A 189,825-nucleotide genomic window follows, 5' to 3' on the forward strand; every position below is an offset into this window, starting at 1 on the left:
TATCAAAAGTCATGCACGGAATAAATTTTTCTTATGCAATGTACTTTAATAAAAAATATGAAAGAGAAGGTCACCTTTTTAAAGATAGATTCAAGAGTAAAATAGTTGATAATGACCAATATTTGAAGACCGTATCCTTATATATACATAATAATCCTACTGATATAGGAGAATTTAGAGATTGTCCTGAAAATTATGCCTTTTCTAGTTTAGGAATCTATATTGGTAAAAGACGTGACCATTTCAACATAGTTGATTATAGCTTCATCTTGGGATTTTTTGGAAATAAACTTGATACTGCAAGAAAAAACTATTATAGCCTTGTTTTCGGATGCGACGACGAAAAATTAAAAGAAGAATTTGAATTCAAAGATGAAAAAACAGAATATAGAAGCGGAAGAAATATACTTGTAAGAGATTTTAAGCCTGAAGATGTAATGAAATTTATAGCATTAAAGATGAATATATCTGAGTTTCATTTTTTCACGAAATATAGTAGAAAACTTGTAGGAGCAAAAGCCTTAACTGTTGTTTTAATGAGGAGTCTCTGCAATTTTAAATTTAGCGATATATCTAGCGCACTTGGAAATATTACACAGGCCAGAGTTTCTCAATTAACTAGCATTGGTATTGAATTAATTGGAACAGATAAAAAATATGAAAGTATTACAGAGGATTTTATTAAATTTTATACTTAGTGATTAATAAAAATTTTATGCTCAATAAATAGTTGTTTTATTTTTTACGTAGTTGGACAAGCATTCAAAAGTATAATATTAAATTAATTTAAACCATCAAAATAATGAAGACATCTCATTCGCAAATGAATTTAAGATTTAAATGTATAAATTTTCATGCAAAATTTGGAAAAAACTTTAAGTTAAATGATTGTTAACCGTCCCCATTTATTTCCTCGTTAAAAAAACTCTGCTTTTACAAGAAGTAAAAACAGAGTTTTTAAATTAATTAATTAATTATATGGTTATTCCTTATTTTCCTTCCATATTAAGAAGGCTATAAGGAATACGGAGGCATCTTTAAAGTCTCTGATATCAAAGTTTGTTTCTTTTTTAATCTTATCTAGTCTATAGATAAGTGTATTCCTATGAACATATAGTTTTCTCGCGGCATCACTGATATTAAGACCACAATTTACAAATTGCTCAATAGTTACAATCATTTCACTATCTAACGCATCAAATTTGTCTTTTAACATGATTAAAAGTTCCTGCTTAATTTTATTATCTACATTATATACAATTTTCTCAAATAGCATCTTATTATAACTAAATGTATGGTCTTTTATATCGAATTTTTTTCCTAGCTCCATACATTGCACAGCATCATTGTAAGCTTTTTTAAGCCCTTTTATATCATAAGTTCTATCTGCATAACTTACATAACATTTGCAATACAAATCTGATGAGATGGATTCCTTTATACTTTCTGCATGGTCCTCTACTTCATCAAAGTCACCAATTACAATTATACTGTCATTATATATTAAACTTACGACTGGCTCATTATCATATATTTGTTTTATTATATTAAGAGATTCATACTTACTTCCATCTACACTTATTAACATGACATAACACCCATTTTTAAGAAAAGGTAGATTAAGACTAATATTATCTATAGAAATTTCTCTATTTTCTAAAATATCAATAACCGCCTGTTCTTTAGTTAAGAAATGCTGGGTATATTTGTTTTCAATAATGTATTCAAGTAAAGATGTACAATTTTCATACTTCTTTTCTAAACTTATTCTGCCTTTAACACGGCCAAGCATAATAGTAAAGTTAGTTATATGTGAATTTTCAATATCTAAGTCACTAATATATAGTGCCATACCATCTTCTGTAACTACATTAAATGGTATGTTTGAAGAATGACTTAAATCCTTCAAGAATTCTGTGAAATTGTACATATTGAATTTCCCCCTATATTACTGTGTTTTCAGTTTCTTTATCAAAAACATGTATTTTATTTGTATCTAGTGCAATTTTAATTTGATCTCCAACTTTAGATTTTGATGATCCATTAACTCTAGCTACAATATTTGTATTTCCTTTTCTCATATATATATTAGTCTCTGCACCCATAAGCTCTGCAACCTCAACTTGAGCTGTTATAACTGCACTCTTATTCTTTTCAATAAAGCCGATACCGTCATCAATATCTTCTGGTCTAATACCCATTACAACAGTTTTCCCTACATAAGATTTTTCTTTAATTATTTCAGCTTTATCCTTTGGTAATATTATAATTTCATCATCAAAAACAAGTACAACTTCTCCATTTTGTTCTAAAACCTTAGCTTCCATAAAGTTCATTTGAGGACTTCCTATAAATCCAGCAACAAACATATTAACTGGGTGCTCATATATATTATGAGGTGTGTCTACTTGTTGAGCAAGTCCATCTTTCATTACAACTATTCTTGTTCCCATAGTCATAGCTTCTGTTTGGTCATGAGTTACATATATAAAAGTTGTTTGAAGTTTATGATGTAATTTTGCTATTTCTGTTCTCATTTGAACTCTAAGTTTAGCATCTAAATTAGATAGAGGCTCGTCCATTAAGAATACCTTTGGATTTCTTACTATAGCTCTTCCAAGTGCTACCCTCTGTCTTTGTCCGCCTGATAATGCTTTTGGTTTTCTATCAAGTAAATGTTCTATATCAAGTACTTTAGCTACATCAGTAACCTTTTGTTTTATTTCATCTTTTGGCACTTTTCTTAGTTTTAATCCAAATGCCATGTTGTCATATACAGACATATGAGGGTATAGTGCATAGTTTTGGAAAACCATAGCTATATCTCTATCCTTAGGTGCCATATCATTTACGAGTTTATCGCCAATATATATTTCACCCTGTGAGATTTCTTCAAGACCTGCTATCATTCTTAAAGTTGTTGATTTACCGCAACCTGATGGTCCTACAAAAACTATAAATTCTTTGTCTTCTATTTCAAGATTAAAATCTTTAACTGCTGTTACGTTTCCTGTATAAACCTTGTATATGTGCCTTAATGATAAATTTGACATAATATATTCCTCCTACATGTACATTCTAATTGTTTTTCTATATACATTGTAAACCTTTAAAACACAATTATCTAGTTGCAAAACCCCCAAAAGTGTTAAAGTTAATTTGTAGAAAGACACAAATGCCTTGGTGCTAAAAGCTAAATTTTATAATTTTTCCCTTGATATAAATCTATTTCTTTTAATTTATTATCTATGGCATTTAAGACTTCCCATTTTTTCAAACTCCACATAGGCCCTATTAACAGCTCCCTTGGTGCATCACCTGTTAATCTATGAATAACCATATTTGGCGGAAGCATAGCTATTGACCTGGTAATTATATCTATGTACTCATCTTTTTCCAAAAACTTAAGCTTTTCATCTTTGTATAGCTCAACCATTGGTGTATTTTCCACAAGATAAAGCAAATGCATTTTTATACCTTTTATATCTTTATGGGCCACATAGTCTATTGTTTTTAACATGTCCTGTGCGCTTTCTCCTGGAAGACCAAAAATAGTATGAACTACCACATCAATATTTCTTTTATTTAGCTCTTTGAGAGCCTCTTCAAATTTCAATAGTTTATATCCTCTATTAATAATTTTTGCACTTTCATCATTGCAGGTTTGAAGGCCTAGTTCTACCCAGGTGTATACTCTATGTGAATATTCCTCTATAAGGTCTAGCACCGCATCATCCAAGCAATCAGGTCTAGTAGCTATAACCAGCGCCACTACCCCCTCCTGGGATATTGCTTCCTCATATTTTTCTCTTAATACCTCTATGGAAGCATAGGTATTGGTGTAAGCCTGAAAATAAGCAATATACTTTCCTGATTTCCATTTTTTACTCATCATATTAACTATATCTTCAAATTGACTTGTTATAGAAAATCTCCTATCCCCACCAAAATCTCCTGAACCTCGCTGGCTACAAAACAAACATCCTCCGCTGCTGATAGTTCCATCTCTATTAGGACAAGAAAATCCAGCGTCTAAAGCAATCTTAAAAACCTTATCACCGAATTTTTCCCTTAAAAAATAATTTAAACTGTGATATCTTTTATCACCCCATGTTTTCTGCAATAATCTCACCCTTTCTTTATTTAACAAACAAATAAAATAACTAATCATTAGACTAGTTATTTTATAAAAGACTAGGTTAATTATACCTCATAGACTATAAAGAATGTATTAATTATAATTTATCTACTGTAAAGTCCTTTAAATCTAATTTCCATTTACCTATAATATCAGTTTCTGTACTAGTAACATTTGATTTAGGTATTACTTCATAAATCAAGCTATCCTCACCAAAAGAAGAAAATACTATCTGAACTTTTTCTATTGGATAATCTTTTTCAAAATTAACAGGAATCACCTCTCCATTGTCTACTTTATATACTCTTATATATTTTCCCATGTTTTCTTTAATATATTGTACAAGCAGAAACTTTTCATCTAGGGAAAAGGTCATAAACTCCACTTTGCAATCGAGCAGCAAATCTAAAGAGATTAACTCCTTTCCAATTGGTTTCTCCTTAGCTATTACATCAGACCCTCCACCTTGCGAAGTCTGGCTACCTGGTTTTCCAGCATCACCCTGAACTGCTAGTGACTCATCAATACTTACAATACCAATAAAGGAATTTTTATCATAGGTGCTAACTGCAAGTTTATCGCCCTCATAACTAAAATTTATTGGACTGAATTCTTTTAAGGGCACTATTACCTTATACAACTGTGCTCCATCATCCCGTGAATATACATATTTAGGGAAACCCGCTACATCAATAATTAAATTTGTTTTTACATTTTTTTTATCTCGAAATCTAATACCATTCCCTTCAACAAAGGCTTCCTTTTGTGGTGCACTATTAACTTCACTTATTCTATATTCTGCACCATCCTTAACAATTTTAATAGAATATTCATCAAGGCAACTCTGAGCATTAACCATGGATGTTCTTGTAACTCTAACCTTAAAAACTCCGCTTCTGCCAACTTCATTACTTTCTATAACTTTATAACCCCTTATCTTCATATCACTAATGGTCATATTGGATGCTTTTTTGTATAGCTCCTTAGTATATAATTTTTTACCATTTTCGTAATCTTCCTTCATTATAAACTTCATATAATTATCAACTACATTGCCTGCAGTTTTAATTTCAAAAGCATTAACCTTTGGTTTTTCTTCACCCTCTTTTTTTGCACATCCTGTAAAAGACAAAACATAAAATACTATTAATAAGCAGCTTAAAAATTTTTTCAATATTTTCACTCTCCTTTTATTCAATTTTGATTTAATGATAGAGCCTATAATTGCTTTTATACTTAAGCTTTCCAAAGTTAAATACATTATGCTAATTATAGTTTCCCACTAAATAAAATTTTAATTTATAAAATCATTATTTATTATTGCACAATATACATATATTTATAAAGACAAACATCTCATTTGTATACATTTAACAATTTAATAATTTTATGGGGGAGATATTTTGAAAAAAAACATCGGTTCAATATTTCAAACTGCGGCAGTGTTTGTAGGTACCATAGTTGGTGCAGGACTTGCTTCTGGCCAGGAAATAACTCAATTTTTTAGTACTTATGGATATAGGAGCTTCTGGGGAATTCTCATATGCGGTTTAATCTATATTGTAATAAGTTCTATAATAATTTCTATTAGTCTAAAACATAAATTAAGCTCCTATACTGAACTTATAACTCTTGTAAGCCCAGGTTTTTTTGGTGTGATTACAGATGTTTTTACAAGTTTTTTCTTAATTAGTGGTGCTGCCATAATTTTAGCTGGAAGCGGTGCACTTCTTCATCAATATTTTGGTATTTCTAAATGGATAGGAATTTTGCTTATGTCTATAATTTCTCTATATACACTACTTAAAGATACCAAAGGGCTAATAACTATAAACTCCTTTATAGTACCTGCTCTCACAACAATTATTATAACTATATTCGTTTTATATTTAATATTCTACAAAGATATGGTAAATGTTTCCTATATAAAACAAATTCCTTCTTACAAAATCAATATCATTCCTGCTCAATGGTTTTTTGCAACATTACTCTATGCTGGTTTTAATATGCTGTGTTGTAGTGGTGTTCTAGTCCCAATAAGTCAGGAAATAAAACATAACCGTATTCTTATTCCTGGAGTTATATTAGGTGCTACAATTTTAACCATTTTATGCTATTTGATAAATATAATGCTATTATTAAATATACCTCAAATTTTCAAATATGAGATTCCACTGCTATATATAACAAACCGTTTTGGTATGTTAATGCAAATCCTTCTACTTTGCGTAATTTGGTTTGAAATGTTTTCTACTGAAGTTTCTGATATATATAGTGTAGGCAAAACTCTGGAAAAAAAATTTAATATTCCTTATAAAAAAGCAGTGTTTTTAATACTTATTATAGCTTTGCCTATTTCTCAAGTTGGCTTTAAAAATTTAATCAAGGTTCTTTATCCTGGTTTCGGGGCCATAAGTCTTATTTTTTTAGTTCAATGTATTATATTTTATAGGAAAACCACTAAAAAACAGAATTGACATTATATATATCCAATTGTACAATTCTTATATATTCTAAGATGTATGAGAATCGAGATTATAAATCAAGGAGATTAAAATGATTAATAGAGGTACAGAAGAATTAAATAATTTATCTTTTTTAGACATGCTAGAAAAATGCAATTTATGTCCTAGGAAATGTTCCGTTAATAGATTAGATGGAGAATTAGGCCTCTGCAGTGCTTCTGAGGATGTAAAAATAGCTAAAGTTAGTTTGCATCAATGGGAAGAACCTTGTATCTCAGGAACAATGGGTTCTGGCACTATATTTTTCTCCAATTGTAACCTAAAATGTGTATTTTGTCAGAATCATACCATAAGTGAGGAAGGTACCGGGAAAGCAGTATCTATAGAACAACTTAGTGAAATCTTTTTAGAGCAGCAAATGCGAGGTGCCCACAATATAAATTTAGTTACTCCAACTCATTATGTGCCACAGATAATAGAAGCACTAAAAATTGCTAAAAGTAGGGGCCTAAACATTCCTATTCTCTATAATTCAAATGCATATGAAAGTATGGATACAATTAAAGCCTTAAGTGGTTTTATTGATGTTTATTTACCAGACTTAAAATATTATAGTGATAAATATGCAATTAAGTATTCAAATGCTCCTAATTATTTTAATACAGCTTCCCAAGTTATTACTGAAATGGTTTCCCAAGTAGGAAAAGCTAAATTTGATGATGCAGGGCTAATTCAAAAGGGAGTAATAATTAGACACCTAATGCTCCCAGGCTTATTATTTGATTCTAAAAAAGTAATAGATTTTATACATTCATCCTTTAGTGATTCAGTTTATATTAGCTTAATGAATCAATATACCCCTATGCATAAGGTAGCTAAATATCCTGAAATAAACAAACCCTTAAACCCTAATCATTATGATGCTCTAATTGACTACTGCTTAACCCTAGGTGTCACCAAATGCTTTATTCAAGAAAGTGGAACTTGCTCTAAAGATTTTGTACCTGACTTTGACTTAAGCCAAATATAAGACCTCTTTTTTTCAAAAAGAAATTAACAATAAAAGGTTTCCATGATTTTTAATCATGGAAACCTTTTAGGATATAATCATTCTATATACTGAATGCTTTGGTTTTTGCTAAAATTAAATTTGAAATTTTTAAAAGAAAAGTACAATACAAAAGCGAATATTATACCTGCTGCCACATCAGCAAAATAATGTTGCTTTATAAACATAGTAGACAAAATTATGGAAACGGATATAAAAATACAAATTATTTTTGTGGATTTATAAACCTTATCCGATTCAAAAGTATACAAAGCTATTAACACAGAATCTAAAACATGAATGCTTGGAAAACAGTTATAGGGATTATCCGCCGCATACAAATTCAAAACCATATTACTGAAGAAATCGGTTCCCTCTATCATAGGTCTTGGAACATATGTTGGATAAAAATAATATATTAAATAACATGTAATCATACCTATATTTAAAGTTATAAGTAGTTTTAAATACCTTTCTTTATCTAGTATACATAAAACAACAGAAAAAATCGCCATAAATATATACCAAGATACATAGGGTAATATAAAATATTTATTAAAAGGTATGAATTTGTCCACAAAGGTAAGCACAGAGTTAGTGTCCCCTTTGAATTGATTTAATATTGGATATGACACACTTATAAGTAGTACGCTAAGTCCCCATAATCCCCTTTTGATAATATCCTTCCATTCAGTTGCCCCGACCCGCTTTTCTAATTGCTCCATTTGGGTCCCTCCTAACCACCGTAATAAAAGTTATATTTTATATTTTTTTAATTCATCTTTAAAGGAGCTTGTTATCTTTTTAAAGTCATATATGCTGTCAATAAGCTTCTTTATTTCATTAGTATAACTTCCAACACTTGCACTTACTTCTTCTGAAGATGCAGAATTTTCTTCCGCAATTGCAGCTAGCGACTCTATTGTTTCATATATATTTGCAATGGATTTTGCTTCTCTGTCTAAATCATTTATAGTATTTATCATTGCTTCTGAAACTGTTCTGACAGACATTGTAGCCCCGTAACTTATATCTCTTACTTCTTCTAGCCCCTTAGTTTCGTTTTGCAGAATATCATACTGACTACCAATTTTATTAACAAGTATATTTATATCCTTAACAAATTCTATTAAATTGCTATTAATTTCTTCTACGGCACTCTTAGACTGTTCCGCTAACTTTCTAACCTCATCTGCAACTACAGCAAAACCTCTTCCTTGTTCACCTGCACGGGCAGCCTCTATAGATGCATTTAAAGCAAGTAGATTTGTTTGCTCCGCTATTTGAGAAACAATTGAAACTATATTTGTTATGTCATGAGCCTTGGTTTCTAGTCTAATACCATTATCCTTAACCTCTTGAAATTTTTCTAGTGTTCCAAGTATATTTTTACTTGTACTATCAACACTTTCATAGCTATTATTGATCTTTACAATAGCTTTTTCTAATTCATCTTTGTTATCATTTTCATTTTTAACAATGTCCTTCAGTGATCTAATATTGTCATTTAAGATTAAAACAGCATTTTCAGTATTCTCTGCTTGGCTGCAAGAAGTGTTAGCCATTTGATCAACCACTCCAGATATATCTTCAGAGGTACTATTCATACTAGTAGAAATTTTATTTATATTTTCAGCAAAGGTATCCATCTCATCAGTTACACCTTTAAACTCAACAAAATCTGTTCTAAATCCTTTTTTATATTCTTTAAGTTTTTTATATAGCTCTTCGTATTCATCTCCAGTGACTATATCTCCATCTTCAACGTAATTATTGCTATTAATTTGATCTATAGTCTGTGAAATTAGCTTTGCAGGTCTTCCCATTATAAATGAGGCAAGGCTTGAAGTAGCTCCAGAAATTACAGCAAGTGCTAATACCTTTACCATATTATCTATTCCCACTATTGGCATAGATACCAGTAAGGATATAATAAAAGTAAATGCCCCTACCTTTCCAGGTATATTCTTAATAAATCCTAAAGATAACATTTTATTAATTTTATATGTTTTCTTATAATAAATATCCTTTTCAAAGGTAAGTTTTAAACTTAAACTATCTGATGTTTTTTCTAATTGTTCAATTTCAATTTTCTCATTAAAGTACTCACAAGTTCCATCTAAAAGCCCTAGAAAATAATCAAACATTGCTCTTTTAGAGTTATAAGTAAAGATAGCCTGGCGACTTGAAATAGGTGTTATACCTACTAGTGGTGGTTTAGCTCCAGCAAATTTTTTAGTCATAACCACGTGTATATCAAATAGCGATTTTAAAAATGAATATACATTTTCAGTGTCAAAAAATGCAGGAAAGTCTCTATGAAAAGCTATTAGATTATCTTTTCCTATGATTCCCCACAATTTATCAATGGGTATATTTTGTTTTTTTGATATATTACCTATTACATTTTTAACTTGTCCATCATCTACGTTCTCCACTGGTGAAAATATTTTATTAGAATTCCACCCCACAGATTCCATAGCACTATCAACTACACTCTCACCGTAAATTTTTCTACAAGTTTTCATCCAAGTGGCTACTACTGTTCCTTTCATAAAACTAATCCCCCTATTTTATCTATTGTTTATTTTTTGTTATCTAAATTATTAAGTGACTCTTCTCTTTAATATTCCACTAAACTCTTTTCTTTAATATATATTATAACCTAATGATAGTAATTTGTTAATAACATCTATCATTTGTTTATGAATTTTCATTTTATTTTCTCATGAATACTGTTAACTATACCTTAAACTCTACCCTATCTAGTCTTGCAATTACTTTAACGTCCGTATGCTTAACTGTATCAGTTCTTACAGTACCTCTATTGCTTATTAACAATATTTTATTGCCATCCAATTTTTTTATTTGTCTTAATACTCTTTCTCCATTGTAATCTACAAGTGAGATGGAATTGTTTTCTATTTCATGTGTCAAATGAGCAAAGGCAATATCCCCTGTGCAAATTCTAAACCCAAGCATATCATCATTCTCTATTTCTAAAAACAGTACTTTGTCTTGAGCATGACCTTCTACTTTGTTTGATATTATGGGCATTTGTCTTATGCCTATAGCTTTTGCTAAATCATATTTATAAATAGCAACATTTTTTAAAACTGAACTAAAGGCATCATTCCAGACCTCTTGTACTTTTTCCACGCTAGGTCTTTCAAATTTAGGTTTTCTTTCCTCTACATATTCATCAGCTTGGAAGGATACAGAGGTATCTTCTATTTCTTCCCCTAGGATTTTTGATATTTTTTCTAGAAATTTTTCATTTATAACTTTTTTACCCATTTCTACTTCGTTTATAAAACTTTCAGAAACTCCGATTTTCTTACCTAATTGTTTTTGACTTATTGCTTTTGATTCTCTTACCGCTTTAATCTTATCTCCTACTCTGCTCATAGTTCTCCGCCTTTCCAATTGAATAATTATTTTTAAAGCATTTCTAAATATTTGAGGCATCTAAAAATTGACACCATTTTCATTCCATATGAAACCCTTTATTACATTTTAGCACAAAATATAAATCTTCTACGTATAGCAGAAGATTTACATTTTCATACCATTTTACATTTTTCTATAAGCTTCTCTTTCTTCCATTAGGTGCTGCAAGAGAAAACTAACAGTCCAGTCTATAGATGTTGGTGTTACAGCGGCTAATATAGTGTCCGCGCTTTTAATTTCCTTTATACTATCAATTAGAGCATATAGTTCCTTATCCTTATAATTGTTAAATAAAAGTAATTTTTCATGGGGTAATTCAATATTGTTTTCCTTAGCATCTATGCTACACAATATTTCTTTAATTGTAAGTTGCCCCATGTTTTTCTCAATCACTTTGCAAGGTAATATATCTTGTTTTGATAGTATACTATTAAGTTTTTCTTTTTCCGTGTCAGTTAGTCCATACGCAAGGATAAGTCTTTCATTAATAAGCTTCATACTATCTTCCCCCTACACTTTAATATTTTTTAGAATCTGGCGTCTATGCTTTTATTACATTTTTTGTGGTTCGCTGTACTCCACGTCAAATGTTTCAACGCTCATGCTTTTTATTTTTTGCTCTTGCTTTGGTTTATCTCTAAAATCTCTTTCTACCTTAGCTATTTCTAAAGCATGTTCCATACCCTCTATTACTTTACCAAAGCCTGCATAACTTCCATCTAAATGAGGAGAATTAGCTACCATAAGAAAAAACTGGCTTCCTGCTGAATCTGAATCATTAGATCTAGCCATTGATAAAACACCAGTTGAATGTTTTAAATCATTTTTAAATTTATTAGAAGAAAACTCGCCTTTTATTGAATATCCTGGTCCGCCAACTCCCGTTCCCTCAGGGCATCCACCTTGAATCATAAAGCCTGGAATTACTCTGTGAAAACTAATTCCATTGTAAAATCCCTTGTTTATAAGACTAATAAAATTATTTACTGTGTTCGGTGCAACCTCTGGGTACAATTCTGCCTTTATAATATTACCATTTTCCATATTAATTGTTACTATTGGATTCATATATTTATCTCTCCTTTTGTTATGTATTCATTATAAATTATATCACATTTTATATTATTTACTATTTTTTATATATTAAGCATCTAAAAAAAATAACTAGCATGCCACCTAGTCATTTTTTTTGATGCCACAACTAATAATTGACTAAATTACTTGTTGACCTAGGCTTATTTGTAAAATCATTTTTTCTTGAGGTTCCTCAAGTTTTATATGGATATTTCCTCCTGGAAGTATTATTAAAAAATGTTCCTCCAGCATATCTATCTCTCTATTTTTATCAATATTAACTATATCTATTTCTAAGTTCCCCTGTGTTTCCGCTCTATCATATTCATATCCAACATTTAAACTGCCAAATCTAGTTATATCTTGTAACTGTTTATCCTCGCTTGCAATTATTAAATGTGCAATATTTTTATTTTCTTCAGATTTACATACTAGATGATTTATAACACATAAACAATTACTTTGCACTGGATTATTTATTATTATACAATTGATTTTTTTACTTTCCTCAATTCTCATGTTAAATATATCATGCCCTATGTGATGTTCATTGTTTTTTTCTAATTTGAATACTTTCATTACCTCATCACCTTATTTCTGTTGTTTTGTTTATATAAGCAAAAATAAACAAATAACAAGTCGGTATGCTAGTATAGATTGACTTGTTATTTATTTTTATGTGCCTAATTTAGTGTATTCGCCTAGTGGTGATGTTGCTATAATTAATTTAAAGTTAAATGCAAAAACATCTAAAATAATATTTAAATTTTTAATAATTTGTAACTTAAATCTATCATGTTACTATTCGCAGAAGAACTGCTATTTATAGAGGAACTGTATATAGTTACAATACCCTTTGTTTTCTTTTCATTTAAAAGATTATTGCGAGTAAGCTGCCTTTTCAGTTGATTTACCGTACCCACACTTCCATCAATTATAATCGTTTTTTCTCCAACAATTTTAACTAGTTCATTTTTTATAAATGGATAATGAGTACATCCGAGTACTATAGATGCAACATCTAGATGCATAAACTCCTTTAACTTATCTCTTAAATAACCTTGAATTTGATCTCCCTCTACAATACCATTTTCTATGAGTTCAACTAGGCCCGCACAGGGGAGAGATATCATGTTTACTTCTTTTTTGTATTGCTCCATTAAATTACTGAACTTCTTTTCAGCAAGTGTCATCGGAGTCGCCATAATAATTATACTTTTACCCCTACTTATTTCCACAGCAGGCTTTAGTGCTGGCTCTATACCAATTATAGGTATGTCCTTATATCTCTCACGAAGATCATCTATAGCTGCACTAGTTGCAGTATTACAAGCAATTACTACTACTTTTACCCCTTTATCCAAAAGAAAATCTACTGCATTAAAAGTTAATTTTTTAACTTCATTTACATCTTTAGTTCCATAAGGCGCATTTATTGAATCTCCGAAATACACAAAATCTTCATTGGGCAGTATTTTTAAAGATTCCTTTAATACACTTATGCCACCAACTCCTGAGTCAAAAAATCCTATTGGTCTTTCTTTATTATTCACATTATCACCGCCATATTAAGATTATAATTCTACATTTATTTTATAAAATGAAAGCTATACATTATCATAACCACATTTTTTAGTCACACATACACATTGTATTAAATAATATATTATTAAGTCTATCCATTTAGTTAAATAATAACATAAAGGAGGAAACATTATGCCTTCGGCACCTAATTTCAATAAAATAAAAGATTCAATAAGCAATGGATTTGGAGTTATCTCAAACAAGTCTGAAATTTTTATCGAAATATCTAAACTTAAATATAAAATTCATTCTGAAGAAAATAGTATGGAAGATCTGTACAAAGATATGGGAAAGGAATTGTACACACTTTTCAAAACTAATAACCATATCGATGACTCCCTATTAGATTATTGTAATACATTAAAGAAAATAGAAACCCGCATAAAAGCTCTTGAAAAAGAACTTCATAAAATTGATAATAAAAACTAAAAGCTTATTTTGTATAATATATAAAATAGTGATGAACCGCACTATTTTATATATTTTTTTGATCATGTTTATATAATTACATCCTTATCTTCACTATGTAATCTATTTAGATGTTTAATTTCTACAAATAGGAATATGGCTGTTAAAATTGAAGCTATTGCATCTGAGCTAGGCCCTGACATCCATACACCATTTAATTCATAAAATCTTGGTAAAATAAATAACAATGGTATAAGGATTATAACTTGCCTGCTTAGTCCTAAAAATATGGATATTTTAGCTTTACCTATAGCTTGAAAATAGTTGGAACTAACTATTTGAAAGCCTATTACAGGAATCATAAATAGGTATATTCTAATGCCATGGGCACCTATAGCTAGCAGTTCTGGGTCCTTATTAAATATACTTATAAGTTGTTTCGGAAATAACTGTATAATTATAAATCCAGTGGTTGTAATCACTGTAGCTGCGAGTATTGCCAGTTTTAAAGCTTGCTTTACACGATTATATTTTTTTGCTCCATAATTGTATCCAATAATTGGTTGGCACCCTTGGTTTATTCCAAAAATAGGCATTAGTACCATCATGGCGATACTCATAATAACTCCCATAGATCCCAGGGCTAAATCACCACCATATTTAACTAAACTTCTATTAGAAATAATAGTTACTATACTTGCTGCTATTTGCATGGAAAATGGAGACATGCCTATAGCAAAAATACCCATTACAACCTTAGCATTTAATCTTAAATTTTTGTAGCGTATTTTTAATACACTCTTTCCACCAAAGAAATAGTATAATACCCATATAGTATTTACAGCTTGTGAAATAACCGTTGCAATAGCTGCTCCTCTAGTTCCCATATGGAAAACAAAAATGAAAAGTGGATCTAAAATTGTATTTAATATTCCACCAATTAACATTGTAAACATAGCTACTCTTGGATTTCCTTCAGATCGTATAGAATTATTAAGTCCAAAGCCTATATTTTGAAAGATTACACCTATAAGTATTATTGTTATATATTCCTTGGCATAAGGCAAGGTCTCACTACTAGCCCCAAATTTTAATAGCATAGGTTCTAAAAATATAAGCCCTATAATAGTTACTAAAATCGAGGTTATGATAATGAGGGTAAGGGCATTTCCTAAAATACGTTCTGCCTCTTCTTTTTTTTGTTGTCCAAGTTTTATAGATATAAGTGCCGCAGTTCCAATTCCTACTAACATTCCAAAAGCTAGAATTATATTAGCAATGGGGAATGTAACTGTAACTCCTGTTAAGGCAATCTTCCCCACCCCTTCTATATGACCTATAAATATTCTATCTACCACGTTATACAGTGCATTAACTAGCATGCCTACAATGGCTGGAATAGAGAACTTCATAAGTAGCTTACCTATATTCTCTTCTCCTAATTGTTTTGATTTATCCAACTAATCACCCATTTCATATAATGCAAAATAACCAACCTTATATTAAATCCCATGTTGGTTATTTTATATATTATTTATTTATCCATATATTATTAATTTATTTATTTATTAATTCCTTTAATTTTTCTACTATGTACTCATTAAGTTCGATATCTCCAATATATGTTTTATTCTCAACAAAATCAGGCTTTACTCTAAAGAAATTAATCACTAGTTTATTTCCTGTAATTATATACTCATCTGAATGTAGTGGTGAGAATATAACCTCTATTTCATTATATTTATTAGCACCTTTAAGTTGTGAAAGTTTCCCTACTAGACTCGCCAAATTAAGTTTCTTTATAGGGGCAGCCATAGCATTTGTATACTCAGCGTCCTCCATCATCCACATATTGTTATTCCAAAATTTTCTTTCCTTCTTGTTTCCAGTAAAAGGTTCCCTATTCTTTATTGCACTTAAAGCTCTTCTTACTGATTCTCCATTAAATTCCTCATCATAGGCACAGGTTAACCCTGGCATATCAGCTACGTCATAGAAAAATTTTTCTGCCACATTCTCTTTTTCACTTGCCGCTTGCCAAAAATAAAGCATAGCTTCTACCGCTTCTAAATTCACTTTAATTCTTTGTAACATTTCATTTCTCCTTTCAATATCAACTGTCTATTAAATAAATTGTTTGTTTTGTTAAAACCACTCATATATAATATTTCTACACATAAGCCTAAAACCCTTTGGTTAAGATAAAATTTATAAAATTTCCATCTCCACTTTTTCCACAATAGCTTCTGTATTATCCTCTATAAAGTCCAGTACATTTTGTATAATACTATTAGCATGTCTCGAATCATTACTAACACAGGCAATCCCAATAACAATAGATTGGTGTAAATCTTGATTCTCAACCTCAGCTATAGAAACATTAAACTTGTTTTTCACCTTGGCTATGGTGCTTCTTAGTATCATTCTTTTCTCTTTTAATGAATGAACCCAATTTGCATATAAATATATTTTACCTGTACCTATAATCATAATTCTATTTCCTTTCTATTCATTGTAGCACTAATTTTACTTTCTATAGTTTAATTATACCCCAAAAACATCGAATTATGAATTGCACTCATGAAGATTAAATCATGTATGAATGTGGCGGATAGTATCTACAGTAAGTATAAAATTTATCCGGAGTGACTTGCAATAAGTAGCGAAAGGGCTATTGAAATTGCATTTAGAAATTCTTCTTTTGCGTTCTACATCTACATAAACCTTTAATATTTTGGATATCCTGTTATCTCTTTAATGTCCTTATATAAATTCTTAAGGCTAGGATAAATTTTTAGGTATACCTTATTATAAAGCTTTGAGTAAATCTCAGAATTACGAGTATTAGGCGTAAACTCCTTTGTCCTTTTAAACATATGTTTTATAGCCTCTTCATAAGATCTATATACTCCCAAGGCTACATAGCCTATAATCGAAGCTCCAAGTCCTGATATTTCATGGGTTTGCCCCCTATATATTTTTCTATTTAACATGTCCGCAGTTATTTGGCAAATAGTATCACTTTGTGAACCGCCTCCACAAACTGCAATCTCCACTATTTTTTTCCCTGTTTTTTTCTCTATTTTTTCAATTCCCTCAAGCAGCGCATAGTTAATGCCCTCTATAATTGCTCTGTAAATATGTGCTCTAGTATGTACATCCCCAAAACCAATTATTGCACCTTTTGCATCTGGCATTTTTAGTCCTGGACCCCAATAAGGCTGGAGAATAAGTCCATGAGAACCTGGTGGTATTTCATCTAATCTCTCATTTAAAAGGACCTCTGGTGATATCCCCTTGAGAAGAGCATCCTTCATCTCTCTCATAGAAAATTCTTTTTTAAACCAACTTATCATCCAATATCCTCTGAATATTTCTACCTCGGGATTATAATATCCCTGCATAGCAGATGGGTAGGAAGGCATAAACTTTATAGGTTCGATATATTTCTTTGATGTAGTTTGCACTGTGGCAGTAGTCCCAAAACTTATACTTGCAGAGCTAGTGTCTAAACATCCATTTCCTAAAGTCTCACAACCCTTATCTGAAGCCCCAGCTACTAGAGTAGTTCCTTCTCTTATTCCTGTAAGCTCCGATGCAACCTTTGTTATTTGTCCTATGGTTTCGCCTGGATTTACAAGTAGTGGCAATTTTTCTCTTTCTATTCCAAAAAGTGTCCACCTATAACTCATATTACTTTTTGGCCAACACTTGTTTTTATAATCAAAAGGTATATGTGCTATTTGATTAGCTATTGAATCTACAATTTTTCCAGTAAGCTTAAAATGAAAATATGCCGAAATAAGAATATATTTATCTGTTTTTTCCCAGATTTCTGGTTCATGCTGCTTTATCCAATAAGCCTTCCCTTTTTTTTGTGAGATGCTAATAGCTTCCTTCATACCAATAGTTCTAAATGCTAAATTTTCAATACTTGAGAACTCGTCGACCACATCTGCTGTTCTTTGGTCTAGCCAAAGAATAGCGGGCCTTAGTACATTTTGCTCTTTATCTAGGTTAATGCATGTATCTCGCATGGTTGTTACCACTACCGCTTCTACCTTTTTCCAAATATCTTGGCAGTCAGCCTTAAGCTCTTTGCATACTATACATAAATTATCCCAATATACCTCTGGATTCTGTTCTGCAAAGCCAGGGAACGTCGAAAAATAAGGTTCAAATTCTCTTCTTTTCTTATGGATCAATGTTCCATTTTTATCAAAGATAAGCGCCCTTATACTTTGTGTTCCGCAATCTATGGTAAGCACATACTTATCACTCATTTTTGTCCCCCTATAATTTGATTATAAATTTGCAACCTTTATCTATATCCTGTACTAAACATATACTTCCTCCATGCTTTTCGATTATAGCCTTTGATATGGAAAGTCCAAGCCCTGTACCACCATTTTTGGAGTTTCTTGTAGCATCTACTCTAACAAAAGGTTCAAAAATATCCCCTTCAAATTCATCAGGTATTCCTACCCCATCATCCTCAATTATAATTACAACCCTGCTATAAGATATTAAAAGCTTGATGCTGATTGTAATCCCGGGGCTATTATATTTAATACTATTTAGTATAATATTACTTAAAGCCCTATCTAAGTTTTTTCTATCAAATGAAACCTCCACTTCATCCTCGGTGATATCAAACTGGTATTTCACACCCACTTGATCCATCATTGGAACATATCCTGCAATAAGTTCTCTTAAAAACTCACCTATATCATGTTTGCCTATATCTAATTTGTATTCCGTACTTTCAACACGAGAAAACTCAAAAAGATCTTGAATTAAATCATTTGCACGTCTACTATTATTATTAATAACTTTTAACAACTTATTTTTATCTTCTGGTAAAATATCATCATTTTCCAATAAAAATTCTGAATATCCTAATATACTTGTTAATGGATTTTTTAAATCATGAGATATATCAAGAATCATTCTTTTTCTGTTATTTTCTGCTTTTTTCTTTAGTAATTTTTCTTGCTGTATTTTTTCTGCCATGGAATTAAAAGCATCCTTTAGTTGGCCTATTTCATTTAAAGAATTAATTTCAACTCTGGCTGAATATTCGCCATTTTTTATAGTATTAACCCCTTGCAAAAGTTTTTTTAAGGGTTTAACAAAAATCCTTGATGTAAGTTTTGAATAAAGTATCATTGTAGATAATAAAAATATAAATATTATAAAGGGAAATATCGTTAAAAAAGTAAATCTAGTCTTTTTAGGGTTACTGGCTTCTTCTATTTGGTCTTTATGTTCAAGTCCCCAGGTATATGCATCAAAAATACTGTCAGGCATAGCCGTAATTAAAATAAAATCTTTCCCATCTCCATATTTACTAGTATAAAAATAACCATCCTTTAAATTATTAGTAATCATATCTTCATAATATTTTACGGGGTATCTAAATCCGATTTTATGTTTACTTCCATTTTCCATAACTATAACTAGGTTTTTATCAAGTACCTCCACATAGCCCTTGTGCTTTATAAAATTTGAAACGTTAATATCCTTATAATTTTGGTTTATAATATATAAAGCTGTACTATTATTTGTTGTTGAATCATTATAATTAATAGAAAAATAGAATAGTAGTGATCCCATGGTTAATATAAAGATCCCAATTAAAATAATCAGAAAGAAAATATAATTTATAAATAATTGCGTTTCCATTTTTTTACTTTTAAAGTATGTGGCTATTTTCTTTAATTTATTTTTATTAATCATGATTCTTCTCCATTTTATATCCAATGCCTCTTATGGTTTTTAAATATTTGGGGTTTTTAGGATCAGCTTCAATCTTTTCTCTAATATGACTTATATGCACCATAATAGTATTTGAGTCTCCATAATATGGATTTTCCCAAACTATTTCATATAGCTGTTTTTTAGTGTATACCTTTCCTGGGTTCTCTAAAATAAACTCAAGTAGCCTGTATTCCTTTGGATTTAAAGCTAATTCTACGTTGTTTTTATAAATACTACAACTTTCCTTATCAAGCATTAATTCTCCAATTACTGTTCCAGTTTTATGAGTTTTATTAGAATATTTATAATATCGTCGTAGCTGAGCATTAACTCGTGCAATTATTTCAATAGGACTAAAAGGTTTTATAACATAATCATCTGCACCTAGTCCAAGCCCAAGAATCTTATCTGACTCTTCTTCTCTTGCAGTTATAAAAATTATCGGTATTTCACTAGTTTCTCTAATCTTTTTTAAAACCTTAAACCCATCAATTTTTGGGATCATAACATCAAGTAGTGCAATATCTATATCTTCATTTTGAAATATATCTAAAGCTTGTACTCCATCTTCTGCTGTGAAAATCCTATATCCTTCTTTTGATAAATGAATTTCTAGCAATTCTCTTATATCTTGTTCATCTTCTACAATTAGAATATTCATCATGTAATCCCCCCGTTCCTATATACATTGTACCTCCAAAGTACACTTAAACTCAACAAAAATGGAAAAGTATATATTACTACAACTTCATTTCGCATCGCTGAGTAATTCTAAACAAATTTTAATGAGAGATACTAAAAAGTGCAAACTCGCTAGCGCTCAAATGAAGTTTACGTAATATATACTTTTCTTAGCGCACTAAAAGAATAGAAAATAAAAAATAGAAGGTCTACCCCCTCTATTCTTTGCTTTCTAGAATATTTAATTAATATCTTGTTATCCCATCTTTTGTAACAATACCTTTGATTAATTGTTTAGCTATTATTTTTTCTTGTACTATTTCATATGCATCTAATATCATTTTTGTAGATAATTTTTGTTTTACAGCATCATTGGCATAAATAGTTGCAATAGCTTCGCCTTTCTTTACAAAATCTCCAATTTTTTTATTAAGAACAATACCAACTGATAAATCTATTATACTTTCTTTAGTTTCACGGCCAGCACCTAAAACTAAGGCTGCTCTTCCTATGTCATCAGCTTTTATTGCTTTTACATAGCCCTCGCAACTTGATATAATTAGCTCTACAATAGATGGTAATGGGAACATGGATGAATCATCCACATAAGCTGGATTTCCACCTTGTGCTACCACAAGTTGTCTTAATTTTTGTAGGCCTTTTCCTGATTTTATAATATCCACAAGTATTTCTCTTGCGACCTGCTCATCCTTTGCTTTTTCTCCTAGTACAAGCATATGTGCTCCTAGGGTTAAGCAAAGTTGTGTAAGATCTTCAGGGCCTTCACCTTTTAATGTATCTATAGCTTCTTTTACTTCTAGTGCATTACCAATTGCATATCCTAGTGGTTGATCCATATCAGTTATTACGCCAATAGTGTTTCTACCCACATTATTTCCTATATCAACCATTTCTCTGGCAAGTTCAAACGCATCATCCTCATTTTTCATAAATGCACCGCTGCCTGTTTTTACATCAAGTACTATGGCATCTGCCCCTGAAGCTATTTTTTTACTCATTATGCTTCCTGCAATTAAAGACATATTGTCAACAGTTGCAGTAACATCACGAAGTGCATATAGCTTTTTGTCTGCTGGCGCTAAATCAGCAGTTTGACCGCCTATAGCAATTTTAACTTCATTTACATTTTGCATAAACTTTTCAATTGACATAGCAGTTGAAAAGCCCTCAAAGGATTCTAGCTTATCAATAGTGCCACCAGTATGTCCAAGCCCTCTTCCTGACATTTTAGCAACTGGTACTCCTGCGGCTGCAACAATAGGTCCAAGTATTAATGTAGTTGTATCACCTACACCTCCAGTACTATGTTTATCAACCTTTACACCTTTAATAGCAGATAAATCAATGGTTTCACCACTATTAACCATAGCCATTGTTAAATCTGCTGTTTCTCTCTTATTCATCTTTTGAAAGTAGATAGCCATAAGTAGTGCTGAAACTTGATAATCTGGTATAGTTCCATCTGTATATCCACCTACAAAAAAATTAATTTCTTCTGTAGTAAGTTCGTTACCATCTCTTTTTTTCATTATTAAATCATACATTCGCATAGTACTCAACCTCCAATTACTTGTTTTATTTTTTGCATATCTTCAGATTTAATAATCAGAGTTTGAATCTTTAATTCCTTTAACTATTGCTATAGAACTACTAGCTCCTATTCTACTGGCACCAGCTTCAATAACAGCTTTTGCATCTTCAGAGGTTCTTACTGCTCCAGATGCCTTAACTCCCATGTCAGGTCCTACAGTTTTTCTCATTAATTTTACATCATGAACCGTTGCCCCTCCTGTTGAGAACCCAGTTGAAGTCTTTACAAAATTTGCTCCTACTTCTTTAGCTATTTCGCAAACCTTAACTTTTTCCGCGTCAGTTAGAAGGCAGGTTTCTATTATAACTTTAACTAAGGCGCGTCCTTTAGAAACATCAACAACTGCTTTAATTTCATCTCTTACTACTTCATATTTATTTGATTTTATAGCGCCAACATTAACTACCATATCTATTTCCTGTGCACCATTTTCAATAGCCTGTTTAGCTTCAAAGGCTTTTACTTCTTTGGTAGTAGCTCCCAATGGAAATCCTACAACGATACAAGTTTTTACGTTACTTCCTTTTAGTTCTTTGCTTACTAATGAAGTATAATATGCGTTAGCGCACACTGAAGCAAATCCATATTCTTTAGCTTCATCGCAAATTTTTATAATATCTTCCTCACTTGCTTGTTGTTTTAATAGTGTATGGTCTATATATTGCTCTATTTTCATATTAATCTTCTCCTTTATATTTTATTCTCATTTTTTTCTATATACTTTTCTGATCCTTTTAAAATAAGCTCTGGCAAAATGGTTTGTCTTTTAATTGATTTGAGCTCTTTGCTCTTCAAATTTTCTAATAACATTTTCATACCAATTCTACCAAGTTCTGTGGATGGGCCATTGACAAAACTGATATTCATACCTATTATATTTAAAACATCAACCTTATCAAAGCCTATAATAGCCATATCGCGCGGTATATTCATCTTTTGTTCATATAAAGCTTTTATGCACCCTAAAATCATGGTATTGTTACTTACAAAAGTAGCCGTAGGCCTATTGTCCATTTTCAATATTTTCTTTGTAATTTCATAAGCGGTCTGTTGTGTATAATCACCATAAAAGATATATTCCTTATCTACAGGGATATTATTAGCTTCTAAGGCTTTTTCATATCCTAGCAATCTTTCTTTTGCTGGTCTAGATTTCATATCTCCTGTAATTATAGCTATTTTGGTATGACCCGCTTCTATTAAAGCAACCGTTCCATCATAAGCACCCTTTATGTGGTCTATAAAAACCCCACTAAATTCCAGATATTCAACATGACCATCTATTAAAATTATTGGGATTCCTAGGTTCTTAAGTGCATTTAAGTTTTCACTATTGTCTGAGTTCCTGTAGAAGGTTGGCGTTATAATGAGGCCTTGAATCCTTTGCTCTTTAAGAACATTAATAGCCTTTAATTCTTTATCTTTATTCTCATCAGTGTTGCAAAGAATTATATTTAAGTTATTCTCATCAGCAATTTCAGTAATACCTTTAATTATCTCACCAAAAAATAGATTGTTTATATCAGGGATTATAACGCCAATAGTATTAGTTCTACTTGTGGATAGGCTTCTAGCTATAGCACTAGGCGTATAATTTAAATCTTTTATTACTTTTAAAACTTTTTCTCTTGTTTCATCTTTTACATAACCTGAATTGTTTAAAACTCTTGATACAGTTGCATGGGATACTCCAACCTTTACCGCAATATCACTTATTGTAACTGCCATTTTAATCCCCCTCACATCGGAAAACGCTTACAAAATTCTGAATAACTAGTTTTGAAACTTAGTTTATAATGCACTATATAGATGTTAAATTATCACCTAAATATGCTATATAATAGACTTAATTTTCTGATATATGTTACCGCTTTCATATCTAGTATACTTCAAGGTTATGTAAATTTCAATAGGATTTCTTAGGATTTTTCTATGAATTTTAAAACAGTATTTTAAAATAGATGGTTAAAAATAACTAACAAGTGAAATATGATAATATATTTTGTGATATACTTGACCTAATAAAATATAAGTGCTATAATGAACATAGTTCATAAAAGAGGTGACAATATGCCCAAAGTTATTGAAAATTTAAGAGAAACTATAATATTAGAAGCTAAAAAAATTCTATTAACTCAAGGCTTTAAGGATTTAAACATAAGAGAAATTGCAAAAGGCTGTACTATTGGCACGGGTACTTTTTACAACTATTTTTCAACTAAAGAAGATCTTGTGGCTGAAATTTTTAGAGAAGATTGGAAGAAAGTATCTAATCTTGTAGATGAACTTAAACATACCGAGGAGCCTTGCAAAGAAAAAATAAGAAAAATATATGTATCTATTGGAATGTTTGTAAATAGCTATATACCAATTTTTTATGAAATGGCCATGCTTAATGGAAATGATTACAGATGTAGAGAAGCTAACAGATACGATGTTCTATATATTAAAATAAGTGAATTGTTAGATATTGAAAAATCTAAAGGTACCGTACACTCCACTCTTTCTTCTTATAAACTTGCAGAACTTATTGTTTCTAACTTAATGTATATTAACAAAAACAAATTTATAAGTTTTGATGAGCTATACGATAATTTGAAAATTTAATAGTAATTTTTTATCTTATATTAGAAAGTAATATAAGATATTCTTTTAAAACATTATGAACACAGTTCACAATGTTTAATTCAACTAAAAAATATAAAAAAAATGGAGGATGTAATTATGTTAATTTATGCAATTATTTTTATAACTTTAGCTCTTGTATTTTATACAATCGGTGTTTGGAGTGAGAAACTTCAAGGAACACTTAAACCTTGGCATTTAGGTTTATTCCTACTGGGCCTCGTATGTGATACAACTGGAACGCTCCTTATGGAAAGTATAGCAAGCAGTTCAACTCAAGTAGTCTCAGGCTTTAATTTACATGGAATTACTGGTGTTATTGCTATAGTTCTAATGCTCATTCATGCTATATGGGCAGCAGTGGTTCTTATTAAGAAAGATGAAAATATGATAGCCAAATTCCATAAATTCAGTATAGTAGTTTGGATTATATGGTTGGTTCCTTTTATTTCTGGAGCTGCGGCTCACATGGTAAAATAAAATTTAATTTAGCTAAAATGAAAACCGTACTGGAAAAATTCAGTGCGGTTTTTACTTTCATTTCTTTAGCACTATACAAATCCAGCACTCCCCATTATAATTAGTAAAAAGAGGTGAATTATGGATAACGTAATTGTATGTAAGATGATAGAAAAGCTTAAGGATAAATATATAAAATTATGGTGGGACACAGATAAATGTTCTCCTATCTTCAGCCAGGAAATTAGTTTTAAAGAAAAAATTATACGAGAAAAACATATGAACAAATTTTTGAATGATCTATTTTCTTACCTAAAGGAATGTCCTAAAGATGAACATCAGCGAGTAGATTGGCGAAATACTCTGTGGTCCATGATAAAAAACTTTGGACACGCTTCCGGCTTTACTGAAGATGAAATTAATGGTGATTTCTCAAAATCGCTTCCAATTATAACTCATAGGTTTATTTGCAGCGTTAAAGAATTCGATAATACTATAAGGTTAGATAAAATGGTCCAAGCGCTTCGAAATGTTTGGATTATGAATATACTCCAAGTTCTTTTTAACCTAAAGGTGGAATATACCCCCTCAATTTTTGCTTATAGCACGCTTTATCCCTATACTGATAATTATTTAGACAGCAATTTAATATCCTTTGAGGATAAAAAATCAATTAATGAGAGATTCAAACTAAGACTCGAAGGTGAAGAAATAAAATGTAGCAATTCCTACGAAGAATCGCTATTTAAACTAGTTAGCATAATTGAGGGTCAGTATCCTAGGGCGCACTATAGCAACGTATATGAAAGTCTTTTATGCATACACGCTGCTCAATGTGATAGTCTTATCCAACAAAAGGGTGTGACTTCACCTTATGAAAAGGATATTCTAGGAATAAGTACTGATAAAGGTGGTTGCTCCGTACTTGCAGATGCCTATCTTGTAAATGGAAGCCTTTCTGAATCGGAAGCAGATTTTATATTTGCTTATGGAGCACTGCTTCAGTTTTGTGATGACTTGCAGGATGCAAAAGAAGATCTTAAAAACGAACATATGACTATATTTTCTCAAACCTCAGAAAAATGGTCTTTAGATAATATTACCAATGCTCTGTTTGATTTTTCTAACAAGATAATAGATTTAGATGAGGGTTTTACTTCAAAAGAATCCTATAAAATGAAAGAGTTCTTGAAGAAAAATTTAGTTTCTCTTATTTTTGAAGCAATTTCACAGAACTATAATTTATATAGTAAAGAGTACATTAAAAATATTGAGAAATACTATCCTTTTAGAATGTCCTATACAAGAAAACTTTATAAAAAGATAAAGAATAATTATTCGACTTTTGAAAGCACCCGCGGCTACTCCATAGATGATGTTATATTAATAGCTACTGATGTGGATTAACTTTTACAACTAAACCAACAAATTCTATGATATAATAATTTATAAATTTTGTTATACATTATCATAGAAGAATTGAAAGGTTGGTTATTAAATGAATTTTGATGCTCTTTTGAAAGTTGGAGAAAGCCTTGCTAAGGAATATATAGTGAAGCCAGAAAATACAGCAGATTTTATTGGAAACAAAGGTGTCACTACGCTATCTACGCCTAGTATGATTGGATTTATGGAAGATACAGCTACACATGTAGTAATTGACTATATGCCTGAAAATTATAGACCTGTTGGTACCAAAATTAATGTTGAACATATAAATCCAACACCTGTTAATATGAACGTTACTATAAAAGCAACATTGATAGCAATTGAAGGCAGTAAGCTTCGTTATAATGTAGAAGCCTTCAATGAAGAATATAAAATAGGCTTTGGAATATATGAACAGCATGTGATTAACTTAGGAGATTTTTTAAGTAAAAATTAAAGGGCTGTGTGCTAATATGGACTTTTACCATATAGTAACTAGGCGAGTTGCTGAAAAAAATAGGACTAAAAAAGATAAACAAGGACTTGCTGTTTAAACAGTAAGTCCTTGTTTATAAATCTGTATCCGAAGCATCGTCTATAGGTCAGCTATCTATGGAAGCTTGTTCCCAGCTGCCCTATATATCTCATACCATTCCGGTCTTGTTAGTTCAACTCGCGAAGCCTTGCAAATATCCACTAAACGCTTTACATTCGTTGTGCCCACTAATGGCTGAATTTTAGCAGGATGCCTTAGAATCCACGCAATTGCAATGGCTGAATTGGTTACACCTTTATTAGCTGCAATTTCGTTTATTTTATTGTTTAGCTCTGGGAATTTATCGTTATCTAAAAATACTCCTTCAAAAAAACCGTACTGGAAGGGAGACCATGCCTGTATAGTAATGTCCTTTAAGCGGCAATACTCAAGAATACTTCCATCTCTATCAATGGAGGGAGCAATTTGCATATTTACATTCAGTCCAGAATCAATCATGCCAGTATTTGTTATACTTAATTGTAGCTGATTTATAATGATTTTGTTATTTAAATATTTATTTAGCAGTTCAATTTGCATAGGGTTTTGATTACATACTCCAAAATATTTAACTTTCCCGCTGCTATGGAGCTTTGAAAATGCTTCCGCAACCTCTTCTGGATCCATAAGCGTATCAGGGCGATGAAGTAACATAATATCTATATAGTCCGTATTCAAACGCTTAAGGCTCCCCTCTACAGAATTTAAAATATGCTGTTTAGAAAAATCAAAGTATCCATCTCTTATACCACACTTAGTTTGAATTATAATTTTTTCTCGAGTGCTAGGTTTCATATCAATAGCATCTGCAAAAACCTCCTCAGATTCACCCTTACCATAAATGTCAGCATGATCAAAAAAATTGATGCCCTCTTCCATTGCAGTATTGATAAGTGCTGATGCTTCATTCTTTGCAAGACTATTTATCCTCATACATCCTAACCCAATCTCAGATGCGCATATCTCTCCATTGGCAATATAATTTTTTTTCATAATTTACACCTTCCTCTATGTTAGGCACATTCAAATAAATAACAATTCAGTATTATAATCTATTTTCATATGCCTTATTATTTCTTTTCTTTAATTGTAAATTTATATTTCTATTATTTATGTCAGTGCTTGGTTTTCTAAATTACTATTACATATATAATTATACCCATTATTATAAAGAAAGACCATTTCATAATGACTTCAAAAAATGTTATAATGACTTAAAATACTAAAGGTAATGGAGATAAAAATATGATATGTTTTAAGCCTAAAAATGAAAACATTAATTTAGAATTAAACCTAGACATAAAACTATACTATTGCGGTACAGGTGACTGTGAGAATGATTTTTCTTGGGGACCTGGCATAAAAGATCACTATAAACTTCATTATGTGCACAGTGGACGCGGAATATTAACAGTAGGAGATACAACCTATTGCCTGGCAAAAGGTGATGGTTTTTTAATATGTCCAAATATACTTGTGTCCTATAAACCTGTTTCAGAAGAACCCTGGAATTATTCTTGGGTGGCCTTTAATGGGGTTAATGCAGAAACCTATTTAAATCGTGCAAATTTAAGTGTTAGTAGCCCCGTATTTAAATGTACTAACGAGGATCATATTAATGATTGCTTTCAAGCTATTTTCGATGCTACTAAATGTGATAAATCTATGGATCTAAAATCCCTTAGCAACTTTTATAATCTACTATCCATTTTAATAGAAGAGACAAGTTTAGTTAATATAGATAAAAATTCCACTAAACATCAAGACACCTATATAAAACAGGCCATTGAATTCATAGACACTAATTATTCAAGAAAAATAAGCATAGAAGAAATTGCAGCTTATGTTGGAATAAATCGAAAATACCTAAGTCACCTTTTTTCAGATATATTGAACATACCGCCACAAAATTACCTTATAAATTTTAGACTTCAAAAGGCCTGTGATTTACTCACAAGCTCCAGCTTATCTATTAATGAGATATCAAATTCCATAGGCTATAATGATCCTTTTCTGTTTTCTAAAATTTTTAAAAAATATAAGGGGATTTCCCCAAAGGGATATAGAGCAGAAAGCCTAACCGATCATCAATGCCAACTATAAAAAACATTACTATATTTATAATAACCGATGTTAAAATTGTTACAAGGGCTTTTCTAGCTAAAAATCCCCACAACACATGTTGCGCCTATTTCAATGTAGAAAATATCACCAAAATTATCAGAATACATTTCAAATGTTGTCTGTGGTGTCTCATCTATAAAAATAATTATTATTATAAAACTATTGAGTTATAATAACAAAATAGTATAATAGAGATTAGACATTTTATACTGACCGGTACAAATTTTAGAATAAAATTTTGGAGTGATATTATGAACAAAACAAAACAAGCCATATTTAATTCTGCAATAAAGGTTTTTTCCGGCTGTGGATATGATGGAGCTACCATGGACGATATAGCAGTAAATGCTGGTGTTGCAAAGGGAACCCTTTATTATCATTTTAAAAGTAAAGAGGATATTTTTAAATTTATAATAACAGATGGCATGAATGTTATTATAAAACAAATAGAAGAAGCTACTGAAGCGGAAGAGGATTCATTAATAAAGTTAAAAATACTTTGTAGAGTTCAACTAAGCTTGGTATATGAAAATAGGGACTTCTTTAAGGTTATTATGAGCCAACTTTGGGGACGAGAAATAAGACATCTTCAAATAAGAGAGGTAATACAGGTATATATAAATATAATTGAAAATCATCTTAAAGAGGCAATGGAGCAAGGCGTAGTAAAGAAATCTAACATTTCTTTTATGTCTTATACGTTTTTGGGAACACTTTGTTCCGCAGCGGTTTATGAACTTATAAGTAAAGATGACACTGATGTAGAAAATGTAATAGATAATTTAATGCAGTATATATTGACAGGAATTCAGGTATAAATTGCAAATAATATTAAATGATCATCATAAAAAATATGATGATCATTTTTTTTCAAAAAAAAGGTTGACAAATGTCAAAAAATAAGGTATAAATATAACTGACCAGTCAGTATATACTGATTGGTCAGTATAAAATGTCTATGGTTAATATCAAATTGTACTTATCTTAAAGTGAAATTTGCCCTTCCACTAAAGATTAGTATAAATATCTGGTAGCATTACTATTAGATAGAAAAAAAGTTTATTGAAATCAATTTAATATTTAGAATGGAGTGGTTAAATGAATTTTCTTAAAGTAGCATGGAGAGATATATCTAACATTTTTAAAAATAGGTTTATGAGAGTTTCTGTAACAGCAATTATAATTGTTCCACTTTTATACAGCTTACTTTATCTATATGCATTTTGGGATCCGTATAGTAGACTAGCAGATATGCCAGTTGCCGTTGTTAACTTAGATAAAGGGGCAATGAAGGACGGGGCAAGCGTTAGCTATGGTAAGGATATTGTAAATAATCTAAAGGGTAATAAAAAGGTTGGATGGAGATTTCTTACAAACATTGATGAAGCTAATAAAGGCTTAGATGGTACTAAATACTATGCAATGTTTGTTATCCCAGAAAACTTTTCAAGTAAAGTTTTAAGTGCAAAGGATAGAACGCCTGAGAAGGCAAACATTTTATATAGTGCAAATGAAAAAAAGAACTTCCTTGCAGCGCAGATCAATGGCAAGGTTTTGGGAGAACTAAAGGCTGAAATAACAAAAACTATATCAAGTGAATATACAAAGGTAACCTTTGATAGTCTTTACGTTGTAAAGGATGGAATGCAAAAGGCTACTGATGGAAGTAAGAAGTTAGAAGATGGAATAGCAACACTAAATAGTAAAATTCCTGAATTAAGCGATGGAGTTTCTAAACTAAATGATGGTGCAACAAAGCTAAATTCAGGACTTAGTGATGCTAAAAATGGAGCAAGTGCTCTTAATGGAGGAATTGGTAAGTTAAGTGATAAGATTCCTGCATTGGGAAAAGGTGTTTCAGATTTATATACGGGATCAGGTGCTTTGGCAACAGGGGCTGATCAGCTCTCAACAGGTCTGAGCGATGCCAGCGGTGGTGCAAATCTATTAAGCAAGGGTGCACAAGGATTAAATGATGCTGTTACAATGAATGATGGAATAAATGATGGTTCAAAAAAATTAAGCGATGGTGCTTCAGGGCTAAAGGCAGGATCTGACAGCCTTAGCGCTGGATATCAACTATTCGGACCAGGAGTAAGTAATCTTAAGGTTGGTACACAACAAATTTCAGATGGTGTGAATGAATTAACAGGTAATGTTAATGCCTCACAGACAGCATTAACAAACGCTGTAAAAACACAATTAGGTGCTTATTTAGCAAAACACCCTGAGGCTATGAATGACCCAGATATGAAAAACTTTGTAGGCACATTAGGAAGTTTGCAGAAAAGTGCAAGTGATCCAATTAATAGTTCAAAAATAGGTGCGCTTCAAAAGGGTGCAAAAGACGTATCAGATGGCGCAGTATTATTAGAAAGTAAAAGTAAATTATTAATACAAGGTGTAAGTGATTTCTCAACTGGAGCACAGGGTTTTGCAACTGGAGCAGATAAATTTGCAAAGGGTGCAGGTCAATACTCAGGTGGTGCAACACAATTTTCAAGTGGAGCTAATAAACTTGCAACAGGCCTTGGCGCTGCAATAATAGGTTCTAAAGGGCTTAGCGATGGAGCGAAACAATTAAATGGTGGACTTGGACAGTTAAATGGAAATATCCCAGCTTTAACAGGTGGGGTCTCCCAATTAAATTCAGGTTCAATGGCTTTGGTAAATGGACTTGGAAAATTGTATGATGGTTCCTCGCAGTTAAAAGATGGGACTGGTAAATTAAAAGGAAAGATACCTGAACTAGCTGATGGAACTTTAAAATTAGCAGATGGTTCAAAAGAGTTAAATGATAAACTTGCAGAAGGATCAACTGAGATAAACAAAAGCCTTGTGAATGATAGTAATACAATGGCTGAATTTGTTTCAGAACCAATTAAGGTGAATGAAAAACCTATCCACGCTGTGGCAAATTATGGAGCAGGTTTTGCACCATACTTCATAGCATTATCTCTTTGGATAGGAGCATTGATGATGTTCTTTGTAATTACAGATGAAGTGGATGCTGATATTAATGCAAGCCCAGCAGCCATTGTGCTTGGTAAATTCTTATCCTATGGTTATATAGGTATTGTACAGGCAGTTTTAGCAAGTGGAGTAGTTATGGTACTTGGATTAAGACCAAACAATGTACCACTTTACTTTGGACTTAATATACTAATGTCATTAGTATCTATAGCAATAATTCAATGTTTGGTATTTTTACTTGATCAAGTAGGAAGAATACTTGCGATAATATTATTATTATTACAATTAACTGCCTGCGCAGGTACATTCCCATTGGAATTAGTACCAACATTCTTTAAAGTATTAAATCCATTAATGCCTTTCACATATTATATTTCAGGAGCAAGGGAAGCAATAGCTGGAGTCAATTATGCAGTATTCTCTAAGAACTCAACTGTATTAGTAATTGTTGGAGTTTGTTTCCTAATAGTATCTGTATTGCTGAAGGGCCACGCAGACAAATTACAAAAAATGATGAAAGATAAAAAAGAAGCAGCTAGTGCAGCTTAACAAAAAGAGTACCACATGGTACTCTTTTTTACGTTACTCTTGGGGTGTAGTAAATATAGCTTTATCCTGTAGGTAAATGTTACAATTATACTAAACAGAAAAATGTATAAGATAGTGATAGTTGAAGATGATAACGCATTGTGCACTAATATGAATGAAATGTTGATAAAGTGGGGTTTTGAAACGGCATCTGTGGATAACTTTGAGAACATAGCAAGAGATACGAATATGGATATTATTATATTGGGAAGAAAGTTGGCACGAAAAGAATGGCGCCTATAATGATACATATCCCTGTAATACTGGCACCCCCAAGTATACATTTAATACCTTTTTTATTGTATTCATCACTTTTAAAACACCTAATTCCGATGACCAAAAAAAATAATGCTGTAGCTGTTACTAAAATATTCATTCCAAACAATATTTTAAACATTTCGACCTCCAAATTTTATATTATTTTATAGTAAATTTTTTAACCGGTCCGTAAAAGGTGTCTAACATGTTCATTTGATATCCCCCACCGCTATTTTCTAGCATCTAATTATTATTCTCTCAACTCCAATTTAGGTTAGTTTTCGAATTCACACTAACTAGCTATTAATAATTATACAGGACATTCTTTACAAAATAGTTATCAATATTGTTACAAATTTCTTAAGAAAAATCTTTCTCAATTTATATTTTGATAATCCAATAATCTAATTGTAAAATAGAACCCTATATTTTTTCTAAACTAAGTATAAACAAAATATAAACTTTCTTAAAAATCCTCTTCTTCCCAACACTATTTATAAATTTTTCTTATCATTTTACTTTATTAGCAATCTGTTCTCTTATCTAACTAAATTAAAGCATAAGAAAACCCTTAACCAATTAATTAGTCAAGGGTTTCAATAGTAGAGTCAAAATATCCAAGCAGTCTAAAAGTAAAGTTAATCCGCCTTAACAACAGGGTGCCTTAAAACAGTTTTTAACCTTTCAGGAGCTGTTTTTCTTAGATCTGATAAATAAATCTCATGGTGTCTACGTATCCTTCCATCCGGTTGAACAGATGAAATCGCATTTTTAAAGTTGTTCTCACTTATATAAGTTTCAATGAGTTTAATTGTCTTTGATTCATCATCAAATGGTCCAATATGCATCATTTGAACACATAGTCCCTCACTAAAGGTTTCTAGATATGCCTTTGAAGTATCAATTTCCGGTTTCTTCCTTTTAAGTTCTTCGCATGCCCATTGAAATACTTCGTTAGTTACAAATTCTGGTTGCCTAATCATTGAGGTCCAAGAAAATTTGCTCTTTTGTGTAAAGTCCATGGTTTTTTCTTCTATCCACCATAATCCCTCTAGTGGTGGAACTACATAATCAAAATAATCTTTCGGCTCACAGCCATTCCTTTTGCTCATTTTTATTGTATAAGACAATCCATATAGAAGCTCTACCGCCTTTTGGTATTCTCCACAGGGATCATTTGGGTTACCACTTCCATTTACCATAATAAAATTCATAGCAGGTATATCTACCACAACTGGCTTTTGCTTTGGTAAATACAAATCCTTATATTCTTTCTTATAATCTAGTTTTTTTGTATCCATCTTTTAAACCTCCAGCTCAATTGGAATAATAACTTCCGTAATATAATTCTTCGAATTCCCTTTAAATATCATGCCAGGTCCTTTTATATATATTTCTCTAGATGGCGTTAAACAGCTAATGTTTTTCCCTTTAGCATAGTCGAAAATAGCTTTATATGCCATATTAATACTTTCATAAGTACCATTATGTATTGTAGAAACTGCTCTGATTTGTGGTAGTTCCACTATAGTTACCACGGAGTCATAAACCTGTTTTGATATAGGAACGCAGGTCTCAATATCTGCTTCTTCCTTATATTCACCATCATAATAACAATTAAAAGGCTCACCCTTTGCATCTCCTTTTATTGCTTTGTAGATTCTACCCATATGCTTACCACAATCACTGTATTTGCCTTTGTATCTAATAGCTGCCACTTTAATAGCTGGAATATCCTTTACTTGAATTATATAATTCACACCATCATCCTCCAATAAATTTGGTTTAATATAGAGGCTGATCTTTTTCAGCAGCGCTTTCTCTTCCATAATATTCTTATTAACCATATCTTTCTTTTCTTCTAAGATATATGATAAATCTGCTTTATCTTCACATATATTCATAACATCTTTGATTTCAGAAATTGAAAAATTCAGCTCCCGTAAGAGCACAATTAACTCTGCCTTCTTGAAATCATTATCATCATAAAACCTATATGAATTTTCTTCACATCGATAAGAAGGATTAAGAATATTCTCTTCATCATAATATCGTAAAGCCTTCACAGTCAAATTTGTTATTTTTGAAAAATCGCCTATTTTATACATTTCATCACCTCTATATTGATAGTATAAACTATCCCCTGCACAGGAAGGTCAAGCACTAATTTATGCAGGCTCGTATTTTTCCGTAATGTACCATTCACCTTTTTTATTCACAATAGTAAATTTGATTGGTATACGGGATGATCCACCTACAAGTATATTATTTGAATCCATTATTTTAACTGAATAAGTCATTTTCACATAAACTATACCTAAAACTTTAATTCGTGAATCTTCCTTTAAGCTAAACTCTACTTTATAGGTTCCTTTATTATTTATTGGATAAGTATTATATATATTTGTTGTCTTAAATACTTGTTGTGACATATGTTTGGATAATTCATTAGAGTATCCCTTATTAGTCAAAAATGCTTCCTTTACTACATTATAAGTACCTCCCCCTGAGAACCATTCAGGCATAAATTTAGTATATGCATAAGTACTTATAACGCTTAAACATAATATAAATCCTATACTTAGTAGTACATTTTTTTTAATAAGATTCTTTACTTTATTAAACATATCTATCCCCACCTTTGGTTAATTGCATTTTTTATAACTTTAGATTATGCTATCTACTTCTATCTCAGAATATAGAATTTTAATACACTTAAACTTGGGAAATTACAATGATAATTCAACTTCACAATTATAACCTCTTATATTAATTCACCATCAAATTATCGTTTCCTGCAATTTTTGTAAAAATAATCAAAATAAAACTCTAGGGATTTACCCTAGAGCTTATTTAACTGTTCTTTAACTTTATAAAAAGAACTTCATTGCATTTCTTATAGCAAGCAATAACTGGAGATTATTACTACAACCCAATGCTTTAATCTACTTTATTTAATGTTTCTTTAATTAATATTTCTTTAATTTCTTTATTGTCCGAAATCATAAGTTCGAAAATATCAGTATTTCTGTTTATTATGGAGGATACATTCTTATAAATCTGCTTTTCTATAGATAATTCTTCTAGATTTTCCCCATCTATCAAGCTATAAATGTATTCAAGGGTTTTATCTAAAAATACATATATATCTTTTAGTAAATTAGCATCTTTTACTTTATAACTTTCTAAGCAAAAGGAGACAGATTCCCTTATTAGTGAAACAGTTTCACTTCTTACAGTAGTTCCATTCTCTAAAATTAATAAATTTAATTCTATTTTTTTTAATTTTAACAATATATCATCGCTGAAGGAAACCATCAAACTCAGCGATTCTTTATCAGGTTTTTCAATTATAGGAATATCTTTATCTAAACTTTCAGATAAATTATTTTTTAAATATACGTAAGTAAACACACCTACAAGTAAATATATCATATTAATTATTGAACTTAGTAAGACCTTCCCAAATACTGAAGCAACAACTGTTATAAAACATCCAACAATAAAAAGTATTGAGAGCTTATTGATTTTATTTGTAATTTTTGAGGTTTCACTAATCAAAGGAGTAGTAATAGTATTATTCTCTACTATATTGGGCCTTAAAACTTTTATAACTTCCTTGATTTTTTCTATTTCAAGCTTATTCAAATTCTTTATGTTTTGTAGGCTTTGTTGCTGCTCTAAAGATTTTTGAACCTCCATTTTTTTAGCATTTTCCAATTCTAATTGCTCGTCTAAGACTTTTTGAGCCTCTTTTTTTCTCAAATCTTCAAATTTTAATAGCTCTTCCTTTTTAACTTTCTTAAAATCTAAAAGTTCCTCTTTAGTCATTTTAATATATTCCTCTTCTGGCACAAACAAAGAGGTAGGATATGTTTCTAGCTTATTTAGATCATCAAATATGGTATAAAAAAATTCTCCTTTTTCTTCACGCATTTTAAAGACAGAATATACTTCACCTTCCACTAAACTATCTATATTTAAAATGCCTAAATATACTACTTCTTTTATGGATTGCAATAACCTATTTGTTGAATAGAAAATTTGTTCAGGCACAACTATTTCCACAGCACCTCTTTCGTTTACAATCCTATAGCAAGGCAATACCTCGGTTTCATATTCATATGTCTGTTTAGTTGTTGTACCAAGTACGATATATTCTTTTCCTCTTATGAATTCAGCTTTTTCGGTACGGCATGTTTTTAATTCCAAATATTCTCTTTTAATATACACTTCCTCCTTTAAAAATAATACTTGAAGCCCTCTGCCATGTTCTAACTTCTTCTATCTTTATTGTACTATAAATTTTATCATATTATCTTTATTTTACCTATAATATTTTTTAGATTTTCTCCATATATATGATTCATATTTCCTTTATCTTATCCAAGCAAATTAAATCATAATAAAACCCGCAACGGGTATAACGTAGACTTTCTTTTTTATAGTTTGTTCATAGATGACATTGTAACTAATAGTTAATTTGTTTTTCTACGTTTCTTTCTTTGCCACTTTTTTTCTTATAGATTAACAATAATATATAAGAAAAAACACACATAAACACACAAGTTATAAATGCTGATGAGGTAGAAATATCCGCTGTCTTTCCAATAACCACGTTAACTCCTGCACCTGTTAAATCGCCAAACATAGCAAATACTGATAAAATAGTCGCCCTATTAATAGTACTTATACTTTTATTTTCAATATCTAAAACTATAGGAGAAATTATAGCTGCACTACCGCATATAAAAATTATTGAAAGTATGGTCAATGTTGCATTAGATGTGAATACAAGTATTGTACAACATATAGTAATAATTATATATAATGCTTGAATACTTCTATTTGTACCTAGTTTAATGCTTAATTTATAAGATTTAATTGAGCTTAATCGAACTATTTGCATTACAACTGCCAGTACTCCAAAATATTTAATATTTATTCCCGAGCGTACATATTGTGATTGATTTAAAAATACACCTACTACTTGAACTACTTCATTCATTAACGCAAAAGAAATTACCAATATTATAATACTTTTATTTGTAAACGCTGTTAGTAAACTTTGCTTAAACTTAGGCCTTTCGGCCTGTTTTCCACTAACCTCTTTTATAAATAAAGTTAATACTGCTGCCACTGCATAAGGTATAATAGTCCAAAATGCTGTACTATCCATGGACTTTTTAACAAGTATTGAAAACATCATCGAGGCAATTAAATAGCCACCAGTTGAAAATGCATTATATCTACCAAATACTTTTTCACTCTCATCTTCCTTCACCGATGAATATAGTAGAGCGATGTCACACCCTGAAATTCCGGCTAAAGATATTGATAATAAAACTCGTTCTAAAAAGAACATTCCAAAGGAATTTGCTTTATAAAAAACTATTTTTGATATAAAAAATATAAAATTTGAAATAACAAGTGTTTTTTTATACCCAAATTTATCTGCAAACCATCCCCATGGTATTTCAAAAATAATCATTAATATCCAGGATATAGACTCTATTAAAAACATATTAGATAAAGATAAGTTTCTATTTTGCCTATACAACGTAGCAATAGGGCCATAGAAAACAAATCCCTGTAGAAATACAATAATATACATTAAATAAACATTGACCTTTTTATTAATTTTAACACACCTCCAAAGTTGCATGACAAAAAAACCTTATTTTAAAGGTTGATTTTGAAATATTTTGTAACTTCATTGTGTATTAAATCGGTCTGTACATTTGCCTCTCTCCTTAAAAATCAAATTCATTTTAATCATTTTATCATATTTTCAATGAAAAAATTACTATTATTGTAAATTTTTTAAGTTTAACTAAATAAAAATAATTGTCTAGTCTAAACTAAACGGTTTCCAATGCCCTCAAAACTAATTCAAACTACTAAAAAAGAAGTTACTTCATTCTTTAATAAAAGAATGTAAGTAACCCCCCTTAAATAGCAGGTAACAAATTAGTTTATCTTCTCACTTTGTATTACCGAAAATATACATACTTTAATCTAATCTTTATAAAGATGTTTATTAGCTTTTATATAGTTTCCCCCCCAAATATTCATAGCATCTAAAACTGGCTTTAAACTCTTTCCCAGTTCTGAAAGAGAATATTCAACTTTAGGTGGAACTTCAGGGTATACTTTTCTAATAATCAAATCAACATCTTCCATTTGTCGAAGCTGTTGCGTTAACATCTTTTCACTTATCCCATTAATTCCATTAGCAAGTTCAGTAAATCTTTGTGTTCCACTGTTATGTAAATTTCTTAAAATAAGAACTTTCCACTTGTGGCTGATAAGATTAACAGTTTCTTCAATTGGACATATTTTACCACAGGTCATTTTTATTCTCTCCTATCATATATAAATTTAATACTTACAGTTTAGTTAGTCTAGTACATAATAGTGCCTTCTTGCAAAGAGTTAGTATCTATTATAGTATAAAGCTATGAATTAAGAAAACATAGGAGGAAATTTATTTATGAAGAAATAAAATATATTTTTTACTTTAAACAATATTAACTATAACAGTTGATTAAAATAAGTATTTAAAATTTAGGAGATGAACGATTATGAAAATATTAAACGTTAATACTATTACAGAAAAAACTATGAGGAAAGCACTATTCACAGAAGGTACAATGGACGCAGGTATTTTATTCTATGAACCAGGTGAAACAATGACCCCTCATAAACATTCAAATTTAGATGAAATATTCTATGTAGTTAGTGGTGATGGAATAATAACTGTAGATGGTGAAGACATTTCAATTAAAGAGAATGATGTAATCCTATCCCCAAATGAAGAAAGCCATGGATTTACAAATAATGGACACAATAAATTAGTTGTTTTACAAGTAAAAAACACTATTGTAAAGTAAATGTAATATTTATAAGCATTAGAATAAAAGCCTATTAGGTGCTTTTATTTTAATGCTTACTATGTCAAAACTATAATAATTAAAATATATATGAAAGGGTGTATTATATGTATTATATGTCCATAATAATCGCAATCTTAGCAACTGTATTATATAATATCAGCCAAAAATCTATTAGTGGATCAATAAATCCGTTTATTTCCATGGTAGTTACATATATTATTGCAATAGTAGTCTCTATATTGGCAATGATTATATTTCCAATGAATAATAGTATTTCAAGTTCTTTAAAGCAATTAAACTGGGCAAGTTATGTATTAGGACTATCTGCATTTGGATTAGAAATAGGATATTTATACGTCTATAGAAGCGGATGGAATATAGCCATTGCTCCTATTTATGTAAGTATAATTTCAACAATCTTGTTAATTATACTTGGTATTATTTTCTATAAAACTAAGATATCTTTTACTAATGGCCTAGGGATATTCTTAAGTATAATAGGTTTAGTCTTAATGAATAAGAAATAATTAAATATTGGAATCTATTCCACGTTAACATTGATTATTTTTATTATGTTCATTATGAATTATTACTAAATGGTATAAGTGGGGCTTACTTAAGTGCAGTAAGTCGCATTTTATTAATGCAATATCAAAGATGGGTTTGTATTGCATTCATCTAAATTTAAAGTCTTACAATGTAGATACTAAAAAGTCTACGTTACTTGTGATACGGTTCACCGTATCCATTGCAAGTGAGGTTTTTATTTATCTTTTTAAGTATATACTTCTTTTCCCTTATAGTTTTTTCCACTTAGAATTTCTTCCCTTACCTACAGCTTCTATTTTCCCTTCAACTCTCAACTTTCCAAACACTCTATTTATAGTGGCTTCTCCTACATCTGGACATATAGTTCTTATTTCATTCTTAGTAAAATATCCTAACTTCCCTTGTATAGCCATTTCTATTCTTTCGCTCTTACTGCCCTTAGTATTTTCAATACAGCCTACTCTATCCTCTAATTCCTTATATGCTTTTATAATAACGCCAAGAAAATATTCAAGCCATATGTACAAATTATTTTTCCCATCATGCCATAACATCGATGATTTATTCAGTGCTTCATAGTAAGTTTCTTTACTATCCTCAATAATTTTTTCTAAACTAATAAATCTTCCAACCTCAAAACCACTTTGATACAAAAGTAAAAGTGTTAATAATCTAGACATTCTTCCATTTCCATCATTAAAAGGATGGATGCAAAGAAAATCTAATATAAATGCGGCTATTAAAACTAATGGCTCTATCTCTTCTTTTGCAATTTCCTTTCTATATTCTTCACAAAGCCTTTCCATATAACTTGGTGTGCTAAAAGCATCCACAGGCTTAAACCTGATATTGCTAGTTCCATTAGGTAATATTTCTTCAATCACATTATCAGTATTTTTATAGTTTCCACCATTAGCTGATGAAAATTTGTATAAATCTCTATGTAATTGTAATAATACAGATGATTTTATAGGTATAGCATCAAAAGCACTGTGAATAGTATTTAATACATCCCTATACCCAGCTATCTCACTTTCACTTCTATCTCTTGGTTCTATTTTCTTATCCATTATTTCACGCAATCTTTTATTCGAAGTATAAATACCTTCTATTCTATTAGATGATTCTGCACTTTGTATAATTGCTACATCTTTAAGTGTATTTAATATTTGAGGTGATTGCTTTTTATACAAATCTTGCTTTCCCTTATATTCATTTATAGTAGTTAACATTCTCACTATACTCATAGGTAAAGCTAAGTTATTCAATTTATTCTTTTCAAAAGAAATCATTATACATTCTCCCTCGTTTATATTATATTTTATTATTATCATTTTAGCACAAACATAATCATTTTTGCTAAAATGATTATGTTTATTGTTGATATAATATATTTAAATTTAAATAAACCTTATCATTTAACAGGAAATGATAAGGTTTATTCTTAATGTGAAATTATTTTAATTTTTATTTTAAAATTTTTACTTTATTAAATTATAAATTGGAATTTGTCAGTTTCGTGTTATGCTAATAAGCTAGCCAATAATTAGTTATTCTAATTAAGTTAAAAATATTATCCTTCAAGTTTATGAAGAAGCTACATCAAGGTATTGCGTTAGCAATTCTATTTTTTCTTTTAAATCATCATTCGAAGTTGTATTCGGTCCAATAGCAATTATTTTACCGCTACTTGAATGCCTACATTTTTTAGAATCTTCAATTTTTTCACAGATTGCAGATATAACAGCGATTATCCCTTTTTTCAATTCAATAATATAATCATCCTCAATAAACATTTCTGGTAATAGAATCTCTCTACACTCCCAAACGTGAGGTAGTGTCTTAGCTAATTTTATAGCCTTTTCATCTTCATTTATTTTCAAATATAGAAAACAAAGATTTGCTTTAGTTGTACTTCTAATTTTTTCATTTGTACTATTCAAAAGCACACGTTCAGATAGTGCAATAGCTTCATTAACTAACTCATATTCTGTATCCGTGTTGATTTTTAACGTTAATGCTAATGCAAGTTCAGACAAAAATCCATAATTGTTAGGATATACTTTTATTGCCTCCCTAAGCGTTTGAATAGCTTCGTCAATCATCCCTTTTGACTCATATTCATGGACGCTAGAAAATGTGCTGTTAATTTTTTCGACATTTCGAATTTCATCCATCCCCATCAATTCATCAATTGATACATTATAGTAATTTGCAATGCTTGGAAGCATGGTGATATCTGGATAAGTCGAGTTGTTCTCCCAACGGCTAATTGCTTGAGGAGATACACCGAATACCTCTGCAAGCTTTTCCTGTGTAAGTTCATTTTTAATTCTAAGTTTTCGAAGATTTTCACCAATTCTGATTTGCATAATCATTACTCCTTTATATTTTTTATAAGCTTCTATGAATAACGATACTACAAACAGCTTACAATCACCATTACTCATTTGTTGAGTAAAAAACAACTAAATTACTACTTTACAATAACTAAATCTTGGCATAAAAAAAGACGCATATATTTATGCGCCTTATGTTCCAATGTTTCGCGATTCACAACGTGTGTCATTATTCAATAATTCTAGCCATGATGCCAACCCGCTGTCATACAAAGAAATCTGTGGAATCTTCGGTCCATCTCCAATTCAATAAGTATAAATATAAGAGTATGAACAAAATCTTTACTCAGGTTTTTTACTGTTCAAGAATAAAATCATATAGTATTCATCAGCATAAGTTCCATCACCATATTTCAATGCATGTTTCTTTGTACCATAAATCTCAAAACCTAAACTTTTATACATCGAAACAGCACGATTATTTTGAGCAACAACTTCAAGCTCAAGTTGTTCAACACCCTTTTCTTTACACCAATTAATACATTCCTGCATCATTTTCTTCCCAATTCCTTTGTTCCAATAATCCTTCATCACTGCAATACCCATTGCTGCTCTGTGAAGATACCTTTTTTTATTTTGAATTAATCCAACTGAACAATTCGCTATAATTCTACCGTCTAATTCTGCAATTAGAAAACGGATATTCTCATCGTTCGTACAATTCTTAATAAATTCTCTTTCTTGTTCCACTGTGAAATTAAATTCATCAGATTCACGTGCCAAGAATTTAGTTTCACCATCAACAGTTTGCATTTGATTTATTAAACCTTGTGCATCACCTGGTTCTGGAATTCGTATAATAAGTTGTTGATCCTCGTTTAATAAGTACTCTTTTCTGTAAAGTTCCTTAGAACCCTCATTATTTTGGTGGTTACCCATAATAATTTCCCCCGCTTCTTAATTATTGTGTCATTGATAATATCGCTAATATCACTTTCCATGTAACCACCTCCTCTTATTATTAACTATTATACTATATCAATTTAGGTTATGATAGGTTCAACGACAGATTATCCTAAATTTATTTTTTTAGTAAATATTATACTAAGTAAAGGTACTTGAAAGGATATTTCACTTGGATGTAGTTGAAAAAGCATCCATAAGTATTATAAATAATTCTAAGCTTATGCATAAGAAAAAAATAACTGATAATTAATCGAGATTTTCATGTCGGAGGCGAGGTTTACCTTACCACTATGCCTTCATCCAACTTTAGTAAAAACCCCATTTATTTATGGTACGGTTCTCCGTAACTACTCTAAATGAGGTTTTTCCATTTTATTCTTATGCAAATGCTCGTAATCTCCCCGAAATTGAGATTCACTATACACAATTCTCAAACATTGGTTCAATATACTCTTTAATAAGTTTTATTCTATCCTTAGCACGTGGCATAAAAAGAGAAGCAATAGAAACTACCATTTTTTTCTTTGTATTGACATAAATCACATTTCCTCCATCTCCCAAAGCTGCATAGATATGTTCTTTATCATCAATAATCCACCACAGATAGCCATACGACAGCTTGCCCCATCGGCTATGTTCTTTTGTACTCTCATCTATCCACCATGCCGGTATAATTTGTTTATCCTTCCATATTCCGCCGTCTAAGTACAACTGACCTATTTTTGCCATATCCATAGGGGTCAAGGTAAGACCCCAGCCTGCTGTATTTACACCCTGAGGGTCGGCAGCCCAACCGCTAACATTTTTATCTTTGAAAAAAGCAAGATGTTCTTCTTTATTGTTTAACATCACATTGTGTCCAACATGAATTTCCAATGGGGAGAATAAATTTTCTGTTGCAAAATCAAAGACTGATTGTCCTGTTGCTTTTACAAGAACGCCCGACAGAATGTGTACTCCTATGATAGCAGAATACATAAATTGTCCCACCTGCCCTTTACCTCCTAGTAAATCCAGTGCAGCTTTTATCCAGTTATCGCTTGTAAAAAACTTCTCGTATGGTTCCAATTTATATTTATACGGGGCTGTCATAGTGAGCATATTCTTAATGGTGATGCTTTGTATTGTTTTTTCGCCAATGGGAATCAAATAATCTGGGAAAAAGTCCAATACTTTCTGGTCTATACTTTTGATATGCCCATTCTCTATGGCGATACCAATCAATGCAGAAAAAATACTTTTTGTTACCGATGCTACATGAACGGCGTTAGCAGCTATATATTCATTAAAGTAGTTTTCATATAGTTTTTTACCGTTTTTCAGTACAATTATGCCCGTAGTGTTGTTATAACTACTGTTTATTATCTTTTCCAACCCTATCTTTTTTCTTTGATTCATCTGCGTTTCAAAATTCATGCAAGATACCTCCCTGTCTTGGAATTGGGATTGTCTCTCAGTTGCTGCGGTGTTCCTTTTGCAATGATCTCACCACCCTTGTCCCCACCTTCCGGACCAAGTTCAATGACATAATCACAGTTCTTTAAAACCTCTACATTGTGTTCAATGACAATCACCGAATTGCCGCTGACAACCAGTTGATTTAATAGCTGTAGTAGCAATGCTGTATCATATAAGCTAAGTCCGGTGGTTGGCTCATCTAACACATAGAGCATATTGCCCTTTAACTGCCGTCCCAGCTCTTTGGCAAGCTTCACTCTCTGTGCCTCACCACCACTTAAAGAAGACGATGGCTGGCCAAGCGTTAAGTACCCCATGCCCGTCTGCTCTAAGATACACAGTGGTTTCACAATGCTATTTTGATCTGAAAAGAATGAAATGGCTTCGGAAATACTCATCGCCAATACATCGGCAATGGTTTTTCCGTTATAATCTACGGAAAGGCTTTCTTCATTAAACCGCTTACCATGACACACCTGGCAAAGCTTATCTACGGAAAAATCAAAGGTCAGAAAGATCCTTTCATTACCACTACCGCCACAGCCTTGACATGCCCCTTTCGAATGAAACGAAAAATGTCCGGCACTCATGTTTCTTATTTTTGCCTCCGCCTGTTTGGCAAAAAGTTCTCGGATTTTATCCCAGATACCAATATAAGAGGCAGGCGTAGAATTGACACTTCTTCCAATCGGCTCCTGAGATATCTTTGCAAAACCACTAATCCGTTCTACTCCTGCTATACCCTTTGCATGACCATATTTTCTGGCACTGGCAAGACGTTTCAAAAGCGTCGCCTCAATCAGAGAACTCTTACCACTTCCGGATAATCCAGCAATACCAACCATGACATGAAGTGGAAATACTACTGTTAAGTCCTTTAAATAATGGGTATGGGCATGTTCCAAGATAAGACAGTCCTTTTTAACAAAGGTATGCTTCCTGATCGTCCGTGACCGCATCAAACATTTGCCAGAAAGATACTGACTAAGCAGAGTATCCGCCTTTTCGTATTCTCCATAATCCCCCTGATAGACCACTGTTCCTCCTTCTACACCTGCCTTAGGGCCAATCTCGATAATATGGTCGGCATGACTAATCATCTCTTTATCATGCTCCACTACAATTACTGTATTCCCAAGGTCTCTTAAGTTCTTTACCCCTAGGATCATGCTTTGCTTCTCCGATGGATGTAATCCTGCCATCGGTTCATCAAAGACATAAATCAGGGAATCCAGTCTAGACTCTAGATGGAGATGGAGAAAAGTGCGCTGTACCTCGCCACCACTTAAGGAAGCCATCTCACGGTAAAGAGTCAGATGACCTAAGCGAAACTGGATCAGATGCTTTAATTTCTCCTTCACATTCTTTACCACGTTCTTGCCAAACTGAGATAGTTCTTCCGCTGGTATTTCATTCAAGAAATAAAGAAGAGCAGACAGTGTCATCTGTCCCAGCTCACCAATCTGCTTTCTATGAAGAACAACTTCTCTTGCTTCTCGACCGATTCGCTGTCCATGACAATCTGGACAAATGGTCTTCGCATAGACTTCTTCCACATCCTCGCCCTTTTCATAAGCATTTCTTAGTATCCGTTCTAAACAGTAGCTTTGTTTTCCATTTTCATAGGTTCCATAGACCACTTGGCCTCGAATATCTTCTGGAAGTTCCCAGAATGGAGTCTCAAAATACATACCGTATTTCTTCTTTAGAATTCGTAAGAAACCTGCTGTTACCTGCAGGCTCTCATAGACCTCCAAAAGGGATGTTGTTTTATCTGGAATCAACTGCTCCAGATTGATATTATAATAAGAACCTCTACCCTGACAGCTAAGACACATACCATCAACCGTTGTATAGAGAAAACTGCCTGGGGAGAGATGTTCACTCTCCTCTAAAGCTTTTCCATCACTGGCATAAACAAGAGCCAGTTGGTTTAGAATTCCGGTCTTTGTGCCAACTGTAGAACGGGGGTTGCTCTGCCGGATTGTATTCTGGTGTACCGCCACCGTTGGGCCGATGCCTTCCATCATATCGAACCGGTCCTCATTATCAAGTCCAGCCAGAATGCCAATGGACTTTAGATACTGGTTCTTGCCTTCTTCAAATATAATATCAAATGCAAGACTGGATTTACCGGAACCACTGATTCCTGTAATGACCACCAGTTGCTGCTTGGGAATCGTTATATTGATATTTTTCAGATTATGTATTCGTGCTCCTTGAATCTTGATTTCTTCCATATGCTCACCTCTGAATTGATTTGCAGCATGTTAGAAATGAATGGGCTCAATGGGAACGTAGATGTCCAACTCATGGATATGACTCTCATCGGCATGCACATCGTTGCGATACACTTCAAATGGACAGTAGTTTCTAGGAACATAACCACTGCCCGTGATCCACTCCTGATACATGTAATTCCAGGCATCACTGTACTGTTCCTGCTGAATCCGAAAATGTCCCACCGCATACAGACCGCCTTCTAATTTCATCACTCCAAGAATTCCGTCTTCCTGAATCCGAATATCCTTTGGCACCGTTAGACACAGACTGGTACGGAACTGGCTCTCCTCTCCAAATTCCGGATTGTCATGATACATAGCAAGCCACCAGTTCTCACCATCCACAATAAGGTGCTGCTTCTTTGCATAAGCAAATAACGTCTGGATCAGATTGACATACTCTTTCGCTAATGTCTCATATGTACCTGTATGTCTCACATAAGCCACCTGTTTTTCCTCCAGATTTGTTATGGTAATCTTCACGGTCACGGGAAAGGGATTGCCTGCCCATTCTTTCTTTGCTGTGTTCTTATTATACTCAGACAATAAAAAAGAATCTTTGCAATTCTTGCTATATTCCTTCCGGTATTCTCTTGGACTAGTGCCATAATAATTCTTAAAAGCCCGGGAGAATACGGCTGAATCCGTATAGCCCAGTTCATAGGCAATGTCCGTCATATTTTTATCGTTCCGGTGTGCCAGCAAAAAAAGTGCATTCTCCATGCGAATCCTGTTCACATAATGGGCTAAGGACTCATGTAACATGCCCTGAAATATCCGGCTGAAATGATATTTGGAAAACCCGGCGGCATTGGAAAGCTCCTCAATGGACAGGGGCTGTCCTATATGATGCCCAATGTAATCCTGCACTTTATGAATTCTTCGTATGTACTCTTCCTGAGACTTCTGTTCTGACATATCATCCCCTCCTGTTCCTGTTAATCCCAGTATAACAAAAATGTTATTTCTTGACGAATCAATCTTAACAGACTAAAGCGAAGAATGCATTACCATTTAAAGGTAAAAACATCCGTGATACCGAACGAATGCAGACAACCTGCAGACGTTTCAGTGGCTTACTCCTTTAGATTCAAGTTTTATCTGATATGTTATTTATAAATAATCTCCCCTACAACTTACTATTTGTCTAACACTTGAAAACTATTTTTCTCTTTTATTGTAACATATTTTGTAAATTTATTATTACTTATGATACGGTATTTTCGCCTATAAAAATAGCCTTAGACAAGTCATATCAATGCCTAAAGCTACAAACCGCACTTATTTATGGTACGGTTCACCGTACCTAGTATAACGTAGACTTTTTCTAAGTTATCGGTTAAAAATCGGATATAATTATAGGCTTACACTCCTTAATGTAAGGCATTTTGCAACTTTATTTAAAATTGGACACAACCTATATGTTTTAATATTTAGCAAACATACTCTTATTTTGTTAATATTCTCTCATCAATTTTTCTAGTAAGTGTATACGTAAACCGATTAAAATACTTGCCCCAAAAGTGTTGTGCTGTAGGATTAGTTGTGCCATGTTCTACCCATAATCTTTTCACGCCTTCTTTTTTGAGTGTATTGCTTACATATAACAGCAATTCTTGAGTAATGTTTTGTCCTCGAAAAAGAGGTTTAAGGTATAAATCACCAACATTCATAGTATCTTCTTCCCTTGTTACAAAGTTATTACCATCTTTAGATACATCTATCATCCCAATGATATTTTTCTGCTCTTTTGCTACAAAAACTCGGGTACCTTCTTCATGTATATAATCTAAAAATGCACTGTCTGTAAACTCTTCACCCGGATAATAGGTAGGACTCATACGCAAATGTTCCACCAATTTATGCCACATTTCCAAAAGACAATCCGCTTTGTTATCAATTTCTTCGGCAGACAGTTCTTCATAAGTATATTTCCCAATGGGTTCTGCACATATTGGTAATTCAATTATACGAATGGCATCCGTACATAAAATTCCAAAATTATTTAGTACATAGGAGGTTATTACATCAATATCATGGGCGTAAACAGTAATATTATAAATTCCCACACCTTTTTTGCACAGTATCTCTGAAGCATGTTGAAATAATAAAGAAGCAATTTTGCCTCTGTCATACCCTTTACTAATACCATAACCACACAATGGTGAAGATATTCCTTTTATTAGATTATCATGTTCTTCCCAAATCTCACCAAAAGATAAATACCCTGCTAATTCACCTTTTTCAAAAGCCATTATACCAGTATCATTGTCAAAAATATGTTTTACAGACTTATAAATTTCTTTTTCATAATCCTTAAAATATAATGCAGGTACTGCCTTCTGTTCCTCACTATATCGACCCGCTGCAATATTTACACAAGCATCTAAGTATTGATTGTCTAATTTTTTAAACTCCATAATTACCTCCAAATTAATATATTTATCAATTTTTATTTTACAGTATATGGAGTTGTTTTTCTGTTCCTAGATTGCTATTTTAATTGGTATATAAATATCCATAGTTGAATTCTCTAAATAATGGCAGCGTTCATCATAAAACTCAAAATCATATCTTGACTCATCAAAAATATAATTACAGTTTAAAAACCACTCACTAAAAATATAGTTCCAAGTCATTTTTATCATTTTTGCAAAGTTATCATCTTGATTCCTCATATCTACAGGAGGAGTAGTAAACACTGCATATTGTCCCTCTGGTATTACAAATGAACTCATGTTCTTGGGTATATCTATTCCACCTTCAACCATAACACCACAAAGATACATCATTTTCCCGCTATCGAGAGAATTAGGTATAGTAATTCCTAATTCCCCATGCTTTAACGGATTCAATATTTCATACATTCTCTCTTCATACGAAAATTTTTCAAAATCATTCCAATATGCTATTAATTTATCCGTATATTCAAATCCTGCTATATCTATTTTTAACCCATATCCAGCAATTCTAAAAGCGGATATTTCTTTTATCTTAGGTTGTTCAATGTACTGCGCTACCTCATTTAATGGTTGTCTATAATTATACCCATCCATTTTTAAAGCATATTTTTTGGGCGTTGTACCATATTCTTTTCGAAATGCCTTTGTATATCCGCTTGGAGTTTCAAACCCATATTTTAGTGCTATATCAATTATCTTTTCTTTATTCATAATATCTATTAATGACAGCTCTAATCTCCTTTTTCGGATATATTCCATAGGAGAAATCCCTTTATAAATTTGAAATAACCGACAAAAATGAAAAAGAGAGTATCTAATGTGCACTGACAAAATAGTTGGATTCAAAGTATTTGTTATATTCATTTCTATATACTCTAAACATTTTTCAAAATCTTTTCTGTAATTCATTTTTCCTCCTTCTTTTATAAATACACTGTATTCTAAAACAAATGTTCTAACGATGCTTAGTGTTACCAGCACTGAGCATTTCTTGTTTATTAGGGTTATGATGTAGTTTACACTCCTACTACCCTTACTAAAGCTAGTAATATCAATGGTTTACAAGAGAGCCTACGTTATTTATGGTACGGTTCTCCACTTATTATTCTAAACCCTCTATAAACCTGTTCCAGTAGCATAACTCTAAATAATTGATGTGGAAAAGTCATCTTTGAAAAGCATAATTTATAATTGGATCTTTCTAAAACAGCCTTAGATAACCCTAGTGAACCCCCAATGACAAAAGCTATATTACTCTCTCCCCTTATTCCTAAGTCCATTATGTAGCTTGACAGCTCCTCTGAGGACAGCATATTCCCCTTTAGCTCTAGGGCAATTACGAACATATTATCCTTTATGCTTTTTAAAATTGACTCTCCTTCTTTTTCTTTTATTATGATCTCTTCTTTTTCCGAGGCATTATCTGGAGTTTTCTCATCACTTAATTCAACAATGCTCAGTTTGCAGTATCTAGATAGTCTTTTTGTATATTCATCTATAGCACTTTTTAAATATTTCTCTTTTATTTTTCCTACACAAATAATAGTTATGTTCATTTTAAGTCTCCTTTGATTAAAATACATTATAATTATCATACCTATAATATAACATTTATAAACTAAAAACAAATAACATGGAGCAAAGCCCCATGTTATAATCATTTTTTTATCACTACTATATACTCAAATCCCTTTTTTTATAAAAAGTATATGTAATGCACAGCATCGCTGAAATAATTATAATTGATAATATTACAAAGCTCCATTGAAAGCCACCACCATTCATTAAATTTTTAGCTTCATAATATTTGAATGGCGTAAGATATTTAAGGTTTCCAAGCTTACCATTTATATCTATTGCTATAGATAGTATAAACGTGGTTAATATCACCGCAGTAGAAATGGATGTAGCCGTCTTCGGATTTTTACTCACGGCGGCTATGGCTGTGCCAATAAGCATAAACATAAGCTGCATAATAAGCATCCCAATCATTAAGATTACTATATCTGCACTTACTGCTTCCCCTTTGCTGTATTTTCCCACTATAACTATTGAAGAAACCAAAGTTATAATATTAAATATTAAAATATTCATTGTGGCAGCCAACAGTTTTGATGTTATGACTTTATTTCTTGAAATAGGTTTTGCCAGTAAAAACTCTGCAGTTTTATCCCTTTCTTCCTTTGAAATTATGTCAGCTCCCAGCATAGCAGCATGAATTGTTGCCATAAGCACCAGGTATAAAAACAGCACTCCATAATAACCACTAGCCTTTGACAAATCTAAAGTACCTATACCCATCATAGCTAGCATAGATTTTGGCATTTGCGCCAATAGATCATTCATAGATTGACCTGAGGATGATAATGCAACAAATTTACCCATACCAGCTGCAACCATAAATAGTATGCCAAAAGCCCATATAATAAGGCCTTTTCTATGAGCCCTCATTTCTATAATAAATATATTCATAAACTAACCCCCTTATATTCCTAAATAATCACTAATTATTAATCATGATTAAACTGCGTGGACATCCTTTTTAGAATACACAAAGTAACTAGCAGAGATTGCTAAAATAATAAACACTATTTCTATTACAATAAATGAAACCTCGTAATTAGAATTTTTCATAATATAGCTTGTGTCAAAATACTTAAAGGGCGTAATATAACGTATAGCAGCGTCCCCTGTACTAGATGAAAACATCCCAATAATAAAAAATGTAAATACCGTTCCAAGGGAAATAGGTAGCACAGATTTTATCTTGGAAGCCACCACAGAAATTATAACTCCCAGGGATAAAAAGATAAGCTGGATGAAAAATAGTGTAATAGAAAGCATAAAGAATATTTTGTAACTATAATTACTTGTTTTTACAATTGATGCCATAATGCTAGCAACTACTAGATAAATTGCATTAGTAATTATTAGGCAGGTTAATGCAGCTAAAAGCTTTGATGTCATAACCTTGCTGCGAGTAACTGGTTTCGTTAAAAGGAAGTCTGCTGTTTTTTCCCGTACTTCCTTTGATACAATTGATGTACCTAGATTCATAGCTTGAATTGCACCACAAAGTGTTAAATATAAAAATGTATAAGAGTAAAAGCCTAAAATAGAGGACATGCTATCCACAGAGAGTCCCAATGCTTTTCTTACTGGTTCTGGAAATCCTTCCATTATTTTTTTAAATGCTTCAACGTCCTTCGAAAAAGTAGGATACATTGACAAGAAAAACACAACAAGCACACTCAAGGAAACTGTCCAAATAATAGTGGATTTTCTATAAGCCTTCAATTCGTGTAAAAACATATTCATAGCTTCTAGTCCTCCTTTGTATAGTAATGCATAAATATCTCTTCAAGGTCTGGCTCTTCAATCCAAAGATTTGTTATTTCTATCTCTGAAATCTTTTTCATAATAAAATTAATATTGCCTCTAAATAAAAAGCTTATCATGTTACCTTTTATATCTAAAGCGCTGACACCACTTATGTTAAAGTAATTATCTGCTATTTTAGATTTCACTTCAATTTTAAATTTTTTATGGTTACTTTCTTGCAGCGTACTAATTTTCTCAACCTTTATGATTTTCCCTTCTTTAATAATCGCAACGCGATTACATAACCTCTGAACCTCACTTAAGATATGTGAAGAAAGTAGAATTGTTGCACCTTTCTTATTCTCTTGTTCAAGTAAATCAAAGAATTTCTGCTGCATAAGTGGGTCAAGTCCACTTGTAGGTTCATCGAGTATAATAAGCTTAGGCTCGTGTAGCAGTCCTTGGACAATACCAACCTTCTTTTTGTTACCATAAGATAAATCATCAATTTTCTTATTAAGGTCAAGATCCATTATCTCAGCTAGTTCTGTGATTCTCTTACTGCAATCTTTCTTGTAAAAACTAGCTGAATACTTTAGAAGCTCAATAACCTTCATATTATCATAATAGAAAACCTCTGATGGTAAATAGCCTATTTCCTTCTTTATCTCAGGTCCAAATTCAATGCAGTCCTTACCAAAAATTGTAGCACTACCACTAGTCGGATAAATTAGAGATAATAGTGTTCTTATTGTTGTTGATTTACCTGCACCATTAGGTCCAATAAAGCCAAAGATTTCTCCTTGTTCAACATTAAAACTCACATCAGTAATTCCTCTCGCCTTACCATAGTTTTTAGTCAAATTTTTTATTTCGATAACATTCATTTTATAACCCCCCATATAATTTTTTTTGTGCTCACTTAAAAATGTTTTTTGGATGCCTTATTACTATTTATAAAAACAATTTTTAAATATATCTATATAAATATAAATATGCATTTCACAAAAAAGTCGATATCAGCTATATTGCTTTTTATAGAAATTCCTCCTTGTATACTGCATTTTTATAAAAATCATAAATCTCAAGTGCTTGTTCAAACATTTCGCTCACACTTGAATGATTTTTAACACCTTCGTTCCAGATTCCTTCCGAACACCATGAAATCATTTTATTCAATTTTTCAATATCCGTGCCATCTTTGAACTTACTTAAATCGATTTTCTCAAACATTTGCTTATACATTTTTTCTTCTATTTTTTTATTGACTTCTTTAATAGATTCAACAATCCCAGGCATTTTCTCGTAACTTGCCTTGATAACAAATTTGTACAAATAGGGATGTTTATCTAAAAGATCCCTTGTAAAATTCAGACTTTGGCGAAGCATTTTAAAATAATCTGTCTCATCAAAATTAAACTTCTCGTATACTTTTTTTTCAAAAATTTTCATAGCATATTCATATAAAAAAATAAATAATGACTTTTTGTTCTTAAAATAATGAAATAGCGAACCTTTAGCAATTTTTGCTTCTGCTGCAATATCGTCTGTTGATGCACATTTATAGTCATTTACAGAAAATATATTCGTCCCTGCATTAATAATTCTATTTTGTTTTTCCTCGTCCAATTTATAAAAAATCTGATACATAAAAAACTCCTTTCTGACTTGTATAGTCATAATATTACCCCGATGACTGAGAAAAACAACCCCCTAAGGAATATATTGTTATTCTACTAACACTACCTCCATTGAATAATATATAAATAGTCATTACTTCACACTAAAATACTTTGGTGTATTATTTAATTATATAGAATATTAATATATATTTCAAATATTTAACATAATTATATAGAAATAACCTTCCCATTTTTAAATTTCTTAATTTTTTATAAAAATCTCAAAAAAAATAAAACCTCACACAAAGGTGCAAGATCTTATTTACTGTAAATTATCATAAAAAAATAGAAATTATTTTCCACAACATTTTTTATATTTATTTCCACTTCCGCAAGGGCATAAATCATTTCTTCCAACTTTATCAGCATTAACTACTGTTTTGGAATCTTTATAAGTTCTTTGAATTTCTTTTCTTTTTTCTTTAGAAAAAATCCCTTCCCATTGTGGTAGCTCATATAGATAATCTGCTTTTGCGTCTAGCATATTAAAATAAAGTTTTTCAAAGTCTATTTTAAAATCTACCTCAGTGCCCGCTTCAGTTTTTTCTAGTTCTATTGGTTCTAAAAGACTATCGTTTATTCCATCAGTAAAGCCCATAAAATATATGTTAGACACATCAAAGTGCTTTGCAAGCTCTCCTAATGTACCTTTTACATCATCTTTATGGTTTGATAATAATTTAGTGTAAATACGCCTTTCAACTTCTCCGTATTCTTGCCAAAACGCAGGCTCTCCTCTACGTTTAACATAATCAACCACCATGTCTGTCCATTCTTTATATAAACTCATGTTCAATTCTCCTTCAACTCATAATGTATTTTGTTATATTCCATTATTATAATAAAGATTTCATTAATTTTCAACATTTATGTTTAAATGCTTAAATTAAATGAATTTTTAGCATATTTAATTTTCTATTTCTTCAACAGTATTATTTCATTTTTACCAAAGGGCTTGGATATATCAAAGTTTCCACCTATAGTATCAATATCTTTATTTCCCATTGTGATTTTCACTTTTTCTACAGATGGCAATTGAGTTAATGACGCAACTATGCCTTGTAGGCAACTTTTTTCTTTTGCAACTGACATCTTTATTTTAGCTTCTTTGCTCAAATTAACATAAGCAATACTGTCTTTAATAGAAAAACTTAACAATCTAGTTTCTTTAGGAAGTATTGGTTTTAACTCACTTTTTACAGTAGGCCCTTTTATAAGTTCTTGCATAATAGTTTCCCCAATAAGTTCTTCTTTATTGATAATTCTCTCATCTTTAACTACTTGCACATTAGATTCATCTTTAGTACCATCAAAATAAATACCAAGTTGGATAAAGCCATCTTTTTCTAGAGGAAGTTTTAGATTTTCAAGTTTTTCCTTATTTGTCACACTTTTATTATCTTTTTTTTCACACCCAAAAAATGCTACTGTTGAAATAACTAGTAATGAACATAATAATACTTTTATTACCTTTTTCATATTTGACCTCTCCTTTAAAAATCAATTACTTCACTTGGCATGTCCCTTTTTGCTAAATCTAAAAAAATGTCCCTACCTATTTCAATATAATTGTCTCTAAGTATATTTAGCACTGTTTGATAGGCTAAGTCAGGAAAGTTATTTGTATTACTCAAATGGCCTAGAATAATACGCTTTTGTTTATCATTCATTATTTCTACTATTGCTTTTCCACATGCATCATTGGATAAATGACCCACATCACTTAATATTCTTCTTTTTAATGGGTATGGATAAGGACCAAACTTCACCATTTCTATATCATGATTACTCTCCAGTAAAATTACATCTGCATCTTTTATTATAGTCTTTACTTCCTCAGAAAAATAGCCTAAATCTGTAGCTATGCACGCCTTCTTGTTTCCACTGTAAAGCGCATATCCTATGGGGTCTACAGCATCATGTGATATCTTGAAATTTACTATATGCATGTCATTTATATCCACAGAACTATCACTAATAATTCTTATATTATGTTCTTTTATATTCCCTATTTTAGTTTCCATAGCTTTCCAAGTGTTTTCATTGGCATATATCGGTATGTCATATCTCCTAGAAATAATTCCTGCACCTTTTATGTGGTCAGAATGTTCATGAGTAATGAAAATACCATCAATATGGTTAGGGTTTTGATCTATATGTTTAAGAGCACTTTCGATGCTTTTACCTGGCATACCAACATCCACTAAAATTTTTGTATTTTCTGACGCTACAAATACGCTATTTCCGCTACTTCCACTATATAATGGGCAAAAAATCATAATTGTCTCCTTTAATTTTATATTGTTATACCTTGACCCTACTTATATCTGCCCCTATACTCCTGAATTTTTCTTCAATATTTGGATACCCTCTATCAATATGTTCTATTCCTAAAATTTCCGTAGTACCTTCTGCTATAAGTCCTGCTATAACTAGTGCTGCCCCGGCTCTTAGATCTGATGCTGTTACAACTGTTCCTGTAAGTTTATCTACACCATCTACTGTAGCTACACTTCCTTCGACCTTTATCTTAGCCCCCATCTTTATTAATTCATCTACATGTTTAAATCTAGCTTCCCAGATGCTTTCGTTTATTATGCTTCTGCCCTCAGAAATGCATAACAATGTATTCATTGGTTGCTGCACATCCGTTGGAAATCCCGGATAAGGAAGCGTCTTTATATTTACAGCCTTAAGTCTTCCTTTGGCCTTAACCGTAACGCTGTCGCCACCTTCATATACCTCTGCTCCCATTTCCATGAGCTTTGCAGAAATTGATTCAAGATGTTTTGGAATAACGTTATTTACAGTTACTTCACCACCACAAGCAGCGGCTGCTATCATAAAGGTACCTGCCTCTATTTGATCTGGAATTACGCTATAGGTACATCCTGTTAATTCTTTTACACCTATAATTCTTATAACATCTGTACCTGCACCTTTTATATTAGCTCCCATAGAGTTTAAAAAGTTAGCTACGTCAACTACATGAGGTTCTTTTGCAGAATTTTCTAAAATAGTTGTTCCTTCTGCAAGTGTTGCTGCAGCCATTACATTTATTGTTGCACCTACACTAACAACGTCAAAATAAATACTGGTTCCGATTAGTCTATCAGCCTCAACATTTACAGCATTATTCTCAATAGTTACAGTTGCTCCAAGTGCCTCAAACCCTTTTATATGTTGATCTATAGGTCTTACACCGATAGGGCAACCCCCTGGAAGGTCTACTTTAGCTTTTTTAAATCTAGCTAAAAGTGCGCCAATCAAATAATAAGACGCTCTCATTTTTCTTACATCTTCAGTACTCGCATCCATGCTAATTATATTTGTACTATCTATAGAAACTGAATTATTTTCTCTTTTAATTTTACAGCCTAGATCCTCTAATATTCTTTCAATACAATTTACATCTTCTATATCAGGAATATTTTCAATGATACACGTGCCCTTACTTGCAATTATTGCTACTGGTAAAATTGCCACTGCTGCATTTTTAGCACCACTTATTTCTACCTGACCAAGCATAGGTTTACCACCGTTGATTACCAATTTATCCATATTTGTATCATCCTCACTATATCTATATATTAAATTATTTTTATTTTTTTATATACATGCCATTATAACATATTTAAATTACATTTAACATTTATTTTGAAATTGATAAACTTTATTATTTTTTTTTATATAGAATTCATCAAAATAGCCATAGTTTTTTTCATAATAATATAAAAATCACCCGTGAAAACACGGGTGATTTTTATATTATTATGTTGTTTTGAAACTTCCGCAGTCTGTACATTCTGGTGTTTTAGCAACACTTTCATGTTTTATAACTTCGATTTTGTTTAATGTACAGTAATTATCATCATGACAATGAAATTTACATTCGCTTACTACACACCCTATACTATCATTATGCTCCATTTGAAAAGCACCTCCCTTAATTATTTACAAAATTATTATTAGCATAATTAAGATTAATTATGCTAATAAAAAGAGTATACATAAATTTACATAGGAAATACAAACCCAAAAAAATATGTTATAATATAGTTATAATTTAAACAAAATAATGTTAACCAATCTTGGTTATTAATTTTATTCGGAGGAAAAATATGAAATACTTTTTAGTTGCTTTATTTGATGATGGATCTAATTCTATAATTCAAAATATTCAAAGAGATATTTGTAGAAAATATAAACTATACAAAAGCTCCCCTAATCTTTATATATCTATATGTACTATAACAAATCCCGATTTAGAAAAACTAGATGTAGTTGTTTCTAAAATTATGGTTCCTTATAAAAAATTTAAAGTTAATATAAATAATAATATTAGTTTAACTGAAAATTTTACTCAAGTTAATCTTAAAGTTGAAGATAAAGGGTATATTTATCGTTTAGCTAGGAGTATTACGAATACTTTAGATTTACATGGATTTAACGTTAAGAGTGAGAATGATAATATCGATTTACGTATTCTGATTGCTAATGCCAATCACATCATTAAAAAGTCATGTACCGGAGGATCAATTACTATTGATGCTAATTTAGAAAAGGATGATTTTTATAAGTTTGCAAAGGTTTGTAAACTTGAATTATGGAAACAGATTAGTAATAAAAAAGAAATGATAGTTAAAACTTATGATCTAAGAGAGTACTAAAAAAATATAAAGTTATGTTTTAAATTTGAGGGTGATAAAAATGATTTACTACTTGGTTGGCTTGTTTGACGATGATTCTTATAAATATGTGGAATCTTTGCAAAAGACACTTTGTGAAAAGTATAATCTGTATAGGTCCGGAACAGATTTGCCTATGCTTCATATAACTCTAGAGATAATAACAGATCCCAATCTCTGCGATCTGGATATTTCTTTAAAAAATATTCTTGAAGATTATACGGAATTCCAAGTTGAATTAAATGGTGTAATATGTTTTGACCCCCCATTTAAATCTGTAAACTTAAACATTAATAATAGTGGTACTATATATGAATTATCTAAAAAAATAAATTCTATTTTAAATACGCAGGGCTTTAGTGTACGAGAACATATTGAAAACTGGAATTTACATATTTCATTAGCTAATACAATTTTTTCGGATAGGGAATGGTCTGATAATGAATATTTAGCTGCCTGTAATTTAGCTAAGGATGAGAACCTTTCAAATGTTATTACAGTCCGGAGAGTAGAGCTTTGGAAACCTATAAATGATAATCATGAGATGGTAGTTAAAAAATACATACTATAAGATACAATTCAGAGAAAAGGCGGTTTAAAATATGAACTTACAAAGATTATTTCAAATGCAAGATACTTTAGATAAACGAATTGAATCAGAACATAACCTTGAAGGCGTACCATTATTACAAAAAAAAATACTCTCCCTTCAAGTAGAACTAGGGGAACTAGCAAATGAAACGCGTTGTTTTAAGTTTTGGAGTACAAAAGCTCCTTCAAGTGATGATGTAATTCTCGAGGAGTACGTTGATTGTCTTCATTTTATTTTAAGCATTGGAATAGAAAAAAGCTTTGAAGATATTACTTTAAATACTAAATATATAACTTGTGAATTATCACAGCAGTTTTTAAACTTATATATAAATATTTCAGATTTTATAAATTGTTCTTCTATAGATAGCTATTTAAATATTTTCCAGAATTTTTTAAGTTTAGGTAAAAATTTAGGATTTTCTGAGGAAGATATTGAAAATGCATATTTGTATAAAAACAATATCAATCACGAAAGACAAGACAATGGATATTAATAGAGCACCTTATTTGTTACAAAATTAACCGCTTGTAAAAGATTATAATTTTTTTTAATATTACAATACATTCTGGGTAAACTAACCTAGAGGAGTGTGATTGTAATTGGGGTTAATATTTTCCATAATTGCGGGTGTCTTTATGAGTCTTCAAGGGGTTTTTAATACAAGAGTAAGTGAAAAGATTGGGCTTTGGGAAACTAACGTTTTAGTTCAAGGTACTGGGTTGATTCTGACCTTAATAATACTCCTTATTGCTGGTAATGGTAATTTTAGAAATATAAAAGAAGTGAATAAATTATACTTACTAGGAGGCGTACTAGGTGCTATAATTATATTTTCTGTCATGAAAGGTATAACGAGCCTGGGACCAACCTATTCCATTGCAACTATATTAGTTGCTCAGCTTTTAGCTGCCGGTTTAATTGATAGCTTTGGAATATTTGGCGCGGAGCAAATTAAATTTGCCTTATCTAAATATATAGGCATCGGTGTAATGATTGTAGGTATAATAATATTTAAATGGAAAGGGTAATAAGCTCTTTCTATTTTTTCGAGGAATAAGTGTTATTTTTTTATCTTACCTATTGAAATTACCAATAAATACCCTCATAATTATATATGAATGCATACATATATAATTTTTAAGATAATTACTATTTACATATATTTTCATCATACAAGACAAGGAGGATACTTTATGGATTTCAAACAGATCGAAGCCTTCATTAGTGTAGCCAGATTTAAAAGTTTTTCTAAGGCAGCTAATACAATTTTTTTATCCCAACCTACAATAAGTTCTCATATAGCTAGCTTAGAAAGAGAGTTAAATGTTCAACTTTTTGACAGAACATCTAAAGAAGTATACCTTACACCTGCGGGGCATTCTTTTTTAGAATATGCAATTAATATAATAAATACTCGTAATAATGCTGTTTCTAATCTTTCTAATTTTAATACTACAATATCTGGGAAATTAAATTTATCAGCTAGCACCACTCCCTGTAACTCGTTGGTGCCAAAGCTTATTAAAAAATTCAGCAATCTTTACCCCGATGTTCGTTTTAATATTACTGAGGAAAGTTCTGGAAATATAATAAAAGAAATTTTAGATCTTCATTGTGAAATTGCTATAGTTGGAACCACAATTAAAAATGGTAAAATTAAAAGTTATAAGCTAATGGAGGATGATCTTGTTCTAATCTCTAGTCCAGAACTTAATGTCCCTGATGAAATAACCTTAGTGGATTTACTAAAATATAAATTTATAATTAGAGAGAAAAATTCAGCAACTAGAAGTACCCTTGATACAGCTCTTGAATCAAAGGGCATAAATCCTAATTTGTTAAACGTATTTTGTGAAGTGAATACTTTGGACAACCTTCTTCAATTTGTAAAACTGGGAACAGGTGTATCAATTATTTCCGAAAAAATTTCTTTGGATTATATTGATAGTAATAAAATAAAGATAAGTAAAATTAAAGATTTACTTTTAAAAAGAAACCTATACCTGATTATTAACTCAAAACGCACCTTGACTCCAATTGCTAATGCCTTCTTTAGCATGTGCAGCGAAATGTTTTCACTGATAGAAAATGAAGCTTAAAAAGTATATATTACTAAATTTATTTAGTAATATATACTTTTTTTTATTAACATATTTTCAATAATTGCATATACTGTAATAATGTAACAATATCTTAGGAGGCATACATGTTTTCCTTGAAACATAAATTAGATCCTAGCTTAAATCAAGCACTGCTGTCTAACCTATATGAGAACTATAGGTTAATAATATACTGTAAATCCCTTGAGCTTAAAACCATAGATAAAATTAAATCATTAAAATGTGATATTCTACGTCATATTTCCGGAGTAAATTGTATTTGCGCTATATTAACAGCAAGTGCTATAGACAGATTATTAGAATATCCACAAGTGTCATATATAACTTTTGATTCTTATGCCCATTTGTGTGGCAATAGCGTACTCTCATCTAACGGTATATCCTTTCAAAGTAACTATAACCTTACTGGTAAGGGCATTGGCGTTGGACTAATTGATAGTGGTGTTTATCCACATGGCGACTTATTAAACCCTAGCAATAAGATAAAAAAATTCATGGATTTTGTTAATAATTTAAATTATCCTTATGATGATAATGGTCATGGCACCTTTATAAGTGGATTAATTTGTGGTAGCGGTTATGGGTCGAAGGGTATGTACAAAGGTGTTGCAAGTGGCAGCCATCTTTATATGATTAAGGCCTTTGATAAACTAGGAAAGGGTTTTATATCTGATATTTTATTTTCATTAGAAATTCTAATTAACGAGAGTAGTGATTTCAATATTAAAATCATTTGCCTTCCCTTTGAAACACTGGAACCTAATGAATTCGTACTTTCACTGTTTTCTAGACTATTTGACCTTGCAATATCAAAAGGTATAGTAGTTATAGTTCCTAGCGGAAGTAATAAGAGTATTAAAAGTTCAATACGTGGCATAGCTACCCTTAGTAATTGTATAACTGTTGGTGGATATGATAGCACTTCGGATCCAAAAATATATGAATATTCTTCCTGTGGTCCTTTCCAAAAGCACGATAAACCCAATTTGATTTCTGCCTGTGTTGATATTTGTTCCTTAATTTCAGATACAAAATTCATCTCTGAAAAGAATGGTGTAAAGCTCTATCCTAATCATACCACTAATTTATATACCACCTACACAGGAACTTCCTGCTCCGCGGCTTTTATAAGTGGTATATGTGCTCTCCTCTATGAAAACAATAGTGATCTATGTTTCAAAGATACATTGGCACTACTAAAAGTATCTTCAAGCTTAATAAGTTTTCCAAAGTATATGCAAGGGTCAGGAATTATAAATTTAGAAAAATTATTACCTTAGGCACATAAAAACAAATAATAAGCCGTATACTAGCATATTTGGCTTATTATTTGTTTTTATGTGCATTTATATTAATAAACTTTGAACATTAGGTAATAATATATACAGTGTAATTTATTAGGTGTATAATAGGGATATTCTTCAATATTGATAATTAATTAAAAATTATTATCAATGCTCAGAACATTATATACTATTATAAATTTACGTTTCAAGGGCATAATTATTGATTCGTGACCCAAAGGAACATGAGGAGGATTATTATGATAAGCGAAAAATTACTTAGTGAACTAAACAAACAAATAAACTTTGAGTTTTATTCTGCACATATTTATTTAGCTATGGCAGCTTACTGCGCTGCAGAAGATTTTGATGGTTTTTCTAATTGGTTTAAAGTTCAAGCTGAAGAAGAGAAATTTCATGCTATGAAATTTTATAATTATGTAAATGAAATGAATGGAAGAGTAGTTTTAGAAGGGATGCCTGATCCTCAAAATGATTTTAAATCACTTCTTGAGACTTTTAAAATATCATATAATCATGAGAAAATTGTAACTAGTAAGATTTACAATCTTACTGACATTGCTACAGAAGAAAGAGAACATGCTACTATAAGCTTACTTAAGTGGTTTATTGATGAGCAAGTTGAGGAAGAAGCTAACTTTAGTCGCCTAATAAAAAGACTTGAAAGAATTAATGATGACCCTACAAGTCTTTATTTACTAGATACTGAACTGGCAGCAAGAGTTTTTGTTCCACCAGTTACTACTAGATAAAATTTATAAATCCATGAAAGTAACATATATTTTTTAATAAGGTTTTTAAGATAATTATAAAGTCACATATCAATATTGATATGTGACTTTATAATTATCTTTTTCAAGTGCATTAATTTATTATATTGACACATACTGGACAACAACACTAAATCCCATCACCACTAACCCTACGATCCTCAAATAAAGAATACACCTATTCCTATTCTTTTCATGTTTATATTATACAATATTATAAATTTTTCACAAGTGTAAGTAAATCACTATATATACCATAAGCAGTTTGCTGAATTTCAGGATTCTTTTCTATTATTTGTACTTGTCCCATTAAATCTGTTGTTATAGCTAATATAGAAGATGTAGCATCTATATTGCTAAAGGTATCCACATAATTTATATAAACTGGGTGCACCCTGCCTTTTGGTTTATTATCTTCAATATATCCTTCACATAAAAGCTTAATTTTGCACTGTTTTTCTTTAGCCTTCTCTATGTCTCCTAAAGTAATATCCGCTATGCCTTTTCTATCTATTTCTGCAGGATTTATATTTGTATCCATTAAAACATTTAGCAAGGCTGAAGTTTTTGCCGCTGCATCCCATCCATCAATGTCTAATGTTGGGTCTTCCTCTGCAAACCCTCTTCTTTTAGCTTCTTTAATAGCATCTTCATAACTATTTCCGCTTTCCATTTGTTCTAACACGAAATTGGTGGTAGAATTTAATATTCCTTTAAAGGATAACACCCTACATCCTGGTAGCGTGTATTTAACAAAATTAAAAATAGGAGTACCATCCATTACAGTAGTTTCATATAAAAATTGCAGATTTTTCTCTTTTGAATTATCACGAAGCTTTTGATACTTCCAAGCTATAGGCCCTTTGTTTGCTGTTATAACATGCATCCCTACATCAAAAGCAGTCTCTATATGACTTATTGCTGGCTCTCCATCATAAATAGATAAAGTGCTTAGTTCAACGAGCAAGCTCGCATGGCAGTGTTTAATGACCTGTAGTGTTTCCATAGTCACAGTATCTTCTGCACTAGAATCAAAGCTTCCCTTGCTTTTAACATCGCTTAAGGCCTTCGTCAGGTCTATTCCCTTAGCGTTAATAATTGCCCCCTTAGACCTACCTGCAATAGCTGTGACTTTAACATCATATCCAGTGCTTTCTTTAAGTTCCAGGTTCTTCGTTATTAACATTCTACAAAATTCCTGCGCCGCATTTCCAAATCCAACTAAACATATATTTATTTCTTTATTCTGCATTAGACCCCACCCCTTTTAAGTTAACAGTTGAAAATTAAAGATTATAGTAGTTCTCTCCTAACCCAGTCCAAAAGTTGCATAGTTGCTCTTTCCCTTATTTTCTGCCTATCACCGGATATTTTAAGCATCTTTGTTTTAACCTCGCCATTCATATATAAACCTACATAAACAAGTCCCACTGGCTTTTCTATGCTTCCGCCATCTGGACCTGCAATGCCTGTGGTGGAAATTCCAATATTAGTGCCTGCAGTTTTTGCTATACCTTGTGCCATCTCTGCTGCTACTTCACTACTTACTGCACCATACTTATCTAAGGTTTCTTCCGAAACTCCCAGTCTATTAATTTTAGCCCCATTGCTATAAGTCACCGCCCCGTCAATAAACACAGAAGATATCCCTGGGTAATTTATAAGCTTTGCAGCTACCATTCCTCCTGTGCATGACTCAGCGGTAGCTATAGTTAACTTTTTATTTATAAGCATTTCTCCAAGTACATTCTCTAAAGATATATTCCCTTCTCCATAAATGTTATTGCCTAATCTACTTCGTATTTCTGCCTCCATAGGCTTCATAAGTTTTATGCCTTGTTCCTGCGTATTTGCTTTTGCTGTAATTCTAAAAATCATTTCTCCATCCTTAGCATAAGGTGCTACAGTTGGATTGGTTTGATTGTCTAATATATCTTCTATCATTTCTTCGGCGCTACTCTCTCCCACTCCTATAACTCTAAGCACCTTTGAAACTAATACTCCCTGCTGAAACTTTTCAAGATAAGGAACTACAGCTTCCTCAAACATAGGTTTCATTTCTCTAGGTGGCCCAGGTAAAAGTGCAACTATTTTCCCATCTTCCTCAATTATGCATCCTGGTGCTGTACCATTATTATTAGGAAGTATCACTGCATCTACTGGGAAATATGCCTGTTTTACATTGCTTTTCGCCATTGGTCTATTCATATCCCTAAAATATCCCTCAATAATTTTCATAGAATCTTCATGAACCACACTCTTCTTCCCAAAATAATCAAAAGCTACTTCCTTGGTTAAATCATCCTTTGTAGGTCCAAGACCTCCAGTAGTTATAACTAAATCTGCTCTACTAAAAGCTAATCTATATGATTCGAGTAGTCTTTCTGGATTGTCACCAACAACTGACTGATGATAAACTGATATGCCTAAATCTGCAAGTCTCTTAGCAAGATATTGTGCATTTGTATTGACTATATCACCTAACAATATTTCCGTTCCTACTGATAATATTTCTGCGTTCATAATTTCCTCCTTTTGCGCCTTCGGCACCTGGTGCCATCCACGTGGCAAGTGGCATCTTTATTGTGTATTTATACTTTATGTTGACTCTTTGAGATTCTATCTTTAGCTCTATGAATGATTTCTTTTGGATATCCCATGAATTCAAGTACTTTTATTGCATTTCTAGTAGAGGATATTCCTTTCCTTATTTGGTAATCAAACTCCACTAATATCCTTTTTTTAAATTTACTACATTTACTAACTCTTCCCCTTGTACATACCTTTTCATATTCTTATAGATAAGGTCAAATCTTCTCTCGTTTCTCATCTCTGAAATCCAGGAATTATGAGAAGTTAATATAACATTATTTAAATCCCATAATGAATTATTTTCTTTTAGTGGTTCTTCTTCGTACACATCCAGCGCAGCCCCTGCTAGCTTACCACTTCTTAAATTTTTAATTAGAGAAACCTCATCCACAATACTCCCCCTAGCTACATTTATGAAAAAAGCCCCAGGCTTCACTTCCGTAAATCTCTCTTCATTAATTAAATGGTGAGTAGCTTTTGTATATGGTATCGTACCTACAAACACATCACATAACTTAAGCATTTCATTTAGCTCGCGCATAGCATAGCATCTATCGAAATATTGAATATCTCTACCATCTGTATTCACACCTACTATGTTTACTCCAAATCCCTGGAATCTTTTAGCTGCCTCCACTGCTATAGTACCTGTTCCTATAAATCCTATTGTCTTTCCATATAACTCCATAATACTTGTATCCATTTTCCATTTCCTATTGGTTTGGTTTTCATATAGACCCCTACTACTTTTAAACAGCTCTAGAGTTTTTAACACAATCCATTCCCCCATAGGTATACTGTAGCCACCTTTATTATTGGTAATTATAATAGAAGTGTTTTTAACATACTCAGTTGGTAGTTGGTCAATGCCTATGCTAGATAATTGAATCCATTTTAGATTTTTCATTTTATCTATCTCTAGGGTTTTAAAGGGATCATAACAAATTAAAACCTCTACCTCCGCTAAATCATCACTATAAATTAAATCTTGCTCTTTCTCTACTTTTATATCATAGCCAAAATTCTCTATATCTTTCATTTTCTCTCCACCGTAGTTGTATGTGAAAAGTGCTTTAATAGCCATTGAAATTCCCCCTTACATTAAATCATCATCTTCTGAAGTGTCGTTAAACTATTACTCTATAATATACTACAAATGCTACCAGTTACCCTCTATATTTTATGAAAATTCATACAAACTTCGCTAACTTTATAAAAAAAGATGCCACTTGCCACGTGGGTGGCACCTTCAAAAAAAGGTGCCGCAAGGCACCTTTAAATTATTTAAATACATTCACTAAACTCGTGAATATGTCTTTATTTTCTTTAAGCTTATTTTCATTTCCAAGTACGCAGAAACAGTTCTCTTTTATAATGTCATCTAATAGTGATTTAAAAGACTTAATATCCTCTGCCTTTGTATCTAGCACTTCGTCTCTTTCTGTTTGTCTTTGCGCCTCTGAAATACCTCTTATATAGAATGCAGTAGCTCTTTCACCCTTCATAGAAGGTGTTAGTGGTGAATCAAGCTCACTGATTGTTCCTATAATATATTTAGTCATTTCTCTTTCAGAAGCTTCGAAGCTCCCTATATAGTCACATATTCCGTCGTAAGCCTTTAAGGTTTCTGCAACATTAGGATCCCTATAAGACACAAATACTATATTACCACTTCTAGCTAAGTTTGCAAAACCACCATAGGCACCGCCCTGCACGCGCACTCTATTCCATAAGTAGTCTAGACTTGCTATAGTTTTAAGAACCAGCATCTTACCTGAATAAGAGTAACCTTGCTTAATGAAGTTATAGCCTTTAGCTACATACTGAACATCTGATGAAGATAATAAGCCTTCATTATTTTTATTAAGCTCAAAGGCGTATTTTGCATCTGGCAATTCTTCTTGTCCTAGGATACTTATAATCTTAGGTAATTCTGTAGCAAAGGCAGTATAAATATCCTCTTCTCCTGTAACACTTACCATAAGATTGTTCTTGTTAAATATAAGCTTTGATACCTTGTTCAAATTTTCAATAATTTCCGCTGCTTTATTGTCAAAATTTCTTTCGATATCATTGATAAATTCATAAAAAGATATTCCTGTAGTTTTTTCTATATAAGCTGAAGCTGGAGAAAAGTAAGAAGTAAGTCTTCCAGCTGCCGCCATATGCCCTCTATCAAGGATTTTCATCTCTTGCCTTGATTTTAATTGTTGAATTAGCTCCTTCAAACGCTTCTTATCATCAAATTTAGTAGTATTGATTATCTCTACCATAATATCAAAGAGTTTAGGAAGCTTTGGAACTAGTGCTTTACTCTTTACTACCAGCTTTGGACTGTATTTTTCAAAATTTTCATTATCGCCATAAACCTCGGTTGTAAAATGAATTCCGCCTGTATGGATATTAATTTCATTAGATAAATCAGAATAATTAGTACGCTCTGTACTTACCCTTCCTAAAAGAGTTGATAGTAGGGTTATATATGGTAGTAACTTAATATCTACTTTTTTAGCATCAAATAATATATTTATATAAGCAATTTTATTAGTAAATATATTATGAGATAATACCTTTACTCCATTTTCATCCTTTTCCTTCAGTGGTAAATGCTCTACTGTAGTTTCAATGTCTGAACGCTCAAGTAGTGGAATAGTTTCAAGCACTTCCACAGGATCTGGTGTCATTTGTCTTTCTTTAAGAGCTTTTGTGCCTCGCACTATTTTCTCTATTTCACTCTCTGAAATACTGGCCTTATACTTAGCGAGCTTCTCTTCTGTTGCCTTAGACCTTTGATCTGCCAGACCTTTTTTACCATTCAAAATAACCATAGAACTATGGGTATTGTTTATTAAGTACTTATCTATAAGATTTTCAAAATAATTAGTAGTTAACGCAGCTTTTATTTTGCCTAAATAGCTTTCATACTCTAAATGCATAGTTGGGTCCTTATCATAAAGCCAACTGTCCATACTAGTTATATAATAGAATAATCCTTTTGGGAAACCTCCTAAATCAGCTTCTCGAAGCTTAAATTCTGTAATGTTTATACAAGCCTCTATTAGCTTTTTGTCTATTCCATCTTTAACTAAATTCTTTAATGTTGTGAATACAACTTCCTTAAATTCTTCTTTTTTATCTTCATTAGAGTTTTTTACTACTATACTGAACACTGGCTGCAATATACTATTATCAAAGCTTCCAAATACATCTTTGCCAAGGTCCGCTTCAACAAGAGCTCTCTTTAGTGGTGCTGCAGCACTTTCTAGTAGTAGATACTCTAAAATTTCAAAAGCTAAATGAAGTTCAGGCTGGCTAATATTATCCCCTGATACAAAGTTCAGACTTAAGAAGCTTTTATCCTTCTCATCATCGTCTGATGAAATAGGATAATCTATCTTAACTTCACTCATACTGCTAAAGGGTTTTTGCATTTGTATAGCTGAGTCTACGAAGGTTTTATCAAAATCATTAAGATATTTTTCGCTAATAAATTGTAACTCTTTATCAATATTTCCATCTCCATATAGGAATATATAACTGTTTGAAGGATGATAATATTTTTTATGAAACTCTACGAATTCCTCCTGTGTTAAATCAGGTATAAATTCTGGATCACCACCGGATTCTACGCCGTAAGAAGTGTCTGGAAATAAGGATTCTTGAACCTTACGCATAAGACAGCCTTCAGGAGACGAAAATGCACCCTTCATTTCATTATAAACTACACCTTTATAAGTTAATTTATCTTCCTTGTTTTCTAATTCGTAATGCCAACCCTCTTGCATTAATATCTCTGGCTGAGAGTACAAATTGGGATAAAAAACTGCATCTAAATATACATCCATAAGATTAAAAAAATCTTTTTCATTTTTACTAGCTAGAGGATATATTGTTTTATCAGAAAAGGTCATAGCATTTAAAAATGTATTTAAAGATCCCTTTATGAGTTCCACAAAAGGCTCCTTTGTTGGAAACTTTCTAGAGCCGCAAAGCACTGAATGTTCTAATATATGTGGAAGCCCATTACTACTTTTAGGAGGTGTTCTAAATCCTATAGAAAACACCTTGTTATCATCATCATTTTCTATATGCATTAGTCTAGCTCCACTTTTTTCATGTTCAAATAATCTTGTAACTGAATTTAGCTCTTCTATATTTTTCTCCTGGATTAGCTTAAAGCCATGATATATAGTACCGATTGCAAATTTCATTTTTCTCCTCCTCATACTTTCTTTAAACTTAAAATACTTATTATATGTTTTAGTTGTTGCAAACTTGCCACTTGCCACGTGAGTGGCACCAAACTTTTAATATATTCATTATACACCATTTTATTCCACACTACTAACAACATAAATGGTTTTATACATCTATGTTCCCTCATTTTTATTTTGTCTATACTATAGTTGAAAAACAAAATTATTTATTTTTAAGATGGAAAATTCTATAACTTCCTTTAAAGTCCTAAAACCCTCAGTAATTTATGTAACTGAGGGTTTTACTGAAGTTTTTTTGCTATAGTATTGGAACTATTATCTTGCCTAGAGTATTTACAAAATTAAAGTCCTCAAAGCCAAATTCTTTTGTCTGTGTTGATTCCGTTAAGTATAATACTCCTTTTACTATGTTACCGTTGATCAATGGAATTGCCATAACAGATTGCCAGTTTGGTACACCTGTAACGGTATCATACTCAGTTATTGTGTCCCAATCTATTTTGCATAATCCCTGTTTACTATCAATTACGGATTTTATTACCTTCTCATTATAGGTATTGATATCCATCCATTCATTTTTGAAAATTTTTCTTGAATATTGGTCTATAATATTGTCACTTTCTAAGATAAACAAAATTCCCTTTTGAGCTTCTGTAATTTCAATTATTCTACCTAATAAACTATATATTTTATCTTCTCTACTAGCGCTTATGTTTGTAAGCTCAATAAGTTCTATCATAGCAAGTACATTTCTATGGTCTTGTATTGCATTACCAGATATAATTCCAGTAAGTCTATCTGTTCTTTTCGCCTTTTTAGAGAATTCACTATTCCAAATGTCATATCTATTTCGACCCTGCTGCTTTGCTACATATAGGGCTTGGTCAACTCTCTCAACTAATTCTTCTTGCCACTCACCATGAAGGGGGTAGGAAGCTACACCCAAACTTACAGTAACATCTCGCCTATTGTCTAGTATTTTTTCTCCTTCTATTTTAGACCGAAGTTTTTTAGCTACAAGCTCAGCATCGCAAATACCAGTACGTGGAAGAATTACAATAAACTCCTCACCACCATATCTACCTACAATATCTGTTTCTCTCAAATTGCTCATCACAACATCGCTAACCCTTTTTAACACATAATCTCCTGTCCTATGTCCAAACTTATCATTTATTACTTTAAAATGATCTAAATCATACATAATAAGTGAAAATTCACTTCCTGTTTGACTTGCTACTTCAATTTGTTCACCTAAGGCCTCTTCTAGATATTTTCTAGTAAGAGTTCCTGTCAATTTATCAATAGAAGCAGTTAATTTAAATTTATACTTTTCAATTATTATACCGATAACTTTACCCAGCTCCATACATTTTTTTATGCTATCACTATTAAGATTATTTAAAACCCTTTGTGATTCAATATATACATATCCAATCACATCCTTACTGCCCTGTATGTTTTTTCTTCTTTCACTTTCAATAAAGCCTTTGTCATTGGAATTTTCCATAATAATGGGAATGCAAATAAACGCTTTTAAGGTATTATGAATACTATTTATATCTCCATTTATATTTTGTTCTAAAGATACATCTGTTACTAAAACTGGTCTCTCTCCAGTTAAAATTTTAGCTAATACCTCTTGGTTTTGTGGTAATTCATATCTTCTGTCACTAGAAGCGATAACTTTATAGGCTTTGTCATTATCATTTATAATAATAGTTCCCCTTGTGGCTAGTGTTATATATGATAAATAATCAATTATAAGCTCTAAATTTTTTCCATTGTCTGATTGTAGATTTTCTAATACATCACTTATATCATGAATATCTTCATGAAGAGAAGATGAATATATTTTTTTTATAGACTTTATAAAATTCTTGTTTTTCAAAATATCTTTATGGTTGACTTGCTCTATTAAATATAATAGGTCTTCTTTGTCACTGACATCAATGGACTCAGCTTCTAGCATTGTATTATCTTTATTTCCCTTATAATAATTATTAATAGCTAAAAATTTATCGAAAGGCCTCAATGCATTATTTAGTTTAACATAAGACAATCTGGACTCTAACGGTAACTTGTTAATTATATCCTTTAATATGCCACAAGCTTCAAAGTAGTATATTACTGCATACAAATAATCCTTTTTATCAAAGTAATGATCTCCCATTGCAGTATACACTCTCCAATATATATCTACTTCATTATATTTATTTGAATACTCTAAGGCTTCATTGAAAAATTTAATATTCTTCTTCTTTTCAATTAATCCATCAACATATAATTTTTTAACATATACTCTATGCTCTTTTATATCAATGTGAATCTTGTTAATCTCACTAAAAATAGTAGGTATGTGTTCTTGTTTGCCATTTTCATATAAAAAAATTATTACCTCATAAAATATGTTAAGTCTACTAGTTAATGAGGATATTTTACTTGCTATAGTAATAATATTTTTAATGTTTTCTCTTAAATTCTCATCATTTTCTCTAAAATTAAATCTTATATATTCATTTAAAATCTGAGCCTGACATTTAAAAATACATTCATCATGCTCATATAAATCTAATGCCTTATTTATATAAAACTGAGCTTTTTTCAAATCCCCAAATTTATAGTTAATTTCAGAAGCAAAACAGTAAAATTCTCCTATTTCCTTACATTGATTGGGATAATTTTCTAGTTCTTTATTACAAAGTTCATAATACTTATAAGCATTATCATAATCACCTAATTTTAAATAAGAACTAGCAATAGAACTATAACAATAAAAAATATGGAATTCATCCTCATACTTTTTACATATTTCTAGTGTTTCCATAAAATATTGTAAGGATATTTCATACTGCTCCTTTAATAAATATGTGGCACCAATATTTATTAAAGCTAGTACTTCCTCCGAGCTCATATTATTTTTTTCACATATACCCTTCATCTTTAAGAAATATTTTATGGCCTTATTATCGTCTTGATAATAATCTCCATAAATAACACCTATTCTATTTAATGATTTTATTAAACCACTAATATTATTATATTTATTGCAAACTTCTATATTTTTTTCGAAAATTACTAATGCTTCCTGTGCTCTACCACTTCTTAAATAAGCTAATCCCTTATGGTTGTAAAATATAGTTTTTAACTCTTCATATTCACCGTTACAAATTTCTATACAACTGTTGCATATAGTTTGTACACTTTCATATTCTCGCTTTATGTCGTATACGGAAGCAAGGATACCTTGACATTTAAGCATCCCTGCAACGTAATCTTCTTTGACAAGCATACTTTGAATTCTTGCAATGTAATAAACAGTACTATCTATATTATTTTTACTTAAATACACTTCTGCTATTTTAATTAAGCTATCTATTATATATTTGTGATGCTCTGCATTTTCCTTATACTTCTGTATTGATAGATAGTATTTTACAGCTAAATCAATGTGTCCTTCTTGTTCATGTAAATTCGCAAGGTCCATAATAAGCTTTATATTTTTAACTGGCTCCCAGGAATAGTTTATTACAGATGCAGCTTTAGTTAAATTTTTTATTGCATCATTTCTATTTTTTAGAAGCTTCATTTTTTCAGCATTTTCAATGCAATAATCAATAACCTTGCCCTCTTGATTAGATTTTTCAAGGTGATAAATTAATTCCTCAATATATTCTCTGCCACCCTGTTTATATTGATTTTCAAGCACTACTGAAGCTAATTTGTGCATGGCTTTTCTGTCTTCTTCAGTAATTTTTTCATACATAAGACTTTTAAGAAATTTATTGTAAAAATCAAATACGAAACCTCTATCCTCAATTTTTTTGCATAGTATTCCCGAGGAAATAAGCCCTTCAATAGCTTTCTCTAAATCTTTATTATTCTTTTCAATAAAACTCACAATTATTTCTAAAGAAACAGCACTATTAAATATTGATATTATTTGTAAAATATTATAATTTAATTCTCCCATTTCTTTAACTTGATTTAAAAGTACTCCATGCATATCTGATGGCACTATAAACTCAGAATATTCATAATCTTTAGTCCAATATCCCTCTTCACTATCTACATAAATATATTTTTTACTGAAAAAACTCTTTATTATTTCTTGAACAAATAATGGATTACCCTTTGTCTTCCCATATATACTAGCTGCAAATTTATAGGGTATCCCAGGCATATTAAGAATATTTTGAATCATTCTCCCTACTTCTTTTTCATCTAACTCTTTCAAAAAAATATTAGTTACGCCACTCATCTGAGGTATGCTTTTATTAAATTCTATAAATTTCTTATTTAGCACACATTCTCCATCACAGTAGGACATTATGACCATAATATTTTTATTGGGTAGTTTTTTCCTCATAAGATATTCCATTAACTCTATGGTAAAATCATCGGCTAAGTGGAAATTATCAATAATAATAACTATTGGTATATTATTTATACATTCTTCAATAAACCCTGTTGCGGAATGTATAAGCCTAAACCTTTCTTTATCACCACTTAAGGGCTCCGATGGTATTATATTCTTTTTACCACCTAGTTCAGGTATAAATTTTACTAGTTCCGACTCATACCTTTCGAGCACCTCTGGTTCACATTCAGAAATGAATTGTTTTAATATATCTACAAAAGCCTTATTACTATTTTTAGTAGCGGCCTCCAACATAAAACTGCTATACACATTTACTTTATTCAAAGAAAAAAGATGTTTTATTGAATTAAGAAACTGAGTTTTACCAATACCTGATTCTCCATGAATTAAAATAGTGGAATTATAATTACTTTTATTTTTTATCGCTTCATATATGTTTAAAACTTTATTAACTTCTTCATCTCTACCTATCATTTTCAAATTGAAATTTAATTTTTCTATTTCTTCTTTTCTATGTGGTACGAATTTCTTACGAAAAATAATATTTATATCCATTACTAGTTCTGAAATACTTTTGTAACCTTTTGTAGCATCTTTATAAATCATTTTATGGATTATCTTTTTAAATTTCACATTAAAATTTTCATTTCCATTAATCATTTCTACGATTTTGAATTCACTTAGAGCTACAAGTTCTTCATTAACAATGAAATTATGATCTTTACTTTTCATATACATAATGAAAAGTAATACCCCTAGAGAATATATATCACTAGAAATACTGCCTTTTTCACCTAATAATACTTCTGGCGCCTTAAAATAATCGACCTTATTTTCTTCCTTACAGAAACCTTGTTTTTCAAGTTCAATAGTGGCAAAATCTTTGAATTTAATGCAATATTTTTCACTGCTTTCTATATTTGAAACTATAATATTAGATAAATTTATACCTCCATAAACAAACCCTTTTAAATGAAGATAGTTTATACTTTGGCAAATTTCTATAAACAAATCTAATAACTCTTGCTCTTTCATTCCACCTACAATATCTGAAATACTTAAGTCATTTTGCAGATATTCAGTTGTGTAAAAATACACTTTATCATTTAATTTTTTATTATCTAACATATTAACTAAATCAAAATCATATACTGATGTTATATTTTTGCAGTATAGGTTAGTTAAACTAATGAACTCGTTTGTATAGAATTCTATTAATTCTTTTTTCAGATATTCTGAATTAATAATATTTAATTGAATAGTATCATAATTTTTTATTATGTCATTAACTACATAACTGGAAACTACTCTGTTTTGTTTTACACATTTAACTATTCTATACCTATTGTTAATAATTTCCACTTAAATCACTTCCTTAAATATTAATTAAATCATAATCTGAACGCTACAATAACAAAATATCCTTTTAGCATGTTACATAATACAAATATAACATATTTTTTGTATATCACCACTAGTTTACAGAAAAATATTTCTATTATTTTCTATTTTTTATAATCTCTTTAAAATTTGTACTTATCTATCATTATAACAAATTCCTAAGGACTTTAACTTATTTTTTTATAAAACGTCAAATATCACTACTAAAACAACATTTACAATACTGTTGTTGCATGGCTAAAAAATACCCCCAATAATTGGAGGTATTTTGAATATATACTTGTGTTTTAAGTTAATATCTCGTATCCAGTTTCGGTAACACGTATGGTATGTTCCCACTGAGATGACAATGATCCATCTACCGTAACAGCTGTCCAATCATCTTCTAGTACATCCGCTTCTGGACTACCGATATTGATCATAGGCTCAATAGTAAAGGTCATGTTAGGTAGTAATATCATGCCCTCTCCCTTTTTGCCAATATGAGGTACAAACGGTTCTTCATGAAACTCAATTCCAACGCCGTGTCCACCATAATCATATACTACAGAATATCCAAGACTTTCTGCATGTTGTTGAATTGCATTACCTATATCTCCAAGGGTATTGTAAGGTTTAACCTGCTGGATTCCCAGCTCTAAACATTCCTTTGATACCCGTACCAAATCTATTGCTTCTTTTGAAGCTTCCCCCATTATAAACATTCTATTAGCATCGCCGTAATATCCATCTAATATGCAAGTCACGTCCACATTAACTATATCACCGTCTTTTAGAACGGTATCATCAGGTATGCCATGACATATTACATTATTTATTGATGTACATACACTCTTAGGAAAGCCACCATAGCCTAGTGGTGCTGGATATGCATTATGCTCAACAGTATACTCATGTACCCAAGTATTTATTTCATTTGTGGTTACTCCAACCTTTATTCTCTCCCCTACCATATCAAGTATCTCATGAGTTAGCTTACAACTTTTTCTTATACCATCTATTTGCTGCTCTGTTTTCATGATATCCCTAGGTATTTTATAACCTACCTTTTGCTCTATATTACTTATAAATAGATCTTGCTCCATGTGACATCTTTTGTATTTTTTACCGCTGCCACACCAGCAAATATCATTTCGTGTTAGTATGCTCATTACATTTCCTCCCAATTAACATTATTCAAACTATCAATTTCAACTACAAGGCATTTGCTTATTTCTAAGTGATCTTGAATTTTCAAGATTATATGCTATATTGATAGTTTCACCTTTAATTATAGTTTATAATTGCAAGTATTCAACCTTATTCCAAAATCTTTTTTATTAAGCACCCTAAATTAAGATGCAAAAGTGATCAAATATAGTAAGTCTACTCTGAAATTAAGTTAACATCTTTTCTGAAGGTCATGATTTAATTAATAACTTCTATTGCCTTCTGCTCTAATATTTCCAAACTTTCACCCATTAGCATTCGAGTACTCTTCTCAGAATTTTCAGCTCTCCATACCTCTATATCCTCCGTAAGATTATATTTCCCTTTACTTGCTAATGCGTCAGTTAATGGTAGAACTTCATAAACAAACTTATTATTTTCAGTATATCGATGTACCCAAGTAGGCATATAAGATACTCCGCTTATTGTAATATTATTAGATAACTTACTCTTCTTAATTTGTATATTTACAATAATCCCATCCTCCGTATATCTATTATTAGTTCTTTCATATTGTTGATTTGAAATAAAATTCCCCATTGAGTAGACCACCAAGGACCTTTTACCTGTTTTTTTAGAAGTTACAAATTCAATAGGTTGAATAACGTGTGGATGACTTCCTAAAATAACATCTACCCCATAATCACATAATGCATTTGCAATGCGTATCTGATGGACATTGGGCTTTCTCTCATACTCATTTCCCCAATGAATAAAGAAAATAATTGCTTCCGCTCCCATACCTTTCATTTCGTCAATTTGAGTTTTAATTTTAAACAGGTCCTCATCAATGTGCTCATAACTAAAAGTATTTAATAAATTTACAACATCACTTGGGATTTGTATTGCATTTAGCGTTTTATTTTCTCCCTTTCTTGGTGTTTCAAAGCTATAACTTATAATTCCTAATTTTATGCCTTTAACTTCTTCTATTACATAAGGCTGCTTCTGTACATTATCTCTTGTACCAACGGATATAAGATTCCTTTTTTTTATTTCTTCAAGGGTGCTCAGAACTCCAGCGCTACCCATGTCAATAGTATGGTTATTAATTGTAGATAAGATGTCAAAGCCACAATTCTTCATAGCATCAACTATGCTACTAGGAGAATTAAAAAGTGGAAATCCTGAATATTTCTTCTTTTCACCAGCTAAGGTGGTTTCAAAATTTGCTAGAGCAATATCTGCGGGTTCTATAAGTGCTTTCACATATTTAAAATTATTTTCGAAATTATATTCTCCCGTTTTCTCATTGAATTGTGCTTTTAGCTGATCTCCATGAACTAGTATATCCCCCACAGCTATTATGTTCGCCACCTTATATTCCAGATTCTCACTTACTGGCGCTTTTTTTTCAACCTCTTTTTTATTAACCTCCAGATTTTTATTAGCTTTATACTTACCACCTTGGATATTAATATTTATTGTACTGATAAGTGTAGCTACAAAGATGCATAAAATTATTAGTATTTTAATAGATTTTTTCATATTATATCACCACTTTACATATTAATTAGATCAAAATTAGTTACAAACAAATTATACCATTTATTATAAAATATGTATAATATTTGTATATACATATATCTTATTTTCGGGGTAATATTATATATATTTTTACTTAAAGTTACATTTTATGTTTTATTATATATTATTTGTATGTATCCTATAAAAAGTAGTGTAATTTTTACTCACAATAGTGTAAAATATATTATTATATCTATATATCAAAGATAACTTTTAATATTAATTTCATTTTAATATTAAAACACATTAAAAATTTAATAATATTTATTGATTATATACATTTGGGGTGTGATGTAGTTATGAGACTTGTACCAATAGAATTTGCAAAACAAGGAGATTGTCTGGCTAAAACTATATTTGATGATGATGGAAGAGTTCTATTAAGAGAAGGTGTTATATTAACTGAAATTTTTTTAATAAGAATTAGACGTTTAAAAATTTATTCTATTTATATTAATGATGAATATAGCGATATTATAATTGAGGATGTTATAAAACCTGAGTTACGCCAAAATGCTATAAAAGCTATAAAAGAAACCTTTTATAGCTTTGAAAAATACAGTTTATATTCTAGTAATACAAATTTCAATGAAAAAAATTTTTCCAAAGAAAAACAAACCTATTTCGAATCTATAGGATGTATTGCCAAAGATATAATTGACGAAATTATAAGCAAGAAAAATGTAATGATTAATCTTGTAGACATTAAAAGTATGGATAATTATACTTACCAACATAGCGTGAACGTAGCTGTGATTTCTCTGGTACTCGGGGTTCAATTACAACTAAATCAAAATGATCTTTACACTTTATGTATGGGTGCATTGATTCATGACATAGGTAAGGTCCTTATTCCAAAAGATATAGTTTTAAAGCCTGGCACCTTAACCCATGAAGAGTTTGAAATTATAAAGCAGCATACTACAAAAGGCTATGATTATTTAAAAGGTTGTTTGGATATATCTGCTCCCGCAAGGATTGTCGCTCTTCAACATCATGAAAAAATGGACGGGCGCGGATATCCCGATAATGTAAAGAATAAATCTATAAATAGATTTGCTAGAATTGTTGCTATTGCCGATGTATATGATGCACTAACTTCGGATAGACCTTATAGAAAAGCTATGAGTCCTAATGATGCTGTAGAATACATACTGGCCCATGGAGATACTCAATTTGATTATGAAATGGTTAAAGCATTTTCTAAGGCAGTTGTTCCTTACCCACCTGGAACCCTAGTAAAACTAAGCACTGGTGATATCGGTGTTGTAACAGCTGTATTTCCTAACTATGGTTTAAGACCAGAAGTTAAAATTATAAAAAGAGGGTCCGCTACCAATGCAAGGGAGGTTGGATCACCAGTTTCATTAGTAGATCAATTGGATATTGTAATTAAAAATATCGAATTTGCTATTTAATATTCTATATGTATAAGTTAATTGTCACTTAAATCCTCACCTGCGAAGCTGCAATATTAATGACTATTTTATTTTTATGTTCCTTAAACGTTATAAAGGATATTCTGAACTATCAGAATATCCTTTTATATTAAAAATCATTATTGCTGTAGTCAGTTAGGACTTAGGCTATTCAACTTACCTATATTTTTCTATAAGCCACTATACCCTTAAGCTATTGTAAAGCTTACTATACAATCCTTTTAAGATACTCGTATTTATTAGAACCTGCATTGGCTACTAGATTGTTATTAGCTATTTCTGTAGCTTCCTCAATATCCTTTGCCTTAAACATTATAGTTCCACCATTTCTATTATACATTCCCCCACAAATTAGATACTTAGAAGAATGATTACCCTTGTTAGTACTCGCAGCATAAGTTATTGCTAAACTGTCATTACCCTCTTGTGAATAATTAATCTTAACCCATAAATCCTTTGTTTCCATATTGTTTTACCTCCAGTTAAATAATCCACTAAAGTGGTCCATTAAAAATGCAGTTCAGCTGTAAAGTGAAGCCGCTATAAAATACAATAACTATATATTAAAAAATACTTTACAGGTATTTTTATCCTTAATACTATATCCATATTATAGCGAACGTTTGTTCGTAAGTCAATAGATTTTATAAAATTTTAATATCACTGCTAAATATATATGCTTGTCCTATAGTATTTATTACCACTAATATATATTACGAATAACATTCAAGAAAATATTAATGAATACAAAAGGCACAAGCTTAGAGTATGTTTTATACCCTAAGCCTGTACCCAGTTCCCCAAACAGTTTCAATATATTGAGGATCAGACGTAGATGCCTCAATTTTCTCTCTAACTCTGCCAATATGTACTGTAACGGTTGCAGTATCTCCTATAGCATCAAATCCCCAAATTTTTTCAAATAATTCATCTTTGCTAAATACTCTGTTGGGATTTTCAGCTAGATATAGCAGTATGTCAAATTCTTTTTGAGCTAAATTTATTGTCTCACCATTCATAAATACCTGTCTACAATCTTTTTTTATTTCTAGACCTCTTACTATAATCGTGCTATTTTTGGCGCTACCGTTAAATTTATTCTTTATTCTTTCGTAATTTCGAAGATGTGACTTGACCCTAGCGACTAATTCACTGGGATTGAAGGGCTTTGTAATATAGTCATCCGCACCAAGACTGAGCCCCTTTATTTTATCAATATCTTCCTTTTTTGCAGAAACCATTAAAACTGGAATGTCTTTCTCCTCTTGCAAACTACGCAGAATAGTATATCCATCGATTTTAGGAAGCATAACATCAAGAATTAGCAAGTCAAATCCATTGGTTTTTAATGCATTTAATCCGTCTACACCGTTGTTACATATCTTAACCTCAAAGCCTTCAAGCTCTAAATAGTCTTTTTCAAGTTCAGCAATACACACATCATCTTCAACTATTAAAATTCTTTTCATAATACTCCTCTACCCTTCAGATATTTTTCCAAATGATATCAAAATGCTTGTCCCCTTACTTTCATGACTTACAGCCCATATTTTCCCTTTATGGCCCTCTACAATTTGTTTTGCAATGGCAAGTCCAAGTCCACTTCCATTTGCTTCACTTCTTGCGCCGTCTGCTCTATAAAACCTATCAAAGATTTTATTTACATCCTTCTCGTCAATACCAGAGCCGTTATCCCTTATTTCAATAATAATACTAGAATTAGTTTCTCGAATCAGTATTGTAATTTCCCCTTGCTCTTTATCCATATATTTACGAGCATTATCAATAATATTTAGTATAACCCTCATCAATCTTTCTCTATCAATCTTAACGTATTTTGATGTTTTTAAGTCATTTTTTAAACAAATCTTTATATTTGATTTTTCAAGTTCTAGTGCACTTTCGTGAATGCAGTAATTAAAGTAATCTATAATATCCGTTTTTTGAAAATTAAATGGAAGCTGGCTCAGATCCAATTTAGAGTATAACAGTAAGTCATCAATCATAACATCCATCTGTTCCGCTTTAGAATAAACAGTTTTTAAATAGCGTTCTGCCTTTTCAGGAGTGTTCGCAACACCATCTAAGATACCCTTAACATAACCTTTTATTGAGGTTATAGGTGTTTTGAGATCATGAGATATACTAGAAACTAGCATTGTCCTATTATCATCATACTTTTTTTTAAGGGAAACAGAATCCTTAAGTTGTATTCTCATCTTTTCAAAATCAGCACATAAATCAACAATTTCTTCGTCGCCAACTTCAATAATTTCTAGACTTAAATCCCCTTTACTAATGTCTCCCACTGCAGCTTTTAAAAGTGACAGTGGCTTAATTATTCTTTTTGAGAGCAGATAGGACATAAATATATTAACCCCTATAAAAGTCATTACAAATACCACAAGGATAAATAAGATAAATTTCTCAAGAATACCGGAATACTCAAAAGTTGGTGCCAATAATATGGCATTGCCTAGAGCTTCATCTTTAAACCTAAGTGGAACCACTTCAACTATGTAATCTATTGTATCAATCTCAACTAGATTTTTTTCAGATTTAACCTTAGCTTCTAATATACATTTCTCTATATCTATTTTATTTACATTCTTTGATGTGAAAATAACAGTATTGTTTTTAAGAATTATAAGCTCTCCATCTATATTGGATAACTTTTGATACAAATATTTCTGAAACTTTGGATCTTCTATATCCTCAGAATTTTCTTTCCATATAGCACTCTTAGTATCAGACAACTCAGTTTTTATTAATATAAAATTTTTAAAATTATCATAACCTACATCCTTATTAAACATTTTCGAGGATACAAAAATAAATAGGAATGCGGCTATAATTGTAATGACAAAAGGTATTACTATAGTTATAGTATTGGAAACAATTAATCGCTTTTTTATATTCATTCTTATCACCTCAAAATCCGTTAAATTAGTTTAATAACAACTTTTAAAATTCTTTTTTGTCAAATAAATAATATCCTGCTGTAAAAAATATTATACCATAGCTGAGCATCATCATAAACTGAAGAAAGATTTTAAAAACAGGAATAGTCTCCATAAGAAACAGTGTATACCAGTTCAACATTGAGGTAATAAATATCCCAGAAAATCTATAAAATATAATTCCTAGCCCTTTAAACGTAACGAAAACAAAAATGGACAGGAAAAATACGCTTATCCCACTTCTAATTATATTTGTGAAAAACACAATTATTATTGATAAAATAGCCATAGGCATTAATGTTACAAGATAAGAAATTAAGATTTTTAAAACACTTCCTAAAGAAAAGGAATTTGAATTAAAAAGACAACCAGCCAGTATTGAAAAAATCATTATAAATAAAAGGTTGGCAAGTATAAATAACATAATTGCAGTTAATTTTGCGCTGTAAAACTTCAATCTTGAAATGGGCCTGGTAAGTGCAATCTTCATAGTATTTTGTGAAAATTCTCCTGAAAAACTTTCTATGGTAACAAGCGCCGTAAATAGTGGAAGAATGGTATTTACTACGACTGATAGTACCATTATAGGAAAGTCCATACTTGAAACCCCACGCAGTCCAAAACCAGTTCTTAATACCACCATGGATACCTGTCCTATTATGATGAAAATAAGAGATATAATCACCGCAACTAATACTTTTTTCCTTTTATACAGTTTTTCAATCTCATTTGCTAAAGCAGCCTTAAATTCTACCATTTCTTTCTACCTCGCTAACAAAATAATTTTCAAGTGTTGCATAATTGTTTAGTATATTTTTCATAGTATCTACATTAAGCATTTTCCCATCGTATAGTACACCAATATTAGTACAAGTAAGTTCCACATCGTGAATAAGATGGCTTGAGATAAAAAATGTAGCATTTTCTTTTTCTACCAGGTCTTTTATTATATTTCTCATAGAAATCATTCCTTCAACATCAAGTCCATTTAAGGGTTCATCTAAAATAATAACTTCCGGACGCGATAAAATTGCAGCGGAAATTCCTAGTCTTTGTTTCATTCCAAGTGAAAATTTTCTTGCTTTCTCGTTTTTATATTTTAACATTCCTGTAATCTCTAAAACTTCATTGATTCTTGCTTCATCAACATCTTTATAATATCTTGAAAATTGTTTTAAGTTTTCAAAGGCTGTTAAATAAAGATAGGATTCTGCTGTTTCTATAATACAGCCTACCTTTTGCATTGCAAGCTCATGTTCTTCCAATATACTATGCCCTAAAATTTTAACATCTCCACTGTCTGGTTTTATAAGTCCCGTCATGATTTTCATAGCCGTAGTCTTACCTGCCCCGTTGGGTCCTAAAAATCCAAAGATATCGCCTTTATGTATATCAATGTTAATATCTGTTATACCTCTTCCATTTTTGTATAGCTTGGAAAGGTTTTTAATTTCAATAACTTTATCCATTTGTATACCTCCCTAATTTAGTTTAATAATCCTTCGTGATTATAAATCATAAGTTTGAATAAATATTATATAATAAAACTCTAATTATCAGATAATTAAGAAGGTGACTACTCTTTACATAACCACATGAAAATAAATAACAAGCCAGTATAATAGAAATTTCACTTGTTATTTATTTTCATGTGCCATATTGGTATATTTTTTAGAGTCGCCTATACATAATATCAGTGTGCTTATTTACTATTAGTTAAACACTTTACTGAATTGATCATCAAATAAGATTGTATTACTTCTTACGCTTTCATTAATGCTTAAGCCAATTTTTGCTGATTGTTGGTTAATATATATAGTGCCTTTATTTGCTTCTCCCGCCACATTAAAACTAGCACTCATCTTATTATTCACATCGAATTTCGCATCAAATTTAAAGTCTTTCTTATTGACGGCATATTCTTCATAGCCATTTACATATACCTCATAATATCTTCCACTTATGTTTTTGTCATCAACTGCAGTAACATCTAAGATTCTCTCACCCATTTTTACTAATTTTCCATCTTTTTCGATCAAAATATCTGTCTTATATTTTCCTATATATTTTTCAGGATTAGATAATTTGCTATAATCTTGCTCTATATTTTTTTCTACTTTCTTACCAGAAAGATCAGGTTTATTAACCTTAGTTGAGTTAATATTGGACATCTTCACTAATAGTTCAAAGGTTAATTTATGCTCTGTACCACTTTCATCTTTACCAGAAATTACTCCGCTACCAAGAACACCTTGAATTAACCCTTCTTTAGTTGTTACCATATTCCCCTTAACTTCTTTTACAAATACATCATTTGTTAATTGAGGCCTGCCTTTATCAGTATCATATCTAGTACCAAATAGATTTTTAGATTGAAGAGATACCACTGCATTAATGAGAGCTGGTATTTGCGCTTCGCTAAGTGACCCAGATAAAGTCTTCGTTCCATCTGAATTTTCAGTAACTACAACAGCATCTTTTAAATTACCCACAAGAGCATCTGCAATTTTTTCCATATCAGCAGCTTCTTTTTCTTTAAAAGGGTTGTTAGAGGTTATGTTTTTGCGGGGACTTTTGAAATCACTTGTATAATAAACATTTTGTTCACTGTTTTTATATATAGAACTATTTTTGTCAGAGTAGTTATAGTCCTCTGTCTTTTTTAAGCCCTCCAGTCTAGTTGATACGTTTTCCTTAGCTCCATTTTTCACATCAACTTTATCAAGGGAATTTTGAGAATAAATAACAGTAGCATTATCCTTTAGAATAATTGAGCTGTCCATAGTATAGCTTGAAAGCTTTGTGGTACAACTTTCTGCTGTATATTTTACAGAATCTTTAAGTTGATCATATCCACTTTTAGTTATTACTTGCGCAATAGCAGTAGATGTAAACATTACAGTACCTAGCGCAAAACTTATGATGGTTGCTTTTTTCTTATTTAATTTCATTTTTGTAAAATCTCCTTTTGCTTTAAATTTACTTTTAAACATGAAAGTCTTTCATAATTCTATTTTAAAGTACATCTCTCTACTTTCTATAAACAAATTATAAACAAAGTATAAACTTTGTTTATATCTATAGCAACCGAACTCTAGTTCCTTGCATTAGGTTTAGTGCCTCTATAGCTTTAACAATATCTTTGAATATAAAAAAACAACCCCGGAAAGTACAAGCTCTTTCTTAGGCTGTTTTATAATTAAAATTGTTTTTTTATCAAATATTATTTTTCCCCCATCTTAATTGCCTTTTCAGTGCAACTTTCCATAGCTGAAATTACTGCTGCCCTAAAATTATTCTTTTCTAAGGTATATACTGCCTCTATAGTAGTTCCTCCTGGCGAACATACATTATCTTTAAGTTTACCTGGGTGTTCTCCAGTGTCTATCACCATTTTAGCTGCTCCTAGCACCGCTTGAGCTGCCATTCTATAAGCCTTATCTCTTGGCATTCCTTGAAGTACAGCGCCATCTCCTAAGGCTTCAATGAACATATACACATAAGCAGGAGATGAGCCACTTACTGCAGGAACTACATCAATAAGATTCTCCTCTAATATTTCTATTCTGCCAAAGCTTTCAAAAACATTTACTACATCTTGCAATTCTTCTTTAGTTATATTTTTATTAGCACACAATGCACTCATTCCCTCGCCTACAAGAGCTGGAGTATTTGGCATAGTTCTTATAACCTTTGCAGAGGCTCCAAGGGTATTGCTCATATGTTCTAGCGTTATCCCTGCAGCTATAGTTACTATAACTACGTCCTTCTTTAAATATGGTTTTATTTCATCAATAATGTCAAAATATTTAAAAGGCTTTATAGCCAGTATTACTATATCAGAAAACTTTGCGACTTCCATATTATCTTTAGTTACTAAAATATTATATTCTTCTTTTACCTTATTTAAACTCTTATCTGATGGATTACTTGCTATTACCTTTTCACTAGAAACTAACTGTGATTTTACTATTCCACCTATCATAGCTTGAGCCATATTGCCGCAACCTATAAATCCTATTGTTTTATTCATATAAACACTTCCTCCTAAGTTATTTTTTAAAATAATACTAATTATATCATTAAATGGCGCCTACAAATAAAAAATAAATCAGCAGGTTAACCTATTTTTTTATATTAATAAAATACACTATTATGGAATAAATTTCATAATAGTGGTTATATTATGAATGAATATATTTATTATCAAGGACAAAGTAATAAATAATTATTTTGTACTCTTGAGCAATACAAGGAGGTTTATTCAATGTCACATAAAGATAACAAAAACAGCAAAGATAATAAAAAGGCTAATCCAAAAACAAAACAAGAATTATCTAAAATGAGAATGGAAACTGCAAATGAAATTGGAGTTTCTAAAGAATCTAAGAAATTAGGAAAAGAAACAGAATAACACTCTACACTCTAAAAGGGAGATGCCTTAAGACATCTCCCTTTTACTTTATTAAATAAAATTATAATTGCGATTTTATTACTCTTTAATATGATTTAATCTTTATCTTTCCTCCGCCATAAAATATAATCCTAATATTTCTGGTCCTGTATGAGACCCAATGGCTGTACCCACATAGTTTAAAATGACATCCTTAACATTTCCATTCTCGCGAATCAAAGCCTCGAGAGTTAATGCTTCTTCAATACAATCACCATGACCTATTGCAATAACTTGTGGTATATTGGGATTTGTTCTTTCTTTAAATTTTTCAGCTAAGGTATTTATTGCCTTTTTTCTTCCTCTACATTTAGAAAAAGGAGTTAGCCTTCCCTCATTGTCCATAAACAAAACGGGTTTTATATTTAACAATGTACCAACAGTTGCAGCAGAGCTAGATATTCTTCCACCTCTTTTTAAATGATTTAAATCATTAACTGTAAACCAGTGGTTAATCTTAAGTTTATTTTCCTCAATCCAAGTAACTATTTCTTGTTTAGTATTCCCGCTCTTTAACATTTCATAAGCATAGTAAACTAAAAGTCCTTGACCAAGGCTTGCACATTTACTATCAATTATACTTATATCTGCCTCTGGAAAGTCTTCAAGTGTAGTTTCTCTTGCTATATTTGCACTATTTATAGTTCCTGATAATGCAGAAGACATAGCAATATATATAATAGATTTTTCTGCCGATGCATACTTGCTAAACACCTCTACATATCTTTGGCTATTTATCTGTGAGGTAGTAGGCATTTCTCCTTGTCTTAGTGCATCATAAAAGTCCTTACGAATAAAATTTTTCCCGAAGTCATCCTCTATTGCTTTCCCTTTAAAATTACATACTAAACCTATGGGTACTATATTTTCTTGTCCAATATAATCTAAAGGTAAATCGCATCCTGAATCTATTACTAAAATTATCTCACTATGTGTTTTACTCATAACTCAATTCCCCTTTGCCCTTCTGATTATTCTCCTCTCTATTATGTATGATTTATCCATACACTTCAATACCAAAAAAAAGAAAAGTATATATACTTTTCTTAAACACACTAAAATCAACCACATTAATTATTCTATTAACCTATTATTCACTTTAAAACTATTATTTATTCTACTACTTTGCCAATTTTTCTAAATTTATAATATCTTTTGGTAAGCAATGATTCTATAGGTTCACTTATTAATCTATTAATTGACTCCTCTAAATTACGCTTAATACTTAATGCCATCTCATCTACATTAGTATGTGCTCCCCCTAGGGGCTCTTTTATAATTCTATCTATTATTCCAAAATTAATTAAATCTTGAGCTGTTATTCTCATTGCATTTGCGGCTTCTTTAGCCCTGCTTGCATCTTTAAATAATATACTAGCAAAACCCTCTGGTGATAAAATAGAATAAATTGCATGCTCTAGCATCCAAACCTCATCCGCTACCGCCAGCGCTAAAGCTCCACCACTTCCGCCCTCTCCAATAACTATTGAGATTACTGGTGTTTTTAAATTTGACATTTCCATAAGATTTCTAGCAATTGCTTCCCCTTGACCTCTTTCTTCTGCACCTAGTCCACAATATGCTCCTGGAGTATCTACTAGGCAAATAACCGGTCTTTTAAACTTTTCTGCCTGTTTCATAAGTCTTAAAGCTTTTCTATATCCTTCTGGATTTGGCATCCCAAAGTTTCTCTTTATATTTTCCTTGGTGTTATTTCCCTTTTGCTGAGCTATTACAGTTACAGGAATACCATTAAGTCGTGCAATTCCACCTACAATAGCAGAATCATCCCCATAATATCTATCTCCATGTAGCTCCATAAAGCAGTCAAAAATTTTATTTATATAATCAAGAGCAGTAGGACGTTCCACAAGCCTTGCAATACTTACTTTATCCCAGGCAGTTAAATTTTTATAGGCTTCCTTTTGCATATTATAGAGCTTAACTTCCATCTGTCTTATTTCTTTTCCTAAATCCATATTTTGCTCTGTTGCCAAATTTTTAAGTTCATCAATTTTACTTTTAAGTTCATACATGTGTTTTTCAAAAGGTAAAGTTCCCATAAAATCGCCTCCCTATGTGTTACTTTTATCACTCTATATTAGCTATGAATGAATTTTCAGTATCTCAGTTAAGGTATCCTTCATAGCTCTTCTATCCACTACCTTATCTATAAAACCCTTTTGAAGCAAGAATTCAGCCCTTTGAAAGCCATCCGGTAATTGCTGCTTTATTGTTTGTTCGATAACTCTTTTACCTGCAAACCCTATTAGTGCATTGGGCTCAGCTATTATTATATCTCCAAGCATTGCAAAACTTGCTGTAACTCCACCAGTAGTTGGGTCTGTAAGAACAGTTATATAAAGGCACCCTTTAGCATTATGTCTTGCAATAGCAGCACTAGTTTTAGCCATTTGCATTAGAGAGTATATACCCTCCTGCATCCTAGCTCCCCCGGAAGCTGTAAATATAATAATTGGCTTTTTAGCTTCTGTGGCACTTTCAATAGCCCTTGTAATTTTTTCTCCAACAACAGAGCCCATGCTTCCCATCATAAAATTACTATCCATCACCGCAATTACCGTATGTTGTCCATTTATCTTTCCTTCTCCAGTTATTACAGCTTCATTTAATGATGTTTTGTCTCTTAGAGCTTGAAGTTTATCTTCATATCCTTCAAAATCTATAGGATTAGCTGAGATCATATCCTTATCGTATTCTATAAAAGTTCCACTATCTATAGTATAATTTATTCTTTCTCTGCATCCAATCCTAAAATGGGTTCTACAATTTTCACAGGTCATTATGCTATTCTCTAAATCCTTACTATAAAGAATCTTTCCACAGGTTTCACATTTAACCCACATTCCTGAGGGAATATTAGGTTTTTTCTCACCATTTTCATTTTCTAAATTTTTAACCTCAATATATCTACTTTTTTTAAATATACGTTTAAACTCAAACATATAACTGCCCCTTTCTAAAAGCATACCTACACTACAATTTAAAGCATGGGAAATAGATACCCACACTTATATTATAAAGCTTTTAGCTAATAGATTCCAGTATGCATTTAGCTACTTTTTAAAGATTTTTAAATTCTTTGCTAATGAAGCTAGTATCAAAGTTTCCACTTATAAAATTTTCATTGTTTACTATTTTATATTGGAAGTCTATGTTAGTATCCACACCTTCGATTATAAACTCACCCAAGGCCCTTCTCATTTTATATAGTGCTTCTTGTCTATCTTTTCCATGTACAATTAGTTTCCCAATCATGGAGTCATAGGTAGGCGGAATTTTGTAACCTTGATATGCCGCACTATCAATCCTTACCCCATTTCCACCAGGAAGGTGAAGTGATTTTATCTCACCTGGACATGGCATGAAGTTTTTATTTGGATTTTCAGCATTTATTCTACATTCAATAGCATGCCCCTGAATTTTTATATCCTCCTGTTTATAAGGAAGCACTTCTCCCGAAGCAATCAATATCTGTGCTTTAACTAAATCTACCCCAGTGACCATTTCAGTTATTGGATGCTCTACCTGTATTCGTGTATTCATCTCCATAAAATAGTAATTTCCATACTTATCTAATAAGAACTCTATAGTTCCAGCATTTTTATAATTAATAGACCTAGCCGCTTTAACCGCAACCTCACCCATCTGTTTTCTAAGTTCCTGCGTCATTGCAGCTCCTGGAGCCTCTTCGATTACTTTCTGATTCCGCCTTTGGACAGAACAATCCCTCTCGCCAAGATGAATAACATTTCCATGCTCATCTGCAAGTATTTGGAACTCTATGTGTCTTGGTTCTTCTATAAATTTTTCCATATACATTGTGTCATCACCAAAAGCTGTTTTTGACTCAGTTTTAGCAGTGTTGTACGCGGGTATTAGATCTTCTACTTTTGTAACAACTCTTATTCCTCGTCCCCCACCACCTGCTGAAGCTTTTATCATTACAGGGTATCCTATTTTCTCAGCTGATTTTAAAGCATCTGTTTCAGAGGATAACTCTCCATCTGACCCAGGTACTACTGGTACTCCAGCCTTTATCATCATTTCTCTTGCCTTTAGCTTATTACCCATATTATCGATATTTTGAGAATCCGGCCCTATGAATTTTATATTACATTCCTCACACATCTGTGCAAATTTACTATTTTCAGATAAGAAACCGAATCCAGGATGAATTGCCTCCGCACCTGTAAGCACTGTAGCACTTAAGATATTTTGCATATTCAAATAACTATCCTTAGATTTAGCCGGTCCTATGCATATAGCCTCATCTGCCATTTGAGTATGAAGTGCATTTTTATCTACCTCGGAATATACTGCAACAGTTTGAATACCCATTTCATGGCACGCTCGAATTATTCTTACCGCTATTTCGCCCCTATTAGCAATTAATATCTTCTTAAACATATTATTTACCTTCCCTGCACTTAAAATTATTAATTGAGCCCTACTGCAAATGTAATTTCAGCTTCTGCAACCTTTTCGCCATTTACTGTAGCTACTGCCTTTCCAATTCCAACAGGCCCCTTCATTTTGATTATTTCTACCTCAAGTCTTAGCACATCTCCTGGAACAACTTTTTTTCTGAATCTAGCTTTATTAATTCCACCAAAGTACGCAATTTTACCTTTGTAATCTTCCATACTTAAAAGTGCTACGGCTCCAACCTGTGCAAGCGCCTCAATTATTATCACTCCTGGAAGTACAGGTTCAGTAGGGAAATGTCCTTGGAAGAAATACTCATTCATAGTAATATTCTTATACCCTACGGCTCTTTTTCCTGGTTCTAGTTCCTCTACTTTATCCACGAACAAAAATGGATATCTATGAGGAATAATCTCTTGAATTTGTTTTATATTCAAAGTAGTACCTATTGTATTTTCCATATTATGCTTCCACCTTTCACTCATATAAATCAGTGGACAGATTTTAATCCTCGGTTGGATTTGCCTCCACTATTTTTTACGTATTTTGAATAATGGCTGTCCGTACTCTACCATATCTTCATTTAAAACTAATACTTCTACAATTTCTCCATCTACTTCACTTTCAATTTCATTCATAAGCTTCATAGCTTCTAAAATACAAAGTGTATCTCCTTTTTTAACCAAAGAACCAACTTTTACGAAATTCTGTGATTCATCACTAGGTGAAGAATACATAGTTCCAACAATAGGTGATTTAACTACAAATAGATTTTCCTCAGGTATTATACTAGCTTCATTTTCTATATTGCTTTGTATTTTTTCTTCAGACCTTTGATTTATAGCTAAACTTTCTCTATTTACTGATTCGTTAATAACTGATGTAGCCAGGGCAGTAGGTGCAGGAATTCTTTCTACTATTAACTGCTGCTCTTTTTTCTCCATCTTTATTCTGATACCCTCTGTCTCAATTTCAAATGATGTAAGCTGTGAATCACTAACGGTTTTTATTAGCTCTTGAATGTTTTTATAATCCATAATTATTTACCATCCCATTTTTTAAGCAATATAGTAGCGTTGTGACCACCAAAGCCTAGTGAATTAGACATTGCATATTTAAGCTCTTGCGTGCGACCAATGTTTGGAACGTAATCTAAATCACACTCTTCATCTGGAACCTTATATCCTATAGTTGCTGGAACAAAAGACTCTTCTAAGGCTTTTATACATACTATAGCTTCTATAGCTCCTGATGCTCCAAGCAGGTGTCCTGTCATAGACTTTGTTGAACTTATAGGTATTTTATATGCGAATTCTCCAAACGCAGATTTTATAGCTGCTGTTTCAAACTTATCATTATATGGAGTACTTGTTCCGTGTGCATTGATGTAAGATACTTCTTCGGCTTTAACATCGCCATCTTTAAGTGCCATTACCATTGCTCTTGCTGCTCCTTCACCGTCTGGTGATGGCGAAGTTATATGATAAGCATCACAAGTCGCTCCGTAACCCTTCATCTCTGCATATATTTTTGCATTTCTTTTTTGTGCATGCTCTAAAGATTCAAGTATAACTATACCTGCACCCTCTCCCATAATAAAACCAGACCTCTCTTTATCAAAAGGAATGGATGCTCTTAGTGGATCTTCACTTTTGCTTAAGGCTGTCAGCGACGTAAACCCCGCTAGCGCCAGTGGAGTTATTGATCCTTCTGCTCCTCCAGCTATTATTATGTCCGCCCTTCCATCTTGAATCAAGTGGAAAGCGTCTCCTATGGCATTAGTTCCTGTAGCACAAGCCGTAACTACACTAGTACACATACCTTTAGCGCCATACTTTATTGCAATGTTTCCAGCTGCCATATTACCTATTATCATAGGTATTAAAAATGGTGAAACTCTATTTGGTCCTTTTTCCATAAGTTTCCTATGTTCTTGCTCAATAGTACTAAGTCCACCTATTCCTGAACCAACTACTACCGCTAATCTTTCACTGTCTATAGCTTCTAGGTCAAGTCCCGAATTTTTAACAGCTTCATCAGCTGCAACCATTGCATACTGACAGAATTTATCCATTTTTCTAGCTTCTCTTTTATCTACGGCAACTGTTACATCAAAATCCTTAACCTCTGCGCCCAACTTACATTTAAATTCTGAAATATCAAAAGACTTAATTACATCTATACCGCAAGTACCTTCTTTTACATTATTCCAAAAATTAACTACATCATTTCCTATAGGAGTAACTGCTCCCATACCTGTTATAACAACTCTATTTTTCATAACTTGAACCCTCCTTTAATTATTACCTTAAAGTATTTAATCACCTAGAGGTGTTTTATCGCCTAAAGGTGCTGTATTAACTGTTTTTGCTGCTACATAACCATTCCACCATCTACGCTTATAACCTGACCTGTTATGTATGAAGCTTCCTCTGAGGCTAAAAATGCTACTGCATTTGCCACATCTTCTGGCATGCCAAGTCTCTTTAATGGAATAGTGTCCATTATAGCCTCTTTTACCTTAACTGACAAAGCCTCAGTCATGTCTGTTTGAATATATCCTGGTGCTACTGCATTACACGTAACCCCTCTACTTGCAAATTCCCTAGCTACGGCCTTAGTCATGCCTATTATGCCTGCTTTTGCAGAGGAATAATTTACTTGGCCTGCATTTCCTGTAAGCCCAGACACTGAGGATATATTTATTATTCTGCCACTTCTTTGTTTAAGCATTATTGCTGATACATGCTTTGTACAATTAAAAGCACCCTTTAGGTTGATATCTATAACGCTATCAAAGTCCTCTTCCTTCATTCTCATTAAAAGACCATCTTTTGTTATGCCAGCATTATTAACTAAAATATCTAAGCTTCCGAATTCTTCAATACATTTTTTCATCATATGCTCTACATCACTATAGCTACTTATATCACACTGAACCGCTAGAGCTTTAGCTCCTAACGTTTCTATTTCTTTAACTACTTCCTGTACTGCGTTTGCGCTGTTTCTATAATTAACAACTATATTTGCTCCAAGTTTTGCTAGCTTTAATGCTATCGCTCTTCCAATCCCACGACTAGCTCCTGTAACTACTGCTGTTTTTCCTTTTAACATATATCTGTGCTCCTTTGCATCTTTTATAGTAACTTTGCTTCTTACGAAGCTCCTGCTTATTAATAAATAGAACCACTTAATTAGTTTTACTACTTGAGCAATTCTAATGTTTAAGTAGTTGTACTGCTTTATTTAAAGATGCTATATCTTCTATATTCACTATTGTAAGTTTTCTATCTATCTTCTTAACGAAGCCACTTAATACCTTACCTGGTCCTATCTCTACGAAGGTATCAACGCCATCTCTTATCATATTTCTTATAATTGTTTCCCATAAAACAGAACTCATAACTTGAAGCTTTAAATTAGCTTTTATATCATCCACTGTCTTAACATAATCGCCAGTAACATTTGTCATCACTGGAATCGTAATGTCTTTAAGGTTTATATTTTGTAGTTCAATTTCTAATTTATCCCCTGCGGGTTTTAACATTGAAGTATGGAAGGGTGCACTTACAGATAAAAGCATTGCTTTTTTTGCACCTTTTTCTTTAGCCTTTTCGCAAGCAAGTTCAACTGCTGCTATTTCCCCGGCAATTACTATTTGTCCCGGGCAATTAAAATTAGCAATTTCTACTATGCCAGAAGTTCTAGCTTCAATACAGGCCTGCTCAACAAAATTAGCTTCTAGCCCTATTATAGCTGCCATAGTTCCTATTCCCACAGGCACTGCTTGTTGCATGAATCTTCCACGCTTTTTAACAAGTTTTACGGCATCTTTAAATTCCATAGCTCCACTGCAAACAAGTGCTGAGTATTCTCCAAGACTAAGTCCTGCAGTTACATCACATTTTACACCCTGCTGACTTAATGCCATAAGTGCTGCTATGCTAGTAGTTAAAATAGCGGGCTGTGTATTCTCTGTAATATTTAGCTCCTCTTGCGTACCTTCAAAACAAAGTTTACTTAATTCAAAATCAAGTTCCTTATCTGCTATATTAAATATATTTTTGCAAACCTCTATATTATCAAATAATTCCTTGCCCATTCCAATATATTGGGCTCCCTGTCCGGGAAAAATAAAAGCAGTTTTACTCATAATTTCCCTCCTTAAATAACTTATTTATATGAAATAATAATATTTTCTTTTATATAAATTTTCTAATAGCTACTTCTGCCTCTGTAAACATTTCTTGTATAATATCCTTGCAACATTGTTCTTTCTTTACTAGGCCAGCAATTTGTCCTGCCATGACAGATCCCATATCTGTATCGCCTTCTTTTGCTGCTCTTGGTAAACATCCTCGTCCTAATTCCTCTAAATCCTCTATAGGAGCATTTTCCTTTTCAAGCTTTTGAAATTGTCTTGATAGCTTATTTTTTAAAACCCTAATAGGATGCCCTGTAGATCTCCCTGTAACCACGGAATCTATATCCTTTGCAGATAATACCTTGTGTTTGTAATTTTCATGTATAGTACATTCATTTGCTACTAAAAACCTTGTTCCCACTTGAACTCCCTGTACTCCAAGCATAAAGGCTGCTGCAACCCCTCGTCCATCACCTATGCCTCCCGCTGCAATTACAGGAATATTAACTGCATCAACAACTTGAGGAACAAGTGCCATAGTTGTAAGTTCACCAATATGACCTCCAGATTCACAGCCTTCTGCAATAACTGCATCCGCTCCAGCTCTCTCCATACGCTTAGCAAGACCCACAGAAGGTACCACTGGTATTACTTTAATTCCATGTGACTTCCAAAGCTCCATATACTTACCTGGGTTTCCAGCTCCTGTAGTAACCACTTTTACGCCTTCTTCACATACAAGATGTGCGATTTCTTCTGCATTCTCACTGAGTAGCATTATATTCACACCAAAAGGTTTATCTGTTAACTTTTTTGCTTTTCTAATTTCATCTCTTATATAATCAACTGGTGCATTAGCAGCTGCTATAATTCCTAGTCCCCCTGCATTAGATACTGCAGAAGCTAAGCTACTATCCGCAACCCAAGCCATTCCACCTTGTATTATTGGATATTTTACACCTAAATCTTCAAAAAATACAGAATTAAACATTTTACCCCTCCTTGATTCCTAAATCATGTAGTTAGGGTTAGATAATTATAGAAAAAAAGCATATATTACTAAAACTACATTTCATGTAATATATACTTTTTTACCGTACTGAAGGAAACTAAATTTTAATATACTTAGTAGTTCAGCTCTCTAATTATCTAACCCAACAATTCCTATTATTTAAGTTTAGCTTCTATATATTTAACAATTCCCTTTACATCCTTAATGTTTTCAATATCTTCATTAGGTATTTCAATTTCAAAAGCTTCTTCAAGTGACATTACAATCTCAAATATTTCAAGAGAATCTACACCTAAATCATCCGCAAAATTTGCTTCCATTGTAACCTCTGCTTCGTCTAACCCTAATTGATCAACTATTACTTTTTTAACTTTTTCAAATACCATTATTAATTCCTCCTAATATTTTATTTGCTTATTGTCCATTCTATTAATGAAGCTCCGTAGGTTAATCCACCGCCAAAGCCTACAAGTATAATTTTATCTCCAGCATTCAATAAATTTGTTTTATTCATTTCGTCTAAGGCTATTGCTATACTTGCTGCTGAAGTATTTCCATACTTATCTAAATTCACAAAGAATTTATCTTTGTCAGCTTTTAATCTTTTTACAACAAAATCTATTATTCTGAAATTTGCTTGGTGGCAAACTACATACTTAATATCATCTAATGTGTAATTATTTTCTTTTAAAATTTTATCTATGCTACTTACAATAATATTTACTGCAAACCTAAAAATTTCTTTGCCATCCATATCTATCTTTGCTTTAAAATCTACTTTTCCCCTTGAAAATGTGTTTATCACATCTACAGTTGGGCAAGTTAAAAGATCAAACTTCTTACCTTCTGAAGCCGAATCCACAGAAATAATTCCTCTTTTAGTCCCTACCTCAATTACTGCTGCTCCTGCACCATCTCCAAAGAGTATACAAGTGTTTCTATCTGTCCAATCAACAATCTTTGATAGTACCTCAGCTCCTATTATTAAAGCCCTTTTGCGGTCACCTGTTTTTAAAAATTGCATTGCGATATTAAGGGCAAATATAAATCCCGTGCAGGCTGCTGATATATCAAAGGCCATAGCACTGTCTGCTCCAATGTTCCCTTGAACTATACATGCAGTGGCTGGAACAAATTGATCTGGGGATGTACTGGCAACAATTATCAAATCTATATCTTCCGGTTTAACATTTGCATCCTTTAATGCCTCTAAGGCAGCTTTTGTGGCGAGGTCTGAAGTATTTTCACCTTGGGATATATGTCTCTGCTTGATACCCGTCATAGAAACTATCCATTCATCCGAAGTATCTACAAGTTCCGACATTTGTTGATTAGTCATTATGTTTAGAGGAGCATAACTTCCTGTACCAATTATTTGTACCTCATTCATTGCTTAATCGCTCCTTTCATTAACCTTATAATTTATATTTTTCCTTGAAGAAATTATTTAATTTTTCAAGAGATTTTATTAATACCTCTTCTTCATCATTATTCAGACCATCTATAGTTGAGTGCACCATTTCAGAATGAAATTTGTCATGTATTCTATAGGCTAGCTTTCCTTTTCTAGTAAGGGCAATCATCACTGATCTTCTATCTTCTTCCCCTCTTTTTCTATCTACATACCCTTTTTTAAAAAGTTTATTGATAGCTGTAGTAAGAGTACCTAAAGTTATTTTAAGATCTTGGGATACTTCTGTCATAGTTCTATATTCATACATTCCTATGGCATCAATAGTATGAATTTCTGTTATTGATAGATCATTAAGTACCCCTTCTTTAAGTGCCTTCTGCTCTATTTGCAATATATCACTAAATGTCTCTACTAGAAGTTCATTGACAACGCTAACCGATTTACTCATGTTTATCCCCATTTCCCGTACTTTGATTTTCAAATGCTTTGATAGTCAAAGTATATCTTCGGATGAGTTATTTGTCAATATTTTTTCCACAAATATAAAAAAATTACTTTTTAATCTAAATTTTCATATTTTAGGTAACATTATAAAACACTTTCTGCTTCTGTCACTAGTTCACTCATAAGTTCTTTAACGGTCACTATTTTATCTACTTTATAAGCGTTACTTCCAACAAAGATAAGTCCCTTATCCAAATTACCTTTTACTGCTTGTATTAAGGCTTCTGTAATACAATATGGGGTTTGCCTTGGATCACAGTCCTTTATGCATAAATAGCATTTATCTACTTTGCATCCCTTTTCCAAGACGCTTTCCATAAACTTATTGTTTATAGCTCTTCCTGGCATTCCTACAGGGCTTTTCACTATCTTTATATCTTCTTCTTTTGAATTAATATATGCCATTTTAAATTCTAAACTAGCATCACATTCCTGCGTAGCCACAAATCTAGTAGCCATCTGCACCCCCGCTGCACCAAGTTTTATAAACTCGGAAATGTCCCTTCCAGTATAGATTCCACCAGCAGCTACTACAGGAATTTTTTTGTTATACTTTTCTTCAAAAGGCTTAATTGCTTCAATAACCTCTTTAACTATATCTTTTAGATCTTGAGTTTTCTTTTCTATTAAGGCTTCCATGGAAAAACCAAGATGTCCACCTGCTTCAGGTCCTTCAACAACAATTAAATCTGCGGCACAATTATCTTTCCTATCCCACATTTTTGAAATAACTATAGCTGCCTTTGCTGATGATACTATAGGTGCAAGCTTTGCTTTGAAGTCTTTAGCTATTTTAGGTAAATTAAGTGGAAGTCCTGCACCAGATATTATTAAATCTATGCCTTCTTCTAAAGCAGTTCTAGTTATTTCCTCATAATTATTCATAGCCACCATAATATTTATTCCTATAATACCATTAGGACTTAATTCTCTAGCTTTTCTTATTTCATTTCTTAATGCTCTTTTGTTTGCTTCCTTTGCATTAGTTGCAAAGTCTTCTTCATTATACCCAATTTGAGCAGTAGATATTATCCCTATCCCGCCTTCATTTGCAACAGCTGATGCAAGACCTGAAAGAGATACTCCTACCCCCATACCGCCTTGAATTATAGGAACACTTGCTATTAATTCTCCAATTTTTAAAGGAGGTAACTTCATAATTATCCTCTCCCTTTACTTTGATTTTCAAATAGTTTGATAGTCAAAGTATATATATTTTTATAGTATATGTCAAGGCAAAAATATTTATAACTTTTATAAATTTTTTTTAATAATAGAGTTTTATATTTCCATACTTATTAGTATTTACTATATTTAAAAAATTATTTATTTTAATGAAACAGTTTAATATTTACGTTGTTATTAGTAATTATTGTATTATAATGAAGTTGATACGATTTATCATAATAAAAAATATTGGATTTTTAATATATACAAAATATTTGAATTAGAAATAAAAATCCCGCAGAAAGGATGAATTTATTTGATTCGTACCATAGCTATTACAAAAGACTTAAAGCTAATTTGTGATTTGCCTTTAGAAACTTTATCAAAGGACAATATAATGTGGTATTGGATGGATTTTAATAACCCTAACCAAGAAGAAATATCCTTATTAGATAATTACTTTCATTTTCATCAATTATCCATAGAAGATTGTGTTTTTTCATTAAATAGCCCTAAATTAGATTATTATGATGACTATAATTTTTTTGTGCTTAATTCTTTAAATCAAGATACTTTAGATCCAGTAGAAGTCTCTCTTTTTGTAGGCAATAAGTACATCGTATCTTATCACGATTCTGAATTAAATGAACTAGATGAAGCCTGGCAGCGAGCAAAAACTAATAAAAAAAATTGGGATAAGGGGCCTTCTTATATTGCCCATCAAATATTAGATAAGATAGTTGATTCCTTCTTTCCGGCTATTAATAAAATTCAAGACAAATTAGATGAAATCGAAAATAACGTTAAAAAGAAGCCAATTCACACCTTGATGGATGAAATTTTCGGATTAAGAAGCGATTTATTAAAGCTCCGAAGAACAGTAAACTCTATGCGTGATTTATTATATAGAATATTAAACTCTGAGCGACTTATAGGATTTCATGAACATAAATTATATTTTTCTGATATTCATGATCACTTAGTTAAACTTTCGGATATGGTAGCTTCTAATAGGGAAATGACATCTGATATGCGTGATAATTATTTATCCATAAATTCAACTCGTATGAATAAAAATATGATGGTTTTAACTGTTATAACAACTATATTTATACCACTGACATTTATAGTAGGAATTTACGGTATGAATTTTCAAAACATGCCTGAGCTAACTTGGAAGCATGGTTATTATGTGGTTTTGTTAATCATGGCTATTATTGCAACACAAATGTTTCTATGGTTTAAACATAACGGTTGGTTTGATATGTAGCTTGTTTTTTATAAAATTATAAAATTGTCTATATTTATATGTTCAAGTTACAAATAATAGGTTAAAATGTAATTAAATTAAATTTATATATTATCCCAAAATACACCTACATATTAGAAATGGAGTGTGAAATATGATGAAAATGAAGAAAGCTATCAATTGTGAAAGTTGTGGAATGCCTTTGAATAATGATGAAAAATATGCTGGAACTGAAGCTGACGGTAGCTTAAGTGAAATATATTGCCGTCATTGTTATGAAAATGGTAAATTTACTTTGCCTGATATTACTATGATTGAAATGAAAGAAATTGTAACTAATAAAATAATAGAAATGAAGCTACCTAAATTTGTGGCAAAATTCTTAACAAGAAATACTTATAAACTAAAAAGGTGGAAAACTGAAAAACCAGCTAAACCTACTTCAAAGAAGCCTAAAAAATAAAGTGTTGCTTTAAGTTATATGAAAATATAGCTTAAAGCAACACTTTTTATATGGTTAGCCTTTGAAAGTAAAATGAGTTGCACTCTTTACCCAAAATTCTTATAGGTATAAAATAACTCCTGAATAAATATATTATAAGATAAATAGTTAAAGTGTTTATTTTAATAGGGCTCTATTATAAATAATAATAGAAAGGAAGATAAGATATGTTTAGTATATTTAAGGTAAAAGGTGAAAAAAACATTATCGCTCTTATTATTAGCGTTTTACTAGCAGAAGGAATAGGGTTTTTAAGTGGTTTTTTAAGTACGACCGCCTCTAGTGATTACGAAAAATTCAATAAACCTCCCTTTTCACCCCCTGGATGGGTTTTTCCTGTAGTCTGGATAATTCTATTCTTTTTAATGGCTGTAGCTACTTATAGAATTTGGATGAAAGGTAAATCCGGAGAGGATGCACGCAAAGCGCTAGTCTTATATGGTACACAGTTATTTTTCAACTTTCTTTGGTCCATTATATTTTTCAGGTTTAGACTCTATGCAATAGCTTTCTTAGAATTACTTCTATTAATAGTATTCATTCTTTTAACTACTTTTGAGTTTCATAGGATAGATAGGCCTTCCTCTTATCTTATGATCCCTTATATAGCTTGGGTATCCTTTGCCGGAGTTTTAAATTATACTATATGGATGCTGAATTAAGGATTTTCACTTGTAATCTGACAAAGTGCCCCATAGTTCTAGACGATTAAGCACAGGATAAACAGAATTAAATTTCACATAAATAGGTGCTTTGTATAAAAAAAGATTGTTTTTAAAAAGCTCCCTATCTCCATAAACAATTGCCTCTATCGCTAAAGGGAGCTCTTTCACAAATATATCATTGCGTAAAGCTGCCATTACTGAGTTCTTCTCTTTATCTACCATAACGTAAACCATTAAGGCATAATCATCATTAGCCATACTCCATTCCGCTAGCACTTCATCCCTCTTATCAGTAATTTTATCATAATCATATTTTGCTGCACTTGTCAAAAATAACTCTTCCGTAATATCTGAATGAGTAAGGGTATATTTTCTAGGAATAACCAGTTTTGTTTCACTTGTCATAGCGCCAAAATTAACTTGTAGCTTTTCAGGATTTAATTTTTTCAAAGCTTTCCCTCCACAATATAAATACACTATGTATATTATGAAGTTAAGTGTTGTTATGTTCTTTAATCCACCATATTATCATCTGCCATAAAATCTACATCAACATTCTTCTCCCTAAGCTTATTAATATAAATCACTGCACACCTAAAAGTCTTTTTATTCTTTGGATTTTCTTGTCTCACTGAAAAATTCACAGGCTTATTGTAGCATTTACAATACTGCATATTACTTAATTGTTTTTTAAAACTACTCAGTGGCAACACCTCATGAGTGACATTATGCTCTCTACAGTACTTTACAAACCGATCATAAAAGGATGTATAGTTAAGGCGAAGCACAAAATCTCCATCTGAATCCAGCACTGCATCATAGTCGATATTCCTTGAAAGTTCATTATTAGCTGCCATACGATTCATAGTTTCGAAATTTTGTTCTATAACTGTTTTATTGGAAGAGCCACCATCTAACAAGTCCTCATAAGCCCCCCTTTCTATTGATGAAATAATCTCCTTCATAGCAAAACCTGTGCACTCTTGCATATTTAAATCTAAATCATCAAATACCTTCTTAAGTAAAGCTATACCAATCATACAGTTAGCTATAGAGTTTTTAACCCTGTCATTTTTAATATCATTACCAATGGCTTTTTCAAAAATTGCACTATGAACTTCTTTGATTTTTTCTTCTTCCATTTTTAAGCCCTCCTTCAAAAGACTTGCTCCAAGTTTATTAAGTAAAATAGATTTTTCCTTTAATTTTTCTAGACTTTCTTTAGTTACCTCATCAAAATAGTAAGTTGCAAATATAACTCTAAGGCTCCTTCCTACATTAGCAGTTTCCTCTATGCCTACCTCTCCGGACAAAATCACTGAAGCTCTAGGAATAAAACATCTATTTTTCTCTAAGGTGGCTACCCCTTTTATGCCCTTGTAGTTATCATAGGAATTTCTCATAACCCCTGATATTAAATCCACCTTATACTTACCTATTATGTGAGGCTTGTACTCTTCTAAAATAAGAGGTATAAAATTACTGCTACTGGCGGTTTTGTTTAAGGCAAAGTATGTGCACTGTGCCGCATTTAATATTCCATCTTCCATGCACAATATAGGCGTAATAACATACTTTACAGCACTACTTTTACCACTACTGCTCTCACCTTCTATTAAAAGATGATTATATTGAATTTTATTGTTTTTAAGCTTTTCTTTCAGACACAGGCCACATACATAACCTAATATGGCTGAAGTATTTTTCAATATACTAAATTTGAATAAGTACGGTGCAATTGTTAAAAGCTCCTGTTTTGTTATAGCATCATTCTTTAGGATGTTAGTATTAAGTTCCGCATATTGATTTTGCATAACTATATCCATCGTGGCCCTTCCATCAGAATTTAAAGCACCATGCTCTGACACGAAGCACCATTGATTATTACGCCTATGAAAACCACTGAAAGTAACACCCTTCCTTATATCACCTTACCACTTTCATCATTATCAGGTAGGATTACTATATTAGCTCTGCTCAAAGAAGCAACATAACCTGCACTATAAGCTGAAAACCCCCTAGCTCCAAAAGCAGTGGTAGTTGCAACTTGTCCTAACTTGAAAATCTCATCTGCACATTTCTCTCCTTCTACAAAGAAAATAATCTTATCATTTTTAATTCCCTCTAAAACCTTTGGTAGCTTATAAATAACATGTCTTGTAGCCTTTATTCCAAAGCTCCAACTACTATTATCTTTAGTATAAGCCATGAAATCCTTCTTTCTTTTGCCTTTATCTATCCACTCTCGTCTACAAATCTTATATAATATATTTTCCTGTTCATCCTCATAGTAATAATTAGCTACAATTTCCTTATGACGTTGTTTCGGTTCAAAATTGTCACGTTTAACGGTAGCTTCATGGTCTTCTGTTGCAATTTTAATATTATATTTTGTGCTTAAAAATTTCACAGCATTATGGAATCCCTCTATCCCATCTTTATACTGGACAGCTGTTAAAATATCACCTTTAGCTCCACAGCTAAAGCAGTTCCAATACCTGCCACGGCTTCCTGGTACTATGGCTGCACTTGGATCCTCATCCTTATGGCTATGAGCGCCCTTATTAAAACAAGTAAATTTTCTATTTTTATTTTTACTACTATGTTCCATTACGTAATCTCTTAAATGATCCTGTATTTCGCTTATACATCTTTCTGTAATTTTGCTTCTCATAAATTTTCGAACCCCCTAATTACTTTTGTATGGCTTATTTTTAAGCATTAATTTTAGAATAATTTTTTTAAAAAGCATCAAGTACTATTAATGAATTACATTTTCAGTAAACATATATGCCCTTGTGCTGGATATTTGCCATAAAATTATGAATTAATTACGAAATTATTCTAATTACAGTAAACTTGTAACTAAATTTGAGATATGTAATTAGCTGAGTACATTGTTATATAAGGCTTTATCATTAATTCATCTATTGCATTACAAATGCAATCATGGGGGTATGCACTGTATTAGAGTTTTTTAAAGTTTAATTTTCACTTATGTAGGAAATTTTTTAAGCCTATATTAATAAGGTGTTTTTGTGTTTTTGTGTTTTTGTAATATATATGTATATCTATGTTCTAATATAGATATCTTAAGGGTTTGTGTGAATTACAAGATGTGGTAATAAGTTGAAATAAATTGTTATGGGGCGGTAATTAGTATGTTTATTCGGTAGTTTGGTTGATAATAGAAATTAATGGCAGTATAATGAAATATATGTAATTTAAGGGTTATGATGAGAAATAGGACAAACTAAAATCTTATGTAGTGAGAGGGTATTCTAAAAATGAGGGTGATAAGTTCAGCTAGAGTCGTATTACACGACACCAACGTCGGGAATCCAGCTATATTTTATGAATAAACAGACATTGGTGTCGGCAACACGAAACGTTAGGCGTAATTTTTTGATAAACAAAGTTACAGTTTTAAAAGTTTTTAGATTTGGTTTTATTGAGACGTAACTGTAAGATATTGAGCATTAACGCATATTAATATCTGACAATGAATGAAAAAACAAGCATGAAAAAAGTATCATTTAACGATTGCGGAATAAGTTTTATATAATCTGAAAAGGAGGTTGTAAATTGTCAATTAAAGAAATTAATGGCTTTATGTTTTATGATTGGAATGAAATATGTATTGTAATTGAAGATACTCGAATAAACGAATATGTAGAATACATAAACAAAAGTGATTTGAAGGCAATTGGAATTAATGATTTTTATTACAAGTTGAGGGATATGGATTTTCTTAATGAATGTCCTAATGTGGATGAAGTCAATATTATTAGTCCTCTTTTAAGAAACTTCGATGGACTATTAAAATTAAAAAATCTTCTGCGATTAACTATAAACGAACATGAGGGTGGGGAATTAGATATTTCTAAATTATATAAATTAGAATATTTTATGGGTGATTGTAACAAATACCTAAAAGGAGTAGAAAACGCTGCAAATTTGAAGACGTTAAGCTTATCTAAATATAATCCCAAAAATAAAAATATAGAGGAATTATCTAAGCTATGTAACCTGGAACTTTTGCAAATTGTTCAGACCCAGATAACATCTATTAAAGGAATTAGGAATCTCAAAAAAATAAATCGACTTGAAATTTTCAGAGCTCCAAAATTAGAATATATCGATGAAATTGAGGAGATTTCTGATAGTCTTAGAATTCTAAGCTTTGGAAAGTGTAAAAATTTAAGAAATCATGAATATGTGAAATGTCTAAAAAATTTGGAATCGCTGACTTTTAATGAATGTAGAGAAATACCATCAATAGATTTTATAAGGGAAATGCCAAAATTGAAAGACTTTATTTTTGTAGACACAAATGTTATTGATGGAGATTTGTCGCCGTTAATTGGATTTGAGTACTCAGGTTTTTTTGATAAGAAACATTATTCTCATAAATTTAAGGAATTGAACGATAAAAAATATTGGTAATAATTCAAGGCATAAAAAGAGCATATGATGAATTAATGTTTATAAATAAAGTTAGTGCATAAACTTCTTATATTATGAAACAAATTTAAAGACAAATAAAGTGTAGTGCAAAAACTACGCCTAACAATGCACTGATAGTGGTCAAGTCTTCGAAGAAGCCAAAGCACATTCCTTAACCAAGCCAAGTCTGGCTAGGTTAAGAAACGCCTTGAGTGCGAGACGTTAGAGGAAATAGTATAATAATGAAAGTTTTAATTCCGCATTAAGTTTTTAGTATAAAATAGTTGAAAAATATTATGAAACAAGCATTGTTCATAAAGAGGTGTGAATAGAAGTATGAATATAAAAATAATATCTTCTGAAAACAGAAAACAAATTAATGATTTTATTAGCTCACATTGGTTTTCTGCTGATATGGTTGTCAGAGGCGAATTAGTTGATATGACTATATTGGATGGTTTTGTTATTTATGATGAAGAAACAATTATTGGATTAGTTACATATAGAATTAAGGTCAATGAGTGTGAAATTATGTCTTTAGACAGTTTAAGGGAAAGACAAGGAGTTGGAATCGCTCTTGTGAATAAAGTTATTCAAACAGCAAGTAAGATGAAATGTATGAAAATAAAATTGATTACAACAAATGATAATATAAATGCTATACGATTTTACCAAAAACGAGGATTTGATATGGCAAATCTATATCATAATGCAGTGGATACCTCGAGAAAGTTAAAACCATCCATTCCTTTATTCGGAGATTTTAATATACCTTTAAAGCATGAAATTGAATTTGAAATGGACTTGATTAAGTAGTTATCATTTTCAAAAAGTAAATTTACAACATTCTTATATGATAAATAAAAATCGAGGAGAAAATTGGTGTAGTAAACGCATAAAGTATTGAGAAAATATACTACTTCCTCTAACAAAATACTCCAGTCTGGAGTACGAAACGTTATATGAAATTCCTGCATCAGGCCTCACGTCCTGCGCAGATTGCGCAAGCAGGGATTTGAGGGACTATTTTCATTATTATTATATATTATGATAATTACTAAAATAAATTTTTAAATGAATAGGGGGTAATTAATTTGGACAAACATATGATTGGTAGGTGTGGAACATACTGTGGTGTTTGTGAGTGGAGAGAGAAAACAAACTGCTCTGGTTGCCAAAAATGTAATGGTAAGCCATTTTGGGGAGATTGTTCAGTTGCAAAATGTTCAATTGAAAGAGAAATTAATCATTGTGGACATTGTTCTGATCTGCCATGTGAAGTATTAGTAGCTGCTTATAATACACCAGGGCACGAGGACAATGGAGAGAGATTATTGAATTTGAAGAATTGGGCAAGTGGCAAAGAGGAGTATTTAGAATTAAGAACTTTGAAATCAGAAGACAAATAGAAATTCATTAAGTATCACAAGCGACTAATAAGAGATAACAGATTATATATACTTTATATAATCTATTAACATAAAGATTGCAACTGTATAAAGGGTGGATTTGATGATCCGTCGTCCGTGATGGCTTCGGCTTCGCGGGGCAAGGAACTTCATATAACAATGCACTCAAGTTCGTTTCGGCTTGAGAATACAGCCAAAGCACATTCCTTCGCCAAGCCAGGTCTGGCTAAGGCTCAAGAACGTCTTGAGTTCAAAACGTTATACGTAATTTAGAAGTAAAAGAGTGCTATATTATAATTTTTTTAAAAATGTTTTCAATGACATAATTGTAGATAATGGCGAAGTGATGATTATTTATATTAGGTCGAGGTGTTACAACTATATACCACTACAAGTTTTTATTACTATACAACTTAATTTGGTGGTTTGTGCAAATATTATTTCTAGACCCAAAAGAGGAGATGGTTTTGTGAGTATTTTTTTACTAAGACATGGAGAAACAGATTGGAATACTATTGATAGGCTTCAAGGACACACAGATATTCCACTAAATGAAACAGGAAAAAAGAAGATTGAACAAGTTGCTTTTATCTTCAAAAGAAACATTGGTGATATTAACTATATTGTATCTAGCCCTCTATCTCGTGCCTATGAGAGTGCGTTGATTTTTTCAAATAGTATTGGTTACAAAGGAGAAATAATAATTGATGAATTGTTTATCGAGAGATCTTTTGGTTTAGCGGAAGGGTTGTTACAAGAAGAGATTAAATTAAAGTTTCCCAATTTTGCCGTCCCTGAAATGGAGCACGAAAAGAATGTTTTTTCAAGAGCATTACAAGGCTTAAATTACTACGATAGCATATATTCTGATGTAAATATATTAATTGTAACACATGGTGCTGTGTTAAAGACATTAGTAGATAATCAAATAGCAGATATCAACATAGTAAAATCTGTCCCAGGTGGACTATTTAAAGTAGATTTACGAAATGGAGAGTATCAGATTAAAGAAATTAAGGTTCTATAAGTCAAACAGTTCGCTAAATAGCATAATTTAGCGAACTGTAAGTGTACATTTTTCTTATTCCACCTTTTCGGGGGGATGGTCAAAAATACCCAATATATAGATGATAAAATAAAAAGAGATTTTGCCGAGGGATATAACGCTAAGAGCCAAAGGACATTACCTAAAAATTGGTATAAGTTATCAAAAATAGCGGATATAGTAGTAATGTTGGCATTGATAAACAGAGAAAATATTCCACGTGATTGGATTGAGGGGATTGAAGAAGAGATTATCGTGACAATGAATATACAGTGATGTAAGCCCCACCAAATGAGATAATCCATAGTATACAATATTCTTATATGACGAACAAAGCCAAAAAGAGCTAAGGGGTATAATCAACGAATAAGGGGTAGTGCAAATATGCTACTTCCACTAACAACACCTTGCCGGTTGCGCTATCGCTACACCCAAATGCCCCAGCTAACCTAGTCGGAGCTTAAGAAAACAACATAAGAGCTATGTAAGTTTTCTTAAACTCCTGTAACACTGGGGCACTTCGGCAAGCCAGACGTTATACGGAATTTAGCTTGAAAAGTTGATTATTCAAAAGTTATTGGACATGGTTTTATTAAGACGCAGTTGTAAAAATATTGCGTATTAAAATTAATAATTTAACAACGAATTACCAATAATTGTATTATCGGAGGTAAGTATGGATAATAAGGTTAAAATTAAGAATAATTTAGTAACAGCTATAATGCTTGGGTCGTTTGCTTTTGGGTTAATGTCTTTTATATTACCTATTTATAGTAAAAGAATAGGTGGAAATGCATTGGCTATTGGAGGTTTATTTTCAATATTTAGTATGGTAACCTTAATATTGAGACCACTTATAGGAAAAGGAATAGACAAATATGGAAGAAAATTTTTTTTTGTTTCTGCATTCTTCTTCTATGCAATTGCTATGCTACTATTTTCTTACTCAACTAATATTCAACTTTTGTATATTAGCAGATTTATTCAGGCAATAGGTTCTTCATTTATGTGGATTTCTGCATACTCTATAGCAATGGATATTGCTGATAATGAAAAAAGAGGAAAATCAATTGGACAAGTAGACGGAGCAAGTAGCAAAGGTGCATTATATGGTGCTATTATAGGTTTTATTATACTAGGTAATTTCACTCTTTTAATTGGATGGAGCCTTTTATTTAAAGGTTACGCAATATTATCAGTGATAGCAGGGTATATTGCATATAAATATATACCTGAAACAATAACAGTGAACATTGAAAAGAATACACCACCTAATAAAGAATTCAATATTGATTTATTAAAATTGTTGTGTATAGTTTTTATAAGTTCGATTTCAGCGTCTATGATAAGCCCTCTTCTAATGATTTACCTTCAGGATAGATTCACTACAGATGTTGGGATGTTAGCAACTGCATTTATTCCAGCAGCTCTTGTATATGCCTTTTTACCAGCAATATTGGGTGGAATTAGTGATAAAATTGGGAGAATAGTACCTATGATAATAGGGTTAATTGTTTCAGGTATAGTTTCTCTCATTTTTCCACATTCTTTTAGTATTAAAATATTAGTTGTACTATGGATTGTAGAATCTATAGGTATAGTAATGGCTTCACCAGCAGAAGAAGCTTTAGTGGCAGATATAGTAGGAAAAAGAACTCGTGGTTCGGCATATGGTCTATACTTAACGGTAGCTAGCTTAGGTGCATCAATTGGTCCTTTGCTAGGTGGTTGGTTATATGATACTTTTGGACATGCAGTTCCATTTTATTTAAATGGAATTATATTATTAATGGATGCCTTATTAGTAATAATTTTATTTGGAAATTATAAAAAAATATGTAGTATGAATCATATTAAAGGATAACGGAAGTAGGTCTTGCTCAAAGTGTAGTGGCTAAACTCCGTATAACAAAATGTTGCCGTTCGCCTTGGTTGGAGAGTCCTTTAGGGAGGATAAGCTAAACAGGAAGTAATGTTTCAAACTTAGAAAATCAAAAGATACCGCCAAGGCACATTCCTGAATCAAGCCCGTCGGGCTAAGATTCAGAAACGTCGGCAGTACGAAACGTTATACATAATTTCGAGAAAAATAGTGATTGCTTGAAATTCTTTGGATTTGGTTTTATTAAGACACAGTTTTTTAATTCTTTGATACGATAAAATTTGATTAGAACTTGGAGGGTAACTATACTTTACCCCTCCAATACTCAACTGGAGGAAAAAGAAGATGCATTTAAAAAATGATGGTTTGGTGGTAAGAAATGCTACTACAGATGACGCACAAATTCTTTGTGACTGGTGGAGCAATGGCAAGGTAATGGCTCATGCTGGGTTTCCGAATGGACTTCATACTGATATTGATGAGTTAATGGACATGTTGAAAAATGAAAAAGACACTGATAGTCGTTTAATAATTGAGGTAGATTCTAATCGTGTTGGAGAAATGTGTTACCGAATAAAAGATAATATTTCTGAAATAGGTATTAAAATATGTGATTTTTCCTATCAAGAAAAGGGTTATGGGACGAAAGCTATAAAAATGTTAATTAGATATTTGTTCGATGAAATGAAAGTTCAAAAAATTATTTTAGATACAAATCTTAATAACACAAGAGCACAACATGTTTATGAAAACATTGGTTTCATAAAGATAGCGGTGAAAATGAATTCGTGGAAAAACCAGCTTGGTGTTTTGCAATCTTCGGTAGATTATGAGTTAATGAAAGAACCCCCCCAATAAAAATTTATTAGCATAATGATCATAAAATTAAATTTAATGAATAATCTTCTTAAATTGTTCATGAATCGTAAATATAGGATATTTGAATAATTCTATTATACTTTCGCTCAAAGTGTATTGGCTAAAACTACGTATAACAAAAAACTCCCGTTCATTTTGGCATGAAAAGACTGCCAAAACACATTCTTTCACCAAGCGCGGTCACGCTAGGCTCAAGAATGTCGGGAGTTAGCAACGTTATCGGAAAGGATATGTTCATGATAGTTTTGTTCCGTTACGACAACGCGGATAGTTGAACATTTGTAAAAAAATGTGCAATAAAAATTATTTATTTCGAGAAAATAGAAATTTGAGATTATCATAATTAAAATTATAATTGATATGCTTACATTAGCGATGAGTATTGACTTTTTGTTATGTTTTTACCTGAAAATTCACATCAAGACATGAAGTAGGCACCTCTTATATTTGTGATATTGAAAAGAGTAGGTCAAAAATGATGTGTAACTGTAATTAAAAGGAGGACAAGAATGAAGAAAAGAGAAATTTTTATGTTATCAGCATTAACATTTTCTATGGGCATAGTTTTTGGATTTTTGCTTTCACCTGTGAAGCAAGGTATAGGTAATAACTCTGGTAATAGCTTAAATAATTATTATGATAAAAAGCAATCAATAGGTGATGAATCTAAAAGAAATAGCTCAATAGAAAGCATGAGTAGCCTAAATTTAAAGTGAAGTGGTGAGTGTTAATTTTAAGTAATATTTTATTTTAGAGGAATTCAGTTCACATTCCTTTAAAAGTGCGTTGGAAGGATTATTTGTATAATGAGAAGGAGTCAACGATGATTATTTTAATTGGTGGAGTTAGTTGTACTGGAAAAACAGTAATGGCTCAGAAATTACTTGAAAAGTATAAGATACCGTATTTGTCGATAGACCATGTAAAAATGGGCTTGATTCGTGGAAATAAATATTGTGATTTTTCTGCAACTGACAGTGAAGATGAGCTTACAAGTAAACTGTGGCCACTTGTAAAGGGCATTATAATGACCAATATTGAGAATGGGCAACACATCATTATTGAAGGCTGCTATTTACCGCCAGAACATCTTTCGAATTTTGAACCTGAGTATTTAAAACAGATTATTGCTCTATACATAGGCTTTTCAAAGAATTATCTTGAGAAGCATTTTATTTCAGGAATTATTGAGCATAGAAGTGAGATAGAACAAAAAGACTGTGATGATTATATGAACCGAGATAATTTTATTAAGCTGCATACGCAGCTCAAAGAACTCTGTAGGAAGCATAATGTGAAGTTTTTTGAAATCAATGATGATTATGAAGGAGAAATGAACAACGTATATAAGTGGATTGATGAACAGGTAAAATCAAAACAGCGGTTATAATATAACTAATTAAGGAGGAATTAATTATGATTAACCTTGTAAAGGCTGAAGTTGTAGATTCAAAAATTATAACTGAAATTAAGAAGTTAGCATATAATGATGAAACACGTAGATTTGGACCTGGAAGGGATGGGGGGCCACCTGGATATGAATCAGAAGAAGAAACACAATATCTGATTAAAAATCATTTATTTTATAAGATTATGCTTGATAATAAGATAATTGGTTTCTTTTGGTTGCATGGGGATGATTCTAAATTTTATGAATTAGAGGACTTATGTATTCACCCTGAATATCACAATAAGGGTTTTGGTTTCAAGTCCATGAAGTTAATGGAAGAATTACATCCACATATTAAAAAATGGGTGTTAGGAACGCCTTATTACAGTGTAAGGAATCAACATCTGTATGAAAAAATTGGTTATAAAAAGACTGGACAAACTGAAGATGACTTCTTGTTTCTTTATGAAAAATTAATTGATTAAGCTATCTGTTGAGACGCTTTTTTTCTTTTAGTACGTAATAAATCTAATGATAGCTAGAGTAGGTATTACTCAAAGTGTAGTGGCTAAAACTCCTATAACAAATTGTTGCCGTCCGCCTTGGCTGGTGGACTATTTTTATATATCAATGTGTAAATTTATTACTTATAATCTATATATAGGTTGACAGCTAGCCTATCGCCAATGCACATTCCTTCGCCAATCCCGGCGGGCTAAGGTTCAGGAACGTTATACGAAATTTTAAAGTAAAAGAGTTCTTGTTTACATATTAATAGATTTAATTTTATTGTTATATAATTGCAAAATATTGTTACATAGATATAAATGAAAATTATTTTTAGGGAGTGAAATAACAATGAATGTATGTGTCTTAATGGGAAGTATGAGAAAAGGTGGTAATACCGAAATGCTAATGCGACCATTTGTAGAACAACTAAAATCCAAAGATTTAGAAGTTCAGTACATATGGTTATGCGATAAACATATTGAGCCTTGTAAGAGTTGTTTTGTTTGTCAAAACACTGACGATAAACCAGGTTGTTCAATTAAAGATGAAATGGAACAAATATATAAATCAGTTTTGGAAGCCGACTGCATAGTTTTTGCTACTTCAATTTACTCTTGGTTCTGTACAGCACCAATGAAAGTAGTTATGGACAGACTTTTTTGTATGAATAAATTCTATGGAAATACAAAAAAGCATTATGGTTTATGGGAAAATAAAAAGTGTGCAATTATAACTACTTGTGGTTATGAAATAAAAAGTGGTGCAGATTTGTTTGAAGAAGCATTAAAGCGGCTTTCAATACATTCACATCTTGATTATATAGGAATGTTAGCAGTTAGAGATATTAATGGAATTATTGATTTCCAGACCGAAGAAGTCATTGATAATGCTAAAAATTTTGCATTGAAAATTTACAATGAATGCAAATAATATAAACACTTCATTTATGTGTCTTAAATTTCTTTTAGTACGAACTAATTTTAAGGAGAACTGTAGTAGGCTTTGTTTAAGGTGTAGTGCCCAAAACTCCGCATAACAAGACCTTGCCGGTTCCGCTAACTCTCCACCCAAATGCCCCAGCTAACCGAGTCGTGGCCATATAATTCGACTTATGAGCTAAGTAGGAATTATATGACCACTGTAACGCTTGGGCACTTCGGCAAGGCAGACGTTAGCTGAAATCCTTTCGAAGTGAGTGCTAATTCAAAGTGATTGTTTGAAAAAGTTTGGTTCACATTCGTAGATTAAGACAAATAAAGATAAAAATATTTTTTATAGGGGGAAAGTTAAATGATACGAGACTATAAACTTGAAGACAAAGATGAATTTATAAAAATAATTAGGCATGGAATTGTAATTGATGAGCAAGATATTTTCGAATATTTTACTGACGACGATATCAAAATAATTGTATATGACGATAGTGAAGAAGGGATACAAGGATTTAGCTGTGTCAAACTATGGAATGGTACTGAAAAGAAAGCGGATGTGCTATTATATGTAGTTCCTGATGCAAGGAGAAAAGGAATTGGAACTTTGCTGTATAATCAAATAATTAAGCAGAAATATGGAGTCAAACTCACTTTTATAAAAACACGATTTAGAGTTGATAAAGATGATGCTACATTCTTTTATAAAGGGTTAGGTTATAAAAAGTGGTATGGAATGCATGATTTATACTATAATGGGTCAGTACAACCTAAGTCGGATCTACAATTTATAGCATATGAGGATAAATATTTTGAACAATATGCAGAAGGGTTAAGAAAATGCTTTTATGAAATGAGAAAAGTGCATGATTTCCAACCTCATTTATGCTGTGAATTAAACGATGAAAAAAGAGAAGAAATTTTAAAAAACAAGGAGCAGATATTCCTCTTAATAAATAATGAAACGCTTATAGCATCTGCAATAGTTAATAATAATGGTTTCTTAGATGATATATTTGTTATTCCATCCTATCAAGGTAAAGGGTATGGGAGGTTAATAACACAATTTGCTATCAATAAGGCAATAAGCAAAGGTATTAATAAAATTGAAACTAGCGTAGTAGAATGGAACGCAAGAGCATTCAAATTATATCAAAGTCTTGGATTTAATAAAATACAAACTACTCATTACTATCAATTGGTTAAAGATGAAATTTAGCTTTGAGTTATTTTAGCAAAATATTTACTAATTTATGATGTTATTTTGTATCATTTTATAATTCACATTTTTCTTTAATTATGAAACACGAAGAGATTAGAGGAAGTAGCAAGTACGAAAGAACACGCTAGCCCTGAAGCATCACATAACAAAATGTTGAAGAAATATTAATAAAAGGGGAAATACAAACATGAAAAATTGTTGGGAACAAAGTATGCCAACTATAAAAGAAGCTAAACATTTATTAGATGAAGCAAAAATTTTATTTCCAGGTCCGTGGATAGAACATTCAATTAATGTAGGAAAAGCAGCAGAACTAATAGCAAGAAGTTGTAAGGATCTAAATCCAGATATTGCATTAGTATTAGGTATGTTACATGATATAGGAAATAGGTACGGTAATACATATATGAAACATATTTTGCTTGGCCATAATTTTGCCATGGAAAAGGGATATGCTAAAGTAGCAAAGGTTTGCTTAACTCATTCATTTAATTGTCATGATATAAGAGCTACATTTGGAAAATGGGATTATTTTAGTAAAGATGAATATGATTTTGTTAAAAATTATATCCAATCTGTGGAATATGATGATTACGATAAGTTGATACAATTATGCGATGCATTAGCACTACCTAGTGGCATTTGTTTAATGGAAAAGAGAATGATTGATGTAGCATTAAGGCATGGATTACATGAACATACTATCGATCAATGGAAAGCTACATTTGAAACTAAATCATATTTTGAAAAAAAGATAGGCAGACCAATATATAGTATATTGCCAGGTGTTGTAGAGAATACTTTTACACTGTAAAATGTGTTTTTGTAATAAAATGTTGGTCTTTGAAATAAGAGGAACTTGGCTTGAGGTAAATCAAGGTTTGACAGAAATGGAACAGCACATAACAAAAAAACTCCCGTTCGTTTTGGCATGAAAAGACTGCCAAAACACATTCTTTTGCCAATCGCAATCGCGCTAGGGCTCAAGAACGTCGGGAGGTATCAACGTTAAGTGAAAGTGGTAATTAAAAGTTAATTGCCTTATTTGATTCGTAGCAGTTAATCATATCGTAAAGCATAGAAACTGGAGGTTTTATCATGGAAGATCTTTTCAAAAATCAAGATGTAATGTCAAAAATAAATTTACCTAAAGGAATTTTTATCAGGCAGTTCGTTGAAACTGATTTTATTGTTGTCCAAAAATTATATGAAGATGAGGGATGGCTGACTGCAATAACAAAACCTGAAGAGTCCCTAAGGGCATGGAAGAACTCATCTATATCACTTGTTGCAGTTGATGAAAGTAAAATAATTGTTGGTTTAATTCGCGCTTTAACAGATTGTGAAATTACAACTTATATTGCAGAACTTCTAGTTAATAAAAATTATAGGGGGAAAGGTTTAGGTAAATCATTGATAGATGCCTGTCACCATCTATATCCTCATGCAAGACTTGATTTACTTTCAACTGAATCCGCTGATGAATTTTATAATCGGAATAAATTTAAAAAGATTAACGGATTTAGAAAGAGTTATTATTAAACGAAATAATTTGCAATTTCAAGCTAATAGAAAGTAATATTAATCCAACAAATCCAAATCCACATCCAAAATCAATGATATCTACTGGTTTCCTAATTTTCCAAACTTTTTTGAAGTTAAAACTATCTATGCTTCTTTGCATCTCAAGTACAAAACTTTATGTGAAATTTTAAGTCTATGAAAGATTATCTTACTCAAGTAATATTTGGGGTCAATTCTAAAAAAAATGAGTCATACTAATAATTTATCGTTGAAATATTTAGAATAGTTGAATAGAGGTGTCTGTATGAAAAAGTTAATTATTCTTAATGGAACAATGGGTGTAGGTAAAAGTACCGTGTGCAACATGTTATTGGACATACTGAATCCAAGCGTTTATCTAGATGGTGATTGGTGTTGGAATATGAATCCATTTGTAGTTTCAGAAGAAAACAAAAAAATGGTCATAAATAATATTACACATCTATTAAAGTCATATTTGGATAATTCGAGTTACGAGTATATTATATTTTGCTGGGTAATACACCAGGAATATATATTTAAACAGATTTTGGAACCATTAAAAGATTATGATTTTGACCTTTATAAAATTTCTTTAACTTGCTCCGAAACAGCTCTTAAAAATAAATTGAGAATTGATGTGCAAAATGGTATTAGAAAAATAGATGTAATTGATAGAAGTTTACAAAGACTATGCCTATATAACAATATGGATACAGTCAAAATTGATGTAAGTGAAATCGACCCTAAACAAACAGCTATCGAGATAGTTAAGTTAATAGAAAAAGGTGCTATAAAATGAAAGAATATAAAATTATAAAAATAGATAATCAAAACTATCCTATGTTTGATGATATGGTGTTTTGGCGTATTAATGGAAAGCAAAGAACATATTCTGAAAAATCAGAGGTAGCAAATAATAATTTTAGTGATGTGTATGTGGCACTTACAAATTCGAATTTATATGTTTATGCTGCATTAGATAACGATAAATTTGTTGGTTGGATATCAATAATTTATATGCCAAAGGTAGGTAGGTTAAATGGCTTGGGACATTTATATATTGATGAATTGTGGGTTGAGCCCACATATCGAAAACAGAATATAGCAAATAGGCTCCTGGAAAAGGCTGATGAATTATTAAATACAACAGAATCCGTAGGTGTTCGTTTATATGTAAATACAGAAAATTTAAGCGCAAAAAAATTGTACGTAAAATGTGGCTTTTCGGAAAGTGGTACAGCTTATTTTATGGAAAAAACTGAGTATCATACGGTTCAGAACTAAAATAAGTCTTTCACTAAGCCCGTCTGTCTAAAATTCAGGAACGTCGTCAACAAGGTACGTTAGCCAAAATTAAATGGAACGAGGAATAAATTTTATGGGGAAAGTTTTAATTACTGGTGGAAATAAAGGATTAGGACATGAATTAGTTAGAGTTTTTTATGAAAATAATTATGAGGTGTTCACAGTTGTAAGGACTGTCGAAGCAGCAGAAGAACTAAAGTATGAGTTTAAGCAAAAGTGCCATCCTATTGTTGTAGACTTACGATTTGATGATTCAATAGAAAAGATAAAATCTGTTTTAGCTAAGATTACAACTGAAATTGATATAGTTATTAATAATGCAGGGGTTCCTGGACGTGAATATGAAATAGAAAATGTACTTGCAGAAGAAATAGAAGAATTATTGAATATACATTGTTTAGGGGTTGTCAGGACGGTTCAAGGAACTATAGACTTTTTAAGAAATTCAACTAATCCTAGAATAATAAATATTTCTTCAAGATTAGGCTCTTTGTCTAAAATGTCATTAGGAGAATTTGGTAGTAGAAATTTTTCATATTCATATCGCATTGCTAAGGCAGCTCAAAATATGCTTACTATATGTTTAAATAATGAGCTAAAATCTCAAGGAATTTGTGTTAACGCAATTCATCCTGGAAAATTAAAGACCACTTCTGGTTCTTCAGATGCTGACTTGAATCCAAATGAGGCAGCAGAAAGAATATTCAATTGGATAGAGACTTTAAAAATAAGTGACTCAGGATCTTTTACACAACCTTTTGTAGGAGATTGGCCATGGTAAAATATAACTTAGGCTAACAAAAATCCCCATTCACCATGGCTTGAAAAAACAACCAAGCTACAACACCATTGTAAAAAGACCCAAACTTCTTTTAATAATACTGCTGGAGGTAATGTATGATTATTGAAAACAAAAGAATAGAAGGTATAAGTCTAACATGGATACTTCGTTGTCCAACAAAATATGATGCAATTGAATTATCTAAATTAAGAGTTAAAATTGATGGAGAGACAGAAAATCTTGATAGAGAATCTGGTGAAGGTCTATTAACGCCAGAAGATTTCGAAAAACTTATTTATGAAGATTCAATAGCGGAAAAAACTTTATTTTTAGTTGCAGAAGTAGCAGGTATGATTGTTGGATTTACTCGTTGCGAAGGCAGTAAACTAAGTAGATTCAGACATAAATCAGAGTTTGGAATATGTATATCAAAGGAATACTGGGGCCATGGAATTGGTAAAGTACTACTAGAAGAAGTTTTGATATGGGCAGATACTGTGGGAATTAAAAAAATTTCATTAACTGTGGTACAGACAAATACAAAAGCAATTCAATTATATAAAAGATATAGATTTGTAGAAGAAGGATTATTAATAAAGGACCGTATTCATAAAGATGGTGACTATTATAATACAGTTATAATGGGAAGATTATTAGATAAATAGATTCCTAAGGAGTTTTGTTATGAATAAAATAGGAATTACAACCATAAACGGATATCCGCTTACAATGGATGAAAGAATGGAAGCTTTTCGTAATGCAGGGTTTCACTCTATACTCTTGTGGTGGGGAGATGATGAAATCGAAAGCAAGGCATATCGTGTCGCTCTTGCGGATAAATATAATCTCATGATAGAAAATGTCCATGCATCTACTGACGGTCTGAATAGCCTTTGGATAGACTCTATAGATGGTGAATCTATTGTGGAACGAAGCAAAAATTGTATTCTGGAATGCAATCAATTTAATATAAGGACGATGGTCATGCATTTGACTAATGGCAGTAATCCACCACCAGTCAGTAGAACTGGAATATACCGTATGGAAAAAATTATTGAATGTGCCGAAAACAATCATATAGTTCTAGCTATAGAAAATATGAGAGTTCCTGAACATGTTAAATTTGTTTTGGATACATACCCTACTCCCTGTATTAAATTTTGCTATGACAGTGGGCATGAGCACTATTGGTCTCCCAATATTAACTGGCTTTCCTTATATGGTGACAGGGTTGGAGCAATCCATTTGAGTGACAATGTGGGTAATATGGATTCTCATCTTATCCCTTTTGACGGCAATGTAAAGTGGCAAAGAATTATTGAGAACCTATCTAAATCCAGCTATACGGGCACAATAACAATTGAAGCAGAAAAAGGTTCAAGCAACTTATATGATGACATAGAGTTAGATGAATTCTTAGTTCACGCCTACAAAAGCGGTTTGAGTTTGTATGAAATGATAAATAACTTTCGAATAAAATGAGAATAATCTACATTTGTAGTTGCGCCATAATTTTCATTAACTACGTCGAGATGGTAATTCTATGCGTGGTAAAGATTATTTATATACCCTGTATCAGTATGTATTTTATGTTACTTCAGTACAAAATGTGAATTAGGAATGTACTGGTTTAAATGGTTACAGTTAGTTGACGCAGATACAGTTAAACTCAAACATTACATTAAATTAAAACCAATATAATATCTTTAAGAACATATTCGTGTAAAGGCGCGAAGCATTTTATTTGTGCGAATTGGAGGTAAAATTGAAATGAAAATACCCTATCTTTTGATCTTAGTCTTAGTCATTACTGCAGTGTTCTTTATAGTGCCATATTATTTAACTGATAGATTCAGAAAAAACAAGGTAAGTAAGTACATCCCACCTATGTTATCATTAATATCTATACTTATTTTATATATAAAATCAACATTTTTTAAAATCGGCTATAGTGTCATTGTTGATATAGTATTTATGACATCATTCGCAATTTCATTGGTTATTCTTCTCTTAATTGCTTTATCATTTAAGTTTAAAAAATATTAATTGATGTTTCTACTATTCATATCTTACCGTGCAACAATAGAAAAGTGTGACAATAAGAAGAATTAAATAAATATTAGGGGGTACATCCATGGATTACATAAAACAAATTATTGATTTTATTCCTGTAAGCGACCAAGAAAGCCAAGATAAAAAGATAATTCTCGATTACATTAAAAAATTTCCACATAACATTTTATTAAGAGAAAATGATTTTGCACATATTACAAGTTCAGGATTTATTATGAACAAATCACTGGATAAAGTGCTAATGGTTCACCACAATATACGAAATACTTGGGCTTGGACTGGTGGGCATGCTGATGGAGATACAGACTTTTTACATGTTGCAATTAAAGAGGCAAAAGAAGAAACAGGCATAAACACTGTGACAGCTCTTACAAAAAATATTGTGTCTATTGATATTCTACCTGTATATGGTCATGTGAGAAGAGATAAGTATGTTAGTGCGCACCTCCACCTTTCGGTAGCATATGTTCTTATCGCTAGTGAAAACGAAACACTCATAGTAAAGGAAGATGAAAATAGCGATGTGGATTGGTTTCCCTTGGATAAATTTACTGAAGATTATTTTGATGTTAGGGATGTTTATTTATATAACAAGCTAATTGATAGAGCCAAACAAATTAACAACGATATAGAGTTCTATTAATTCATATATTTCATATTTTACATATCTACAAGTTATATTGATAAATTATTATTTCGTAGACTTATAGAATTATTATTGGAATATTGATTAGTACCGATGACTTTAATGTAAAAGTATTTGAATAACACTGGATTTATGATGGTGTTATTTTTTTTAGACTTTTATAAGGTCAAAAAATAGTTATGGTAACTTTTTAGTGAAAATTCGGTTTTTTTTACTTTATTATGTAAATTTAGAAGGAAACTGTTGCGGAATGTAGAATGATGTTTTATAAGATCTTTGTCTGTTATAAGAATAACTGAGAGTACATTAAAAGTTTTCTTTTTTACCTTTTGGGGCGTCTTGGACAATTTCTCTGGCCTTGCTTATATATCGGATGATACAGAGCTTTATAAGGTTGACTTCAGCGGGAATTTTCACCAAATTGATAAAAAAACATAAATCACTAATGCTAAATGTAATAAACCAGAAAGCATCGAAGTAGATATACAAAGTTTTGATACTAAGGAGAGTGGTGTAATGAAGCGAACTTTTGCAGACCGGCCAAACTGGACAAGAATTATTGAAAAGAGATTCAAATTAACCTACTTAGAAGAAAAAGAATTTAAAGGCCACGTATCAATTATTTATATAGACAAAGTAAGAGAACCATTAGTTTTAGAAGCAGCAGGTAAAAATGTATTCTTAGCAAACAATGGATTCATATGGATGCAACATTTTCCGAAAGATTGTAATTATGCTTTAACTACTATGTTTAATGAAAAACACGAGGTTATACAGTGGTATTTTGATATTTGCAACGGAAATAAAATTAATTCTTTAGGAATTCCATATTATGATGACTTATATCTGGATGTCGTTCTACTGCCAACTGGTGAAATATTATTATTGGATGAAGATGAGCTTGAACAAGCATTAAAGGATGATAGTATTGATAAAGCACTATATGATCTAGCTTACTTTGAAGCGAAAACGCTTATATATAACATACAAGAAAACAAGGACCTATTACCCCTTAATAGCAAATGGTATTTACAACACATGGTATCTTTAGGTTATTAAAAAATTGAATTAAGGAGAAAGGGAATTTAAATGGAATTTAAAATTATTGAAGAACACAAAAGCAATAACCCAACACCCCTTATAATTAGAAAAGGAACAAGAGTAGAGGTAGGTAAAAGGTCTGATAGTGCTGACATTTGGCCTAATTGGGTATATTGTTACGATTTAGATGGAAATAGTGAAGGATGGACTCCTGAGCAGATTATTCAAATTGAAAGTGACTATGAAATTTTATTAGAAGATTATTTATTTAGGGGGGATTTTCTTGGTAAAAAATAATCTAAAATCATTATTAATACATATAACAATAAGTATTTTTTCTATGATCGTATATTTTTTATTTAATATGAGACAAGCGAAGTGGGCAACTGAAGAAGCGGCAAGAAACCATCACTATAATATGATGTTTGTAGCAATTGCTATAATTGCTGTGGCAGTTATTTTATACTATTTATTAGGATCAGTACGCTTAATTGATCAAGGAAACATATACAAAAATTTATTTTCTGTTAGTTCAGTAGCCATACTTGGAGTATTGCTTTGGGCAAATGCATTTAATATCGATAGGATAGGTCCAAGCAATCGTTTGTTAAATTCTCAATTATGGCAGTATTATACTATGTATAATGGATATTCGTTTTTTTAATTAATGAATCTGAAATTAATAATTCCTATGTGTCTTTATTGTTTTCTTTTATTCCTACAATAGCTATGTGGATAGGAATAAATAGAAAAAGAATTTAGGCTGCATTGAATAAGTCTACATTTTTTATGAATAAGCGCTGGGGTAAAAAGATGAAAATATTAATTGCAATTTAATAAAAGTATTTAAATATCATTTATGTTTTATGGAGGGATATCTACTATGAAAAATAATATTTATAAAGAATGTCCAATTTACACAACAGAGATTCTTACATTAAGATTAACATCATTAGAAGATGTATCAGAACTATTAAGATGTTATTCCGATAAAAAAGCAGTACCATTATTTAATTCAGATAATTGCCATGGCGATGACTTTCACTATACTAATATTGAAAGAATGAAAGAGGCTGTTGATTTTTGGCAATATTCTTATGAACATAGATATTTTGTAAGATTAACGGTTATTTTAAATACAACAGGGGAGAAAATTGGAACTATAGAAATGTTTAAGCGTGAGACAGAAGATGAATTCAACCATTTCGGTGTGTTGAGAATAGATTTACAAAGCAAATATGAAAAGCAACAATATATTAATGAAATATTACAAATTGCGAATCAAGATTTTTACAAGGCTTTTAAAGTTGATTCAATTCTTACAAAAGCTATTCCAAATTCAACTGAACGTATTTCATCATTAGAAAGTAAAGGATATGTTCCTATAAATAAAAAATTTGTGATATACGATGATTATTTTGTAAGAATGAATGCAACAAATTAATTGAAAATAAACATGAAATGCCCCCTTAATATTATTGTATAAAAAAAGGAGAACTTATTATGTTAATGATTAAAGGTACCCAAATAATAAATACAGACAGACTTTTACTTCGAAAATATGAAGCTTGTGATGCACCTGATATGTTTAAAAATTGGGCAAATGATAGTGAGGTTACAAAGTTTTTAAGTTGGAAACCCCATAATAATGTAGAAGATACTAAAGAAATTATAGAGCAGTGGGTCAACAAGTATGAGAATAATATATATAATTGGGCTATTGAATTAAAAGAAATTTCTGAAGTTATTGGTGATATTTCTATAGTTAAGCTAGACGAAACCTCCTATTCTTGCGAAATAGGGTATTGTATGTCAAGAAAATATTGGAGCATGGGAATAATGAGTGAATCTTTAACCGCAGTAATTGATTATTTATTTTCTGAGGTTGGATTTAATCGAATAGCCGCAATGCATGACACAAATAATATTGCTTCCGGAAAGGTAATGCTTAAAAGTGGAATGAGGTACGAAGGAACCTTAAGGCAAGCTAAAGTTCACGATAAGAAAGATTTTTACGACTTGGCTTTATATTCAATATTAAAAGATGATTGGATAAAGGAATAAACTAGGTTTATGGGATTTAACTAATTAAAATGCATACAGGCTAGCTTATAGGAGGATCATACTATGAAACGTTTTATGATTGGACAATTCGATAGATTCGATATCAATAGGCAGAATAGAGACTTTAGAGATTACTTTTTTGGAATTGAAGTTAATCAAATGGAGTCACTTGGTGAATTGCAAATATTAAAAGATAACCTTATGGATAGAAATTTAAAGATAGGCATTCATTTTCCTCTATTAAAGAATCAATGGAGAGCAAGAGACCCCCAATATCTTTCTAAAGATAATAGGACTTACAAAGAATCAATAAACTATATGGAGAGCGAATTTGCCAGATCAGAGGAGTTGAATCCAGATTATATTTTGCTTCATTATCCAAAGCCAGTTATTTTAGATGGTAATGTTGATTGGTCATCATGGAGATTTTGTGATGATACTGAATATTATTATGAATCAGAAATATCTTACAATTACTTCGAAGAGAGAAGTAGAAATTTTTTTAAGCTATTATCTGATCAAGGTAAAAAATATAATTTCACCCCAGTATTAGAATTGGATGGATTAAATAAATATGTATATGAAACAAATTTACTTGAAAACTTATTAGATGAATATCCAAATATCAAATTATGTCTTGATTTTGGTAGAATACACTTGCAAGATTGTATGGATGATAATTTTATAGGTCAAGAGATAATCAGAAAATTTGGAAGCTATACTCATTTAGTACATTTATGGAATGTAAAAGTTGATATGAATGTAACAAATGCTCATTACCCAGCACTTAAATCACTAAAAGTAGAGGACGGATGGGGAGATATGGAATCATACTTTAAAATCTTGAATGAAGTTAATAATAACTATAAGGTTTTATTTGAGCATAAGTCTCATTTAATAAGCGATGATGAGCTTGAAGAATGTTATCAGTGGATTGACGAGCTTGTGAATAGGTAGCCCGTATGTCTTACAACAAAAATTTTCACGCCGCAGTGAAGGGTCAAGCCTTTGAAGTACTCGCAGCACATGCGTTAACTATAGCGAACTATTCTACTTATAGGAGGATGACTATTAAAATGTCTAAAGAGCTAAAAATAAAACAATTCGAAGAAAACTTGCTTTATAAAACACAATTTGTAAACGAAGAGTACGTAAAAGGTAACCTTTTAGATAGAATGAATCATTATAAAACCCCCGCAGTAAGTATAGCCCTTATTAATAACTACGAAATTGATTGGGTAAAAGCCTATGGAACTACTGAAAAGAATACAGATAATAAAGTGGATGAAAACACAATTTTTCAAGCAGCCTCACTAAGTAAACCAGTATTTGCACTTGCTATTATGAGATTGGTTGAACAAGGTATTATTGATTTGGATGAAGATGTAAATAAATATCTTACTTCTTGGAAGGTACCTATGAATGGACAATGGCAACCTAGAATAACCTTAAGACAAATTTTAAGTCATACAGCAGGTTTAACGGTACATGGATTTGGTGGATATAACCTAAAAGATGAAATTCCAAATACAATTCAAATACTAAATGGACAGTACCCTGCAAACTCGGAACCAGTTAGAGTGGACGTTATTCCCGGGCTTCAATTTAGCTATTCAGGAGGAGGGCTCACTATTGCACAGCAATTAGTAGTAGATATTCTAAAAAAACCTTTCCCGCAAATTATGAAAGAGTTGATACTTGAACCATTTGGAATGAAATATAGTACTTATGAGCAACCACTTCTAGGTACTCATCTAACTAACGCGGCCTGTGCTTATAACGATGATGGTGATATGGTAGTTGGAGGTTATCATGTGTACCCTGAAATGGCAGCAGCTGGATTATGGACAACACCTTCTGATTTAGCAAGACTTGGCGCGTCATTACAGCTTATTCTTAAAGGAGAACCAAATAAAATACTGACCCAGAAATCTTTAGAAGAAATGTTGATACCTCAGGCAGATGGCCCAGTAGGGATAGGTTTTTTTGTAGATGGAGAAGAAAAGGATATAAAATTTTCACATAATGGCGGTAACGCAGGCTTTGTATGTAGAATGAAATTTCATAAAGAAAATGGTAAAGGCATTGTTATTATGATTAATTCTCAAGAGTTTGATTTAATAGAAGAAATCGAAAGAGCTGTTGATTATACTTATGATTGGTCCAAGCCTCTTTTAAAACAAAAAAATAACATTATGATAGATAAGTTCAGTTCAGAGATTTTTACAGGAAAATATATGTCTGATTCCAAAAAAATTATGACCATAGAAAATGAAAATGACTTGCTGTTCATTATCCCAGAAGGACAAATGCCAATACAGCTCCTTAAAGAATCAGATAGTAAATTTTTTTCAACACAATTAAATATGTTGGTAGAATTTATTTTTGATACCACTGGAAGTACTGGTACACTAAATCTTCATCAAAATGGGCAAGTATTGTCTTTTAAAAAGGAAGAATAGAAGAGTGAAACAAATCACTGCCGACGTTAAATTTCATATTTGCTTTGTAGCATAATTGAAAAGAGGGATAAAATGAATAAAAAACAAATTGTTTTCGTTACATCTAATTTAGGAAAAATTAAATCAGCCCAAAGAGATCTTGAAGATGTAGAAGTTATACAATATAATGCAGAACTTATAGAACCTAGAAGTGATAGTATCAAGGAAATTTCAAAAGTAAAGGCAATGCAAGCAAATGGGGGTGGAATTATCTTATGACAATTGAAACAGAAAGACTTATAATTAGAAAATTTACCAACCAAGATATAGATTTAATCTTTGATATCAATAATAATCCAGAATGCATTAAATTCAATGGGTGGGATTCCATGTCTATAGAAAATTGTAAAGAAACTCTCGATAAATGGATGTGCAACTATTCTATTTCACCTGGTTTAGGTGCTTTTTGCGTAGAAAGCAAGGTAGATAAATCAAGAATAGGGATGGCATTCATTGTTAAGTCGAAAGAGATAAATCAATATGAAATAGGATTTAGGTTACGACGGATTTATTGGGATAAAGGCTATGCTAAGGAGATAACACGCGAATTTATTAAATATGCAGAAGGTAAACTGGGAGCTACTTCAGTAATTGCTGAAGTATATAAAGCTAATGTTAGGTCAAGAAGTGTATTTGAAAAGTTTAATTTTACAGAGTACGGTCATCCTGATGGAGATGATGGACTTGTCTATAAATATGAAATTGTAAAAAACTATCATTAATATTACGAATTAGGTGTTTATTAAAGCATGAGTTTTTAATACAGAAATTGAGGAGAATTTAATGAAAATTGAATATGCAAGTGAAATACATTTTCAATACATAATTGATAATAATAAACATATATCAAGGTAACTAATACAATCGATGAATGTTTAAGGAGAGATTTAATTGAAGAAACTGGATACATCATAAATATAAATAGTTTTGTTTGTAGCTGAACTGAGTATATTTATGGTCCAAAATATAAAAAATACTTGAAATTAGTTGGTTCTTTCTATATGATTCAATTAGAAAATGACACTGGTTTGTAAAGTGAACTGGATCATAACTTAGTTTGGAAAGATTTAGATACCCTTAGGAAGAATATTCGTCTTGAATACCAATATTAGGCTATACAAGAAGCATTTAAAATGAAAGAGACTAAGATATTAAACAACACCTAGTGTGATAAGAAACGGAATTTTTACTAATATAATAATAATAATAGTTAGGAGATATTTATATGATATTGTCAGGCAAAGAGATTAAAAAGAAATTAGGAAATGAGATTATTATTGAACCATTTGTAGATAAGCAGCTTAACCCCAATAGTTATAATTTACGGCTACATAACCGTCTACTTGTTTATGAAGACTCTGCTTTGGATATGAAGAAAGATAACAAAACAAAAGAGTTGATTATACCCCCGGAGGGATTACTTCTTGAAACTGGAAAGTTATATCTAGGTAGAACCGTTGAATATACAAGGACAGATAAATATGTACCTATGTTAGAAGGTAGGTCCTCAGTTGGAAGGCTTGGATTATTCATTCATATTACAGCTGGATTTGGGGATGTAGGATTTAGTGGTTATTGGACATTGGAAATATTTTGTGTTCAGCCTATAAGAATATACCCTGATGTAGAGATATGCCAAATATATTACCATAATATCGAAGGAGAATATGATAAGTATTCAAGTGGCAAGTATCAGAATAATACGGATATTCAGCCAAGTTTATTATTTAAGGATTTCCAAGAGAGGTAAAAAACTCAAATTAGATTCATTGGAGGTTTTACAAATGAAGGCATGTTTTGCATTACTTGTAGATAATGAAATTCATAACTATTCGAGAAATCTAGCCTTTGCTTTTGATAGAAAATATAATACGGGTTTTATATCTGCTAGTCTTCCTCAGCATATTACTTTAGGTCCAGTATTTGAGGTGAAAAATATTGAGGAAGTTGAGAACTACTTTGATTATGTGGCAAAAAATCTAAAGCCATTTGAAGTTTTAATTACAGATATTGATTTGAAGATATTGGGTGATGAAGAAGCTGGTTTTGGTATTATATGGATGAACATTAAAGAAAGCATAGAATTAAGGGAGCTACATAATACAATTTATAAGTATATTACTGAACATTCATGGGATACAGATAATAATGATAAATACCATTTTCACTCAACCATAGCACTGGGAAAACAGCCTGCTAATGTATATAAGGAGCTATACCAGTGCATTTCTGATAAGAAAATTAACCATAATTGTATTATAAATGAGCTAGCAATGTTTTGTACTACAGATAGTGAAAATAAAATGGGAACCTATATTACTTTCAAAATACTAAATATAAATAATAAATAGCTGTTTGCGATTACTAGCTTTTACTTAGTTTCCAATAGTAAACCGGAAAATTTACTATTAAATGGAGGGTTATTAAATAATGAAAGGTAAAATAGAACCCGAATTGTATAATAAAATATATATCATAGGGTCAGTAGCAAGTGGAAAAACTACAATGGCTAAAAAATTATCAAATCTATTCAATATTACCTGGCATGAATTGGATAATGTAGTCCACATGAGGTTGCCAGGTGGTGATGTGACCAGGTCCTCAGAAGAAATAACTTTTGAGTTCAATAAGATTATTAGTTGTGAAAAATGGATTATCGAAGGTGTTTTTCGTGAATGTTTTAATGAAGGATTTGATAAAGCAGATTCTATAATATTGCTGAATACACCCCCTTATAAAAGGAAATGTCGCATTGCAAAGCGTTGGCTTTGTCAAAGGATAAGACTTGAAGAATCTAATTATGTTCCAACTTTTAAAATGCTTTTACGCATGTATAAATGGAGCAGTGGATTTGAAAAATCAAAAGACACTATTTTAAAAACGCTTGAACCTTACATTGATAAGGTAATTGTATTGAATGATAACACAGATATATTTGATAATAAAAAATAATTAAAAATGAGGCGTTCTAAATGGCAACTTGGATTACACATCTAAGAATAGCAGAAGAAATTCTAAAAAAATCATATAATTTTGAAACAAAACCTTTCATAGTAGGAAATATTGCGCCCGACGCTGGTGTACCTAATGAAGATTATAGTATCTTTAATCCAGCAAAAAAAATTACACATTGGGAGACAGAAAACAAAGAAATTAATGCTCAAGGTTTTTGGGACAACTATTTGAATAATAGTGGAATAGAAGAAAGTAATGAGCTGTTCTCTTTTAAAATAGGATATTTTGTTCATTTATTGACTGATATTGAATGGTCAAAACTATTTGTTCAGAAGAAGAATGAGATTTTATACAAAGAAGGATTAGAAAAAGATGAAAGTTTTATTTGGACTATAAAAAAGGATTGGTATGGCCTTGATTATATATATTTAGAAAACCATCCACAGTGTATATTTAATACATTGTTTAAAAATATAAATAGTGTACCAGATTACCTAGATTATTTTCCACACAGTGCCTTTGAGGATAAAGTAAAATACATTACTGAATTTTATCTAGGAGAAAATACTGAAACTAAAGATAACTTTATTTATTTAACAGAGGGAGAAATGGACAACTTTATTTATAGTGCCACAAATGTAATAGATGATTTACTTCGCCATCTGTTAATAAAGAAAACCTCTGCTATCAATGCACTGCAATATTGAAATACTTTGAAACTAATGTAAACATTTTAGATGGGCTGAAACAGTCCATAGAAAAATTGACAAGTTACATTTAATAAGGGGATGATACTATTGAGTGAACAAAGTATAATCGAATTAACCGATCATATGAATACGGTGGATACTATACATAATGATTTATTAAATCTCGGTGTTAAAGCTTGTGATATTCTATTAGTGCATTCTTCACTATCCAGCATTGGTTGGGTTTGTGGCGCTGCTCAAGCGGTTATAGTTGCGCTAAAGCAAGTTATTAATGAGAATGGAACACTAATAATGCCTGCTCATAGCGGAGCAATTTCTGATCCTGCAGAATGGGAAAACCCACCTGTACCTAAAGAATGGCTACAACAAATATATGATAGTATGCCTGCCTTTGATGTAGATCTTACATCGTCTAGGGGAATGGGTAGTATTGCTGAATTATTTAGAACCTTGCCTCAGGTATATAGGTCCAATCACCCCCAAGTATCCTTTGCATCTCAGGGCAAATTTGCCAATGATATAACAAATAATCATAAATTGACGCCTCAATTTGGAATGGAATCCCCTCTAGGTAAAATGTATGAGTTAAATGCAAAAGTACTTTTACTGGGAGTAGGATATGATTCTTGTACTTGCTTTCATCTTGCAGAAGCATTGAATGAAAAAATGCCAACAAGAAAAATGGGGGCAGCAATTATAGAAAATAATAAAAGGATTTGGAAGTGGTTTGAGGATTTTGATTATAATTCAGAGGATGATTTCGAGTCGATAGGACTGGCATTTGAAACAACAAATAACGTAGTATTTGGTAAGGTTGGTAAAGCTGAATGTAAGTTATTCAATATGAAAGCAGGAGTTGATTTTGCAAAAGAATGGTTACAAAGTAATAGATTTGACTAAAAGTATTGTTATTTAATTTAAATATTTTCGTGGCATATAACCTAGCAAAATAGGAGGCACTTATGAAAGGAACATTGCATCATATTGAACTTTACGTGAAAAACTTGAATATAAGTAAAGAGTTTTGGGGTTGGTTATTACTTGAACTTGGTTATAGTGAACATCAAAATTGGGAAAAGGGTATAAGCTATATTTTAGAGAATACTTATATTGTATTTGTTCAAGTTGAGGATAGATTTTTAGATATACCTTACCATAGATGTGGTGCGGGCTTAAACCACCTCGCTTTTCATGGTGGAAGCAGAGAATTTATAGATGAAATCACAGTAAAGCTAAGAGAAAAAGGTGTTAAAATATTATATGAGGATAAGCATCCATATGCAGGTGGACTTGGCTATTACGCGGTTTATTTTGAAGACCCAGATAGGATGAAAATTGAGATAGTAGCTTAGTAGCTGTTAAAAGTAACAGTATTAAAGGAGTATAAACTTTAGTATAGGAGTGATGTATATGATTAACATTGTATTCGAAGCAAGAAATCGTCTTGAACCCTCATCAAAAGAAAATTCTCTAACCACAGGAAAAGTTAGGTCAATATCCTCTGCATTGTACAAAATTTTAGAGGATAAGAGTATTGATAATGTCTTTGCACACTGTGAACAGTTACTTAATGAGCACGAATGGACATTGGGAGTCATTGCATACAATTGGGCTTACAGAGTTAGAAAACAATATAATGATAAGACTTTTTTTGTTTTTGAGGGTTGGCTTAAAAGGTATGTAACTGATTGGGGGGATTGCGATGATTTTTGCACCCATGCTTTTGGTGAATTACTTAGTCAAAACAATGAATTATTCACACATATTGTTAAGTGGACTCAACACCCAGATTTTTTTGTAAGGCGTGCCTCTGCCGTTGTTTTAATTTATCCCATTAAACACAACAAATATCAGAATCTTAAACCATTTTTAATTTGTGATGCACTTATGAATGATAACCACCATCTTGTTTTAAAAGGTTATGGCTGGATGTTAAAAGTTTTATCTGAAACCCAGCAAAGTAATGTATGCCAATACTTAACTAAGAATAAAAATACTATGCCCAGGGTGTCTTTTAGATATGCCTTAGAGAAACTTAACAGCGAATTAAAATTACATTTAATGGAGGAGTAGATTATGTTAATAAAACTAGAAAAATTTAAAACCTGTGATGTACCTACCTTAATATCCTGGATTCCGGACAAAGAATTTTTGCTTCAATGGGCAGGACCAGCTTATACATTTCCTTTAACGCAAGATCAACTGCAATCTGAGATAAATATGATATCAAGTGAGAATCCAAAAACTTTGATGTTTACTGCTAGGATATCCGATACCAATGAAATAGTAGGTCATATCCAACTACTTGGTATAGATTTAGTAAATAGCTGTGCATGCATAGGAAGAGTTCTGGTAGGAAATGAAAAGCTTAGAAATAAAGGTATTGGTATCAAGATGATTAATGGTATCTTAGCTATAGCATTTCAAACTTTAAAATTACATAGGATTTATTTAGGTGTTTTTGATTTTAATAAATCAGCTATAGCTTGTTATGAAAAAGCTGGCTTTAAAATTGAGGGAACCGCAAGAGATTTCAGGAAAATAAATGATGAGTATTGGTCCTTAATTAATATGAGTATTCTTGAGGAAGAGTATAAGATAAGCAATTAAAGATTTTAGGAGGAAAAATGAGTTCAAATTACAGTGTAAAACAAATAACAAGCCTATATGGAAGTTGTAATAAATGTGGTTTACCAAATATAAATTGTCTATGTGATAAGGCACCTAAAATAAAAACTAATGCAATGATTTGGATTCTTTCTACGGAAAAAGAATTTTACAGGCCTTCTAATACTGCAAGACTACTCGAACTAGTTAATCCAGATTCCACAGAAATTTTCCTTTGGGAAAGAACGAAAATACCTGAAAAGTTAATAGCAAATTTAAATAATGAAATATATGAGCCCTTCTTGCTTTTTCCTATAGAAACTTATGAAACAGCCAGCCGTAAGGTTGAATATAAGAATACAGGAAAAATCCCTGCATTTATTATAATAGATGGTACCTGGAAAGAGGCACGAAAAATATTTAGAAGAAGCCCCTACCTAGAAAAACTGCCAATCCTTTCCTTAGAGCCAGCTTTTAAGTCTAATTATGATTTAAGAAGAGGTGTGGTTGATGGTAATTTATGCACAATAGAAGTTGCAATGGAAGTATTAAAAATAAATGGCGAGATTGAATACTCACAAGTAGTAAACGAGTTTTTCAATCTATTTCTAAAGAGCTATAAGGCGGGATTAAGTGGCCACGAGGTAAAGTAAAAATGGTTTGAGATTTTTATGTGATACAATCTATATTGATGTTATGTTAAAATCATTATATTACTATTTTTATGTTGCCCTTACCTAAATTCTAGTCATGATTGGAGAATAATTAATGAAAAGATTCAAGAAATTTTATATAGAAATTACAAATGTGTGTAATCTTTGTTGCAGTTTTTGTCCGCAAACACTTAGGGCTCCTGAATTTATGACCCTAGAAACCTTTAGCAAAATATTAGATGGAATAAAACCTCATACGGATTATATATATTTTCATGTTAAAGGAGAACCACTTTTGCATCCCAAATTAGATGAATTTTTGGATTTAAGTTATGAAAAAGGTCTTAAGGTTAATATAACCACCAATGGGACTCTAATAAATAAAGTTCAGGACAAAATAATCCTAAAGCCCGCGTTAAGACAGATTAATTTTTCTTTGCACAGCTTTGACGGCAATGAGGGTTCAACCTGTAAGGATGAATATGTTAATAATATTATCTCCTTTGTGAAAGAATCTATAGCCACGACGGATACTTTATTTTCTCTAAGGTTATGGAACCTTGATTTGGATAATACAACTAACCTTGAGGCTAAGAAAAATCGCGACTTGCTTTCTGTAATCGAAAATGCCTTCAATCTACCTTATAAAATTGAAGAAGAAATACATCCTGGTCGTGGTATCAAAATTTGTGATAGTGTATATTTAAATCAAGACCATGAATTTCAGTGGCCAGATTTAAAGCTAGAAGAAGATAATAGCCCTGGTTTTTGTTATGGTCTTAGAAACCAAGTAGCTATATTAGTAGATGGCACAGTAGTACCCTGCTGCCTTGATGGAGAAGGTGTGATTAACCTAGGCAATATTCATGAAACTCCTTTTTCTGAAATAGTTGAAAGCAAAAGGGCAAACGACATTTTCAATGGCTTTTCTAGGAGAGAAGCGGTTGAAGAGCTATGCAGAAAGTGCGGCTACAGAAAAAAATTTAACGATACATCGGAGTAGTGTCTTTAATTGAGCTACTTTAGCAAATTTTCAATTGAAAAACACAGGCTAATTTCATAAATTAACCTGTTTTTTTTGTAAAATAATTTATTTTTTACTTATAGCCGCATCTCCGGAAATAGTTTCTATTCTAATAGTTTTCTGCCCATTTCCAACAGTTCCTTTGATATTTCGCTTTTCTACTTTGCCAATTACTACTAGCGGGAAAGTATTATCTAATTCTCCAGATGTACTACTGAAATCAACCTTAAATTCGGACGCTTGTGGAAGAATTAACTCCACATCTCCTGAAACTGTTTCCGCTGCTACCTCATTATTAAATTCACTATATGATGCTTTAATGCTTCCTGAAACTGAATTTGCTTTAATATCTCCAGTAATAGCTTCAATTTTTATATCACCTGAAGTTGTCTCAAATCCGTTTGTTTTAGCTGATAGTGCTTTTATATCAACGGTACCTGAAACGCTGCTGAAATCCGTTATATTGGCTACAATGGAATTTATGCTTACATCTCCTGAAATTGTGTTTGCCTTAAAGTTATCCCCCTCAAGCTTATCAATTTTTATTTCCCCGGATACGGTTTCTATATCCATAGATTTTTTATATTTTTCTGGAATATATAAATCTAGTTTTGTGTTTAAACTAAAATTAATTATAGACATAATTTTATTTGGATATTTTATTGATATATTTAATATATCTCCATTTAAACTTGTTTCTAATTTAGGTGCCCTACTCATCTCAGAAGCTGTACCATGAAAATGCACCACTATTTTATCCTCTTTTGATAATATTATATTAACATCTGAGCTTACTGTATCCACCATAACCTTGCTTATAGGTACTATAATAAATTCCTTGGTTTCGTCAATACTTCCACTTCCCATTGATACGGTGGCCTCCTTGGCTGTTGTTAATAAGTTTCTTCCCTGGATTTTTGCAACTATAAAAGCAAACCCTATTGAAATTACTACTATCAGTAGTGTTATTTGAATTATTTTCTTAACATTAAAATTACTCATTTTCCTCCCCCCTATTACATTATTTACCATGATTCCATTTTATCATAGGCTGCTGTTTATTGTAAGTTATTTTCTATAATATCAAAAAATAAAAATAAGGCTATAATATAAAAATTCAATTATAGCCTTATTTTTACTAGACTGTCATGTTTACTGCTTGTTCCTTTACTTGTACCAATTTCTTCATCTTATCTGCATGACCCTTCATCAATAATGCTTTTTTCTATTTTATTCCATTTAACAGGTGCTCTATGAAGCTATCTGTATTTTCATCTAATTTCATACTATCATTTTTTATAACATTATAAACAGCTACCGATGCTAGGGTTCCAAAATACGTATATGTTAAAAAAGAAGCGTCGCCTTTTTTTATAGTACCATCTTCCATAGCCTTGATTAAAAATTTCTCTATATCTTCCATATATGACTTTAACAATTCTCTGAGTTCAGAATGTCTTATCTTTCCACCCCATGCTTGACTCATTATAACCTTAAATAAATCCCTATTTTCATATACTAATTTTAACTGATCTCTGCTTAGTTGTCTTAATTTATAGGAATAATCCCCCGGTCCTTTAATAATGTTTTGTATTTGCTGCCTTAGCAGGCTTACCCCCTCAGTAATTATGTATTTAAAAACCTCATCCTTACTTTTAAAGTGATAATAAACTGTTCCTTTAGCTACTCCAGCACTTGTTGAAATTTCCTCCATAGTAGCTCCATCATAGCCATTAGTTGAAAAAACCTTAACTGCAGACTGAAATATATCTCTTTTTGTTTTATTCATTAACTTACCCCACTTATCAATAAATTTATCTTATCTTTCTATTTTAATCTTAAATGAAATTATACTTCAAATGCCTTAATCAATATTTCAATAATTTTACACTATAAAACCATAAATTGAAAGTATCTTTATATATTATCTAAAATTAATTTACAATCATCTAAAATTTTGTTAAATCTTATAAATAATGTGGATTAATATAGCAATAATGGAGATACTATGATTTATACATTAAAAATTCGCAAATAAAGGGTGATGAGATGAGAATACCAAATCATATCGGAGTAATTCCCGATGGAAATAGAAGATGGTCTGTAGATAATGGTCTATCAAAAGATAAAGGATATACCTTTGGACTAGATCCTGGTTTATCACTGTATAAACTTTGCAAAGATTTGGGTGTAAAAGAAATAACCTATTATGGTTTTACTACTGATAATACAAAAAGACCACCCTTGCAGAGAGAGGCTTTTGTTAAAGCCTGCGTTGATGCAGTCGAGCTTTTAAGCACACAGGATGCTGATTTGTTAGTAGTAGGAAATAGTGACTCACCTATGTTTCCTAAAGAACTGCTTCCTTATACCTCGCGTAGAACTTTTGGTAAGGGCGGTATAAAGCTAAACTTTCTCGTAAACTATGGATGGGAATGGGATCTAAGTAATCTTGATAAAAATAAAAGTAGCAAAAGAAGTAATATATTTAATTGCATAAAAACTAGTGATATTTCTAGAGTAGATTTAATTATTCGTTGGGGTGGGAGAAGGCGTCTTAGTGGGTTTTTGCCGCTACAATCCATCTACTCCGACTTTTATGTTATAGATGACTTTTGGCCAGATTTCAAGCCCGAACATTTATCAACAGCTTTAGCTTGGTATAATCAGCAAGATGTAACTCTTGGTGGTTAATTCATTTCATTCTTTTGTAATAGATATAAGTTTTAAAACAAACTATATCTATTTTTTTACGTGCTAAAATATGTTATTATTAAACTAAAAATTCGATGTTTTAAATTTTAATAAAAGCAATTTTATGAAAAAAGTTTTATTAAAGGAGTTCTTTATGGTTAATGAAAAAATAAATTGTTACAAATGTAAATATTACTATGTAACTTGGGATGCGGCGTTCCCTAAAGGTTGTAAATTTTATGGCTTCAAATCTTTGAATTTACCTTCCATATTGGTAAAGCAATCCTCCGGGTTAACTTGTGTTAAATTTACCCCGAAATAAAAACAACCCTATTTTTAAGAATAATCACTATTATATATTACATATAAAATAGAACATGCAACTAACCATTATTAATTGCACCTGAGGTCATATGCTCTATGACCTCTTGAAATTTAATCTGTGAATCCTTTATTTTGTTCAACTATCTCATATGCGTAAGGTTCAATTTCTTCTTGCTTTATGGTGCCGTCCTCATTGATACCTGTAACTATTGTAGGTATATTTACTAAGTTACTGTCTATACCTTGAATTTTAACATACCTATCTAACCCATCTTTAAATTTTTCGTATTCCTGGTTGCCTACTTCTCTTCCCTTCATACGCTTCAATTTATAACCTCCCTTCAAATATTATGCTATCCATATATAAATGTTAATATACTTAGTAATTTCCAAAAGTGATTTTTCTTCAAAAAAACAAAACGCCTGTTAAGCGTTTTAAATGTTAGGATTATTTTGTTTTATTTATAACTCTGTAAATCGCATTAGCTAGCTGTTCTATGGTATAAGGTTTTCTTATACACTCTTTAAATCCATAATCCGTACAATTATCCATAACTGAATTACTACTATATCCACTTACTACTATTGCATTTACATTTTTATCAAGTTCTAAAAGCTTCACAATTGTTTCCTTTCCCCCCATGCCTCCGCGTATGGTTAAGTCGATTATCACTGCATCAAAAGTATTGTTTTGTATAATTGAATTTTTATAGGCTTTAATGGCCTCTTCCCCATTCTTTGCCATTTCCACTGCATATCCTAGTTCCATAAGCATAAGTCTGTTAATTTCTCTTATATTTTTATCATCATCCATTACTAGAACTTTACCTGTACCTTGTATCACTTTTTCATACTTAACCTTATCTATAATCACTTCTTCTTCAGAAGCCATCAAATAAATATAAAAACTTGTACCAACTCCTATCTCAGATTCTGCATATATATAACCATTGTGCTTAGTAATTATCGAATAACTAGCTGCAAGCCCAAGACCTGTCCCATCATCCTTTGTAGTAAAGTAAGGTTCAAATATTTTTTCTATATTTTCTTTAGGAATTCCCTTTCCTTTATCTTTTATCCGGATCATTACATATTTACCTTGCTTTATATTGTTTTTATTGCCTTCATCTACATATACATTATTAGCACTTACTTCAATAGTGCCTCCATTTTGCATGGCTTGCTTAGCATTTATTAATAGATTATTAATAACTTGACGAATTTGACCTTCATCTACTTTCACAGGCCATAAATCCTGTGCTATTGAAAAATTGCACATGTTATTGGAACCGCTTAATACCATAGTAGCGGTTTTCCTAATTAGCTTTTTTATGTATATATTTTTTTTGATAGGTACCCCATCTTTTGAAAAGCTTATTAATTGTTGGTTAAGATCCTGCGCCTGCAAGGTTAATTTTTCAATTTGAGAAAATTTGTTGTTAATTTTATTATATACTTTATTAGTGCTTATATTTAGATATCTCTTGATAATGTATATGTTTCCTAAAATTATAGCTAATATATTATTGAAATCATGAGCAATTCCTGCTGCAAGAATACTTAGTGAATTTATTTTTTCTAATTTTACTAATTGCTCTTCAAATAAATTTCTCATTTCTTGTGATTTTTTCTGCATTTCTTCCATTGCTTGTATGTGTACGGTTACATCATTAATAATTAATTTTATTTCATTACAATTATTATCTGTATCAAGTATCTTTTTAAAAATTAATTGTAAAAAGTATAGTGTTTCTTTTGCTTCAATTTTTTTTATGAGATTTTGACGCTTGTCCTCACTTTTATTAAACTCTTGGGTTTTTATATTAAGCCATATAGGTATAGAATATTTATTTTCATTATTATCATAACTATACTCAGATATGTTTATCTTTTTTAGTATATCTTTTGCTTCACTATTTAAATAATTAACTTTAATATGTTTATTAAAAGATATTATTGGAATAGGTAATTGCTCATACTCAATAAATATAGCCTCATCCTTAAAACCCATGGTTTTTAGCCTCCTATGTAATAATAATTTAAAAACACATAATAATTTTCATAATTTTCAGTCTTTTAATGATATATTAAATGAAATTCATAAATCAGTGTAAATATAATATATATTATACCATTATATGTATTTATTTTCATCTATTTATTTTATAATTGAAATTATTTTTATCAACCACAAAAATAGAGCTGAGAATGTTTAAAACATTCTCAGCTCTATTTTACTCTTAAGGTTTTGTTCAGGTTTTAAAATTATCAATACATTTACTTGGCTATAATTTGATTTACTGCCATTTTACCGTTATATTCTAGCCCCTCTATAAAATTGTAGGTATATTTTTCATTAGAATTTTCAATAAATGCTTTAATAAAGTTATGTCTAAGATTATAAAATACATTTACATCTCCGTTTACCATTTCCCAATATTTTTTATGAATACAGCTTGTGGTTTCCCATTCTAATATGTTATTTTCTGATTTTATAACCCTTGTTACTCTATCACAAGGCATGCCTTCTAACAGATACATATTAAGAGCATTATATAATTCTTCTGCCTTTTCCGGCATTTCTTTTGTTTTTAAGGTCTTTCCAACAGTTTTACCTTGCTCCGTAAAACTTAAAACAGCCATATCTTCTGCTTCTTCTCCATACTTTTTAATCATTTCTGTTATTGTAAATGCTGTTCTAGTTTCAACCGCGCTGATTTTATCTTGTAACCAACCATGTATATTTGATTTATCAATTATATCATCTATATTTTTCGAGGTGTCTATTGGCATACCGTAACAAAGTGATTTCTCAACCACCTCACTTGCAATATCACTGTATTTATCTATATAAACTTCTTTTAAGTTTTTCTCTAAGTCCTCTGCCAATAAAATTTTATTGAATAACCAGGTGTGAATAGGTGCTAAAAAAGCGCTCATTATTATTCCTCCAATATTTGTTTATTTATTTGTTTATTTATCTATTCTATATAAGGATTATAATATATTAAACTTAGAATCACAGTAACTTATGTTACCATATAAAATATTACTGAAGTTAATTACTATTATAGAAGTACTAAATTATAATTTTCCGTAAAAATAAAAAGAGCTGCTAGCCCTTTTTATAAAAATCCTTTATTGAAAATCCATTTTATTATTCATCAAATCTTATTGCAGATTTACGTTTTTTCTTCTTCATATCAGAAGCTTCAATAGTATCTGGCTTTTTAGGTTTATTATCTTTTTCTTTTGCTGGTGTTTTCATTTCTTTATATGGCATAAAATCACTCCTTTATTATGTATTTTTAACTTTTAACATAATTTTATTCATACATTAATTTTTACTTTATGTATTTTTGAGGATTTATAGGTTCTCCATTTTCTCTTACCTCAAAATGTAGATGAGGTCCCGTACTATTACCAGTACTTCCTACTTCGCCTATTTTTTCTCCCAGTTTTACAACTTCACCCTTTTTAACATTAATAACACTACAATGTGCATAGGTAGTCTCTATTCCTCCTCCATGATCGACTTTTATTACATTGCCATAACCATCCTCCCAAGCTGCATAAGTAACTGTGCCCGCTAATACAACATTTATTGCAGTACCAAAATTCGCTGCTATATCAATTCCTTTATGCATTTTTCCCCAACGCATACCAAAGTTTGAACTTATACTCCCTCTTGAAGGGCTATTCATATTGCTAAGTCCAAGTATTACGGGATTAATAGTTCCAACGTATATTTCTTTATTTTGAACTGGTGTTATAATTTCTGACGCTACAATCTTTTCAGAAATGGTCTTATTATTAAGGAATACTACCTCAGAAGTAACTTTTTTAATTCCCTCTTTACCTTCCCTCTGAGTCTTTTTAACACCATTCAATAGTGTATTAGAAGGCTTTATAATTGTAGTAGGGTATATGGCTTCTTGTTTACTTATATTCCCTACTATCTTCACAGTTATAAAAGGCATTTTTGATCTAGTGTTATATTTTATTAATTCACTCACAATTCCGGAATTTTCATATAAATCCCCTGTTTTAACCCTAACAGCTCCATAACTGATTTTATTTATTATTTCTGTTTTTATAATACTATTTACCTTCACTTGCTTAGAATAATAATCTTTTACGCAGTTCAGAATTTCACTTCCTTGATTTTCTGATACCACATATGCTATTTTTCTATCATCTGATTTCATTACAAGTCCATCCACTACTATATTGAATTTTCTTAACATAATGTTCTTAAGGTTATCTCCACTTATAAACATAGCAACATCATCAACCTTTGCAGTATCTATAGTGAAATCTTCTTTTACAATTACATTTCTATATTTAGACTTAATTTCATTTTGTAATTGTTTATATGTTTTATTAAACTCCCTCTTACTTTTTACATAAGTTATAGTACTTTTCCCTATAGAAACCTTATAACCATTAAACCTATAAACATTAAAATACATAATAGTAGCTGTAAGTACAAGTGTTATGAGTATCACACCTATATTCATTTCGTTTCGTTTTATAATCTTCAATATTATACCTCCTATGGCACTTACTTAATATGCCCTATATGGCTAATTTTAAACATTATTGAAATATATTTTTTAAAATCTATGTTTAACTATATGGTATACTATAGTTTGAATAATAAAATTTTTATAGATGTGATATTAAATATAAAAAGAAAGGTAGTGACTTTATGAGCACTTTCATGTTTAAAAATGAAAATTATAAATATACTCCTGTGAGTAATATTTTTATAGATAAGTTTATGCCTAGAGCTAGGGGAGAATTCGTTAAAGTTTACCTTCTTGGGCTGAAATATTGTGCATCCGGTGAAATAGGTGCTACGTCTTCAGTTATAGCAAATACCCTTGGACTTCTAGAAACGGATGTTGTTAATGCTTGGAACTATTGGAATGATGAGAGTTTAATTAAAATGACACCTATTGATAATATGGGTAACTTTAACATTGAATTCTTAGATTTATTAGATGTTCCCGATGAAAATATCCGAAATATAAATTTACTAGAGGAATTAACTAATTCTTCTATAAAAGGTATGCTTCAAGATATTGAAAAGCTATTAGCGAAACCTCTTTCACCAAAAGAAATGACTATGTACCTAAGCTGGCAAAAAGATTATGGTTTTCCTCCAGAGCTCATACTTCTTTTAATTCAATATTGTGTATCAAAAGGCAAGGTTGACTATAGATATATTGAAACCATTGCAATCGCATGGCATGATGCCAATATTAGAAATATTGAAGATGCACAATCTTATATAAAAAAACATGAGGATAAATGGATAAATATTAGAAAAATATTAAATTACTTAGGAATAAAAGCTCCAGAAATAATGAAACCTCAAGAACAAATATTAGATAAATGGGTGAATGTTTATAAATTCTCCCTAGAGGTTATATTTAAAGCCTGCGATATCTGTTTTGATAGACTAAGCAGGGCTGATTTTAAATATATTGATGGGATTCTAAATAGTTGGTTTAAAGATGGTATAAACTCACTAGAGGACATTGAGAAAAAAGATAAAAAACGATTGCTTTCTACTAAAGGTAATACTGCTGGTGGAAAACCTGCCAAAGGAAGTTTTAATGATTATGAACAAAGAGCCTATGACTTTGATGAGCTAGAAAAAAAATTGCTAGGATGGGATAAGAATGATTAAAGGGTACCAAACGAAAATATTAGCACTGTATGATAGAATAAGGGAGGAAGAAGAGAGTGACTTTAGAAAAAGAAAAACTCACATAGAAAAAACTCATCCTGAAATTATTGAATTAGATCAGAAAATAGGTAAGCTATGTATAGAATTATCCATTAGTGCTTTGAAAAGCATTCATAATAGGGATGAATATTTACGTGATCTAAGAGAAAAAATAGTGGATCTGAGAGTTAAAAAATCCGAACTATTAGTTTCTAATGGTTTTGATATGGAATACTTGAATTTACATTATAGATGTAATAAATGTAGGGATACTGGTTTTATTGGAAATACTAAATGTACCTGTTTTAAGCAAAAGGTTATAGATGTTTATTATACAGGTTCTGAACTTCGCGGCTTGTTAAAATCTCATAATTTCGATAATTTTAAAATGGACTACTATCCTTCTAGAAAAAGTGAACATGCATCAGAATCTCCAAAAAAGAACATGGAAAAGATTTTATCTACGTCTATGAACTTTCTAAAAAACTTCTATACCTCTGATGAAAATTTATTATTCTATGGGGGGCCTGGCACAGGGAAAACTTTTCTGTCTCACTGTATTACAAAGGAATTAATGGACAAAGGCTCCTTTGTAGTATATAGGACCGCTGAGGAACTTATAAAGGGCTTAAAAGAAATTCGATTTAATGGTGACACAGCTTTAGAGGAGCTACTAATAAATTGTGACTTACTTATTATAGATGATCTGGGTACCGAGCAAATTTCAGATTTTACTAAAATGGAAATGTTTAATTTGCTTAACACAAAGTTATTAAAACAAAAGAAAATGCTAGTGTCTACTAATTTAACCCTTGAAAATTTATTAAATACCTATTCAGAAAGAATAACCTCTAGATTACTTGGCAATTTTACTGCTTGCAAATTCTTTTGTGAGGATATAAGAATAAAGAAAAATTTGAGTAAACTAAAATAATAAAAAGCACCTATTACTACAAATGCGTTAGTCTTCATGAAATGATTCTAAGACTTATTTAAATGTATTTTATGTAATATGTGCTTTTTAAATATACTTAAAATTTTAAGGCAATAAAAAAAAAGTACTAAACATTTGTTTAGTACTTTTTTGGAGCTAGCAATAGGAATTGAACCTACAACCTGCTGATTACAAGTCAGCTGCTCTACCGTTGAGCCATGCTAGCAGGAATATGGCGACCCAGAACGGACTCGAACCGTCGACCTCCGCCGTGACAGGGCGGCACTCTAACCAACTGAGCCACTGGGCCATATATGGTGGGAACAACAGGGTTCGAACCTGTGACCCTCTGCTTGTAAGGCAGATGCTCTCCCAGCTGAGCTATGCTCCCATATATGTTTTATTGGTGACTCCTAGGGGAATTGAACCCCTGTTACCACCGTGAAAGGGTGGTGTCTTAACCGCTTGACCAAGGAGCCATACTAAATTGTTATTTATTCATCATGTGCTTCCGTCTCGCAACCCAACATAAACTATAATACATAATTTTTCTTAAAGTGTCAACATATTTTCTTGTTTTTTTTTATTTATTTTTTTATATAATCCACGAATCCAATAAATTCAGTGGTTTCTCATATAAATAAAAGGTAGTCCATCACGGCGAATACTTACCTTGTTGCCAACTAGTGCTAAACATTTACTTTGATTTTTTATAACATAAAATAAAAATTAATATTAAAGGGCGCAGTTTTAGGGTAAAATTGTAGATAGCACACTCGATATTATAAATATATTTTTTCTCGAAGGGAGAGATTTACTTGAAACATTCTCTTATAATAGTTGGCGGAGGTGCCGCTGGTTTAACCTCTGCACTTATAGCAAAAGATTTTGGAATAGATGTAGCCATTATTGAAGGAACTGATCGAATAGGCAAAAAAATATTAACCACCGGTAACGGAAGATGTAATATTAGTAATGAAAACATAAATACCAATAGATACCATAGTGAAAATCCATATTTCTTTGAGCATACACTAAATTCTTTTAACCTAGTGCAAACTATAGATTTTTTTAACCGTTTAGGCATACCTTTAGTTGCTTTAGATGGTGGCAAAATGTTTCCTATGTCATTGCAAGCCTCATCAGTCATTGATATACTACGCTTTGCAATAGAAGAAAAACATATTCCTGTGTATACAAACACAAAAGCTAAAGAAATCACTAAAAATAAAAATGGTTTTAAAATTTCCACCATGGATAGTGACACATATGAGTGTGATAAGTTAATTATTGCTACAGGAGGTAAATCTGCCCCTAAGACAGGTTCTGACGGTTCTGGTTACACCCTGGCTAAACAATTAGGCCACAGTGTAACTTCGCTGGTACCGGCCCTTGTACAGCTTAAATTAAACTATAATAGGTTAAAGGCACTATCTGGAGTAAAATTCGACGGTTATGCAGAAATATTTATAAATGGTGAATGTGTCCAAAAGGAATTTGGAGAAATACTTTTCACTGATTATGGTATCTCTGGTCCTCCTATTCTTCAACTTAGCAGGACTGTTTCTTATGGTTTATCTAAAAATACTAAAGTTTCTTTAAAAATTGATATGTTACCAACTATTACTCCTGAAAATCTAAAAGAATTTTTAGAAAGTCATTGGTCACTATTTGGAAGTCGTAGTATTCTTGATTCATTTATTGGAATAATTCATAAAAAAATCATTCCAATAATTTTAAAACAAGTTAACATAGAAGATTTTCATAAACCTTGCTCTGATCTAAACTTAGAAGAAAAAAATGCTATATATGCACTGTTAAAGCAATGGCAATTTGAAGTTTCAGGCACCAATTCTTTTGCCAATGCTCAAGTCACTGCAGGAGGCATTAATACAAAAGAAATTAACCCACAAACTCTAGAATCAAATATTGTACCCAATCTATTTTTTGCTGGAGAAATATTAGATGTAGATGGAGATTGCGGTGGTTATAACCTCCAATGGGCCTGGAGTTCTGGTGCGATTGCAGGTATTAATGCTTCCAAATAGGAAATCATCCTATTCATAGTTAAGAGTTTTTTCTTAGATATGCTATAACGAAAAGTATATGTTGCTAGAATACAATCTGCGCAACATATACTTTTGTTAGCATAATCTATTTTACTAGATGATGAAAAACTAAAAAAAGCTCGAGATTACAAAACCTAATACTTATATTAGCAAGGCAAACGATACTATCGGATTTTTTGGTGCAAGTGGTCAATATATAGTCTCTAAGAGAATCGTCTTAACTAAGGATATAATTTTTAAATGATTGCGGACAAACATCGAAAATATGATTTTCTTATAAGAAAAAATACTATAAATATATATTGACATTAAAATACAATAGGTATATAATTGCAAGAAAGTAAAGACTATGAAGAGGATAAGTAAATAATTTACTGTTCTAACAGAGATAGAAATCCATCGGCTGAAAGGTTTCTAAGGCAAGTATTATTGAAAACCACCTCTGAGTTGAGTACTGAACTTAAGTAAGTATCTCCGCAAACCAGCGTTAAAGGTATCGAGTGATAGTAATACACATTTTTTGTGAATTGTTGTAATTTGGGTGGAATCGCGAGTATACTCGTCCCTTTTTTAGGGACGAGTTTTTTTTGTTTTTATTAATTTTATATCATAAAGCATTGAAGAGGACGAGTAAATAATTTACTGTTGTAAAAGAGAGCGAAACCCATCGGCTGAAAGGTTTCTAAGGCAAGTATTATTGAAAACCGCCTCTGAGTTGAATACTGAATTTTAGTAAGTATCTCCGCAAACCAGCGTTAAAGGTATCGAGTGATAGTAATACACATTTTGTGGATTGCTATAATTTGGGTGGAATCGCGAGTATACTCGTCCCTTTTTTAGGGACGAGTTTTTTTTGTTTTTAATAATTTTTTTATATAAGAGGAGGAAATATTTATGTTAAACATTATGTTAAAGGATGGAAATATTATTCAAATTGAACAAGGTGCAAAGGCTTATGATATTGCTATGAACATTAGTCCAGCACTAGCTAAAAAAACTTTGATTGCAAGAATAAATGGTAAAGCTACAGAACTTATGACTGAAATAAATTGTGATTGCGACCTAGAAATCTTAACGTTTGAAGACATTGAAGGAAGATTGGCATTAAGACATACTGCAGCTCACGTGCTTTCTCAAGCAGTAAAAAGGTTATATCCAAATGTTAAGCTTGCTATTGGTCCTGCAATTGACAATGGGTTTTACTATGATTTTGACTCAGAAGAAACATTTACTCCAGAAATTCTAGAAAAAATAGAAAAGGAAATGGAGAAGATAGTTAAAGAAGGGTTTAAGCTTGAAAAATTTGTGCTTTCAAGGGAAGAAGCTATAAAGCTTATGCTGGAAAAAGAAGAACCATATAAAGCTGAATTGATTAATAATCTACCTGAGGGAGAAATTATATCCTTTTATAGGCAAGGAGAGTTTGTTGATCTTTGTGCAGGTCCACATGTTCCAGCCACTTCATATGTTAAGGCATTTAAGCTTTTATCTGTTGCTGGTGCTTACTTTCGAGGTGATGAAAATAATAAGATGCTTCAAAGGATATATGGAACAGTATTTCCTAAAAAAAGTGAATTAGAATCTTATATTAATATGCTTGAAGAAGCCAAAAAGAGAGATCATAAAAAGCTAGGAAGAGAACTTAAATTATTTACATTTATGGAGGAAGGGCCTGGTTTCCCTTTTTTCCTACCAAATGGTGTTGTTTTAAAGAATAACTTAATTGAATATTGGAGAGGTATTCATAAAAAATTTGGATATGTAGAAATTGAAACTCCCATAATCTTAAACAGAAAACTTTGGGAAACTTCAGGACATTGGCAACACTATAAAGAAAATATGTATACAGTTAATATCGATGAAGAAGATTTTGCAATTAAGCCAATGAACTGTCCTGGGGGTATGCTTGTTTATAAGTCAGAACCTCATTCTTATAGGGATTTACCTATAAGAGTAGGAGAGCTTGGTAAAGTACACAGGCATGAGTTGTCCGGGGCTATACAGGGACTTATGAGAGCAAGAGCCTTCACTCAGGATGATGCTCATATATTCATGCTTCCGCAGCAAATAAAAGAAGAAATAAAGGGTGTAATCCGACTTATAGATGAAGTTTACTCAAGGTTTGGATTTAAATACAGTGTTGAACTTTCAACAAGACCAGAAAATTCTATGGGAAGCGATGAGGAGTGGCAAATAGCAGAAAGCTCCCTTGCTGCAGCATTAAACGAGATGAATATGCAATATAAGATAAATCAGGGTGATGGAGCATTTTATGGTCCAAAGATTGATTTTCATTTAGAAGATAGTCTAGGTAGACGTTGGCAGTGTGGAACTATACAATTAGACTTTCAACTTCCTCAAAGATTCGATTTAAACTATATTGGAAGTGATAGTGAGAAGCATAGACCAATAGTTATACACAGAGTAATCTTCGGAAGTTTGGAGAGATTCATAGGAGTATTAATAGAGCATTTTGCAGGTAAGTTTCCAACTTGGATTGCACCTGTACAGGTAAAAGTATTACCTATTTCAGAAAAATTTGCTGATTATGCAAAGAATGTTGCAGACCTCCTTAACGAAAATAACATCAGAGTAGAATTTGACAGTAGGGTAGAAAAGATTGGTTATAAAATTCGAGAAGCAAGAAATGAGAGAGTACCATATATTTTAGTTATAGGAGAAAAAGAGCAGCAAGAAGGTAATGTTTCTATGAGAAGTAGGAAAAATGGAGATGAGGGAACAGTTTCCTTAAGTGAATTTATTGCAAGGGTTAAGTATGAAATAGATAATAAAATTCTAGAAGTTTAAGTAAATACTATACTTTTCGTTATAGCATAATCCAAGAAAAAACAAAGACACTTAGCCTTTGCTAAGTGTCTTTGTTTTATTTTTTCATCTTTTTAATTGACAGTATGACCGGTATGGTAATTATAGTAGCTATTATAGCTTCAGGAACACCATTTATTACTGCTATACTATAAATGGTCTTGGCAGCAATAGACGGGTCTATGCCTTTAGAAGCAGCGAATTTAGCTGCATATAAAATATATATCATAGTAAGAACACCAAAGGTGTTAGTTAAAGACCCAACAACAGTAGCTAATCCAATTTTTAGGCTATCATTTTTAGTAAAACTTAATTTATAAACATAGTATGAAGTAAAACCAATAAGAACTCTTGGTAATACAGATACTAGCGGATTTATAAAAGCAAAAGATAGAATATTTGGAGCCATAATATTTTGCATAATGCTAAAAATTCCAAATATTAATCCAATAGCCATTCCAACTATTGGTCCACCTATTATAGACCCTATAATAACAGGAATATGCATGATAGTAGCTTTTGCACCAGGCAGTGGAATAAAACCATATCCCGTTAATCCCAGTACTACACAAATAGCTGATAGCATTCCGATAGTTGTAAGTTGATTTGTTTTTACCCTTCTCTTTTCAAAAGAATGATTGATCATATTTTCCCTCCGCTCTTATTCCATAAGGATATAAGTCGATTATACTAATAATCCTTATTTCTAGTTCAGTTTCATAATGAATACCGACAACAATATTTTATCACTTTTTTTATAATTATTACATAGATAAAAAAATTTATTTTAGAATCTCTCGTTACAATTTTAATTTTAAAATTCTTTAACTTTGTAGTAGAATGATAGGTATGTGATCAAACTAATAAATGTTATTAGTTCGATATTATTTTAACACAAACAAACTAAAAATGCATAAAAATAAAAAATATATCGTAAAAAGCAGAAATATGGGAGGTATAATATGAGTAGAATTCCAGCGGTTACAGAAAGAAGTTATAATGTTCATTACTATGAAGTAGATATTCATAAAAGAGCCTTAATTTCAAGTATTATTGATTATCTTGGAGATATGGCTATGTATCAAAGTGAAATTTTGGGTGTTGGCATAGAACATCTTAAAGAGAACAAAATGGCATGGGTGTTATATAAATGGGACATAACAATGGAGTCATATCCACTATTAAATGAAACCATAAAGGTAAAAACTTTTGCATATTCTTTCAGAAAATTTTATGCCTATAGGAAGCATGAAATTATTGATGCAGAAGGAAATAGAATAGGATACGCTAATTCCGTGTGGATTCTAATAAATACAGATAGACGAAGGCCAATAAGAATTACTAAAGATATGTATGGCGCCTATGGTATAGATGACAGTAATAATACGCCTATAGATATTGAGGATATAATATCTATAACTACAGTAGATTGCGAGAAAAGCTTCCAAGTGAGATATAGTGATATCGATACCAACATGCACGTAAATAATGTTAAATATGTTGCTTGGGCTTTAGAAACAGTTCCTAAGGATATAGTACTAAATTGTGAACTAAAGAATATCAAGGTAACCTACGAAAAAGAAACAACCTATGGAGAAATCATAAAAGTAAGCACTGAAATTATAAGAGAAAAAGATAAAACAATATGTAGACATAAAATCATAAATGAAGAGAGCACTGAGCTTACCCTCTTAGAAAGTACTTGGATATAGTAGCTAAGACTTTTTAAATAATAGTATATCGTGATATTATGTATTTTTTCTTAGATTATGCTAACAAAAGTATATGTTGCGCAGAATGCATTTGAGCAAGCTTTAGTAATTCTTAACTAATTTTAGTGAAAGATACGTTAAGAAAAGCGCATGTTTGAGCGTTAGCGAGTTTGCACTTTTTAGTATCTTTCAATAAAATTAGTTTAGAATTACTTAGCGAAGTGAAAGCATTCCAGCAACATATACTTTTTGTTATAGCATAATCTAAGAAAAAATCTCTTAACTCATAGACGTACAAAAAGACACCTAGCATTCGCTAAGTGTCTTAATTTTTTTATGCGTTTAATTTAGCCATTAATGCTTCTAAATCAAGACCATGAACCATTGCTGCTTCTTCTAATGTTTCAGCTTGTGCTGAAGGACATCCTACGCAACCCATTCCAAATCCCATAAGTACTTCAACTGATTCTGGTTTTTGTCTTACAACTTCACCTATTGTCATATCCTTAGTTAATATCATATTATCTACCTCGCTTTTTTTAAATTTGAAATAATTATATCAGAATTTAACTATCAAATAAATAAAAATATTTATTTAACTTTAATTATCATTCTCATTATGATTATATTGTATATACATCTATTTTACAAGTACGCACTTTTTTAATCTTTAGTTTATACTTGTATACCTAAAAGCTATTTCCACACTACTTATGCTTTCCTATAATATATAAAACATACATATTGCAAAGATGATCTTTGCAATATGTATGTTTTATTGTTATATTTCAGTTAATACCATAGTCTGATCTCTTTTAGGTCCTACTGATACTATAGAAACTTTAACTCCTGTAAATTCTTCTATTCTCTTTATGTATATTTTTGCATTCTCAGGAAGTTCATCATAACTTCTTGCATCAGCTATATTTTCATCCCAACCATCAAACTCTTCATATACTGGAACGCATTTAGCTAAATCCTCCAAACTTGCTGGGAAATAATCTATAACACTTCCTTCAAATTCATATCCTACACAGATTTGAATTTTTTCAAGTCCTGCTAAGGTATCTATTTTAGTTACAGCAAAGCTAGTAAGTCCTGAGATTCTTGCTGCAGTTTTTAATATAACAAGGTCAAGCCATCCACATCTTCTTGCTCTGCCTGTTGTTACACCAAATTCAAAGCCTTTTTCGCGAATCCACTCTCCAACTTCATTCTCAAGCTCTGTTGGAAATGGTCCTTTTCCTACTCTTGTAGTATATGCCTTAGCTATTCCTACAGCATTTGTTATCATAGTAGGTCCTATCCCTGCTCCAGTACAAACTCCTCCGGCAATAGTATTAGAAGAAGTTACAAAAGGATATGAGCCATAATCTATATCAAGTAAAGTTCCTTGTGCTCCTTCAAATAGAACATTTTTACCTGCTTTTATTGCGTCAAAAACTTTTACTGATATATCTTTTACAAAAGGTCTCATTTTTTCTGCGTACTCTAGGTACTGTGTATATATTGTATCAAAATCTAGTGCTTTGCCACCCAAAACTTTTGTTATTATGTCATTCTTCATTGATAAACTAGTTTGAAGCTTTTCTTTGAAAACATCTTTTTTCATTAAATCACAAACTCTAATTCCGCTTCTTTCAAATTTATCAGTATAACAAGGGCCAATACCTTTTTTGGTAGTTCCGATATCATTTTTGCCTCTAGCTATTTCATATAGATTATCTAACTCTTTATGGTATGGCATTATAACCTGTGATCTATCACTAATCATTAATCTTTCTGGAGTTATGTTCTCGCCTAACGCTTCTAAATAGTCAATTTCTGTAAATAGAGCTTCTGGGTCTACAACCACTCCATTACCTATTACATTCAATTTATCTTTATATAATATTCCTGATGGAATTAAGTGAAGCTTATATTCTTTTTCTCCTACGACTACAGTGTGACCTGCATTATTTCCGCCTTGGAATCTGACAACCACATCAGCTCCCTCAGCAAGATAATCCGTCATCTTACCTTTACCTTCGTCTCCCCATTGAGCTCCTAAAATAATAAATGCTGACATACAAATTCCTCGCTTTCTTAATTTCATAACTTTTTAATTATTGTTGTTGTGAAATTATATTGTATCTTATGTTTACTACATATTGAATTATACACTTTTAATATTCATTAACCAATGATTTAGTTTAAATATTCTTAGTCTTCCTTTTTAGCTATATCTCTAGCTACAACTACACCGGTTGTGGATGCTTGCATTAGACCTCTAGTTATTCCTGCTCCATCTCCTATGGTGTATAAATTGCTAATAGATGTTTCAAATTTATCATTTGTACTAATCTTACTAGAATAAAATTTTACTTCTACTCCATATAGTAAAGTGTTTTTGCTATATAACCCTGGTGCTATCTTATCAAAAGCCTTTAATGCTTCCACAATAGAAGTTAAGTGCCTTTGTGGTAATACAAAGCTTAAATCTCCTGGTACTGCTGATTTTAGTGTAGGAACAGTAGTTGATTTAGCCAGTCTATGATCATCTGTTCTTCTTCCTTTTAGTAAATCCCCCAGTCTTTGAACCATTATACCTCCGCCAGTTAACATATTACCTAGCTGAGCTATATATTTTCCATAATCAATGGGTTGATTGAAGGGCTCAGTAAAAGTAGTAGATACAAGCATTGCAAAATTTGTATTAGTTGTTCTAAGAGATTTATCTGAGTAACTATGACCATTTACAACTGCAATCTTATTATCATCATAATATTCTGCTGACACTACTCCACCTGGGTTCATACAAAAGGTTCTAACCTTACTGTCAAAGGTATCAGAATAATATACTAATTTCGCTTCATATAAGTCCTTCGTTAAATGATCCATAACAGAATTAGGTACCTCTACGCGAAGTCCAATATCTACTGCATTATTAGTAACCACAATGTTATGTTTTTTTGCTTCATTTGAAACCCACTCTGCCCCACCTCTACCTGGCGCTGCTACAACATACCTTGCATCAACCTTAACCACTCCGTCTTTATTCTTTAACAATATCCCAGTGGCTTTATTATCTTCTATTAATATTTCTTCCACTTCACTAAGTTCTACAAATTCTGTATTTGTATTATCCATTAAATGATGGTACATAGATTTTAAAACTTCATAGGCGAGTTCCGTTCCTAAATGCCTTACTGGGCATTCAACAAGACGAATATTATATTTACTTGCTTCGTATTTGATTTCGTCAACCTTATCACTATTAAGTCCATATACCTTTTCATTTGCTCCAAATTTTATATAAATGTCATCACAATACTTTATTAATTTTTTTGATTCATCTTCAGTTAAATATTCAAGAAGTCTTCCACCCACCTCAGGGCTTAGAGAAAGCTTACCATCTGAAAAAGCTCCAGCGCCTGACCATCCAAATGTTATCCCACAAGGATTACATTTAACACATTTTCCATTTTCTCTAGCTGGACATTTTCTTTTCTCTATACTTCTTCCCTTATCAACTATAAGTACACTAAGTTCAGGTTTTTTATTTGTAATTTCTAGTGCCGTAAATATTCCCGCGGGTCCGGCTCCTACAATAACTACATCATAATTTTTTTTCATTTCACATACCCCCTTATATTCCTTAAGGGCAGATAACAATTATTTACTGTTATCCTCCTGTATAGCTCTTGGGCATATAACAATTATTATTTGTTATCCCCTTTGTATTAGTTTTGGGCAGATAATAATTTAAGTGGTTGTTTGCCTACTTAATAATATCAGAGTGGTGTGTTCCAGTCAATATAAAATGCGAATATTAATAATTTATTTTTAATTATAGTTCGTATATTATTTATATAAATTTTTATTGTTCTGCCTAAATATATTCTGTGCTTTTTCTACCTACTATATTAATTTTTTTGGAATTAAATTTTTATTTATTGGTATAAAATAAAAAATACACTTACTCACATTGACTAAATAAGTGTATTTTTTCTTATAGATGATTTTTTAACAATTTATTTTTCCCACAAGTCCTCTGTTAATTTTTCTATTTCTTTTTTTCTTTTCAACGTATCATCCTTGTCAATAGTTATACTATCTGCTATATGTATAACCATACCTTCCTGCGCTCCTATTGGTAATTTTATTTTATTTATATTAATCATTTTTCTATCCTCAAGCTCTACTACTGCATAATCCCCTTCAAATCTATCTATTATTCCCTTCATTATTATCACCTTCATCCAAAGATTTCTTATTTATTTATTAAGAAAACTCTTATAAATACTTATATTATCTAGCGACCATATTCTTTCAGAAAATTTACCTTCCTCAGTATCATTTAATGCCTTATTCATATCATACATTCTTGCATCCATTATATCTAAATGATGTAACATTTCAGCTTCTGGTATCATAGGTTTTTTAGGGCTACCATATTCCGCTTCATAGTGATGAGCTAGCACCATATGTTGTAGTAGCATGGTTACTTCCTTATCCGCCTTAACCTGAATACTTGCTGTTTCTATCATTTTAATTCCTTGAACTATATGGCCTATAAGTTGACCTTCCACTGTATACTCTGATACAATTCCAAGTTCACTAGCATTCATTTCGTATATTTTACCAATGTCATGAAGTATTATACCTGCATATAACAAATCCATATTTAAAAAAGTATAGATTTCACCTAATTTTTCTCCGGCCTTAAGCATGGTGGTAGTATGATATAGCAGTCCTGATCTTATAGCATGATGATTAGACTTAGCTGCAGGGTAATGCATAAGCTTCTCTTCATTATCACCTAAAATATTTGTAACTACATTTTGAATATCTGTATTTTTAATTTTAGATAGATAATTTAAAATATCATCATACATTTTTTCTGATGAATATGGCGCCACTGCAACATAATCACAAATATTAACTTCATCTCTTTCCTCTGGTAGTCTTATCATTTCAATTTTTAATTGAAGCTTTCCTCGCCACTCATTTACACTACCTTTGACCTTCACTAAAATATTTTGCTTAAAGGTATTTTCTAATTCTTCATTGCATTCCCAAAGCTTTGCATTTATATCCCCTGTGGCATCTCCTAAATTAAAGTCTAAATATTTATTTGTATTACTATTATTAGAAACCTTGCTGTCTACAGATTTTATAACAAAAAAGCCTTCAATCCTATCACCTTTTTTTATTTCACTTATCTTTTTAATTTCCATATTTATCTCCTTATTATTGTATTGAACTTATTACATATAATACATTATGCTGATACAAGTCCAGAATATTTCTATATGTATTAATTAAATAATGTTAAATGCACCCTTCAATTATACATCATTATTGTTTTTCCTCCAATATTATTAAAATTGTATGATTTTACCTAAATCATCTTTATAAAATTAAATCTATTTATTTATTTATGCCCTATGTTTACAATATCCTATATTTTATGTATAATATGTTATATCTTGTATTAATAGGTATGTTTTTGTTTTTTTATATAATGTGGAGGTGGTAAAATGAATCACTTAAATAAAAAGGATTTTGTTATTATTGGTTCTAAAGATGAGTCTTTTGATGAGCCATACCAATATACGCAGATTAGAAATCCAATTAGAATCTTTTTTAAAAATAAGCTGGCTGTCACTTCACTAATAATACTGTTAATTATTATCGCAATAGTCATTTTTGGGCCACTCTTTAATAATTATCAATATGACAAAGAAGATTTATATGCGCATAATTTTAAGCCCTCCCTTGAGCATTGGTTTGGCACAGATACGGTGGGCCGTGATATTTTTATACGGGTATGCTTAGGTGGCAGAATATCTTTACTTGTTGGTGTTGTTGTAGCTACCATTAATTTAATAATTGGAATTATATATGGTGGTATATGTGCATATTATGGAGGAATTGTGGATGATATAATTATGAGAATAGTTGAAATAATATTGTGTGTTCCTAATTTAATTATTATTCTTTTAATTTATATGATTCTTATTCCAAGCATAACTGGTTTGATTATAGCTATGAGCTTAACCGGTTGGTGCACAGTTACTAGAATTGTTAGAGCTCAGTTATTACAGCTTAAGGAACAAGACTACATACTCGCCGCTCATGCACTAGGTGCAACCTCTGCAAGAATTATAAGTAAGCATTTAATAGGTAATCTTATTAATACTGCCATAGTTGTTATTTCCTTGGAAATTCCTTCAGTTATGCTTAATGAAGCTACATTAAGTTATTTAGGCTTTGGTGTACAACCTCCTGATTTGAGTTGGGGATTAGTAGCAAATCAATCTCAGTTTGCCTTTATATTCTACCCTTATCAAACCTTTATACCCGTTACTTTTATAGCCATAACAATAATTTGTTTTAATTTTATAGGTGAGGGTTTACAAAATGTTTTTGATCCCACATTTTTAAATTAAAATAAAATAATCTTCCACTGATTTGCCCATTTTTATTTGGAGGTATCAATATGAGAAAAAAAGTTTTTATTATAATCTTTAGTTTTATATTTATTGCTATTTCTATTTTTCAATATTCCCTTAATTATAAAAAAAGGATAAAGCCACCTTCTTCTACTTGGTCTAAAGAAGTTTTGATTTCTTCTGGCAATATTACTACAGCTCCAAATATATTGAAATTTAATGGAAATTTTTTAGTAGCACACAACGATAATAACACTATAAAATTATTATGCTTAGACACTCTTGGTATAAAAAAAAGTACTAAAACTTTTTCTGCTAAAACTAATCTACCCACTAGCATAGAAATCTTTACTGATGATGTATTTATTTATTTAAGTTGGTTTAAGAGTAATGGTTCTGCTAAATCATTAAATACTTTGAAATTAGACAAGAACCTTAATTTAATAGAAGAATATGAAGATAAACTGGCTAGTGAAAGAATAAAATTAGATGACCACGTAATGGCTGTCGCTTATGAAGATACAATTCGAATTATGGATTTAAAATCTAAAAAAAATACTATAATTAAAACTTGCTATAATCCCTCTTATATAGCAGGAACTAAGCACAATGACAAATATATTATTTCTTATATGCAGGCTACTCAAGGAGTTAACTACTTTTACGTAAAAGATGGACTAGCCTCAGACATTAAGCTTGCTGGTACAATTGTTGAATGGAGCAGAGTTCGTTATACCTCTAGTGCTCTTTCTACTAATGGTGAAAAAGCATATATTCTTTTAGAATATGTGTATTCATCTACATTTATTGGTCAAAAACTTCTTACTTTTTCTCTAAATAAGGAGGAATACACGGTCACGGATTACACTGAAATAGTTAATGAAAATCCCTTTTATAATGCTACTTCTTTTAAATCAAATACTGCTGCTAAGTTTTTAATTAGTGGTGGCAGATCATATGAGAAGAAAGAGCTTTATACTGATATTTTAGAAATAACTGTAAATGGGAAATTAGTTTCCAATATTATCCCCTTATCTAGATCCAAAAATACTTCCATGTATCCCGCAGTTTATAACGACACTGTAATATTTTGTGATTTTATAAATAGTTCTAAATTAAATGTTTACATGGTTTCTAGTAGGGAAGATTTTAAGAAAGCTTATAATTTCAATAGAAAATCCGAAGCAATCCGTGCATTAAACGATACTTTTGAAAGCTTTATGTTTAGTATTGTATATATTCTTGCCTTTGGTTCACTTTGGATAGTACCTTCTTTATGTATTGCTTCAATAGCTTCTCTGGTTGAATATAAGTTGACAGATAAAAAAAGAAAATTATTATTCGTTTTTATATATTTTCTTATAACTTTAATCAAATGTTACTTTATATACAATATTTCCTTCAAAAAATATACTTTCTTTTTACCAGAATTTATGACAATTCCTCTTGGATTTGCTATAACCCTAATGATAAGTATACCCTGTTGTATTTATGCCTATAAAAAATACGCACAAAATTTACAAGATAACGTTGTAGCCTTATCCATATCCTTACCGCTTATAATAGATAGTTTACTTACTTTATATATTTTTGTACCTTTTATAAAATAAGATAGCAATATCTTCTTTTTTACTATTATTTATAAATCTAAATATTACTTCACTTAATAGAATAGCAAATACCAAATCCAATACCACATGTTGCTTAACAAATTGAGTAGATATAATTATAAGTATCCCTATTATATTAAAAATAAAACTTATAATTATATTGTTTTCAGTACCATTAATGCCTTTCATAATAATATATGTTGTTGTGACGTGCATACTTGGAAAGCAATTAAAAGGATTATCATATTTATATATCATATTCACTAATTTAGATAATATATCTGTGCCAGCGACTATTGGTCTAGGCACTGTGGTTTGAAAAATTGCATATATAATATAACATATCACTAGACCAATATTTAAACTAATAAGAGAAGTATAATAAGTTTTGCGATTTTTCATACATAGATATATTAAGCCTACAGCAATATATCCATACCATGTTACATACGGCAGTATAAATATTTTAAGAAATGGTATTGTCTGATCTACATTTGTTACTAAACTATTTATATTTCCATCTCCATTATTTAAGAGTTTATAAAAAATAATAGAAACTACAATTGATGCCATAAAACTCAATGCAATTAAGTCACTTTTAAACTTTTTCATAAAATCTCCTTTCTATGGTAGCCTTATGTTACTAATTTAATATATACTTTATATACATTTTCTGCAGTATGTGGATTAATATTCATGTTTTTTAAATTTTATATAAAAAAAGCTATTTATATATGAATGCTCATATATAAATAGCTTTTTTATAATTCCTTATTTTTTTGTGAAAGTTCGTTTCTAAGTATGTTATAGTATCGCTACTTAAGCTTTTTTTCTATGGTATAAAATTGGAGCTGAAAAAGGGGATCGAACCCTCGACCTACGCGTTACGAGTGCGTTACTCTACCAACTGAGCTATTTCAGCATATCTAAATTGATTTAATCCTCTTTAGTAGTTATACATATTTTTATTTAAATGTAACCCATTTATATCAGTAAATGAATTAGTAGCAATTGAAATCAAATCAACTAATATCCATATACCAAAACCACCAAAAGTTAAAATCATTAAAATTCCTGTACCGGTTTTACCTACATAAAATCTATGAATGCCAATTCCGCCAAGAAAGACACACAACAATAGTGCAACTAACCAATTTTTGTCACTAACAGTTCTTACTTCGGTCCTATTCTGTTGAATTAATAAATTGATGCCACAGGTTTTACAGAAATTAGATCCATCATCATTTTGAGCGCTACAATTATGACAGAACATTAAATCACCCTTTTCTCATTATTTTAAATATCTTATTTATATTTTATCATATGTGGCAACATTTTACTATATGTATGTTATTTATCTAATCAAAAGGAGTGGCCCGGTCGCCACTCCAAACTATAAAGACATATCTTTCACGCAATTAAGCTTTTTCCTATAATCACTTTCAATAGAATCAATATCCCTCTCTTGCTGTTCTCTCTTTATTTTTTTAACAGTATTTGTATCGTCAATTTGTGGTATTGAATTTGGTACAGCATTTTTAAAAAGCTCTCCAACTATATTACCTATATATTCTTTAACTTCAGGATTATCTAAAATGTTTGCAATATCTACTGCATCCAATTGCTTAACTTTATTCCCGTAGTCCTTGTAAAATCTTAGAGCCTGCTTTATAAGTTTAGAATTATTGATACCCTTCTTCTCCATATTGCTCACATAAGTAATCAAGTCTTTATCTGTATCCTCTCCTAAGTTTGATGATACAGTCTTACGGAGGGCGCCCATAATTATTGTTCCGCTTCTGTAGTTGAAGCAACTTCTTTATTTCCATCTAAGTATTCAAGCACTAGCAGTTCCTTATATCTTTCAGCAAATAGTATAGCATTAGCACATTGAGGATCTTTATTATCTATTAGTTTTGGTTCAGTTTTTTTAAACTCAGTTTGTAAATAATCTAATAATAAATCAGCAGGACCTCCTATTATTCTTATATCTTTACAAGTATTCGGTTTAAAAGAACTATTAATTGAACTGATTGCTTTCTCTACATAAGGTCTTAACACTAAGTCCTTAATGTCTTGTAAGACATTTGTCTCTCCAAAAGGTAGTTCATCGTCTTCTAAGTATTCAATAGCATCTGATATGTCATAATTACCGTCAGAACCTTCTGCTGAGTTGAACTTAGTGAGCAAAGCCTCTGTTATTGGCTCAAAACCATGTTGAGCAAAACTACTAGCCTTAGTCATTCCTAGCACCTTGTTACCGAATTCATCTTTTTCATATTTCCATTGAGATACATCTAAAGTACCACCACCAAAGTCAAGTAACAACATTGGGTAACTAAACATTTCCATAGTTTCTGCACTTAATGTTCCTCCTTGTTTAAATACTTGTACATCTAAAATTTCAATATCATATGCTATATTGTTTATTGTTATAGATTGTCTTTCCATCTTCTTGATTTCATTTTTAAGTGGAATACTATGGTCTATATAATATTCCGCAGGAAGTCCAACAGCAAGTCTTACCTTTATCTTAGTTTCACCTTTAAAACTAAGTGCAATAGCATTAAGTAAGTTCAGCTTATAGTGTTCTGACATGTATTTGTTAGATTCCATATTAAGCTTACCCTCTTTGTTACCTACTGTATAAAACTTCCCATTCCAGGTTACATTACTTATTCCAGTAGCCCTTGAACCATGCTTGCTTACAGAAGATACTCTACTAGCAAATATTACATTTGTACTTGTTTTTGTAAATGTATTTCCTATGTCTACAGTTAATACGGAGGCCAACACTTTGTTTAGCACAGGGTATTTTTTTGATATATCTGTTAAGTTCATTTTTCTTTCCTCCTAATTATTTCTTTTTATGGTTTGTTATTATATATTCTGTATTATAATGTAAACTCCTTCTTTTTTAACAATTTTTTTTGTAAACATTTGTAAGCCTATATGTAGATGTTTATATACCTACTTGTAAACATATATAGATATATCTACAAATGTTTATATATCTATACTAAAACAAAAATAGGATAAGAAAACTTATAAAGTTTCCTTATCCTATCATTACTAAACCACTTAAGTTGCTATCAATTATATAAATGCTATCATATTTACTAAATTGAGGTATACATAAGAGCTTTTTGATAAATAAATCTTGATTGTCTAGTACTTAAACTCCTGGTTCTAGGGTCAGTTCGTTACTCTGGTGCACAATCAGACGTTATAAAGTGATAACTGAATATAATATATATATATTTATCTATCTATTTGTAAACGTAGATATATATATATACAAATGTAGATATATATATACTAGTCAAAACGCCCTTATCAGCTCATTATATACACATTATTTTCTTTTTAAATGTTAACGCTAACAAAAGTATATGTGGCGTAAGAATGTGTTTGAGCAAGCCTCAGTAATTTAAATTTAAATTTAGAATTACTCAGCGACGCGAGCACATTTCTTACAACATATACTTTTCATTATACTATCGAGAAACAATATCAATTTTTGAAACAAAGTGTTTTTCTTAGATGATGCTAACAAAAGTATATATCGCGTAAAATGCGTATGAGCAAGCTCTAGTAATTCAAAATTTATTTTATTTATAGCTGCGTTAAGAAAGCCGCATGTTTGAGCAAAGCGAGTTTGCGGCTTTTAGCAGATATAAATAAAATAAATTTTAGAATTACTTAGCGCAGCGAACGCATTTCTAGCGACATATACTTTTAGTTAAAGCATCTTCTAAGAAAAACTTTTAGTTTAAAGGAGATTATTTTCTAATCTCTATGAATAACATCCAGCCTAGCAAATTTACTGAATTGACCTATCCATGCAAGTCTTACCGTTCCCACAGGACCATTCCTTTGTTTTGCTATTATACACTCTGCTACATTCTTATCTTCTGTTTCCTTATCATAATACTCATCCCTATATAAGAACATAACGATGTCAGCATCCTGCTCAATAGATCCTGACTCTCTAAGGTCTGATAGCATAGGTCTATGGTCAGCTCTTTGCTCTGGCGCACGTGACAGCTGTGACAATGCTATAACTGGGCACTGCATCTCTTTTGCAAGGGCTTTAATAGATCTAGATATTTCTGATACCTCTTGTTGTCTACTCTCAGGATTACTACCAGACATAAGTTGGAGATAATCTATAACTATCATGTCAATACCATGCTCCATTTTTAATTTTCTGCATTTTGAACGCATATCCATAACAGAAGTTCCTGCTGTATCATCAATGAATATTTTAGCAGCAGCTAGAGGCCCTGAGGCTTTAGCTATGTTTTCCCAGTCCTTATCTTCTAAATTACCATGTCTAAGCTTTGACATATCAACATTCGCTTCTGAACAAAGTAATTTATAGGCAAGCTGCTCTTTAGACATTTCCAGTGAAAATATAGCAACATTTTTCCCTTCCCTAAGAGCCGCATACTCAGCTAAATTTAGTGCAAAGGTTGTTTTACCCATAGAGGGCCTAGCCGCAATAAGAATCATATCGCCCTTTTGGAATCCAGCTGTTTTATCATCCAGTTCTGGAAAACCACTAGGTATTCCAGTTGTTTCACCTTTATTATTAAAGATTCTTTCTATTTCTAGAAATCCTCTCTCAAGTACAGTATTCATTGGCTCAAAGTCACTTGTATTCTTTCTCTCTGCTATATTAAAGACTTTTTGCTCTGCAAGATCCATTACTGCCTCTACATCATCTTGCTTATTGTAACAATTTTCCATAATATCAGTAGAGGCTCTGATAAGTTTTCTTAAAATAGATTTATCATCTACAATTTTTATATATGAACTTAAATTGGCAGTAGAGGGTATTGAGTTACTTATCTCTGTAATATAAGTAATTCCCCCTGAAGCTTCTAACTTTTCAGAAGAACGTAAATGCTCGAGTAGTGTAATCATATCAATAGGTGTATCCTTTTGATATAAATCAAAAATAGCGTTAAATATAACCTTATGAGAATCTCTGTAAAAATCATCGCCTTTTAAAATCTCAACTACCCTTGATATGGCAGTTTTATCTATTAGCATTGATCCAATTACCGATTGCTCTGCTTCTAAGTTATAAGGCAGGCTTCTAAGAGGTGTATCCATTTTTTCATCTCTCCTAAAGTATTGTTTATGCCCTGTTAAAATTACACCATCGAAGATGATAAACATCTACGATGTTGATGATTTAACAGGGCTTAATTATAATTACTTATTTTTTTATGCAAAGACTAATTTCATTAGTTCCTCAATGGTTGATATAGCTCTTGTTTCAATATCCACAAGATCAATAGGTACTTCTTTTTCATTATCTTTTGGAATCATCACCATCTTAATTCCTTTTCTTCTTGCACCATAAATTTTTTCAAATATACCACCTACTGGTTTTATAATACCACGAAGGGATATCTCCCCAGTTACTGCTATATCCTGCCTTAGTGGTTTATCTAAAAGTGAACTAATTATACATACAGTTATAGCGGCTCCAGCTGATGGTCCATCAATTTTACCTCCACCAACTATATTTACATGTATGTCATAATCCTTAATATCCTTATTGGTTGTCTTTCTTATTACTGACGCAGCATTAAATACTGAGTCCTTAGCCATACTTCCAGCAGTATCGTTAAATCTTACTTGGCCTTTACCTTTTTCCTTGGCTTCAAATACTGATGTCTCTATTTCTATAGTTGATCCTATATACCCTGATACTCCAAGCCCATATATGTGACCAACTTCAAATTTAAGTTTATTATCTAATTCTTCATAAGGTGTTAATCTACTTATAGATATAACATCTAATAAATCCTTAAGCTCAATTTTAATCTTAAGACTTTTTGTCTCTTCTCTATTGTGCAATACATATCCATAAGCATCCGCTAAAATGTTTACAGCTTTTCTTCCTTCAATTGTATATCTACTAATTGTTTCAGCTACACCATCTGCAACTTCAACTTTTAATTTATTTGCAGCATTCACTACTATAGTTTCAATATCTTTCGCAGTTAATGGTTCAAAGTAAACTTCAGTGCATCTTGATCTTAATGCTGGGTTTATGTCTGATGGTTCGCGAGTTGTAGCTCCTATTAAAACAAAATCTGCTGGAGCACCTTTGTCAAATAAATATTTTATATATTTAGGTGTGTTTTCATCTTCAGGATCGTAATAAGAGGACGAAAACTCAACTCTTTTATCTTCTAGTACTTTAAGAAGTTTGTTTTGAAGTATATTATCAAGTTCTCCTATCTCATCAATAAACAATATTCCGCCATGAGCCTCAGTAACAAGACCTGGCTTAGGTTCAGGAATTCCAATTTCAGCTAGATCTCTTTTACTTCCCTGATATATTGGGTCGTGAACAGATCCGAGTAGTGGATTTGTTATTTCTCTTGGATCCCATCTGAGTGTTGTTCCATCAACTTCTATAAATTTAGCATCTTTATCATAAATAGTATAACTTAGCTTTTTAGCTTCCTCAAGAGCGAGCCTTGCTGCAGTAGTCTTACCTACTCCCGGTGGCCCATAGAGAATAATATGTTGAGGATATGGGGATGCCATTTTAGATAGCAGTGATTTTATAGCTCTTTCTTGGCCAACTATTTCACTAAAACTATCTGGTCTTAACATAGCTTGTATGTTTTTCGTGAGTTTTCTGCTATCAAGTAATTCTAGATCCGCATACTTTTTAAGTGTTTTAGCATTTTCAGGTCCCTTTTGTTTCTTAATTATGCTAAGTCTTACCTCATCAATATACTTTTCTTGCTTTTCCATTAGATTTTTTTCTACTTCAGCTTCAATCTTATTTTGCACATATCTTTTAGCTATTTCTTCAGTTAGCCACTCATTAGTGCTATCTAACACCTCTTGAATATTGTTTTGATTAGGTACTATATCTATGCCCTTACCATCGCTTATAATTTTATTTAATGCATATAATTTTTTATATATATCTTGGCTTTTTATATACTTTTGAAGTTTGAATTTTATAGTTTTAGCCTTTATACTATTCTCATCTATTACGTTTCTCATTATTTCATATAAAACGTCAATTTGTGTATCTAGTGGTAAGGCATCTTTTACAATGGGTTCTCCCATTTTATTAACAAGTAATGTCTTCAAGTTCAATCCGCTTTAAATAGATAACACTATCAATTTATTTACTAAAGCGCTTCCTCCCTTCTTTTTTATAAATTATTCCTCACAAACAAGAACTTTTATCTTAGTAGATATTTCTGGATATACTTTAATCTCTACATCATAAGTTCCTAATAATTTTATTGTATCTGTTACTATTTTCTTTTTATCAATATCTAAATTACATTGTTTATTTAATGCTGTTGCTATATCTTTATTTGTAATTGCACCAAAAAGTTTTCCATTTTCTCCAGCTTTGCCAATTATTTTTACAACTTTATCTTTAAGGTCATTAGCAGTTTTCTGTGCTTCCTCAATTTCAGAGGTTTTCTTTTTTCTTTCAGTTTCATTTTTTTTATTTAATATATGCATATTTGCGTCTGTTGCTTCCTGTGCCAATTGCCTAGGAAATAAAAAATTCCTTGCATACCCATCTGCGGCGTTAACCACATCTCCCTTTTTACCTACACTTTTAATATCTTTTAATAAAATAACTTTCATTATTTTTCACCTTCCTTTAAGTATTCATCAATAGCTTCATTTAATTTCACTAATACTTCTTCAATATCCATTGAAGTAAATTTTGTACCAGCCATAGTCATATGTCCACCGCCGCCTAATGTCTCAAGTATTAACTGTACATTGATTTTCCCAAGAGACCTTCCGCTAACAAAGACTTCATCTCCTATTTTAATAATAACAAATGACGCCTCAATACCAGTAATGTTTAGAAGCTCATCCGCTGCTTGAGCCGCGAGTACTGTATCTTCTACTATTGGGGAACAAACTGCTATAGCAATTTCATTTTCAACTTTTGCTGATCTTATAATATCAGCTCTTTTTAAATAGACATTTAAATCATCAGAAAACATTTTTTTAACATCCATAGTATCTGCACCATGACGCCTTAAAAAGGCAGCGGCCTCAAAGGTTCTAACTCCTGTTTTAAAATAGAAGTTTTTTGTATCTATACATATTCCTGCGAGTAGAGACACCGCTTCTATATGCTTAAGCTTTGGCTTATCTACCATATATTGAATCATCTCAGTAACTAGTTCAGAAGTAGAGGATGCATAAGTTTCCATATAGCTGAGCACTGCCCCTTGTATGAAATCTTGTGATTTTCTATGATGGTCAATTATAACTACTTTTTCTACTTCTTTAACTATTTCTAAATTAAGCACGTAACTCTCATTATGAACATCTACTATTATAAGCAGATTATTAGATTTTTTAACACTTTTATATTTTTCACTTGATATAAATGTGTTTTTGTATTCCTCATCTTCCACAAATATATCCATCATGCTTTTTATGCCAGTACTTATTCCTTCCAGAATAATATAGCATTCTTTATTTGTGCTTTTAATAATACTATATAGACCAATTGCTGCACCTAAGCAATCAGCATCAGGGTTTTTGTGTCCCATAATGAAAATTACATCGCTCTCACTTACTAAATCCATTAACGCATGAGCAATAACTCTTGCACGAACTTTAGTTCTTTTCTCAACTTCCTTTGTTTTCCCTCCAAAGAAGGATAATTTATCACCTTTTTTTACTACTGCCTGATCACCGCCACGACCTAAGGCAAGTTCCTTCGCTGAAGCCGCAAATTCATAGTTTTTTAGTGGTGTATCTTCTCCTCTTCCTACGCCTATGCTTAAAGTAACTGCAAGCTTGTTACCATTACTTATTTCGCGAACACTATCTAGTATATCAAATTTCTTTTCTATTTCTTTTTCAATATACTTATCTTGTACTATAATAACATATTTATTTGATGTATATTTTTTTACAACAGCATTTACGCTCTGTCCATAGCTATTTATTGTTCGCTCAATATCAGCTACAAGCAGTGGTGCCTTATCTTCTTCTGTAGTTTTAATAACATCATCAAGGTTATCAACCTCTACTAGCATAACACTTTCTCTATTACCGTTAATACCTTTTATTAAATTGTTTTTTTCCGTTATATCATAAAAATATAAAAGCATAATCTTATCTTTAACATTTTTATTTTCATTTGTATCCACAATATTGGTATAAATTTCATAAAATCTCTCTTTTATTTTAATATTTGGAAATATATTTTTCTTACCCTCTAAAACTTGTTTTAAAGGCAGATCCTTAATAATATCCCTAATGTTTTTATTTAAAAGATCTTCTCCTTCAAGCATTGTGGTTACACTTTGATTGTACCATAAAATGTTTCCCATATACCCAATAATTATTAGGGGAAAGGGAAGCTTTACTAGTGTACTTGTAGTTGCTATATCAAGTTTTGAGGAAAAATTTTCAATAAACTGTTTCCACTCACTTTTTTTTATCTTTGTGTTGTAAATATTGTATACCACTAGAATAGCGTATAATACTAGCATAAGTATTCCTACTTCAAAGTGTCCATAATAAAATATTATACATATAAATAGGGCCATGGTCACCATATATATTTTATTATTAACATTAAAGTAATTATATTTATTATCCATAATTCGCCCCCAATTATTTTCTTTTAATTCTATATGGGTCAAGCCTTCTAAAATCAAAAGCCATTTCCATGAGTCCTATTGAAAAGTAAATTTTACCCAGAGACGAAAGTGTTGTTAGAGCTATAAATAATAATACTATTGGTTTAGATAATTTTCTTTTAACTCTTAGAAAATATGTAGTTGCAGCCAAGCCATTAATAATAAATATATACTGCGTAAGAAGCTGAGAGGCATTTAGTATATAATTCCCACCAGTTATCTTTTTTGCTGAAAGTATTATCCCTATGCATACTATGCCTATGAGTACAGCTCCTACTATATTAGAAACATAAACTCTACTAAAAGGTAATACCTCCTGCATTTTATAGTTTAGTTTGTTTAATATCGCTCTAGACACTATATAATTCAAATAAGCTGATATAAACGAGAAAATGAAAATGCTCGCAGGTATTACTATCAGAACTAGCATAACATCCATCTTTTTTATTATTTCTAAGTTATCATCTAAAATCTTCAACTGCTTTGGAGTTATTCCTGCTTGCATGTAAATTGCTTTTAATTGAGTAAATGAAGCCGTCATTGATGCCTTCATAAAATCTAATTTATTTGTAATAAAATTCATAAAACCTATTTTTTCTATAAACAATAAAGAAAAAGCCAAGGTTAATGTATTCGATATTGCAGAACCAATAGCTAAAAACAATAATGTTGTAGATGGGCTTTTATTTTTCTTAACGCAATAACCAAGTGCAATACCAACAGTGCTGCAAGTTATAGCTGAACCTATTGCTATTATTGGATTATAGACTAAGGATGCTAAAATTATACTGAGTGATATAGCAGTGATTGTTATTTTGCTGTTATGCCTTATATAGAGTATTGCCACGGGAATTGGTAATATCAATGTTCCTATTAATGCTAGAAATGGCAAATATCCTATTATAATCATCATTACTGAAATTATAACAGCCATAAGTGAAGCCTCCACCATTGCCTTTGTACTATAATCCTTATTCTTCATTTTTTCCTCCATCATTTATCTTCCTTTTATGTGTATATATAGTCTACTTAAATCTTTCCCATCCTTTTCTATGTTATCCCCTTCAACTATTCCCACCTTTAGTTTCTTTTTCATACTTTCATCTACAGCTACATTGGAGTATCCTAGCCTTTCACCTAATATATATAAAAGTATTATTGCCCCTGAAATACAATCTAGTATAGCGTCTTGAGCAACATTGCTTCCTTTACTTAGTAATTTGAAGAAATCACCTATTATACATAGTAGCTCAGCCTTCAAACTTTCAATTAGCTTAACATTAGACATTATATTAAAATCATCTTTTTTCATAGTATATCATCTCCCTCTGTAGGCTTATGCACATAACTCTATTTTAGTTATTTTTCTGATATTATGCAACTAAAGTTTATTTATATATATGTAATATATAATGGGCAATAGGTAACATAATATTTAATAGTTTATAATGTTTACATTTTATGGGTTATAACTACAAGTATACTACAAATCACGCTAAATCATATATATTTTATAATTTATATTTCTATTATTCACTAAAATATTTGCTTTTATTTTAAAAAAATAAAAGCAGCTACCGTAAGGCGCTGCTTTCAGTCATTTACTATTCAGTAGTAAATGGTAATAATGCTATATTTCTTGCTCTCTTGATAGATACAGTAAGCATTCTTTGATGTTTTGCACAGTTTCCAGAAATTCTTCTAGGAAGAATCTTTCCTCTTTCTGTAACATACTTTCTCAATTTGTTTATGTCTTTATAATCAATTGCAGTTGCTTTATCCATACAAAAAGCACAAACTTTTCTTTTCATTCTCTTTCTATTTCCACCAGCAGCACTTCCGCCACTGCTTCTTTTACGCTCGTTCATAGCCATTGTTTTTTTCCTCCTTACCTAATATTAGAATGGAATGTCTCCATCATCAATTGGTGTTATATCGCTATCACTGCCAAAATCTTTAGATCCAGCATTAGATCCGCCATTATATCCACCTTGATTAGTATTCGCTGCTGATTCTTTTGTGCCTCCCCATTCAAGGAAGTCAACTTCATCAGCAATCACTTCAGTAACATATCTTTTAGTTCCGTCTTTAGCCTCATAATTTCTAGTTTGAATGTATCCAGAAACGCTTATAAGCTTACCCTTACTCATGTAATTAGCAGTAGCTTCCGCTGTCTTGCCAAATACAACTACTGGAATAAAGTCTGCTTCTGGTTGACCTTCTCGCTTAAATCTTCTATTAACGGCTACAGTAAAAGTGGCTACAGCTGTTCCTGTTCCTTGAGCAAATTTTAACTCAGGATCTTTTGTTAATCTACCAACTAAAACAACTTTATTCATAAAAGCACCACCTATTTTTCTGGATTTATTATGATATGTCTTATAACACTGTCAGTAATTCTAAATACTCTATCTAATTCTTTCGGTAATTCTGGATTTGAATTGAAATTTATTAATGTATAGTGGCCTTCACCAACCTTTTGTATTTCATAGGCTAATTTTCTTTTGCCCCATGCATCAACATTTTCAATAACTCCACCATTATTTTCTATTATACCTTTAAATTTTTCAACGTTAGCTTTAACAGCTTCTTCGTCTAATGATGGATGTAATATGAATATAGTTTCATACTTTCTCATTAATTTCACCTCCTCCCCTCGGACTAACGGCTGCGCATTGCACAGCAGGGATTACAAGAATAGATTATATCACTTAATCATACAAAAATCAAGTTATTATTCTTTAGCTACTCAATTTTCTTTGTTAATTACATTTTCTTTTATAATTTTCTTTACTCCTGAATCAAATTTAATTCTTGGAAGCATAACTAACCTTCCACAACCTAAACATTTTATTTTTATATCTGCACCCAACCTAATAATCTCCCAGTTCTTACTACCACAAGGATGAGTCTTTTTCATTTCAACAATATCTCCTAAATTAAATACCTTCACTACATATCCCACCTTCAATAGCTTTTACACTTTCTCCATCTCTCAGGAAAACTTCTTTTACTTTTATGTTTTCTGACTTTATAAGTTTAAATATGCTTTGAATATTTTCTTCTTCTATTTTTAAACTAATCCCACAGCTTTTAGTTATATAGGTAGGTGTGGGAATAACTACTACCTTTATCTGCTTCTTTATAGTTTCTCTTTCTGCTTTCATAGCTTCATGTGTATTTTGAAATGTTACTATATAATATTTATTCAATATTTTCACCCTATCCTAAAGTTTAATAGTATTATCTGCATTATTCATCAATTGCACAATAGTGTACATATTAGATATTTCTCCAACAGAAAGCTTATCCTTTATACTATAAAAATCAAGGCAAACGCCACAAACTAAAATATTGGCTCCTCTACTGATTAATTTCTTTAAGCTATCCAGTACTTGCGAATCACTTGTGGTAAGCTTTACTCCTCCATTAACAAAGAGTATATCATTAGGTATTGTATCTGCTTCTGATAATGCAAATATATAGCTTTTCATAAGTATAGCTCCTAGTTCATCATCCCCAAGACCTAATTTATCAGTAGATACTAGCAACGTAAATTTTTTATTTTCTTTTATCTCAACATCTACTACTTCATTTTTGTCTTTAGTTATATTAATATAATATAATTTATCTTTTTCTTCTACAATGCTCTTGTATCCACTACCATCAGCTAGTTTTACTATATTGTTTTTAGCAACTAAATTATCTACAATTATTGTGCTTTCTCCACTTTCAATTGAATCAAAATATTTTTTTGTCCTAACCACGGGCATTGGACATAGTAACCCCTTGCAATCTATTATATTTTTCATATTGTTTAAGTTTAAAATTAATTTTAATGCAAAATTAACTTAAACCATTCACACCCCTTTCTTTGTTATAACTATCGATTTCATATACATTTATAGAACTTTGGATTATAATATTGTATTATATGTTAATTTTAAATAAATACTTATAATGTAATATTCACTAGTTTTTTTGCTGAAAAAATTTACATTCTTATACTAAGTCTATTATAAGCTATTTATAGTTTAAATTATATCAAAACAAAATTTAACTTGCTATTGATAATATTAATAGATACTGCACCTTCTATAGAAGGTAGTAATACTATTATTTTATTTTGTAAAATTGGAGGAAACCATGAAAATATATTTAGATAACGCAGCCACTACATTTCCAAAACCACCGGAAGTTTACACTTCAATGATGAATTATATGATGAACATAGGTACAAATCCTGGAAGAGGTGCATCCACTGCTTCCCTTGCAGGAAATAAAGTTATTTTAAATTGTAGGTATGCATTAATGGATTTTTTTCACTTTGATAAGGTCGAAAACGTAATTCTTACACCAAATATTACAACCTCCTTAAATACCATTATAAAATCCGTTGTAAAGCAAGGCTGGCATGTGCTAACCTCCTCAATGGATCACAATGCTACCTTAAGACCACTAAACTCTCTTTGCCAAAAGGGCGCTATACAGCTAGACATTATTCCTTGTTCAAAAGAAGGACTCCTAAATGTAGATGATTTTATAAACGCACTTAAGCCTAATACAAAACTAGTAGTTCTCTCCCATGCTTCTAACATTATTGGAACAATTCAACCTCTAGAAGCTATAGGTAAAATATGTAGAGAAAAAGGTATTTATTTCGTCATAGACTCTGCTCAGACTGCCGGAGTGTTACCCTTAGATTTCTATAAATTAAATTGTAATGCACTAACCTTTACAGGTCACAAAAGCTTACTGGGACCTCAAGGTATAGGTGGATTTTTAATTGACGATGATTTAAATCAGCAGTGTAGTACCTTTATAGAAGGTGGCACTGGTAGTCTTTCATCTAGTATTATTCAGCCAGATTTTTTACCTGATAAATTTGAAAGTGGGACATTAAATGGCCCAGGTGTAGCCGGGCTTCTAGAAGGGATTAATTTTATTAATACCCAGGGCATAGACTCTATTAAGCAGCATGAAGAATATTTGTGTGAAGCTTTTATAAATGGGCTATTAAATATAAATTCTATTGAAGTTTATGGTTTTAGTAACAGTTCTAAGAGAACAGCTGCAATATCTGTTAATTCTACAAAAATCGACAATTCAGAATTAGGATTTATCCTAGATACTGAATATGGAATTACAACAAGAACTGGTCTTCACTGCGCCCCTCTAGCCCATGAAACTATTGGCACATATCCAATTGGCGCACTAAGATTTGGCATTGGCCCTTTTAACGATATAAAAGACATTGATTATACCCTTAACTCTCTCAATTCTATTATTAGAAAGGTGTGATTTTTCTAAATGGAAAACATTCTAAAAAAAATTGACAAGTTAACTGTGTTCTTTATTTTGTATACCTTTGTTTTTGTAATTTTTTTCGAAACTATAGGGTATACTCTACCTTTTGTATTAGCTCTTATTTTAGCTTCACTTCTTAGGATACCAACAAAATTTTTGATGAGAAAATTTAAAATTAAAAACACCATAGCTTCATTATTTACTACTACTGTATTTTTCACAGTAATGGTTATATTATTGTCTTTAATTATAACCACTATAACTTCAGAAACAATACAACTAATAAAAAACATTCAATCTTATTTTTCAAGTAACAAAGATAATATCCTCCATTTTTTTGACAATTTACAAAACTATTATAAAAATTTAGATCCCAGCATTATAGGTAATATTGAGTCAAATATTTCTAACTATATAACCAAAACTATAAATGTTAGTATGGGTGCTTCATCAAAAATATTTTCCCTAACCCTAGGTTTTATGTCCACTATCCCTTATACCTTGATGGTTTTATTATTTACTTTACTTGCCACATATTTTTTCACAAAAGATTTATCATCTTCCAGCAATAAAATATTTGATTTAATTCCTAATAAAAATGGAGATAGAATACATTATATATTTGATGAATCAAAAAAAATGTTTAAAAACTATTTACTATCTTACTTACTTATAATCACTATAACATTTTTAGAAACATTAGTTGTTTTTTTAGTTTTTAAAGTTAAGTATGCCGTGACGCTAAGTATAGTATGTGGGATATTTGATTTGCTTCCCATTTTTGGTATAGGAGCTATATATATTCCCCTAATCGTAATATTTTTTATATATGGAAATTATGTAGCTGCTTTAGGCCTTCTAATATCTTATATAATTATCACCATAGTAAGACAAATTATAGAACCTAAAATAGTTTCCTCCTCGCTAGGTATAAATCCTGTTGCAGTTCTTGCTTCTATATTTATAGGTCTAAAAGCTAATGGTCTTATTGGCATGTTATTCTGTATGTTTTTAGTTGTGTTTTACAATATATTGAAAAAAGTTGAAGTTTTATAGAATAAAAAACCTCTTACATGGATAAAATCCAAATAGGAGGTTTTTTTATGGTAGATAAAGTTATTTTAGATTCAATGTCCCGTGATTGTACTTTTAAGTTAAGAGATATTATAAGTCAATATATTTTTCCCATAGCTAAATGCTCACGTCCCATTGTTGTTTTATGTATTGGAACCGACCGTTCTACCGGTGATAGCTTAGGACCATTGGTTGGAAACAAACTTAAATTTTTAGTTCGAAATAAAATTCATATTTACGGCAGCCTTGAGTGTCCCGTGCACGCGAAAAATTTATGTGAAACAATTGATGAAATTAACTATACCTTTACTGATCCTTACATTATTGCAATTGATGCATGCCTTGGAAGTTTACAAAATGTAGGGAAAATTATTGTTGAGGAAAAACCATTGTGCCCTGGTGCTGCTATGAATAAAGATTTGCCCAAAGTAGGTGATTTAAGCATAACTGGGGTTGTAAATATATCTGGAGCCTTTGAATTTATGGTTCTTCAAAATACTAGATTGTATACAGTAATGGTGCTGGCTGATGCCATTGCAAATGGTTTATATCATTCAATACTCAAAACTGTAGGAGGAAGAAAATTAAATTCCATTTATGAGGATTTCAATATAAAAGATGTTGAAGGTTAATTTGTTCACATAAAAAAACAAATATAAAATCTAAAGCATGTTTCAACAACATCTTATGATAATGTATTTGTTTTTTTATTATTTCATTTGAAATTAGATTAAAAGTCGTATCCATATCTTTCATATCTTTCTGTATGCCTTAAGATGATTTTTCATAAAGTTTGTACATACTTTTCATTTAAGCTAAAAATATATTAAAGAATGATTTTTAAAATATTGAACTATATACCTTATTACACAATATATATTCTATTTCATCAATAGTTTTACTTCCACTATCAATAATTAATGTTCCTTCTCTTCGTATATTATTTTGCATATTTAGATTTATAAGTCCACCATCTTTAAGTTTGCATATTATTGCATCACAATAGGTATTATTATCTCTATTATTTATTACAGTATATCCCCTTTTAATTAGTTCATCCTGTAAATATTCAAGTTCTTGTGAAATACATATTACCATAAAAAACCTCTTTATTTTTAGTGTGCCCAATAAAATTTTTTTTATTATAATATTTAAAATAAAACATTATTTATTTTTTAAACTCATGGCCTCTTGTAACACTTTATTTTCTTCCTCTGATAAATCGTACCTAGATATCCCCTTATCTATGGGTTTAGCATAGGTTGTGCTCTCATTTCTACCATAAATACTTGTTAATATAGCACCGTTGTTATTTCCATCTAAGAGTGCTATAGAGAAACTTAAATCACTACCAACATCATCAAAAGCCCTATATCTTACCATTGAGGTCTTTTGAACACAGGTTTTTAGTTGTCCATTTATTTCTTCATACATTTGTTTCATAACCTTATTTTCTTCATTAACCCCATCAATTTTATCTAAATGGGATATAACCAGCTCCTCTAAATTTTTGTTGTTTACACCTCTCATTAATTTTCTGTACTTTTTCTCTAGTTTATTTAACGATGCATAGGTCATTATAATTATTATTATTAATATGAATACAAGAATCATAAGTGCTAATGTTATATATATCTGCGCACTACTTATAAAATTGAATATACTTTGCATTATGAATTACATCCTCTCAATTATGTTTCACGTGAAACATTATATATTAAAAACCTCTAAAATTCTTTCGAAATCCTCTTCTGAATAATATTCTATTTCAATTTTACCCTTGCTTTTATTTTTAGAATTTATAAAAACTTTAGTTCCAAATCTATTTTCTAACTTATTCATTATGTCTTTATAATATATATTGTTTTCATTTTTAACTACTTTTTCTTTTTTTTCATTTTCATAGTTTTTTACTAACCTTTCTGTTTCTCTCACTGAAAGACTGTCATCTATGACCATTTGAGCAATTCCATATTGAATTTCCTTATCACTTATCCCCAGTATTGCTCTTCCATGCCCCTCAGAAATAACTCCATCTATTATGTAATCTTGAACTCTATCATCTAAATTTAATAATCTCATACAATTTGTTATAGCTGTTCTTGATTTACATACCTTTTTACTTATTTCTTCTTGAGTAAGATTAAAATCAACTAATAGTCTTTTATAAGCTAGAGCTTCTTCAATAGGATTTAAATCTTCTCTTTGAATATTTTCTATCAATGATATTTCCAATACCTCTTTATTTTCTAAATTCATAATAATTGCAGGAATTTCCTCAAGTCCTATGCTTTTAGCAGCTCTGAATCTTCTTTCACCCGCTATAACTGTATATGTATCGTCTTCTCTGTTCAATATAATAGGCTGGATCACTCCATGTTCTTTTATAGATTGTGCCAGTTCAGAGATTTTTTCAGGGTCGAAGCTTTTTCTTGGTTGATCTTTATTAGCTTTAATCAAATTCATAGATATCTTAAGCACTGTGGAACCATCCTCCATTATTTCCTCTTCTGGTATTAAAGCTCCCAGGCCCTTACCTAATCCAAATTTTTTGCTCACTATCTATCATCTCCCTTGTCTTTCTAAAAACTCATCTGCAAGTTCAGCGTAAGCTTCTGCGCCCTTACATTTATCATCATACAGCATAATCGGAAGTCCAAAGCTTGGGGCTTCGGCTAGTCTTATATTTCTAGGTATTGTGGTTTTATAAACCTTATCATTAAAATATTTTTTAACTTCTGATACAACCTCATTACATAGTTTAGTTCTATTATCATACATACTGAGGATTACACCTTGAATTTCTAGATTTTTATTCAAATTCTTTTTAACTAATGAAATTGTATTTACTAATTGTCCAACACCTTCTAAAGCGTAAAATTCACATTGAATAGGTGTAAGCACGCTAGTGGCTGCCGTAAGAGCGTTTATAGTTAAAATTCCCAGTGAAGGTGGACAGTCTATAAAAATATAATCAAATTCGCCTTCAATTTCTTTAAGCTTTTCCTTTAGTATATTTTCACGATTACTTATATTTATAAGTTCTACTTCTGCACCAGCTAGTTCCATCTTTGATGGAACCAAATACAGATTATTTATTAGCTCACATTCTTTTATAGTATCCCTTATGGAAATATCTGATGTTAACAAATCATATATTGATAACTTTATTTTTTTCTTATCAAATCCAAGTCCACTAGTAGTATTTCCTTGAGGATCAATGTCTATTGTTAAAATCTTTTTCCCTTGCAGGGCTAAATAAGAACATAAGTTTATGTTTGTAGTAGTTTTACCTACTCCTCCCTTTTGATTAAAAATACATATGGTTTCCATGACTACACCTGCCTTTCATAATATTATTCATTACTATACACAGTACACATAATTCATTGAAAAGTAAACTTTCCTGCTGGATTTCACCTTATTATTTACTTGAATGTTTTTAGGTTAATTTTACTATATAGCTTATTATATATTTATGTTTAATATATTAATAGTATTATTTTAAATATTTTAAAAAAAATAAAAAAACAGAATGTTTCACGTGAAACATTCTGTTTTTTACAATCTATTTTTTAGGTATTCTTATTACTACTTCTATACTATCTTCTAATTCTCTAGATTTATATTCAGCATTTATACCATACTTATCAAACACTTGCTTGATAGTATTTATATAAACTCTAGGTGCAAAGATTCCTTTTATTTTTTTCTTTCCATCAACAGCTACTTCATCTCTACATAGCTTTAATAATTCTTTTTCAATAAGGTCTTCTGTATTTTTAACATTAAGTGATTTATCAATAACTATTTTAAGTACTTTCTTTTGGATATTTATATCATTTAATTTGAGCAGCGCTCTAGCATGTCTCTCTGTAAGCTTATGCTCTACCAAACTATTTGTTATTTCCTTATCCAATTTTAATAATCTTAATTTATTAGCTATAGTTGATTGTTTTTTTCCGATTATCTGTGCTAATTGCTCTTGTGTATAAGAATGGTCTTGAATAAGATTAAAGTAAGCCGATGCTTCTTCCAAAAAATTCAAATCTTCTCTTTGTAAGTTTTCAAGTAGCGCAATTGCTGCAGAATCTTTGTCTGTAATATCTATAATAATTACTGGAACTTGCTGGAGTCCTATTTTTTTTGCTGCTCTTAGTCTTCTTTCTCCTGCTACTAGTTCATATCTTATATCCCCGCTTTTTCTAACTGTTAGAGGTTGAATTATTCCGTAAGCTTTTATTGATTGTGAAAGTTCTTCAATAGTTTCTTCATTAAAGTGCTTTCGAGGCTGATAGACATTTGGAGAAATTAATTCTATAGATACATATTTTACATCGTTTTGCATAATATACCATCCTTAAGTTTTTCCTTTTTCCTTTTATTAACAATTCTCTATTTTTTCCTTATTTCCTTCTTTTTTTTTTATCTTTCGTACGACAATTTATAACAGTAGGTGACTTTCCTTTTAAATTGTCGTTAAATCATCACTTGCACAGCCGTTCCTCTTTTTCTAAGCTACAATATTAACGACTTCAGAAGGAGATTTAGATCCCACTGAAGTTTGTCATTGTTAAAGTATGTAACGATCTCTTATAGAAGATAGATATTTTCCTTTTGAATTGTCGTTAAACTAGTGGATTTTTAGTGACCATGCCCGCTTTTCTAGGATACTTCTTATGAGTCTCTGCAATTTTACTTATTATCACCAAATTATGGTTAAGATCACTGCCTTCAATTTGTACTTTTTCTATATGTTCTATGCGTCCACCTAGCATTCTGATTGCATTTTTTGAACTCTTAATTTCCTCTTCAACCGCAGGTCCCTTCATTGCAACAAAGTACCCCCCAACCTTTACATAAGGTATACAAAATTCACTGAGTACTGTTAAATTAGCAACAGCTCTTGAAACTGCAACATCAAATTTTTCTCTATATTGCTTTTCTTGTGCAAAATCTTCTGCTCTACCATGAATAGCTTTAATATTTTCTAATTGGAGTTCCTTAATTACCTCATTTAAAAAGTTAATTCTCTTATTTAGTGAATCTAATAAAACTATATTAATTTCAGGTTTTATTATTTTCATAGGAATACCTGGGAATCCTCCTCCAGTTCCTATATCTATGATGTTTTTTGCATTTTTTAGCTCCTGAAACTTAAAAACTTTTATAGAATCAATAAAATGTTTTTTTACTATTTCTTCATCTTCTTTTATAGCGGTTAGATTTACTTTTTCATTCCACTCTTTTATGAGGTCTTTATATTTCATAAATTGCTCATACTTTTTTTCATTAAACGTAAGTCCTTCATTATTACTAGATTGATTCATTATATCAAAGTATTTCATTCTTCACCCCCGAGTTATTCTTGTTGCTTTTTAATTCTATTATGTTGCTCAAGATAAATCATTAAAACAGACATATCTGCAGGTGATACCCCTGATATTCTGGAAGCTTGACCTATACTTTCCGGTTTGATTTTACCTAATTTTTGCATTGCCTCTATTCTTAATCCTTTTATATTGTCGTAATTTACATCTTTTGGTATTATTTTGTTTTCAAACTTCTTAAATTGGTGAATTTGGTCTAATTGTTTTTGGATATAACCTTCGTATTTTGAGACAATGTTAACTTGCTGTTGTATATATTTATTTAACAGCGGCCTAGCTGCATCAAGTTTTTCAACTATATAATAATCAAGCTCCGGTCTTTTTATAAGCTCGTATAAACTAATAGGCTTTTTCAGTGGTGTAGAACCACAAGAAATTAAAAATTCCTCAATTTCTTTTTTATTTGTAATTTGCAGATGTTTTATTCTGTGGAGTTCTTCTTCTAATTGCATTTTCTTTTTCTTGAATGTTTCATATCTATCACTCTTAACAAGACCTACTGTATATCCTATTTCAGTTAACCTTAGATCAGCGTTATCTTGTCTTAGTAGCAATCTATACTCCGCTCTTGAGGTCATCATCCTATATGGTTCATTAGTACCTTTAGTAACTAAGTCATCAATTAAAACGCCTATATATCCATCAGATCTTTTTAATATTAATGGATCCTTATTTTGAATACTAAGTGCAGCGTTAATTCCTGCCATAATACCCTGAGCCGCTGCTTCCTCATATCCTGAGCTACCATTTATCTGTCCTGCTGAAAATAACCCGTGAATATTTTTAAATTCTAGTGAAAGTTTTAAATCCGTTGAATCTATGCAATCATATTCTATGGCATAAGCAGTTCTCATTATTTCTACATTTTCAAGTCCTGGTACTGTTTTTAACACCTCAACTTGAACATCCTCTGGAAGCGAACTAGACATACCTTGAACATACATTTCCTCGGTATTCTCTCCCTCGGGTTCAATAAATATTTGGTGCCTTTCCTTGTCTGCAAATCTCATTACTTTATCCTCAATGGAGGGACAATATCTAGGACCTGTACTCCTAATAGATCCATTGTACAGTGGAGATCTATGAATATTTTCTCTAATTACATTATGAGTATCCTCATTTGTATAAGTTAGATAGCAGCTTATCTGTTTTCTATGTATGTCCTCGCTAATAAAGGAAAATGGAACTACGTCTAAATCTCCCACTTGCTCTTCCATTTTAGAAAAGTCCACTGACCTTTTATTTATTCTAGCTGGCGTACCTGTTTTAAATCTTCGGAGTTCTATTCCTATTTCCTCTAGTGATTTAGAAAGTTCATTAGCTGGAAGTAGTCCACTAGGCCCTTCATCATAGGTACAATCTCCAATTATAACTTTTGATTTTAAATATGTTCCTGAGGCAATAATTATAGCCTTTGTAGTAAAATATGCTCCATTTTTAGTAAGAACACCCACAACCTTTTCATTTTCAACATCTATAGATACTACTTCTAATTGTCTTAATTGTAAATTTTCTTGTTTTTCTAGTACATTTTTCATTCTTTGTGCGTATGCTTTTTTATCCGCCTGAGCCCTTAAGGAGAAAACAGCTGGACCTTTAGAAGTGTTTAGCATTCTTGATTGTATATATGTATTATCAATATTTACTCCCATTTCTCCCCCGAGAGCATCTATTTCCCTTACTAAATGGCCTTTAGCAGTGCCACCAATGTTGGGGTTGCATGGCATTAGCGCCACACTATCTAAGTTTATAGCACAAATTAAAGCCTTGCTTCCCATTCTTGCAGCTGCTAGAGCTGCCTCACAACCTGCGTGACCAGCTCCAATAACTACAACGTCAAAATCTCCTGCTACATATTTCATATTTATCCCTACTTTCCTAAACAAAATTCTGAGAAAATCTTATGTATAATATCTTCTTCTAAAGCTTCTCCAGTAATCTCACCTAAATTCATCCATGCACTGCGTATATCAATGGATGCCAAATCTATAGCAAAAGTATTTTCTAGTGCATTTTGTGATGATTCTAAGTTTTCCTTTGCTCTTATCAAAGCTTGCTTATGTCTATTATTTGTAACAAAAACTCCCTCAGTTTTAATTTCCCCATTAAAGAATAAATCTTTTATATTCTCTTTAACCTGGCTTAATCCTTCCCCCGTTTTTGCTGAAATACTAGTTACATATTTTGATTTTAGACTTTGTAATTCGCTCTTCTCTATTTTACCACCTAAATCACTTTTATTTAACAGAACAATATATTTTTTTTCTTTAATATATTCAATTATTTCTCTATCTTCATGGCTGAGTCCCATACTTGAATCTAATAATAAGATAACTAAATCAGCCTCATCTATTTTATCTTTTGATGTTTGTACTCCTATTTTTTCAACTATATCTTCAGTTTCCCGAATTCCCGCTGTATCTACTATCTTAACAGGTATACCTTCAATGCTTATATATTCTTCTATTGCATCCCTAGTGGTACCTGGTACATCTGTAACAATAGCTCTTTTCTCTTTAACTAGAGCATTAAGAAGTGAAGATTTACCTACATTAGGTTTACCAACTATTACTGTGCTTAAGCCTTCTCTAAGAATTTTCCCTTCATCTGCCGTACTGAGTAATATATCTATCTCATTTATTATTGAAGCAACGTCACCGCTAACCATTTCTGCGGTTACTTCTTCAATATCCTCTTCTGGATAATCAACAGTTACCTCTATACTTGCAATTACACTAAGTAATTTATTTCTTATAATTTTTATTTCCCTGGAAATTGACCCTTCCGATTGCATCAGGGCTGACTTCATACTAAGCTCGGTCTTTGCTCTTATTATATCTATAACCGCCTCCGCCTGACTTAAATCTATTCTACCATTTAGAAATGCTCTTTTAGTAAATTCTCCAGGTTCCGCCATTCTTGCTCCTGCTCTAATAACCTCTTGTAGAATACTATTGGTTCCAACTACTCCACCATGGCAATTTATCTCTATAGTATCTTCTGCGGTAAAACTTTTAGGCCCCTTCATATAGGAGAGAATAACTTCATCAAGTTTACTACCATTTTTATCTATAACATAACCGTATCTCATAGTATAAGATTTAAAATCCTGAAGCTTTCTATTATTTTTACCTATAAATATACTATCTACTATATCTATAGACTTATCCCCAGATACTCTAATTATAGATATACCACCTTCACCTATACTAGTTGCTATTGCAGCTATAGTATCAAATTCTTTCATTAAATATTACCTCCTAATTTTATGAGTATTTACTATTATATCCTATTAAATTATATTATATCAAAGCAACTTCTGCGATTTTTATTACCCTATTATAAGTGTTTTTAATAATATTCGTAAAGTTCAATGTTAAATCATCAACTAAAGATGCTATATATTTGAATTTAGAATGTCTATCTTCCGAAATATATTTAAAATATAACTTTGAAACTTAAGAATATAATTAATACTACACTAAGTTTTGTAAATTTAAAAAGAAAGCCCTTAGGCTTTCTTTAAATCAACTACAACTCTTCTATAGGGTTCTTCACCTTCACTAAAGGTATAAATATATGAATCATTTTGAAGCGTAGAGTGTATTATTCTTCTCTCATAAGGATTCATAGGTTCAAGCTTTAATACTCTACCACTAACCCTTACCTTATAGGCAATTTTAGATGCAAGTCTCTTTAGTGTTTCTTCTCTTTTTGCTCTATAATTTTCAGTGTCTAATATTACTCTTTTATACTCTTCGTCGTGATTTTTATTTACAACTAAACTTACAAGATATTGAAGAGAATCTAATGTTTCACCTCTATATCCTATTAATAGTCCCATATTAGGTCCAATTAAGTCAATCCTAATTTCATTATTTTCATCTTTAAGTTCTATTTCCGCTTTCATACTCATAGATTGCAATACTTCCGTTAAGAACTTTTTAGCTTCATATAGACTATCTCTTTTAACTGTAACTCTAATTTTAGCAGGTTTTACCCCTATAATATTTAAAAATCCTTTACTACCTTCTTCAAGGGTTTCTACTTTTACTTTATCTCTAGTAACTTTTAATTCCTTCAGGGCATTATTGATTGCATCCTCTACATTCTTCCCCATCATTTCTATAATCTTCATACCGTAAGACACCCGCCTTTCTCAATATCAAAATTAGGCATTTGTGTTAAATTTGTTTTTTTGCAAGTTCAGTTTTTCCAAGTTCTATTTTATTTATAACTACAGTTTGGATTACTTGTATTACGTTGTTTATTACCCAATATAATACTAATGCACCTTTGAATTTAAGACTCATAAATCCCATGAAAATAGCCATTGCAGTGTTCATTGTTGAAGTTTGTTTAGATTGAGCACCACCTGGTGGTTGCATAAGCTTTGATGAAAAGTATGTTGTAACAGTAGACAATATTGGTAATATATAATAAGGATCAGGCAATGATAAATCTGGCATCCATAAGAAACCAGCGTGCTGCATATTTAAATTTTGAAACACAGCGTATAAAGCAAATAAAATAGGCATTTGAACAAGCATCGGCAAACATCCACCCATTGGATTTACTCCATTTTCTTTATACAGCTTCATTACTTCTTGCTGAGACTTTTGTGGATCCTTCTTATATTTCTCTTGAACTTTCTTCATTTCTGGTTGAATTGCACCCATTTTAGCCGTTGATTTAGTTTGCTTAATACTTAAAGGCAACAATATTAACCTTATTATAACTGTGAAAAGAATTATCGCGAGTCCAAATGATATATTATTATTTGGTATAACAGTATGAATTCCACTATGTAAAAAGTAAAAGAACTTTTCAAGTGGAGAAGTTAAAAACTGTAAATTCAAAAATAAAACCTCCCAAGTGGTTATTTAACTGGATCAAAGCCGCCCTTATTATAAGGATGACATCTAAGTATTCTCTTTATTCCCATAATAGAGCCCTTTAATGCTCCATGCTTTTCAATAGCTTCTAAAGTATACTGAGAACATGTAGGGTAAAATATACAACAAGGCCTCTTAAGAGGTGAAATATATTTTCTATAGCTTTTAATACCCAGTATAAGTATTTTTTTCATTATTAATCAAACCTGCCTTCTTAAGCAAATTCTTCAAAGCACTCTCAATTTCTTTGTAATTTTTACCATTAGAAGGATTCCTCGCAATAAAAACCAAATCATACCCTGTTCTTAATCCTTCATTATTAAGCCTATAGCTTTCTCCTATAAGTCTTTTAACTCTACTTCGAGTTACACTTTTTCCTACCTTTTTACTTACAGATATTCCACACCTATTTAGATCTTTGCCATTTCTATAGATATATAATACTAATAGTAGGTTAGAAAAAGATTTTCCCCTTCTATATACTGTTCTAAATTCAGTATTCTTTCTAATTCTGTATTTCTTAACATTAAAATTCATATTAGCCGCCCTCGTTTCCGCAAATTGCAGAAAAAGGCCACATTAGCGGCCCTTATGCTGTCAATCTTTTTCTACCTTTTTGTCTTCTTCTTTGAAGAACGTTTCTACCAGAAGCGGATTTCATTCTCTTTCTGAATCCGTGCTCTTTCTTTCTTTGTCTTTTTTTAGGCTGGTAAGTCATGAACATATCTACTACACCCCCTTTTATTAACCTTTAAATTATAACAATCATCTTACAATCGCATATTTATGGTTTTACTATTAGTATTATATATTCACAACCTCACAATGTCAAGATAACCATTTTATTTAATATTGTTGATATTTTTTATATTTATATGCTTTTTTGTGGATAACTTCTTGAACACCTTGTTATTTTTTGATATTATATAAGAAAGAACTGTGAATAACCTATATATTAATAAAGTTATTCACAACTTGTGGACAAAATTGTGAATAACTACTATAATATTGTACAAAACTTGTTTTTGCACAACTATTTTTAGCTATATGCGTAGATTTATTCCTTATTTTATCTGTTAATACTTTTTTTTTATAATTGTTAATAACTTTATCGCTATTAAAAATGTTAACATAGTTATTAACATGTGAATATTTTTAATGCTATTTATCAACAACACATAATGTATTTATTTATTGTTTATAACTCTGTTTATACATTGTTTGTTTTTACATAAAATATTTTTTTTATTTGAACTGGAGGGTAGTACATGAACACCCAAATTAAAGATATCTGGGAAAAAACCTTAAACATAATAAAAGGCGAACTTACAGAAGTTAGTTTTAATACTTGGATTAAAAGTATAGAACCTATGGCCTTAGATAATAATACTTTTAAATTAGGTGTTCCTAATAATTTTACCAAAGATATTCTTGAAAATAGATATAAGGATTTGATAATGAATGCCGTTAAATTACTTACTTCTAAAACATATAAGATAGAATTCTTTATATTATCTGAAGAAGTAGCAGAAATTGAAACACCGAAAGCGAAAAGAGAAGCAGAACGTAATAACTTAATAGTTAATGATGAA

The 189,825-nt window shown here is 31.3% G+C and carries 197 protein-coding genes, 5 tRNA genes and 2 other annotated features (1 of these 204 cut by a window edge); of the genes, 77 read left to right on the plus strand and 125 right to left on the minus strand.

The genetic code is table 11. The features are described 5' to 3' along the window. A protein-coding gene (locus G9F72_RS25215) for a transposase (protein WP_164957136.1) crosses the window boundary here: on the plus strand, positions 1-698 show its 3' portion. The gene continues 214 nt to the left of window position 1, outside the view; the window shows 698 of its 912 coding nt (coding positions 215-912); its start codon lies beyond the left edge, outside the window; its stop codon occupies positions 696-698. A gap of 284 nt (positions 699-982) precedes the next feature. Here the strand turns inward: G9F72_RS25215 and G9F72_RS25220 are convergent, their stop codons facing one another. From G9F72_RS25220 to G9F72_RS25235, 4 genes are all read right to left on the minus strand, one after another. Next, positions 983-1,930, minus strand: a complete 948-nt coding sequence (locus tag G9F72_RS25220; RefSeq protein WP_164957137.1) for a PucR family transcriptional regulator — start codon at positions 1,928-1,930, stop codon at positions 983-985. A gap of 13 nt (positions 1,931-1,943) precedes the next feature. Beyond that, complete coding sequence (locus tag G9F72_RS25225) at positions 1,944-3,053, minus strand: ABC transporter ATP-binding protein (protein ID WP_164957138.1); 1,110 nt, start codon at positions 3,051-3,053, stop codon at positions 1,944-1,946. Between the two features lie 140 nt (positions 3,054-3,193). Beyond that, positions 3,194-4,123, minus strand: a complete 930-nt coding sequence (locus G9F72_RS25230; RefSeq protein ID WP_187356057.1) for a TIGR01212 family radical SAM protein — start codon at positions 4,121-4,123, stop codon at positions 3,194-3,196. Between the two features lie 112 nt (positions 4,124-4,235). Beyond that, positions 4,236-5,312: a hypothetical protein gene (locus G9F72_RS25235; protein ID WP_164957140.1), complete on the minus strand. Its 1,077-nt coding sequence runs from the start codon at positions 5,310-5,312 to the stop codon at positions 4,236-4,238. Between the two features lie 226 nt (positions 5,313-5,538). Between G9F72_RS25235 and G9F72_RS25240 the strand changes: the two genes are divergently transcribed. Then, positions 5,539-6,615, plus strand: a complete 1,077-nt coding sequence (locus G9F72_RS25240; RefSeq protein ID WP_411955973.1) for a transporter — start codon at positions 5,539-5,541, stop codon at positions 6,613-6,615. Between the two features lie 127 nt (positions 6,616-6,742). Continuing rightward, positions 6,743-7,633, plus strand: coding sequence for a radical SAM protein (locus tag G9F72_RS25245; RefSeq protein ID WP_164957327.1), 891 nt, complete (start codon positions 6,743-6,745; stop codon positions 7,631-7,633). Positions 7,634-7,710: 77 nt separating this feature from the next. Here G9F72_RS25245 and G9F72_RS25250 read toward each other — a convergent pair whose 3' ends face one another. From G9F72_RS25250 to murI, 7 genes are all read right to left on the minus strand, one after another. After that, on the minus strand, positions 7,711-8,376 hold the full coding sequence (locus G9F72_RS25250; RefSeq protein WP_164957142.1) for a phosphatase PAP2 family protein: 666 nt from the start codon (positions 8,374-8,376) through the stop codon (positions 7,711-7,713). 30 nt (positions 8,377-8,406) lie between these two features. After that, entirely contained in the window at positions 8,407-10,206 is a 1,800-nt protein-coding gene (locus G9F72_RS25255; protein ID WP_164957143.1) for a heme NO-binding domain-containing protein, read from the minus strand. Positions 10,207-10,393: 187 nt separating this feature from the next. Continuing rightward, on the minus strand, positions 10,394-11,059 hold the full coding sequence (locus G9F72_RS25260; RefSeq protein WP_164957144.1) for a S24 family peptidase: 666 nt from the start codon (positions 11,057-11,059) through the stop codon (positions 10,394-10,396). A 165-nt stretch (positions 11,060-11,224) separates the two neighbouring features. Next, the gene (locus tag G9F72_RS25265; RefSeq protein WP_164957145.1) at positions 11,225-11,599 is read right to left on the minus strand and encodes a DUF3783 domain-containing protein; all 375 of its coding nucleotides are present in this window, start codon (positions 11,597-11,599) and stop codon (positions 11,225-11,227) included. A gap of 54 nt (positions 11,600-11,653) precedes the next feature. Next, complete coding sequence (locus G9F72_RS25270) at positions 11,654-12,169, minus strand: peptidylprolyl isomerase (protein ID WP_164957146.1); 516 nt, start codon at positions 12,167-12,169, stop codon at positions 11,654-11,656. A 144-nt stretch (positions 12,170-12,313) separates the two neighbouring features. Beyond that, positions 12,314-12,754 carry a hypothetical protein gene (locus G9F72_RS25275; RefSeq protein ID WP_164957147.1) on the minus strand — a complete coding sequence of 147 codons (441 nt, stop codon included), beginning with the start codon at positions 12,752-12,754 and terminating at the stop codon, positions 12,314-12,316. Between the two features lie 182 nt (positions 12,755-12,936). After that, positions 12,937-13,728 carry a glutamate racemase gene (gene murI, locus G9F72_RS25280; protein WP_164957148.1) on the minus strand — a complete coding sequence of 264 codons (792 nt, stop codon included), beginning with the start codon at positions 13,726-13,728 and terminating at the stop codon, positions 12,937-12,939. Between the two features lie 163 nt (positions 13,729-13,891). Here murI and G9F72_RS25285 point away from each other — a divergent pair, with 163 nt between their 5' ends. Further along, positions 13,892-14,188 (plus strand): zinc ribbon domain-containing protein, encoded by a 297-nt coding sequence (locus G9F72_RS25285; RefSeq protein ID WP_164957149.1) that lies wholly within the window; start codon positions 13,892-13,894, stop codon positions 14,186-14,188. 68 nt (positions 14,189-14,256) lie between these two features. On the opposite strand, the gene G9F72_RS25290 is transcribed toward G9F72_RS25285, so the two are convergent. The 9 genes from G9F72_RS25290 to G9F72_RS25330 all read right to left on the minus strand — a co-directional run bounded on the left by G9F72_RS25290 (position 14,257) and on the right by G9F72_RS25330 (position 23,948). Continuing rightward, positions 14,257-15,627 carry an MATE family efflux transporter gene (locus tag G9F72_RS25290; protein ID WP_164957150.1) on the minus strand — a complete coding sequence of 457 codons (1,371 nt, stop codon included), beginning with the start codon at positions 15,625-15,627 and terminating at the stop codon, positions 14,257-14,259. A 97-nt stretch (positions 15,628-15,724) separates the two neighbouring features. Next, a complete protein-coding gene (locus tag G9F72_RS25295; protein ID WP_164957151.1) occupies positions 15,725-16,261 on the minus strand; it encodes a hypothetical protein in 537 nt (178 codons plus the stop codon). A 114-nt stretch (positions 16,262-16,375) separates the two neighbouring features. Then, complete coding sequence (locus tag G9F72_RS25300) at positions 16,376-16,657, minus strand: DUF503 domain-containing protein (protein WP_164957152.1); 282 nt, start codon at positions 16,655-16,657, stop codon at positions 16,376-16,378. Between the two features lie 236 nt (positions 16,658-16,893). Next, positions 16,894-18,450 (minus strand): FGGY-family carbohydrate kinase, encoded by a 1,557-nt coding sequence (locus G9F72_RS25305; RefSeq protein WP_164957153.1) that lies wholly within the window; start codon positions 18,448-18,450, stop codon positions 16,894-16,896. Positions 18,451-18,460: 10 nt separating this feature from the next. Further along, positions 18,461-19,906 (minus strand): sensor histidine kinase, encoded by a 1,446-nt coding sequence (locus G9F72_RS25310; RefSeq protein ID WP_164957154.1) that lies wholly within the window; start codon positions 19,904-19,906, stop codon positions 18,461-18,463. Beyond that, positions 19,899-20,588 (minus strand): response regulator transcription factor, encoded by a 690-nt coding sequence (locus tag G9F72_RS25315; protein WP_164957328.1) that lies wholly within the window; start codon positions 20,586-20,588, stop codon positions 19,899-19,901. Before G9F72_RS25315 ends, G9F72_RS25310 begins: the two co-directional genes overlap by 8 nt. 265 nt (positions 20,589-20,853) lie before the next feature. Then, the gene (locus G9F72_RS25320) at positions 20,854-22,179 is read right to left on the minus strand and encodes a pyrimidine-nucleoside phosphorylase (protein WP_164957155.1); all 1,326 of its coding nucleotides are present in this window, start codon (positions 22,177-22,179) and stop codon (positions 20,854-20,856) included. Between the two features lie 48 nt (positions 22,180-22,227). Continuing rightward, positions 22,228-22,896 (minus strand): deoxyribose-phosphate aldolase, encoded by a 669-nt coding sequence (gene deoC / locus G9F72_RS25325; RefSeq protein WP_164957156.1) that lies wholly within the window; start codon positions 22,894-22,896, stop codon positions 22,228-22,230. A 14-nt stretch (positions 22,897-22,910) separates the two neighbouring features. Then, positions 22,911-23,948: a LacI family DNA-binding transcriptional regulator gene (locus tag G9F72_RS25330; RefSeq protein ID WP_164957157.1), complete on the minus strand. Its 1,038-nt coding sequence runs from the start codon at positions 23,946-23,948 to the stop codon at positions 22,911-22,913. 342 nt (positions 23,949-24,290) lie between these two features. Here G9F72_RS25330 and G9F72_RS25335 point away from each other — a divergent pair, with 342 nt between their 5' ends. From G9F72_RS25335 to G9F72_RS25350, 4 genes are all read left to right on the plus strand, one after another. After that, the gene (locus tag G9F72_RS25335; RefSeq protein ID WP_164957158.1) at positions 24,291-24,827 is read left to right on the plus strand and encodes a TetR/AcrR family transcriptional regulator; all 537 of its coding nucleotides are present in this window, start codon (positions 24,291-24,293) and stop codon (positions 24,825-24,827) included. A gap of 117 nt (positions 24,828-24,944) precedes the next feature. Then, positions 24,945-25,325, plus strand: a complete 381-nt coding sequence (locus tag G9F72_RS25340; RefSeq protein ID WP_164957159.1) for an HsmA family protein — start codon at positions 24,945-24,947, stop codon at positions 25,323-25,325. A gap of 120 nt (positions 25,326-25,445) precedes the next feature. Beyond that, complete coding sequence (locus G9F72_RS25345) at positions 25,446-26,711, plus strand: hypothetical protein (RefSeq protein ID WP_164957160.1); 1,266 nt, start codon at positions 25,446-25,448, stop codon at positions 26,709-26,711. A 91-nt stretch (positions 26,712-26,802) separates the two neighbouring features. After that, positions 26,803-27,189: a thioesterase family protein gene (locus tag G9F72_RS25350; RefSeq protein ID WP_164957161.1), complete on the plus strand. Its 387-nt coding sequence runs from the start codon at positions 26,803-26,805 to the stop codon at positions 27,187-27,189. A 153-nt stretch (positions 27,190-27,342) separates the two neighbouring features. Here the strand turns inward: G9F72_RS25350 and G9F72_RS25355 are convergent, their stop codons facing one another. After that, positions 27,343-28,260, minus strand: a complete 918-nt coding sequence (locus tag G9F72_RS25355) for an aldo/keto reductase family oxidoreductase (protein WP_164957162.1) — start codon at positions 28,258-28,260, stop codon at positions 27,343-27,345. 252 nt (positions 28,261-28,512) lie between these two features. On the opposite strand from G9F72_RS25355, the gene G9F72_RS25360 reads away from it, so the two are divergent. The 3 genes from G9F72_RS25360 to G9F72_RS25370 all read left to right on the plus strand — a co-directional run bounded on the left by G9F72_RS25360 (position 28,513) and on the right by G9F72_RS25370 (position 32,913). Further along, a complete protein-coding gene (locus G9F72_RS25360; protein WP_164957163.1) occupies positions 28,513-29,370 on the plus strand; it encodes an AraC family transcriptional regulator in 858 nt (285 codons plus the stop codon). Positions 29,371-29,642: 272 nt separating this feature from the next. Further along, on the plus strand, positions 29,643-30,209 hold the full coding sequence (locus G9F72_RS25365; RefSeq protein ID WP_164957164.1) for a TetR/AcrR family transcriptional regulator: 567 nt from the start codon (positions 29,643-29,645) through the stop codon (positions 30,207-30,209). A gap of 280 nt (positions 30,210-30,489) precedes the next feature. Beyond that, positions 30,490-32,913, plus strand: a complete 2,424-nt coding sequence (locus G9F72_RS25370) for a YhgE/Pip domain-containing protein (RefSeq protein WP_164957165.1) — start codon at positions 30,490-30,492, stop codon at positions 32,911-32,913. A gap of 238 nt (positions 32,914-33,151) precedes the next feature. Here the strand turns inward: G9F72_RS25370 and G9F72_RS25375 are convergent, their stop codons facing one another. The 7 genes from G9F72_RS25375 to G9F72_RS25405 all read right to left on the minus strand — a co-directional run bounded on the left by G9F72_RS25375 (position 33,152) and on the right by G9F72_RS25405 (position 39,564). Next, complete coding sequence (locus tag G9F72_RS25375) at positions 33,152-33,349, minus strand: hypothetical protein (protein ID WP_164957166.1); 198 nt, start codon at positions 33,347-33,349, stop codon at positions 33,152-33,154. Positions 33,350-33,848: 499 nt separating this feature from the next. Then, positions 33,849-34,511, minus strand: a complete 663-nt coding sequence (locus tag G9F72_RS25380; RefSeq protein ID WP_164957167.1) for a GyrI-like domain-containing protein — start codon at positions 34,509-34,511, stop codon at positions 33,849-33,851. A 3-nt stretch (positions 34,512-34,514) separates the two neighbouring features. Further along, complete coding sequence (locus tag G9F72_RS25385) at positions 34,515-35,318, minus strand: MerR family transcriptional regulator (RefSeq protein ID WP_164957168.1); 804 nt, start codon at positions 35,316-35,318, stop codon at positions 34,515-34,517. Positions 35,319-35,378: 60 nt separating this feature from the next. After that, positions 35,379-35,837, minus strand: a complete 459-nt coding sequence (locus tag G9F72_RS25390) for a hypothetical protein (protein ID WP_164957074.1) — start codon at positions 35,835-35,837, stop codon at positions 35,379-35,381. A 313-nt stretch (positions 35,838-36,150) separates the two neighbouring features. Continuing rightward, entirely contained in the window at positions 36,151-37,443 is a 1,293-nt protein-coding gene (locus tag G9F72_RS25395; protein ID WP_164957169.1) for a hypothetical protein, read from the minus strand. 238 nt (positions 37,444-37,681) lie between these two features. Then, positions 37,682-38,824, minus strand: coding sequence for an MFS transporter (locus G9F72_RS25400; RefSeq protein ID WP_263487082.1), 1,143 nt, complete (start codon positions 38,822-38,824; stop codon positions 37,682-37,684). A gap of 404 nt (positions 38,825-39,228) precedes the next feature. Continuing rightward, a complete protein-coding gene (locus G9F72_RS25405) occupies positions 39,229-39,564 on the minus strand; it encodes a winged helix-turn-helix transcriptional regulator (RefSeq protein ID WP_164957170.1) in 336 nt (111 codons plus the stop codon). Positions 39,565-39,794: 230 nt separating this feature from the next. Here G9F72_RS25405 and G9F72_RS25410 point away from each other — a divergent pair, with 230 nt between their 5' ends. Together G9F72_RS25410 and G9F72_RS25415 are read left to right on the plus strand one after the other, a co-directional pair. Next, positions 39,795-40,103, plus strand: coding sequence for a cupin domain-containing protein (locus G9F72_RS25410; RefSeq protein WP_164957171.1), 309 nt, complete (start codon positions 39,795-39,797; stop codon positions 40,101-40,103). 107 nt (positions 40,104-40,210) lie between these two features. Continuing rightward, a complete protein-coding gene (locus G9F72_RS25415) occupies positions 40,211-40,633 on the plus strand; it encodes a hypothetical protein (RefSeq protein ID WP_164957172.1) in 423 nt (140 codons plus the stop codon). A 270-nt stretch (positions 40,634-40,903) separates the two neighbouring features. Here G9F72_RS25415 and G9F72_RS25420 read toward each other — a convergent pair whose 3' ends face one another. The 18 genes from G9F72_RS25420 to G9F72_RS25505 all read right to left on the minus strand — a co-directional run bounded on the left by G9F72_RS25420 (position 40,904) and on the right by G9F72_RS25505 (position 59,095). Then, entirely contained in the window at positions 40,904-41,947 is a 1,044-nt protein-coding gene (locus tag G9F72_RS25420; protein ID WP_164957173.1) for a Fic family protein, read from the minus strand. Between the two features lie 294 nt (positions 41,948-42,241). Further along, entirely contained in the window at positions 42,242-43,027 is a 786-nt protein-coding gene (locus G9F72_RS25425; protein WP_164957174.1) for a helix-turn-helix domain-containing protein, read from the minus strand. 309 nt (positions 43,028-43,336) lie between these two features. Next, the gene (locus G9F72_RS25430) at positions 43,337-43,933 is read right to left on the minus strand and encodes a GNAT family N-acetyltransferase (protein WP_164957175.1); all 597 of its coding nucleotides are present in this window, start codon (positions 43,931-43,933) and stop codon (positions 43,337-43,339) included. A 444-nt stretch (positions 43,934-44,377) separates the two neighbouring features. After that, on the minus strand, positions 44,378-45,358 hold the full coding sequence (locus G9F72_RS25435; RefSeq protein WP_164957330.1) for a serine hydrolase domain-containing protein: 981 nt from the start codon (positions 45,356-45,358) through the stop codon (positions 44,378-44,380). A gap of 14 nt (positions 45,359-45,372) precedes the next feature. Further along, a complete protein-coding gene (locus tag G9F72_RS25440) occupies positions 45,373-47,658 on the minus strand; it encodes an excinuclease ABC subunit UvrA (RefSeq protein WP_164957176.1) in 2,286 nt (761 codons plus the stop codon). Between the two features lie 30 nt (positions 47,659-47,688). Then, positions 47,689-48,618: a GyrI-like domain-containing protein gene (locus G9F72_RS25445; protein ID WP_164957177.1), complete on the minus strand. Its 930-nt coding sequence runs from the start codon at positions 48,616-48,618 to the stop codon at positions 47,689-47,691. A gap of 530 nt (positions 48,619-49,148) precedes the next feature. Then, on the minus strand, positions 49,149-50,120 hold the full coding sequence (locus G9F72_RS25450; protein ID WP_164957178.1) for a GNAT family N-acetyltransferase: 972 nt from the start codon (positions 50,118-50,120) through the stop codon (positions 49,149-49,151). Positions 50,121-50,186: 66 nt separating this feature from the next. After that, the gene (locus G9F72_RS25455; RefSeq protein ID WP_164957179.1) at positions 50,187-51,071 is read right to left on the minus strand and encodes an effector binding domain-containing protein; all 885 of its coding nucleotides are present in this window, start codon (positions 51,069-51,071) and stop codon (positions 50,187-50,189) included. 167 nt (positions 51,072-51,238) lie between these two features. Next, positions 51,239-51,718 (minus strand): 23S rRNA (pseudouridine(1915)-N(3))-methyltransferase RlmH, encoded by a 480-nt coding sequence (rlmH, locus tag G9F72_RS25460; RefSeq protein WP_164957180.1) that lies wholly within the window; start codon positions 51,716-51,718, stop codon positions 51,239-51,241. A gap of 118 nt (positions 51,719-51,836) precedes the next feature. Further along, positions 51,837-52,634: an ABC transporter permease subunit gene (locus G9F72_RS25465; protein ID WP_164957181.1), complete on the minus strand. Its 798-nt coding sequence runs from the start codon at positions 52,632-52,634 to the stop codon at positions 51,837-51,839. Positions 52,635-52,682: 48 nt separating this feature from the next. Next, a complete protein-coding gene (locus G9F72_RS25470) occupies positions 52,683-53,480 on the minus strand; it encodes an ABC transporter permease subunit (protein WP_164957182.1) in 798 nt (265 codons plus the stop codon). Positions 53,481-53,485: 5 nt separating this feature from the next. After that, positions 53,486-54,370: an ABC transporter ATP-binding protein gene (locus G9F72_RS25475; RefSeq protein ID WP_164957183.1), complete on the minus strand. Its 885-nt coding sequence runs from the start codon at positions 54,368-54,370 to the stop codon at positions 53,486-53,488. A 148-nt stretch (positions 54,371-54,518) separates the two neighbouring features. Further along, entirely contained in the window at positions 54,519-55,133 is a 615-nt protein-coding gene (locus G9F72_RS25480) for a TetR/AcrR family transcriptional regulator (protein ID WP_224676249.1), read from the minus strand. A 324-nt stretch (positions 55,134-55,457) separates the two neighbouring features. Further along, a complete protein-coding gene (locus G9F72_RS25485) occupies positions 55,458-55,955 on the minus strand; it encodes an SEC-C metal-binding domain-containing protein (protein WP_164957185.1) in 498 nt (165 codons plus the stop codon). A gap of 125 nt (positions 55,956-56,080) precedes the next feature. Continuing rightward, positions 56,081-56,644, minus strand: coding sequence for a GerMN domain-containing protein (locus G9F72_RS25490; RefSeq protein WP_164957186.1), 564 nt, complete (start codon positions 56,642-56,644; stop codon positions 56,081-56,083). Positions 56,645-56,658: 14 nt separating this feature from the next. Then, positions 56,659-57,444 (minus strand): MBL fold metallo-hydrolase, encoded by a 786-nt coding sequence (locus G9F72_RS25495; protein WP_164957187.1) that lies wholly within the window; start codon positions 57,442-57,444, stop codon positions 56,659-56,661. 25 nt (positions 57,445-57,469) lie between these two features. Then, positions 57,470-58,726 carry a UDP-N-acetylglucosamine 1-carboxyvinyltransferase gene (locus G9F72_RS25500; protein WP_164957188.1) on the minus strand — a complete coding sequence of 419 codons (1,257 nt, stop codon included), beginning with the start codon at positions 58,724-58,726 and terminating at the stop codon, positions 57,470-57,472. A gap of 210 nt (positions 58,727-58,936) precedes the next feature. Next, positions 58,937-59,095, minus strand: a complete 159-nt coding sequence (locus G9F72_RS25505) for a DUF1540 domain-containing protein (RefSeq protein WP_164957189.1) — start codon at positions 59,093-59,095, stop codon at positions 58,937-58,939. A gap of 191 nt (positions 59,096-59,286) precedes the next feature. Here G9F72_RS25505 and G9F72_RS25510 point away from each other — a divergent pair, with 191 nt between their 5' ends. The 7 genes from G9F72_RS25510 (at position 59,287) to G9F72_RS25540 (ending at position 64,624) form a co-directional block, all read left to right on the plus strand. Continuing rightward, positions 59,287-59,835, plus strand: coding sequence for a hypothetical protein (locus tag G9F72_RS25510; RefSeq protein WP_164957190.1), 549 nt, complete (start codon positions 59,287-59,289; stop codon positions 59,833-59,835). Between the two features lie 40 nt (positions 59,836-59,875). Further along, a complete protein-coding gene (locus G9F72_RS25515; RefSeq protein ID WP_164957191.1) occupies positions 59,876-60,424 on the plus strand; it encodes a 2'-5' RNA ligase family protein in 549 nt (182 codons plus the stop codon). A 31-nt stretch (positions 60,425-60,455) separates the two neighbouring features. Next, on the plus strand, positions 60,456-60,941 hold the full coding sequence (locus tag G9F72_RS25520; RefSeq protein WP_164957192.1) for a dUTP diphosphatase: 486 nt from the start codon (positions 60,456-60,458) through the stop codon (positions 60,939-60,941). A gap of 142 nt (positions 60,942-61,083) precedes the next feature. Next, positions 61,084-61,476 carry a DMT family transporter gene (locus tag G9F72_RS25525; RefSeq protein ID WP_164957331.1) on the plus strand — a complete coding sequence of 131 codons (393 nt, stop codon included), beginning with the start codon at positions 61,084-61,086 and terminating at the stop codon, positions 61,474-61,476. A 165-nt stretch (positions 61,477-61,641) separates the two neighbouring features. Then, positions 61,642-62,547, plus strand: coding sequence for a selenium metabolism-associated LysR family transcriptional regulator (locus tag G9F72_RS25530; RefSeq protein ID WP_164957193.1), 906 nt, complete (start codon positions 61,642-61,644; stop codon positions 62,545-62,547). 107 nt (positions 62,548-62,654) lie between these two features. Then, the gene (locus G9F72_RS25535) at positions 62,655-63,848 is read left to right on the plus strand and encodes a S8 family serine peptidase (RefSeq protein ID WP_164957194.1); all 1,194 of its coding nucleotides are present in this window, start codon (positions 62,655-62,657) and stop codon (positions 63,846-63,848) included. Positions 63,849-64,111: 263 nt separating this feature from the next. Then, positions 64,112-64,624 carry a ferritin gene (locus G9F72_RS25540; protein WP_164957195.1) on the plus strand — a complete coding sequence of 171 codons (513 nt, stop codon included), beginning with the start codon at positions 64,112-64,114 and terminating at the stop codon, positions 64,622-64,624. A 232-nt stretch (positions 64,625-64,856) separates the two neighbouring features. Here G9F72_RS25540 and G9F72_RS25545 read toward each other — a convergent pair whose 3' ends face one another. The 8 genes from G9F72_RS25545 to G9F72_RS25580 all read right to left on the minus strand — a co-directional run bounded on the left by G9F72_RS25545 (position 64,857) and on the right by G9F72_RS25580 (position 79,930). Further along, positions 64,857-65,894, minus strand: a complete 1,038-nt coding sequence (locus tag G9F72_RS25545) for a hypothetical protein (RefSeq protein WP_164957196.1) — start codon at positions 65,892-65,894, stop codon at positions 64,857-64,859. A 41-nt stretch (positions 65,895-65,935) separates the two neighbouring features. After that, complete coding sequence (locus G9F72_RS25550; RefSeq protein ID WP_164957197.1) at positions 65,936-67,165, minus strand: competence/damage-inducible protein A; 1,230 nt, start codon at positions 67,163-67,165, stop codon at positions 65,936-65,938. Positions 67,166-67,233: 68 nt separating this feature from the next. After that, a complete protein-coding gene (locus tag G9F72_RS25555) occupies positions 67,234-67,371 on the minus strand; it encodes a hypothetical protein (protein ID WP_224676251.1) in 138 nt (45 codons plus the stop codon). Next, complete coding sequence (locus G9F72_RS25560) at positions 67,371-68,318, minus strand: phosphoglycerate dehydrogenase (RefSeq protein WP_164957198.1); 948 nt, start codon at positions 68,316-68,318, stop codon at positions 67,371-67,373. The genes G9F72_RS25555 and G9F72_RS25560 overlap by 1 nt, the downstream gene beginning before the upstream one ends. A gap of 196 nt (positions 68,319-68,514) precedes the next feature. Beyond that, a complete protein-coding gene (locus G9F72_RS25565; RefSeq protein WP_164957199.1) occupies positions 68,515-71,445 on the minus strand; it encodes an insulinase family protein in 2,931 nt (976 codons plus the stop codon). A gap of 304 nt (positions 71,446-71,749) precedes the next feature. Further along, entirely contained in the window at positions 71,750-77,194 is a 5,445-nt protein-coding gene (locus G9F72_RS25570; protein ID WP_164957200.1) for a diguanylate cyclase, read from the minus strand. 326 nt (positions 77,195-77,520) lie between these two features. Further along, complete coding sequence (locus G9F72_RS25575; protein ID WP_164957201.1) at positions 77,521-78,384, minus strand: methionyl aminopeptidase; 864 nt, start codon at positions 78,382-78,384, stop codon at positions 77,521-77,523. A 256-nt stretch (positions 78,385-78,640) separates the two neighbouring features. Further along, entirely contained in the window at positions 78,641-79,930 is a 1,290-nt protein-coding gene (locus G9F72_RS25580; protein ID WP_164957202.1) for a CapA family protein, read from the minus strand. Between the two features lie 338 nt (positions 79,931-80,268). On the opposite strand from G9F72_RS25580, the gene G9F72_RS25585 reads away from it, so the two are divergent. After that, the gene (locus G9F72_RS25585) at positions 80,269-81,387 is read left to right on the plus strand and encodes an HD-GYP domain-containing protein (protein WP_164957203.1); all 1,119 of its coding nucleotides are present in this window, start codon (positions 80,269-80,271) and stop codon (positions 81,385-81,387) included. A gap of 229 nt (positions 81,388-81,616) precedes the next feature. On the opposite strand, the gene G9F72_RS25590 is transcribed toward G9F72_RS25585, so the two are convergent. From G9F72_RS25590 to proC, 7 genes are all read right to left on the minus strand, one after another. Next, on the minus strand, positions 81,617-81,874 hold the full coding sequence (locus tag G9F72_RS25590; RefSeq protein ID WP_164957204.1) for a hypothetical protein: 258 nt from the start codon (positions 81,872-81,874) through the stop codon (positions 81,617-81,619). Between the two features lie 307 nt (positions 81,875-82,181). Then, on the minus strand, positions 82,182-82,877 hold the full coding sequence (locus G9F72_RS25595) for a response regulator transcription factor (RefSeq protein WP_164957205.1): 696 nt from the start codon (positions 82,875-82,877) through the stop codon (positions 82,182-82,184). Between the two features lie 9 nt (positions 82,878-82,886). Then, positions 82,887-84,329 carry a sensor histidine kinase gene (locus G9F72_RS25600; protein ID WP_164957206.1) on the minus strand — a complete coding sequence of 481 codons (1,443 nt, stop codon included), beginning with the start codon at positions 84,327-84,329 and terminating at the stop codon, positions 82,887-82,889. Between the two features lie 43 nt (positions 84,330-84,372). Further along, on the minus strand, positions 84,373-85,125 hold the full coding sequence (locus G9F72_RS25605; RefSeq protein WP_164957207.1) for an ABC transporter permease: 753 nt from the start codon (positions 85,123-85,125) through the stop codon (positions 84,373-84,375). Continuing rightward, positions 85,112-85,837 carry an ABC transporter ATP-binding protein gene (locus G9F72_RS25610; protein WP_164957208.1) on the minus strand — a complete coding sequence of 242 codons (726 nt, stop codon included), beginning with the start codon at positions 85,835-85,837 and terminating at the stop codon, positions 85,112-85,114. Before G9F72_RS25610 ends, G9F72_RS25605 begins: the two co-directional genes overlap by 14 nt. Before the next feature lie 243 nt (positions 85,838-86,080). After that, positions 86,081-87,319, minus strand: coding sequence for a hypothetical protein (locus G9F72_RS25615; RefSeq protein ID WP_164957209.1), 1,239 nt, complete (start codon positions 87,317-87,319; stop codon positions 86,081-86,083). A gap of 272 nt (positions 87,320-87,591) precedes the next feature. After that, the gene (gene proC / locus G9F72_RS25620) at positions 87,592-88,401 is read right to left on the minus strand and encodes a pyrroline-5-carboxylate reductase (RefSeq protein ID WP_164957210.1); all 810 of its coding nucleotides are present in this window, start codon (positions 88,399-88,401) and stop codon (positions 87,592-87,594) included. 234 nt (positions 88,402-88,635) lie between these two features. On the opposite strand from proC, the gene G9F72_RS25625 reads away from it, so the two are divergent. Next, positions 88,636-88,782 (plus strand): small, acid-soluble spore protein, alpha/beta type, encoded by a 147-nt coding sequence (locus G9F72_RS25625; RefSeq protein ID WP_124998663.1) that lies wholly within the window; start codon positions 88,636-88,638, stop codon positions 88,780-88,782. Positions 88,783-88,884: 102 nt separating this feature from the next. On the opposite strand, the gene G9F72_RS25630 is transcribed toward G9F72_RS25625, so the two are convergent. The 14 genes from G9F72_RS25630 to G9F72_RS25695 form a co-directional block, all read right to left on the minus strand. After that, the gene (locus tag G9F72_RS25630; protein ID WP_164957211.1) at positions 88,885-89,766 is read right to left on the minus strand and encodes a DegV family protein; all 882 of its coding nucleotides are present in this window, start codon (positions 89,764-89,766) and stop codon (positions 88,885-88,887) included. A gap of 167 nt (positions 89,767-89,933) precedes the next feature. Beyond that, positions 89,934-90,884, minus strand: a complete 951-nt coding sequence (locus G9F72_RS25635) for an acetyl-CoA carboxylase carboxyltransferase subunit alpha (protein ID WP_187356058.1) — start codon at positions 90,882-90,884, stop codon at positions 89,934-89,936. Between the two features lie 42 nt (positions 90,885-90,926). Continuing rightward, positions 90,927-91,787 carry an acetyl-CoA carboxylase, carboxyltransferase subunit beta gene (accD, locus tag G9F72_RS25640; RefSeq protein WP_187356059.1) on the minus strand — a complete coding sequence of 287 codons (861 nt, stop codon included), beginning with the start codon at positions 91,785-91,787 and terminating at the stop codon, positions 90,927-90,929. 118 nt (positions 91,788-91,905) lie between these two features. Further along, the gene (locus G9F72_RS25645; RefSeq protein ID WP_164957212.1) at positions 91,906-93,252 is read right to left on the minus strand and encodes an acetyl-CoA carboxylase biotin carboxylase subunit; all 1,347 of its coding nucleotides are present in this window, start codon (positions 93,250-93,252) and stop codon (positions 91,906-91,908) included. Positions 93,253-93,281: 29 nt separating this feature from the next. Next, a complete protein-coding gene (gene fabZ, locus G9F72_RS25650) occupies positions 93,282-93,731 on the minus strand; it encodes a 3-hydroxyacyl-ACP dehydratase FabZ (RefSeq protein WP_164957213.1) in 450 nt (149 codons plus the stop codon). A 69-nt stretch (positions 93,732-93,800) separates the two neighbouring features. Further along, entirely contained in the window at positions 93,801-94,307 is a 507-nt protein-coding gene (gene accB, locus G9F72_RS25655) for an acetyl-CoA carboxylase biotin carboxyl carrier protein (protein WP_164957214.1), read from the minus strand. Positions 94,308-94,309: 2 nt separating this feature from the next. Continuing rightward, on the minus strand, positions 94,310-95,551 hold the full coding sequence (gene fabF / locus G9F72_RS25660; RefSeq protein ID WP_164957215.1) for a beta-ketoacyl-ACP synthase II: 1,242 nt from the start codon (positions 95,549-95,551) through the stop codon (positions 94,310-94,312). 92 nt (positions 95,552-95,643) lie between these two features. Then, positions 95,644-96,384, minus strand: a complete 741-nt coding sequence (gene fabG, locus G9F72_RS25665) for a 3-oxoacyl-[acyl-carrier-protein] reductase (RefSeq protein WP_164957216.1) — start codon at positions 96,382-96,384, stop codon at positions 95,644-95,646. 103 nt (positions 96,385-96,487) lie between these two features. Further along, positions 96,488-97,423 (minus strand): ACP S-malonyltransferase, encoded by a 936-nt coding sequence (gene fabD, locus G9F72_RS25670; protein ID WP_164957217.1) that lies wholly within the window; start codon positions 97,421-97,423, stop codon positions 96,488-96,490. 49 nt (positions 97,424-97,472) lie between these two features. After that, positions 97,473-98,405 (minus strand): enoyl-[acyl-carrier-protein] reductase FabK, encoded by a 933-nt coding sequence (gene fabK, locus G9F72_RS25675; RefSeq protein WP_164957218.1) that lies wholly within the window; start codon positions 98,403-98,405, stop codon positions 97,473-97,475. A gap of 176 nt (positions 98,406-98,581) precedes the next feature. Further along, positions 98,582-98,812: an acyl carrier protein gene (gene acpP, locus G9F72_RS25680; protein ID WP_164957219.1), complete on the minus strand. Its 231-nt coding sequence runs from the start codon at positions 98,810-98,812 to the stop codon at positions 98,582-98,584. Between the two features lie 20 nt (positions 98,813-98,832). Next, on the minus strand, positions 98,833-99,816 hold the full coding sequence (locus tag G9F72_RS25685) for a beta-ketoacyl-ACP synthase III (RefSeq protein WP_164957220.1): 984 nt from the start codon (positions 99,814-99,816) through the stop codon (positions 98,833-98,835). Positions 99,817-99,841: 25 nt separating this feature from the next. Beyond that, a complete protein-coding gene (locus tag G9F72_RS25690; RefSeq protein WP_164957221.1) occupies positions 99,842-100,288 on the minus strand; it encodes a MarR family winged helix-turn-helix transcriptional regulator in 447 nt (148 codons plus the stop codon). 140 nt (positions 100,289-100,428) lie between these two features. Further along, positions 100,429-101,502: an NAD(P)H-dependent flavin oxidoreductase gene (locus G9F72_RS25695; RefSeq protein WP_164957222.1), complete on the minus strand. Its 1,074-nt coding sequence runs from the start codon at positions 101,500-101,502 to the stop codon at positions 100,429-100,431. Positions 101,503-101,827: 325 nt separating this feature from the next. Here G9F72_RS25695 and corA point away from each other — a divergent pair, with 325 nt between their 5' ends. The 3 genes from corA (at position 101,828) to G9F72_RS25710 (ending at position 103,924) form a co-directional block, all read left to right on the plus strand. Next, on the plus strand, positions 101,828-102,781 hold the full coding sequence (corA, locus tag G9F72_RS25700) for a magnesium/cobalt transporter CorA (RefSeq protein WP_164957223.1): 954 nt from the start codon (positions 101,828-101,830) through the stop codon (positions 102,779-102,781). A gap of 133 nt (positions 102,782-102,914) precedes the next feature. Continuing rightward, positions 102,915-103,223, plus strand: a complete 309-nt coding sequence (locus G9F72_RS25705; RefSeq protein ID WP_202054848.1) for a zinc ribbon domain-containing protein — start codon at positions 102,915-102,917, stop codon at positions 103,221-103,223. A 206-nt stretch (positions 103,224-103,429) separates the two neighbouring features. Next, positions 103,430-103,924, plus strand: coding sequence for a TspO/MBR family protein (locus G9F72_RS25710; RefSeq protein ID WP_164957224.1), 495 nt, complete (start codon positions 103,430-103,432; stop codon positions 103,922-103,924). Between the two features lie 6 nt (positions 103,925-103,930). Here the strand turns inward: G9F72_RS25710 and G9F72_RS25715 are convergent, their stop codons facing one another. From G9F72_RS25715 to G9F72_RS25725, 3 genes are all read right to left on the minus strand, one after another. Next, positions 103,931-104,377 carry a staygreen family protein gene (locus tag G9F72_RS25715; protein ID WP_164957225.1) on the minus strand — a complete coding sequence of 149 codons (447 nt, stop codon included), beginning with the start codon at positions 104,375-104,377 and terminating at the stop codon, positions 103,931-103,933. Positions 104,378-104,439: 62 nt separating this feature from the next. Continuing rightward, positions 104,440-105,753 carry a hypothetical protein gene (locus G9F72_RS25720; protein WP_164957226.1) on the minus strand — a complete coding sequence of 438 codons (1,314 nt, stop codon included), beginning with the start codon at positions 105,751-105,753 and terminating at the stop codon, positions 104,440-104,442. A 95-nt stretch (positions 105,754-105,848) separates the two neighbouring features. Then, a complete protein-coding gene (locus G9F72_RS25725) occupies positions 105,849-106,601 on the minus strand; it encodes a CHC2 zinc finger domain-containing protein (protein WP_164957227.1) in 753 nt (250 codons plus the stop codon). A 911-nt stretch (positions 106,602-107,512) separates the two neighbouring features. On the opposite strand from G9F72_RS25725, the gene G9F72_RS25730 reads away from it, so the two are divergent. From G9F72_RS25730 to G9F72_RS25925, 40 genes are all read left to right on the plus strand, one after another. Next, positions 107,513-108,373, plus strand: a complete 861-nt coding sequence (locus tag G9F72_RS25730; RefSeq protein WP_164957228.1) for a hypothetical protein — start codon at positions 107,513-107,515, stop codon at positions 108,371-108,373. A 336-nt stretch (positions 108,374-108,709) separates the two neighbouring features. Then, a complete protein-coding gene (locus G9F72_RS25735; RefSeq protein ID WP_164957229.1) occupies positions 108,710-109,189 on the plus strand; it encodes a GNAT family N-acetyltransferase in 480 nt (159 codons plus the stop codon). A gap of 278 nt (positions 109,190-109,467) precedes the next feature. After that, positions 109,468-109,782 (plus strand): DUF3795 domain-containing protein, encoded by a 315-nt coding sequence (locus G9F72_RS25740; protein ID WP_224676252.1) that lies wholly within the window; start codon positions 109,468-109,470, stop codon positions 109,780-109,782. A 469-nt stretch (positions 109,783-110,251) separates the two neighbouring features. Continuing rightward, a complete protein-coding gene (locus G9F72_RS25745) occupies positions 110,252-110,809 on the plus strand; it encodes a histidine phosphatase family protein (RefSeq protein WP_164957230.1) in 558 nt (185 codons plus the stop codon). A gap of 75 nt (positions 110,810-110,884) precedes the next feature. Next, on the plus strand, positions 110,885-111,103 hold the full coding sequence (locus G9F72_RS25750; protein WP_164957231.1) for a hypothetical protein: 219 nt from the start codon (positions 110,885-110,887) through the stop codon (positions 111,101-111,103). A gap of 400 nt (positions 111,104-111,503) precedes the next feature. Next, positions 111,504-112,691: an MFS transporter gene (locus G9F72_RS25755; protein WP_164957232.1), complete on the plus strand. Its 1,188-nt coding sequence runs from the start codon at positions 111,504-111,506 to the stop codon at positions 112,689-112,691. 363 nt (positions 112,692-113,054) lie between these two features. Next, positions 113,055-113,567: a GNAT family N-acetyltransferase gene (locus tag G9F72_RS25760; RefSeq protein ID WP_164957233.1), complete on the plus strand. Its 513-nt coding sequence runs from the start codon at positions 113,055-113,057 to the stop codon at positions 113,565-113,567. A 530-nt stretch (positions 113,568-114,097) separates the two neighbouring features. After that, positions 114,098-114,304, plus strand: coding sequence for a hypothetical protein (locus G9F72_RS25765; protein ID WP_164957234.1), 207 nt, complete (start codon positions 114,098-114,100; stop codon positions 114,302-114,304). Between the two features lie 107 nt (positions 114,305-114,411). Next, positions 114,412-114,978 (plus strand): 2-phosphoglycerate kinase, encoded by a 567-nt coding sequence (locus G9F72_RS25770; protein ID WP_164957235.1) that lies wholly within the window; start codon positions 114,412-114,414, stop codon positions 114,976-114,978. 26 nt (positions 114,979-115,004) lie between these two features. Then, a complete protein-coding gene (locus G9F72_RS25775) occupies positions 115,005-115,463 on the plus strand; it encodes a GNAT family N-acetyltransferase (RefSeq protein ID WP_164957236.1) in 459 nt (152 codons plus the stop codon). A 373-nt stretch (positions 115,464-115,836) separates the two neighbouring features. Beyond that, positions 115,837-116,418, plus strand: coding sequence for a flavodoxin family protein (locus tag G9F72_RS25780; protein ID WP_164957237.1), 582 nt, complete (start codon positions 115,837-115,839; stop codon positions 116,416-116,418). A gap of 360 nt (positions 116,419-116,778) precedes the next feature. Beyond that, positions 116,779-117,636, plus strand: coding sequence for a GNAT family N-acetyltransferase (locus G9F72_RS25785; RefSeq protein ID WP_164957238.1), 858 nt, complete (start codon positions 116,779-116,781; stop codon positions 117,634-117,636). 190 nt (positions 117,637-117,826) lie between these two features. Beyond that, positions 117,827-118,453 (plus strand): HD domain-containing protein, encoded by a 627-nt coding sequence (locus tag G9F72_RS25790; protein WP_164957239.1) that lies wholly within the window; start codon positions 117,827-117,829, stop codon positions 118,451-118,453. Positions 118,454-118,737: 284 nt separating this feature from the next. Then, on the plus strand, positions 118,738-119,181 hold the full coding sequence (locus tag G9F72_RS25795) for a GNAT family N-acetyltransferase (RefSeq protein ID WP_164957240.1): 444 nt from the start codon (positions 118,738-118,740) through the stop codon (positions 119,179-119,181). 286 nt (positions 119,182-119,467) lie between these two features. Beyond that, positions 119,468-119,983 carry an AAA family ATPase gene (locus G9F72_RS25800; RefSeq protein ID WP_164957241.1) on the plus strand — a complete coding sequence of 172 codons (516 nt, stop codon included), beginning with the start codon at positions 119,468-119,470 and terminating at the stop codon, positions 119,981-119,983. Further along, positions 119,980-120,468 carry a GNAT family N-acetyltransferase gene (locus G9F72_RS25805; RefSeq protein WP_164957242.1) on the plus strand — a complete coding sequence of 163 codons (489 nt, stop codon included), beginning with the start codon at positions 119,980-119,982 and terminating at the stop codon, positions 120,466-120,468. Before G9F72_RS25800 ends, G9F72_RS25805 begins: the two co-directional genes overlap by 4 nt. A 94-nt stretch (positions 120,469-120,562) precedes the next feature. Beyond that, entirely contained in the window at positions 120,563-121,270 is a 708-nt protein-coding gene (locus tag G9F72_RS25810; protein ID WP_164957243.1) for an SDR family NAD(P)-dependent oxidoreductase, read from the plus strand. Positions 121,271-121,386: 116 nt separating this feature from the next. Beyond that, positions 121,387-121,935 carry a GNAT family N-acetyltransferase gene (locus tag G9F72_RS25815; RefSeq protein ID WP_164957244.1) on the plus strand — a complete coding sequence of 183 codons (549 nt, stop codon included), beginning with the start codon at positions 121,387-121,389 and terminating at the stop codon, positions 121,933-121,935. Between the two features lie 19 nt (positions 121,936-121,954). Then, complete coding sequence (locus G9F72_RS25820; protein WP_164957245.1) at positions 121,955-122,752, plus strand: sugar phosphate isomerase/epimerase family protein; 798 nt, start codon at positions 121,955-121,957, stop codon at positions 122,750-122,752. 288 nt (positions 122,753-123,040) lie between these two features. Further along, the gene (locus tag G9F72_RS25825; RefSeq protein ID WP_164957246.1) at positions 123,041-123,316 is read left to right on the plus strand and encodes a hypothetical protein; all 276 of its coding nucleotides are present in this window, start codon (positions 123,041-123,043) and stop codon (positions 123,314-123,316) included. Between the two features lie 88 nt (positions 123,317-123,404). Beyond that, a complete protein-coding gene (locus G9F72_RS25830; RefSeq protein WP_164957247.1) occupies positions 123,405-123,986 on the plus strand; it encodes an NUDIX hydrolase in 582 nt (193 codons plus the stop codon). A 519-nt stretch (positions 123,987-124,505) separates the two neighbouring features. Next, on the plus strand, positions 124,506-125,048 hold the full coding sequence (locus G9F72_RS25835) for a DUF402 domain-containing protein (RefSeq protein WP_164957248.1): 543 nt from the start codon (positions 124,506-124,508) through the stop codon (positions 125,046-125,048). Positions 125,049-125,078: 30 nt separating this feature from the next. Further along, positions 125,079-125,327 (plus strand): SH3 domain-containing protein, encoded by a 249-nt coding sequence (locus G9F72_RS25840; RefSeq protein ID WP_164957249.1) that lies wholly within the window; start codon positions 125,079-125,081, stop codon positions 125,325-125,327. 67 nt (positions 125,328-125,394) lie between these two features. Then, positions 125,395-125,694, plus strand: coding sequence for a hypothetical protein (locus G9F72_RS25845; RefSeq protein ID WP_224676253.1), 300 nt, complete (start codon positions 125,395-125,397; stop codon positions 125,692-125,694). A gap of 219 nt (positions 125,695-125,913) precedes the next feature. Further along, the gene (locus tag G9F72_RS25850) at positions 125,914-126,474 is read left to right on the plus strand and encodes a GNAT family N-acetyltransferase (protein ID WP_164957251.1); all 561 of its coding nucleotides are present in this window, start codon (positions 125,914-125,916) and stop codon (positions 126,472-126,474) included. A 59-nt stretch (positions 126,475-126,533) separates the two neighbouring features. Beyond that, positions 126,534-127,094 (plus strand): GNAT family N-acetyltransferase, encoded by a 561-nt coding sequence (locus tag G9F72_RS25855; protein ID WP_164957252.1) that lies wholly within the window; start codon positions 126,534-126,536, stop codon positions 127,092-127,094. A gap of 63 nt (positions 127,095-127,157) precedes the next feature. Then, the gene (locus tag G9F72_RS25860) at positions 127,158-128,051 is read left to right on the plus strand and encodes a TIM barrel protein (protein ID WP_164957253.1); all 894 of its coding nucleotides are present in this window, start codon (positions 127,158-127,160) and stop codon (positions 128,049-128,051) included. Between the two features lie 5 nt (positions 128,052-128,056). Continuing rightward, positions 128,057-129,556 carry a serine hydrolase domain-containing protein gene (locus G9F72_RS25865; protein ID WP_164957254.1) on the plus strand — a complete coding sequence of 500 codons (1,500 nt, stop codon included), beginning with the start codon at positions 128,057-128,059 and terminating at the stop codon, positions 129,554-129,556. Between the two features lie 72 nt (positions 129,557-129,628). Then, complete coding sequence (locus tag G9F72_RS25870) at positions 129,629-129,814, plus strand: hypothetical protein (RefSeq protein ID WP_164957255.1); 186 nt, start codon at positions 129,629-129,631, stop codon at positions 129,812-129,814. Then, positions 129,811-130,317 (plus strand): GNAT family N-acetyltransferase, encoded by a 507-nt coding sequence (locus G9F72_RS25875; RefSeq protein WP_164957256.1) that lies wholly within the window; start codon positions 129,811-129,813, stop codon positions 130,315-130,317. Before G9F72_RS25870 ends, G9F72_RS25875 begins: the two co-directional genes overlap by 4 nt. A 503-nt stretch (positions 130,318-130,820) precedes the next feature. Beyond that, on the plus strand, positions 130,821-131,345 hold the full coding sequence (gene dcd, locus G9F72_RS25880; RefSeq protein WP_164957257.1) for a dCTP deaminase: 525 nt from the start codon (positions 130,821-130,823) through the stop codon (positions 131,343-131,345). A 34-nt stretch (positions 131,346-131,379) separates the two neighbouring features. Continuing rightward, positions 131,380-131,946: a 2'-5' RNA ligase family protein gene (locus G9F72_RS25885; RefSeq protein WP_164957258.1), complete on the plus strand. Its 567-nt coding sequence runs from the start codon at positions 131,380-131,382 to the stop codon at positions 131,944-131,946. A 79-nt stretch (positions 131,947-132,025) separates the two neighbouring features. Next, positions 132,026-132,547, plus strand: a complete 522-nt coding sequence (locus tag G9F72_RS25890) for an AAA family ATPase (protein ID WP_164957259.1) — start codon at positions 132,026-132,028, stop codon at positions 132,545-132,547. 20 nt (positions 132,548-132,567) lie between these two features. After that, on the plus strand, positions 132,568-133,257 hold the full coding sequence (locus G9F72_RS25895) for a zinc dependent phospholipase C family protein (protein ID WP_164957260.1): 690 nt from the start codon (positions 132,568-132,570) through the stop codon (positions 133,255-133,257). A gap of 90 nt (positions 133,258-133,347) precedes the next feature. Continuing rightward, positions 133,348-134,160, plus strand: coding sequence for an AAC(3) family N-acetyltransferase (locus tag G9F72_RS25900; RefSeq protein ID WP_318010967.1), 813 nt, complete (start codon positions 133,348-133,350; stop codon positions 134,158-134,160). 62 nt (positions 134,161-134,222) lie between these two features. Next, positions 134,223-134,612, plus strand: a complete 390-nt coding sequence (locus G9F72_RS25905; RefSeq protein WP_164957261.1) for a VOC family protein — start codon at positions 134,223-134,225, stop codon at positions 134,610-134,612. A 58-nt stretch (positions 134,613-134,670) separates the two neighbouring features. Then, a complete protein-coding gene (locus tag G9F72_RS25910) occupies positions 134,671-135,333 on the plus strand; it encodes a DNA alkylation repair protein (RefSeq protein ID WP_164957262.1) in 663 nt (220 codons plus the stop codon). A gap of 3 nt (positions 135,334-135,336) precedes the next feature. Then, positions 135,337-135,870 (plus strand): GNAT family N-acetyltransferase, encoded by a 534-nt coding sequence (locus tag G9F72_RS25915; protein WP_164957263.1) that lies wholly within the window; start codon positions 135,337-135,339, stop codon positions 135,868-135,870. Between the two features lie 17 nt (positions 135,871-135,887). Then, positions 135,888-136,520 (plus strand): tRNA-uridine aminocarboxypropyltransferase, encoded by a 633-nt coding sequence (locus tag G9F72_RS25920; protein WP_164957264.1) that lies wholly within the window; start codon positions 135,888-135,890, stop codon positions 136,518-136,520. Between the two features lie 115 nt (positions 136,521-136,635). Beyond that, on the plus strand, positions 136,636-137,523 hold the full coding sequence (locus G9F72_RS25925) for a radical SAM/SPASM domain-containing protein (RefSeq protein ID WP_164957265.1): 888 nt from the start codon (positions 136,636-136,638) through the stop codon (positions 137,521-137,523). Between the two features lie 87 nt (positions 137,524-137,610). Here the strand turns inward: G9F72_RS25925 and G9F72_RS25930 are convergent, their stop codons facing one another. Both G9F72_RS25930 and G9F72_RS25935 read right to left on the minus strand, forming a co-directional pair. Further along, on the minus strand, positions 137,611-138,546 hold the full coding sequence (locus tag G9F72_RS25930) for a DUF4097 family beta strand repeat-containing protein (RefSeq protein WP_164957266.1): 936 nt from the start codon (positions 138,544-138,546) through the stop codon (positions 137,611-137,613). 223 nt (positions 138,547-138,769) lie between these two features. Further along, positions 138,770-139,333 (minus strand): TetR/AcrR family transcriptional regulator, encoded by a 564-nt coding sequence (locus tag G9F72_RS25935; RefSeq protein WP_164957267.1) that lies wholly within the window; start codon positions 139,331-139,333, stop codon positions 138,770-138,772. A 260-nt stretch (positions 139,334-139,593) separates the two neighbouring features. On the opposite strand from G9F72_RS25935, the gene G9F72_RS25940 reads away from it, so the two are divergent. Next, positions 139,594-140,238, plus strand: coding sequence for an undecaprenyl diphosphate synthase family protein (locus tag G9F72_RS25940; RefSeq protein WP_164957268.1), 645 nt, complete (start codon positions 139,594-139,596; stop codon positions 140,236-140,238). A gap of 435 nt (positions 140,239-140,673) precedes the next feature. Here the strand turns inward: G9F72_RS25940 and G9F72_RS25950 are convergent, their stop codons facing one another. From G9F72_RS25950 to G9F72_RS27500, 5 genes are all read right to left on the minus strand, one after another. Continuing rightward, the gene (locus tag G9F72_RS25950) at positions 140,674-140,889 is read right to left on the minus strand and encodes a hypothetical protein (protein WP_164957270.1); all 216 of its coding nucleotides are present in this window, start codon (positions 140,887-140,889) and stop codon (positions 140,674-140,676) included. A gap of 121 nt (positions 140,890-141,010) precedes the next feature. Beyond that, on the minus strand, positions 141,011-142,573 hold the full coding sequence (locus G9F72_RS25955) for an ATP-binding protein (RefSeq protein ID WP_164957271.1): 1,563 nt from the start codon (positions 142,571-142,573) through the stop codon (positions 141,011-141,013). Positions 142,574-142,839: 266 nt separating this feature from the next. Then, the gene (locus tag G9F72_RS25960) at positions 142,840-143,502 is read right to left on the minus strand and encodes a hypothetical protein (RefSeq protein WP_164957272.1); all 663 of its coding nucleotides are present in this window, start codon (positions 143,500-143,502) and stop codon (positions 142,840-142,842) included. Positions 143,503-143,719: 217 nt separating this feature from the next. After that, the gene (locus G9F72_RS27275) at positions 143,720-143,845 is read right to left on the minus strand and encodes a hypothetical protein (RefSeq protein WP_263487090.1); all 126 of its coding nucleotides are present in this window, start codon (positions 143,843-143,845) and stop codon (positions 143,720-143,722) included. 61 nt (positions 143,846-143,906) lie between these two features. Then, on the minus strand, positions 143,907-145,106 hold the full coding sequence (locus tag G9F72_RS27500; RefSeq protein ID WP_164957273.1) for a M23 family metallopeptidase: 1,200 nt from the start codon (positions 145,104-145,106) through the stop codon (positions 143,907-143,909). Between the two features lie 167 nt (positions 145,107-145,273). Here G9F72_RS27500 and G9F72_RS25975 point away from each other — a divergent pair, with 167 nt between their 5' ends. Next, on the plus strand, positions 145,274-146,260 hold the full coding sequence (locus G9F72_RS25975; RefSeq protein WP_164957274.1) for a DnaD domain protein: 987 nt from the start codon (positions 145,274-145,276) through the stop codon (positions 146,258-146,260). Continuing rightward, positions 146,253-147,233 (plus strand): ATP-binding protein, encoded by a 981-nt coding sequence (locus G9F72_RS25980; RefSeq protein WP_164957275.1) that lies wholly within the window; start codon positions 146,253-146,255, stop codon positions 147,231-147,233. The genes G9F72_RS25975 and G9F72_RS25980 overlap by 8 nt, the downstream gene beginning before the upstream one ends. Positions 147,234-147,384: 151 nt before the next feature. Here the strand turns inward: G9F72_RS25980 and G9F72_RS25985 are convergent. From G9F72_RS25985 to G9F72_RS26000, 4 genes are all read right to left on the minus strand, one after another. Then, positions 147,385-147,459 (minus strand) — tRNA-Thr (locus G9F72_RS25985). A 7-nt stretch (positions 147,460-147,466) separates the two neighbouring features. Next, positions 147,467-147,543 (minus strand) — tRNA-Asp (locus G9F72_RS25990). Between the two features lie 5 nt (positions 147,544-147,548). Then, positions 147,549-147,624: transfer RNA gene (locus G9F72_RS25995), tRNA-Val, on the minus strand. Between the two features lie 13 nt (positions 147,625-147,637). Then, positions 147,638-147,712 (minus strand) — tRNA-Glu (locus G9F72_RS26000). 339 nt (positions 147,713-148,051) lie between these two features. Here G9F72_RS26000 and G9F72_RS26005 point away from each other — a divergent pair. Both G9F72_RS26005 and thrS read left to right on the plus strand, forming a co-directional pair. Next, the gene (locus G9F72_RS26005) at positions 148,052-149,281 is read left to right on the plus strand and encodes an NAD(P)/FAD-dependent oxidoreductase (protein ID WP_164957276.1); all 1,230 of its coding nucleotides are present in this window, start codon (positions 148,052-148,054) and stop codon (positions 149,279-149,281) included. 361 nt (positions 149,282-149,642) lie between these two features. Then, positions 149,643-149,872: a binding site (T-box leader), on the plus strand. Positions 149,873-149,910: 38 nt separating this feature from the next. Then, positions 149,911-150,138 (plus strand) — a binding site (T-box leader). 58 nt (positions 150,139-150,196) lie between these two features. Further along, positions 150,197-152,110, plus strand: a complete 1,914-nt coding sequence (thrS, locus tag G9F72_RS26010) for a threonine--tRNA ligase (protein ID WP_164957277.1) — start codon at positions 150,197-150,199, stop codon at positions 152,108-152,110. 76 nt (positions 152,111-152,186) lie between these two features. On the opposite strand, the gene G9F72_RS26015 is transcribed toward thrS, so the two are convergent. Beyond that, positions 152,187-152,774 (minus strand): ECF transporter S component, encoded by a 588-nt coding sequence (locus G9F72_RS26015; protein ID WP_164957278.1) that lies wholly within the window; start codon positions 152,772-152,774, stop codon positions 152,187-152,189. A gap of 316 nt (positions 152,775-153,090) precedes the next feature. Between G9F72_RS26015 and G9F72_RS26020 the strand changes: the two genes are divergently transcribed. After that, entirely contained in the window at positions 153,091-153,840 is a 750-nt protein-coding gene (locus G9F72_RS26020) for an acyl-[acyl-carrier-protein] thioesterase (RefSeq protein WP_164957279.1), read from the plus strand. A gap of 334 nt (positions 153,841-154,174) precedes the next feature. Here the strand turns inward: G9F72_RS26020 and G9F72_RS26025 are convergent, their stop codons facing one another. From G9F72_RS26025 to G9F72_RS26045, 5 genes are all read right to left on the minus strand, one after another. Beyond that, complete coding sequence (locus G9F72_RS26025) at positions 154,175-154,360, minus strand: DUF1858 domain-containing protein (protein ID WP_164957280.1); 186 nt, start codon at positions 154,358-154,360, stop codon at positions 154,175-154,177. 261 nt (positions 154,361-154,621) lie between these two features. Continuing rightward, positions 154,622-155,908, minus strand: coding sequence for an adenylosuccinate synthase (locus G9F72_RS26030; RefSeq protein WP_164957281.1), 1,287 nt, complete (start codon positions 155,906-155,908; stop codon positions 154,622-154,624). Between the two features lie 134 nt (positions 155,909-156,042). After that, on the minus strand, positions 156,043-157,455 hold the full coding sequence (locus G9F72_RS26035; protein WP_164957282.1) for an NAD(P)/FAD-dependent oxidoreductase: 1,413 nt from the start codon (positions 157,453-157,455) through the stop codon (positions 156,043-156,045). A 398-nt stretch (positions 157,456-157,853) separates the two neighbouring features. After that, positions 157,854-158,066, minus strand: coding sequence for a DUF3006 domain-containing protein (locus G9F72_RS26040; RefSeq protein WP_164957283.1), 213 nt, complete (start codon positions 158,064-158,066; stop codon positions 157,854-157,856). A gap of 30 nt (positions 158,067-158,096) precedes the next feature. Then, entirely contained in the window at positions 158,097-159,059 is a 963-nt protein-coding gene (locus G9F72_RS26045; protein WP_164957284.1) for a 3'-5' exoribonuclease YhaM family protein, read from the minus strand. A 303-nt stretch (positions 159,060-159,362) separates the two neighbouring features. Here G9F72_RS26045 and G9F72_RS26050 point away from each other — a divergent pair, with 303 nt between their 5' ends. After that, on the plus strand, positions 159,363-160,274 hold the full coding sequence (locus G9F72_RS26050; RefSeq protein WP_164957285.1) for an ABC transporter permease: 912 nt from the start codon (positions 159,363-159,365) through the stop codon (positions 160,272-160,274). 50 nt (positions 160,275-160,324) lie between these two features. Further along, positions 160,325-161,887 (plus strand): hypothetical protein, encoded by a 1,563-nt coding sequence (locus G9F72_RS26055; protein WP_164957286.1) that lies wholly within the window; start codon positions 160,325-160,327, stop codon positions 161,885-161,887. On the opposite strand, the gene G9F72_RS26060 is transcribed toward G9F72_RS26055, so the two are convergent. The 17 genes from G9F72_RS26060 to yedF all read right to left on the minus strand — a co-directional run bounded on the left by G9F72_RS26060 (position 161,858) and on the right by yedF (position 175,379). After that, on the minus strand, positions 161,858-162,499 hold the full coding sequence (locus G9F72_RS26060; RefSeq protein WP_164957287.1) for a phosphatase PAP2 family protein: 642 nt from the start codon (positions 162,497-162,499) through the stop codon (positions 161,858-161,860). The two genes, G9F72_RS26055 and G9F72_RS26060, sit on opposite strands and share 30 nt — an antisense overlap. Before the next feature lie 234 nt (positions 162,500-162,733). Further along, positions 162,734-162,809 (minus strand) — tRNA-Thr (locus G9F72_RS26065). A 24-nt stretch (positions 162,810-162,833) separates the two neighbouring features. Further along, positions 162,834-163,160, minus strand: coding sequence for a TM2 domain-containing protein (locus G9F72_RS26070; RefSeq protein WP_164957288.1), 327 nt, complete (start codon positions 163,158-163,160; stop codon positions 162,834-162,836). A 120-nt stretch (positions 163,161-163,280) separates the two neighbouring features. Further along, positions 163,281-163,592 carry a hypothetical protein gene (locus tag G9F72_RS26075; protein ID WP_224676254.1) on the minus strand — a complete coding sequence of 104 codons (312 nt, stop codon included), beginning with the start codon at positions 163,590-163,592 and terminating at the stop codon, positions 163,281-163,283. An 80-nt stretch (positions 163,593-163,672) separates the two neighbouring features. After that, entirely contained in the window at positions 163,673-164,728 is a 1,056-nt protein-coding gene (locus G9F72_RS26080) for a ParM/StbA family protein (protein ID WP_164957290.1), read from the minus strand. A gap of 948 nt (positions 164,729-165,676) precedes the next feature. Next, complete coding sequence (locus G9F72_RS26085) at positions 165,677-167,008, minus strand: replicative DNA helicase (RefSeq protein WP_164957291.1); 1,332 nt, start codon at positions 167,006-167,008, stop codon at positions 165,677-165,679. Positions 167,009-167,122: 114 nt separating this feature from the next. Further along, the gene (gene lonC / locus G9F72_RS26090; RefSeq protein WP_187356061.1) at positions 167,123-168,997 is read right to left on the minus strand and encodes a Lon family ATP-dependent protease; all 1,875 of its coding nucleotides are present in this window, start codon (positions 168,995-168,997) and stop codon (positions 167,123-167,125) included. Between the two features lie 96 nt (positions 168,998-169,093). Continuing rightward, a complete protein-coding gene (gene rplI, locus G9F72_RS26095; RefSeq protein ID WP_164957293.1) occupies positions 169,094-169,537 on the minus strand; it encodes a 50S ribosomal protein L9 in 444 nt (147 codons plus the stop codon). After that, positions 169,537-171,528 carry a DHH family phosphoesterase gene (locus G9F72_RS26100; protein ID WP_164957294.1) on the minus strand — a complete coding sequence of 664 codons (1,992 nt, stop codon included), beginning with the start codon at positions 171,526-171,528 and terminating at the stop codon, positions 169,537-169,539. The genes rplI and G9F72_RS26100 overlap by 1 nt, the downstream gene beginning before the upstream one ends. A gap of 13 nt (positions 171,529-171,541) precedes the next feature. Then, positions 171,542-172,549: a DUF2232 domain-containing protein gene (locus G9F72_RS26105; RefSeq protein ID WP_164957295.1), complete on the minus strand. Its 1,008-nt coding sequence runs from the start codon at positions 172,547-172,549 to the stop codon at positions 171,542-171,544. 15 nt (positions 172,550-172,564) lie between these two features. Beyond that, a complete protein-coding gene (locus G9F72_RS26110) occupies positions 172,565-172,879 on the minus strand; it encodes a MazG-like family protein (protein WP_164957296.1) in 315 nt (104 codons plus the stop codon). A gap of 292 nt (positions 172,880-173,171) precedes the next feature. Next, entirely contained in the window at positions 173,172-173,435 is a 264-nt protein-coding gene (gene rpsR / locus G9F72_RS26115; RefSeq protein WP_372481131.1) for a 30S ribosomal protein S18, read from the minus strand. Positions 173,436-173,465: 30 nt separating this feature from the next. Continuing rightward, positions 173,466-173,906 carry a single-stranded DNA-binding protein gene (locus tag G9F72_RS26120; RefSeq protein ID WP_164957297.1) on the minus strand — a complete coding sequence of 147 codons (441 nt, stop codon included), beginning with the start codon at positions 173,904-173,906 and terminating at the stop codon, positions 173,466-173,468. Positions 173,907-173,917: 11 nt separating this feature from the next. After that, positions 173,918-174,205 carry a 30S ribosomal protein S6 gene (gene rpsF / locus G9F72_RS26125; RefSeq protein ID WP_164957298.1) on the minus strand — a complete coding sequence of 96 codons (288 nt, stop codon included), beginning with the start codon at positions 174,203-174,205 and terminating at the stop codon, positions 173,918-173,920. 111 nt (positions 174,206-174,316) lie between these two features. Continuing rightward, positions 174,317-174,487 (minus strand): DUF951 domain-containing protein, encoded by a 171-nt coding sequence (locus G9F72_RS26130; RefSeq protein WP_263487215.1) that lies wholly within the window; start codon positions 174,485-174,487, stop codon positions 174,317-174,319. 19 nt (positions 174,488-174,506) lie between these two features. Further along, positions 174,507-174,779: a DUF3343 domain-containing protein gene (locus G9F72_RS26135; RefSeq protein WP_164957300.1), complete on the minus strand. Its 273-nt coding sequence runs from the start codon at positions 174,777-174,779 to the stop codon at positions 174,507-174,509. A gap of 15 nt (positions 174,780-174,794) precedes the next feature. Further along, positions 174,795-175,379, minus strand: coding sequence for a sulfurtransferase-like selenium metabolism protein YedF (gene yedF, locus G9F72_RS26140; RefSeq protein ID WP_164957301.1), 585 nt, complete (start codon positions 175,377-175,379; stop codon positions 174,795-174,797). Positions 175,380-175,713: 334 nt separating this feature from the next. On the opposite strand from yedF, the gene G9F72_RS26145 reads away from it, so the two are divergent. The 3 genes from G9F72_RS26145 to yyaC are packed head-to-tail and all read left to right on the plus strand — an operon-like array spanning position 175,714 to position 178,580. Beyond that, positions 175,714-176,868, plus strand: coding sequence for an aminotransferase class V-fold PLP-dependent enzyme (locus G9F72_RS26145; protein WP_164957302.1), 1,155 nt, complete (start codon positions 175,714-175,716; stop codon positions 176,866-176,868). 9 nt (positions 176,869-176,877) lie between these two features. Then, on the plus strand, positions 176,878-177,930 hold the full coding sequence (gene ytvI, locus G9F72_RS26150) for a sporulation integral membrane protein YtvI (protein WP_164957303.1): 1,053 nt from the start codon (positions 176,878-176,880) through the stop codon (positions 177,928-177,930). Between the two features lie 47 nt (positions 177,931-177,977). After that, positions 177,978-178,580, plus strand: coding sequence for a spore protease YyaC (gene yyaC, locus G9F72_RS26155; RefSeq protein WP_164957304.1), 603 nt, complete (start codon positions 177,978-177,980; stop codon positions 178,578-178,580). Positions 178,581-178,788: 208 nt separating this feature from the next. Here the strand turns inward: yyaC and G9F72_RS26160 are convergent, their stop codons facing one another. The 13 genes from G9F72_RS26160 to rpmH all read right to left on the minus strand — a co-directional run bounded on the left by G9F72_RS26160 (position 178,789) and on the right by rpmH (position 188,957). Then, positions 178,789-179,046: a YkuS family protein gene (locus G9F72_RS26160; RefSeq protein ID WP_164957305.1), complete on the minus strand. Its 258-nt coding sequence runs from the start codon at positions 179,044-179,046 to the stop codon at positions 178,789-178,791. A 66-nt stretch (positions 179,047-179,112) separates the two neighbouring features. Next, on the minus strand, positions 179,113-179,619 hold the full coding sequence (locus tag G9F72_RS26165) for a DUF4446 family protein (protein WP_164957306.1): 507 nt from the start codon (positions 179,617-179,619) through the stop codon (positions 179,113-179,115). Positions 179,620-179,658: 39 nt separating this feature from the next. Continuing rightward, positions 179,659-180,507, minus strand: coding sequence for a ParB/RepB/Spo0J family partition protein (locus G9F72_RS26170; RefSeq protein WP_164957307.1), 849 nt, complete (start codon positions 180,505-180,507; stop codon positions 179,659-179,661). A 6-nt stretch (positions 180,508-180,513) separates the two neighbouring features. Then, on the minus strand, positions 180,514-181,281 hold the full coding sequence (locus tag G9F72_RS26175) for a ParA family protein (RefSeq protein WP_164957308.1): 768 nt from the start codon (positions 181,279-181,281) through the stop codon (positions 180,514-180,516). Positions 181,282-181,516: 235 nt separating this feature from the next. After that, a complete protein-coding gene (noc, locus tag G9F72_RS26180; RefSeq protein WP_164957309.1) occupies positions 181,517-182,296 on the minus strand; it encodes a nucleoid occlusion protein in 780 nt (259 codons plus the stop codon). A gap of 280 nt (positions 182,297-182,576) precedes the next feature. After that, a complete protein-coding gene (gene rsmG, locus G9F72_RS26185; RefSeq protein WP_164957310.1) occupies positions 182,577-183,296 on the minus strand; it encodes a 16S rRNA (guanine(527)-N(7))-methyltransferase RsmG in 720 nt (239 codons plus the stop codon). A 14-nt stretch (positions 183,297-183,310) separates the two neighbouring features. After that, complete coding sequence (mnmG, locus tag G9F72_RS26190) at positions 183,311-185,200, minus strand: tRNA uridine-5-carboxymethylaminomethyl(34) synthesis enzyme MnmG (protein WP_164957311.1); 1,890 nt, start codon at positions 185,198-185,200, stop codon at positions 183,311-183,313. An 8-nt stretch (positions 185,201-185,208) separates the two neighbouring features. Then, positions 185,209-186,585, minus strand: a complete 1,377-nt coding sequence (gene mnmE, locus G9F72_RS26195; protein ID WP_164957312.1) for a tRNA uridine-5-carboxymethylaminomethyl(34) synthesis GTPase MnmE — start codon at positions 186,583-186,585, stop codon at positions 185,209-185,211. Between the two features lie 264 nt (positions 186,586-186,849). Then, positions 186,850-187,476, minus strand: a complete 627-nt coding sequence (gene jag / locus G9F72_RS26200) for an RNA-binding cell elongation regulator Jag/EloR (protein WP_164957313.1) — start codon at positions 187,474-187,476, stop codon at positions 186,850-186,852. Between the two features lie 46 nt (positions 187,477-187,522). Beyond that, positions 187,523-188,197 (minus strand): membrane protein insertase YidC, encoded by a 675-nt coding sequence (gene yidC / locus G9F72_RS26205; protein ID WP_164957314.1) that lies wholly within the window; start codon positions 188,195-188,197, stop codon positions 187,523-187,525. 20 nt (positions 188,198-188,217) lie between these two features. Continuing rightward, positions 188,218-188,427: a membrane protein insertion efficiency factor YidD gene (gene yidD / locus G9F72_RS26210; protein ID WP_164957315.1), complete on the minus strand. Its 210-nt coding sequence runs from the start codon at positions 188,425-188,427 to the stop codon at positions 188,218-188,220. After that, the gene (gene rnpA / locus G9F72_RS26215; RefSeq protein WP_164957316.1) at positions 188,399-188,770 is read right to left on the minus strand and encodes a ribonuclease P protein component; all 372 of its coding nucleotides are present in this window, start codon (positions 188,768-188,770) and stop codon (positions 188,399-188,401) included. The genes yidD and rnpA overlap by 29 nt, the downstream gene beginning before the upstream one ends. Positions 188,771-188,822: 52 nt before the next feature. Continuing rightward, positions 188,823-188,957, minus strand: coding sequence for a 50S ribosomal protein L34 (gene rpmH / locus G9F72_RS26220; RefSeq protein ID WP_164957317.1), 135 nt, complete (start codon positions 188,955-188,957; stop codon positions 188,823-188,825). A 544-nt stretch (positions 188,958-189,501) separates the two neighbouring features. On the opposite strand from rpmH, the gene G9F72_RS26225 reads away from it, so the two are divergent. Beyond that, positions 189,502-189,825: DnaA N-terminal domain-containing protein (locus tag G9F72_RS26225; protein ID WP_318010968.1), on the plus strand; the 324-nt coding region annotated here is incomplete at its 3' end.

This window comes from Clostridium estertheticum (assembly GCF_011065935.2).
GTDB lineage: Bacteria > Bacillota > Clostridia > Clostridiales > Clostridiaceae > Clostridium_AD > Clostridium_AD estertheticum_A.

What these genes read in the sequence shown, in the direction of transcription:
- G9F72_RS25220 (WP_164957137.1), bottom strand. Translation starts at nt 1,930, where the DNA reads ATGTACAATTTCACAGAATTCTTGAAGGATTTAAGTCATTCTTCAAAC.
- G9F72_RS25225 (WP_164957138.1), bottom strand. Translation starts at nt 3,053, where the DNA reads ATGTCAAATTTATCATTAAGGCACATATACAAGGTTTATACAGGAAAC.
- G9F72_RS25245 (WP_164957327.1), top strand. Translation starts at nt 6,743, where the DNA reads ATGCTAGAAAAATGCAATTTATGTCCTAGGAAATGTTCCGTTAATAGA.
- G9F72_RS25250 (WP_164957142.1), bottom strand. Translation starts at nt 8,376, where the DNA reads ATGGAGCAATTAGAAAAGCGGGTCGGGGCAACTGAATGGAAGGATATT.
- G9F72_RS25255 (WP_164957143.1), bottom strand. Translation starts at nt 10,206, where the DNA reads ATGAAAGGAACAGTAGTAGCCACTTGGATGAAAACTTGTAGAAAAATT.
- G9F72_RS25260 (WP_164957144.1), bottom strand. Translation starts at nt 11,059, where the DNA reads ATGAGCAGAGTAGGAGATAAGATTAAAGCGGTAAGAGAATCAAAAGCA.
- G9F72_RS25265 (WP_164957145.1), bottom strand. Translation starts at nt 11,599, where the DNA reads ATGAAGCTTATTAATGAAAGACTTATCCTTGCGTATGGACTAACTGAC.
- G9F72_RS25270 (WP_164957146.1), bottom strand. Translation starts at nt 12,169, where the DNA reads ATGAATCCAATAGTAACAATTAATATGGAAAATGGTAATATTATAAAG.
- G9F72_RS25275 (WP_164957147.1), bottom strand. Translation starts at nt 12,754, where the DNA reads ATGAAAGTATTCAAATTAGAAAAAAACAATGAACATCACATAGGGCAT.
- G9F72_RS25285 (WP_164957149.1), top strand. Translation starts at nt 13,892, where the DNA reads ATGCCTTCGGCACCTAATTTCAATAAAATAAAAGATTCAATAAGCAAT.
- G9F72_RS25295 (WP_164957151.1), bottom strand. Translation starts at nt 16,261, where the DNA reads ATGTTACAAAGAATTAAAGTGAATTTAGAAGCGGTAGAAGCTATGCTT.
- G9F72_RS25300 (WP_164957152.1), bottom strand. Translation starts at nt 16,657, where the DNA reads ATGATTATAGGTACAGGTAAAATATATTTATATGCAAATTGGGTTCAT.
- G9F72_RS25305 (WP_164957153.1), bottom strand. Translation starts at nt 18,450, where the DNA reads ATGAGTGATAAGTATGTGCTTACCATAGATTGCGGAACACAAAGTATA.
- G9F72_RS25310 (WP_164957154.1), bottom strand. Translation starts at nt 19,906, where the DNA reads ATGATTAATAAAAATAAATTAAAGAAAATAGCCACATACTTTAAAAGT.
- G9F72_RS25315 (WP_164957328.1), bottom strand. Translation starts at nt 20,588, where the DNA reads ATGAATATTCTAATTGTAGAAGATGAACAAGATATAAGAGAATTGCTA.
- G9F72_RS25320 (WP_164957155.1), bottom strand. Translation starts at nt 22,179, where the DNA reads ATGCGAATGTATGATTTAATAATGAAAAAAAGAGATGGTAACGAACTT.
- deoC (WP_164957156.1), bottom strand. Translation starts at nt 22,896, where the DNA reads ATGAAAATAGAGCAATATATAGACCATACACTATTAAAACAACAAGCA.
- G9F72_RS25330 (WP_164957157.1), bottom strand. Translation starts at nt 23,948, where the DNA reads ATGGCAGTTACAATAAGTGATATTGCGGTAAAGGTTGGAGTATCCCAT.
- G9F72_RS25335 (WP_164957158.1), top strand. Translation starts at nt 24,291, where the DNA reads ATGCCCAAAGTTATTGAAAATTTAAGAGAAACTATAATATTAGAAGCT.
- G9F72_RS25340 (WP_164957159.1), top strand. Translation starts at nt 24,945, where the DNA reads ATGTTAATTTATGCAATTATTTTTATAACTTTAGCTCTTGTATTTTAT.
- G9F72_RS25345 (WP_164957160.1), top strand. Translation starts at nt 25,446, where the DNA reads ATGGATAACGTAATTGTATGTAAGATGATAGAAAAGCTTAAGGATAAA.
- G9F72_RS25350 (WP_164957161.1), top strand. Translation starts at nt 26,803, where the DNA reads ATGAATTTTGATGCTCTTTTGAAAGTTGGAGAAAGCCTTGCTAAGGAA.
- G9F72_RS25355 (WP_164957162.1), bottom strand. Translation starts at nt 28,260, where the DNA reads ATGAAAAAAAATTATATTGCCAATGGAGAGATATGCGCATCTGAGATT.
- G9F72_RS25360 (WP_164957163.1), top strand. Translation starts at nt 28,513, where the DNA reads ATGATATGTTTTAAGCCTAAAAATGAAAACATTAATTTAGAATTAAAC.
- G9F72_RS25365 (WP_164957164.1), top strand. Translation starts at nt 29,643, where the DNA reads ATGAACAAAACAAAACAAGCCATATTTAATTCTGCAATAAAGGTTTTT.
- G9F72_RS25370 (WP_164957165.1), top strand. Translation starts at nt 30,490, where the DNA reads ATGAATTTTCTTAAAGTAGCATGGAGAGATATATCTAACATTTTTAAA.
- G9F72_RS25375 (WP_164957166.1), bottom strand. Translation starts at nt 33,349, where the DNA reads ATGTTTAAAATATTGTTTGGAATGAATATTTTAGTAACAGCTACAGCA.
- G9F72_RS25380 (WP_164957167.1), bottom strand. Translation starts at nt 34,511, where the DNA reads ATGGATACAAAAAAACTAGATTATAAGAAAGAATATAAGGATTTGTAT.
- G9F72_RS25385 (WP_164957168.1), bottom strand. Translation starts at nt 35,318, where the DNA reads ATGTATAAAATAGGCGATTTTTCAAAAATAACAAATTTGACTGTGAAG.
- G9F72_RS25390 (WP_164957074.1), bottom strand. Translation starts at nt 35,837, where the DNA reads ATGTTTAATAAAGTAAAGAATCTTATTAAAAAAAATGTACTACTAAGT.
- G9F72_RS25400 (WP_263487082.1), bottom strand. Translation starts at nt 38,824, where the DNA reads ATGTATATTATTGTATTTCTACAGGGATTTGTTTTCTATGGCCCTATT.
- G9F72_RS25405 (WP_164957170.1), bottom strand. Translation starts at nt 39,564, where the DNA reads ATGACCTGTGGTAAAATATGTCCAATTGAAGAAACTGTTAATCTTATC.
- G9F72_RS25410 (WP_164957171.1), top strand. Translation starts at nt 39,795, where the DNA reads ATGAAAATATTAAACGTTAATACTATTACAGAAAAAACTATGAGGAAA.
- G9F72_RS25415 (WP_164957172.1), top strand. Translation starts at nt 40,211, where the DNA reads ATGTATTATATGTCCATAATAATCGCAATCTTAGCAACTGTATTATAT.
- G9F72_RS25420 (WP_164957173.1), bottom strand. Translation starts at nt 41,947, where the DNA reads ATGATTTCTTTTGAAAAGAATAAATTGAATAACTTAGCTTTACCTATG.
- G9F72_RS25425 (WP_164957174.1), bottom strand. Translation starts at nt 43,027, where the DNA reads ATGCAAATCAGAATTGGTGAAAATCTTCGAAAACTTAGAATTAAAAAT.
- G9F72_RS25430 (WP_164957175.1), bottom strand. Translation starts at nt 43,933, where the DNA reads ATGGGTAACCACCAAAATAATGAGGGTTCTAAGGAACTTTACAGAAAA.
- G9F72_RS25435 (WP_164957330.1), bottom strand. Translation starts at nt 45,358, where the DNA reads ATGAATCAAAGAAAAAAGATAGGGTTGGAAAAGATAATAAACAGTAGT.
- G9F72_RS25440 (WP_164957176.1), bottom strand. Translation starts at nt 47,658, where the DNA reads ATGGAAGAAATCAAGATTCAAGGAGCACGAATACATAATCTGAAAAAT.
- G9F72_RS25445 (WP_164957177.1), bottom strand. Translation starts at nt 48,618, where the DNA reads ATGTCAGAACAGAAGTCTCAGGAAGAGTACATACGAAGAATTCATAAA.
- G9F72_RS25450 (WP_164957178.1), bottom strand. Translation starts at nt 50,120, where the DNA reads ATGGAGTTTAAAAAATTAGACAATCAATACTTAGATGCTTGTGTAAAT.
- G9F72_RS25455 (WP_164957179.1), bottom strand. Translation starts at nt 51,071, where the DNA reads ATGAATTACAGAAAAGATTTTGAAAAATGTTTAGAGTATATAGAAATG.
- rlmH (WP_164957180.1), bottom strand. Translation starts at nt 51,718, where the DNA reads ATGAACATAACTATTATTTGTGTAGGAAAAATAAAAGAGAAATATTTA.
- G9F72_RS25465 (WP_164957181.1), bottom strand. Translation starts at nt 52,634, where the DNA reads ATGAATATATTTATTATAGAAATGAGGGCTCATAGAAAAGGCCTTATT.
- G9F72_RS25470 (WP_164957182.1), bottom strand. Translation starts at nt 53,480, where the DNA reads ATGAATATGTTTTTACACGAATTGAAGGCTTATAGAAAATCCACTATT.
- G9F72_RS25475 (WP_164957183.1), bottom strand. Translation starts at nt 54,370, where the DNA reads ATGAATGTTATCGAAATAAAAAATTTGACTAAAAACTATGGTAAGGCG.
- G9F72_RS25480 (WP_224676249.1), bottom strand. Translation starts at nt 55,133, where the DNA reads ATGTATCAGATTTTTTATAAATTGGACGAGGAAAAACAAAATAGAATT.
- G9F72_RS25485 (WP_164957185.1), bottom strand. Translation starts at nt 55,955, where the DNA reads ATGAGTTTATATAAAGAATGGACAGACATGGTGGTTGATTATGTTAAA.
- G9F72_RS25490 (WP_164957186.1), bottom strand. Translation starts at nt 56,644, where the DNA reads ATGAAAAAGGTAATAAAAGTATTATTATGTTCATTACTAGTTATTTCA.
- G9F72_RS25495 (WP_164957187.1), bottom strand. Translation starts at nt 57,444, where the DNA reads ATGATTTTTTGCCCATTATATAGTGGAAGTAGCGGAAATAGCGTATTT.
- G9F72_RS25500 (WP_164957188.1), bottom strand. Translation starts at nt 58,726, where the DNA reads ATGGATAAATTGGTAATCAACGGTGGTAAACCTATGCTTGGTCAGGTA.
- G9F72_RS25505 (WP_164957189.1), bottom strand. Translation starts at nt 59,095, where the DNA reads ATGGAGCATAATGATAGTATAGGGTGTGTAGTAAGCGAATGTAAATTT.
- G9F72_RS25510 (WP_164957190.1), top strand. Translation starts at nt 59,287, where the DNA reads ATGAAATACTTTTTAGTTGCTTTATTTGATGATGGATCTAATTCTATA.
- G9F72_RS25515 (WP_164957191.1), top strand. Translation starts at nt 59,876, where the DNA reads ATGATTTACTACTTGGTTGGCTTGTTTGACGATGATTCTTATAAATAT.
- G9F72_RS25520 (WP_164957192.1), top strand. Translation starts at nt 60,456, where the DNA reads ATGAACTTACAAAGATTATTTCAAATGCAAGATACTTTAGATAAACGA.
- G9F72_RS25525 (WP_164957331.1), top strand. Translation starts at nt 61,084, where the DNA reads ATGAGTCTTCAAGGGGTTTTTAATACAAGAGTAAGTGAAAAGATTGGG.
- G9F72_RS25530 (WP_164957193.1), top strand. Translation starts at nt 61,642, where the DNA reads ATGGATTTCAAACAGATCGAAGCCTTCATTAGTGTAGCCAGATTTAAA.
- G9F72_RS25535 (WP_164957194.1), top strand. Translation starts at nt 62,655, where the DNA reads ATGTTTTCCTTGAAACATAAATTAGATCCTAGCTTAAATCAAGCACTG.
- G9F72_RS25540 (WP_164957195.1), top strand. Translation starts at nt 64,112, where the DNA reads ATGATAAGCGAAAAATTACTTAGTGAACTAAACAAACAAATAAACTTT.
- G9F72_RS25545 (WP_164957196.1), bottom strand. Translation starts at nt 65,894, where the DNA reads ATGCAGAATAAAGAAATAAATATATGTTTAGTTGGATTTGGAAATGCG.
- G9F72_RS25550 (WP_164957197.1), bottom strand. Translation starts at nt 67,165, where the DNA reads ATGAACGCAGAAATATTATCAGTAGGAACGGAAATATTGTTAGGTGAT.
- G9F72_RS25560 (WP_164957198.1), bottom strand. Translation starts at nt 68,318, where the DNA reads ATGGCTATTAAAGCACTTTTCACATACAACTACGGTGGAGAGAAAATG.
- G9F72_RS25565 (WP_164957199.1), bottom strand. Translation starts at nt 71,445, where the DNA reads ATGAAATTTGCAATCGGTACTATATATCATGGCTTTAAGCTAATCCAG.
- G9F72_RS25575 (WP_164957201.1), bottom strand. Translation starts at nt 78,384, where the DNA reads ATGAGCATACTAACACGAAATGATATTTGCTGGTGTGGCAGCGGTAAA.
- G9F72_RS25580 (WP_164957202.1), bottom strand. Translation starts at nt 79,930, where the DNA reads ATGAAAAAATCTATTAAAATACTAATAATTTTATGCATCTTTGTAGCT.
- G9F72_RS25585 (WP_164957203.1), top strand. Translation starts at nt 80,269, where the DNA reads ATGAGACTTGTACCAATAGAATTTGCAAAACAAGGAGATTGTCTGGCT.
- G9F72_RS25590 (WP_164957204.1), bottom strand. Translation starts at nt 81,874, where the DNA reads ATGGAAACAAAGGATTTATGGGTTAAGATTAATTATTCACAAGAGGGT.
- G9F72_RS25595 (WP_164957205.1), bottom strand. Translation starts at nt 82,877, where the DNA reads ATGAAAAGAATTTTAATAGTTGAAGATGATGTGTGTATTGCTGAACTT.
- G9F72_RS25600 (WP_164957206.1), bottom strand. Translation starts at nt 84,329, where the DNA reads ATGAATATAAAAAAGCGATTAATTGTTTCCAATACTATAACTATAGTA.
- G9F72_RS25605 (WP_164957207.1), bottom strand. Translation starts at nt 85,125, where the DNA reads ATGGTAGAATTTAAGGCTGCTTTAGCAAATGAGATTGAAAAACTGTAT.
- G9F72_RS25610 (WP_164957208.1), bottom strand. Translation starts at nt 85,837, where the DNA reads ATGGATAAAGTTATTGAAATTAAAAACCTTTCCAAGCTATACAAAAAT.
- G9F72_RS25615 (WP_164957209.1), bottom strand. Translation starts at nt 87,319, where the DNA reads ATGAAATTAAATAAGAAAAAAGCAACCATCATAAGTTTTGCGCTAGGT.
- proC (WP_164957210.1), bottom strand. Translation starts at nt 88,401, where the DNA reads ATGAATAAAACAATAGGATTTATAGGTTGCGGCAATATGGCTCAAGCT.
- G9F72_RS25625 (WP_124998663.1), top strand. Translation starts at nt 88,636, where the DNA reads ATGTCACATAAAGATAACAAAAACAGCAAAGATAATAAAAAGGCTAAT.
- G9F72_RS25630 (WP_164957211.1), bottom strand. Translation starts at nt 89,766, where the DNA reads ATGAGTAAAACACATAGTGAGATAATTTTAGTAATAGATTCAGGATGC.
- G9F72_RS25635 (WP_187356058.1), bottom strand. Translation starts at nt 90,884, where the DNA reads ATGGGAACTTTACCTTTTGAAAAACACATGTATGAACTTAAAAGTAAA.
- accD (WP_187356059.1), bottom strand. Translation starts at nt 91,787, where the DNA reads ATGTTTGAGTTTAAACGTATATTTAAAAAAAGTAGATATATTGAGGTT.
- G9F72_RS25645 (WP_164957212.1), bottom strand. Translation starts at nt 93,252, where the DNA reads ATGTTTAAGAAGATATTAATTGCTAATAGGGGCGAAATAGCGGTAAGA.
- fabZ (WP_164957213.1), bottom strand. Translation starts at nt 93,731, where the DNA reads ATGGAAAATACAATAGGTACTACTTTGAATATAAAACAAATTCAAGAG.
- accB (WP_164957214.1), bottom strand. Translation starts at nt 94,307, where the DNA reads ATGGATTATAAAAACATTCAAGAGCTAATAAAAACCGTTAGTGATTCA.
- fabF (WP_164957215.1), bottom strand. Translation starts at nt 95,551, where the DNA reads ATGAAAAATAGAGTTGTTATAACAGGTATGGGAGCAGTTACTCCTATA.
- fabG (WP_164957216.1), bottom strand. Translation starts at nt 96,384, where the DNA reads ATGTTAAAAGGAAAAACAGCAGTAGTTACAGGAGCTAGTCGTGGGATT.
- fabD (WP_164957217.1), bottom strand. Translation starts at nt 97,423, where the DNA reads ATGAGTAAAACTGCTTTTATTTTTCCCGGACAGGGAGCCCAATATATT.
- fabK (WP_164957218.1), bottom strand. Translation starts at nt 98,405, where the DNA reads ATGTTTAATTCTGTATTTTTTGAAGATTTAGGTGTAAAATATCCAATA.
- acpP (WP_164957219.1), bottom strand. Translation starts at nt 98,812, where the DNA reads ATGGTATTTGAAAAAGTTAAAAAAGTAATAGTTGATCAATTAGGGTTA.
- G9F72_RS25685 (WP_164957220.1), bottom strand. Translation starts at nt 99,816, where the DNA reads ATGAATGAGGTACAAATAATTGGTACAGGAAGTTATGCTCCTCTAAAC.
- G9F72_RS25690 (WP_164957221.1), bottom strand. Translation starts at nt 100,288, where the DNA reads ATGAGTAAATCGGTTAGCGTTGTCAATGAACTTCTAGTAGAGACATTT.
- G9F72_RS25695 (WP_164957222.1), bottom strand. Translation starts at nt 101,502, where the DNA reads ATGAAGTTACCTCCTTTAAAAATTGGAGAATTAATAGCAAGTGTTCCT.
- G9F72_RS25705 (WP_202054848.1), top strand. Translation starts at nt 102,915, where the DNA reads ATGATGAAAATGAAGAAAGCTATCAATTGTGAAAGTTGTGGAATGCCT.
- G9F72_RS25710 (WP_164957224.1), top strand. Translation starts at nt 103,430, where the DNA reads ATGTTTAGTATATTTAAGGTAAAAGGTGAAAAAAACATTATCGCTCTT.
- G9F72_RS25720 (WP_164957226.1), bottom strand. Translation starts at nt 105,753, where the DNA reads ATGGATATAGTTATGCAAAATCAATATGCGGAACTTAATACTAACATC.
- G9F72_RS25725 (WP_164957227.1), bottom strand. Translation starts at nt 106,601, where the DNA reads ATGAGAAGCAAAATTACAGAAAGATGTATAAGCGAAATACAGGATCAT.
- G9F72_RS25735 (WP_164957229.1), top strand. Translation starts at nt 108,710, where the DNA reads ATGAATATAAAAATAATATCTTCTGAAAACAGAAAACAAATTAATGAT.
- G9F72_RS25750 (WP_164957231.1), top strand. Translation starts at nt 110,885, where the DNA reads ATGGTCAAAAATACCCAATATATAGATGATAAAATAAAAAGAGATTTT.
- G9F72_RS25755 (WP_164957232.1), top strand. Translation starts at nt 111,504, where the DNA reads ATGGATAATAAGGTTAAAATTAAGAATAATTTAGTAACAGCTATAATG.
- G9F72_RS25760 (WP_164957233.1), top strand. Translation starts at nt 113,055, where the DNA reads ATGCATTTAAAAAATGATGGTTTGGTGGTAAGAAATGCTACTACAGAT.
- G9F72_RS25765 (WP_164957234.1), top strand. Translation starts at nt 114,098, where the DNA reads ATGAAGAAAAGAGAAATTTTTATGTTATCAGCATTAACATTTTCTATG.
- G9F72_RS25770 (WP_164957235.1), top strand. Translation starts at nt 114,412, where the DNA reads ATGATTATTTTAATTGGTGGAGTTAGTTGTACTGGAAAAACAGTAATG.
- G9F72_RS25775 (WP_164957236.1), top strand. Translation starts at nt 115,005, where the DNA reads ATGATTAACCTTGTAAAGGCTGAAGTTGTAGATTCAAAAATTATAACT.
- G9F72_RS25780 (WP_164957237.1), top strand. Translation starts at nt 115,837, where the DNA reads ATGAATGTATGTGTCTTAATGGGAAGTATGAGAAAAGGTGGTAATACC.
- G9F72_RS25785 (WP_164957238.1), top strand. Translation starts at nt 116,779, where the DNA reads ATGATACGAGACTATAAACTTGAAGACAAAGATGAATTTATAAAAATA.
- G9F72_RS25790 (WP_164957239.1), top strand. Translation starts at nt 117,827, where the DNA reads ATGAAAAATTGTTGGGAACAAAGTATGCCAACTATAAAAGAAGCTAAA.
- G9F72_RS25795 (WP_164957240.1), top strand. Translation starts at nt 118,738, where the DNA reads ATGGAAGATCTTTTCAAAAATCAAGATGTAATGTCAAAAATAAATTTA.
- G9F72_RS25800 (WP_164957241.1), top strand. Translation starts at nt 119,468, where the DNA reads ATGAAAAAGTTAATTATTCTTAATGGAACAATGGGTGTAGGTAAAAGT.
- G9F72_RS25805 (WP_164957242.1), top strand. Translation starts at nt 119,980, where the DNA reads ATGAAAGAATATAAAATTATAAAAATAGATAATCAAAACTATCCTATG.
- G9F72_RS25810 (WP_164957243.1), top strand. Translation starts at nt 120,563, where the DNA reads ATGGGGAAAGTTTTAATTACTGGTGGAAATAAAGGATTAGGACATGAA.
- G9F72_RS25815 (WP_164957244.1), top strand. Translation starts at nt 121,387, where the DNA reads ATGATTATTGAAAACAAAAGAATAGAAGGTATAAGTCTAACATGGATA.
- G9F72_RS25820 (WP_164957245.1), top strand. Translation starts at nt 121,955, where the DNA reads ATGAATAAAATAGGAATTACAACCATAAACGGATATCCGCTTACAATG.
- G9F72_RS25825 (WP_164957246.1), top strand. Translation starts at nt 123,041, where the DNA reads ATGAAAATACCCTATCTTTTGATCTTAGTCTTAGTCATTACTGCAGTG.
- G9F72_RS25830 (WP_164957247.1), top strand. Translation starts at nt 123,405, where the DNA reads ATGGATTACATAAAACAAATTATTGATTTTATTCCTGTAAGCGACCAA.
- G9F72_RS25835 (WP_164957248.1), top strand. Translation starts at nt 124,506, where the DNA reads ATGAAGCGAACTTTTGCAGACCGGCCAAACTGGACAAGAATTATTGAA.
- G9F72_RS25840 (WP_164957249.1), top strand. Translation starts at nt 125,079, where the DNA reads ATGGAATTTAAAATTATTGAAGAACACAAAAGCAATAACCCAACACCC.
- G9F72_RS25845 (WP_224676253.1), top strand. Translation starts at nt 125,395, where the DNA reads ATGAGACAAGCGAAGTGGGCAACTGAAGAAGCGGCAAGAAACCATCAC.
- G9F72_RS25850 (WP_164957251.1), top strand. Translation starts at nt 125,914, where the DNA reads ATGAAAAATAATATTTATAAAGAATGTCCAATTTACACAACAGAGATT.
- G9F72_RS25855 (WP_164957252.1), top strand. Translation starts at nt 126,534, where the DNA reads ATGTTAATGATTAAAGGTACCCAAATAATAAATACAGACAGACTTTTA.
- G9F72_RS25860 (WP_164957253.1), top strand. Translation starts at nt 127,158, where the DNA reads ATGAAACGTTTTATGATTGGACAATTCGATAGATTCGATATCAATAGG.
- G9F72_RS25865 (WP_164957254.1), top strand. Translation starts at nt 128,057, where the DNA reads ATGTCTTACAACAAAAATTTTCACGCCGCAGTGAAGGGTCAAGCCTTT.
- G9F72_RS25870 (WP_164957255.1), top strand. Translation starts at nt 129,629, where the DNA reads ATGAATAAAAAACAAATTGTTTTCGTTACATCTAATTTAGGAAAAATT.
- G9F72_RS25875 (WP_164957256.1), top strand. Translation starts at nt 129,811, where the DNA reads ATGACAATTGAAACAGAAAGACTTATAATTAGAAAATTTACCAACCAA.
- dcd (WP_164957257.1), top strand. Translation starts at nt 130,821, where the DNA reads ATGATATTGTCAGGCAAAGAGATTAAAAAGAAATTAGGAAATGAGATT.
- G9F72_RS25885 (WP_164957258.1), top strand. Translation starts at nt 131,380, where the DNA reads ATGAAGGCATGTTTTGCATTACTTGTAGATAATGAAATTCATAACTAT.
- G9F72_RS25890 (WP_164957259.1), top strand. Translation starts at nt 132,026, where the DNA reads ATGAAAGGTAAAATAGAACCCGAATTGTATAATAAAATATATATCATA.
- G9F72_RS25895 (WP_164957260.1), top strand. Translation starts at nt 132,568, where the DNA reads ATGGCAACTTGGATTACACATCTAAGAATAGCAGAAGAAATTCTAAAA.
- G9F72_RS25905 (WP_164957261.1), top strand. Translation starts at nt 134,223, where the DNA reads ATGAAAGGAACATTGCATCATATTGAACTTTACGTGAAAAACTTGAAT.
- G9F72_RS25910 (WP_164957262.1), top strand. Translation starts at nt 134,671, where the DNA reads ATGATTAACATTGTATTCGAAGCAAGAAATCGTCTTGAACCCTCATCA.
- G9F72_RS25915 (WP_164957263.1), top strand. Translation starts at nt 135,337, where the DNA reads ATGTTAATAAAACTAGAAAAATTTAAAACCTGTGATGTACCTACCTTA.
- G9F72_RS25920 (WP_164957264.1), top strand. Translation starts at nt 135,888, where the DNA reads ATGAGTTCAAATTACAGTGTAAAACAAATAACAAGCCTATATGGAAGT.
- G9F72_RS25925 (WP_164957265.1), top strand. Translation starts at nt 136,636, where the DNA reads ATGAAAAGATTCAAGAAATTTTATATAGAAATTACAAATGTGTGTAAT.
- G9F72_RS25930 (WP_164957266.1), bottom strand. Translation starts at nt 138,546, where the DNA reads ATGAGTAATTTTAATGTTAAGAAAATAATTCAAATAACACTACTGATA.
- G9F72_RS25935 (WP_164957267.1), bottom strand. Translation starts at nt 139,333, where the DNA reads ATGAATAAAACAAAAAGAGATATATTTCAGTCTGCAGTTAAGGTTTTT.
- G9F72_RS25940 (WP_164957268.1), top strand. Translation starts at nt 139,594, where the DNA reads ATGAGAATACCAAATCATATCGGAGTAATTCCCGATGGAAATAGAAGA.
- G9F72_RS25955 (WP_164957271.1), bottom strand. Translation starts at nt 142,573, where the DNA reads ATGGGTTTTAAGGATGAGGCTATATTTATTGAGTATGAGCAATTACCT.
- G9F72_RS25960 (WP_164957272.1), bottom strand. Translation starts at nt 143,502, where the DNA reads ATGAGCGCTTTTTTAGCACCTATTCACACCTGGTTATTCAATAAAATT.
- G9F72_RS27275 (WP_263487090.1), bottom strand. Translation starts at nt 143,845, where the DNA reads ATGCCATATAAAGAAATGAAAACACCAGCAAAAGAAAAAGATAATAAA.
- G9F72_RS25975 (WP_164957274.1), top strand. Translation starts at nt 145,274, where the DNA reads ATGAGCACTTTCATGTTTAAAAATGAAAATTATAAATATACTCCTGTG.
- G9F72_RS25980 (WP_164957275.1), top strand. Translation starts at nt 146,253, where the DNA reads ATGATTAAAGGGTACCAAACGAAAATATTAGCACTGTATGATAGAATA.
- thrS (WP_164957277.1), top strand. Translation starts at nt 150,197, where the DNA reads ATGTTAAACATTATGTTAAAGGATGGAAATATTATTCAAATTGAACAA.
- G9F72_RS26015 (WP_164957278.1), bottom strand. Translation starts at nt 152,774, where the DNA reads ATGATCAATCATTCTTTTGAAAAGAGAAGGGTAAAAACAAATCAACTT.
- G9F72_RS26020 (WP_164957279.1), top strand. Translation starts at nt 153,091, where the DNA reads ATGAGTAGAATTCCAGCGGTTACAGAAAGAAGTTATAATGTTCATTAC.
- G9F72_RS26025 (WP_164957280.1), bottom strand. Translation starts at nt 154,360, where the DNA reads ATGATATTAACTAAGGATATGACAATAGGTGAAGTTGTAAGACAAAAA.
- G9F72_RS26030 (WP_164957281.1), bottom strand. Translation starts at nt 155,908, where the DNA reads ATGTCAGCATTTATTATTTTAGGAGCTCAATGGGGAGACGAAGGTAAA.
- G9F72_RS26035 (WP_164957282.1), bottom strand. Translation starts at nt 157,455, where the DNA reads ATGAAAAAAAATTATGATGTAGTTATTGTAGGAGCCGGACCCGCGGGA.
- G9F72_RS26040 (WP_164957283.1), bottom strand. Translation starts at nt 158,066, where the DNA reads ATGAAGGGAATAATAGATAGATTTGAAGGGGATTATGCAGTAGTAGAG.
- G9F72_RS26045 (WP_164957284.1), bottom strand. Translation starts at nt 159,059, where the DNA reads ATGGAAATTAAAAAGATAAGTGAAATAAAAAAAGGTGATAGGATTGAA.
- G9F72_RS26050 (WP_164957285.1), top strand. Translation starts at nt 159,363, where the DNA reads ATGAATCACTTAAATAAAAAGGATTTTGTTATTATTGGTTCTAAAGAT.
- G9F72_RS26055 (WP_164957286.1), top strand. Translation starts at nt 160,325, where the DNA reads ATGAGAAAAAAAGTTTTTATTATAATCTTTAGTTTTATATTTATTGCT.
- G9F72_RS26060 (WP_164957287.1), bottom strand. Translation starts at nt 162,499, where the DNA reads ATGAAAAAGTTTAAAAGTGACTTAATTGCATTGAGTTTTATGGCATCA.
- G9F72_RS26070 (WP_164957288.1), bottom strand. Translation starts at nt 163,160, where the DNA reads ATGTTCTGTCATAATTGTAGCGCTCAAAATGATGATGGATCTAATTTC.
- G9F72_RS26075 (WP_224676254.1), bottom strand. Translation starts at nt 163,592, where the DNA reads ATGGAGAAGAAGGGTATCAATAATTCTAAACTTATAAAGCAGGCTCTA.
- G9F72_RS26080 (WP_164957290.1), bottom strand. Translation starts at nt 164,728, where the DNA reads ATGAACTTAACAGATATATCAAAAAAATACCCTGTGCTAAACAAAGTG.
- G9F72_RS26085 (WP_164957291.1), bottom strand. Translation starts at nt 167,008, where the DNA reads ATGGATACACCTCTTAGAAGCCTGCCTTATAACTTAGAAGCAGAGCAA.
- lonC (WP_187356061.1), bottom strand. Translation starts at nt 168,997, where the DNA reads ATGGGAGAACCCATTGTAAAAGATGCCTTACCACTAGATACACAAATT.
- rplI (WP_164957293.1), bottom strand. Translation starts at nt 169,537, where the DNA reads ATGAAAGTTATTTTATTAAAAGATATTAAAAGTGTAGGTAAAAAGGGA.
- G9F72_RS26100 (WP_164957294.1), bottom strand. Translation starts at nt 171,528, where the DNA reads ATGGATAATAAATATAATTACTTTAATGTTAATAATAAAATATATATG.
- G9F72_RS26105 (WP_164957295.1), bottom strand. Translation starts at nt 172,549, where the DNA reads ATGAAGAATAAGGATTATAGTACAAAGGCAATGGTGGAGGCTTCACTT.
- G9F72_RS26110 (WP_164957296.1), bottom strand. Translation starts at nt 172,879, where the DNA reads ATGAAAAAAGATGATTTTAATATAATGTCTAATGTTAAGCTAATTGAA.
- rpsR (WP_372481131.1), bottom strand. Translation starts at nt 173,435, where the DNA reads ATGAACGAGCGTAAAAGAAGCAGTGGCGGAAGTGCTGCTGGTGGAAAT.
- G9F72_RS26120 (WP_164957297.1), bottom strand. Translation starts at nt 173,906, where the DNA reads ATGAATAAAGTTGTTTTAGTTGGTAGATTAACAAAAGATCCTGAGTTA.
- rpsF (WP_164957298.1), bottom strand. Translation starts at nt 174,205, where the DNA reads ATGAGAAAGTATGAAACTATATTCATATTACATCCATCATTAGACGAA.
- G9F72_RS26130 (WP_263487215.1), bottom strand. Translation starts at nt 174,487, where the DNA reads ATGAAAAAGACTCATCCTTGTGGTAGTAAGAACTGGGAGATTATTAGG.
- yedF (WP_164957301.1), bottom strand. Translation starts at nt 175,379, where the DNA reads ATGAAAAATATAATAGATTGCAAGGGGTTACTATGTCCAATGCCCGTG.
- G9F72_RS26145 (WP_164957302.1), top strand. Translation starts at nt 175,714, where the DNA reads ATGAAAATATATTTAGATAACGCAGCCACTACATTTCCAAAACCACCG.
- ytvI (WP_164957303.1), top strand. Translation starts at nt 176,878, where the DNA reads ATGGAAAACATTCTAAAAAAAATTGACAAGTTAACTGTGTTCTTTATT.
- yyaC (WP_164957304.1), top strand. Translation starts at nt 177,978, where the DNA reads ATGGTAGATAAAGTTATTTTAGATTCAATGTCCCGTGATTGTACTTTT.
- G9F72_RS26160 (WP_164957305.1), bottom strand. Translation starts at nt 179,046, where the DNA reads ATGGTAATATGTATTTCACAAGAACTTGAATATTTACAGGATGAACTA.
- G9F72_RS26165 (WP_164957306.1), bottom strand. Translation starts at nt 179,619, where the DNA reads ATGCAAAGTATATTCAATTTTATAAGTAGTGCGCAGATATATATAACA.
- G9F72_RS26175 (WP_164957308.1), bottom strand. Translation starts at nt 181,281, where the DNA reads ATGGAAACCATATGTATTTTTAATCAAAAGGGAGGAGTAGGTAAAACT.
- noc (WP_164957309.1), bottom strand. Translation starts at nt 182,296, where the DNA reads ATGCAAAACGATGTAAAATATGTATCTATAGAATTAATTTCTCCAAAT.
- rsmG (WP_164957310.1), bottom strand. Translation starts at nt 183,296, where the DNA reads ATGAAATACTTTGATATAATGAATCAATCTAGTAATAATGAAGGACTT.
- mnmG (WP_164957311.1), bottom strand. Translation starts at nt 185,200, where the DNA reads ATGAAATATGTAGCAGGAGATTTTGACGTTGTAGTTATTGGAGCTGGT.
- mnmE (WP_164957312.1), bottom strand. Translation starts at nt 186,585, where the DNA reads ATGAAAGAATTTGATACTATAGCTGCAATAGCAACTAGTATAGGTGAA.
- jag (WP_164957313.1), bottom strand. Translation starts at nt 187,476, where the DNA reads ATGAAGATTATAGAAATGATGGGGAAGAATGTAGAGGATGCAATCAAT.
- yidD (WP_164957315.1), bottom strand. Translation starts at nt 188,427, where the DNA reads ATGAAAAAAATACTTATACTGGGTATTAAAAGCTATAGAAAATATATT.
- rnpA (WP_164957316.1), bottom strand. Translation starts at nt 188,770, where the DNA reads ATGAATTTTAATGTTAAGAAATACAGAATTAGAAAGAATACTGAATTT.
- rpmH (WP_164957317.1), bottom strand. Translation starts at nt 188,957, where the DNA reads ATGTTCATGACTTACCAGCCTAAAAAAAGACAAAGAAAGAAAGAGCAC.